This window comes from Aliamphritea spongicola (genome assembly GCF_017051665.1).
Classification (GTDB): Bacteria; Pseudomonadota; Gammaproteobacteria; order Pseudomonadales; family Balneatricaceae; genus Amphritea; species Amphritea spongicola.
In genome coordinates this window covers 472180-702865 of the sequence record NZ_JAFIDL010000003.1, presented here as the reverse complement: position 1 = coordinate 702865, position 230686 = coordinate 472180, and the positions used below count along the sequence as shown (strand labels likewise).

The window sequence follows — 230686 nt, the reverse complement described above, 5'->3', positions numbered from 1 at the left end:
CAAGAAAAAATATCTCAGTTTGTTTAATTTTAATTAATTGCTTACTGTATTTAATTAATATATTTTTCAAAATTTTTCTTTCAGATTAAATATTAAAATTTCATATATCACTGCAAATGAGACTTTTAATACCGTAGAATACGGTCAATACAGATAACTGGCCGGAACTCACAGTCATGACAGACGCATCCAGCAAAGGTAAAAACTCTTCCATACAACGTGCCCTGCGCATTCTGGAAATTGTCGCCAATGCCAAGCAACCGATTACCCCAACCGAAATTAACCGTGATCTGAACCTGCCCAAACCGACGGTACACCGGCTGTGCAGCCAGCTTGAAGATGAAGGCTTCCTGCAACCCCGTATGGACGGTCGCGGCCTGTTACCGGGTCCGAAGCTAAACGGTATCGCCCTGGGGATCCTGAGTAATAACGATTACCTGCGCGGTCAGCGTCACGTCATTCTGCAACGCCTGTCAGAGCAGCTGGGAGAAACCTGTAATATCTCGATTCCCAACGGGGATCATATGATCTACTTCGACCGGGTCGAAACCCACTGGCCGCTGCGAATTCAGCTGCAAATTAATGATCACGTGCCACTGCACTGCACCGCCAGCGGCAAGCTGTTTCTCAGTGAGATGAGCAGTGTGCAGCGCTCACGGCTGCTCAGCAAACTGCCCATGGATGAACGCACACCGAATACACTGACCAGCGCTGAAGCCCTGAAGCCTGTACTGAGTAAAATCCGCAAAGAAGGTATCGGCATTGATAACGAGGAATTCTTTCAGGGGATGATTGCCGTTTCAGTACCTATCCGTGATAGCCAGGGCCGCCTGTATGCTGCACTGGCCATGCACGCCCCTACCGCCCGTATGAGCCTTGAAGAAGCCCTCAGCAATGTACCGGCAATGCGGGAAGCTGCTGCCGAACTGGCTGAGCTGATGGATGACCAGAACGAATCTTCAGCCAACTGATTGACTGCCATAAAAAAACCTCCGGCGGTAAGGCACGGAGGCTAAGGCTGAAACATAATACGGATCACACAAGAACCGCCAGTGAGATACTCGCTGGCGGCATCTGAATCAGACGGCTTGAGCAACGGTCTGAGCCGCATCTTCCTTGATCATATCCGACGCTTTTTCTGCGATCATAATTGTTGGTGCATTGGTGTTACCCGACACAATCACCGGCATGATAGAAGCATCTACAACCCGTAAACCTTCAATGCCATGCACCCGGAGGCGGTCATCCACGACGGCCATATCATCATGGCCCATTTTGCAGGTGCCGGTCGGATGATAAATCGTGGTCGCCCGGTTACGGGCATATTCCAGTAACTCCTCATCGGTCTGATGCTGAATACCCGGCTCGTGCTCTTCCTGGATCAGTGGTTTCAGTGCCGGCGCATTAATAATGTTGCGGGTCACCTTGATGGATTCAATCGCGGTTTTCTGATCCTCTTCAGTGGCCAGATAATTCGGATGAATCGCCGGGTAATCTGCAGGATTATTACTCTTCAGCTCGATATGTCCGGTACTGGTTGGTCGTAGCTGACATACCGATGCGGTAAAGGCAGAAAAACGGTGGGTGCCGTCGGCCGGTTTATCCGCACTCAGCGGTTGCAGATGATACTGAATATCCGGGCGTTCCATAGCAGCATCGGTTTTGGTAAAGATGCATACCTGACTGGCCGCCATAGTCAGCGGGCCGGTACGGAACAAGGCATATTCCAGACCCATCATTACTTTACGGATCGGATTATTGACCTCATCGTTCAGGGTGATTGGCTTGTTCACCTTATAGATGGTACGGATCTGTAAATGATCCTGCAGGTTTTTACCTACCCCCGGAAGATGCTTAACCACCGGAATATTGTGACGCTGCAGTTCATCCTGATCACCGATACCGGACAGCATCAGAGTTTGCGGAGAGTTAATTGCGCCAGCACTCAGTACGATCTCTTTATTACACTTAATCGTGTGGCTGATACCCTTAATGTTTACTGTCAGACCCACTGCACGGTTACCGTCGAACTCAATACGTTCAACCAGTGCATTGGTCTGGGCACTCAGGTTAGGCCGTTTTAAGGCCGGCCGTAAAAAGCCAACAGCGGTACTGCAACGGGTGCCGTTACGGTTTATGGTCAGCTGGAAATACCCCACCCCTTCCTGGGTTTCACCGTTGCTGTCTTCATTACGGGGAATGCCAACCTGTTCCGCCGCATCAATGAACTTATCGCAAAGCTCACGGCGGATCTTAATATTTGAAACCTGCAGCGGACCGCCGACGCCATGATATTCATTGGCACCCCGCTCCTGATCTTCCGACTTTTTAAAGTACGGCAGAATATCTTTGTACGACCAGCCTTTATTTCCCAGGGCAGCCCAGTCGTCATAATCTTCTTTCTGTCCACGGACATAAAGTAATCCGTTCAAAGAGCTGGAGCCCCCCAGAACTTTACCCCGCGGCCATTCCAGACGCCGGCCATTGATGCCCGGATCCGGTTCCGTTTTATAACACCAGTCAGTGTTCGGATTGTGCATGGTTTTAAAGTAACCGATCGGCACATGAATCCATGGATTCGAGTCTTTATTTCCTGCTTCCAACAGTAAGACGCTGCTGTTTGGATCTTCCGATAACCGGTTCGCCATCACACAGCCTGCGGAGCCTGCGCCGATTACAATGTAGTCATATGCTTGTTGTAGAGACATCAGCATTACCATTTTCTGTATGTTGCTCGCCAGAGAAATCGTGTCCGAAGCAATACTCCGGTTGCAACACTTTTGTTATTCATTCTCGGACGCCCCGGAGGGCGTCCGGCCTTACTGCTGTCACGCCAAGGCATCAGAATTTTATGTTTCTGATACGCAAAGTATCATTTTAATTAAGACAAAAATCAACAATTTTAGGAAAATACGGAATTTTAAGTCTCATTTTTTACTTAAAATGTTGAAAAAATCACTTCTCTCATCCATGCTTGTTTGTAAGCGGCACTTATATAAAAGCGTCATCCTATGGCGATCTGAGCACAGGCCCGATACCATATGCGCATTTCCCGTGCTCCATCTGCAACAAATCATAGGTAGCCAAAACTATGTCAGCACTCTTTCATCTGGATCGCGATAACAGCGCCGCAACGCTGCAGCAGCAGATCCGGGAACAACTGGTGAACGCCATTCTTGGTGGCTACCTGCCTCTTGATGAACCTTTGCCGTCCAGCCGCGGGCTGGCAAAATCACTGAATGTTGCCCGCAATACCATTGTGCTTGTCTATGATGAGCTGGCCGCTGACGGTTACCTGATTTCTAAAGAACGCAGTGGTTACTATGTTGACCCCGACTTTCTGGCCAAGAAACTGGCCGGTAGCGAACGCAGTGAACCCACTCCTGATGAAGCCGCAGATAAAGTCGACTGGCAGAGCAAGCTGAAAGTACAGCCCTGTACCCAGAAAAATCCCAGCCTGGCCCATTCCTGGCAAAGCTACCCTTTCCCGTTCGTTTACGGCCAGCTGGATTCAAAACTGTTCCCAATTGATAACTGGCGAAAATGCTGGCGGGATGCGGTCAGTGTTCAGGCAATCCGGGACTGGACGTCAGACCGCTACGACAGCGATGATCCGCTGCTGATTGAACAGATTCAAAAACGTATTTTGCCTAACCGGGGCATTCAGGCTGACCCGGAGGAAATCCTGATCACAGTCGGCTCACAGCAGGCAATTTATCTGCTGGCACAACTGCTGCTGGATAAAACCAGCTGCTTCGGCATTGAAGATCCCGGCTATGTCAGTGCGGCACATATTGCGTCGGTATTTGGTGCTAAGGTTGCCAGCCTTGAAGTAGATGAACAGGGCCTTATGGTCGATGACCGCCTGAACTGCTGTGATGCGCTATATATAACCCCAAGTTACCAGTGCCCGACCACCGTCACCATGCCGCTGGAAAGACGCCGGGCGCTGCTGAATAAAGCCAAAGAAGAAGATTTCATTGTCATTGAAGATGACTATGAGATGGAAATGAACTACGACACGAACCCGACGCCGGCACTGAAAAGCCTCGACACCCATGACCGGGTACTGTACATCGGCAGTTTATCCAAAACCCTGGCACCGGGCCTGCGAATGGGCTTTCTGGTGGGTCCACGGGCGCTGATTCAGGAAGCCCGAAACCTGCGTCAGTTAATGGTCCGCCACCCACCACTGAACAACCAGCGGGCAGTGGCATTGTTCCTGGCTCAGGGCTATCACGATGCCTTGCTGCGCAAGCTGGCCCGGGCGTTTCAGCAACGCAGTGAAATTATGGCGGCAGCGCTGGATAAATATTTACCCGGCAGCTACACCCAGCCCAGCGGCGGTTCATCTTTCTGGTGTGAATTACCGCCACACATTGACGCTGCAGAGTTAAAGCGACAGGCCACCAAAGACGGTTTGTTAATCATCTCCGGTGACAGCTATCACTTTGCGGCCAATCTGCCGAAAAACTATATCAAACTGGGCTTTTCAGCCATCACACCGGAAGCTATAGAACCGGGCATCCGTAAGCTTGCCCGGCACATTCACAGCCTGGAAGATGATGAATAGTCGGATTTATCAGTATTCACCGCTGGCGACTAACTGTTCGCCAGTGGTAACACAGGCTTGCAGAAAACGCTCAATGTTCCCAGCCTGAGCTGCATCATTCGCCAGAATCAGGCGAATACCGCTGCGTCCCTTATACTGGGCATAATCCACATACGCCCCGCCATTGCGCATCATCGTTTTGGTGATGGCGATGTTTAACCGGCGCAGTGTCTGTTCATCGTCAATCCCTTCGGGCTTAAAGCGAAACACCACATTCAGATATTCAGCCGGTGCAATCATCTCCAGCCGGTCTGTTTGTTCAATCTGGCTGACACACAGGCTTTTCAGCCCCTGTAAGTGATCTATCTTGGCAGCAAAGCCTTTATAGCCCAGCGCCTTCCAGCTTAACCAGACTTTCAGCGAATCCGCCCGGCGGCCACACTGCATTGAGCGTTCACCCAGATTAAAAGCGGCATTCTCATCAGCATGGAACAGATATTCGCCGCCGCCACCACTGAAACACTCTTTAAGCAAACCGGCCTCTCTCACCAGAATAACCGCCGCAGTAATCGGCACGTTCATCAGTTTATGGGCATCCCAGGCGAAAGAATCCGCCAGACCTGAATTCGCCAGCAGATGGCGGGACTGTTCAGAAAACAGTACCGGTGCCCCCCAGGCACCATCAATATGCAGCCACAGATCATACTTATCGGCCACTGCACGGCATTCAAGAACCGGATCAAAGGCACCGACCACCGTCGTACCGGCAGTCAAACTGATATAGAACGGCTGATGACCCGCTGCCAAACTTTCTTCAATAGCTGCTTCAAGCGCCTGAGGACACATACGTCCTTCATCATCCGTCGCCACTGCCACTAAATTGTCTGAACCGATGCCCAGAACATTCACCGCTTTTTGTGCAGAGTAATGTGCCTGATCTGATACATAGGCGATTAAGCGCCGGCCATCTGCACCCCGGGTTTTAAATTCCGGGCAGACTTTGTGGCGTGCCAGCATCATACCGATAAGATTCGCCTGACTGCCGCCGGATACCATCAGACCATCGCCTTCGTTAAAACCAACCAGTGAGTTCCAGTTCTTGATCAGCTCCAGCTCCATCAGTGTCGCCACCGGCCCCACCTGATAGGTATGCATGGTTGCGTTGCTCAGGCTGGTGATCCAGTCTCCGAGTAAAGCTGCATTATTACGGCCGGAATACAGTAATTTGAAGTAATCCGCCTGAGCACTGTCCGGGTTGTAATGCAGATAATCCTGCACCGCCTGTTCCAGCACATCCAGGTCAGCCCCTTCCTGTTGCAGGCTCAGATCCAGAATCTGCTGCAACTCAGATGCCGCCGGTGCCTGAACCACAGGACGGTCACCACGGCTGTAGTCCGCAACAGCACGGTTGAGAATATCCAGATAAGCTTGCATAGGGTTACTCCAAAGGGCAATTCAGTCATTGCCCGGGAGTATAGGCAGCAGAGGTAAATCAGCTCCAATGCTATTTTGCTTAGCAGTGGTTACTATTCGGCATAGCTTCCCGAGAAGGCAGGAATCATCAGGCCTGTAAGTGCTCCCAAAAAGCTTCACAGGCGGTATTGGCCGGTTTACCTAAACGGTACAATTTTATAGACAGTTCAACGCTGGCGAAAGGCTCCTGCAAAATTGCTAACTGGCCGGATGCCAGTTCATCCGCTATCAGGCTTTCCGGAATCCATGCCATACCGTGCCCTTTCAGTACCAGGGCTTTAAGCGCTTCGGACAGAGCATTTTCACAGACAGAATGTAACTGCACTTTATCGGTAAGATCCGCCAGACAACGCTGCTGTAACAAACGCCCGAAAAAAGATTCTGATGGATGACTCAGCAACCGCACCGGGCGCTGTAAATCTTCTCCGAAAAGAAGCTGCCCTTCTTTCACCAGTGACACCGGCACCAGACGGTCAGTCCCCACATGGAGGCTTTCGATATCATCCCGCTGCATTTGCTGAAACACTTCATGGCTGGCATAACTGAGCAAGAAATCACCGTTGCCACTCAGAAACGCGTCCATTGCATCATGAAGGTTGCCTGCTTCCACTTTAATCAGGGTGTCTGAGCCAGACTTTTCAAGTGTCTGCATCCAGTCAGGAAAGAAGGAAACCGCCAGTGCATGTTGCGATATTACCTGTACCTGTTCGCGGGGCTGGCTGATCGCCTGCATTTGCTGACGTACCGCATAGGTCTGGTTGATCAGTTGCTGCGCCTGTTCGGCAAATGCAACACCGGTGGGTGTCAGGGTCGTTGGATACTGATCCCGGTCTACCAGACTGACCCCCAGCCAGTTTTCCAGTGACCGGATACGGCGGCTAAATGCAGGCTGGGTCACAAAGCGCGACTCCGCAGCTTTCGAAAAACTGCCGTGTTCAACCAGCGCCGTAAAATCAATCAACCACTTTAGTTCCATGCGTTACCCTTACCAAATTACTGCTCAACTGCGGCCTATACAGTAACACATCAATGAATCGAGAATCATTAACATTTGAAGGCAATTTAAACACCCTCTTCTGCCCTGTGGTTACCGCTCGAAGCCCTTATAAACCCCTAGCTATGCAAAAAAGTAACCGCTGAAGATCAAAAATAGTATTGGTCAGCACCGGGCCGCCCTTCTACTATCGGTATCAATAACAAATTGAATGTCGCAGCACTCAAACTGCAGACAGATCTGACAAGCTGACGAGGTGGGCCATGGAGTACCTGAAGAAATCTAACGCACCGGTTGCCGAAACCGATGAAAAAATCCAAACAGCTGTTAAAGCGATGCTGGCCCGTATTGCCGATGAAGGTGAAGCGGCGGTACGTGACTACGCAATGCAGTTCGACAACTGGGAAGGCGACTTCATTCTCAGTGATGAAAAACGTGCCCAGCTGATTGCACAGGTACCGGAACAGACTAAACAGGATATCCAGTTCGCCTATAAGCAGGTACGCACCTTTGCTGAGGCACAGCGTGCCAGCATGCAGGAATTTGAAATTCAGTCTGAGCCGGGTGTAAAACTGGGTCAGAAAATCATCCCGGTAAACTGCGCCGGCTGTTATGTGCCGGGCGGACGTTACTCCCATGCGGCATCTGCACTGATGAGCGTGGCCACTGCGAAGGTTGCCGGTGTTAAAAAAATCATCGCCTGCTCACCGCCAAAAGACGGCAGCATCCACCCTGCAATCGTGTATGCAATGGATCTGGCCGGTGCTGACATTATTCTGGAAATGGGCGGTGTCCATGCTATTGCCACCATGGCGAAAGGCCTGTTCACCGGCGAAGCTGCCGATATTCTTGTCGGCCCGGGTAACGGCTATGTTGCTGAAGCCAAACGCTTACTGTTCGGTGAAGTGGGTATCGACGTATTTGCCGGCCCGACTGAGTCAGCCATCATCGCCGATGACAGCGCAGACCCGATGACCATTGCTGTGGATCTGGTATCCCAGGCTGAGCACGGCTATGACTCACCGGTCTGGTTATTCACCACCAGCCGCCGTATCGGTGAAAAAGTGGCAGAACTGATGCCAAAAGTTGCCGCTGATATGCCTAACCATGAGGTCGTACAGTCTGCATGGGACGTACACGGCGAAATCATTCTGTGTGACAGCCGCGAAGAATGCGCAAAGGTCAGTGATGACTATGCCAGTGAGCACCTTCAGGTCATCACCGAAGACTTGCAGTGGTGGGCAGAAAACCTGACTAACTACGGTTCACTGTTCCTGGGTGAAGGCAGCACGGTAACCCATGGAGACAAGTGCTCCGGCACCAACCACATTCTGCCAACCAAGCGTGTAGCCCGTTACAGTGGTGGCCTGAACGTCCAGAAATTCCTTAAGATTCTGACCTATCAGGAAATTGATGAGTCCGCTAACCTGGCCTTCAGCACTGCCGGCTCACGTATTTCCCGGGCTGAAGGTATGGAAGGACATGCCCGTGCCTGTGACTGGCGTCTGCGCAAGTACTATCCGGATACTGAATGGGACTTCCACGTGTACGATCAGAAACGTTACGACTGATCGCAACGCAGTTAACTGCCATATTTCCAGCCCTGCCCCGCAGGGCTTAGTAATTTCAGGATATTGATTATGAAGACTTTCAGTAAATCCTTTACCCAGCAGGAAGCCATCCCTGAAGCAGGCATTGCCGCGGCTAACGAAGTTATGCAGTCAGGCCGTTTACACCGCTATAACACATTGCCGGACGAGCGCAGTGAAACCGATCTGCTGGAAATTGAATATGCCGAATATATGGGTGTGCCTTATTGTCTGGCCTGCTCCTCCGGCGGCTATGCGCTACACGTTGCCATGCGTGCTGCCGGTGTAAAAGCCGGAGACAAAGTACTCTGTAATGCCTTCACACTGGCACCGGTTCCCGGCGCTATTCATAACAGCGGCGCAGAGCCTGTGCTGGTCGACGTTGCTGAAGATTACTGCATTGACCTGGACGATCTGGATGCCAAAGCCGCCAGCAGTGGCGCGAAATTTTTCATGCTCTCACACATGCGTGGTCATTTGGCGGACATGGATCGTATCATGGAGATCTGCGAAAAATACGGTTTGTTCCTCATCGAAGACTGTGCACACACCATGGGCGCCAGCTGGAACGGGAAGAAAAGTGGCACCTTTGGCGATGTTGCCTGCTTCAGTACCCAGACATATAAGCATATCAATTCCGGTGAAGGCGGTTTCCTGACCACCCGTCATCCGGACATCATGGCCCGTGCCATCATGCACTCGGGCTCATACATGTTGTTTGAACGCCACTTTGCGGCCCCTCCAAAGGAAGCCTTTGCGGATATTCGCTTTGAAACACCTAACTACAGTGGCCGAATGGATAACCTGCGTGCCGCTATTCTGCGTCCGCAACTGGCGGATCTGGATACCCAGTGCCAGCGCTGGAATAAGCGCTACCGCCTGTTAGAGACTGTGTTCAACAATTGCCCCGGTATCCATATCCCAGCACGCCCTGCAGCTGAAGATTTTGTTGCCAGCTCCATCCAGTTCTCCCTGCCGGACTTTTCAGAAGCACAGATTCTGGAAGTGGTTGCGGAGTGTGCTAAACGCGGAGTCGTACTTAAATGGTTTGGTGATGCGGACCCTAAAGATTACACCAGCCGTTATGACAGCTGGCGTTACATTAAGGATATGCCCCAGCTACCCAAAACCGAGCAGATACTGAGCAAACTGCTGGATATGCGCATCCCCCTCACGTTCACTGAGGAAGACTGTCAGTTGTTAGGTGAAATCATTTCAGAAGTCGTTAACGAAGAAAAGTAGTCAGCGAGCAGAATCGCTAAGCTCAGGCGAAAAAAAACCGGGTGCAAGCACCCGGTAAAAATACTTATGACAAGAGCCTATTGCCTGGATCGCGCCAAATACGATGTCGGCCATAGTTCGTAAAATGAAAAGAGTCTGGCCAAATCAGACTCTTTCCCTAGCAACCCTTCGGTGAGGTGAGGAAGTGTTGCTAACCACTTACGAGCCAGAGCAATAATACATTATTGATAATGATTATCAACAACTATTGACAATTAATTTCATTTCCTTGCTTTTCCCCTGGCAAGCACTGCTACATCCCCTTCTTTCCGCAGAGATTTATTGCCGTTAAAACACAAGGAAAATACATCCGGATAAGCTAATACTGAATTTCAGACGAAAAAAAACCGGGTGCAAGCACCCGGTAAAAATACTTATGACAAGAGCCTATTGCCTGGATCGCGCCAAATACGATGTCGGCATAGTTCGTAAAATGAAAAGAGCCTGGCCAAATCAGACTCTTTTCCGCAGCAACCCTTCGGTGAGGTGAGGAAGTGTTGCCAACCACTTACGAGCCAGAGCAATAATACATTAATGATAATGATTATCAACTACTTTTAATAATTATTATCATATTTTTTATGCAACTGCTTTTTGCTGCACTACCGGGAAGATCCGGTCATACGCCCAGGTGTATACAAAGGTCATCACAACAACACTGGCCATTACTGCGATATCCATGATCAACGCCTGCCAGAGACTGAATCCCAGCCACCACATAATGATCGGTAAGGATGTCGCCGTCAGGGTAAACTCAAAGCTCAGGGCATGTACGATTCTGCCCATAAAGCTTCGTTCCGTTGGCACTCTGCCAAATGCCACATCCACCCTGTCGTACACATAGTTAAACGCCAGATTGATCAGCATAGCTTTAATACTGAGAATCAGTGACAGCGCCCCCATTTCCAGCAACTCTTTATCCAGTACATAACTCAGCGCCGGGGTAATGGTGCTGATTAACAATATTTCAAAGATAACGGTATAACGAATTCTGTCCCATTTGTTCCGGATAACAATTTCTGTCGCCATATCCACTGCTCCCCATGCCAACATCAAAATTTACAATATGCCGGGTATTCTAATCATCATTCAGATGGAATAAAGTTACTTAGTATCTATATTTCAGATAGGTAATTAAATGCTCAGTACTGATCAGATCACCGCCTTTATCGCCGCCGCAGAACACGGCTCATTCTCTGCGGCAGCCCGCAGCCTGAACAAAGCACAGTCAGCCGTCAGCCACGCCATTCAGAATCTTGAGATTGATCTGGGTGTCGAGCTCTTTGACCGCAGCGCCCGCAGCCCTTCCCTCACCCCGGCGGGGAAAGTCCTGTTACGCAAAGCACATGCACTGCAACAGACCCGGCAAGAGTTCATCGCCCAGGCAGCGTCCCTGAACGGGGCCAATGAAACAGAGATCTGTCTGGCAATTGCTCAGAGCGTCTGGGATCTGCCCCTGTTGGAAGTATTCAGGGAGTTCGAGCAAAAATACCCATATGTCACGCTTGAGTTGCTGGATCCGGGCAGCAGCGATGCCGCCGAACTGATCCGTTCCGGCCGCGCGGATATCGGCCTGATGATGGAACAGGAAATCTATCCCAAGGGCTTTCGCTTCAGTGGTATAGGCTATGCCCGCTTATTACCGGTCTGCCATCCGGATCATCCGCTGGTCGCACAGCAACCGGTCAGCCACCAGCAGCTGCGACAACACCGTCAATTACTGGCCAGTAACCGGAACCCTGACGACCGCAGTCATGAACGTCATTTACTCAGTCCTGATCTGTGGCGTTTTGAAAGCCCGCACGTAATGCTGGAAGCCGTGTGTGCAGGGCTTGGCTGGGCATTCCTGCATGAGTCAGTCATTCGCGAGAAACACAGCAACGGTGAGCTGACTGTCTTACAGCTGGCTTACCAGCAGGTAGATGCCTTTCAGGGAATTGATGTCATCTGGACAGAGCATAAAGCGCTGGGTTCCGCCGGCCAGTGGCTGCTTAACCGTTTACAGGCTGTCAGGGGTAACTCGCCGTTACCGGACGCCTGAGATCAGACACAAAAAAACCGGCTCATGGCCGGTTTTTTTATGACTGAAAATCTTAGTTCAGATTTTCCAGACGCTTGAATGCTGTCAGAGTGTTCAGCAGCAGCATTGCGATAGTCATCGGACCAACACCACCCGGTACAGGTGTGATGTGTGCCGCTTTTTCAGATGCGCTGGCGAAGTCAACATCACCTACCAGCTTGTTCTTACCGTCGCGCTCGATACGGTTGATACCTACGTCAATTACGCATGCACCTTCTTTGATCCAGTCAGCGTTAACCATTTCAGGACGGCCAACAGCAGCAACAACGATGTCCGCCTGACGGCAGATTTCTTCGATGTTCTGAGTGCGGGAGTGAACGATAGTCACGGTGCAGCTTTCAGCCAGCAGCAGTGCTGCCATTGGCTTACCAACGATGTTAGAACGGCCGATAACAACAGCGTTCTTACCGGACAGGTTATCACCCAGTGCGTGTTTGATCAGGTGAACACTGCCGTGCGGTGTACATGGCAGCAGGCTTTCTTCACCGATAGACAGACGGCCAACGTTTACCGGGTGGAAACCGTCAACGTCTTTGTCAGGATCGATTGCGTTCAGTACGGTTTTTTCGTCGATCTGAGATGGCAGTGGCAACTGACACAGAATACCGTGTACATCGTTGTCATTGTTCAGCTGATCAACCAGCGCCAGCAGTTCTTCCTGAGAAGTGGTGGCAGGCAAACGGTGCTCAGTAGATACAAAACCTACTTCTTTTGCCTGTTCGCCTTTCTTGCGAACATAAACCTGGCTAGCAGGATCTTCACCTACCAAGATAACGGTTAAGCCTGGTGCCTTACCGGCTTTTTGCTGAAGCTCAGCAACTTCACCCGCCATTGTTTGACGAAGATTAGTAGCATACGCGTTGCCGTCAATGATATTGCTCATAATTTACCTATCGTAATCCTGTATCGACCCGACACATCTGCATTCCCGGCAGCACAACTGCTATTAAGGGAACTGATATATCCGGGAGCTAAATTAGCCTTGGTTTACGCCCGCCAGCAAAGCATTCTGCGACGCGACAAAACAGCCGTTATGATATAGCTACCACTGTCAGGTTCAAGCGCTTATCGACAAGAAAACCCGGAAATTGGGCAGTGGTAAACACTGGCATGATCTGTAGCAATAGCTGACAGAAAAGCCGGTCATCAGAGCGGTATTATCAGGACAATACTTCAGCAATAATTTGCCAAAAGCGACCTGTATTTGATTAAAGATACAGACCCGGCCAACAGTACCTTCCGGCACTTGCTGTACCCTGCCCCTTTTTACTCTGCCACCTGCAATACCTTGCCGGTAATCGTGCCAAACCTGACATTCGCACCAAAAAAATCTCCTGTCCCAGTCACCTGAGCAGAAGATCGTCATAGCTATACTATTGAACAACTACTTTTGTATAACCCTGGCTGGGGGCTATCCTGCATGAGCGGCGTAAAAGAAGCAACCATGCGACTTAATTTTAGGGCACGACCAGACCAGAGCATACCTCTCTGATCCGGCAATTAAGTCACAGGTTGCCTCAAACCCTCATTAAATACTGGTCATCAGCACTTAATTTTTTCCATTGCCGGATCGTAGAAGGATCGCAGTGACGGTTTCACCGTATAACGTTCACATTCAACTTCGATCTCAAACGCTGCACTGTCCAGCCAGTCCTTGGTTACACCGGCATCGTTTTCGATGTAACCCATTGCAACCGTTGCTCCCAGAGAGTGACAGAACATACCTGCGGTTGTACGGCCAACAATCTTACCGTCAGCAATGATTGGCTCTTCGTGGTAGCAAAGCGGCTCAGGATTCTCGAACAGGAATGCGACAAAGCGACGCTTCAGAGGACCAGCCTCTTTCTGTGCCAGTAAGGCTTCCTTACCGATGAATCCACCTTCTTTATTAAAGTCAGAAGCAAAGCCTAAACCTGCTTCCAGCGCGGTATCTTCGTCGGTGATGTCGTGACCCCAGTGACGGTAGCACTTCTCCATCCGTAGGGAGTTCATGGTGTGGTAACCGTAAGGACGGATACCGAACTCTTCGCCGGCTTCATTGACCAGATCATAAACGCTTGGCGCAAATTCGGTTGGGATATACAGTTCCCAGCCCAGCTCACCTACATAGGTAATACGGGATGCGCGAACCACTGCGTAACCCAGTTCAATCTCTTTAGAGGTTGCAAACGGGAAAGCAGCATCGGACATGTCTTCACGAGTCAGTTTGCTCAGGGTTTCCCGGGACTTCGGCCCCATCACAGTCACAACTGCCATCGCAGAAGTCATATCGGTAAAGAACACCATGGCATCCGCCGGCTTGTTACGGCGCAACCAGGCCATATCACGGTTCTGACATGCCACACCTGAAACCACCAGGAAGCGGTCTTCTGCCAGACGGGTAACGGTAACATCTGCCTCAATACCACCGCGTTCGTTCAACCACTGGGTATACACCATACGGCCCACAGCAACATCAATGTTGTTAGAACAGATACGGTTCAGGTAGCTCACAGCATCCGGACCTTCAACCTGATACTTACAGAATGAGCTCTGATCAATGACGCCTACTGCATTACGAACCGCTTCATGTTCAGCACGGTTGTTGTCAAACCAGTTCTGACGGCCAAAGGAGTATTCATACTCAGCTTCCTGACCTTCATTGGCGAACCAGTTAGCACGCTCCCAGCCATTTTCTGAACCGAATACCGCACCCTGCGCCTTCAGCTGATCATGCAGTACTGAACGACGTACGCCACGGGAAGTTTTGAACTGCTTAAACGGATAGTGAGTTTCATACAGCAGACCCAGTGTTTCAGTGGTACGTTCCTGCAGATACTTCTGAGTCCCCTGGAAAGGCATATTACGGCGAATATCCACGTCCCACAGATCGCGAGGTGCATGGCCTTTATCAATCCACTCGGCCAGCATCTTACCGGCACCACCGGCAGACTGAATACCTACAGAGTTGAAACCGGCTGCGACAAAGTAGTTACGCAGTTCAGGTGCTTCACCCAGGTGGTAACGGTCATCCGGTGTGAACGACTCAGGTCCGTTAAAGAATACCTGAAGACCGGTTTTTTCCAGTTCAGGTACACGGTGCATTGCCGCTTCCAGGTAAGGCTCCAGGTGTTCAAAATCTTCCGGCAGCTCATCAAAGCAGAAATCTTCAGGAATACCGTCCTGGCCCCATGGCTTAGCGCCCGGCTCAAACATACCAACCAGCAGCTTACCGGCATCTTCTTTGTAGTAGCAGTAACCGTCCATATCCCGCAGAGTAGGCAGGCCATGATCCAGATTCGGCATGTTCTCAGTCACGACGTAGAAGTGTTCCGCACCGTGCAGTGGCACGTTTACACCGGCTTTCTTACCGAACTCGCGGGCCCACATACCGGCACAGTTAACCACGTATTCGGCATCGATATCGCCCTGCTCGGTGATAACTCCGGCAGCCTTGCCGTCACGGATCTTCATATCCAGCACTTTTACGCCTTCAATGATCTGCGCACCGCCCATACGGGCACCTTTTGCCAGCGCCTGGGTAACGTCAACCGGACTTGCCATACCGTCCATCGGCAGGTGAATCGCACCCAGCACATCATCAATGTTCAGCAATGGCCACAGATCACGGGCCTGTTCAGGGCTGATTACGTCACACGGGAAGCCGGCAACCTTCGCCATAGATGCGCCACGTTTAAGTTCAGACAGACGCTCCTTGTTGGTCGCAATTGTCAGTGAGCCATTACGCACAAAGCCAGTTGCCTGTCCGGTTTCAGCCTGAAGAGTGTCATACAGGCTGGCACTGTAATTGGCCAGCATCGACATATTATAAGTAGCCCGTAAAGTAGGTACTAAGCCGGCAGCGTGCCAGGTGGTACCACAGGTCAGTTGCTTACGCTCAAGCAGGACTACATCAGTAATACCCAGCTTGGTCAGGTGGTAAGCAACGCTACAGCCGATAACACCGCCACCGACGATGACGACACGGGCGGATGAGGGTAATTGCTTTGTCATATGATTCTCCAACAGCCTGTCAGGCTGTAACTGCACATTCTTGTTTCGCTCTGTCAGTTATGGACTGCAGAGACATTTATTATGAGCACTGAAAAAAAATGCCTGCAGCGAGCTGCAGGCTAAGCAGTGCTTTAGAGAAAACGTTAAACCTGTTGCTCCAGCTCTGGCAGAGCTTCAAACAGATCCGCTACCAGGCCGTAGTCAGCCACATTAAAGATAGGTGCTTCATCGTCCTTATTAATAGCAACGATGACTTTTGAATCTTTCATGCCCGCCAGGTGCTGAATAGCACCGGAGATACCGACCGCGATATACAGTTCCGGCGCAACAATCTTGCCTGTCTGGCCAACCTGATAGTCATTGGATACAAAGCCAGCATCCACCGCTGCACGGGATGCACCGACAGCCGCACCGATTTTGTCTGCAACCTTTTCCAGTAACGGGAAGTTCTCACCGCTCTGCATACCGCGACCACCGGAGATGATCACCCGGGCAGATGCCAGTTCAGGGCGTTCAGAATCACTCTTTTCTTCACCGATGAAACGGGATACACCCTGATCAGCTACCTGATCCAGAGTCTGCACTTCAGCCTGGCCACCTTCGGCTGCAACCGCTTCAAAGGCAGTGGTTCGTACAGATACAACTTTGATAGCATCGCTGCTCTGCACTTTCACCAGTGCGTTACCGGCATAGATTGGACGTACAAACGTATCGGCACTGCAGACTTCAATAATGTCTGACACCTGAGCAACATCCAGCAATGCCGCAATACGTGGCAACACATTCTTAGCAGAAGTAGTGGATGCAGCAATAATGTGGGAATAGGCAGCTTCTTTTGTCAGGGCAACCACGGCCGGTGCCAGGTTTTCCGCCAGTTGCTGTACCAGTGCAGCAGAATCCATCACCAGCACTTTATCAACACCGGCTACCGCCGCAGCCTGCGCGCTTACCGCTGCACAGTCACTGCCAGCTACCAGCACGTGCAGATCACCCGCTCCGGCCTGCTTAAGTTCTTCTGCAGCACGAACACTGTTCAGAGTGGCAACATTCAGCTGTTGGTTATCGTGTTCAGCAATTACCAGAATCGTCATTACAGTACTCCTGCTTCAGCGGTTAATTTTTCAACCAGTTCGCTTACATTGGCAACTTTAATACCCGCCTGACGTTCTTCAGGCATGGTTACTTCCAGCGTTTTCAGGCGCGGTGCTACATCAACACCCAGATCTTCAGGAGTGATGGTTTCCAGCGGCTTACGCTTGGCCTTCATAATATTTGGCAAAGATGCATAACGGGGTTCGTTAAGGCGCAGATCGGTGGTGACAACAGCCGGTAATTTCAGGCCGATCTTCTGCAGGCCACCGTCCACTTCACGGGTAACCAGCAACTCTTCACCGGCAACTTCAACTTCAGATGCGAACGTCCCCTGAGTCATATTGGTTAATGCAGCCAGCATCTGGCCAGTCTGGTTATTCTCGCCGTCAATGGACTGTTTACCCATCATGACAATACCTGGCTGCTCTTTTTCAACCAGTGCGGCCAACAGCTTAGCAATCGCTAACGGCTCAACCTCTGCATCCGTCTCAATCTGAAGCGCACGGTCAGCACCCAGTGCTAAACCTGTACGTAACTGTTCCTGACAATCTTTGGTACCAGCGCTCACCACAACAACCTCAGTGGCAATACCTTTTTCTTTAAGACGAACAGCTTCTTCGATCGCGATCTCACAAAATGGATTAACCGCCATCTTTACATTGCTTAGATCAACTGCAGAGTTATCCGGTTTCACACGAACCTTTACGTTCGCATCAACAACCCGCTTTATCGCGACCAGTATCTTCATCACAACCTCATCAAGACCGTTTTCACCCTGCTGTGAAAGAAATCAAAGCAAAATGAAATTATTTATTAAAATTTCATTTATATATATACACCCGACATTTTTTTATGTCAAAGAATTTATATGATGAAAATTACACTTAAAGAGAAACATTAGAAAAAAACAATCAATGAATATGAAAGATTGGCAATGCGTAAATGACTGACAGTACATATATACAGACGCGGAAATACAGATGATAAAGCCCACTGTACAGACAACTGCGGCAAAGGGCTTACATTTACAGACAGCAAAGCGGAAGGGATAAGAAGGCTTTACAGGAAGCAAACCGGTACACAGATTGCCTGCGTACCGATAAGCATTAACAGAGAGTTAAATAAGAGGGTTATCTAAAAGAGCTAAATAAAAGACAGGGGTACAGAAAACGCTGGCAACCTCAGCTGCCGGATCAGTAGTTTGCGCCGGCTAATGTCCAGACGATGACAACGTCTTCTTCATCTGACAGATTTCGCAGCCAGTGAGGTTCATCGCCCGTCAGTGCAAAGCTATCTCCGGTACCAAGGTGGAATACTTTTTCTCCGATTCCCAGCTCCAGATGACCGGAAAGCACAAATCCGGCTTCTTCACTCTTACGACGGCGGGATGCCTGCCTGCCAGATCCTGGTTCTAAAGTCGAAAGCACCATCTGCAGCTGACCGCTCAGTGTCGGCGATAATAATTCTTCCCGCATGCCGGTACCGGCAAAATTCAGACTGCGCCGGTTATGATGCCGGACGATGTAATCCAGCTCTTCAACTGGTGCTTCCCGGTCGGCATGAAAGAACCAGCTTATCTGTACATCCAGAATTTCACTGATCGCCTGTAATACAGGAATAGGCAAAGCTGATACACCCCGCTCTACCTGACTGACGTACCCTACCGAGCGGTCTATTTTTTCTGCCATCGCCGTCAGCGTAATACCTTTGGCTTTGCGCAAATCCCTTATTTGCTTACCTATACGCAGGTTTTCGCTTTCCATATTGTCTTTATGCCCCTGTTTCATAACTGACCTTTCACCATTAACCGGTGACATCATAACAAACAATCTGCCTGGTGAATAAACTTGTCAATTTTTCACTGAAACAACAACGCACTGAAATAAAGCACTCAAAAACCACACTTTTTTGCCTCCGGAGGTTTCACCCGGAAGTCGTATAGGTACGAATGATCAATAACTTATGAAAATAAATTAGGAATTTTAATTTTTTGCATTGGGAATCAAGGCTATAGTATTAACCGGTAACCCATTCTTGCAGTTAAAGAACGGCATGCGTTTAGGACTGGCCCCATTTAGGTTGCCCGGCTGGCCCTAAAAAACAAACATCCATGGGTTAACTATGTATGACATTGTCACATTGAGATTCTGATGTCTGATTACTCCTTGTTATCAGACGTAAAACCAGGTTTCGCCGAGTGATAATGGCTTACAGAAAGTTGTTATTAATTACCCATGTGGTATTAATTTCTCTGACTCTAAGTCGATTCGGCAACGGATCACATGGCTCAACACTTGTCTCAGAACAAGTGCAATAACAAAAATCAGGAGTTACTTATGAAGCATAAGAATAAGATCACTAAAGTACTATCCCTGACTGCTGGCTTGTTGTTCTCTGCCAGCACTCTGGCTGCAAACTGGAACATCGCAGTGGGTGATGGTGGTGGAAGTGCTCAAGAAGCTTTAGGTCTGAAGTTTATCGAACGTCTGGAAGCTAAGACTGACCACAGCGCTAAGCTGTTCCTGAACGGTCAGCTGGGTTCCGAGCAGGACACTGTAAACGATGCTGCACTGGGCACACTGGATTTCTCCATCGTAGCCAGTAACAACATCGCTCCTTTCTCTCCAACTCTGGGCATTCTGTCTCTGCCTTACATCTTTGAAAACCTGGATCAGGCGGTAAGCGTTGTATCTGGTCCAATCGGTGCAGAGCTGGTTGAAAACACTATTCGTGACTCAGGTGTACGTATCGTAGGCTGGACTTACTCCGGTTTCCGCGTACTGAGTAACTCCAAGCGTCCAATCAAAAAGCTGGCTGACCTGGACGGCGTTGTAGTTCGTGTACCTAAGAACGAAATCATGATCGATACTTACAAGTCCTGGGGTAACAACCCTACTCCAATGGCTTGGTCTGAAACATTCACAGCTCTTCAGCAGGGCGTTGTAGATGGTCAGGATACTCCTTACACCACTATTTACGCGATGAAGTTCGGTGAAGTTCAGAAGTACATCTCTGACCTGCACTACCTGTTCCTGCTGGAGCCTCTGATTGTTTCTGAATCTCTGTATCAGGACCAGGACGAAGCTACTCAGAAAGCAATTCTGGAAGCTGGCCAGGAAGCAACTGCTTACAGCCTGCAGTGGCTGAAAGACAAAGAAGCTATCATCAAAGAAGAGCTGGTTAGCAAGTACGGCATGGAAATCAATGCTCTGGAAGATGAAGCTGAGTGGGCTAAGAAAGCACAAGATGCTGTATGGCCTAAGTTCTACGAAAGTGTTGGCGGCAAAGAGAAAGTTAATGCCCTGCTACGCTCTCTGGGACGTGAAGAAATCTAAGGTTAGTTAACCTCAGATCTCTCACTCACGTATATGCCCCATCCGGGGCATATACTTATACCGGAGTACCTCCCATGGGCAGCAAATTCATACATTTTCTCGATAATATCGAAAGTTACATCTGCCGCACATTGCTGACAATCTTTGTCTCTTTGTTGTTTATGCAGATCGTTTCTCGTCAGCTTTTTGGTTATTCATTTTCCTGGACCGAAGAGCTCTCCGTTTACATGTTCGTCTGGTTCGTATTTTTCGGCGCCAGCTACGCAGCAAAACTTGCAGCACATAACCGTGTGACCTTCCAGTACAAATTGATGCCGGCATTCCTGCCACCAATTCTGGAATTCATTACTGACGTTGTGTGGGTATGCTTTAATGCCTACTTCGTATATCTGTCTTATGATTTTGTTTTCAACAAGATGAACCTGTTTTGGAAATCCCAGACTCTGGGCGTTCCGATGAAGTATATTTACGTCATTCTGCCAATTGCCTTTTCCCTGATGACATTCCGGGTAATCCAGGTTAACTACTACAAACTGGTTAAAGGCATCGACATCCGTGATCCGGACTCTCAGGAACTGGAAGAGCTGATCGATCACGATATCGACGAAGACGATAAAAATAATAAAAGCGCCGTTTAATCTCAGGAGCTGATCATGGCAGAATCCTCAATAGTACTCATATTATTTGGATCATTTCTGGTCCTTTTAGTGATGGGCGCTCCCGTAACCGTATCTCTCGGTGTGGCGGCGTTAGCATCCTTTTTATATCTCGATCAAAACCCGATTAAGTTTGTTCAGATAGCCTTTACCTCAGTAGGCTCCTTCCCGCTGATGGCACTGCCTTCGTTTATCCTTGCCGGCGCCCTGATGGAAGCAGCAGGTATATCAAAACGACTGGTAAATCTGGCTGAAAGCTTTGCAGGCCCCGTAACCGGCGGTATTTCAGCAGCTGCTGTACTGGCATGTATGTTCTTCGGTGCAATTTCAGGCTCCGGCCCTGCGACAACTGCCGCAGTGGGCATGCTGATGATCCCGGCAATGGTTAAGCGCGGCTACGATAAAGGCTACGCGTCTGCAATTACTGCATCTTCAGGCGGCCTGGGCATCGTTATCCCGCCATCTATTCCGATGGTAATCTTCGGTATCTCAGCAATCGGCCTGACCGTACCGCCTGAAGCAATCGCCGTTCACGGTGAATTCCAGAGCGTATCAATCAGTAAGCTGTTTATCGCAGGCTTCCTGCCAGGCGTAGTAATGTCGGCATGTATTCTGACCATGAACTACTTCCGCTGTAAGAAAGCAGGTTACATGGGCACAGAAGGCGGCTGGGATATCGCACACATCATTGATGCATTCAGAACCGGCTTCTGGTCCATTCTGGCACCGCTGGTTATTCTGGGCGGTATTTACTCAGGCTTCTTTACACCAACCGAATCTGCGATTGTAGCTATCTTCTACACCCTGTTCGTCGGTGCGTTCATTCACAAAGAACTGAGCTGGCAGGATCTGTTCCGCTCACTGGAAACCACTACATGGCTTTCCGGCCGGGTATTGCTGATCCTGTTTACCGCAACCGTATTTGGTCGCCTGCTGGTTGAAAACCAGATTCCAGCAATCGTTGCTGAATCTATGCTCAGCCTGACAGATAACCTGTATATCATCTGGTTCATGATCATTGCCTTCCTGCTGTTCGTCGGCATGTTCATGGAAACCCTGGCTGCAATCATGATTCTGACGCCAGTACTGCTACCTGTTACCTATAACCTGGGTATCGATCCGATCCACTTCGGTATCATAATGGTATGTAGTCTGTCGATCGGCTTCTCCACTCCTCCTTTGGGTGAGAACCTGTTCGTAGCCTCGGGTATATCCAATATTTCACTGGAAGAAGTAACTGTAAAAGCACTGCCTTTCGCAGCCATGTCTACCCTTGCGGTATTCATCATTGCCTTCTTCCCTGAAATCGCACTATTCCTGCCGCGGGCATTTGGTTACTAGCCAGCTATTAACCTAACCCCGCCAGAAATACTCAGCCGGCAGCAACTGCCGGCTGTTACAGCCAATAAACAGGAAGAACCATCATGCTACCTAAAGTTCGTAAGATTCTTTACAGCACAGACCTTTCCAAGAGTTCTACCGCAGCGTTTGAGCACGCAACCTATCTGGCAAAGCAAACCGGTGCTGATATTCATATCCTGCACGTCGTCGAAAAGCTGTCCAGCGATGCAAAGATCACTCTGCAAACCTACGTAATGGACTCCAAAAGCCGCCACGACCTTTTACAGGAACGTGTCCATAACGCAACTGATAAACTGCACGCACGTCAGGATAACTTCTGGAATTCACTGCATCCGGATGAAGCTGAAGTTCGCAAACAGATCAAGTCTATCGATATTGTGGAGGCGTACCCTGCTGAAACAATCATCAAAACATCTAAAGAATTAGATGTTGATCTGATTGTAATGGGTACCCATGAAAAAGGAATGTTACACACATTCCTGGGCAGCGTTGCCAAGAAAGTACTCAGCCACTCACGCATCCCAATGCTGATTGTGCCGCTGGCCGAACGTGAAGATGATTAATATCTGACACATACAAAAAAGCCCCGATTATTCGGGGCTTTTTTATTGAATGAGGTTTAACCTGCAATGCCGACAAAATCATAAGAAGGCTTTGGCTCGCTTTGTGGCTTAGCCTTTACTGGCATTACACACATCATCTGCTTTGGCTGCTTCAGTACGATTCTGATCTTATTCTGATGACCAGCTGTTACGTTTACTGCCTGTGGCTGACTTGCTCTGTGCGCTAACATACCTTTTACCTCTCGGTTATGACTCCTCAGATTCAAAATGGAGCCAGTTGTGTAACTTCTATGGAACCAGTATGGCGCAGACCACTTATATTTCAAAAGAATAAAAAACGATAATCTATTCCAAAATTGAATATAAAATATAAGCATCTATTTTTTAAGCAGTTTTAACTCTGAAACACAGAATCCTGTACACTTAAATTTATTTCATCATAAAAAATTGGCCCCAATTTTACGGGAAGACTGGCGCTAACCCACCGACAAAGCAATTTTTATATTAAAGTATCTTTATAGCTTTGATGTGTTTAGCCACTATGAAACTGAACAGCTCCTTTGATATAGCAGCCAACCACTGGCAAAACCCTTCCCGCAACTCTGACGCGCGCAGCAGCGGCAACGGATTGTTATGTATTGCCTACGGAAGCCTGGAAAAAGCCGCACGTAATCACTGGAATGATGAACAACCCTTTATCTCAGATTCAGATCTGGCGGTATTACTACACTGCTGCAAAGCCACACAATCACCTGAAGAGATAAAGTCAGCTCTCAACACATTCATCCAGAATTCTCTGCAGGATGACTGGGCAGAATATGATGACCTGACACATTCTCAGCGCCAGAAAATTACAATTAACCTGGTAAATACGCTAGCCAGCTCAGTATTAAAGGAGTCAGCTGCTACTCGGGTCGCAAGCCAGCTTCTTTTTCTTCTGTGCCCTCAACTACCGGTTTTTCCGGTTATTCACGATAAAGACATTGATGGCATCAGCTACCAGGAATTTTATCTGCAACAAAAACAAAACTTCACGCTGGCACTGCCATCACTGGATCAGAGCTGCCCGTTAATTCATTACGGCGACAGCAATGAACAGGACATTATCCGCAAGCTTCTGCAGGCCAACAATTGGTGGCAGCGGTATCTGTTTATTCACTCTTAACGCTGAACCTCACTCATAGCCGGCATTATGAAAACGGTCTTCAGTAATATACTCAGACCGTTTTTTAATGGCTGGCAATCAACATGAGCACTTTCCTGGATAACCTGAAATTCAGCAACCGATTTGTTGAGCAACTACCTGCTAACCCGGTTACCGATAACTATTGCCGTCAGGTTGAATCCGCCTATCTTTCTTATGTAGAGCCTACACAGGTCAGCCCCCCCCCTCAAACACTGGCAACATTTTCAGAGATACTCGAAACCATTAGCGACGACTAAGACATAACCGACTTACTGAATGATTCAGCATTTGCTGAAATATTTACCGGCAATAAACTTCTCCCAGATATGAATCCATATGCAAGCTGCAATGGTGGCCATCAGTTTAGTAACTGGGCAGGACAACTGGGAGACGGTCGGGCCATTAACCTTGGCGAAGTTTCAAAAAAAACGGGCTCTTTACTCTCCAACTGAAAGGCGCTGGCAGACTCCCTATTCCAGAAGAGCTGACGGCTCTCGATCATCTTTACGCGAGCATCTCTGCAGCGAAGCCATGCACCACTCCGGAATACCCACCACCCGAGCACTCAGCCTGTGCCTTACTGGCTAATCCGTCACCCGGGATATGCTCTATAACGGCAATCCTCAGCAGGAGCCTGGCGCTACCGTGTGCCGTGTAGCTAAATCCTTTACCCGCTTCGGACACTTTCAGCTATATGCATCCAGAAGTGATACTTCTTTACTGAAGCAATTCACCGACTCTACCCCGAAAACGATTTTCCCCATCTGGGCAAACCGGTAAAGACACCTATATAGAATGGTTCAGTGAAGTCTGTACCCGGACTCTTGAAATGATTGCCCACTGGCAACGGGTAGGCTTTGTTCACGGTGTAATGAATACCGACAACATGTCAATTCTTGGTCAGATAATTGATTACGACCCTTATGGCTGGCTGGACAACTATGACCCTGACTGGACGCCAAACACAACCGACGCTCAGAACAAGCGCTACCGTTTCGGTAATCAGGTGCAGGCATCACTGTGGAATCTCTACCAGTTGGCAAATACGATTTACCCGCTAATAGAAGATACTAAACCTCTTGAAGAAATCCTTAACAGCTATTCTGGCAAATATCAGACAGTTTATTACCAGATGATGTGCCAAAAACTCATTTTAAATACATCATTTAGTGACCAAAAAGAAAACCTGATAAATATGCTTGAAAAGCTATTAACTTCAGCCGAAACCGATATGACCATCTTTTACCGGGTTTTGGCAAACACACCTTTGAACAAGAATATAAAGGAACAAATGAATACACTGGAAAATGCTTTTTTAGATTCCCGAACAAATTAATGAAACATATATTCAGACATTAAAAAAAGCTGGATCACTCAATATCAGATAATCTGCGACGAAGAAAACCTGGATCCTGCTGAACGAGCACAACGCATGAACAGCGTTAACCCCAAATACACTCTGAGAAACTACCTAGTCCAGCAGGCCTCAGACAAAGCAACGGAAGGCGATCTGGGCATGCCACATGCCTTGCAGCACATGATCCGTAATCCGTATCAGGAATAACCAGAATATGATGAATACCCCATAAAGCGGCCTGACTGGGCACGAACGCACCCAGCATACTTAATGCTTTCGTGCAGCTCTTAAATTTTAGGCTGCACAACTAACAAATACTAAAAATCGTTATCGTAATCAACGTCAGCTTCGCCGTCGTTGATTAAAAACTCGCGACGCTGAAGATATGCATCACGTACCGCCACATAGCGATCATCACCGGTAAGCAATTCTTCTGCCGCAAATAGTTGTGCACGAGTATCAATAATACGTAAGCCAATCAGTGAATTACGCGTTCTGACGTGATCAACCTCATTTACCGGATCAACCAACGCATCCGGAATCAGACCAATACCATCACGCACAGTAGACGGACCAAATAACGGCAGAACCACGTAAGGACCCGAATCAGCCCCCCAGGCAGCCAGCGTCTGACCGAAATCCTCTTCATGCTTGGTAATTCCCATTGGAGTAGCAACATCAAAGATACCGCCCAGACCAATCGTGGTATTAAACGCAAACCGAGCAAAGTTTTCTACTGCCGCATCCGGCTTACCCTGCAAAAGAGCATTCAGGGTACCGCCCACATCAGACAAGTTTTCGAAAAAGTTATTCACACCGGTTTCAACAACATCCGGTGTAACCGCCTGATAGCCTTTAGTCAGCGGTTTCAGCGCGTAGGTATCCAAACCCTCATTGAAAGAGAACATCGCACGGTTAAAGCCTTCCCATGGATCTGATACATGCTGATCATCCTCAACAGACACACCGGCAACATCAGCCACAGGCTCTTCCTGCGCCGACAGAACACCCGAAAAAGACACACTTAAAATTAACGCAACTGATGAAAATTTCACAAGCAAGAACTCCCATGTTCTTCAATCTGATTACAGGCGCATTATAACGACGCAACAGCCGACACAGAAGCCTCTTAAAATATTATTTCCCCTAAACGCAAAAAAGGCCCCCGAAGGAGCCTTTTTTCTGAGTAAACTCGTTAAGCTTGGATTAGAAGCTCAGAGTGTACTGCAGGATAGTAGCGTCAGCTTTGCTTTCCTGAGTCTCTGCATCGTCGTTGAACTGGAAAGTTTCCAGAGCTACAGAAGCAGAAGAACCCAGAGCGTAGCTTACGCCCAGACCAGTTTTGGTGTTCTTGTCAGACTGGCTTTCACGATCCAGTACTTCGTACTGAGCGTAAACAGTAGTCTTACCAATAGCGTAAGAAGCAGCCAGCTGAGTAACGTCACGGTCAGAGTTAGAAGCGTCTGCAGACTCGTCAGAGTAAGAAGCCGCCAGGTACAGGTCACCCATAGTGTAACCAACACCGAAGCTAGTAGTATCAGTATCAGTGTTGTTACCCTTGTTGTTAGACGCCTGGTGAGTCAGAGCCAGATCCAGACCTGCGATGCTGTAAGTAGCACCCAGGATGTAAGCATCTGCATCGTTACTACCGTTAGTAGCAGCTACGTACTGAGTTGGAGCAGTGTTAGCGTTACCTGGCGCGAAAGCAGTACCAGCAGTCGCATCTTCGTTTGCACCGTCAGCAGTGAAACCAGCGTGCAGCTGCAGACCGCTCAGGTCTGGAGAAGCGTAAGTGATTGCGTTAGAGATTCGGTCACCAATGATCGCGAACTCTGCAGAGTGACGACCCATGATGTCAGCTTTTTTGAATGCTGCTGCAGGGTTGTTCTGCTTACCGAAAGTCACCTGACCGAAGTCACCTTTCATGTAAACCAGAGACTTACGAACTTCGCTGATACCAGCGTCGTCGCCGTTAGCGCCAGTGAATTCCCACTCAAACTGGAAACCAGTAGTTAGGCCTTCGATATCGTTGTCTACAGTGCCTTTAACACCCAGACGAGTTTTAGCCATTTGAGCGTTCAGGCTTTTTTCGTCCTGATCGATCAGACGGAACTGAGCAACACCGTACAGAGTAGCATCAGCTTGAGCCAGTGGAGCAGTCAGAGCGCCAGCAACAGCCAGAGCGATGATTGACTTTTTCATCAACAATTTCCCCTTTAATATTTAACGTACTAGTAGTTAAACTTTTCTTGTTAACCGAAGCGGTTAACTTTAATTTTTTTAGCTTTAATGTGCTTGGAATGTCCACATCACAGATATTCCGAACACATCGCTCACTAAAAAATACTATAAAACAAAATTATTTCAAACATATGAAAGAAATTTCTTTCATATATTGGTGACTTTCATCATCCATTCATACTTATTTTCAGGTTTTAAAAGTTATCTGCATATGATCACTTCTATTTCCTGATTTTTCATTAGCTTTATTAATACAAAACAGCTAAATATCTAAAAATGAACCTAAAATGAATGTCTAGCCTAATAAATTGGACGCATTACAGCATACACAACACGCTTCTGCAACTATTTCGCCCTTTATTTGTCATGGATTTATCCCAACAAAAACCACTGTTCAAAAAACAACCAAAATCATCCTTCAGACAGAGCCTGCCAGGCTTGTTTAATACGCTTTTCAGACACCGGTTGCTTTGTGCCTAGCTGCTGGGCAAACAGAGATACCCTGTATTCTTCGAGCAGCCAGCGGAATACTGTCAACTCAACAGTGCTGCGTCTTTGCTGTTGGTAGTCTTTCTGCCGCTTCTGCACGCCCTGCATATATGCAACTAACTGATCGCTGAGCATCCTCTGCCGGGGCAACTCACGCTGATATTTCTCAAGACGTAGTTCAATTGCTTTCAGATAACGGGGGTATTCCTGTAGTTGCTGCCAGCCAACCGAACTGAGGTAGCCCGCGTGCATCAATTCACTCAACTGCAACTTTATATCATTCAGAACATTAATGACCCGCAGATCCATTTTACCGCTTAGTTGCTTATTGATACGGTGAAAACAATGATGTAACTGATTCACTGTTTCTGCAGTTTGCTGCGCAGTGGAAACAAAGTCCGTTTCGGCTTTTGCCAGCAACTTCAGAAAATCAGCTTCTGTTCGCGGTAATTCTGCCTCAACAAAACAACATGCCTCTGTCGCTAACAGCAGCATATCTTCCTTCAGCGCTTCTTTGCGCTGTACCTTAGCAAATAACAAGGCAGACTCTTCAAACTTCCCCAGCTTACCTTTTACCTGGCGCAGGCATGCCGCCAAATTAAGGGTCGCAAGTCTGATAACGCCTCTGCGAGTCAGTTCAGCTGCTTCCTGCTTATCTTCGACAACAACCAGCTCAACACTTTCTTTACGGTCAACCAGTGCAGGATATAACTCAACTTCTATCCCCCCGGCTTGTTTCAGTGTTACGGAATCAGGCAAATTACCGAAATCCCACCGGGTGATTCCCTTACGCCCCCAGGTTTCATCTGCCTCACTAGTCAGTGCTGCTTCAGCCTGCTCACCATATTGTTCGCTCAGCGCCTGCCAGTCACGGCTTTGAGCAATTAGCTTCCCCTTATCACCCAGCAACTTAATATTTACCCTGTGATGCGCTTCAAGCTCGACAGCTTCCAGTAACTGCGGATCAAGGCGCACACCTGTCATACGCAGCATTTGATGTGCCAGCGCCTCTTCAAGCTTTCCTTCACCAAAACTGGCCGACTGTAAAAACGCATCCACATAATCCGGGATCGGCACATAATTTTTCCGAATTTGCTTAGGCAAACCTTTCAGCAAAGCTACGCACTTATCTTTCAGCATCCCTGGCACAAGCCATTCAAGACGTTGCAAAGGAATCTGGTTCAGCAGTACCAACGGCACGTTAACGGATACACCATCATCTGCCGCACCCGGCTCGAAGTGGTAACTGAGCTTCAGAGGCGCTCCGGAGACTTTGAACACCTCGGGATACTGACGGGCCGTTACATGCTCGGTACTGCGCTGAAGAATATCTGCTTCCGTCAGGAACAGTACTTTCTCATCAGAACCTTCAACGGTCTTGCGCCATTTTTCAAAGCCGGCGCCATTAACCACATGATCGCCTTTATGCTTCGCCATTCTGGCGGTATAGAAATCACAAAGTGTATCTTCATCCACCAGCAGGTCTTTACGCCGTGACTTGGCTTCTAACCCTTCCACACTGGTAAGCAAACGGCGATTATGAGCGAAGAACTTACCCTTGGTATGAAACTGCCCTTCCACAAGGGCTGAACGTATAAATATGTCATGGCTGACTAACGGATCTACTTTGCCGAAATCGACATTCCTTTTCGGCACAATAATCAGACCATATAGACTCACCTGCTCCTGGGCGATAACCTGAGCCCGCTTTTTCTCCCAGTGAGGCTCGAAATAATTTCGCTTCACCAGATGACCGGCCAGCGGCTCCGCCCACAGAGGATCAATCTTCGCCACCATACGTGCATACAGCTTGCTGGTTTCAACCACTTCAGCAGCCATAATCCACTTGGGCGCAGACTTATAAAGCCCGGATCCGGGGAATACATAGAACCGCCGGTTACGCGCCCCCAGATATTCCTTGTTTTCCTGCTTAAATCCGATATTGCCTAACAAACCTGACAACAGAGCCCGGTGCAAACGGTCATAGCCCGCTTCTGCCGGTGATTCCTTATACTCCAGAGACTTGCAGATCAGATGCAACTGACGATGCACATCGCGCCACTCACGCATGCGGTTATACGACAGGAAATGCTTCTGACAATACTTACGCAGCTGATTCTGACTCAGCTCCTGACGCTGTTCTTCAAACAACGCCCACAAGTTCACCAGAGTTACAAAGTCAGAATCTTTATCTGCATATTGCCGGTGCTTTTCATCAGCAGCCTGCTGTTTGTCAAACGGACGCTCACGGGGATCCTGAATCGTCAGTGCGCTGGCGATAATCAGCATCTCCCGCAAGCAGCCTTCTTTAACCGCAGCGACAACCATCCGGGCGATGCGCGGGTCTATCGGTAACTTACTGACCTGCCAGCCCAGCGAAGTAATGTTGCGCTTTTCATCTACCGCTCCCAGTTCCTGAAGCAGTTTAAAGCCGTCATTGATATACCGGGAATCAGGCGGATCAATAAACGGAAAGGCCTCAATGCTGCCTAAACGCAGCGTCAGCATCTGCAGAATAACTGCCGCCAGATTTGTCCGGCGAATCTCAGCATCTGTAAATTCAGAGCGGCTGTTAAAATCTTCTTCAGAATACAACCTGATGCAGACACCTTCTGCGACCCGTCCACAGCGCCCCTTACGCTGATTTGCACTGGCCTGGGAAACCGGCTCTACGGGCAAACGCTGGACCTTTGAGCGATAGCTATAACGGCTGATCCGGGCCAACCCGGGGTCAATAACATAGCGAATACCCGGCACCGTCAGAGACGTTTCTGCAACATTGGTCGCCAGTACTATCCGCCGACCTGCCCCCCGGCCACCATGAAATATCTTATTCTGCTCTGCCACACTCAGGCGGGCATACAAAGGCATCACTTCTATGTGCTTCAGACGCTGTGCTGCCACCGCCTTCCTTAAGTGTTCCGCCGCTTCACGAATTTCCCGCTCACCGCTCAGGAATACCAGAATATCCCCCTGAATACCCTTTTGCTGCTGGCGCTCCAGCACCTGTAATTCCTGCGTCGCCTGAACGATCGCTTCCGGTATGGACCGATCCCCGGAATCAGGCATATCTTCCAGTGGCCGGTAAAGCACCTCTACCGGATAAGTTCTGCCAGACACTTCAATAACAGGTGCGTTATTAAAGTGTTTTGAAAAGCGCTCCAGATCAATTGTCGCCGAGGTAATGATAACTTTCAGATCAGGCCGCTTCGGCAGAATCTGCCGTAAATAACCCAGCAAAAAATCGATATTCAGACTACGCTCATGGGCCTCATCAATGATCAGGACCTGATACTTTTCCAGATAACGGTCCCGCTGAGTCTCAGCCAGCAGAATACCGTCAGTCATCAGCTTGATCTGGGTATTCTCAGCAACCTGCTCTGTAAAACGTACCTGGTAGCCTACTGTACTGCCCAGAGAAGAACCCAGTTCTTCTGCTATCCGGTTTGCGACTGTCCGTGCAGCCAGTCGTCTCGGCTGTGTGTGACCAATCAGGCCTTTGGTTCCCAGGCCCAGCTGCAAACAGATTTTCGGTAATTGCGTGGTTTTACCCGAGCCGGTCTCACCGGCGATTACAACCACCTGATTATTCTGAATTGCCTCAGCAATTTCATCCCGCCGGGAAGAGACCGGTAAATCAGGAAAGGTGATACTCTGGCCATCATAAGCACGTGCTGTTACTGCAGCTTCTGATTCTGTAATCAGCGCTTCAGTATCTGCCAGCAATTTATCAAACGGCTTACCCTGCTCTGCTCTGCGGCTAAGGTTGCCCAACTTCTGGCGCAACTTAAACCGGTCGCTGATCAGACATTCATCCAGACGTTGATATAAAGATTGAAACTGACGACTCACGTTAACGGCTCTATCCAAAAATGGCTAAAAACAAAGATGCGCTGAAGAAAATTAATCCATCAGCGCATCATTAAATATAAAACGGATTTATCAGGAAAATCTGACAGGCTCACCGTCCATGAAGGTAATCATTTCCCCTTCAGCCAGTGCCGTCCATTCCTCATTATCAGTCAGCGGCTCAGTCGCAATCACCGTCACCACATCAGTCGTGTTGGTTTCTTCACGGAAATTAACTGTCAACTCAGCATCTGTCAGGCTCGCCTTTCCAAAAGGGGCCCGCCGGGTTATCCAGGCAAGCTTGGTTGTACAGTACGCGAATAAGTATTCTGATTCAGTTAACAACATGTTAAATACGCCTAACTCGCGAAGCTGGTCTGCACAACGGGCGATAAGCGCACTCACCTCTGCAAAATCATCCGGCCGTTCCGGGAATGCTCTGCGCACTTCGCCCAGCAACCAGCAGAACGCATATTCACTGTCAGTGGTGCCGACGGGCTTATAAAAAGATACCGGCAGGTCAAACAGCTTGGCATCCAACTGACCGTTATGCGCAAATGTCCAGGTATAACCCCACAGCTCGCGGGTAAAAGGATGAGTATTTTCCAGACAAATCTCGCCGACATTCGCCTGACGGATATGGCTGATAACGGTCTTACTTTTAATCGGATGATTCTTAATGAGCTGAGCAATCTCTGAATCACAACTTGGTTCAGGGTCATGGAAATCACGCAGCCCTTTACCTTCGTAAAACGCGATACCCCAGCCATCCCGGTGAGGGCCGGTCTCGCCACCGCGCTGCATCAGCCCGGTAAAACTAAAACAAATATCCGTCGGCACATTTGCACTCATGCCAAGCAGTTCACACATGCTAAATCCCGTTAATCAGTCACAGCCTGTCAGGCTTTGGAAAGCTGCTCATCATCACTGTTAAGCGTTACCTTGTCTGGCAGAGAATCAATTGCCTCAATGCCGGACTCCATATGCGGTAACGGCTCAGCAGTATTTACCTCTTTCATCTTGCGCTCGCCGACAAAATTTCCTTCCGGATGAATTGCCATTACCTTACTGGTCACTGTAGCAAAAACTTTTCCGCCACGATCGATTTCCAGTTCATCACACCAGACTTCGCCTTCAACCAGACCGCACACACTGATCTGATTTGCCTTCACAACACCCCGGATATGGCCGTTCTTGCCAATAGAGATATTATCCAGTGATGAAATATTCCCTTCGAACATTCCGTCAATGTGCATCCTGCCAACAATACTCATATCACCGCTGAATTTATTACCTTCAGCAATAATCGTTATTGCTTTGCCGTTTGCAGCGTTTGGTTTAGCGGGTACATCTTTTTTAAGGAAGCCCATTCGATACCTTTAACTGTAGAAAACAGTGAATCAAAGTTACTCATATCCCACGCCACAAAGGGTGCAGGGTCGACTGGCCTGAATAAATGCCGGATTTCATAATGTAAGTGCGGTCCGGTAGAACGGCCCGTGTTACCACTCAAACCGATCAGTTGTCCTTTGGACACAAACTGACCGGACTTAATCTTGATATCATTCAAATGGGCGTAATAGGTTTTAAAACCAAACCCATGCTGCAAAATGATCAGCTTACCGAAACCACTTTGCTTGTTGTAACCTGCGAACTCAACCGCACCGTCAGCCGTCGCATAAATCGGTGTCCCTTTATCCGCTTTAAAATCGATACCATAATGCATTGTGCGCTTATCAAGCACCGGATGCATGCGCATACCGTACTTGCCGCTGATACGGATACCCTGAATGGGCAAACCGTTAGGAATACTGTTGAGATAAAATGTACGCTGGCTGATCAGCATGCTCAGCTCACCTGCCCTTTCCGGCGTCATTTCATCAGAAGCCGGTAACCCCAGCAAACCTTCCAGCCCGTACAGGCTGGCATCAAGCACTGCGTTGAGTTCGCCAATCCGCAGGTTTTCTTCTTTGAGCTGTTTTTTCTCTACCTGAAGCTGGGACAAAGAGCGGGATAACTGATCAAGCTGCCCTTTCTGCTGCTCAGATGCCCCAAGGGTATCCTCATATTGCAAACTTAGGGTATCAAACCCTTCTTCCAGATTGAGCAAATGATCGGTGGTTTTCACCAACAGAAGATTAGAGACAAAGAAGCTACAAACAGAAATCACCAGGAACACCGCCAGCAAATACTTTGTAATCTGCCCCAGTGTGTACTGGCGCGATCCCTGAGCCGTGGTGAGTGTGATAACCAGTTTATTTCGTAACATTACTTCTGACGTCTGGATGCCGGAGAAAAAATAAAAACGAAAATATACCTGTATTCAGCAAAAAAGTCATAATTTGTGTGTGGTTACGTTCACCAGTCCGGTAACCACACGCCTGCACAGATATTTTTACAAAAGGCCAAACATTAACTTTCCCCCTGACGGCTGCCTCCCAGCTCCGGCGCAGCTGCGATAATCCGGTCTGCCAGACGGGAAAACGGCAAACTCTGAATCCAGACACTGCCGGTTCCGGACAGGGTCGCTAACCACAACCCCTCGCCGCCCAATAACATAGATTTCATCCCTTTAGTCAGCTCGATATCGTATGAAATGCCTTCACTGAATCCGACCAGACAACCGGTATCAACTCTCAGAGTTTCATTATTCAGCTCTTTACGCACAACCGTGCCACCCGCCTGAATAAAGGCCATACCATCGCCTTCCAGTTTCTGCAGAATAAAACCTTCACCGCCAAAAAAGCCTGCACCCAACTTTTTAGAGAAGGCAACCGATAACCGGGTACCCAGTGCGGCACACAGGAATGCATCTTTCTGGCAGTAAAGCCGCTGACCAATTTCAGCCATATTAACCGGCACAATGTCTCCCGGATAAGGGGCAGCAAACGCCACCCTCTGCTTACCCGCCCCCTCATTTGAGAAATGGGTCATAAACAGAGATTCACCGGTCAGCATACGCTTGCCTGCCGAAAACAGCTTGGACATAAGCCCCTGATCAGGATCCGAACCGTCTCCCATACGGGTTTCATAGCTGATACCATCTTCCATGTAGTTCATCATGCCAGCTTCGGCAATCACGGTTTCACCCGGATCAAGCTCAACTTCCAGCAACGGCATAGAACTGCCAACAATTTCATAATCCACTTCATGACACTGCATTTACTGATTCCTCATACTGTTTCGCTCATAAAAAAGCGCAGTCACCTGCGCTTTCTACTGTATTGTCTTTCAACTGGCAGTTTATGCCTCAGCGGCATCTCCCACCCGTATCCGGTAACAGGGTTTGTATTCCTGATAATTAATCTTCATCCGGCGCTGCTCAACAAAAGATGCCAATAACTCATCCAGCGAGCGCATCATTTCCGGATCACCACTCAGTTCAAATGGCCCGTGTGTTTCAATTTCCTGAATACCCTGCGCTTTAACATTACCGGCAACAATACCTGATAACGCACGCCGCAGATTAGAAGCCAACTGATAATCTTCCTGTTCATGACTAAGATTCAACTGCGCCATTTTTTCATGGGTCGGCTCAAACGGCTGCTGAAATGCTTCCGGAATATGCAACTGCCAGTTGAAGTGATAAGACTCACTGGTAGCCTTACGGAACTGGGTTACATGCTGCAGACCCGCTTTCATCTGACTGGCCACTTCAACAGGATCATCCACAATGATCTGATACCGTTCAGCAGCCTTATCACCCAGAGTCTGCCGCACAAAACGGTCTATGGTTTCAAAATAGGCTTCACTGCCTGCAGGCCCAGTGAAGATCAGCGGTAACGGAATATTATGATTCTTTTCATGCAGTAATACGCCCAGCATATAAAGAATCTCTTCCGCGGTACCCGCACCGCCCGGGAAGACAATGATACCGTGGCCTAAGCGGACAAATGCCTCAAGGCGCTTCTCAATATCCGGCATGATGATCAGTTCATTCACAATCGGATTAGGCGATTCAGCTGCAATAATGCCAGGCTCAGAAATACCCACATAACGGGCATCATTGATACGTTGTTTCGCGTGGGCAATCGTCGCGCCTTTCATCGGCCCCTTCATTGCCCCCGGACCACAGCCGGTACATACACCGAACCCTCTCAGCCCAAGTTCATAACCCACTTTTTTGGTATATTCATACTCGGTACGGCCAATGGAATGTCCGCCCCAGCACACCACCAGGTTCGGCTTAATATGTGGCTCAATTGCCTGCGCATGGCGCAGAATCTGAAATACCTGATTGGTGATTGCAACGTTTTCAGCCAGTTGGTTATCCTGACCGACTTCATCACCCACATATAAGATATCGCGGACCACAGAGAATAAGTTCTCTCTGATCCCCTGAATAATTTCACCGTCTACAAAGGCACTGGCCGGCGCATTCGCAATTTCCAGCTGAATACCCTGATGTTTCTGCGCCACCTGAATTTCGAAGTCCTGGTACATTTCCAGAACCTGCTTGGTACTGTCCACCTCACTGCCGCAGTTAAGTACTGCCAGACAGCACTGACGAAACAGCTGATAAAGACCTGCCTGATTACGATCCTGCAAACGCGCCACTTCAATGGGCGATAACGTATTTAAACTATCTAAAGGCGTAATATTTGCTGTTACAAATTGATCAGTTGTCATAATTCACGCTCCCTTCAAAGACACACTCAACGCTGATCGACAGATACATTTTACAAAGCAAAACCGCTTGAAATTTATGCACTGCAAACAGGGTTCTCGGCGCTATACAGTTACGGTCAGAAGATGTTTTTTCAGGCCCGTACAACCGCTTATCCCTGCCAGTCAACGAATCTCAGTATCACCTACAATATATGCTATCAATGCCTCCATATCTACTAAGCCATTGAATTTTATAAATATAGCGATTAAGAAAACAACCAGTCCCAACCATACACTATGTATTAGAACCCGAACAAAGTTACGTGTTTATTACCCATAATCATCACAGTTACCCAAATTCATACATGGATGAATACAAAGGGTTTTATCTGACTGCAACTTCTGCTTAACTAAACATATCTGGAAGCTATTTCAGATAGTCAACAAGGTTGGAGAAGGAATCCCTTATGGCTGCTACAAAGCTTTATATCCTCGACACCAATGTTTTACTGCACGACCCAAACTGCCTGTACGAATTCAAAGAACAAGACGTCGCGATCCCCATGACCGTTCTGGAAGAACTGGATAACATAAAGGACCGCAAACAAAGCGTTGCCCAGGAAGCACGACACGCTATCCGGGCAATTGATAATATCCTCAGCGTTGCAACCAGCCCCACACAGATTACCCGGGGCGTTCAGATCAAAGTCCCCGGCACCGACGACAGCAGTACCCTGGGGAAACTCAGTGTCTATCCCGATCACGAACTGACCAGCCGTCAGGGCTTTCTCCCATCAACAACCAACAATGACAACCGCATTATCAACTGCGCGCTTCACCTGCAAACCAATGATTCGCACCGAGACATTATCCTGGTCACTAAAGATATCAATATGCGCCTTAAAGCCATGGGCGCGGGTCTGCAAAAGGTCGAAGACTACCGCAAAGATCAGCTGGTCTCTGATCTGGATCTGTTATCTGCCGGTCATCAGCACATTGACGGGTTATTCTGGGAAAAGGTCGATCAGGTCAAAAGCTATCAGAAAGGTCCCTACACCTTCCATAAGATCAGCCCGGATCTATTGCCAGACACTTACGTCAACCAGTATATCCATGATGACTCTGAAGACTTTGCAGCCAGGGTTGTCAGTGTAGACCATGAAGCCATTGTTTTGCGCGATCTTGGTCACGAACACCTGATGCAACAGAATTGCTGGGGCATATCCCCTATCAACATCTATCAGGCTTTTGCCATGCAATCCCTGCTGGACAGCGACATTGACCTTTGCATGCTCAACGGTGCTGCCGGTTCCGGTAAAACCCTGATTGCCCTGGCCTGCGCACTGGAAATGGTCATTGAGCAGGGCCGCTATAACAAAATCATCGTTACCCGCTCGACCCCGCCGGTCGCAGAAGATATCGGTTTCCTGCCCGGCACCGAAGAAGAGAAGATGACCCCGTGGCTCAGCTCAATTCTGGATAACCTGGAAGCAATGCATGAAGGGGATGAACGACCCCAGAGCAGCGTCAAGTACGCCATTGAAAAGGCCAATATTCAGTTCAAGTCCCTTAATTTCATTCGCGGACGAAGTATTCAGGATGCCATCGTACTGATTGATGAAGCCCAGAACCTGACACCATCCCAACTGAAGACCATCCTGACCCGCTGCGGTAAAGGCACGAAAATGGTTTGCCTGGGTAACCTGGCGCAAATTGACTCTAACTATCTGACAGCACTGACTTCAGGTCTGACCTACATTGTGGAACGCTTTAAAGATTATAACGGCGCCAGTAACGTACATTTCGAAGGCGTATTCCGTTCATCTTTAGCCGAATACGCAGAAGAACATCTTTAATCCGGCAATCACTCACAGATCCGCCACAGCCCTGCTGTGGCGGGACCTTTCTTTAAATACAGGTCCTGATTCATACATCTTGTGATCTGCACCTGCCCTGCACCACTAAATCTATGAAAGTTTATCCCTTTATTTTTTGATGTATCTCTATATAATGCGCCGCACAATTATACGATTTAATTCCCCTTCTTGAGCCGGGTAGACGCTGTAATCGACATACTTGTGTCTTTACCAAGATGAATTTTGTATGTGAATACGCCGGCATTTTCTTTACCTGACAGCAATCTGCACTCAGGTTACACTTAAGACGCTTCTTCATTTCAGGTATCGGAAAATATAAGTATGCGAATGCTGCTGCGTTTTCTCATCAAATTTTATCAGTACGTTATCAGCCCTGTACTGGGACCGCGCTGTCGTTTTTACCCTACCTGTTCAGCCTATGCCCTGGAAGCAATCGAAATTCATGGCCCCCTTAAAGGCACCGCACTGACAATAAAGCGCCTTCTTAAATGCCATCCGGGGCATCCCGGCGGTGTCGATCTGGTGCCTGAAAAAACACCTTCCTGCTGCCCGCATCACGAATCCGTATCCTCCGATAGTGAACGTTAATACCCAAAACAGTCTTCGCTGAAATTTGACCCATCCATCAGCCAGCGCTATAGCTTAAAGAATACCTTTGTAAAAACAGAGAGATCACAGGCATGGACAGCCGAACGGAAGGGAGGGTTACTTTCGGCTATGTTCAGTTCAATTACAGTCATACTGGTTATTTCATCCTACATGGTCATTCTGTTCGCCATTGCACAACTGGTGGAACGGAAAATTGAACAGACCGGCAGAAACTTCAACGGCCCCTGGACGTATGCATTATCCCTGGCGGTTTATCACACTTCCTGGACCTTTTACGGCAGTGTCGGATTCGCCGCCGAATCAGGGCTGCTTTATCTGGGCGTCTATATCGGATCATTACTGAGCATTGCCTGTTGGTGGATTACCCTCAAACGCATGGTGCTCGCCAAAAACACCTTCCGCGTCACCAGCATCGCCGACTTCATATCCACCCGTTATAACCGCTCACAGAAAATCGCAGCACTGGTCACCTTAACAGCCCTGTTAGGTGTACTCCCGTATATTGCCCTGCAATTAAAAGCAGTCATCAGCTCATTTAAAATCATCACCCTCAGTGGTCATGGCGCTGACCTGCATAACACAACAATGGACTGGGGCAGCTCAGGCCTGCTGATCACACTGTTCATGATTATTTTTACGATTATGTTTGGCGTACGGCGGTTAGACCCAACCGAACGCCATCAGGGTATGATCAGCGTTCTCATGGTGGAATGCATTGTCAAACTGATTGCCTTTCTGAGCGTAGGTATTTTTGTCTGCTATTACCTGTTTAACGGCTATGACGACATTCTTAACCAACTTGATCAGGCCGGCATGCATCAGGTAACCAGCCTCCATACCCGGCCAGACAGCGGTGTCATGTGGCTAACCCTGATCATTCTGAGCTTCGCAGCCGTACAAAACCTGCCCCGGCAGTTCCATGTCGCTGTCATAGAAAATGCGGATGTTAACTATATCAAAAGAGCGATGTGGGTCTTTCCGCTCTATATTCTGCTGATCAACATTTTTGTCATTCCCATTGCCGGGGCCGGCCTCCTTAAAGGCATTGATACCGGTGCTGCTGACTACTACGTACTGCTGTTGCCACAACAGGCAGACAACACCTTTCTGACCATGCTGGCATTTATCGGCGGTTTTTCTGCCGCCACAGGCATGATTATTATCACCACAATGACGCTGGCCACTATGTGTTCTAATCACCTGATCATGCCTGTACTGGAAAGATTCGAACGTTATGCAGCCATTCGCGGCGAACTGCTGAAAATCCGCTGGGCACTGGTTGCCCTGATTCTGCTCAGCAGTTACAGCTTTGCCATCGCCTTCAGCGACTCCTACATTCTGGTAGCTATCGGCCTTATTTCCTTTGTTGCAGTACTCCAGTTCAGCCCTGCACTTCTGGGCGGAATATTCTGGCAAAAAGGTAACAGTGCCGGCGCATTGGCCGGGTTGCTGGCAGGCTTTATTATCTGGGTCTACACCCTGGTAATCCCAGCGCTGATTAAGCAGGGCTGGATGGCTGAAACATTACTCAATGAAGGTCTGTTTCAGATCAGTTGGCTGCGCCCGGAAGCTCTGTTTGGCACTGAAGGGCTATCCAGCATTCCCCATAGCGTATTATGGAGCATGATCTTTAATATCGGCGCATACCTGCTGGGCTCTCTGCTCTATTCTCCGCACAAAGCAGAACGTACACTGAGAACTGAATTTATGCAGTCAATGCTCAGTCAAACCAGCAAAGCCACCCGGCCGACAGGGCTGGAGCAATACATTCTGCTGCAAACCAAGCTTAAAGAAGCATCTGCCCTGCTGAATAATTACCTGAGCCCGGATAAAGCCCGCAATGCTATCAGCCAGATAACAGAAGATTTACAGGTCACTGACAAAGAACGTATCAGCATTATCGAACTGATCGAATTCCACCGTATGCTGGAACATACCCTGACCGGTTCCATAGGGGCTGCCAGCGCTCACAATGCAATGGAAAACGGGATTCGTTATACCAGCCGGGAAACGGCAGACCTGAAAGCCCTGTACAGCCACCTTGTCACAGAAATGGACACCCGGATTGACAATAAAAAGCCGGCAGCAAAACCTGCGGATACGAATTTTGGATTGATTGATGATTTACAGCGTCAGATAAGCCTGCTGGAACGGAAAAACCTGTCCCAGCAGCAACAACTTGAAAAACTTGAAATGAAATTAGAAGAACGGCATCAACAGATTTTCAAATACCGTATTGCGGCTCAGCACGCCCAACGTGACAAGCACAAGCTCAGCGAGCAACTACAGGCTCTGCAGCAAACCAGCGAATAAGCTAACAGCCACCGCCTTATGCTTCCAGAATCTGCGCCAGCAACTTGCGGACGCCTTCCGGCTCAAAGGGTTTATTGCTTAAGGCATTTACACCCGACTGGGCCACATTCTGTAACTGTGCTTCGTTATCTTCTGATGTCACCATTAAGACCGGCATATGACAATGATCACCGGACTTACGAATATACTCAGTCAGCTCAGCACCATTCATTTCTGGCATATGATAATCGGTTACCAGCAAATCAAACGTCTGGCTGTTAAGAATCTCAATCGCCTCAGAACCGTCGTTCGCTTCCTGAATATGCTCAATGCCCATATTGTTCAGTACCCGGGTAATGACATTCCGTGAAAGACGGCTGTCATCCACAACCAGCACGTTCAGGTCATCCACTTCATACATATCAAGCTCAAGCGCCTGAGGGGACAACAGATCAACGGTGGCATTCACCGCCCGGTGCAAATGCTGCAACGTGTAAGGTTTTGGCAGAATTGCTATCACACCGGATTGTTTAAACTCTTCCAGCTGTGCACGGCGGGTTTCACTTGAAACCAGCATAAACGGCAAATCTTCAAGGTCAGGATCCTGACGAATGGAGCGCAATAAATCCAGTCCGGTACCGTCTTCAAAATATAATGAAGAAATCACCAGATCCGGTTTAATCCGGGTTACCTGTTCGAATGCGTCTTTACAGTTACTGCAAACATCCAGATTGAAAACCCCTTCCTCATGCAGTGCATTCAGCAACAGCTTGCGCTGCATCTGCGAAGGCTCAACCACCAAAATGTTCAGATCCGCAGGTGATAATTTATCCATATAACCTCTGCCAATATCAGGTAAAAAAGCCAGCGAAACAATTGCTCACTTCATACTGAAAAACTCTGCTTTGACAAGTGCAGCCCCCCGCTACGGAGCGCTCACAACTCAGTTAACAACACATATGTTCCAAACACATTAAAGCGACAAAACGTTTCTATCTTAGCTGCTTTATATAAATACAAACAAGCACTTATAAGCCATGACATCAGCCTTCCAGAATTGAAGCCAGCAGCTGTTTTACCACATGGGGCTCAAAAGGCTTATCTGTCATAGCATTCACACCCGACTGCGCCACATTCTGTAAATGCGCGTCATTTGATTCAGATGTCACCATTAAAACAGGCACATGCCCGTGCGTAGGAGATTTACGTACGAACTCCGTCAGCTCAACACCATTCACTTCAGGCATATTGTAATCAGTCACCACCAGGTCAACGCCCTGATCCTGCAAATAAGCAATGGCTTCAGAACCGTCAGCCGCCTGTACAATATTCTTGATCCCCAGATTGGTTAACACCCTTACGATCACATTACGTGCCATCCGGCTGTCATCGACTACCAGCACTCGCAACAAATCAATGTCATACAGCTCAAGATCAAAGTTCTGCTCAGAGAGCATATCCAGTGTCGCATTAATCGCCTGATTCAGATTCTGCACGCTGAACGGCTTCGGCAAAATCGCAATCACCCCTGACTGCTTAAACTCTTCCAGCTGCTCTCGGCGACTCTCGCTGGACACCAGCATAAAAGGTAAATCTTCAAGAGACTCTTCTGCCCTGATCAGCCGTAACAACTCCAGCCCGGTGCCGTCTTCAAAATAAAGTGAAGAGATGACCAGATCCGGTTTAAACTCCCGTATCTTCTGTATCGCTTCCGCTTTATTGCCGCAAACCGCCGTCTTATCAACACCTTCTTTAGTCAGTGCTTCAAGCAATACCTTGCGCTGCATCTTTGATGGTTCAACTACAAGAATACTTAAATCTTCTGCCGACAACCTTTCCATAAAACCTCTCAATAACACCGAATAAACAAGCAGTTAAAGCGATTTTAACAACTGGATCCTTTCGCTCAGACATTCCTGCAACATACCCTGTCCGGATACCTGACGAAAAGCCCAACCCTGCGGGAGACTACCCATAACAGGTGCAAAACCTTCTGGACAAAGCAAATTTTCTTTATCTGCCAGAATCAGTCACTGAATCCGAGCCAAAAAAAACGGCCGCCGAAGCGACCGTTTTCTGTCAGAACAATAACTAAACTTACTTGCTCTCGTGCTTGTACTGATGCACATCCATCTGCGGGTAAGGAATAGAAATACCCTCAGCATCAAAGCGCAACTTCACAGCCTCTGTGGTTTCGAACAGTACATTCCAGTAATCCGCTGAATTCACCCACGGACGTACCACAAAATTCACACTGCTGTCCGCCAGTTCAGATACTGCAATCACCGGAGCCGGATCTTTCAGTACGCGGCTGTCACTGTTAATGATATCTTCCAGCACTGCCTTGGCTTTCTTCAGGTCATCGTCGTAACCGATACCGAACACCATATCCACACGGCGGGTATCCCGGGCAGAATAGTTAGTAATAACACCGCTGTAGATATTACCGTTCGGCACGATCACTTCTTTGTTATCCGCAGTACGCATAACAGTATTGAAGATCGTAATCTGCTCAACGATACCGGACACACCGGCAACCTCAACGAAATCACCTTCCTTAAACGGGCGGAAAACAATCAGCATAACGCCGGCTGCAAAGTTCTGCAGCGAGCCCTGCAGCGCCAGACCAACAGCCAGACCTGCGGCACCTACCAGCGCAATCATTGAGGTAGTATCAACCCCTAACTGATCCAGTGAAGCAACCACAACCACCAGCAGCATCAGGATGTTTGCAATTGACGTCACAAAATTGATCAGAATGTCGTCCATGCGGCTCTTACGCAGCACTTTCTCCAGCAAACTACCAAGCGCCTTTACAACCATCCGACCGACGATAAAGATCGCGGCTGCCAGTGCGATATTAATAATCCACGGCATTACATACATATCAAAAAATGAAAGATCCATATCAGAATTCCCCGTTGAATAGACCGTTATTGCAGCAGCAAACGCCACCAGCAACTACTAAATTGTTATATTTTCATTCAACCACTTTCTGCCCACATCAGAAGCTTCCTGATCTGTAAGCAGAAATCAGTTCACAGCTTAACCAATTTAATACTGTGTTTCATCTTCAGAAACCGTTCGCCCTGAGATTCAGCCGGCCACTATAACGGCGCAACTATGAACAGAGAATGAGCGAACAAACCCAAAGGAAAACGTTATAATCCACCGTTCAACACAGTGGCAGATGTACATCAAAATTCAATGACAACCTTTACTTTACGCAGCTACCAGCAAGAAGCAGTTGAGGCCACACTGCGGCACTTTCGCAGCAGCAATGACCCGGCAGTCATTGTATTACCAACCGGTGCCGGCAAAAGCCTGGTAATTGCCGAGCTGGCCCGGCTGGCCCGGCGAAAAATACTGGTACTTGCCCACGTCAAAGAACTGGTGGAACAGAATGCCGCAAAATACCGCAGCTACGGCTTAACCGGCGGTATTTACTCCGCTGGCCTGAAACAGAAACAAACCGAACATCAGGTCACATTTGCCAGCGTGCAGTCGGTCGCCCGGAACCTGGAAGCATTTCAGCATGAATATTCGCTGATCATCATTGATGAATGCCACCGGGTCAGTGAAGAAGATAACAGCCAGTATCAGCAGATAATCGGGCAACTCACCGCAAATAACCCGCAACTTAAAGTGCTGGGGCTGACAGCAACCCCCTACCGGCTGGGCATGGGATGGATCTATCGCTACCATTACCACGGCATCTGCAGATCAGAGGAGCCCCGCCCTTTCAGCCACTGTATTTACGAGCTCCCTCTGCAGTACATGATAAAACATAAGTACCTGACACCACCGAACCTGATTGATGCTCCGGTTGCGCAGTACGACTTTTCACAACTGCGTGCCGGCAATAACGGCGAATATAACAGCCGTGAAGTGAATCAACTGTTGGTCAGCCATCCACGGGTAACTCAGGCGATCTGCAAACAGATCGAAAATCTGGCTGAAACCCGCCAGGGAGTCATGATCTTCGCGGCAACGGTTGAGCACGCCCATGAAGTCGTCAGCTATCTGCCAGCGGAAAATACCGCTCTGATCACCGGTGCAACGGCACAGCAGGAGCGGGATGCACTGATCAGCGCATTCAAAGAAAAACGTTACAAATACCTGGTGAACGTTGCCGTACTGACCACCGGATTCGATGCGCCCCATGTGGATATGATTGCAATTCTTCGCCCCACTCAGTCAGTTTCGCTGTATCAGCAGATCGTCGGCAGAGGCCTGCGTCTGGCACCGGAAAAAACCGATTGCCTGGTAATGGATTATGCGGGCAACAACTTCAACATTTATTACCCGGAAGTTGGCCAGCCCCGCCCCGACAGCAGCAGTGTGCCGGTTCAGGTATTTTGTCCTGCCTGCGAGTTTGCCAATGTTTTCTGGGGAAAAACCGATGACGACGGTGCGATCATGGAACACTATGGCCGCCGCTGTCAGGGGATGCTGACAACAGAACCACCCAGCCAGTGTGATTACCGCTTCCGCTTTAAAGAATGCAGATTCTGTAACGGAGAGAATGACATTGCCGCAAGGCGCTGCGGGCACTGCGGTGAAGCCATTATCGACCCGGACGACCAGCTTAAAGACGCGCTGCAACTGAAAGACGCCACCGTCATCCGCTGTGCCGGTATCAGCTTTCATCAGCAGGGCAGCCGTCTGCAAATTATCTATCACGATGAACAGGGTGAAGAACTGAAAGAATCTTTTGACTTCAGTAAGCCGAAGCAACTGCAGGTGTTTAACCAACTCTTCGGCAGACGTTTACAACAGAGCCAACAACCACGCCGCTTTAAATCTCTGGAAGAAGTGCTTGGCTGTCAGCAACAGTTCAGCCACCCGGACTTTGTAATTGCCCGTAAATCCGGTCACCATCTGCGTGTTACCGAACGGATTTTTGATTACCAGGGAAATTACCGAAAAGCGAATCAGCTGTAACCGGCAGAAAACCGGCCAGCTGACTCGCATTACCAGAAACGCTTAACTGACCAGCCAAACCTCTCTGGCCCATTCCCAAATGCTGGTCCACTCTTCATGCTCATGGCCATCAAAGCTCCACTGAATAACAGCACCTTCCAGGTTCACTACATAAAAACCGTCCGCATAGGCACACAATGGCGTCATCTCCCGGGAAAGCCCAACCGACCATGCATATGCGGCCACCTCAGGCAAATGGGTATGAGATCCCGGATCAGCAGCGGTTACAGGCTCAAGTGAGCCACAAATCACATCGCTGACCGTTAACAAAAACTGCTTAAAATCAGGATGTAACGGCACGCAGATATCTTCTTCCACATCTACAATGTCATCAAACTCCGGCAAATCCAGTGGCATTGCCACCTCCTGATTTGCATGACGCAATGCGTCAATTACATCTTGCATATATCCTCACAAAAGCACTTCATAAAACAACAAAGCCGCTGCAAAGCAGCGGCAAAAAACTATCAGTCATCCGGTAAAATCAGCCCAGCTTAGCCAGCATCGCCTCAGCACTGCTGACCTCAAAAGCCTTAGGCGCTTCCAGCGCTAACTCAGTCACGGTGCCATCTTCAATAATCATGGCATAGCGCCGGGAGCGGATACCGCCGAATGAACCGGAATCCATTTCAAGGCCTAACGCCAGTGTTAGTTCAGCACCGCCATCCGCCAGCATGGTTATTTCACCGGCATTCTGATCATCTGCCCAGGCTTTCATCACAAAGCTGTCGTTCACCGAAAGACAGGCAATCAGATCCACCCCTTTGGCAAAAAACTCATTCGCATAATCCACATAGCCCGGTAAATGACGGGCGGAACAGGTGGGTGTAAAGGCACCGGGCAAGGCAAACAAAACGATTTTCTTCCCTTCACAGAGTTCACTCAGCGGTAAGGTTTGCGTTTCCCCCTGCTGCACGACCCCAACACTCACGGAAGGAATTTTATCTCCTGTCTGAATCATCATCTGCTCCTTATATGTTTAGCCTGTAACAACCAACAGTATAAAGGATGCTCAGCCGAAGTCCGACGCTTTTATGCAACCGCCAAACAGACAGCGCTACCAGCCAAAACCGAAACGCAGCAATAAAAACATCAGCATACCGAACACAATGGTCTGCAACAGATCTTTACGCCACATCGCCACCAGCACCGCAAACACGGCAGACACCAACCACGGGTTCGTCAGGCTGAACCACATATCCCCCTGTGGCATGATAACCGCCGGTACAATAATCGCAGTCAAAACCGCCGGCGGTACAAACCCTAAGGCCAGATCCATCCAAGCCGGAAAACGAATCTTTCCTGCGACACCGAACAGAAAAAACCGTACGCTGAACGTCACCGCAAACATCCCGGCAATCAAACCGACTTCATTCATAACTCTGACCTCCCTGACATACCGAAGGCTGTCTGGATTGCTGCAGCCAGTGCAGCGACACACCTACCGCGATGCCACACAGCGCAGCAACCAGTAAACCAAGCTTATGGGGTAAGGCTGCGCAGGCAACCGCCATGGCACCCGCCACAATTACCGCCGCCCACATTGGCCGGTTTGTTAAATACGGAACCACCATGCCGATAAAGGTCACCGACATCGCAAAATCCAGCCCCCAGTTAACCATCCCCGGAAACACCTCACCCAGCATGACCCCAATTCCGGTACACAATACCCAGTTAGAATACATGGCCAGAAATGACCCCAGATAGAACCAGTGAGCATGCTGCAAATCATCCTGGCGTAAGTAACGGTTGCTCACCGCAGCAAAGGTTTCATCGGTTAAACCGAATGCCAGTGGAATTCGCCAGCGCAGAGGCAAATGCCTGACCTTTGGTACTAAATTGGCCGAATACAGTAAGTGCCGTAAATTCACCACAAAAGTCGTTGCAATGATCACCGGCAGTGCTGCTCCAGCCGCCAGTAAACCCAGCGCGATAAACTGTGATGAGCCGGCAAAAACAATCACTGACATCGCCAGCGCGGCCAGCGGTGACAAACCACTGGGCTCTGCCAGTGTGCCGAAAATTATGCCAAACGGAATTGCGCCAACAATCAGAGGCAATGTGGCTTTTGCCCCCTGCAAAAACTCCTGCCGCGGCGATGCTAAATCAGCCATACTCAGTCCCTCAGACTCAGGGTTAAATACATATCTGAACGGGGGAAAACAGACTTCCCTTCAGGATGAGGGATCTCGGAAAACCCCATATTCTGATAAAGCCTGACCGCCCTTTCCAGAATACTGGCGGTCTCAAGAAACACTTCCCGTGCGCCTAAATGACGGGCCTTGGTCAGTGCTGTTAACATCAGCTCACGCCCTACCCCCTGGCCGTGAATCGCTTCATCCACCGCCATTTTTGAAATTTCGAACCGGTCATCGCTCACCCGGGCCAGCGCAATACAGCCCACCGGCGTACGTGACGCATCCTGACGGCAGGCAAACCAGATGTACCCGCCCTTTGCCAGGTAATAACTTTCCGGGGTATTCAGCGCCTGATGATCCAGGTCGATCATTTCACCGTTGAAATACTTGTTCAGCCAGGCCATATTCAGCCGGTTAAAATCGTCCCGGTAGGTTTCATCCCAGCCGACAATCTCAACATCTTCGATATTCTGCCGCTCACGGATACTGTTCAGTACCGGCTGAAAAAAACCTTTCTGATCCAGGCTCTGCTCAAATTCATTCAGCGCATCCAGCAGTGGATGCTGCTGGGTCAGCATCAGCCGGTCCAGATATTGTTTAATCTCCCGCCAGACGGGCTTAATCTCATGCAGTAACGCCTCACTCTGGGGAGTCAGCGCAAGTAACTGACGGCGCTCATCTTCAGGGTCCGGCGTTTTTGTCAGCCAGCCTTCAGTAATCATTTTCCGGGCAATTTTGCTGATCGCCGGATGACTGACCCCCAGTAACTCTGCCGCCTGGGTGACACTCATTTGGCCTTCCTGAACCAGCAAGTTAAACAGTGGAAAGAAGGTCGGATTAAGATCAATTCCCTGAGCCTGATACAGACTCACCACATCCTGAACCAGGCGATCAGACAGCCGCCGCAAGCGACTGCCCAGGGAAAGATTGCCAAAACTGCGCATTAAATCTGGCTGCATATACAACTCTTACTGAGATAACAAAACAAATTACGTAACAGGTTACGTAATTTAGCAAAACAATCCCTGAATGCAAGAAATTTCAGCCACCGGTAACCATAGATGATGAAGCTACCGGCAACTGAATCAGTCGGTATTAATCCGGCAAAACAACCTGATAAGTCTGTTCGCTTAAGCCATGTACCGAATCATAAGCCCTGACTTCAACTGTCTTTATACCGGCAGGCACCTGAATCACCTGGCTTCTGGTAAACGGCTGCTCATTGACATGGGGATGATGCAGTACCCGCTTGCCCAGCAGATTGCCCTGCAGATCTGTAACATCCCAGGCATTGGCATAATGATCCCAACCGGTATCATCATGTTTAAGCGTGACTGAGAAATTATACTGGCCAGCAGTACGGGGAGTGACCTGCACGTCTTCTATCACCACACTGCCCGCCTGCGCTGAAGTACCGGCAACAAACAGTCCCGCGAAGGCAATACTCAGAAAAGCTGATCGCATATCCGCTACCCGCTTACAGATGGTGATCACGGATAAACTGTTCGAGGCTGTCATAGCTCCAGTCACTGCCATCAGGGTGCTTATGATCATGCTCATTCAGCTTGCCCATCATGACCTTCAGGTTGTCCCCTTTTTTGCGCAAGCCCTGCACAAAGTGAATCGCCTCATCAATCGCCTGCTGCTGCTCGGCACTCACACCCGCCTGTTTATCGCCTTTTTTCTTAACGCTTACAGTAATCCCGGATTTCATTGCATTGTCTCCTTCCATCATCAATACATACGGAATACGTTACTCTGCTTCAAAATATGAATAAAGCACAAAACTCAGAAATCATGCCCTGAATCAGAAAAATTTTCAGGAACAAACAGATCGAAAGATACAGACAAAAAAAGAAAAGAGAGGGAGATAAATACAGGGAAGGAATATAGCGGAAACCCCTTGCAGGTTTCCGCAGTCTGGCAGTAATCAGTCGTCGCGGCTGGTTACTTCAACCAGGTGATAACCGAACTGAGTCTTTACCGGACCCTGAACTTCACCCACCGGGGCAGAAAATACAACCTTATCAAACTCCGGTACCATCTGACCCGGGCCAAATGAACCAAGATCACCACCGGATGCTTTAGAAGGACAGCCTGAGTGCTGCTTAGCTACATCAGCAAAATCTGCTCCAGCTTCGATCTGTGCTTTCAGATCATTACACTGTTCTTCAGTGTTAACCAAAATATGACGGGCAGTTGCTCTTGCCATGTTAAATACCTGCTTTTATAAAATTACTGAAGCGTGAAATCCACGTTCTGCCACTATAGCACAAGCCTTTTGGAGAATACCCGTTAAGCTACTGATCAGATTAAAAAAACAGCCGGAACAATCAGTGCTGCAAGCTCTGCATCAGCTGCTGCCGTACCCAGATACACATAGGGTCCCGGTGATAACGCTCATGCCAGTAGAGATAAAAATTAATATTTGCCGAGTGTAACGGTGCGGGAACTTCCCGGTAAATCACCCGGCGGCCGTCCACAATCCGCTTGGCAATCAGCTCCGGTAATACAAACAGCAAATCAGTCGTTTCGCAGAAATCCGCTACCGACATAAAATTCGACAACCGCAGGCCCAGATGCCGGCTCTTCCCGAGGGTTTCAAGCCGCTCATCAATGATCCCCATGCCCTGTCCGGTAACTGACACAATCCCGTGACTGGCTGCCAGATACTTCTCCAGCGTCAATTCCTGATTCACTAGCGGATGATGCTCTCCCATGAGACAAACAGTATGGGTCTGAGCCATCAGTAAACGGCGGTACTGACTTTCCGAACGGCTGGGCGACAGTGCTGTGATTGTAAAGTGCACATCCCCTTCTTCCAGCAGATCAAAATGATTCCGGGGATCCGACCGCATTTCCAGCCTCATCTGCGGGGCTTCTTCCTGCAATACCTTCATCAGCGATGGCAGAAAGCAACACGCTTCAAGATCCAGACCATAAAAGCGCACCACATCCCGAGCCTGAGCAGGAATAAACTCAGGCTCAGCAATTAACTGAGCGGTATCATCCAGCAAAGTCTGTAATTTAGGTAACAGACTTACCGCCCGGGCACTTAAGTCATATCCCGCTGTCGTACGTACAAGCAGCTCGTCGTCGAAGGTTCCCCGCAACCGCTGTAATGCCCGGCTAACCGCCGGCTGACTCATGTGGAGACGATCCGCTGCCCGGGTAACATGGCGGGTCTCCAGCAAGGCCAGTAAAACCACTAAAAGATTAAGGTCGATGCTTCTTAAATTCACTTCGCGCATAACAACAATCACACCAATGCATTAGATGAATAAATTATGCCGTATTACATTACAGACATCCATTAACAAACAACGGGCATCAGAATGTCACAACAGGTAAAAGTCGCTATTGCTTATCACAGCGGATATGGCCACACGGAAGTTCTCGCTCAGGCAGTGGTAGCCGGCGCGGAAAATGCCGGTGCCAAAGCGATTGCCGTTTCAGTGGCTGATCCTGAAGCCATCAACTGGGATCAACTGGCTGAAGCTGACGCAATTATATTTGGCAGCCCAACCTACATGGGAAGCGTCAGTGCACCGTTTAAGGCATTTATGGATGCCAGCTCTAAAATCTGGGCCCAACAGGGCTGGAAAGATAAACTGGCAGCAGGCTTTACCAACTCATCCAGCCAGAGTGGCGATAAACTCAATACCCTGATCCAGTTATCGGTCTATGCTGCATCCCACAGTATGAACTGGATAAGCCTTGGCCTGATGCCTGGCAATAACAGCAGCCAGGGCAGCAATGCCGACCTGAACAGACTGGGCAGTTTTCTGGGGGCCATGGCACAAAGCAACAGCGATCAGTGCGCTGAGCTGACACCGCCACAGTCCGACAGAGATACCGCTCAGGCACTGGGGGCGCGGGTTGCCGCTGCAGCACAGCGCTGGCAACTGAAAACCAGCCCTTGCAATCTTTAATTCGGGAAACAGGATCTGATTATGTCACTGCCATTTAAAAACACCCGCAGCACCTATGGCCTGGCCAGTATCTCATTGCACTGGATCATGGCGCTGACAATCATAGGCTTATATATACTGGGTCTGTATATTGACACCCTCGACTACTACGATCCCAATTACCGGACTTTTCCACACTGGCACAAAAGCATTGGCATTATTTTGCTGGGCTTTTATGTCTGCCGGCTGGTCTGGAATCTGATTAACCCGCACCCGGAGCCATTACCTCAGCCTCCAATGGCACAACTGGCGACAAAAGTTGTCCATAAACTGATGTATGTGCTGATTATTCTGGTGCTGATCTCAGGTTATCTGATTTCCACCGCAGACGGACGGGCCATCGCCGTATTCAACTGGTTCGAAATACCGGCAATACCCGCCATAATTGAACGGCAGGAAGATACAGCAGGCTTTTTACATTACTGGCTTGCCAACGGTCTGATATCCCTTGCAGGATTACACGCCCTGGCAGCTCTGAAACACCACTTTATCAACAAAGACCAAACCCTGAATCGAATGTTAGGGAAAGCACAATCCACCCAGGAGTAAACACATGAAACTGAAAACGACTCTGGCCGGCGCACTACTGGCTACCTCTGTCCTAGCTGCCCCGAGCATCCAGGCTGCAGACTACACAATCGATACCAAAGGGGCACACGCTTCCATTAACTTCCGCGTAAGCCACCTGGGCTACAGCTGGTTAGAAGGCCGTTTCAATGAATTCAGCGGTCAGTTCAGCTACGACGAAGCAAACCCGAATGCATCTTCTGTAGAAGTTGAAATCAACACTGCCAGTGTTGACTCCAACCATGCTGAGCGCGATAAGCACCTGCGCAGCGGTGACTTCCTGGACGTAAGCAAATATCCGAAAGCCAGCTTCAAGAGCACCGGTTACTCTGCAGACAGCGGCGTACTGAGCGGCGACCTGACCCTGCACGGCGTAACCAAGCCGGTTGAAATTCAGGTGACTAAGATTGGTCAGGGTGATGACCCATGGGGCGGCTACCGTGCAGGCTTCAGTGGCACCACTGAATTCAAGATGAAAGATTTCGGTATTACCAAGAACCTTGGCCCGGCATCAGAAACCGTTTACATGGAACTGCATGTAGAAGGTATTCGCCAGTAAGCGAAACATTCCGGAAAATGCGCCTTACGGCGCATTTTTTTTGCGCGTAAAACTATCCGGAAAAGAATATTAGAAGTATTAAAGAATAAAAAATATCTGCTGCCCGGAATAATCCGGTCAGTAAAAAGAAGTCGAACTGGAAGCAGCCCGGCCAGAGCAAGCCAAGCTGCTCTCTGGGATGAGTTAGGCCGTAATAGTTACGTTTTCAGCCTGCAGCCCTTTCTGACCTTCAACTACCTCGAAGGTTACCTGCTGGCCTTCAACCAGGGAGCGACGCCCCGTACCGTTGATTGCCCGAAAATGTACAAATACGTCAGGCGCTCCCTGGCGTTCAATGAAGCCAAAACCTTTTTCGTCGTTGAACCATTTTACTACACCAGATAATAGTTGATCAGACATACCTTCCTCTTCTTATATTTTGGTGCCTGCGGACTTTTCCGTCAGACGTCCTTTGCTATTTCAGAAATCACTGTCTCCCGGATGAACAGAGATTTCACATCAACAAAAAATCAGCTTTTCAGCCAGGCCGGGGCGTGCTAAAGAAAAACCAACTATATCTTCTACGTATAAAAACGCAGATATGCAAGTCAGTATCTGCACTTTTTGTGTAATTTTTATGAACTTAGCCGCAAAAAAACCAATTCTTTAGAGACAGGACAGTGAATATGCTAGACTCCGGTCCGTTAAATTCACGATCGATCTGGAAATTAAGATGGCAGGTTCACTTCAGGATCAACTACTGGGCGCAGGTCTGGCAACCAAAAAGCAGGCCAACAAAGCTAAAGCTGATCAGCGTAAAAAAACTAAAAAATCCAAAACCGTAAAGAAAGGTGAGGTCTATCAGGACCAGGATGAGCAAGAACGTCAGGCAGCGATAGCCCGACAAAAAGAAGAGAAGCTGGAAAAAGACAAAGCCCTGAACCGGGAACGGGAAGAACAGCGCCTGCAGAAAGAAATTGATGCCGCTGCCCGTCAGATCATTCAGCAGAATATCATCAGCATCCCGGAAGACGGGGATGTTGAATATAACTTTGTTGACGGCAGTAAAATCAAAAAGCTATACGTGAATAATGAACTGCAGAACCAGCTGGCAAATGGCAACCTGGCCATTGCACAACTGGACAGTAAATATGTCGTGATTCCAGCCGGTGCTGCTGAAAAAATTACCGAACGCCGTCCTGAGCTGATCATCAGCCGCCAGGAGAAAGAAACCGTTGATCCGGATGATCCGTACGCAGACTTCCAGATTCCGGATGACTTAATGTGGTAATCAGCCCACTTAGAAACTGGCCGGAAATATCCGGCCAGACCTGTACAGATAACACCCGGAAAAATGCCTGAAAGTAACAGCTAAATGTTACGAAAAAACGTCTAACACAGCCCCTCAAGCTTATAAAAATCAACACCTTAAGCTGGTTATCTTTTCACCGAATATCCCCTTCCACTCTCCAGATAAATAGCATAGAATGGCGATGGCTTGAAAGTAAGGCTCGTTTTTTATGATTTAAATCCTGGTATCCCAACCTGAATGATGAAGATATTTAGCATAAAGTCATAAATGTAGTACCTACATTTCTTAGCTCAACCGCGGTAATAAACACACTGTTGTTGCCGCTTAAATTACTTATATTTTTGTAGGATACACATTATGTCTACTACTACTGGTACCGTAAAATGGTTCAATGCCGATAAAGGCTATGGTTTTATCGAGCAGGAAAACGGTCCTGACGTATTCGTTCACTTCCGTGCCATCAACACGACTGGCTTCAAAACCCTGACCGAAGGTCAGCAGGTTTCTTTCGAAGTGACTCAGGGCCAGAAAGGTCCTCAGGCTGAGAACGTTTCTGTTCTGTAAGCTGGCTTCTAAGCTGTAACCTCCGGGTTACAGCTTTATCCCCTCACTGCTTTACCCTTCTTATACCTCAGATTTACGCCATACCAGCAACTGATTATTTGCCGGCATTGTCACGTCTGCACTCAGCTGTAATCCAACGGCTTCAGCCAGCGCATTAACCGCCTCAAAATCACGAATCCCACTGACCGGATCACGCTGCTTCAGCCATTGATCAAACTCAGCATTACTGGCACTGGTATAGTCGCCTTCGTAACGAAACGGCCCGTACACGATCAGTTGTCCGCCCGGCTCAAGCGCAGCACCCGCGCCGGCGAAAAAGCACTCCACCTGTGGCCAACCCATGATATGCAGAGTATTCGCCGTAAAAACAGCATCTGCATAATCAACACCCCAGCCTGCCTGACACACATCCAGTATTTGCGGCGGCAATATATTTTCAACGGCCTCCTCCATCAGATTCAGCTTCAGAGCCTCGTGATTCATCATCAGCTCCGTCGGTTGCCAGCTAAGCCAGGGAAACCTACGGGCAAAAAACAACGCATGCTGCCCGGAACCACTACCCACTTCCAGCACGTGCCTGCTGTCCGTCAGCAAGCCCTGTAGCTGCTCAAAAATGGGCTGCTGATTTCGCTCGCAATTGGGGGAATAATTAAGCATAACTGCTCCTGATACTGTCTTTGAAAATGAATCTGCGGATCTGCCACTATTGCAATCTGGCCATCAGCCACCCAACATAGTAAGTGTCAGTTACGATTACAAGCCATTCGTTATCAGATCCGGAACCCTCAGCTTGCTTCACTTCAAACGATTATTTTCAGCCCTGCTTTTTGGTTTCTCACTACAGAGTATTGCCAGTGAAACCATCATCATCGGTGGCGATTATTCCTATCCGCCTTACGAATTTATTGATGAGAAAGGCCAGCCCAGCGGCTATAACGTCGAGCTGACTCAGGCGATCGCCGAAGTCATGGGAATGAAAATTGAATTCCGTATGGATGAATGGTCTCTGGTCAGGGATGCCCTGCAAAACGGCGAAATCGACGCATTGCAAGGCATGGTCAGTTCTGCAGAACGGGGCAAGCAGTTTCTGTTCAGCCCACCCCACGCCATTGTTCATCAGTCGATATTTGCCCGCCGTGGCGAACCCCGGGCTTCCAGCCTGCAACAACTGCGGGGAAAACAAGTCGTCGTACAGAAAAACGGCATCATGCATGACTACCTGCTGCAAAATAACGTCGGCGCCATCATCAACACTGCAGAAACCCATGCTGACGCCCTCCGGCAGCTATCTTCCGGCAAACACGACTTTGCGCTGGTCGCCAACCTTCCCGGCCTGTATCTGGAACAGGAGCTGGGGCTGAATAACATCATGCCGGTCGGCCAGCCTTTTCAGGCTCAGCAATACGGCTATGCGGTCTTACAGGGTAATGAAGCCTTACTGGCCCGTTTCAGCGAAGGGTTAGCGATCCTGAATAACACCGGCCGCAAACAGGAAATTTATAACAAATGGCTCGGCTCTTTGCAGGACAGAGGGATCCCATGGAGAGACATCGGTAAAATCACCTTCTGGGCATCCGTATTACTGCTGATCTTCCTCAGTGTCGCCGTGATCTGGAACCGATTGCTCAAACGGGAAGTAAACAAACGCACCCGTGAACTGCATATCCAGCAACAGCAACTTATTCAGGCAGACAAAATGACCTCTCTTGGCATTCTTGTCTCCGGTGTTGCGCACGAAATTAACAACCCTACAGGTCTGTTACTGCTGAACCTGCCTATCATTCAAGATGCCTGGCATGACTGTGAGGCGACACTCGAAGAACGCTATAAGGAACAGGGAGACTTTGATCTGGGAGGCCTGCCCTACTCACAGATGCGTCAGGAAATACCTGCCCTTCTGGAAGACATGCACAACGGTGCCCGGCGTATCAAACGAATTGTGAACGACCTGAAAGACTTTTCCCGTCAGGAAGACGACGATATCCGGGAAACCTTTAACCTGAATGATGTCGTCAATACCACCACCCGGCTGCTGGACAACAATATCCAGAAATACACCGATCACTTCAGCAGCAGGCTGGCCAGCCACCTGCCGGACTGCAGTGGCAATGCCCAGCGAATAGAACAGGTCATCATTAACCTGATCGTCAACGCCTGTCAGGCGCTGGAAAACAGAACACAAAATATTCATCTGGAAACCTTTTACCTGCCGACACAGAATCTGGTGGGGCTGGATATCACCGACCAGGGCCATGGGATTTCACCGGAAGACCTGCCCCGCCTGCTCGACCCGTTTTTCACCACCCGCCGCGAACATGGCGGCACAGGTCTTGGCCTGTCAATTTCCAGCGGTATTGTTAAAAGCCACGGCGGCCAGTTAGAATTCGCCGCCAATCAGCCCCGGGGAACCCGGGTGCGTATGACCATTGCCTGTCATCAGGAAACCCTATGAGCACCGATAACCTGTACCCCGAATTCGGCATATTACTGGTCGATGACGAAACATCATTTCTGCGCAGCCTCAGCCTGACCCTGCGCCGCAGCGGTAACATCACCCACCTGCACCAGTGCAGCGACAGCCGTGAAGTCATGCCTCTGCTTGCCCGCCACAATATCGGTCTGGTACTGCTGGATCTGACCATGCCTCATATCTCCGGCGAACAACTGTTGCAGCAAATTACTGAACGTTACCCGGACATAGGCGTCATTATCATCAGCGGCCTCAATCAGGTGGAATCTGCTGTCAGTTGCCTGCAACAAGGTGCCTTTGATTATTTCGTTAAAACCAGCGAAGAAGGCCGGCTGATTGAAGGCATTAAGCGGGCGATTCGGATGCAGGAACTATTGCGTGAAAATCAGGCACTGGGACAACGCATGCTTAGCAACACCCTCGAACATCCACAGGTATTCGACCCGATCATCAGCCGCAGTAAACAAATGCACGGGGTATTTCAGTACACCGAATCCATCGCCCCCAGCTCGCAACCCCTGCTGATCTGTGGTGAAAGCGGCACCGGAAAAGAACTGCTGGCCAGAGCCGTCCACCAGCTGAGCAATCGTAAAGGCGAGCTGGTCACCGTGAATATTGCCGGGCTGGATGACCATATTTTTGCCGACACACTATTTGGCCACCGCCGCGGGGCTTTCACCGGGGCAGATAAAGACCGTCCGGGACTGATTGAGCAGGCAGCCAACGGCACGTTGTTTCTGGATGAAATCGGCGATCTCAGTCCCACCTCTCAGATAAAACTGCTGCGCCTCTTACAGGAAGGCGAATACTATCCGCTGGGCAGTGACCGCCCCAAGCGCAGCAGTGCCCGCATCATTGCCGCCACCCACCAGGACCTGCAACACAAACAGCAAAATGAAGATTTCCGCCGGGATCTGTATTACCGGCTTTGCACCCACCAGGTCAGAATTCCACCGCTGCGCCAGCGCAAGGAAGACCTGCCCCTGCTGCTTGATCATTTTCTGAGACTGGCCGCTGAAGACATGCAGAAAACAGTACCGGGCTACCCGCCGGAGCTGACCCAGTTACTGGCCACCCACAGTTTTCCCGGCAATATTCGCGAGCTGCGGGCACTGGTGTTTGATGCGCTCAGCCGACACCGCTCTCACCAGTTATCACTGGATGTATTCCGACAGGCACTGAATAAAGACAGCGAAGAAACCGGTCCCCAGAGCGCTGCCGAAGCCGTGGTATTTAACCCCGACTGCAGCCTGCCAACACTCACAGAAATCAGCCAGCTGCTGGTCAGCGAAGCCATGGAACGGGCAGATAATAACCAGTCACTGGCGGCACGGTTGCTGGGTATCTCCCAGCCTGCTCTGAGTAAACGCTTAAAAAACATGCGCTGATTCCCCTATAACCAAAGTTATACACATAACTTTGGTTATGTTCCGGATAAAACAGCCCCGGTCCCTTCTGCCATCAGCGTCAGAGCCAGGCAGAACGATCAGTATCATATTCAGTGTATAACTATGATTATACCCCCTCCCGGCTAACAGCACTGTCAACAAAACCACAATAAAACCTTATATAACAAATAGTTAAATCCTAAAAATCACTCATGGCACAGCCCTTGCTCTATTGGGTTCTATATTTGCTTCGCCATAACAATAACGAGTGATACTTCATGAACAGTTCTAACGACACCCGCACTGAACAGGACCTCCTGGGGCAGGCGGAAATTCCCAAGCACGCTTATTACGGCATTCAGACCTGGCGTGCACAGCAGAATTTCGATTTAAGCGGTGTCAGCCTGCAACACTTCCCCCACCTGATCAGCGCACTGGCCATGGTTAAGCAGGCCGCCGCCCGTGCTAACTGCCAACTGGGATTCCTTGATCAGGAACCGGCCGACGCCATCGAGCAGGCCTGCCGTCTGATTACCGGTGGAGAATTTCATGACGCCTTCATCGTCGACATGATCCAGGGCGGCGCAGGCACCTCCACCAACATGAACGCCAATGAAGTTATCGCCAATGTGGCATTGGAACTTTCCGGACACAGTAAAGGTGATTACCAGCACCTGCACCCGAACAACCACGTCAACATGTCGCAGTCGACCAATGACGCTTACCCCACCGCTGTCCGCCTGGCCATTCTGCTGAGCCACGGTAACCTGGTCAGCCGCCTGACCAGCCTGCAGACCAGCCTGATTGCAAAAGCCGAAGAGTTCAGCGACATCCTGAAGATGGGCCGTACCCAGTTACAAGATGCAGTGCCTATGACCCTGGGTCAGGAATTCAACAGCTGGGCCTCCACCCTTGGCGAAGATATCCAGCGGATTGCCGGGCTGGCAGAACTGCTCACCGAAGTAAATCTGGGCGGTACCGCCATAGGTACCGGCATCAATGCGGATAAACGCTACGGCAAACTGGCAGTTAGCGAACTGGCCAAAATCAGCGGTTACCCGCTAATTCAGGCCACTGATCTGGTGGAAGCCAGCTCAGATATGGGAGCCTTTGTACTCTTCTCCAGCATGCTTAAGCGGCTGGCCATCAAACTGTCAAAAATCGCCAATGACCTGCGTCTTCTGAGCATGGGCCCAAGAGCCGGCTTAAACGAAATCAACCTGCCACCGCAACAACCCGGCAGCTCGATCATGCCCGGCAAGATCAACCCGGTTATTCCGGAAGCCGTCAATCAGGTTGCCTATCAGGTGATGGGCAATGATCTGGCGGTCTGCATGGCAGCAGAAGCCGGCCAGCTGCAGCTCAATGCTATGGAACCACTGATTGCCTTTAACGTGCTGGAATCCATCCGCCTGCTCAGTCAGGCAATGCCCATGCTGGAAGAACGCTGCATCGCAGGCATTACCGCTAACCGTGAACATTGCCGTCATCTGGTGGATAACAGCATCGGTGTGGTTACCGCCCTGAACCCGCATATCGGTTATGAAAATGCCACCCGCATCGCCCGGCAGGCCCTGCATTCCGGTGCCAGCGTTGTCGATCTGGTGCGCGAAGAAGCGCTGCTGTCCGATAGCCAACTGGCGGAAATTCTGAAACCGGAAAACATGATTCATCCCGGCCGCTAAGCGGCCACCCGTTCAACCCTCACAATCAAAACAACAAGAGGTTAACTATGTCTGACTCATCCCTGTCCATGAACAAAGGCGGCGTCTGGCGCTCCATGGCACTCTGGAAGAAAATCTTCATCGGCATGCTCGCCGGTGTCGCCGTCGGCGCATTTATGGGTCCTGATGCTGAGGTACTTAAACCGATCGGCACCCTGTTCATCAATGCCATTAAAATGCTGATTGTCCCGCTGGTATTCTGTTCTCTGGTGGTCGGTGTGACCTCCATGCAAGACAGCGCCAAAATGGGCCGTATCGGCATCAAATCCATTGTTATCTACCTGCTGAGTACCGCTGTTGCAATATCTATCGGTCTTGGCCTGGGTACCGTTTTCATGCCCGGCGAAGGTCTGAACATGGTTGCTGATGCCAATGCAGCAGCGGCAACAAAAGAAGCGCCCAGCCTGGTCTCTACCATCATTAACCTGATTCCGAAAAATCCGATTGAAGCACTGGCCGGCGGTAAGATCCTGCAGATCATCGTCTTTGCACTGGGTCTGGGTATTGCCCTGAATATGATCGGCGAAACCGGTAAACCGGCTATCAAGGTATTCAACAGCCTGGCTGAAGGTATGTACAAACTGACAGCTCTGGTAATGAATTTTGCCCCTTACGGTATCTTCGCCCTGATGGCATGGGTCGCCGGTAAATACGGTGCAGATGTATTACTGCCACTGGCAAAAGTCATTGCCGCAGTTTATATCGGCTGCATCATTCACGTACTGGTCGTGTATACCGGTGCAATCGCTATGATCGCAAAACTGCCTCCGGTGCAATACCTGAAAGGTATCGTCAGCGCGCAGATGATGGCCTTCACCTCCACCAGCAGCTCCGGTACGTTACCGGTCAGCATTCGCTGCGCCCGTGAAAACCTTGGGGTATCCAAGGGAACAGCCAGCTTTGTTCTGCCTTTAGGTGCCACCATTAATATGGATGGTACGGCACTGTATCAGGGCGTTGCTGCACTGTTTGTTGCCCAGGCCTTCGGTATTGATCTGAGCATGGCGGACTACCTGACCATCATTGCCACCTCCACACTGGCGTCTATCGGTACTGCAGGTGTACCTGGTGCAGGCCTGATCATGCTGTCACTGGTGCTCAGCACTGTTGGTCTGCCAATGGAAGGTCTGGCGATCATTGCCGGTATCGACCGTATTCTGGATATGGCCCGTACCTGCGTGAATGTATCCGGTGACCTGATGGTTTCTGTGCTGATCGGCAAGAGTGAAAACGAGCTGGACAGCGACGTTTACAAATCTGATGAGCCACAGACAGCAACCCAAAGCTAACTGCCAGCCATAAAAAACGCTGCCCGGGGTAACCCGCGCAGCGTTTTTTTATCCCTTGTCAGGCGTTAACTGGGATCATAGGCACAGCGGAAGCCAATAGAACCATAAATACTCCGGCCACTGACCGGCGGTTTAACATTGCGGAATGAGCTGCGCAGGTTGGCTTTATTCTCATCCCAGGAACCGCCCCGTACCAGACGCTGGCGGCTTTGTGCCTGATCCGTCAGATTCCCGGCCGCATACTGGGCAATACCATCAGACGCATACCAGTTCATCATCCACTCACCGGCATTCCCTTGCATATCAAACAGGCCAAAGGCATTGGCATCACGGCTGCCAACCGGCCAGGTGCGGTCTTCACCACAACCATCCGGCTCATTTGGAACAGAGCCCATGGTCACACCGTCATCCAGAATGGCGTTTTTACAGCTGACCTCTTCCCCCCAGGGATAAGGACTTGTGGAACCGGCCCGTGCCGCCTTTTCCCACTCAGCTTCATAAGGCAAGCGCCCACCTTTCCATTCGCAGTAAGTCAGGGCCTCCTGCCAGTCGACACAGTTCGCCGGGTGATTATCCCGCCCCTCCGCACCGACATTACAGTATTTGTTACGCTGAAAATCTTTCGGCCGCACACAGATACCTGCATCAATACAGGCCTGATAGGAAGCCACCGTCACTTCAAACTTATCCAGCTCAAAAGCCGGGACATTGACTGCCGTTCCGCCCTGAGGACCTTCATCACGGTCACAGGCGGTATCATTCACTGAACAGCCCATCTGAAAACTGCCAGCGGGAATAACAACAGTATCTTTTGCATGGGAAACGGCCGCAGACAATGCCAGCACAGAAAAACTGCAGGCAGACACTATCCGGGGAACAACAGGGGAAATCCGGGAAACAGACATACACGCTCCATTTATTATTCTGAGCAGTCTGCCGGCGGGGAACCGGCAAAACTTAATACGGAACAGGGAATAACAGTCAACTGTAGACCATTGAATTCCCTGACAAGTTCCCGCCTGTCACCCGGTATGATTATTTAAAAACGTCCGGACAGCCTGCCAGGCTGTTGAATTCCGGCGACCAGCGCCGTACATCGTTCGCCCGGCGCCAGCGCTGATGGTAAAACTGCATCAGACACACACCGGAGTCCAGCTCAACCATGAACACATCCAGTTCCCGGACATCATCATAGGGGGGATACTCACGGCTTTGCCCCCAGCTCTTGATCCCGTCACGCTGAGCAAAAGCCTGCCAGAACGCCACCGGCTTGCGCCATGTCTGGCCAACCTCATCCCAGGCCAGCAATTCACCGGATGCGGTTTCCCGCAACTCGCCATCCCGGTCACCCATGACCTCGGCCTGAGCACTGACACTCAGACCTAATAATACTGCTAACAGTGCTGCAATACGCATCTGCACTCTCCTTGGTTCACCTCTGAATACCAGATGAAAAATGTAACACAAACAAATATTTAACTTAACGTTACCGGACAATGTAGTACGACTTTCGCGCCAAAAAGGCAGGAAATATACGCCATCTTTCAAAAAATCAGCATTTATCTGAACCGGCCAGCAGATTCAGATAAATCCGCCAAAATCTGATTTCGCCAGAAAAATATCTGCGAAATGCCTCCCGTAGCACAGAAATATCCCTAAGCGGGATGATTTGACAGCGTCACCATGCCCCTCTAGGTTAGACCCACACCCCACAAGGGTAAATTCAACACCTGTTGACAATAACAACAAAAAATCACCCAGACCGCGATCCGGTTACGGTGAAAGGTAATCATTATGACCCGACAAGCAGCCTTACCCGGCCAGAGCGTTTTTGCACCCTTTTCCTCTTCTGTTCGCCATCCGTACCTCTATCCTCCTCTGATACTCCGCCGCTGAACGTCTCACATTATTTTCGGCTAATTCACGAGTATTCACCGCGGCTTAACTGTCGCAGCGGGAGGTATGCAAATGACCACTTTTGCACCGGTTTCACTGGACGATAAATGGCAACAAAATCATGGTCAGGTCTATCTGACCGGCAGTCAGGCGCTGGCCAGGCTACCTATGTTACAGGCAATTCAGGATCAGCAGGCCGGTTACAATACCGCCGGTTTTATATCCGGCTACCGGGGCTCGCCACTGGGCCATTTTGATAAAACCCTGTGGCAAATCAAAGACCGGCTGACAGCCCATAACATCACCTTTCAGCCCGGCGTAAACGAAGATTTGGGCGCAACAGCTGTCTGGGGATCACAACAGGCAAACGTATTTCCCGGTGCAAAATACGATGGGGTTTTTGGCCTCTGGTACGGCAAAGGGCCCGGGGTCGACCGCAGTGGCGACGTATTCAAACATGCCAACGCCTTTGGCACTACGCCACTGGGCGGCGTGCTGGCTGTCGCCGGCGATGATCACGCCTGTAAATCCTCCACCCTGCCTCATCAGAGCGATTATGCTTTCATGGATGCCCTGGTGCCCTACCTGTATCCGGGGAATATTCAGGAACTGATCGAATATGGCCTCTACGGCTGGGCGATGTCACGCTACAGCGGCTGCTGGGTTGGCTTAAAAGCACTGGCGGAAATCATGGACTCCGGCAGCCGGGTTGATCTGGACCAGACCCGCATCACAATCAAATGCCCGAACAGCGAAGGTAAACCCAGCGACGGCCTCAATGCCCGCTGGCCAGACAAACCTTTGCAACAGGAAGTCCGTCTCCACGAACACAAGCTTGAAGCCGCCCGGGCGTTCTGCCGGGCCAACAAGCTGGATAAAACCATTATCAACCCGCTTAAACCCCGGCTGGGTATCATCTCTGCCGGCAAATCCTATCTGGACGTACTGCAGGCACTGGAAGACCTGGGTATAAGTCACGAACTGGCCGAAGACTTAGGAATTCGACTGTACAAGGTTGCTATGCCGTGGCCCCTTGAACCACAGGGAATAGAAGCTTTCAGCGAAGGATTGGATGAAATTCTGGTGATTGAAGAAAAACGCGGCGTGATTGAAGAACAACTTCGCCAGCAACTCTATCAGCGATTCAACGCACAGGGACAAACACCTCCCCGAATCACCGGTAAACAGGATGATCTTGGCCAGGAACTGCTGACGACACTGGGGGAACTGACCCCGGCAATGATTGCCCGGGCAATTGCCCGCCGCACCGAAGCATTCTACAGCAGCCCTGAAATGCAGCAGCGACTGGACTTTCTGACCACCAAAGAAGCAGAACTGGCCCGCCCCCGTGCCCTGATTGAACGCACGCCGCATTTCTGTTCCGGCTGTCCGCACAACACCTCTACTACCCTGCCGGACGGCAGCCGGGCACTGGGAGGTATCGGCTGTCACTACATGGCAACCTGGATGGACCGGGGCACCGAAACTTTCACCCAAATGGGCGGAGAAGGCGCTACCTGGATCGGCCAGGCCCCTTTCACTGAAACTAATCACGTATTCCAGAACCTGGGCGACGGCACCTATTTCCACTCAGGTCTGCTGGCGATCCGTGCGGCTGTCGCTTCCGGCGTAAACATCACCTATAAAATTCTCTATAACGACGCAGTCGCCATGACCGGCGGCCAGCCGGTAGACGGCAGCCTGAGTGTGCAGCAAATCAGTCATCAGGTATACGGTGAAGGCATCCGCAGAATCGCTATCGTCAGTGATGATCCGGGCAAATACCGCAATTACAGTGAATTTGCCCGGGGCGTCACCTTTCATCACCGGGATGAATTACAGGCGGTCCAACTTGAACTACGAGACATTGAAGGCTGCAGCGTGATGATTTATGACCAGACCTGCGCCGCCGAAAAACGCCGGCGCCGTCACCGTGGCCAGATGCACAACCCGGCGGAACGGGTCGTCATTAACAGTGAAATCTGTGAAGGGTGTGGTGACTGCGGTGTGCAATCCAACTGTTTATCCGTGGAACCGCTGGAAACAGAACGGGGCCGTAAACGCAGTATTAACCAGTCCTCATGCAACAAAGACTTCAGCTGTGTACGGGGCTTCTGCCCGAGCTTTGTTACGGTCAAAGGCGGCGAACTGCGCAAACCGGATACGGACTTCAGCCAGATCAGCTTTCCGGCCCTGCCCGACCCGCAATTACCGGCATGTACCACCCCCTATAACATTATGCTGACCGGTGTTGGCGGTACCGGTGTCGTCACCGTCAGTGCCCTGCTGGGTATGGCAGCCCACATCGAAAACAAAGGCATTGGTGTACTTGATCAGATCGGGCTGGCGCAAAAATTCGGCGCTGTCATGAGCCATATTCGAATCGCGGACAGTCAGGCGCGGATTCACACTGTGCGTATTCCTGCGGGCGAAACCGATCTGATGGTCAGCTTTGACCTCATGGTTGGCGCCAGCGAAGAAGCCCTCGGCAAACTGGAAAACAGCCGCAGCCATGTGGTGATTAACAATCACAAAAGCATGCCGGCCGCCTTCACCCGGGAGCCGGATCTGGAAGTGCCCAATGATGCCATGGAAGCGGTGATTCAGAACACCGCCGTACAGAGCTATGCACTGGATGCCACCGAACTGGCTACCCGATTATTGGGGGACGGTATGGCAGTGAATCTGTTCTGCATCGGCTACGCCTGGCAACAGGGCCTGATCCCGCTGGAACGCGAATCCATTGAGCAGGCAATCAAACTGAACGGCGTTGCCGTACAAGCTAACATTGATGCCTTCCTCTGGGGTCGCAGGGCAGCGGTTGATCTTCCTGCAGTCAGGGACATTGCCTATGGAAAAACAGCACCGGCCGCCGATGCAGTTCAGCTGATGCCATCACTGGACACTATCATTCATCGGGAAAAACAACACCTCACCGACTATCAGAATTCAGCGCTGGCCAAACGGTATGAAAAGCTGGTTCTGCAGATTCAGCTGCACACCAAAGACATGCGTCTGGGACAGCGCCTGGCTATCGCGGTAGCAACCCAGTACAGCAAATTGCTGGCCTATAAAGATGAGTACGAAGTTGCCCGGCAACTCACCTCTGACACATTCCAGCGCCAGCTAAAACAACAATTCACCGGCGAGATCGAACTGGAATTTAATCTGGCACCACCATTGCTGGCGAAATCCGATCCGGCAACCGGCCGGCCACGCAAGCGCAAATTCAGCCAGAAATACCTGCCGGTCCTGAAACTGCTGGCTAAACTTAAACCGTTGCGGGGCACCGCGCTGGACATATTTGCCTACAGCCACGACCGCCGGCTGGAACGCCAGCTGATTCAGCAGTACGAACAGGATATCCGTCTGATTCTCAGTACCCTCAGTGCGGATAATTACGCAGCCGCCTGCGCCCTTGCAGAGCTGCCGGGCCAGATCCGGGGCTATGGTCCGGTTAAAGATGCTGCCTGGCTGAAGGTTCAGCCGGAGCGTTTACAACTGCTGAGTCATTTTACATCGGACAACAATCCGGCAGCCAAAATGACTGCCACCTGATACACCGCCGGGTACTTTGCAGCAGCGAAGCACCCGGGCCTTTCTAACGAATTTTATGGCTAAACAGCCAGCTAACACTGCACAGGAAAAAGGAAACACACGGCTATGAGCATTTTCAGCCACCCTGAATACGACCAGCATGAACAGGTCAGTTTCTATCATGATCCGGATACAGGCCTGCAGGCCATTATTGCTGTCCACAATACTAACCGTGGCCCGGCGCTGGGCGGTTGCCGTATGTGGCATTACGCCAGTGACACAGAAGCACTGACTGACGTTTTACGTCTGTCCAGAGGCATGACCTACAAGTCGGCTCTTGCGAACCTGGATTTAGGGGGCGGTAAATCTGTCATTATCGGCGACCCGCAACGCCATAAAACACCTGAGTTGCTGGCAGCCATGGGCCGGATGCTGGAACGCACCGGCAACCGCTATATTGCAGCGGAAGACTCCGGTACCAGTGTGGCTGACCTGAGTGTCATGGCACAACATACAACCAATGTTGCCGGCATCACCGACCGTATCGGCATTGACGGTGCACCCTGTAACGGTGACCCGTCACCGGCCACCGCCTATGGCGTATTTACCGGCCTGAAAACAGCGGTTCAGCATCGCCTGGGTGGCAACCACCTGGACGGCATTAAGGTCGCCGTTCAGGGCATCGGCAATGTTGGTTACCGCCTATGTGAACTGTTACATAACGCCGGAGCACAGCTCTATATCACCGATATTCACCCAGAGCGGGTCGCACAGGCCCAGGCTGAATTCGGAGCAATCGCCGTGGACGGGCAGGAAATTTACAGCGTAGATGCAGATGTTTTCGCGCCATGTGCGCTGGGTGCAGTGCTGAACGATGCAACCATTCCCCTGCTCAGTGCCAAAGTTGTTGCCGGTGCCGCCAATAACCAACTGGCCGGACAGCGTCATGATCTGATGTTACAGGAACGGGGTATTCTCTACGCGCCGGATTATGCACTGAATGCCGGTGGTATCATCGACCTCTATTACGAGCGGATTGGCCACGAACACCTGAAGGTGCGGGCTCATATCGAAACCATCAGCGACACGCTAAACGAAATTTTCCAGCGTTCAGCACAACAAAAACGCCCTACCGGCGAAATTGCCGACCAACTGGCTGAAGAACGTTTCCGCTAGGCCTTTCTTACATGCCGGTCAGCTTCCCTCAGCTGACCGGCTTACAGATAACACACCACTTGCAGCTTGTTACCGTCCGGGTCACGCACATAAGCCGCATAGTAATTTTCACTGTAATGCGCCCGGATACCCGGAGCCCCTTCATCGCTGCCACCGTGCTCCAGTGCAAGCGCATAAAAGCGGTCTACTTCCGCCGCAGACCTCGCCTGAAACGCGAGGTGACTGCCATTACCAACACTGGCAGGCTCACCGTCAAACGGGGAATAAATATAGATATAGGGTAATTCAAACCCTTCCCCCTTCACCACAGGCCGGGCATACGCCGGCGGCTTGCCTTCCGGTTTTGGCACCCGCTGCAACCCCAGCACAGGCATCACCGCGTCATAAAAAAGCGCCGAACGCTGCAGATCATTCGACCCCAGCGTGACATGGCTGAATACTGAATATGTCATCCCTTGCCTCAAAAGTTGATTTTACAACTTTGTTTAATTACCATGCGCCCGCTAACTTATCCACTTAACATACCGCGGAGGAGAATAAAAAATGATTATTTTATGTACACCCTTTGCAGGTTCTGACCACCGATAACCCACCGTTATTTCGCCCTGGTCAACTGACCTGCCAATACGATTTCCGTTTAAATCCTTATAAAAGGAATTGGTACCATGGGCACAACCGTCCAAACTATTACTGATACAGTCAGCCTGCTTGCGTCCGCAGATACCTGGATTGAAGGCAAGGCAATACAACAATTAATTAAAACCTCTGAACTCGAAAATATTCGCTGGGTTGCCGGCATGCCGGATCTGCATCCTGCCCGTGGCTATCCAATCGGCGCTGCTTTCTTTTCAGAAGAGAAAATATATCCGGCACTGATTGGCAACGACATTGGTTGCGGAATGTCTTTATGGCAAACCTCGCTGAAAACTTCTAAAGCGAATCCAGACAGGATGGCTAAAAAACTCACTGAAATTGAACAGTCGCTAGACAGCAGTTGGAATGAATATATTCAGCGATGCAAACAACATAAAAACATACGCAATGACGATTTTGATCATGCGCTGGGAACAATCGGAGGCGGCAATCACTTTGCCGAATTCCAATGCCTGGACACCGTATACGATGAGCAAACCCTGCAGCAGCTCGGTTTAGATAAAAAACAGTTACAGCTACTGGTTCACTCTGGCTCCCGGGGTTTAGGCCAATCAATACTCACAAAGCATGTGACTGAGCATAGCCATCAGGGTCTGCGTACGGATACTGATGCTTTTCAGCATTATCTGAATGAACACGATGAAGCCGTTCGCTGGGCGGAACTGAACCGGACGCTGATCGCCCGAAGGTTTATTGAAGCCCTTCGGACTGACGGTAAACCGGTGCTTGATATCAACCATAACCTGATGGTTAACCGAACCATCAAAGGATCATCAGGCTGGTTACATCGCAAAGGCGCTACACCGTCTGATCAGGGGTACGTAATCATTCCCGGCTCCCGTGGAGATTACAGCTACCTGGTCAGTCCTCTCACTGAAAATAACGCAGCACCTTCCGAAGAAAAGCACTTGTATTCGCTTGCGCACGGCGCCGGCAGAAAGTGGCAACGGGGTAACTGTGCTGATCGCCTGAGCCATAAATACAAGCGGGAAGACTTACAGAAAACTAAATTCGGCAGCCTGGTGATCTGTAACAATAAAGAACTGCTCTATGATGAAGCACCGCAGGCATACAAAAAATGCGAAAGCATTATTGCCGATCTGGTTGATGCCGGACTGATTCGGGTCATTGCCCGTTTACGTCCGGTGCTGACATTCAAGACCAACGGAGGATGTTAAGTATGATTCTCATACAACTATCCGCTGGTCGGGGGCCTCTGGAATGCTGCATTGCCGTGCACCGGGCATGGGAAACCCTTTGTCGCGAAGCAGAATCCGAAAGCATTTCATGCCAGCTTATTGAAGCGGTTTCCGCCGGGAAAAAGGCTGGCTATAAATCCGTTCTGCTCCAGCTTGTCACTGCAGATACAACCCTTGCTAAAGCTTTTGCCTGCCGCTGGGAAGGCACCAGTCTGTGGATTTGTCCGAGTCACTTACGGCCCGGGCACAAACGTAAAAACTGGTACTTTAACTGCCGTATGTTTGAAATACCGGAGCGCACGTTTGACTCTGAGATTGTATATCAGACCTGCCGGTCATCGGGAGCCGGTGGCCAGCATGTCAATACTACAGATTCTGCGGTCAGGGCAACGCACACAGCAACAGGGATCAGTGTCCGCGCAGAAAGCGAACGCAGCCAGCATGCCAACAAACGATTAGCCCGTGCCCTGCTGTTCCATAAACTGGAAACCCTGCAACAACAGGAAGCAGATCAACAGGAACAAAACCGCTGGCAACAACATACGCAGCTGCAACGTGGTAATCCGGTTCGCACCTTCAAAGGCGAGAAATTTATCCCGATGAGCTGAGCAACGAAAAAAGGCGCACCCGTTAGGGTACGCCTTTGTTTAAGCTCGACGGATAGAGCTTACTCTCACGCTTGGGCACATCATTTTACTACTCGTATCGGTAGCTAACGATGTCTGTTCAGCCCGGACATGAACCCGGGCTGTTATCTGTTACTCGTCGCGGTAGCTGTCTACGCCCGGGCAAGAACAGATGAAGTTACGGTCACCGTATACGTTGTCGATACGGTTAGTCGCTGGCCAGAACTTATTCGCGCGGGTCGCAGCATTCGGGAATACCGCTTCTTCACGTGAGTAAGGACGTTCCCAGTCAGCGCTCATCACATCAGCCTGAGTGTGAGGTGCATTGCACAGCGGGTTGTTATCCGCAGGCCATACGCCAGACTCAACCTTGTTGATCTCCGCACGGATCTGAACCAGAGCGTCTACGAAACGGTCGATCTCAACCTTGGACTCAGACTCAGTCGGCTCGATCATCAGCGTGCCGGCAACCGGGAAAGACATCGTCGGTGCGTGGAAACCGTAGTCCATCAGACGCTTAGCGATATCTTCTTCGGATACACCGGAAGACTCTTTCAGCGGACGGATATCAACGATGCACTCGTGAGCAACCTTGTTGTTACGGCCACGGTACAGAACCGGATAGTGTGCAGCCAGCTGCTCGGTCATGTAGTTAGCATTCAGGATCGCCATCTGCGTAGAACGCTTCAGACCTGATTTACCCAGCATCTTGATGTATGCCCAGGTAATTGGCAGGATCGCGCCGCTGCCGTAAGGCGCTGCAGATACTGCACCGTTGTCAGCGCTGACCACACCGGTCGGGCTAACCTGGTGACCTGGCAGGTATGGCGCCAGGTGGCTCTTAACACCGATTGGACCAACACCCGGACCACCACCACCGTGTGGGATAGCGAAGGTCTTGTGCAGGTTCAGGTGAGATACGTCAGAACCGATAACGCCTGGCTTGGAAACACCTACCTGAGCGTTCATGTTGGCACCGTCCATGTACACCTGACCACCGTTACGGTGAATGATGTCACAGATTTCAACGATCTCTTCTTCGTATACACCGTGAGTAGACGGGTAAGTGATCATCAGTGCAGACAGGTTGTCTTTGTGCAGTTCAGCTTTAGCACGCATGTCAGCAACGTCAACGTTACCGTTTGCATCACACTCGGTGATAACAACCTTCATACCCATCATGGCTGCAGATGCAGGGTTAGTACCGTGCGCAGATGAAGGAATCAGACATACGTTACGGTGACCCTGACCATTCGCTTCCTGGTACTTACGGATCGCCAGCAGACCAGCGTATTCGCCCTGTGCACCTGAGTTAGGCTGCATAGAAACGTTATCGTAACCGGTAATTTCAACCAGATCAGCTTCCAGTTCGTTGATCATTTTCAGGTAACCCTGAGTCTGATCTTCCGGTGCGAACGGGTGCATGTTGGCAAATTCAGGCCAGGTAACCGGAATCATTTCAGCAGTCGCGTTCAGCTTCATGGTGCATGAACCCAGTGGGATCATACCGTGAACCAGCGAGTAGTCTTTGTTTTCCAGCTTCTTCATGTACCGCAGCATGTCAGTTTCGCTGTGGTAGCTGTTGAATACAGGGTGTGTCAGAACCGCATCTTCACGACGCTGTTCAGCAGAGATACCTGTCGCGGCACCGGCAACGATTTCAGCGTCCAGCGCTGCAACGTCCAGACCGTGACCTTCACCCAGAACGATATCAAACAACTGTGCAACGTCTGCAGCAGAAGTGGTTTCGTCCAGAGAGATACCCAGCTTATCAGCAGCAGCCTTACGCAGGTTGCAACCGTTATCCAGACCACGCTGGTAAACGTCAGCAGCGGTTTCAGGCAGCGTCAGAGTCAGGGTATCGAAGTAAGTGTCATTCAGAGCAACGCCTTTGCTGCGCAGGCCGTTTGCCAGGATCGCAGTCAGACGGTGTACACGTTCAGCAATGGTCTTCAGACCCTGCGGACCGTGGTAAACAGTGTAGAAAGACGCCATGTTAGCCAGCAGCGCCTGAGCCGTACAGATGTTAGAAGTCGCCTTCTCACGACGGATGTGCTGTTCACGGGTCTGCATCGCCATACGCAGTGCCTGGTTACCGCTGGAATCAACAGATACACCGATGATACGGCCAGGTACAGAACGCTTCAGTTTTTCACTGGCAGCGAAGAAAGCAGCGTGAGGACCACCAAAGCCCATTGGTACACCGAAACGCTGAGCAGAACCCAGAACGATATCTGCACCCAGTTCGCCAGGTGATTTCAGCAGCATCAGCGCCAGCAGATCAGTCGCAACAGCAACCATTGTCTTGGAAGCTTTAGCCTGTTCAATCAGAGCTTTCAGGTCGTGAATGTCGCCGTAAGTGCTTGGGTATTGCAGCTGAACACCGAAAGCATCTGCGCTTTCCAGATCAGTCAGCGGGTTACCGACAACCACGTCGTAGCCGAAGTATTCAGCACGGGTTTTAATAACAGCGATGGTTTGCGGGTGAACATCGTCAGCCACAAAGTAAACGTCAGTCTTCTTGCGGTTAGAACGCTTGCACAGCGTCATTGCTTCTGCAGCTGCAGTTGCTTCGTCCAGCAGAGACGCGTTCGCCAGGTCCATACCGGTCAGGTCCATTACCATCTGCTGGTAGTTCAGCAGCGCTTCCAGACGGCCCTGTGCGATTTCAGGCTGATATGGCGTGTAAGCGGTGTACCAACCCGGGTTTTCCAGAACGTTACGTAAAATAACGTTTGGTACCTTGGTGTTGCTATAACCCATACCGATGTAAGACTTGTTTACCACGTTTTCACTGGCCAGAGTCTTCAGGTATGCAAGGGCATCACTTTCAGTAACGCTGTCGTCCATCGTCAGGGCATCATCCAGACGGATCGAGTCCGGAACGGTTTTTTCAATCAGCTCATCTAACGAGCTAACGCCCAAGGAATCCAGCATTTCGCGGGTTTGTTCAGCATCCGGGCCGACGTGACGGCGGGTGAAGTCACCCGTCTGTAATAGATCACCCAGGGTATGAGTATCTGTAGCCATAACAATAACCTGTCAGTACACCGTCCGGCCGCTTACAAAATACAACAACGACCGGAACAAATTATTTGAAGAATGCAGTCAGAAAAAACACTTCATACTGTACCTGCATCCCCGTAGGGGTGCGGGCCGGTGCTCATGAGGGCTGAGCGTCCGGCCCGCGGTTTGCCAAAGAACTTAAACTTTTACCTAATGTATACAGATCAGACGGTTCGACTCTCAACCGTGAACGTGTAAGAGCGGTGCCCAAACCGGCTGATCTACACAGGGAGTCCTTAGGCTTCTTCGGCAATCGTTGCTGCGTATGCTTCAGCATCCAGCAGCTTTTCCAGTTCAGCAGCGTCAGCTACTTTCAGTTTAGCAATCCAGCCGCCTTCGAAAGGCTCGCTGTTTACCAGATCCGGCTCGTCTTCCAGCGCTTCGTTAACTTCAACAACTTCACCACCAACAGCAGCGTAGATGTCAGAAGCAGCTTTTACAGACTCAACCAGGGAGAATTCTTCACCGGCTTCAACTTCACGGCCAACTTCTGGCAGCTCAACGAATACAACGTCACCCAGCAGCTCCTGAGCGTGGTCAGAGATACCAACAGTTACGGTGCCGTCACCGTTGTCCAGAACCCACTCGTGGCTAGGGGCGAAGCGATAGTTTGCAGGAATGCTCATGTTTAATTTCCTTAAGTAATATTCAGATTAACGGTATAGAGGGAATTTCTGGCACAAAGCTTCCACCTGGGTGCGAACCTTGGCCTCTACCTCAGAGTTGTCGTCAGGGTTAGCCACTAAGCCGTCCAAGACATCGTTGATCAGATTACCGATCAAGCGGAATTCTTCTTCACCAAAACCACGGCTGGTACCGGCAGGCGTACCCAGACGGATACCGGACGTGATCATTGGTTTTTCAGAGTCGAACGGAATACCGTTCTTGTTACAGGTAATACCGGCACGCTCAAGCGCATCTTCCACCGCATTACCCTTCAGGCCTTTAGGCCGTAAATCAACCAGCATCAGGTGAGTGTCAGTACCGTCGGTAACAACCGCGCAACCACGCTCAACCATTACTTCAGCCAGCGCCTGTGCATTGGCAACAACCTGCTGGATGTAAGCTTTAAATTCAGGACGCAGCGCTTCGCCGAAAGCAACCGCTTTAGCAGCAATCACGTGCATCAGAGGACCGCCCTGCAGACCCGGGAATACAGCAGAGTTAATCTTCTTGCCGATTTCCAGATCGTTGGACAGGATCATACCGCCACGCGGACCGCGCAGGGTTTTGTGAGTGGTAGTTGTCACAACGTGAGCGTGTGGCAGCGGGCTTGGGTGAACACCTGTAGCAACCAGACCGGCGATGTGCGCCATATCAACCATCAGGTATGCGCCAACTTTGTCAGCGATTTCACGGAAACGGGCAAAATCAATTTCACGCGGGATTGCAGAACCACCGGCGATGATCAGCTTAGGCTGGCATTCAACCGCCTGCTTCTCAACCGCATCGTAATCAATACGGCAGTCTTTTTCAGATACACCGTACTGCTCTGCTTTAAACCACTTACCGGACAGTGCAGGACGCGCACCGTGAGTCAGGTGACCACCGGCATCCAGAGACATACCCAGAACAGTATCGCCTGGCTGCAGCAGTGCCAGCATTACCGCACCGTTAGCCTGTGCACCAGAGTGCGGCTGAACGTTAATGAATTCACAGTTGAACAGCTCTTTAGCACGTTCAATCGCCAGACCTTCCGCCTTATCAACGTACTCGCAACCACCGTAGTAACGACGGCCCGGGTAACCTTCAGCGTACTTGTTAGTCAGTACAGTACCCTGTGCCTGCATCACTGCTTTTGAAACAATGTTTTCAGAAGCAATCAGTTCGATCTGGTTTTCCTGACGGACAAACTCTTCGTTGACAGATGCCATCAGCTCGGCATCAGCAGCTGCCAGATCCTGGCTGAAAAAGGCTTCAAGGGCCTGATCGTTATGACTCATTTTTAACACTCGCTCTTAGTTTTATTCCACAGCATCAGCAGGCCGCTGTTAACAGGCAACAACGTTGACAGCCAAACCGCCCTGGGACGTTTCTTTATACTTATCTTGCATATCCAGTCCCGTCTGACGCATGGTCTCGATCACTGAATCCAGGGAAACGTGGTGCTCGCCGTCGCCTCTCAGCGCCAGGCGGGCAGCGTTAATCGCCTTTACCGCTCCCATAGTGTTTCGCTCTATACAGGGAACCTGTACCAGACCCGCAATCGGATCACAGGTAAGCCCCAGATTATGTTCCATACCGATTTCAGCAGCGTTCTCAACCTGCTGAACGGTACCGCCCATTACTGCGCACAGCGCTCCGGCGGCCATAGAACAGGCAACACCAATCTCACCCTGACAGCCCACTTCGGCTGCCGATATAGAGGCATTCTTTTTATACAGCATGCCAATGGCTGCTGACGTAGCCAGAAAGTCAAAGATGCCCTTTTCACTGGCACCCGGCACAAAACGGTCGTAATACGCCAGAACCGCCGGAATAACACCGGCAGCACCATTCGTCGGCGCAGTCACAACACGGCCTCCGGCAGCGTTTTCTTCATTTACCGCAATGGCAAACAGATTCACCCAATCTATAACTGCTAGCTGATCCTGTAATGCTGCCTGACTATCACCCTGCAGTTCTTGATATAAAACAGGTGCACGGCGTTTAAGGTCTAAGCCACCGGGTAAATCACCCTTTTCATTACAGCCACGCTTAATGCAGGCATCCATCACACCCCAGATCTGGCGCAACTTTGCCGTTACAGTTTCCTGATCGTGGTACGCCAGCTCATTCTTCTGAACCAGTTCCGCAATCGTCATATTGTTGCTTTCGCATAATTCAAGCAGCTCCTCACCATTATTAAAGTGATAAGGCACCTGAACTGCAGGCTCAGCACTGGAACCCTGCTGATCCGCTTCGGCGTCACTCAGGACAAAACCACCGCCGACAGAATAAAAGATAGCATCAAGTAAGATCACACCGGCGGCATCATAGGCAAAGAAACGCATTCCGTTAGGATGCTTGGGCAAAGACTCGCCAAAATGAAACGGCAGATGTTCAGACTTAATAAAAGGTACTGTGTGTGTACCCGCCAGACGAATCACACCCTGCTCTTCAATCTCGCGGATATACTGTGGAATCAAATCCGGATCCACTGTATCCGGTGCTTCGCCTAACAGGCCCACCATGGTTGCAACATCTGTTGCGTGACCAACACCGGTCATTGCCAGGGAACCGTACAACGCAACCTTAACGTTGGCGACCTGATCCATCAGCTGTAATTCTTCGAGTGAATCCAGGAAACGGTTTGCCGCGACCATCGGTCCAACTGTATGGGAACTGGATGGCCCCACACCTACTTTATATAAGTCAAAAATACTTAACGGCATTGTCATAACCTGCGCGGCAGTGCCACGTTCACTCTTATTATTAAAAGAGCCTTTTAAAAAGCTCTTACAGCATGTGCCTGTCGGCTTTATCTGCAATCTGTATCGCCAACCACCTACCTTATATAAGTAGCTGGTTCAGCCAGTGTTTCTTTACACCGGTCTGATTCTTATCTGCGAAACAACGCGACATAAACTATAGTTTTCTCAGACTAGCAACACTTATTTCCAAAATCAACAAAAAGTTTCTTATAGGAAACATCTTGTTTTTGAGTAAACGGACACCTTTCTGTCTATTCGCGTCGCCTATAAGGTTATTCACTTTTCAAGGATTGCTGCCTTGTGTACTATTGCTGACAGGGCATATTGATTTGTCGAGGTCAACGGGCAGCAAACTTAGCGTTTGCTAAACAGCGACTTAGATGTGTTTTTAACTTAATAATTACAACGTGATTACACGTGCTTATTGTTTGAACCTATGCTTGTACACCCGTTTTTGAAGAAGATTGGCTGACGCTTGTCAGTAACACTTTCAGCAAGAACACCCTGATCGTTATGGTAAAAATATATGTCCGAGAAACCGTCTTTTCTGCAATCTGAAAAAATTCTGGAAGTCAGCACCCAGTCTCCCAATGCTGAAGCAATGGTTGAGCCACTTGAACTGGGTAAGCGCGTCCGCGAAATCCGCTTAAGCCAAAACCTGACACTGGAAGAAGCCAGTAAACTGACCGGCCTGGCACGCTCTACTCTGTCTAAGATTGAAAACGAGCAGATCTCCCCAACCTTCACCGCGGTTAATAAGCTGGTAAAAGGTCTGGGCATTGATATTCCGCAGCTGTTCAGCCAGCCAAAACAGAAAGCACCCGGCAGTGGTGGCCGCCGCGATATCACCCGCAAAGGTGAAGGCCGCCCTCATCCTACGCCTACCTATGAACATGAACTGCTGGCCACTCAGCTGAGCAGCAAAAAAATGGTGCCTTTCCGCACCACAGTACGCACTCACTCATGGGATGAATATCAGGACTGGATTCGTCACGACGGCGAAGAATTCCTGTTCGTGATTAGCGGCAGCATCATGTTTTACACTGAGTTCTATGAGCCTATTGAACTGCATACCGGCGACAGCGCCTACTATGACTGCGAAATGGGTCACGCCCTGGTATCCACCAGTGAAGAAGATGCCGAAGTTCTTTGGGTTACTGCTTAATTAAGCAGCAACCCGCTTCGCACTTCCCGAACTTCTGCTCCCGTCAGATTCTTTCTTCATATATTGCAGTACCTTTCTGCTGTTTCTTTATTATAGGTAGCCGGTAACCGCCCTCCCCGGACCGGCAATATCTTCCCTTCCTGTACATTTCATACAAAAAACCAATAAAGCCTCAACTTTTCCAAAAAGAAACACGCGCCCCCACCGCCCCGATACCCGGCAGGGATGCACAGATTCTCTGATTTTCCGTTTACTTTAGGAAACATGCACCATTTCAGGTCGTTTTGTAGATTTTTTTCATCACCCCCTACGACTTTAGTCCCTTGTAATTAAAGACAAATCGCTGGACAGATCTCCCGCAAAGCTGACAAAGAACAAGTTTTACGCCATTTTGGGTTGGAAAAATATTTCCTTGTGGTGTATCTTGTTTCCTATTGGAAATTAATTTTCTGTTTTCGCAAAAAGTTTTCTGAGGGAATCACTTCTCCAGAAATCGACTAAGCTTTGACCGGGAACTGATTTTCAAAACCGTCGGCCCGTCCAGGGGTTGTCGGTTAACAACAACAATAAAACCTTCTGGAGTCTCCTTTATGGAAACGTTAACTTCGATTATTGGTGAGATTAATAGCATCGTTTGGGGTCCAATGATGCTGGTCTTGATCTTAGGTGTCGGCTTATTCCTGATGTTAGGTTTACGTCTGATGCCAATCCTTAAGCTGGGTACAGGTTTCAGCCTTCTTTGGAAAGGCCGTACCAGCGAAGAGGGTGAAGAAAAAGAGGGCGAGATCTCTCCATTTCAGGCGCTGATGACTGCGCTTTCTGCGACTGTAGGTACCGGTAACATTGCTGGTGTTGCTACAGCGGTATTTCTGGGTGGCCCTGGCGCCCTGTTCTGGATGTGGTGTACTGCTCTGGTAGGTATGGCTACCAAGTACTCCGAGGCTGTTCTTGCGGTTAAATACCGTGAAGTAGACGAAGAAGGCAACCATGTTGGTGGCCCGATGTACTACATCAAAAACGGCCTGGGCAACAAGTGGGCCTGGCTGGGTACTGTTTTCGCAGTATTCGCTGCGGTAGCTGCTTTCGGTATCGGTAACACTGTACAGTCTAACTCTGTTGCAGACGTTATCCACGCTAACTTCAGCATCCCTACCTGGGTTACAGGTGTGGTTCTGATGGTTCTGGTTGGTCTGGTACTGATCGGTGGTATCAAGCGTATCGGTAACGTTGCCGGTTCTCTGGTACCTATCATGGCAATCGCTTACCTGACTGCTGGTCTGATCGTTCTGGGTATCAACTCTGAAGCGATCCCTGCTGCTCTGGACATGGTATTCACTCACGCGTTCACTGGTACTGCTGCTGAAGGTGGCTTCGCTGGTGCTGCTGTGTGGATGGCGATCCGCTTCGGTGTTGCACGTGGTGTATTCTCTAACGAAGCCGGTCTGGGTTCTGCGCCAATTGCACACGCTGCTGCGCAAACCAAGAGTCCTGTTCGTCAGGGTCTGGTAGCAATGCTGGGTACATTCATTGATACACTGATCATCTGTTCTATCACTGGTCTGGTAATCATCACTTCCGGTGAGTGGACTTCAGGTGTATCCGGTGCAGCGCTGACATCTGCGGCATTCGCAAGTGCTCTGCCTGGTCTGGGTAACTACCTGATTGCAATCTCTCTGGCTATCTTCGCCTTCACTACAATCATCGGCTGGTCTTTCTACGGTGAGCGTTCTGTCGAATATCTGTTCGGTGTGAAAGCGGTTAAGCCTTACCGTGTACTGTGGATCATTGCAGTACCTGTAGGTGCAGTAGTTAGCCTGGACTTCATCTGGCTGGTAGCGGATACGCTGAACGCTATGATGGCAATTCCTAACCTGATCGCTCTGGCACTGTTGAGCCCGATCGTATTCAAGTTGACCCGGGAATTCTTCGCTGAGAAAGCAGAGAACGCAGAGAAACAAAACGGTTAATCCGTATCCGGTCAGGTAACTGCGGTTACCTGATCCCCTCAGCCTTATCCTGATCCAGGCTAAGGCTGATTTATGGAAAATGCATTACCTTCAGCCTTTCACTGAATAGTGTATTTCCCATAAATCTGAATAAGCCGCGGTCGGTTTACTGACTGACCGCAGTATTTGTACAACCGCAATGGCCTGCCACTGGCTGCCATGCATCTATCGGAGATAGCAATGTCTGAACTGCACAAAACAGCTTTGTATGACCTGCACCTGGAACTGGGCGCGAAAATGGTACCTTTCGCGGGTTATGATATGCCTGTTCAGTACCCATTAGGCGTGAAGAAAGAACACCTGCACTGCCGTGATAACGCCGGTCTGTTTGATGTTTCTCACATGGGTCAGGTAAAGCTGGTTGGTGAAAATGCTGCAGCGGTACTGGAAAAGCTGGTACCTGTAGACATTATTGATCTGCCGGTTGGCAAGCAGCGTTACGCGCTGTTCACCAACGAAGAAGGCGGCATCATGGACGACCTGATGGTTGCTAACTACGGTGATCACCTGTACCTGGTTGTAAACGCTGCCTGCAAAGAGCAGGACATCGCTCACCTGCAGGCTAACCTGTCTGACGGTGTAACCCTGGAAGTAATGGAAAACCGCTCTCTGGTCGCTCTGCAGGGCCTGAAGGCTGCTGAAGCACTGGGTCGCATCTGCCCTGAAGTACACGACCTGGTATTCATGGATTCCCGTGCACTGACCATTGACGGCGTTGACTGCCTGATCAGCCGCTCCGGTTACACCGGCGAAGACGGCTACGAAATCTCTATCCCAAGCGATCAGGCTGAAGCACTGGTTCGCCGTATTCTGGCTGAACCTGAAGTTGAGCCAATCGGCCTGGGTGCCCGTGACTCTCTGCGTCTGGAATCAGGCCTGTGCCTGTATGGCCACGACCTGGACCAGACCACTACTCCTGTTGAAGGCAGCCTGCTGTGGGCTATCAGCAAGTGCCGCCGTGCAGACGGTGAGCGTGCTGGCGGCTTCCCTGGCGCTGACATCATCTTCGAACAGATCGCAACCAAGAACATCAGCCGCAAGCGCGTTGGCATGATTGCTCAGGGTAAAGCACCAATCCGTGAAGGCGCTGAAATCACCGACGCGGAAGGTAACAAGATCGGCGTAGTAACCAGCGGTTCTTTCGGACCGACTCTGGGTGTTCCAATTACTATGGGTTATGTCGCAACTGCGCACGCAGCCCTGGGCACTGAAGTATATGCTAACGTCCGCGGTAAAGCTTTGCCTATGGTGGTGTCCAAAGCGCCATTCATCGAACAACGCTACTATCGCGGTTAACAGTCTCACCGGGGTCACACTCGGTGAGATTATGCACTTCCGAAGCAAATGCCTTAGTCTCTAGGGCATATTTTTAGAGCCTCGTGAGCGAGCTTGCCTCTCAGCTACGCCTGCAATACCCTGGCTCTCTTTTTTTCTTGTTTTAACTTTGCATAGGTAACCGCTATGGAGCTTATCCCTGTTCAGGAATTGCCGGCACTTAAAGATTTAAAAGGCGAATCCAAGATGGCCCGTTTGAAGATCAAACCGGACCCGAGCCGTGAGCGCCTGCGAAAACCGAAATGGATCCGCATCGATGCGCAATCCAATGCCAACGTAAAAAAAGTAAAGAAGCAGCTTCGTGACCTGAAACTGCATACCGTGTGTGAAGAAGCCTCCTGCCCTAACCTGGCTGAATGTTTCAGCCACAAAACCGCCACACTGATGATCATGGGTGCTATCTGCACCCGTCGCTGCCCGTTCTGTGACGTGGCTCACGGCAAGCCTATGCTGCTTGACCCTGAAGAGCCAAGAAACGTTGCTGAAACCATCAACAAGCTGGGCTTACGCTACGTCGTAATCACCTCTGTTGACCGGGACGATCTGCGTGACGGCGGTTCCGGCCATTTTGCCGAATGTGTTAAGGAAGCAAGAGCGCTGAACCCTAATCTCAAAGTTGAACTGCTGGTACCGGACTTCCGTGGCCGCATGGCAGTGGCACTGGATAACCTCAGTGAACACGCGCCGGACGTTCTTAATCACAACCTGGAAACCGTACCGCGTCTGTATAAGCAGGTACGCCCGGGAGCTGATTACCAGTGGTCATTAGATTTGCTGAAACAGTTCAAAGATCGCCATCCACAGGTGGATACCAAGTCTGGCCTGATGGTCGGCCTGGGTGAAACCAAGGAAGAAATTCTTCAAGTGATGCGTGACCTGCGCAGCCATAACGTAGACATGATCACTATTGGTCAGTACCTTCAGCCAACCAAGCACCACCTGGCTGTAGAACGTTATGTTACACCGGAAGAATTCAAGGAATATGAAGTACTGGGCTATGAGCTTGGCTTCAAGAGTGTCGCCAGCGGCCCAATGGTCCGTTCTTCTTACCATGCAGATATGCAGGCTAAAAACGTGGACGACACCACCCCTCTGAATGACGCCGCACTGGCACTGGCTAAAGAAGCCTGATCAGCTGAGACACCGTACCAAACAGTACAAACAAAAAAAGGAGCCACCGGCTCCTTTTTTATTATCTGTCATTTCTGCAGATTACTTGTTCACATACTCTTTGTGTACCCGGCGGGTAATGCCGGTAAACAGAGTATATGGAATCGTACCGGCATAACCAGCGATTTCAGACGCTTTCAGGTTCTTACCCCAGAATTCCACTTCGGTACCAACATCTGCACCTTCAATACCGGTCAGATCAATTGCCAGCATATCCATGGATACCCGGCCGATAATGCGTGAACGCTGACCGTTTACCAGAACCGGCGTGCCGGTACCCGCATAACGGGGATAACCGTCCGCATAACCCAGCGCCACAGTACCCACTCGGGCAACACCTTCTTCCGGCGTCCAGGTGCCGCTGTAACCAACGGTTTCACCCGGCTGCACATCACGTACAGCAATCACTTCAGAGGTCAGTGTCATTGCCGGAATCAGCTTGTCAGCATTTTCCTGCGCCTGTTCAAACGGTGTCGCACCGTACAGCATCAGGCCCGGGCGTAACCAGTCACGGCGGGCATCGCCCCACTCCAGAATACCGGCAGAGTTAGCAATACTGTTTGGCGCATCAATGCCCTGAGTGTGGGCATCAAAGATTTCCATTTGCTTAATGGTCATGCTGTCATTCGGATCATCGGCACTGGCGAAGTGGCTCATCAGAATCACATCGGACACATTATCCAGTGCAGTCAAACGCTGGTACGCCAACTGATAATCTTCCGGAGCGACACCCAGACGGTGCATGCCGGAATCCATTTTCAGCCAGACTTTAACAGGCTTGCTCAGCTTGGCTTCGGCCAGTACATCAATCTGCTGCAGGCTGTGGATAGCTGTCCACATACCGTTGTCACTGATGTATTCCAGTTCACTGGCTTCAAAAAAACCTTCCAGCAGCAGAACCGGCTTGCTGATACCGGCTTCCACCAGCTCAACACCTTCTTCAATACAGGCAACACCGAAAGCATCCGCTTCGCTTTCCAGTGCTTTAGCCACTTCAACAGCACCATGGCCATAAGCATTGGCTTTAATAATCGCCGCAGCATTGCTGCTTGGGCTCAGGGAACGGGCCAGACGAAAGTTATGCCGGATGGCATCCAGGTCTACACGAATTTTGGCAGCACGACTCATATGTTCTTATTACCTTAAATCAGCCAGACTCCGGCATTGTCATCGGGAGTCTGAAATAAAAAAACCGGCCTGAAACAATCCCGGCCGGTTTATTGCGTGTTTACCGGTCAGACACTGCATCAGCGCCTGACGTAAACGACTGCGAAATTAACCAACCACCATGATGGCTTCAACTTCGATGTCCACATCCTTAGGCAGTGCTTTAACCGCGTAAGCAGCACGTGCAGGGTATGGCTCAGAGAAGTAACGGGCCATTACTTCATTAACCTGTGCAAAGTTAGCCAGGTCGCTCAGCAGGATAGTCACTTTAACGATATCATTCATAGAGCCACCTGCTTCTTCTGCGATGGCCTTCATGTTTTCAAACACCTGAACAGCCTGCGCTTCGAACGCCATGTCTTCAACCTGCATAGTTTCAGGGTTCAGAGGAATCTGACCGGAAATGTATACAGTGTTATCAACTTTAACTGCCTGAGAATACGTACCGATGGCAGAAGGCGCTTTTTCAGTCGCGATAATTGTTTTTGTAGGCATTTTACTGCTCCTTAAAAAATATAAATTACTGACCTGACAGATACCGTCAGGCCGGCACAGAACCTATGAGAAGCTGGATTATAGCGGCTAAAAACCGCAGCGCACAGGGAATAATCTGCCCCTGTGCGACCGGTTAATCCGCTTATTTGTGACCGTAACGGGCCACAGACATACCTTCCGGATCGATATCCGTTTGCTTACCGCAGATAACATCGGCAACAAACTTGCCGGAACCCAGAGACATCGTCCAGCCCAGGGTACCGTGACCGGTATTCAGGTACAGGTTAGGGTAACGGGTGCCACCCAGAATTGGTGTGCCGTCCGGTGTCATCGGACGCAGGCCGGTCCAGAACTCAGCCTTAGCCACATCACCACCGCCCGGGAACAGATCCGACACCGTATGCTCAACATTACGGCGACGCTTTTCCATCAGATCGGTATTGTAAGAGGTAATTTCAGCAGTACCGCCAACCCGGATGCGGTCTTCAAAACGGGTTACAGCAACTTTGTAGGTTTCATCCATAATGGTGGAAACCGGTGCTTTAGTTTCATCAATGATTGGCAGTGTCAGAGAATAACCCTTGATCGGGTAAACCGGCACAACCACACCGACATTCGCCAGATGCAGGGTTGAGTAGCTGCCCATACACATCAGATAACGGTCAGCAGTCAGCGTGCCTTTACTGGTTTTAACACCCACGATCTGGGTGTCATCGCTCAGCAGACCTTCAATATCCGTGTCGAACATGAATTTAACGCCCAGCTTCTTACACTCTTCCGCCAGAGCGTTGGTGAATTTGAAGCAATCGCCGGTTTCATCACCCGGTAAACGCAAGCCACCGACAATCTTTTCTTTCACCTGACCCAGTGCCGGTTCACGGCTGACACAGCCATCGCTGTCCAGTACTTCGTAATCAACACCGCACTCTTCCAGCACTGCAATATCTTTTGCCGCCGCATCCACCTGCTTCTGGGTACGGAACAGTTGCAGAGTACCGCCGGTACGCTGCTCATAATCAATATCCATTTCCGCACGCAGATCACGGAAACAGTCACGGCTGTACTCAGCCAGACGCATCATGCGGGCCTTGTTAACGTGATAGGAACTCTGATTACAGTTTGCCAACATTTTGGTCATCCACTTAAGGGTGTTGGCATTTACTTTAGGGTTGATCATCAGTGGAGCAAGGTCCTGCATCATCCACTTGATCGCTTTCAATGGCACACCCGGTGCAGCCCAGGGAGCAGAATAGCCCGGAGAAATCTGACCGGCATTACCAAAGCTGGTTTCCATAGCCGGTGCACCCTGACGGTCAACAACAGTAACTTCGTGACCTTCTTTGGCTAAATACCACGCGCTGGTGACGCCAATGACGCCACTGCCCAAAATAACAATCTGCATTGCACTACCTTTTACTATTTTTATAATTAACTGGAGCCTGCAGAGGGGCAAACAGATACAGGCAACTAACTTTCAGGAACCTTTATGAATCAAAGGAATCCACCTGAAAGATCGGTTAAACTATCTGTCAGGGCTATACTTAACAGCCGCTGCACCCCACCCGAGCCTCTCGACTTCCAAAGCAAAAAATTTGCTAACAAACTTTTCAGCTAGTATATTGCAGCTTTCGTAGTTTATTATTTTGTAATACGTAAATTTTCAGGTTTATAACCCTTCAGGATTCAAAAAGTAGAAAATCTTATGGCTCTGACTAAAAACCATCTCAAACGCAAGCTGGATAAAATTGACCTGAATATCCTTAACACCCTGCAAAAAAATGGCCGGATCAGCTATGTAGATCTGGCAGATACAGTGGGTCTGAGTACCACTCCCTGCATGGAACGGGTGAAGCGTTTAGAGAAAGACGGTCTGATCCAGGGCTATTACGCCCGCATTGATCCTCAGGCAATGGGGTTCGGTATGCTGGTATTTGTTGAGATATCCCTTTCTTACCAGTCGCCGGATGCCTTCCAGAAATTTAATCAGGCCGTTGCCACCCTTCCTTATGTACAGGAATGCCATCTGGTATCCGGTGATGCCGACTTCCTGATCAAGGCACGCATTGCCGACATGTCTGAATACCGGGCGCTGCTGGGTGAAATGCTGCTGACGCTTCCTGGCGTGAAAAACTCCAAGAGCTACATCGTCATGGAAGAAGTGAAAGAAACCCTGTCTCTGCCGATCAGCCCGAGCCACCCGCGCTAACCTGTAAAAGAAGACACACAATGCACCCGTCCGCTGATACTGCCGGCCAGATTCGCCTGGGCAGTCCTTTTTTGTGGGTAAACCCGCACCGCCAGGCCAGCTTTGATGCCGGCCTGCCACTCACTATTGATGACATCCGCAATGCCGATAACCGGCTGCGCCGTTTTGCCCCGTTACTGACGCAACTGTTCCCGGAACTTCAGGAAGCCGGTGGCCTTATCGAATCCGGTTTACTTCCGGTCCCGACCTTGCAAGCAAACGTATTCCCTGCACTGACCGGCCAGCTGTTTATTAAAGGCGACCACGCCCTGCCAGTCGCCGGTTCGGTAAAAGCCCGCGGTGGTATTTATGAAGTACTGTGCCACAGTGAAAACCTGGCGCTGGAACATGGCATTCTGACAGACACTGACGACGATTATCTGAAGCTTCTATCAGAACCGGCTAAAACCCTGTTCAGCCAATACGAAGTTGCCGTCAGCAGCACCGGCAATCTGGGGCTGAGTATCGGCATCATCAGTGCCGCACTGGGCTTTAAAGCCACCGTACATATGTCGGTTGAAGCCAAAGAATGGAAGAAAACCCGCCTGCGTAAACGCGGTGTTAAAGTGGTCGAACACAAAGATGACTACAGCGCAGCAGTTGCCGCCGGCCGGGCTGAATCCGATGCTGATCCGAACAGCTACTTTGTCGATGACGAAAACTCTCAGCAACTGTTCACCGGTTACGCCGTTGCCGCCCTGCGTTTACAGCAACAGCTTAAGGATGCTGACATCAGCGTCGACGCTGAACATCCGCTATTTGTTTACCTGCCCTGCGGTGTCGGCGGCGCTCCGGGCGGTATCGCCTACGGCCTTCGCCTGATACTCGGCCCCCATGTTCACTGCTTCTTTGCCGAGCCAGTTGAAGCCCCCTGCGTACTGGTGGGCATGCAGGCGCCGGAAAACACAGAAATCGAAAGCGTCTATGACTTCGGTCTGAAAGTTGCCACCGAAGCCGACGGACTGGCAGTGAGCAAAGCCTCCCCCTGGGTATGCGAAATGATGCGTACCCTGCTGGATGGCGTATTCACCGTTGAAGATGACCGGCTGTTCAAATTCCTCTATCAGTTGCAACAGCACGAAGGCATTTCAATCGAACCTTCTGCGGCGGCAGGCTTCACCGGCCCGGACATGCTGACCAACACAGCAGCAGGACAGGCTTATCTGAACAATATGCAACTGAGCGAAAAACTTGATAACAGTACTCATCTGCTGTGGACCACCGGCGGCTTATTTGTACCGCAGGAAGAGATGGATAAATTCAGCGCCAAAGGCAAACAACTGCTCGGCACCTGAATATATAATCTAACGGCCATTCAGTCTGCTCTGAATGGCCGTTCCCCTCAAATCAGGATATACAGTCCCAGTAAAAACAGCGCGATAAACAGCGCCTTTTTAAACGCCTCTGCCGACAGCCTTCGACGAATCTTTTGGCCCAGAAACATCCCGGCCATTGCCGGCAACAGCCCGGCCACAGACATCACTCCATTCTCAACCGTCAGCATGCCATTACCCTGCAGGGAAATCGCCAGCCCCAGGGAAGACAGGCTGAACAGCATACCCATCGCCTGCATTAACTCATCACGGGATAAATTCAGTGCTTGCAGGTACATCACCCCTGGCACAGTAAAGGAGCCGGTCATGCCGGTCAGTACACCATTAATGCTTCCCACCAGTATCGCCAGTGGTGAATGCCAACCGGCAGAGAGCCGGTTTATATCGAGTCGCATCCCCGCCAGCCCGGTAATGCCGTACAGAATCAATAACACTCCCAGCAAGCGGGTGAGATAAGTAAAGTCCACATACAGTAACGCCTGCCCACCCAGCCATATCATCAGTGTGGCCGGTAACATAAAGTAACAGACACGGCGCCAGACCCTTGCAGTCTGCCCCGCTTCACCGTCACCCCGACTCAGGGCCTGCCAGACATTCGTCACAAAAGAAGGTACCAGCAGCAACGCCATTGCCGTCGGTAAATCCGACACCAGCAGCAACAGAGCCAGACTGACTGTTGGCAAGCCAAGCCCTACAACACCTTTAACCGTGCCGGCGAACATAAACACCAGCAAAACCGTCAGTAACATCTGTGGCTCAGCTAACATTAACTTTATTCCTTATTCGCATTACTGACGTCACATAACCCCTTTTCGACCGCACACATACTAACTCAGCTACCCTTGCAGCAACATCCCCGGACAATTCATCATAGCCCCGGATTACAGACACGCTTCAATCACTCACTAAGGGGATACATCACCGGCACCGCTGGCCCGATAATAAGCAGCATATTATGACCACTAAAATAAAAAGGTTGCCGTATGACTGCTATCAACATGGATGCCTTCTGGATGCCCTTTACGGCAAACAAAGACTTCAAACAACAGCCCCGCCTGCTGGACCGGGCTGAAGGTAATTACTACTTCAATGAACAACAGCAACCCATTCTGGATGCAACGGCTGGCCTGTGGTGCGTAAACGCTGGCCACGGCCGCCATCAGATTGCTGATGCCGTCAACCGTCAGCTACGAAGCCTGGATTACGCTTCACCGTTCAACTTTGGCCACAGCATCGGATTTGAATTTGCCAACCGCCTAGTGCAGTACACCCCGGACCCGCTTAACAAGGTATTCTTCACTAACTCCGGATCTGAAGCGGTAGAATCTGCACTGAAAATTGCCCTGCAATATCAGCAATCCAGAGGCAAGAGCGGCAAGTTCAAGCTCATTGGCCGGGAAATGGCCTATCACGGGGTCAACTTCGGTGGTATTTCTGTGGGTGGTCTTACACCTAACCGTACCGGCTTCGGTCCGTTACTGGAAACAGACCATTTACCCCACACACTGGATATAGAGAAAAACGCCTTCAGCCGTGGCTTACCTGCAGAGGATCTGAGCAAGGCAGATGCACTGGAAGCCCTGATTAACTTCCATAACGCCGACACCATTGCGGCGGTTATTATCGAACCGATAAGCGGCGCTGGCGGTGTCATCATGCCGCCGGAAGGCTATCTGCAGCGCATCCGCGACATCTGTACAAAACATGACATTTTGCTGATTTTTGATGAGGTCATCACCGGCTGGGGCCGGCTGGGCTCGCCTTTCGCCGCCACCGAATTCGGCGTCACCCCGGACATGATTACCTCCGCCAAGGGCATTACCAACGGCGTTATGCCGCTGGGCGCTGTATTCGTCAGTGATCATATCCATGACCAGATCGTCGATAACGCCACGCCCGGCGGCATCGAGTTCTATCACGGTTATACCTATTCAGCTCACCCGGTTGCCTGCGCTGCCGGCCTGGCCACTCTGGATATCTATGATGAAGAACAGCTGCTCACCCGCGCCAGAGGTGCGATTGGCGATTACTTTGCTGATGCCCTGCACAGCCTGAAAGACGCACCAAAAGTAATAGACATCCGCAACTACGGTTTAGTGGGAGCGGTACAGTTTGATGCCAGCGTCGCCGCCAACGGTCCAATCGGTCTGGACTTTCAGAAGAACTGCTTTAAACGGGGCGTCATGGTCAGAACCATGGGCAACATTGTCGCCTTCTCTCCGCCACTAACTATCGAACCGGAGCAGATTGACCAGTTAGTGAAAGTATTGCGGGAAACCGCAGAAGAAATGTTTGCCTGAACAGGCACAAAGAAAACGGGGTGAGAGCCACCCGCTCCCGGACATTCCGGGGCTTCACGGGCTGCGGGGCGATCCCCTGCCAGCCCGTTTTTTTATCCGGACTAAGACATTCCCGGCTGGTGCAGCTTAGCCGGTAAAGGCACATTGACCACACACAGCTCACACTCTGAAGTTCCGGTATTTCTGAAGCGGTGCGGCCGGCTGCTGTCAAAACAGAAACCGTCACCGGCCTGCAATTCGTACACCTGAAAACCCACCGTCAGCTCAATACTGCCCTGAACAACCACCCCGGTTTTCTCACCGCTACTCTGCAGCATTTCAGAACCACTGTCAGCCCCCGGGGCAAACCGTTCACGGGTAAAATCAGCCAGGCGCTGCATCACTCCGGCACCTACCAGCTTCCGGCTCCACTGCGTATTCCCCACCTCCGGCATTTTATCCGCGGGAAACACCGCCAGATCCGGCTGGATATTAGCCAGATCCAGTGTAAAGAAATCACCGATAGAAATCGGAATGCCGCTCAGCACCTTCTTCAGCGAACTCACGGACGGACTGACACCGTTTTTTTCGATCATCGAAATCGTGCTGTTAGTCACGCCAACCCGCTTGGCCAGTTCCCGCTGGGAAATTCCCTTCAACTTACGAATTGCTTTTAACCGTTCACCAACATCCACAGCCTTTCCCCGGTAACTACCTGTTTAACAGGATATTACCGGAGTGTAGCTCAGACTAACACCGCTACAGCTCCGGAGAATTATGACATTTGCGTATGAACCGAAGCGGCCAGCTAGACCGCCACTTTCAGCCATTAAAGGTGGGTCCTTTTTTTACTGACTAAGTGGGCCTTATAGGGTATCCAATTTCCACGTACAGTTACTCATACAATACTCGGCATAAAACAATAAAGATGGATCGCCAAATGACCAGTCCTACACAGAGCAATACACCTCAAATACAGGAAAAACTCAGCGTTTGTCCGCTGGACTGCCCGGATACCTGCAGCCTGAAAGTCACCGTTACCGACAACGAAATCACCAAAATCCGCGGCTCGCAGGTCAACCCGCTCACCGAAGGCAGCATCTGCACCAAGGTTGCCCGCTATTACCCTGACTTTGTACACGGCCCCCGCCGGCTGCGACACCCGCTGTTGCGTACCGGACCAAGAGGCAGTGGCCAGTACCGTCAAATCAGTTGGGATGAAGCACTGGACCGGGTTCATAAAGGACTGAGTCAGGCAATTGAAACCCATGGCAGCGCCAGCGTGCTGCCATTTAACTATGCAGGCCCCCACGGCCAACTGTCCGGCGGCTCGATGGACGTACGCTTCTTTAAAAAACTGGGGGGCACACAGCTGAACCGTGGCCCGCTTTGCGGCGGCGTACGGTCTCTGTCTTACCGCTCACTTTACGGCAACAGTAGCCCGGGAATACCCCCGCAACAGGCGGAGTTTGCCGATCTGATACTGATCTGGGGATGTAACGTCAGCGTCGCTAACCTGCACTTCATGCGCACCATTAAGCGGGCCAGACAACGCGGTGCCAAGTTGGTTGTCATTGACCCGCACCGCACACAGGTTGCCCGGCAGGCAGACCTCTATCTGCAGGTCACGCCGGGCAGCGATGTCAGCCTCGCACTCTACCTCACCGCCCGGCTTGCTGCTGCCGGAAAAATTGATACCGACAACCTGACAGAACTGACAACCGGTCTCGATGCTTATCTGGAAAATGCCGCCGGCTATCTGGCCACCGATCTGGAAAATATCTGCGGGATATCACCGGATGCTGCAGAACAGCTGGTGACTCTGCTGACGGCTGCCGAAAGCATCACCGTCAACGTAGGGGTTGGACTGGAACGGACCCGCAATGGTGGCGCAGCATGCCGGGCGGCCTACAGCTTCCCGCTGCTGTTTGGCACACTGGGCAAAGCAGGTAACGGTGTAATCGGCAGCTATGGTTCGCTGTTTCCAGGCAGCTCTCAGTTAACAGACGTCACCGAAGACAACGCAGCCACACAGCGGGAATTCAACATCATCGAAGTGTCTGATCACTTGCTGGATACCGGCAGCGACACCCCGGTAAAAGCGGTATTCATCTATAACCATAATCCGGTCGCCACCCACCCTGACCAGCACAAAATGATCAGCGCACTGAAAAATGAAGACCTGTTCATCGCCGGTTGTGATGTGGAAATGAATGACAGCATGCAATACGCCGATGTCATTCTGCCTGCCGCAACTCACTTTGAGCATCATGATGCTTACTCTGCTTACGGTCACGGTTATCTGCAGCGGGCAGAACCGGTGATCCCGCCGGTGGGTGAAGCCCTGCCCAACACGGAAATTTTCCGCCGGTTAGCAGCAAAATTTGGTTTCACCGACCCGGAGTTCCGCACCAGCGACGACAACCTGCTTGATCAGGCATTCAGACTGACGGAAGAAAAGCACGGCATCAACAGCGTGCGGCAGCTGCCAACAGATCAGGCAATGTCTATGCAGAATGCGGATTTCCGCTGGCTGAGTAACCGGACACTGACAACGCCGAGTAGCAAAGCAGAGCTCTACTCTGCAGCGCTGGAAGACAGCTATCAGGCGGGGCTGCCGGAGTACAAATCCATCCGCGGCAACGGGGCTTACCAACTGCTGTCACCCGCCTCGGATAAACGTACTAACGCTACCTTCGGCGGCAATACAGCCTCTGACGGCCTGCAGACTCTGGAACTGAACCCGGCGGATGCCGAACAGCTGAACATCACAGACGGTGACGGCCTGATCATCAGTAATCATCTGGGAGAGGTGCAAGTGCAGGCTAAGCTGACCGATGCCGTCGCAAAAGGCGTAGTTCTCGTTGATAAAGGCGCCTGGTGCCATACCAGCCCTACCGGCCTGACGGTGAACGCGCTGATCAGCAACCACAGCCGAACGGATATCGGCGACGGTGCAGCCTACTACGATACCTTTGTGGATATTCGGAAAGTCTGACTTTGATACTCAACTGAGCCTGAGCATTAACTGAAGGCGAAAAAAAGCGGGGCTTAATGCCCCGCTTTGCGAAATGATTCATCTGCAATAAACGGCGGTTTACACAGCAACCAGATAGAAGCCAATACCGGCGATACCCGCACCAATATAGCGCAATAGCTGAACCCCATGAGGTACAAACCGGGAGGAACCACCCACTAAAACGCCTGCAATGTGAATACCTGCGGTACCCAGGACGAATCCAAGTGCGTACAGCTCAGCCTGTGCCAGCTGAGGCATCTCGGTACCATGTGCATGACCATGGAACAGTGCGAAGAAGCCAACAAACACCATCGCCAGCCCCTGAGGCATCTTCTTTGCAGCAGCAAGCGCAACACCCAGAGCCAGTACAGACGCAGCGATACCTAATTCAACAGAAATAAACGGAACGCCCTGCATTCCTAATATCCCGCCAATCAGCATAACCACTACAAAAGTGGCAGGCACCGTCCAGATAGCACGGCCTCCAATCTGCGCACTTAAAATGCCAACACTGATCATCGCCAGTAAATGATCAAAACCGAGTACCGGATGACTCAGGCCTGAAATGAAGCCATTAACCTGGGTTGCCTGATGGGCTAGAACGATGTTTGGCAAGAACAACCCGAGTAATGACAGATAAAGATAATGCACTTTTTTCATACAATTTCCATTTAATGTCCAGTGAAAAACCAGGTGAACTAATACAATACAAACCGTCTGAATGGTTCCGGAAACACCTGGGGCGGCTAATATGTAATCAACTGATTAAAAAGGCAAGTTTGCGATACTAAATCGGAGTCAGAAGCCTGAAATAAAGCATGTTTAACGATGCAAAAGCCCACAACTAAAGCTGAATGGATGTTGGTGACTGTATGGCGCAACAGGATACGGTTTTGCGATTAAAAAGTTGAACAGCTGAGCTTTGTAAAAACTGAGCTTTGTAAAATATGCCTTATGCGGTCCGGGAGTTTATCCGCAGATTCCTTCAACCTGCGGACTATCATCGTTTTATCAGCCATATAAAACGTATCATGCACTACAAATCCAGAAACGCATCCTTCATTGCATGAAACTCCACCAGAAGCTGATGGGCTAACTGACCGTTAGGCCGGCCGACACTGAGTAAACGACGAATACGGTTATCCAGCTGAGCATAATCGTCGCGGGTACGGTTTCCGAGAATCCGGCACCCCATGCGCCAGTTGCCAAATTCACGGTCCTTCAAATCATCGTTGGTATAAATGATATCCATCGAATGATGCCGTTCATCCGCCCGGATATCTGCAATGATCTGATCAATGGACGCCACCGGCCCTTCCAGAACCTGCATAAAAACCGGCTTATCAAATAACAACAGACCAGTCAGGCCCATATCTTTATTTTTCTTGCGTGACTGCATCAGTAAGCCGCGCAAATCCTCTTCCTGAAAATCCAGCAACTCATGACTGATATAAGCAAACTGCTTTAAACGCTCTGACACCCGGTTACTCCTTTTCTGTTCGGCAATTCAGTGTGGCACAAAAACAGCTTTATTTCTAAATACTTAACTGAACCGCACAACGGATATAAAAACGCCGGCACATCGCTGTGCCGGCGTTATTTAATTGCTATATCCAAACCGGTTTTAATCGATCCGGTTCAGCATGCGGTTCTGGCGGCGCATTTGCCAAATGGCACCGATCACACCGATCGCCACAATGCCGATCATGATGGTGGCCAGCGCGTTCACTTCCGGCGTCACCCCTAAACGCACCTTGGAGAAGATCACCATTGGCAGGGTACTGTTACCCGGGCCGGAGACGAAGCTGGCGATGACCAGATCATCCAGCGACAGAGTAAACGACAGCAGCCAGCCGGAAATGATCGCCGGGGAGATCAGCGGCAGGGTCACCAGGAAGAACAGGCTGAAGGGCTTGGCGCCCAGGTCCATTGCCGCTTCTTCCAGCGACTCGTCCATGGCGGATAAGCGTGACTGCACGATCACCGCCACATAAGCCAGACAGAAGGTACTGTGGGCAATGATGATGGTTCCGATGCCCCGGCCTGACGGCCAGCCAAAGGCCCCTTCCATCGCCACGAACAGCAGCAACAGGGACAGACCGGTAATTACTTCCGGCATTACCAGTGGCGCGGTGATCCACCCGGAGAGAATCAGTTTGCCCGGGAAGCGCCCCATCCGTGACAGCACGAAACCCGCCAGAGTGCCCAGCACCACCGCAATGGTGGCACTGAAGAAGGCGACTTTCAGACTCAGCCAGGCAGCGGTCATGATCTGTTCATTGCTGAACAGCGCGGTGTACCATTTCAGGGACCAGCCGCCCCACACGGTCACCAGCTTGGATTTGTTGAAGCTGTAGACGATCAGCGCAATGATCGGCGCGTACAGGAAGATAAAGCCCAGTGTCGCGCTGGTGTTCAGGAACAGCGATTTACGTTGTTGCATCAGGCAAGCTCCTTCCCGGAATTAGTGTTTCTAATCAGCATGATCGGCAATACCAGCACGATCAGCATCACAGTGGCTACGGCTGACGCCATCGGCCAGTCACGGTTGAGGAAGAACTCGTCCCACAGCACTTTACCTATCATCAGGGTGTCGGAGCCGCCCAGCAGGGCCGGGATCACGTACTCACCCACCGCCGGTATGAATACCAGTAAGCAGCCGGCAATGATGCCTGGTATCGCCTGCGGCAGGGTAATGAGGAAGAAGTTCTGCAGTGGACGGCCACCCAGATCTTCTGCCGCTTCCAGCAGGGTCAGGTCCATTTTTTCCAGCGTGGTGTACAACGGCAGCACCATGAACGGCAGGTAGGTGTAAACGATGCCGATGTAGACCGCAAAGTCGGTCTGCAACATGGTCAGTGGCTGATCCACCAGGCCGAAGGTCATCAGGAATTCGTTGATCAGACCGTTCTTTTTCAGGAAGCCCATCCAGGCGTATACCCGCAGCAGGAAGGAGGTCCAGAACGGCAGAATCACCAGCGACAGCAGTAAAATCCGGGTGGTGGATTTGCTGCGGGCTATCAGGTACGCCATCGGGAACGCAACCAGCAGCGTAAAAAAGGTGGACACCGCCGCAATGCGGATCGAGCTTAAATACGCTTCCAGATAGAAGGCGTCTTCAAACAGGTACAGGTAGTTACCCAGGTTCAGCTTCAGGGTGGCGAAGGACTCTTCCGGGTCCCACTCCAGCAGGGAGCTGTACGGCGGGATCGAGATGGTCGGTTCCGCCAGGGAAATTTTGAACACCACCAGAAACGGTACAAAGAAGAAAATAGCCAGCCACAGGCTCGGCAGGGAGATCACCGTCCAGCGGCCGATGCTCAGGTGGCGTAATGCATAAATCAGGCGCCCCATACCTGATGCCGGCTTCTGGCCGGGAATATTCAGGGAAACCGGGGCGTTCATGAGGTCAGTACCACGCTGCTGTCAGCATTCCAGGACAGATAAACCTGATCTTCCCAGGTAAAACGTTCGCCCATATTCCGGGAGAAGTTAGGCTGGGTAACCCGCACTTCTTTGCCACTCGGCAGGCGAATGCGGAATACGGACATGCTGCCCATGTAAGCGATTTCTTCGATGGTGCCGACAATGCAGTTAACGTCCTGATCCGGCTTACGGCGGCTGACCTTGATCTTCTCCGGGCGCAGGGCCACAAAGACTTTCTGGTTCGGCGCACAGCTGATGCCGTGGTCCACGTACAGCTCACCGCCGGCTTCTTTGGAGTGAATCCGCACACTGTCCGGCTCATCTTCAATGACCTTGCCTTCGAACATGTTCACCGAACCGATGAACTCTGCCACGAAGCGGCTGTTCGGATATTCGTACACGTCGTGAGGTTCAGCGGTCTGCACGATCTTACCCTGATCCATGACGCCGATGCGGGTCGACAGGGTCATGGCCTCTTCCTGGTCGTGGGTTACCACCACGAAGGTTACGCCGAGTTTTTCCTGAATGTTGATCAGCTCAAACTGGGTCTCTTCCCGGAGCTTTTTATCCAGTGCGCCCAGAGGCTCATCCAGCAATAACAGTTTTGGCTGTTTGATCAGGGAACGGGCCAGAGCGATCCGCTGACGCTGACCACCGGATAGCTGATGGGGCTTACGCTTGTTCAGGTGGCCCATCTGTACCAGTTCCAGCATCTGTGCCACCCGCTCGCGTACCTCGGCACGGGGCACCCCTTCACGCTTCAGACCAAAGGCCACGTTCTCTTCCACGCTCAGGTGCGGGAACAGGGCGTAAGACTGAAACATCATGTTCACCGGACGCTTCCACGGCTGAATGCCGGACATGTCCACGCCGTCGATGATGATCTTACCGGAGGTAGGTGTCTCAAAACCGGCCAGCATGCGCAACAGGGTACTCTTACCGGAACCGGAGCCGCCCAGCAGACAGAACAGTTCGTTCTTGTAGATATCCAGTGAGATGTTGTCCACGGCGGTAAAGTCACCAAACTTCTTGGTGATGTTTTCAATCCGCAGGAATGGCTGGGCGCCGTCCTGTTTCCATAAAGGGATTTCGTCCGGAGTAGATTGCGCCACAGCTGGGCTTTCAATCACCTGAGTTTCAGTCATAACCTGCCTCGGATATCAGTAGATCTGCTCTGCCCTTTTAAGGGCTGGCAAATCCGTTTGTTATTATTCACCCGGTACGGTGCCGGGATATACATAATTGCTACTACCCGCCGTAAGCATTTGTTACTGGAGCCTGTAAAACATTTGGAAAAACTCACAGGCTCTTCTGATAGTAACAAATTGATCCGGCGGATCTATAAAGGAATCAGACACTGGCAACGGTTTCGGAACCGCTTCCCCTTCAGCCTTCAAAGCAAAATCACCCTTTGCTCACTGTTCCTTAAATTACCCCGTTGCCCGTTACCGGTGCTATACCCCTCAGTGGGTAGCGGGTAAAAGTTGTATTTCAATACACAGTTCTAACAGATTACATTCAGAAAAATCAATTTTGTGATCACATTTTTATATTTTTTGTGATCACAATATACTTTCCCGGTTTCCGCGATTAACATACGATCATGGATAAACACTCGCCTGTCACACTCAGCCCCCGTCTCAGAGACGAAAATCAGACCGTTACCCAGTGGGTCTACCAGAGCCTGCGGCGTGCCGTGATGGACGGTGATTTCCTGCCCGGCCGGCAACTGACCATCCGTGCCCTTGCCCAGATGCTGGATGTCAGCCCGATGCCGGTCCGCGAAGCACTGCGCCAGTTAGCGGCAGAAAACGCCCTGACTATTCTGGGCAACCGCCGGGTAATGGTGCCACAAATGACGGCCATGAAGTTTACCGAGCTGTGCGAAGCCCGCATTGCCATTGAATGCCATGCTGCGGCCCGCGCCCTGCCCTACATCGACAGCGCACAGTTGCAGGCCCTGCGCCAGCAGGATGCTGCCATTAACACGGCTCAGGACAGCGGCAACCTTGCGCAGATCAACCACCATAATCAGGAATTCCATCGCCTGATGTACAGCGCGAACCCTCATCAGGTAAGCCTGCCACTGATTGAAAGTCTGTGGCTGCAGCTGGGGCCGTTTATGCGTCTGGCCAGCAACAGTATCAGCGAACACTACCTGGTTGACCGTCACAGTGAAGCCATGCAGGCAATTGAGCGTAAAGACGCCGTCGCACTGCAACTGGCCATTGCTGCAGATATCCGGGATGGCGTCGCCTTCGCCAATAACCCCCAGCAACTACAAAGCTTTATCGACCACTCAAACGGCCAGTAGCTTTCATTCATTTTTTCTTGCCGCCCTGGCAAAAAATCTCTCCATGAACAGCACAGCAGGCGCATTCATTCGCCTGAAATTTCCAGCTCTTTCAGCATTAGCAATAAAAAATGCATAAATATTCATTTGACATTTAAATTTTGTGATCACAAAATAATTTCAGTGTTTAAGAACAATCCTTCGGGATATACCTAACAGAATAAACCTGCGCCGGTGTCACACACCTGCCGAAACAGGAGAGCAAAGATGTCACAGCAAGCCAACAGTCAGGACATTCAAACCGCTGACCGGGAACATCACATCCATCCGTTCAGCAACACCGGCGCACTGAATAAACAGGGCGCCCGGGTCATTGAAAAAGCCGAAGGGGTATATCTCTGGGACAGTGAAGGTAACAAAATCATCGACGGTATGGCCGGTCTGTGGTGCGTCAATCTGGGCTATGGCCGCCAGGAACTGGTAAACGCTGCTGCTACTCAGATGCAACAACTGCCCTATTACAACACCTTCTTTAAAACCACCCATGCCCCGGCCGCCAAACTGGCAAAGGCTATCGCAGAGGTGACCCCGGGTGATCTGAACCACATCTTCTTTGCCGGCTCGGGTTCCGAAGCGGTAGATACGATTATCCGTCTTGTCCGTCAGTACTGGTGCATCGAGAAGAAGCCTTACCGCAATATCATTATCAGCCGTGAAAATGCGTACCACGGCAGCACACTGGCCGGTGCCAGCCTGGGCGGCATGGGCGGCATGCATAAACAGGGTGCACCGGGTGTACCGGGCATCGAACATATCCGCCAGCCATACTGGTACGGTGAAGCCGGTGATATGAGCGAAGAGGAATTCGGTGTTGCCTGCGCACAGGCACTGGAAGACAAGATCCTTGAAGTCGGCCCGGACAACGTGGCTGCCTTTATCGGCGAACCGATTCAGGGTGCCGGCGGGGTCATTGTGCCACCGGCGAACTACTGGCAGGAAATCCAGAAAGTGTGCCGTAAGTACGACATTCTGCTGGCCGCCGATGAAGTTATCTGTGGCTTTGGCCGCACCGGCAACTGGTTCGGCAGCCAGACGCTGGATATCCAGCCGGATATCATGTCGATGGCGAAAGGCCTGTCTTCAGGCTATCTGCCAATTTCAGCAGTGGCCATCGGTGACCGGATCGCCAATGCCCTGATCAACCACGATGATGACTTCAACCACGGTTTCACCTATTCCGGCCACCCGGCAGCCGCCGCCGTCGCGCTGGAAAACATCCGCATCATGAAGGAAGAAAAAATTGTTGAACGGGTTGCCACCGATATCGGCCCGTACTTCCAGCAAAAGCTGCGTGAAACCCTGGCGGACCACCCGCTGGTCGGTCACATCGAAGGCATAGGTCTGGTCGCCGGCATTGCCCTGATGAAGGACAAAGCCACCAAAACGCCTTTCGGCGATGACATTGATATCGGCATGATCTGCCGTGATCATTGCTTTGCCAACAACCTGATCATGCGGGCGGTTGGCAGCCGGATGGTGCTGTCACCACCACTGGTGATCAGCCACGCCGAAGTGGATGAAATCTGCGAAAAAGCAAAATTATGCTTTGATAAAACCCTCGAGTCTGTCGCAGAATAACTGTACAGCTGAGCGTTTTCGGAGGTATTCATTCATGCAGGCACTTCAACACCGCAGTCAGGACCCCGGTTCTGCCCGCTTAATTGCCGGCCTGATTGATCATATCCGGTTACGCTCATTCCCCCAGGTACTCAGCGAGTACCTGGAGGCACTCTGCCAGTTCGACTCAATCCTGTGCATCACCTACAAGCAGTCATTCCGGCCGATTATTATTCACCCTCAGGACCCGGATCAGCACAGCCCGGCACTGCACCGCTATATTGAACATTCCTACATTCTTGATCCTATCTATACCGCGATTCAGCAAGGGGTTAACGAAGGCATCTGCCGTCAGGCGGAAGTGGCTCCGGAAGGTTTTGAAACCAGCGACTACTATCAGGACTGTTACAAAAACTTCGACTTCGTGGATGAGATTAACCTGCTGGTTAACCTCGGTCAGGATGTTTGTTTTGCCGTCTGCCTGGGCCGCAAATCCCGGCTAGGCACCATCACACGCAGTGAGCTTAACCGTTTGCAGGAAGCCCTGCCGGTCATCAGCGCGCTGATCCGCCAGTTCTGGCTCTCACAGGCCGGTGAATATACCAAGTTGGAAAAAGCTGAAGGCGCTATCGCCCAGGCACTGAGCAGCTTCGGTCAGGGAGTACTCACCCAGCGGGAACAGCAGATTGCCGGCCTGATTCTGCAGGGGCACTCGTCGAAGTCCATCGCCGATAATCTGAATATCAGCGCGGGTACCGTGAAGGTCCACCGTAAGAATATCCACGCCCGGCTGAAAACTTCTACCCAGTCGGAAATATTCACCCTGTTTCTGGCCCACCTGAAAGCCATCGACAGCTAAGCCAGTTTTTCTTAACAGCGGTATTCGCTTTCAGAAAAAACAACATCAATATTTGTGCTGCAACCGGGCAGCGCTTTGCTTAAAATAGCCGCCGAATCTCAACGGAATGATGCTGATGTCCATTGCCCTGCTGTCGCTGTTTATCCCAACCTTTTTCTTTGTCTCGATTACACCGGGCATGTGCATGACCCTGTCACTGACCCTGGGTATGTCCATCGGTGTGCGCCGCAGCCTGCATATGATGTGGGGCGAATTACTGGGCGTAGGTCTGGTCGCTGCCGCTGCCGCACTGGGTGTTGCCACCCTGATGCTGCAATTCCCGGAAGCCTTCCTGTTCCTCAAATATGCCGGTGGCGCCTATCTGGCGTACATTGGCTGGCAGATGTGGCAGTCCCGCGGCAAACTGGTTTTACCGGAAGACGGCTCCGCCCCCACTGAGCAAAGCCCGCTGCAGCTGGCCGGTAACGGCTTTATCACCGCCGTCGCCAATCCGAAAGGCTGGGCATTCTTTGTTACCCTGCTGCCACCCTTTCTGGACAACAGCCAGTCACTGGCCCCTCAACTGGCCAGCCTGATTGCGGTCATTCTGACACTGGAATTTATCTGCCTGCTGATTTACGCCAGTGGCGGAAAGGCCCTGCGCCACCTGCTGCTGAACAAGAACAATGTAAAAATGATGAACCGCATTGCCGGCTCACTGATGATCGGTGTCGGCATCTGGCTGGCATTCGGCTGATTTATGACCGTACTGATGACCCTCGGCCCGCTGTTGCTGGCCATGATCCTTGGCTATATTTTTCCGGTAAAGGCTCTCACGGATGCCAGAGTCAGCCGTGGCTTAACCTGGCTCACCAACATCATTCTGGCCTTTGTCGGCTTCGGCATCGGCAGCCTTGAACAGCTGGAAAGCAAACTCAGCATTGCCGGTTATAACGCCCTGTGGCTGTTCCTGCTAATTACCGGATTCAACATGGCCGCGCTGTACCTCAGTGGCCGAATGCTGGATAAAGCCCACCGCAGCCGGTCTCAGTCTGCTGCTCAAACGATTCCGTTTAACTGGCAAAACCTCAGCGGTGCCCTGCAAACCGTAGGCTGGACATTCGCCGGTGGTGTCGCCGGGTATTTATTGCAACAGCCATTACACTTTATTGATCAGATCATCATCTGGCTGCTGTATCTGTTGCTGTTTCTGGTGGGCCGTCAGTTGTATCTGGGCAACTACCGGCTGCGTAAACTGTTCCTGAATCCACAGGGGCTGATCATCGCAGCAGTTACCATTATCAGCACCCTGCTCGCAGGGCTGACCGGCGCATGGGCACTGGGACTGGAGGTGCGGGAAGGTCTGGCAGTGGTTTCCGGCTTTGGCTGGTACAGCCTCACCGGCATCCTGCTGACCGGCATGGGCTCACCGGTACTGGGCACCACCGCATTCCTGCTGGATCTGGGCCGGGAAGTAGCGGCCCTGATCCTGATACCTTTTCTAAGCCGGCTCAGCTGCCACGTCAATGTGGGTTACAGCGGTGCAACTGCACTGGATTTCACCCTGCCCCTGCTCGCCAAATGTCACGGCGCCAGTGTCATTCCCAACGCCATTGCCAGTGGCTTTATTCTCAGTCTGGCAGTGCCGGTTCTGGTACCTCTGTTGTACACACTGGGCCAGTAAGACCGATCGGCAAACAGCAACTGGTCTACACATTTTGGCTATTAGTATTTAGTGTACCGAGCCGCTAGAATGGCGGCACAGGAAAGTCCCGGTCTGGCACGACTACCGGGGCTGACAGCAGATGTAACCACAGAGTTGATTTAACCGTGGCAGAAAGTGTTTCCAAATATTACCGGGTAGCTGGCGAACCACTCATCCAGTGGCATGATGCAATCGCTGAAATCATTACCTCAGGGGTCAGTGACGGGGCCATTGATCATCTGATCGATACCCTGCGTTTACTGGTCAATGCAGACGGCAGTAGCCTGATCGTCTACCCCGACGGCCTCCAGCCATATTGCCCGTTCCGTAAGCGGGGTGACGGCAGCGACCCGCGGATTCACATCGATCAGTATCTGGACAGCGCTTATCTGCTGGACCCTTTCTATCGTCTGGCAGTGGATAATCCCGCCACTGAAGGCATCTTCCCGTTAAGCAAGGTTGCCCCATCCGGCTTTAAGCACACCGAGTTTTACCGGGTCTATTACCGGGTGGTGAATTTTGGCGATGAAATATGCCTGATCGTCCCCACGCCGGACAATGCCAGTATTCACATATCCATCAGCCGGCAGGATGACAAACCCCGCTTCAGCACTGCGCAGCGTGCCCTGCTGACCCGGCTGTTTTCCACGGTGCGGGCAATACTGCTAAAGTGGTGGTCAGCCTCCCAGCAGGAAGCACTTGATCACCAGAAGAAAGCCAGCCTGCTGAACTCAAGACTGGACAGCGCCCTGGCCAACTTTGGCAGTTCAATTCTGACCCAGCGGGAAACCCAGGTATTACAGCTGATTCTGCGTGGCTACGCGGTGAAGTTTATCGCTCAGAAGCTGGATATCAGCCCGGAAACCATCAAACACCACCGCAAGAATATTTACGCCAAGCTGGATATCAGTTCACAGGCAGAGATGTTCCACCTGTTCATTGATTCTTTACGGATGATGCGGGCAGATTCGCCTGCGGACCCGCTGGCAGAATACCTGCAGCCGGCCCGGCAATAAGCGACTGTTACAGAAGAAGCGCTTAACGCTTCTTCTTCAGAGGAGCCAGCCCGTCATCGGATACCAGCGCCGGTTTCGCCTGGCGGCGGTTACGCTGATCCTGCTTAGGCTTGGCTTTAGGTTTTGGCTTAGCGGCAACCGTTGCTTTACCCGGTGTTTTCTTCTTCGCCGGCTTAGCCGGTTTAATGCCTTTGAACTTAGCTTCCAGCCCTTCCACCACTGCACGCTGTAAATGACGCTGCAGGAAACGCTCAATCCGCTTAAACGAATCCCAGTCTTTCGGTCCGACAAAAGAAACGGCTTCACCTTTGGCGCCGGCACGGCCGGTCCGGCCAATCCGGTGGACGTACTCTTCCGCCTGTTTTGGCATATCGAAGTTAATCACCAGCGACACCTGCAACAGGTCCAGACCACGGGAAGCAACATCCGTGGTTACCAGCACCTGCTGATGGCCACGACTGAAACCGTCCATAATCCGGTTACGCTCCGCCTGGCTCATCTCACCGCTAAGGGCTGCACAGCTGATATTTTCTTTCTGTAACAGCGCCGACAGCCGCTCGGTATCGGTCCGGGTAGCCGTAAAGATGATCGCCTGCTGATACTCACGGTTGGTCAGCAAGTTCTGCAGCAGCGCCTCTTTATGATCCAGGTGATCACAAAGAATCACTTCCTGAGTAATGTCTTTATGCTCAGCATTCGCCGCTCCGATCGCGACCCGCTTCGGCGACTTAAGAAGCTGATCCGCCATGCTGTCCACTTCCGCATGGTCCAGCGTGGCAGAGAACATCAATGTCTGACGTAAACGGTGATCGGCGGCCTGGTTAATCAGGGTCAGCTGTTCAGCAAAGCCCAGATCCAGCATCCGGTCTGCTTCATCCATTATCAGCAGCTCCAACCCATTGAGCTGCAGGCTGCGCTCTTCCAGATGGTTGGCCAGACGCCCCGGTGTTGCCACCACCACATGAGGGTCTTTACGTAAGGCCTTGGCCTGATCGTTAAAGTTTTCGCCACCGAGCAGCAAAGCAATCTTGGTCTGACCGCCGCTGGTCAGCGCCCGCAGTTGAGTGAACACCTGCTTTGCCAGCTCCCGGGTAGGCGCCAGAATCACCGCACGGGGATCACGCTTGCTCAGGGCACGGGTTTTCACCAGCCGGTGCATCATTGGCAGCAGAAATGCCAGAGTTTTGCCTGAGCCGGTTTTCGAAGAGGCAATCAGATCATGGCCGGCCAGTGCCAGCGGTATAGACTGCGCCTGAATCTCTGTGGGCGTGGTAATCGCCTGATGTTCAAGATTCTGCAGCAGTCGGTGATCCAGTCCCAGATCCGGAAAATTATCGGTTTGCTCAGACAAGTTATAACTCCGCTCAGTAAAAAGACGTACCGGGCATCAGCGCCCGGTAGTATAAGTATAATTCAGGCCGAAACGGCCAGAAAGACAATATCAGGTGGCTACAATAACGCGAATTGCATCCAACTTCAGCTGCAGGGTTTCAAGATAGCCTTCCAGCAGTTCCTGACGCTCCGCCAGCGCGGCAATTTCTTCGCTGCGGATATTCGGATTAATCTCCGCCAGCGCCATCAGACGTTCAACTTCAGCCCCCAGAATATGCCGGACATTTTCCTGTGCCGCGGCATAAAAAGCCGGCTGCTGCTTATCGGCCAGCTCTTCAGCCTCGGCTACCATAGCGTTAATTTCTGTACGGGTATGCTTAACGATATCCACCGCCTGACGCTTACCCACCCGTTCAGCCAGATTATTAATGTGCTGCTCGGTCAGAACCTTACTCAGATCCGTACGGTTCACATCCACCACGATACGCACCAGTGTTTCCGGCATATAACGCTGAATCTGCATTTCTTTCGGTGCCGCACAGTGCAGGGTAAAGATGCTTTCCAGCAATAAAGTGCCCGGCTTCAGCGGTGGCAGCTTAATACTGCAAACAGCCGCATTACCGAACTCCCCGGACAGGATCATATCCATCGCGCCGGACACCATCGGATGCTCCCAGCTCAGGAAGTGCATGTCTTCACGGCTTAACGCAGTGGTCCGGTTAAAGGTGGCAGTCATGCCCTCTTCCGGTAAGCCAGGGAAGCTCTCACAGTGCATATGATCACTTGGGTGCAGCACGATGCAATTGGTACTGTGGTGTTGCTGCTCGACGCCGAACTGGTCGAACACCTTTTCCATATACTTGCTCAGCTTACTGCTGGCACTGGCACTGTCGATATTTTCAATCAGTTCTGCTGCCCGCAGCGGATCACAGGAATTCATTTCCAGCAGTTTGTTACGGCCGGCCTGTAATGCCGCCATGGTTTCATCGGCAGCGGCACGGGTTTCCGTAATCAGTTGCTCTGCTTCATCATCGTTGGCGTGGCCGCGCAGCATGGTCAATAACGGTGTTTCAAAACGTTCAAACAACGCACTGCCCGCCGGGCAAGCTGTCGCAAAACAATTCAGACCCTGTTCGTACCAGGCCAGCAAATGCCCCTGGGCTTCGGTGAAATACGGCACATGAATATTGACGTCATTCTTCTGGCCAATCCGGTCCAGACGGCCAATCCGCTGTTCCAGCAGATCCGGGTTCAGCGGCAGATCAAACAGCACAAGATTACTGGCAAACTGGAAGTTACGGCCTTCGCTGCCAATCTCCGAACAGATCAGTACCTGAGCGCTGTCATCTTCATCGGCAAAATACGCCGCGGCACGGTCACGGTTCACCAGGCTCATGCCTTCATGGAACACCGCAGAACGCACGCCTTCATATAAACGCAGATGTTCTTCCAGTTGTTTCGCCGTACTGGCAGCCGCACAGATCACCAGTGTTTTTTTATGACGGTTAGCCGCCAGCCACTCTACCAGCCAGGCAACCCGGGGGTCGGCTTCTAGCCAGCGATCCTGAAATACTTTTTCAGGGTGCAATAATAAATCCAGATCAGCACCGTTGAGCTGCTGCTTCTCACTTTCCAGATAAAAATCCGGCTCCGGTAACGGATGCGGGTGCAGAATACGCTCAGGGAAGCCTTCCACTGCATCCCGGGTGTTACGGAACAGTACCCGGCCGGTACCGTGGTGGTCCAGCAACTCACTGATGGTGGTTTGCAACAGCTCATCGAAAGCAACAAAGTCTTCCAGATTCTGCGCAGCATCCAGCAGTGCATCCACACGGGCCTGCCCCAGATATTCAGCCAGTGACGCCTGTACAGCAGCGTCCTGAATCTGTTCCAGCACATCATCCGCCAGCAGTGCTTCCATCAGCTCACGTACCGGCTGATACCCGGCTTCTTCTTCACGAAACTTTTGCAGATCGTAATAACGGTCCGGATCCAGCAGACGTAAACGGGCAAAGTGCCCTTCCATACCCAGCTGTTCCGGCGTCGCCGTCAGCAGTAACAGACCTTTAATTTCCGCAGACAGTGACTCAATACAGGCATACTCGGTGCTGATAGCATCTTCAGCCCACTCAAGGTGATGGGCCTCATCGACAATCAGCATATCCCAGCCGGCCATAATAGCCTGGGCCTGGCGCTGTGTACTGTTGGTCAGGAAAGGTAAGGTACACAGAACCAGCTGTGCTGTTTCGAACGGGTTCACGCCTTCATCGGACATTTCCAGCGCGGTACAGCGCAGCTCATCCAGAATAGTAAAACGCAGATTAAAGCGGCGCAGCATCTCTACCAGCCACTGGTGAATCAGACTATCAGGGACAACGATCAGGGCCCGGCTGGATTTACCGCTGGTCAGTTGCTGATGAAGGATCAGACCGGCTTCAATGGTCTTACCCAGACCAACTTCGTCCGCCAGCAATACCCGCGGCGCGAAACGCTCACCCACCTGATGGGCGATATACATCTGGTGCGGCAACAACTGAACCCGCGGGCCGATCAGACCAAAACCGGCAGACTTAACATGCTGATGCTGATTTTTCAGGGTTTCCAGCCGCAGCTGGAAACGGTTGTTCTTTTCCACCTGACCGGCGAACAGACGGTCATGGGGTTTACTGAAATGCACTGAGCTGTCCAGCTCCAGCTCATCCAGACTGTGGTCTTCGCCTTCTGCATCAAAACCCAGGTAATACACACAGCCGTCTTCTTCGACCACTTCGCTGATGACAATTTCCAGCCCCTGATAGGACTTCACCTGTTCGCCAACAGGGTAAATCACCCGGCTGAGCGGTGCATTATCCACCGCGTAAGTACGCTCTTCCTGAACGGCAGGGAAACTGATCACGACACGGCGGTTGGCAACATCAACAACAACCCCCAACCCCAGATTCGATTCGGTATTACTGATCCAGCGCTGACCGGGAATAAACTCTGACAAAAGACGACTCACTATTTCTGAAAATTCTTCGCAATATAAATCTTGCTTACCCTCAAACCATTCACACAGCATAGCAGGAAGAACGGCGGCAGCGCATGATAGGGCTTGTTTAGATGTAGCTCAAGGGGCAAACACTCCTGTTTAACTATAAAGGTTCAGGGAATGACATAACGCAGGGAAATTCAGGTGGTCAGGCGGAAAATGGTGTATGCTTGCGGTTTAATTTTCACTGCCCACCAAAGCGAGCACTATGTCCTTTATCGATCTTGATCTGGACCTGGAAATCCTCGGCGCACTGGCCGATAACGACTTCCTGAAACCCACTGATATTCAGCAACAGGCGATTCCTGCCATTCTCGATGGTCTGGACCTGCTGGCCAGCGCCCCCACCGGCACCGGTAAAACGCTGGCTTTCGTTCTGCCCGGGCTGCAGCACATTCTTGACAGTGAACCGGACAGCAGCAGCGCACCACAGGTACTGATCCTCAGCCCCACCCGGGAACTGGCTAAACAAACTTATGAAGTCATTCAGCAGCAAACAGCGAACAGCCATATCAACAGCTGCCTGATTGTGGGCGGTGTTCCTTTTGGTATGCAGAAAGCTATGCTGGCGGAACGGATCGATATCATGGTGGCAACCCCGGGCCGGCTTCTGGAACTGAACGCCCAGCAATGGCTGGATATGTCCGTGGTGGACATGCTGGTAATCGATGAAGCCGACCGCATGCTGGACATGGGCTTCATTGAAAGCATCCAGCAGATTGCAGATGTCCTGCCCCAGTCCCGCCAGACCCTGATGTTCTCTGCCACCCTGGAAAGCGACAAAATCCAAAAGTTCGCCAGCGACCTCCTCAACGAAGATGCCCGCTGCCTGGAAGTTGAACAGCCGCGGCATATTCCTGATCACATCAAGCACAGCGTCTATCAGGCTGATAACGAAGTCCACAAAGATCACCTGCTCAAAGCGCTGGTGAAAAGCCATAAAATTGATCAGGCCATCGTCTTCGTTAACAGCCGTAAACAGGTTGATCACTGGGTACATGTGATTCGCGGCCTGGGCATCACCTGCGCAGGCTTACACGGAGATCTGCGCCAGAGCGACCGTGGCCAGCGGGTCAAAGACATGCGCCGTAAACGCATCAAGATAATGGTTGCTACCGATGTGGCCGGCCGCGGGCTGGACCTGCCGGATATCCACCATATCATTAACCTGCAACTGCCCATGAAAGCAGACAGCTACGTGCACCGTGCCGGCCGCAGTGGCCGCGACGGCCGCAATGGTTATGTATGGTCAATTGTTGATGCACTGGACTGGCCTACTCTGGGACGGATCGAACGCTTTATCGGCCAGAAAATTGCCCGGGCGACCTATCCGGGCTTAGCGTCGAAGAAGCCGGAACCTGTCGAAAAGAAAAAGCAAAAAGCCAAGGCTAAAACCAAGACGAAAGCTAAAAGCAAAGTGAAAGGTAAAGCCGCCAAACCAAAGGCCAAAGCAGGCAAAAAACCGAAAACAGGTGCCCGCCCGGCCACACCAAAAACCGCAGAGAGCAAAAAAGCTTCTGGTAATAAGCCGGCGGCGAAAAAAGCCCCTCGCAAACCAAAAGCGGACTAAAGCACTTTTCTTCCACACAAAAAAACGCCCGACGGTTTACACCTTCGGGCGTTTTCTTTTATGTGCTTCGCTTAGCTTGGCTTAAGCGCTTAAGCCGCTTGGGCAACCGCTGCCTGGCTGCGGCTGAATGCGGACAGCATCGCCTGCATTGTCGCCGCAGAGGTATCTTCAGCAACCGCCACACCGTGATGCAACTGATCATCAATCATCACTTCAATACATGCCTGCGCTTGTGCTGCAGTACCGCTGCCAATCGCGTGCTGGTCAAACTGCTGCACATCGATGCTGCAGCTGAAACGCTGACCCAATGCCTGACACAGTGCTTCCAGCGGGCCAGTACCCTGGCCGTTAAACTGGCTGTTACCGACACTGAAATGTCCGTCAACCTGATGACCTTCCGTGTGCAGATCATAGCTGGCCAATACCCATTCAGGTGCCACTTCAACAAAATGCTGGTCGTACAGCTCTTTAATCACTGTCGGTGATACTTCAACTCCGGAGGCTTCAGCCGCACCCTGAACCTTCTGGCTCAGTGCACCATGCATCCACTTCGGCAATTCAATGTTGTAATCGCGCTCAAGTACCAGTGCCACACCGCCTTTACCGCTCTGGCTGTTAATCCGTACCACCGCTTCATATTCACGGCCGATATCACGGGGATCAATCGGCAAATAAGCCACATCCCACTTATCCAGACCGTTGTCAGTGTGGTAGTTCATTGACTTGCGAATTGCATCCTGATGGCTACCGGAGAAAGCGGTGTATACCAGTTCACCGGCCCACGGATGACGGGCAGATACCGGCAACTCTGTGCAGTACTCCACCACTTCAATAATCTCTTTGATATCCGAAAAGTTCAGCTTCGGATCAATACCACGGGAATACAGGTTCATCCCCATGGTCACAATGTCCATGTTACCGGTACGCTCACCGTTACCGATCAGCGTACCTTCAATCCGGTCAGCACCGGCCAGCATGCCCAGCTCAGCAGCAGCAACCGCACAACCACGGTCATTATGGGTGTGTAAGCTGATACGGATATGCTGACGCTGGCTCACGTTACGGCAGAAATATTCGATCTGGTCCGCAAATACGTTTGGTGTAGACATCTCTACTGTCGCCGGCAGGTTAATCACCACTGGCTGGCCATTTTCAGGCTGCCATTCAGCAATTACCGCATCACACACCTCGACGGCATAATCCATTTCGGTACCGGTGAAACTTTCCGGCGAATACTGGAATTCCCATTCCGTCTGCGGATATTTTTCTGCGTAGGATTTCACCCACTGCGCGCCCTGTACAGCAATCGCTTTGATACCGTCGCGGGACTTACCGAAAACCTGCTCACGCTGTACGGTAGAGGTTGAGTTATACACGTGAACAATGGCCCGGCGAACACCTTCCAGTGACTCATAAGTACGGGCAATCAGATCTTCCCGTGCCTGGGTCAGCACCTGCACAGTTACATCTTCAGGAATGCGGTCTTCTTCGATCAGCTTACGGACAAAATCAAAATCTGGCTGTGAAGCAGACGGGAAACCCACTTCAATTTCTTTGAAACCCAGCTTAACCAGCAGATCAAACATGCGGGTTTTCTGTTCAACATTCATCGGATTAACCAGTGCCTGATTACCGTCCCGCAGGTCAACACTGCACCAGTCAGGCGCGGCGGTGATTACCTGATTTGGCCAGGTACGGTCGGTTAATGCTAACGGCTCAAAAGCTTTATATTTACGATGGTCAAACATGCTGAAGTTCCCGGTATATTGCCTCGGTAAGGCGCTGAAAATTGTAATTCTTGTTAAGTCTGCAAGGGGTGCTTATGGCACGGTGAAAGGCAGTTTTTAGGCCCGCCGCCGACTGATAAGCCTCTGGCGGGCCTGACCGAAAACCGGGGATCACCCGTCAATCAGTAAGGCATAGTGTAAACAGTGTTGTGCGCAATTACTGTGCTAAATCATCGCTTTTAAAACCAATTGCGCAATTATTATAAATACAATACGCTTACCATATACAAATTATTGCGCGAGAAACAAAAATGCGTTCAAACAATATCAACCTGGACCCGTTTGATATAAAAATATTGCGCGAATTGCAGCGTGACGCTAACCAGTCAAATCAGGAACTTGCAGAAAAAGTAGGCCTGACTGCCGCCCCCTGTTCCCGCCGGGTAAAACAGCTGGAAGAGTCCGGTGTAATTCAGCAAAAAGTGGTGCGGATTGATGAACGGGCGGTCAATCTGGACCTGATTGCCATTCTGCATATCAGCATGGACAAACATATTCCCGAACGTTTTGAGGAATTTGAAGCGACCATTAACCGTTTCCCGGAGGTGATGGAGTGCTACCTGATTACCGGTCACGATGCCGACTATCAGTTAAAGGTCGCAGTACCGGATATGGACCGCTATCACGATATTCTGCTAGGAAAGATTACCCGTATCCGGGGTGTCACCGGGGTAAAATCAGCGTTCATCATGCGTAAAATTGTGGATACTACGTCGGTACCGCTGGACTACATTCACCCCTGATAAACCATAAAAAAACGGCAGCTCAGGGCTGCCGTTTTTATAAATACCGAAACAGGTTATGAACCCGTTGGTTTATATACATCCTGCAATGCCGATAGCTGGCGAATCCAGCCTCCTTCAGCTACCTCTGCCGGCAGCTGTGCCTGCATGCCACGCTTCGCTTCACCATAGGTACCGAACTGATGGCGGTAAAGCACAACGTATACCGGCCCCAGCACCGTCACACTGCGGTAGTAATCCACTTTGCCCTGCAGGTTGTTATCCCGCAGAAAGCCGTTTAGCGACGGCTCATCTTTAAACTGTGCCAGCTGCAGCACAAATTTCTCCTTCGGCTGACTGAACAGCCAGTCACGGTTTTTCAGACCCGCGACATTATCAAACGCTGAAGATGCCGGCTTGCCGGCAGCCGTAGGGCCATACAGGTTCAGCAAGCGCTCTGAAATAGCGGAATGCAAAACATCAGCTTTATCATGACCAGCCACCTTACTGCGCTGTGCATATTCAAGCGCCCGGGGAAGGTCTGCCTCAACCTGTTCACCATTGAAGTAAATCGCTGCCAGGTTATACAGAGCATCCGGGTTTTCCTGCAACGCAGCCTTCTGATACCAGCTCAGGCTGGCCGCATGATCTTTACCCGCCAACAGAATAGCCAGAGTTACCTGAGCATCCTGATGACCGGCACGGGCAGCCAGACGCAACCAGCGTTCTCCAAGATTAAGGTCCTGCTTTACACCACTGCCTTTGAGCAACATCTGCCCCAGCTTAAACTGGCTCTCGGGCATATTTTCAGCGGCTGCCTGACGGTAATAACCCACCGCCTGCGGCAGGTTCTGTTCAACGCCCCGGCCGTACTCGTAAGCAATGCCCAGATAATAAGCAGCCGGGGTATAGCCCGCCGCAACCGACTTAGTTAACAGCTCTACTGATTTAACCTGATCACCTTTACGGCCAAGGCTCTCGCCATAAATGCGGCCCATGGCAAACAACCCCTGAGCATCACCGGCATCCGCCAGACGGGAACAGATTGTGTTTGCTGCGGCATAGTCTTCATGTGCCAGACGGTCCAGACACGCAGGCCCCTGCGGATCATGATCCGCCAGTGCCGACGCTGAGCCGGCGGCCAGCAACACACTCAGCAATAAAGGTTTCTTAGCAAACATTACTTTCTCCCTAACCGATACATACGGCTAAATCCCTGTCCGTCAAACCGGAATTTTCTCTGAATAAATACAGTTACACACTGTCTGAAATAACTATCTTCTGATCAGCTCTGCTCTGATCAGCTCTCACCGTCAGGCGCAATATAATCTGCCTGCAGGGTGGAAAAACGCCGGTACCAGACACCTTTCTGAACACCTTCTGCCAATACCTGCCGGGCAATTTCCTTCGACTTGGTCACGGTTTCGTAGTTGCGATGATAGAGCAACACATAAACCAATCCGGCCCGGGTGCGGGCGCGGTAATAATCGACCTGATTCTGCAAGCCGTATTTTTCGATATAGCGGCCAACCGCTGCTTTATCGGTAATCTGTGCCAGTTGCATCACAATGTGCTGATTCGGCTGTTGCATCAACCAGGCTTTATCACGAAAGTTAGCCGCAATCGGAGTGGCTTTTGCCGGTTTTACCGCAGCAGGCTTAACTGCCGAAGGTTGAGTCAATTTTACTGCCGCATCAGATACAGGCTTTTTAACAGTCTCTGAACGGGCCACCGCCGGTGCTTTGGCAGGTACTTTTTCAGGTTTAACAACCGCTGGCTGCTTTTCCTTGGCAGGCTTCATGACTTCCGGAGTCAGTAATCCGGCCTTCACCAAATCAGGATCTGTCTGCCCGGAAGAACTGATCTGAACAGAACTAGGCTCAACAGATGCCGGTTCAGCAACCACCGTATTGGCTTGTGCCAGACGGTCTTCAATTTCTTCCACCAGACGTTTACTGCTTAACCGTCCAAGGCCCAGACTCTGCCGGGCTAAGCGCAGCGCTTTGGTCAGATCAACCTGTTCCCCCAACCGGCCTTCCGCGTAAACATCCGCCAGCTGATACAGGGCAAAGGCATTATTTTGCTCAGCCGCCTGCTGATACCAGTGCAGTGCCTGCTTATCACCGGCAGTTGCCTGCAGAATCGCCAGAGTTACCTGGGCATTGGGATCACCGCCAATGGCTGACTTTTCCAGCCAGTCCTGAGCCTGCTGGTAGTTAGCTGTCACGCCGTCGCCTTTCAGCAGCATTACGCCGGTTTTCAGCTGACTTTCTGTATGGCCTGCCTCAGCACCACGGCGATACCAGTTAAATGCTTCAGGGAGGCTTTGTTCAACCACTTCGCCGCTTTCATATAATGCCGCCAGGTTATAGCAAGCCGGGCCATAATCAGCCTCTGCTGCAACCTTAAGCCATGTCAGCGCCTGGCTGACATCCGCGCTGGCACCACCCAGCCCCCGGGCATAAAGATTAGACATGACAAAACTGGCTATCGCACCACCGTCATCCGCCAGTGGCTTACAGGCTTTATATGCACTGGCATAACGGCCATCGTTATACAGTTGCTGACAGCTTTCTTCGGCACTGTCTGCAGCAAAGGCCACAGCGCTGCCTGCAACCGCCAGCGCAGCAATCAGAAAATTGTAAAACCGCTGTTTAATCATCCCGTTACCCTGCACGGCCGTCACTGACGACAGATTGATTTCAAGAGCTCAGAAAGCGATATACGATACCTGTGTAGTACTCAGAACGCACATTTTTTTTCTAATTATCAGAGGGTAACGATCCGGGAGTCCGGTATAACTTCTGCAAAGTACTGTACTGGCGGACCCAGTGACTACGGCGCGCCTTACGGGGCAGACCGGCCAGAGCCTTTTTAGCAGCAGCAACGGTGTCGAATTCACCGTACACCAGTACATAGTAAAGACCGGCATCCCGCTGGGTGCGGTAGAAATGCCAGCCTTCAACATCCTTCAGACCCACCCGGCGAATATACTTTTCCATCCCTTCTTTATATTCACCGTTGGTCAGTTGGATAACGTAACGCTCAGAAGGTTGCTGCATCAGCCAGTTATCCGCTTCCATTCCGTAAGGACCGGGCTCTTTTTCCAGAATCGGAGGAACCGGATTCACGAAAGGTTCTGCAGGCTCACTGTCCTTAACAGAAACGGCTGCAGCCGGCTCAATCCCTGAGGATGCAGATAGTGCCGGCTTTTCAGACACAGCAACTTCATCCACAACAGCTTCATTCAGCGATTCAGAGCTGGCACTGGCCGCCGGCGGGTTTGAATCGGTTACCTGCGAAATCGTATCAGCATCAACCTGCACAGACGCAAGTGTCAGCGTTTCATCCGCAATATCACTGTTCGGTTTAACAGCAGAGACTTCACCGGTGACCATCTGCTCCAGTACTTCACTGCGAAGCTGTTCTGTATCAGCAGCCGCAATTACGTCTGCCTCTGAGGTCTCAGATACATTCGCAGAAGCAAGATCCTGTTCAGTCTTAGCAACCGGTGTGTTCGGCTGTGCGGCTTCCGGCGCTATTTCATCCGGAACAGTCACGACAAAATTGTTTTCAGCAGTCGGTGCCGGCACTGACTGATTCAGTGTTTCACCCTGTTCAACCGGGCTGTCGGCAACTGCCAACTCAGACTGAACATCTGCAGACACCATATCAGGGCTGGTCTGAGGCGTTGTTTCTGCAACAGCAGTCTGAACATCTTCCTGAACTGCCGGCGACATCTCCGCCAGAATTTGTTCACGTAATGGCTTGGCAGAATAATTACCCGCCTCAATCGCTTCATCCACCAGCCTAAGGGCTTTGGTTAAATCACGGGCAACACCCTGGCCGCTGAAATACACCAGCGCCAGATTCTGCTTGGCAGACACATTCCCCTGATCAGCAGAACGCTGATACCAGCGAACACTGTCCTGTGGATCAATTTCCGCCAGCATGACACCTAAAGCCATTTGCGCATTATGGTTGCCCGCTTCCGCAGACTTACGAATCCAGTGCTGTGCCTGTACCCGATCTTCTTTTACGCCGCGGCCTTCAAAAAACAACGTTCCCAGACGCAACTGCGCATCCGGCAACCCCTGTGCTGCCGCACGTTTATACCAGGCATACGCCTGCTGAAGATTCGTTTTCACGCCGTAGCCGCCTTCGTACATAGCACCTAAGCTACGCTGGGCTTTAGCATGATGGGCCTGTGCGGCCTGTGTATACCAACGGACAGCCTGCTGGTTATCCTGCTCAACTCCCTGGCCTAACTGGTACGCCAGTGCCAGCCGGTAAGAAGCTTCAGCATGGCCGTTCTCAGCAGCAACTTTATCCCAGAAAATCCCCCGCTGGTCTCCCGCGGTGCTGCCTTTCTGGTAATAGATTGTCGCCAGAATAAATGCCGCACGGGCATCATTCTGTTCAGCCAGCCCCTGGCATGACGCCTGAGCGGCCACTAAGTCCCGCTCAGAATATGACTGGTAACAATCAGCTTGTTGCGCCGCTTCCAGCGACAAAGGCAGTCCGCACACCAATGGAATCATCCAGGGGGCAGACGGCTTAAACATCCGTTGTATAGCAACTTTAATAGCAGCCATTGATCATTTCCGTATTACTGTTCAGTTTTTATCATCAGCGATGATAACCGGTACAACCAAAATGAAAACTTAAGGCATGATTATCAGCCCGGCTGATAACGCATCCCTACCTAAATAAGGTGATCATCCGGAAACTGTTGCAGATAACCGACATAAAGATTCGGTGTATCGATTATTCATCAATAACTTAGCACAGCACCAGACATCAGAACGGATAATACCACAAGAGGTAAATAGAGGGTGAATGGCTGTTAACGACATATGACTAAATAATCATCAGAGCAGCACTAAAACGTGAAAAAACCGCCCCGCCGGTGCACAGCGGGGCAGTTGGACCGGTTACTCAGCCTTCGCTGAGTAACCTGTTACGGCGGGAATATATAAAGATGGCAATAAAAACAGCCACAGCAGCGAGGCTGATCATTAAACTGCCATAGGGCCAGAGCATCGTTACACCGGCCACACCACAGATAATCCGCAATACAGGATGCAAAGGGCTCTCAAGATAGCCTTCCATACACCCGACAAGCGCATAGATACCGAATACCGAGAACACAAAAATACTGGTTACCTCCGCAGCCGTGCCACCGATAAAGGGTGTATACGCCAGCAACACAGGCACAATATATAAGCCCTTGGCGACCTTCCAGGCCGTGAACCCCGTCGCCATCGGTGGCGTCCGGGCAATCGCCGCTGCCGCAAATGCCGTTAGGCACACCGGCGGTGTGACGTTACTGTCCTGAGATAACCAGAAGATAATCATATGCGCAGACACCAACAGCATTGCCAGCACCTCCGGCGCCAACGCCTGCTCCAGTAACTGGGTTTTAAAATCCCCGGGAACCAGCGCCAGCATCTCCTGCGCCTGCAGCGCAGACATCGGTTCAGCCAGCAGGGCCGCCTGCTCAGGGGCGATCAGCAAGAAGATAGTTCGTGCCGCTTCCGGTAACTCCCCGTTTACCATCAGATCCACCAGCTGCATTTCTGCAATCAGACTGTAAAGCGCCGGGGCAGATAACGTTGCCAGCACGATATACGAAGCGGTAACCGGCAGGCCCATACCTAAAATCAGTGAAGCCAGCGCCACCAGAATCAGGGTAATCATCAGGCTGCCACCGGCCCACTCTGCCACCATCAGCGAGAAAGTATTACCAATGCCGGTCATCGCCACCACGTTAACCACTAATCCTACAGCGATCAGCAACATGGCTGTCGTGGCCATGTTCTTAGACCCTTGTGCCAACGCATCCAATACATCCTTCACCTTCATCGGATGCTTGGATAACCAGGAAGCACCGATCACCGACAGTGTAGAAATACCGGCAGCATAGGTAGGCGTAAAGTTATTCACCAGTAGCATCACCAGCACCACCAGAGGCAGCAGGTAATGCCAGCCCTCTTTCAGAACCTCACCGATTGGCCGGGTATCCAGTTCCACTGACTGCGCATGGCTGCGCATAGCTTCCACCCGCACAAAAAAACCAACCGACAGGAAGTACAGCAAAGCAGGTAAAGCCGCGACGGCAATAATATCTACATAGGGAACCTGGGTGTAAGACGCCATAATAAACGCCCCAGCCCCCATGACCGGCGGCATCAGCTGTCCACCGGTGGATGCTGCAGCTTCCACGCCAGCAGCAAACCGGGCCGGAAATCCTGCGCGGCGCATCAGCGGAATTGTGATCACCCCGGTCGACACCGTATTCGCCACTGATGAGCCTGACACAGAGCCCATCAGACCGGACCCCAGCACTGCAACAAATCCCGGACCACCGACAAAGCGCCCGGCAGCGCAGCGGGACAGCTCGATAATGAAATCCCCGGCACCGGACTTCACCAGAAAGGCCCCGAAGAGAATAAACATAAACACATATGACCAGGAGATCCGGGCTATCTGACCAAACATCCCCTCAGTCGAGAAATAACTGCGGTAAAGCACCGTCTCCAGCGACAGCCCCGGAAAACCAAAGATGCCATCAATATACGGTCCCCACCAGAACACATATGTCAGGGCCACCACGATCATCGAAGGAATAAACCAGCCAGTCGTCCGCCGGGCCATTTCAAGGGCAATGAAAATAGCCGCGATGGAGAACACCCAGTCACTGACAATGAATGTCACCCCCCGGTCGTAAAGGGCATCTTCGAAACCGATCAGGTACGCCGCGCACAGAATAGCCGCCAACCCCAGCAAGCAATCCAGCAATAAATAAAACCGTCTTCCGGCCACGGACTTACCGTGCATCACCGGCACCATCAGGGCGCACAGCAAAGCAAAGCCGGCAAAGTGAATGGACGCCACCCAAAGCTCTGGCAGCGTCCCTATCGTATTGAAATATATATGCATCACCGCAAAAGCAATGCCCAGCCAGTAAATACAACGACCGGCTGCTGACGCTTCAGGCCGCTGCATCAGCTCCATAGCACGGAGCTTTTCCGCTGTTTCAGCATCACTCTGCTCAACAGCACTCTGCTCAGCCGTATTGTTTAAAGTAGCCATAAGAATATCCAGCGAACAACCACTCTTCTGCTATACCCGCTCAGGCGGGCATCAGAAACCACAGAAGAATGTAACTATCGGAGGCCGGCCAGCGTTATCGCCTCTCTGATGACACTGGCCGGTAAGTACTGAGATCTGTTCATCTCAGCACTGAGGCGCATACCCCGTCACTGTGTCAGTTCACAGGGTAAATGCCTGCAACGTCTCACTTAGCAACTAAGTGTTGTGGGATATCCAGCCCCATTTCGGTATAGAAACGGGCAGCACCCGGATGCAGCGGTACCGGCAGACCGGCAATGGCTTTTTCCAGTGCCATAGCTTTGGTGGCCTTATGAATACCGTTCAGGAATGGCAGGTTTTCGTAGATGGTTTTAGTCAGCAGGTAAACATCTTCTTCGGAAATATCATCACGCACCGCCAGGAAGTTTGGCTGTGCCATGGTGTTGATATCTTTAGTCTGGCCCGGATATGTATTCGCCGGAATCACGTAACGGGTCCACAGCTTATAGTTACCGTTTGCTCTGGCAATCTGATCATCGCTGAAATCCAGCACGGTCATATCATCACCCAGCGCAGCATATGCGCGGGTCACAGCGCTGGTAGGCACGCCGGACGGTACATTCATGCCTTCAATTGAGCCGTTCTGTAAGGCATCAGCACTTGGCCCGTAACCCAGATACACCAGATCCAGATTGTCTGCTTCAACCCCTAAACCGGACAGAATCTGTCGGCCAGAACCTTCAGTACCGGAGTTCTTCTTACCAATGGAGAACTTGCCATCATTCAGACCGTCCAGATCATCAATGGTACCGCTCTTCACCTGATCAGACTTCACCACGAATTGCTCAACGTTCTGCCAAAGCATGGATACCGAACGCAGGTGCTGCTGAGGGCCTGAGTTAGCCAGCGCACCTTCTCCGCTCCACGCCCATGCACCGTAAAGCCCTTGCATGATGGCAAACTGCGCTTCATTTTCCCGCAGCAGTTTAACGTTCTCACCGGAACCGGCAGAGTTAATCGCCCCCAGCGAGAACTTGTATTTAGGTTCCAGCTTAACCTTGGTCAGCGTTGCAAGTGCCACCCCTACCGGATAGTAAGTACCGCCGGTTGATGCAGTGGCCAGAATATAGGAGCGCTTATCTGCGGCGACGGCAGTTGTCGATACTGCCGCCATCGTTGCGACGCCCGCAGCCATTCCCAAAGAGATGACCGTTTTCAGAAATGTACGCTTAGTTATGCTCATTGTGCTTTCCTTTTAGAATTGTTGTTTTCACCTCCCCTTAAGAGCAAAACCGGGGCCAAAGTCATAAAAACAAACATAACTAACTGATATATAGAAACTTATTATCTAAAACACCTGACAGCCTAAGCCTGCAAATAAGCAAGAAATTGCTCATCAGGCATATTGGAATAAGCAAAAAACAGCCGATCAGCCTCATACATACAGATATATAACTGATCACTGCAGACCAAAACCCCAGCTGGACGGGGTTAAACACACCCTTTTCAGTCACCGGTAACGGCCATAGGCTAATTTTAGCCGACGGCCTTTTTCAGAACTGCAGCCCCTTATCCGTACTGCTGTTTAGGTATAATCACAACGGTTAATATCGTACTTAACCATCTTCTGGTTCAGGGTACGGCGGGGTAAATCCAGCTGCTCCATCACCGCCGCAATATTGCCTTTATGGGCAGTCAGCGCCTGACGGATGATCTGACTTTCAAAATTCGCCACCTGCGCCCCCAGCGACAGACCGGATGCATCTTCACAACCGGCGACAAATTCCTCCGGCGGAAACAGAATATCCGCAAGGGACAAAGCACCGTCCAGCGCGTAACGCACGGCGGCATTTTTCAGTTCGCGGACATTCCCCGGCCAACTGTACCCCTGCATGTTATCGATATCCTGTTGGGTAAAGCGGCGCAGCTCACAATCATGCTGCCGGGCTGCCTGACGGGCGTAATGCTCAAACAGTAACGGAATGTCTTCTTCCCGCTCCCGCAGTGGCGGCAGACGCAATGCAGAGACATTCAGACGGTAAAACAGATCTTCCCGGAAACCTTCTTCGGTACGCAAGTCCGTTTTCGAAGCTGCAACCACCCGTAAATCCACATCTACCGGCCGGTTCCCGCCCACCGGCTCCACCTGCCCTTCCTGCAACGCCCGCAGAATTTTGACCTGCAGTGCCGGCGACATGCTTTCAATTTCATCCAGAAACAGGGTGCCTTTATCCGCGTACTCAAACTTACCGATACGGCGCTTATTCGCCCCGGTAAATGCCCCGGCCTGATGGCCAAACAGCTCGCTTTCAATCAGATTCTCCGGCACAGCTCCGCAGTTCAGCGGCACAAAAGCACTGCAGCGCCGGCCGCTGTATTCGTGCAGACACTGCGCCACCAGCTCCTTGCCAGTGCCGGTTTCGCCATAAATAATGACGTTAGTATCCAGTGCGGCATATTTCAGAATGTCCCGCTTGAGCCGCTGAATCGCCGGAGAAATGCCAATAAGCTTGGCATCAATCCCCGACTGGGAGGCCAGATTCTCCTGCAAACGCAGGTTCTCGATGGTCAGGCGGCGTTTTTCACAGGCCCGGTTAATGTTCTCAACCAAACGTTCCGGCACAAAGGGCTTTTCAATAAAATCATAAGCGCCGTTACGCATCGCGCTCAGGGCCATGTCCACATCGCCGTGGCCGGTAATCAGAATCACCGGCAACTCAGGATCACATTCCTGTGCACGGGCCAGCAGCTCCAGACCATCCATTCCCGGCATTTTCACATCACTGATCAGTACCCCCGGGAAGGTTTTACTCAGATGAGGCAAAACCTGCTCGGCGGTTTCACACATAATGACTTCAAAGCCGGCCATACTCAGCCACTGTTCGGTTGAATGACGAATCAGCTCATCATCATCCACCAGCAACACCTTACCCTGCATCATAATTGTCTCCGCAATTAAACGCCTCAGCCAGCGGCAAAGTCACCCTGAACTCTGCGCCGCCAGCCGTATTCTCTGCAATTATCTCACCGCCCAGATCCCGGCAGATTGACTGTACTATCGCCAGCCCCAGCCCCAGCCCTTCGCCGATAGACTTGGTGGTAAAAAACGGCTCAAACAAATGCTGCATCGCCTCATCTGAAAGCCCGGGGCCGGTATCCATAACGGAAAAACACACCCGGTTATCAGCAGCCGTCTGCATATGCAGCGTCAGTTGCTTCTCTCCCTCTGAATACGAAGTCATTGCATCACAGGCATTATTCATCAGATTCAGAAATACCTGCTCCATCCGGGGACTGTCTGCCGCCACCTTTACCTGCAAGTCCGGCCGCTGCCAGTGCAACGCTATCGACTCTTTGTCACAACGGGCATGCATTGTCGCGACCACCTGATCCAGCACCTGCAGTGGATCAAGCGGCGTCAGTTGTTCGGGCTTTTTAAAGGCAAACACCTTTAATTGCCGGGTCATGGCGGACATCCGCTCCGTCAGGGTTTCGATCAGGTCAAAATTTCCCTGCAACGCACCGGCACTTTCTGAATTTTTCGCTTCTCCCAGCAACTGCACCATCCGGTGCCGTGCAATCGATACATAGGTGCGCATGGCGGTCAGCGGCTGATTAAGCTCATGCACCAGCACCGAAGACATCCGCCCCAGCGCTGCCAGCTTTTCTGCCTGAACCAGTTCATCCTGTGCCGCCCTCAACGCCTCGGTACGCTGTTGCACCTTATGCTCTAACTGATCATTCGCCTGCTGCAGGGCCAGACGGGTTTCCTGACGGGACTGATTCTTCAGATGCCGTTCCCGTAACAGCAGCCCCAGCAGGAATAACGCCACACAGCCGGCCAGCGTATAGTTCGCTACAGTTCGGCTGTCATTGATAACGGATTGCAGGGGTGTAATCACCGTAAATGTCCAGCCAAGATCATCCAGCACCACCGACTGCACCAGCACTTCCCCCCGACCCGGCAGATGACGCAAATCTGCGCTGGAACCGTCACTCAGGTGCCGCACTTCCGTTGCCATCAGCACATCGTCCATGGCCAGGCCGGTCCATTCACTGTCAGTCGCCAGCAACACCTCCTGACGGTTACTCACGATGAACTCGTTATTCAGTGCTAACCCGGAACGCAACTGCTCCAGATCAATCCGCACCACGGCTGCCCCGGCGAATTGCTGGCGCTCATAAATCGGCGCAGAAAGGTACACCGCCGCTTCATCTTCCGGTGAAATTGACAGCCCCTGTAAACCTTTGCGGGCTTGCCGGAAATACGGCTGATCAGACTGCGTCCGGTATGCCTCAGTATCATCCCGCCAGTGACTCAGCGCCTGAACATTACCGGCGGTATCCAGCACAAACAGTGCCGTAGACCCCGCTACCAGATTAATCTGTTCAAGGTAACGGCTGACGGCGGTAATTTTATTGGCGGAGGCATTTCGCAGCAGATTCTGTACATCCCGGCTCTGGGAAATCAGAAACGGCAGATAACGGTATTCATTCAGAGCATTACGAAACTGGCTGACCAGTGTAAGAAGCTTATCCTCCCCGGCAAGGCGGAGTTCAACGGTGCCCCAGTCTCTGGCATAGCGGTTCATCTGTAAGGTCAGCAGGGCCGAAATCAGCACCACCAGCAGCACAATGAAAACCGTCCTGCCGGAACGCCGGCGCGCCGCAGGCGCCTTAACCGCTGAACTGTCTGTCATCATGCTCTGCCTCCACGCCTTCAGTTGTTACAGAATCCTTTACCACTGGCGTAACGGCGCGTTACCCAGGCGAACCTGCTCATACCAGCCGGATGGATCAAGCAGCTCAAAATCCTCATTCACCGGTGGATATTCCAGCCCCTTGCTGTGACAGTATTTCGCCAGATCCGGATAACCCCAGGCAAACAGCGTATCGTTAAACACCTCTGGTGCAATCCTTCGTTGATCATACATACCGACCTTCAAACGCTGATTCTGTGCTTCAATAAGAATAATACCCGCTGCGGTGGAAACATTCAGCGAAGCCACCATGCCCATCATCGGAATCAGGATATGTTCATCCGCCAGTGCAGCGGCTTCATCACTGACCCCTTCTTTTTCAGAGCCCATCAGAAATGCACAGGGTTGCGTGTAATCCAGGCTGCGGTAATCAATCGCCCGGTCCGAGAAATGCGCCGCATACACCTTCATCCCCCGGGCTTTAACAGTGCGGATCGCCGACTCACAATCTTTGTACAAGTGGTTTTTTACCCAGCGATCACTGCCCTGAGTCGTGCCGGCAAAACGGTAGCCTTCCTTAGGCTCCACACTGTGAATCTCACCGATACCCACGGCATCTGCCGTACGGATCAGGGCGGCAGTATTTCTGGCTTTATGCACCTGATCAGTAATCAGCGTCATATCCGGCTGACGGCGATCCAGCGTAGCAATAAATTTGTCACGACGTTCAGGGGTCATATCCGTTCCCATTGCAAAGATCTGTCTCCGGCCAGCTAAAAACCGCACCGGTTAAAATGGCGCACATAATAGCAAAATTACCGGCATGCTCACGGCAAACTGTGCCATAATTAGCGCCCTTATTTTTACAAGACACTTTTTCCAAATACACCAGAAACGGAATCCACCAATGTCGCAACTGCCGAACATCATTGCCTATCAGGGCGTCGAAGGCGCCTATTCACATCTGTCCTGCCGTCATGTTTACCCGAACATGACCGCCAAGGCCTGTGGCTCTTTTGTCGATGCAATGTTTATGGTCGAGCGCGGCGAAGCAAAACTGGCGATGATTCCAATGGAAAACTCCACCGCCGGCCGCGTGGAAGAGATCTACCGTTTAATGCCTAAAACCCAGCTGCACATTATCGGCGAACACTACGAGCCGGTGAATCACTGCCTGCTGGGCCTGAAAGGCAGCGACATCAGCCAGCTGAAAACCATCTCTTCCCACCCGCAGGCACTGGCCCAGTGTCACGACAACATCCGTAAACTGGGACTGGAAGAAATTGCCGGGCTGGATACCGCCGGTTCTGCGTTTGAACTGTCACAAAACCCTGTACCAACCCACGCCTCCATCGCGTCCAGCCTGGCTGCAGAACTGTATGATCTGGATGTCCTGCAGGATAACTTTCAGGACGTGGACGGCAACACCACCCGCTTCCTGATTCTGTCCAAAGAACAGGGAATGCCGGCACTGGAAACAGAAAAAACCTACATCACATCACTGATGTTCACCGTGCGTAATATTCCTGCTGCGCTGTACAAAGCCCTTGGCGGCTTTGCCACCAACGGCATCAACATGGTGAAACTGGAAAGCTACATGGGCGGCGGCGCCACCAAAGGTGCCAGCTTCCATCTGGATGTGGAAGGCCACCCGGACGATCGCTTCATGCGCTACGCCCTGCAGGAACTGGACTTCTTCACCAAGGAAGTCCGTAACCTGGGCACCTATGAAGCCCATCCGTTCCGCGCTGAAAACCGGCCACTGCCGGAATAAAATCCAGCTACAAAATATCCAGCCCCTTAAACAGGGGCTTTTTTATACCCTCCTTTACCCCCTTTTTACATCCGCCTCACTAGGCTGTGCCAAAACACAGTCAACTGAGGACAATCAGATGCGCAAAACCATGTTGCTACTGCCGCTACTGGGGGTAGCTGCTGCCGGTGTACAGGCAGAGGAAAATGAATCCAGCTTTGCACTGGGAATCGGCGTTGCCAGCGAAGACAGCATCTATAAGGGTGTTGGTACCGAAACAGAAGCACTCCCTTTTATCAGCTACGAAAACGGCAGCTTTTACATTCAGGGGCCGGAAACCGGTTATTACCTCATCGATAATGATGATTTTAAGATCGGTGCACTGGCCCGTTACCGGGGCGAAGGCTACAAAGCCAGTGACAGCTCGGACCTGAAAGGTATGGATGAGCGCAAAGGTGCCTTCGAACTGGGTGTTACCGCCTCATACGACACCGAGTACGGTGAGTGGTCTGCCACCTTCGCAGCCGATGCCAGCAGTGAACACAAAGGTAATGAAATCGAGCTGGGCTGGGAAAAAAGCTTTCCTGTATCCGCCAAATGGTCGGTCACCCCGGAAGCATCTGTCAGCTACCGCAGCGACGATCTGAACAACTACTATTACGGCGTCAGAACCAGCGAAGCCACCGTGAACCGGGCCGCTTACACCGCTGACGCAGACACCGTATACGAAATTGGCATCAGCGCGATGTATCAGATTGATCAGCAACAAATGATCCGGGTCGGTGCCAGCTACACCAGCTACGGTGATGAAATTGCTGACAGCAGCATTGTTGAAGATGACAAAAGCACCAGCGTAAGCCTGCTGTATATGTACCGTTTCTAAGGTACAGATCAAGTCAATTTCTCCCGACGATATTGCCCGCCTCCGCGGGCTTTTTTATGATGGCCTTTACCCCCGATTCACATTTCCCGGGCCATAATAAGCACGTTAACTTTCCCAGCGGGTAACCATCATGCGTGTACTGATAGTAGAGGATAATCAGGATCTGGCTGCCAACCTGACCGACTATCTGGAGTTGAAAAACTGCATCACAGACTGGGCCGGCAATGGCCGGCAGGCACTGAATCTGACGGAACACGCCACCTATGATGTGATCGTGCTGGATATCATGATGCCCGTACTCAACGGCCTGGATGTGTGCCGTAAACTGCGTGAACAGCACCGGCAAACACCTATTCTGTTTCTGACTGCCAGAGACACACTGGACGACAAAATCGAAGGCTTTGCCGTTGGCGGCGACGACTATCTGGTCAAACCCTTCGCCATGGAAGAACTTTATCTGCGGCTGGACGCCCTCTGTAAACGCCGCCCCCGGCAACAGGCCGACTGCCTGCAGGTAGCCGATCTGATCATGGACCTCACCAGCCAGGAAGTTACCCGGGCAGGGAAGCCACTGAAACTTAACCGTTCCTGCCTGAAACTGTTACAGCATCTGATGCAGCATTCCCCTGAAGTGGTCAGCCGGGAAGATCTCAGCCAAACCCTGTGGGGTAACGATGCACCGGATCAGGACGTACTGCGCAGTCACCTTTACCACCTGCGCACCGCCATCGATAAACCCTTCGATACACAACTGCTCCACACAGTCTACGGCGTGGGTTTCCGCCTCTCTGATACGCCGCCGAAATCATAGTCTGTGATGATAAAACGTCTGAAAACCCGCATGATTCTGATCATTGCAGGCTCCGGTATTCTGCTAGCACTGTGCTACTGGGTTGTACTGTTCAGCTTCCTGCTGCTGCCGGAAGACGTTATCTTTAGCCAACAACTTAACTTTGAACTGCAACGACAGGAAACCTACTACACTCAGCACGGCACCTTTGATCAGCTTCCCACCGGCATGAACCTCTATATAGGAAACCAGATCAACAGCCACCCTGACGCAGAGACTATCATTCAGCTCCCTTCCGGCACGGATGATATCGAATACCTGAACCTGTATATCGCAAAGTCCACTTTCAGGTCAGAACCGCTCTATATTATTTATGACGTTGATCATCAGAACATTGAACTGGCCGGTATCAACCAGTTTAACCAAATGCTACTCCATAGCCTGAACAGCGCAGTCTTTCGGTTCAGCACCCCGAGGATTACTGACAGATGAAAATTAAAAGCCTGAAAACCCGTATGATTCTGGCCTTTTCCGGCTTCAGTATCTTGCTGGCACTGTTCTACTGGCTCCTGCTGGCCTTATTCCTGGTATTTTCAGAAGATACTATTTTTAATCAGCAACTGAGCATTGAGCTGAAACGGCAACAAACCTACTACACACAGCGGGGAAAGTTTGATCAGCTTCCTACCGGGATGAGTATCTACCTGGGAGACGAAATCAACAGCCATCCGGATGCCGACACAATCACTCAGCTGCCCCCCGGCATTGACGAAATTGAAGATCTGAACCTGCATGTAGCCAACACCACCTTTCAGTCTAAACCGCTGTATATCCTCTATAACGTCAGAAATCAGGACATTGATCATGACAGCCTGCACTGGCTTAACCAGATAGGGTTAATTGTCTTTCTGATCGTTTCCGTTACCGGTGTCGGCGTCGGTATTTTTATGGGCCGCCGGACTGCCCGGCCAATACTGCTTCTGGACGCCCGGATTCAGGGTCTGGAAAAAAATGCACAGTTCGGTGAAACCGACAGCTTCGGGCCGGATGAAATCGGCCGGCTGGCCCACTCCTTTGCAGAAGCCTATGACCGCAGCCAGCAGTTTTTAATCCGCGAAAAACGTTTTACCCGTGAAGTCTCACACGAGCTGCGTACCCCCACTGCAGTCATTCGCGGCGCACTTGATATTCTGGAAGTCCAGCCGGATAACCCTGCCGCTCTGCAGCGAATTCGCCGTGCCAACAATAAAACCCAGCAACTGATCGAAACCTTTCTGCTACTGGGCCGGGAAGAGAACCTCAGCCTGTCCGATGAGTTTCTGGACAGCGAATACGTCTGCACCATGCTGGTCGAACAGCATCAGAAAAACACCTCAGTACCTATCTCTTTTGAACTGAAGGAAGACCCGCAACTGCAGATTCTGCCGCCCCTGTTCATGGTGCTGCTCAATAACCTGCTGGAAAACGCCATTCGCCATACTGCTGAAGGTGAAATCCGCATCAGCCTGAACAAACAGCAACTGACGGTCGCCGATACCGGCAGCGGTTTCCCGCCGGAAATGCTGCCACAGCTGGGACAGGCCTATCTGGAAGGCAGCAGCGGACAAGGGCTGGGATTATCCATCGTGGTGAGAATCTGTCAGCAATTCGGCTGGTCAGTGAAAGTGGATTCTGAAACAGGCAAAGGCAGCCAGGTACATATTCAGTTTTCTTAACCGCTTTTTGACCCGCTGACGGATATAACTGTGACATCTGTAACAAACCGACTGAAACCTGATGTCCAGACACACCTATATTCACCGCGCCGGTGTTATCTTAACCACCCTGATTCTGTCAGCCTGCAGCAATCTGCAGCCATATCAGAATGAACGTACCGCTCAGGCACTGGCGGTACCGGCGCAATGGCAGGAATCTGCAACCGCTCCGCAACAGGCTCTGACGAATCAACTGCTGGATCTGATCGGCGACCCCGCGCTCTATAAACTGGTGGCACAAACTCTGGCGGCAAACTACGACCTGCGCCAAACCGCTATCCGCTTAAAGGAACAGCGGCTGGTGAGCCGCAAAGAGGCTGGCGCCACACTGCCAGAACTGAACCTCAATCTGAACTCAGATCGTAAAAAAGATACCGCCACCAGCCATACCCTGTCGCTGGATCTCAGCTGGGAAGCCGATGTCTGGGGGCGGCTAGCCGACCGCAGCCAGGCGGCAGATGCCACCACCGAATCCCTCGAACTGGATTACCGGGCCGCAAAGGACTCACTGGCCGCCCGGACCATTCAGAACTGGCTGGATATTCAGATGCGTGCCCGGATCATTGACACCGAAAGCCAGTGGCTGAACAGCCTGGAAGATACCGAAGGGGTCATCCGGGAACGTTTCCTCAGTGGCCTTGATGGCAGCAACTCGCTGGCGGATCTGGAAGCCGCCCGGGCGAACGCCGCACTGACCCGTGCCAGCCTTGCTGCCCGGCAACAAAGCCAGGCGAATGCATGGCGTCAGTTGGCTGCCCTGCAGGGTAAAACCGGCACTGAAGATCTGATTGCAGCGCTGCCATTGTCAGCAACCGTCCCGTCCATCAGCAATCCCCCTGCCCGGCTACCCGCTGAAGTACTGGCAAACCGGCCAGACCTGCAGGCAGCCCTGCTCAGTATTGACGCTGCTGATGCTCAGGCCAGCGCTACTCACAAGCAACTGTTACCCAGCTTTAACCTCACCGCCAGCCTGAGTAATTCAGCAGGGAATCTGGGGGATCTGTTATCAGGCTCCACCGCCTGGAGCCTACTGGGCCAACTTACTGCCCCGCTGTTCAATGCAGGACGTTTAAAAGCAGACGCAGAGATTGCTGACCTGCAGGCAGAACGCAGCTACCTCAGCTACCAGCAGGCCCTGCTCAATGCCGTTAACGAAGTGGAAACCGCCCTTGGCCAGGAAACCTCACTGGCGGAACAACAAACCCAGTTACAGGCAGCGGTAAAGCATTCTGAAGCCAGCCTTGAGCATTATCAGGCCCGCTACCGCAATGGCCTGAATGACGTTCTGGACCTGCTGACCGCCCAGCAAAATGCCTTTAACAACCGTATCCGGCTTCTTGAGATTCAACAGGCCCGGCTGACCAACCGCATTACGCTGGGGCTGGCACTGGGCATGGGAGTTTAATCATGACACTGAAACAACACCGCAAAACCATTTTATATACGGTCCTCGCGTTCATCACCGTACCCACGGCGCTCGTATACACCAACTATGCTGTCAGCAACCAGCCGGAACCGGTACGGCAGGAACAGGCGATCACGACTCCCCGGGTTACCGTGCTGCCGGTAACAGCCGCCACCTACCGAAGTCAGATTCAGGCATTCGGAGAAGTACAGGCCACCGACCAGATCAGCCTTAAATCTGAAGTCAGCGGCAAAGTGATCTGGCGTAACCCGGCATTTGTCAGCGGCGGGCTGGTAGAAAAAGGTACCGAACTGATCCACATTGACCCGACCGGCTATAAAGCTCTGCTGGCCAGCGCCCGGCAAACACTGGCGGAAGCCAAACTGACACTGCAGCAGGAACAGCGGCAAAAAGAGCAGGCCCTGCAGGATTGGAAACGGGCCGGTATAAGCGAAAAACCCGGTCCCCTGCTGCTGCGTGAACCTCAGCTGGCCGCGGCCAATGCCCGCTACAGCGCGGCAAAAGCAGCCGTCGCCGACGCCCGGCGCAACCTGGCACAAACCCGGCTCAAAGCACCGGCCGACAGCCTGATTACCAAACGGCTGATTGCCACGGGCAGCTACCTGAACCAGGGTGACACCGTTGCCAGCCTGCAAACCAGCAGCCAGGCAGAAGTCCGACTGGCCCTATCCGCCAGCCAGTGGCAACAGTTACCTGCGGATCCCCTGGGAGAAGCCGTTGAGCTCCACAGCCGTGACCTGCCCGGCGTTCGCTGGCAGGGAAACATCGAACGGCTGTCACATAACATTAATGCTAACACCCGGCTGCGCACCCTGACGGTCAGCGTCGAACAGCCCTTCAGTCAGCCACAACCCCTGCTGTTTGGCAGCTTTGTACAGGCTCAGCTTGAAGGCCAGCCGACCCCGGATCTGTTTGCACTGCCAGCCACTGCACTGACCGCCGACGGTTATCTCTGGTACGTCACCAATAACACACTCAAACGGGCTGCCCGTTCAGTGCTGTTCAGTGATGGCGACACGCTATATGTCGCCAGAGGCGAACTGCCGGAACAGATCAGTCTGGTGCGTAAACCTGTATCCGGTTACCTGGCCGGAATGAAAGTACAGGCCGTTAACGACGAAACCATCACCCCTGCGCTGGCCTCAGTCAGCGGGGAGAACCAGCCATGAATGCTTCCGTTTCCGCCAGCAAAGGCTGGGTTGCCTGGTTCACCCGCAATCCGGTAGCTGCCAACCTGCTAATGGTATTTATTCTGGTGATCGGCAGCCTCACCGCCATGAACTTACGGGTAGAAGATTTTCCTTCCCTGCCTCCTAACAGCATCAGCGTCACCGTCAGCTATGACAGCGGCTCCGCCCTGACCAGCGAAGAAGGCGTCACCATCAAGCTGGAAGAAGCCCTTAACGGCGTACCGGGCATTAAACAGATATCCAGCACCTCTGACGGCAGCGGCAGCACACTGACCGTTGAACAGACCAGCGGCTACAACCTGGACACCCTGTATCAGGACGTCAAAAACCGCATCGACAGCATCACCACCCTGCCGGATCAGGCAGAAACGCCGGTGGTCAGCCGCCAGCTGGATATTGAAGACGCACTCAGCGTGCACATTTACGGCAGTGCCGATCAGCAAACCCTGCAAAACACCGCCAAACGCCTGCGGGATCAGTTACTTGCCAACCCGTTCATCGAGGAAGTAGTCACCGGAGGCCGGCAGACACCGGAGATCACCATTCAGGCTGATGAGCAGTTACTGCAGTCTATGGGCCTGAGTCTGAATGATATTGCCACCCGGATCGCTGCCGCCTCAGTCACTGAATCCGGCGGCGAACTCTACAGCGAAAACGGTACCCTGATCGTCAAAGCCGATCAGCCCAAATACTTCCAGCGTGAGTTTGCAAATATCCTGATCAGCGAAACCCGCGACGGTCAGCGAATCACGCTCGGAGACGTCGCCCGGGTATCCGACAGCTACGCCCAGTCAGGCATTATCGCTCGTTATAACGGCCAGCCGGCGGTTGAACTGGCGGTACAGATGTATGGCAGTTCAGACATCATGCAAATCTCTGAAAATGTTAAAACCGAAGTTGCAGCGTTTCAGTCACAGTTGCCGGCCAATGTTCACACCAGCGTCTGGAACGACAGCAGCGTCTACATCACCGAACGGCTGGGGCTGCTGCTGAACAACAGTCTGATGGGCATTGCGCTGGTCATGCTGATGCTCTCCCTGCTGCTGAACGTAAGGGTAGCCTTCTGGGTGGGCGCCGGCCTGCCAGTGATTTTTGCCGGTGCCATGCTGTTGCTCGGACCCAACTTCTACAACCTGAGCCTCAATGAAATCACCACCTTTGGTTTTATTATTGCACTGGGAATTGTCGTGGATGACGCCGTCGTGGTGGGTGAAAGCATCTATGCCGAACGGGAACGGCACGGTGCTAGTATCGAATCTACTATCCGCGGTGCCCAGCGAGTCACCGTCCCTACGGTATTCGGAGTACTGACCACAGTCGCCGCCTTCATGGCCCTGTCACTGGTGGAAGGCCGGCTGGGTAAAATCTTTGCCATGTTCGCCTACGCTGCAGCGTTCTGTCTGATTTTCTCCCTGATCGAATCCAAGCTGATTCTGCCCGCGCACCTGGCCAATTTACGAATGCATTCATCCGGCGGCAAAAACCCGCTGGCAAGAAGCTGGCGCTGGTTACAGAGTAAGATCAGCCAGGGGCTGAACTACTGGATCAGGCACCTGTACCGGCCGTTTATTCATCAGGCGCTGAAACTGCGCTATGCCACCCTGCTTCTGGCCATTACCATCTTTATTCTGGTGATCGGCATGATACTCTCCGGCCAGATTCGCTCAGTATTCTTCCCGGACATTCCCGAGAATACCATTCAGGTCTCCCTGACACTGGAAGACGAAGCCGGCTATGGGCTGGTGCAGTCACAGGCACTGGAAATTGAACAAGCAGGTCAGCTAATCAGCCAACAGCTACAGGACGAATTCCAGCTGGATATGGCGCCGATCCAAAGCCTCGCGCTGCTGACCACCGACACCGGTGCCACCCTGACAGCAGAACTGTCCCCGCTCAGCAGCCGCCCCTTCAGCACCAACCTGATCGCCGAACGCTGGGAAGCGGCGACCCCTGCTCTTGAAGCCGTACGGCGGTTACGCTTCATTACCGATCATGAAGACGAAGCCGACATCAGCATTGACTTACGGGCAACCGACTCCGCCACCCTGCAAACCGCCAGCCGCCAGGTACAACAGGCACTGAGTAACTACGCAGGCGTTTCCGGTGTTCAGAACAGCATGAAAGCCGGCCAGCCTCAGATCGACCTGCAACTGCGTCCGGAAGGTCAGGCGATGGGGCTGACCACCGCCATGCTGGCTCAGCAGATTCAGCAAGCCTATCAGGGCTATGAAGTACAGCGTATTCAGCGTGGCAAAGACGAAGTAAAAGTAAGGGTTCGCTATCCGGACGAACAGCGCCGCAGTGCCGATGACCTCAACCGTGCACATATCCGTACGCCGGAAGGCCAGGCCGTGCCGTTACTGGCAGTTGCGGATATTTCCTCCGGATATGTGGCCCGGGAAATCGAGCGTATCGACCGCAGCCGGGTGGCCGTCATTACCGCCGACCTGAACAAACAGGTCGCCGATGCCAATGACATTCTCGCCGCACTGGAAAGCGAACTGTTTCAGCAACTCCGGCTGGATAACCCCGGCCTGAGCATTGTGCTCAGCGGCGAAGCCCAGGAAGAAGCGGAATCCACCGGCTCACTGGTCATCGCATTTGCAGTTGCCTTGCTGGCAATCTACGCCCTGCTGGCCATTCCGCTGAAGTCCTATACCCAGCCCCTGCTGATCATGACTGCCATTCCCTTCGGCATCATCGGTGCGCTGCTGGGCCTCTGGCTGCACGGTTTATCACTGAGCATTCTGGCGATGTTCGGTATCCTTGCGCTGTCCGGTGTGGTGGTCAACGACAGCCTGCTACTCATCAGCCGCTTTAATGAAAACCGCAGCCTCGGCAAAGGCGTCAAACTGGCTATGATAGAAGCCTGTTGTGGCCGGATGCGGGCCATCATTCTGACCTCGGTTACCACCTATGTGGGTCTGGTTCCCCTGATACTGGACACCTCAGAAAGTGCACAGATTCTGATTCCCGCCGCCGTTGCCATGGGCTATGGTATTCTGTTTGCCACCATGATTACGCTGATACTGATTCCGGCGCTGGTGATGATCAGTGAAGATTTTCGCTTCAGTCAAACCGGCAAGAACAAGGCTGAACAGCCTTTGCCAACCCACCCTCAGATTGCGGAGACAAGCCTATGACACTCAGCACCTTGCTGGTTGAAGATGATCAGGACCTTGCAGACTCCATCTGCGAATACCTGCGTCTGAAATCCGTCAGCGTTGAACACGCAAACAATGGGCCTGAGGGCCTGAGGCTGGCCAGCACTAATCACTACGATGTATTACTGCTGGACCTTATGCTGCCCGGGCTGGACGGCCTCAGTCTGTGTCGGGAACTGCGTAGCCAGGGCATTAAAACCCCGGTTCTGATGCTCACCGCCCGGGATACCCTGGATGATAAAGTAGCCGGCTTCACTGCCGGCAGCGATGACTACCTCGTGAAGCCCTTCGCACTGGAAGAACTGACCGTACGGGTTCACTCACTGGCCCGATGGCACAGTGGCCAGATCCGTACTCTGGAAGTGGGAGACCTCCGGCTGGATCTGGATAACCAGCAAGCCTGGCGACAACAGCAACCCCTGAAGCTCTCCCCTACCGGTTTTATCCTGCTGGAAATTCTGATGCGTGCCAGCCCGGCTATCATCACCCGGGAAGCGCTGGAACAGGCCGTCTGGTCCGATGAACCGCCAGACAGTAACGCCCTGAAAGTCCACCTCTATCACCTGCGCAAACAGGTGGATAAACCTTTCAGCCAGCCACTAATCCACACCCTGCCGGGAAAAGGCTACGCACTGAAACAAAGCGGATAACAAAAAGCGGATAACAACAGGAAGGCTAGCGGGCCAGCTTCAGTTGCCGGCCCAATAACTTCGGCGAACAGCCAAACTGGTCTTTAACGTTTTTGCTGAAATGTGAGGTGCTGGAAAACCCGCAGGCAATGGAAATTTCGGTAATACTCTTGCTGGTTTTCTGTAGCAGCTCTCTTGCCCGATTCAGCCGCAGCTCCATGTAATAACGGGACGGCTGGCTGTCCAGATACTTTCTGAACAGCCGCTCTACCTGCCGGCGGGAAATGCCCAGCAAATCGGAGATCTCCTGCAGGCTCAGCGGCTCTTCAATATTCGACTCCATCAGCAAAATAGCATCCTGCAAACAGGCCGGCATATATACCGACTGACGCCGCTGGGCACCGCGCTGCGTATCACCTGAAGGCCGGGCCGTACACACCAGCTTGTCGGATACCGCTCTAGCCAGTGTCTGACCATGCGCCTCACCAACAAAATGCAGCAATAAATCCTGCACATCACTGCCACCGGCACAACTGAAGCGGTCTTTATCCACTACATATAATTGCGAACTGAGTATCAGACGCGGATACTCCTCCTGCAATGCCGCCAGATACTCCCAGTGGGTAGTGCAGGCATAATCATCCAGCAAACCGGCCCGGGCCAGCGGATAACTGCCTGCCCCGAACGCACCGATTTCCAGACCAAAATGCCCCGCCTGCCGCAGCCAGCGCAGCACCTGCGGATCATCACAATCCAAACCGCCGCATACAATCAGCTTATCCAGCCGCGCTGGATCAAGCCCTTGTATCCCCTGCTGAACCCCAACCTCAAAACCTTCTTCTGACACCACCGCCAGACCGTCCCAGCTGCACAGCGTCCAGCGATACAGCGTCTGCTCTGCCAGCTTATTGGCATGACTCAGCACAGCGACCGCTGCACTCAGACACGCCATCCCCGTACCCGGTAACAGCAAAAAAGCGATTTCCTCTACGCTCTCCGCCACCTGAGGCCCGGTAAGCATATTCATCTCAGCCGCTGTGTTCTCTTTACCAAAAGCAGGCCGTATCACCACCTTAGACTCAACAGGCGGGAAATCACGGTCACGGTAAAGCTGAGGCACATGCAAAGGCAGGGAATTGACTGACGAACTGACAGACGAACTAAAAGACGAACCGGGAAATACAGATTTAGATAGCAGACTCATAGGCGCGGGCCATACAACGGGCAGATTATTATTGTTTGCCGAACTTACCCCGATAATAGCCCTGCCGGCTCTACCCGTAAATTTAATAATTTATATAGAAGCTATGAGAAATTCTGTTAGCCAGAGCTATTCTGATAATCACTGCAACAGAAAGATAAAGATACATAAAGCATTACTTTCTGAGACACAGGTCCACCCTTTCATTGGCGGCAAGCGCTTCCCTGACTCCGATTAAAGCAATAAAGCAGGATTTTGATAAGTGTAATCCTCAGTGCTACACTCAATATCGCATTGACAAGGAGTCAGCTTGAATATTTACAAGGAAAAAGGATTCTCTAGGTGGGCCCGCCACGAAGGTATTAGCGATGAAGAACTGCTAAAAACCATCAAGGAAATGGAAAGCGGTCTGGTGGGTAACAATCTCGGTAGCAACCTCTATAAGAAAAGAATAGCCAGAAAGGGAGAAGGTAAAAGTGGCGGTTACCGCACCCTTATCGGCTGTAAACTGGGAAACACTGCTTTTTATCTTTATGGCTTTCCCAAGAATCATAAAGCCAATATAAGCGCCAAGGAAAAACGGGCACTAAAAGAACTGGCCGCAACGATGCTTGGTATGAGCGACAAAAACCTGCAAAAAGCTCTCTCAAGCGGCGCATATATCGAAATACCAAACAAAGAGGATCAACATAATGGATAAGTCTGTCTTAGATGCCGTCCATGAAAGCGCTAAAGAGTTACATAAGGCCGGCGCGATTGAACAACAAACAATGCGTAAATTCGATGCCCTCTGTCTGCCACCGGTAAAACAGATGAAAGGTGCAGATATCCGTCGTTTACGGGAACGTGAAGGCGTCAGCCAACCGGTTTTTGCTGCCTATCTGAACACCAGCAAAAGCACTGTTAGCAAATGGGAGCGTGACGAAAAAACGCCAATGGGAACAACATTAAAACTCTTAAACATTGTTGAAGCCAAAGGGCTGGAAGTATTAACAGGATAAAACAAAGAACCTTCAAATTCCGGGACAGTGAAAAGCTAACAGGGAGGCTGGGATGCAAACAGAACTGAAGGAATACTATAAAAACCGCGCCACAGAGTTTGATGAAATCTACACCAGGCCTGAACGTCAGCAAGATATCCAGCAACTCACAGCTTTCCTGAAGAACAGCTTAGCCGGTAAACACGTACTGGAAATCGCCTGTGGTACCGGATTCTGGACACAGAAATACAGCACAGATGCAGCAAGCGTATTGGCAACAGACTACAACGAAGCAGTGCTGCAGGTTGCCAGAAGCAAAGACTATTCAAATCCGAATATAGAGTTTGTCGCCGACGATGCCTACAGCCTCAGCAATGTGAGCCAAAAAGCCAACGCCTGTTATGCCGGCTTCTGGCTGTCTCACGTGGAAAAGAACAAACTCAGCCCATTCATACAAACCCTGCACAAGAACCTCGAACCAGGCAGTACCGTTATATTTGCGGATAATCTCTACGTTGAAGGTAACAGTACCCCGATCAGCCGCCAGGATGCAGAGGGCAACACCTACCAAACCCGCACACTGAAAGATGGTACCCGCCACGACATACTTAAAAACTTCATCACTGAAGAGGACTTTCACAGCTTACTCAGTGACAGTGTTAAAAACCTGCACTATAAAAAGCTGGGGCATTTCTGGTATGGATGCTACGAGCTATAAACACCTGTATACGCCAGAGCAGAAACAGAGATTTAGCCAGTTCGCATCTACTCCAATATCTTTATGGTTAGCCTGTACCAGCTACAGTTTTTATTGGTTACCTTCAGATCATCACAACCCCGGTGTAACCCCTCGCAGACATAACAGAATCACTAATACCATCTACAATGATCATTACCTTTAAAAAAGAGTAATAGCGTCAGGTCCGGAATTTTACCGTTCAGCGTCACCTTTGATCACGATTAAAAACCACATAAATGGCTGACTGACAAGACACGCAGAACCCCTTTACGCTCCTGAACTTCCTGATTAAGGGAGCTGCTACACAACATCATTATTAAAATCTAAAGGGGGACTGAAAAATGCGTCACTCACTGATTATATGCATATTAATGTCTTTCTCTGGCGCTGCGCTGGCAACACCGGATCTCAATGAAGCCGCTGATGACGTCTGTGCTTGTATGGAAGCACCCTACGCACAGATCGAACAGGCCATGGAAATGTTGAATGCCGCTCAGGCTTCAGGAGATACCAGTGCACTTATCGCAGCCCAGGGTGAAATGCTGGGCGTCATCAACGCTGCCAGCCAGTGCTTTAATGAATTGTCGGTAAAATATCCGGAAATCAGCCAGAGCCAGGATTTGCAGCAACAGGTTATGGCGATAGCTGATGATCAGTGCCCGAATCCGGCCGATGCGATGTTTTCGAATCAGTAAACCTGCAGAGGCCACTGTTTCCAACCTGAACCTGGCGTTTTTTACGCCGAAACGATGGAAAAAATATCATGGAAGAAAACAGATTTTTCAAACTGGTCTGGCGTTTTAACGGGCTGATCATCTCCGTTGCCGGAGTACTTGCCATCGGTATGCTGATTTTTTTCAGCTACAAACTTCTGACAACATTAACCCGCGAAAGAAACACCAGAAACACTGTCAACATTGAAGAAAATACAGAAATTCGAGAAAACTGGCGCCTGGGAACAATTTTAGCAGTCGACAATGCCAAAACACTGATCATTCCCCTTCATTCAAACCAGCGGTTCGAAGGCTCTTATTACAATAAAGCAGCGAGTTCCACGAGAAATTACCTGTTCATTAATACGGATACGTTTAAGGAAAAGTGGCTGTTTGATCACACCAACTACTTAATCGAACGCAGTGACAGACTTAAGCAGGGTGATCGCAATTCAAAGGAACCGGTGATAGCGATCTTATATCAACTGGTGAAGTTAGATTCCGATCAGGATAACCGCTTATCCGCGGCAGATTTATCAACAATTGCAATTACACGTCCTGATGGCTCCGATTACAAAGAGCTGATAACTGAGGTTCAATCAATCACCAATCATATAGTGTTGAATGAAACGGAGTTATTCCTTTTTTATAAGAAAGATAACGCTTCATACTCTGCCATCATCAACCTGAAAAAAGGCCAGGTAATGAAAACAAATCAGGTGCCGGCAATCGGCTCAGAGAGGCGGATATGACTGAATCAAACCGAAAAATATACATCTGAAAAACTGAACACTTTACTCAGATTAATCTGATGCTACTGAAAAGGCTGAACTACCCATACCGAAATTAGCCACAGCCTCAATCAGGACAGACCTAAACAACATATTTTAACGTTGGGCACCACAACCGGATATCCGCTCAACACAAGGACAAGGAGTGTCCCCCATGCATTGTTACAACTTCCCCCGGGTAACCTTTACCCTTCGCCACACTGATAACCCGGCATTTTTGCCACCTTTAACCCGGCCGTACTGCACCCCGAATGTCAGCTGGTTCCCGTTGATAGCGCAAGTGGGCAGGTCAGATTCTGCTGATCTATTTCAGGTCCTGTCACACCCAGTCAGCAGGGAGTGTGCAGCATGAGAACCACAGCGATTATTCTCTTCACCTTACTGCTTTCAGCCTGCAGCAATGAAGAAATTTATACTCAGATTCAGGAAGGTAACCGCTGGGATTGCCGTGATCTGCCAACAACCGCAATGAAAGACTGCCTTCGGGAAAATAACCTGCCCTATGACGTGTACGAGAGCACCCGAAAGCAAAAATAAGTCAGCACCACTGTATATAACCAAAGCGGATATCAGAGATGAAAACACTAAAAGAAAGACAGGTTATCCGCAGTCTTCATACAGCCAAAAAAAATGCTTACCCGCCCCAGGTAGGCGGGTAAGCATTGAACAGTTGTTCAAAAGCATGAACACTGCACAGCGGTGCCGGGCAAACTACCCGCTGTGCAGTGATTTTCACTCAGGCAGCATTACTGCCTGTTAAGCTGTTAAATCAGCTTGCGGATCAGTTCTTAGCGACCTTCGCAGCATCCTTCCAGCTTTGCAGCAGGTCGTCGTATGCAACGGTTTCGCCCTGAGGCTTCTCGTTAGCCAGCTTGGCTTTCGGAGCACCCGGCTTGGCCAGCCATTCCTGAGGATCAACCTTAGGATTCAGCTTAGGACCACACTCGCCCTGAACACCGGCACGCTCCAGACGCTTGAGGACTTTGTCCTGTGCAGCCGCCAGACCATCTAGTGCTTTCTGCGGAGTTTTCTCGCCGTTTGCCGCTTCAGCAATGTACTGCCACCACAGCTGCGCCAGTTTCGGATAATCCGGTACGTTGGTGCCGGTTGGCGTCCACTGAGTACGTGCAGGGCTGCGGTAGAATTCCACCAGACCACCCAGCTTAGGCGCTGCGTCGGTCATTGCCTGAGAATTGATATCCGACTCACGGATCGGCGTCAGGCCAACCAGGGTCTTCTTCAGGGAAACAGTCTTGGACACGGTGAACTGTGCGTACAGCCACGCCGCCAGACGACGGTCATCCGGGGTAGACTTCATGAAAGTCCAGGAACCGGTGTCCTGATAACCCAGCTTCATGCCTTCTTCCCAGTAAGGGCCCTTAGGAGAAGGTGCCATGCGCCATTTCGGCGTACCGTCTTCGTTTACAACCGGCAGGCCGTCTTCAATCATGCTGGCGGTAAATGCGGTGTACCAGAAGATCTGCTGAGCAACCGCGCCCTGTGCAGGAACAGGACCCGCTTCAGAGAAGGTCATGCCCTGTGCCTGTGGTGGCGCATAGTCACGCAGCCAGTCCACATACTTGGTGGTGGCATAGACAGCCGCCGGACCGTTGGTCGCACCGCCGCGGGAAACACTTGCACCCACTGGCTGACAGCCTTCTACACGAATACCCCACTCATCAACAGGCAGGCCGTTTGGCAGGCTCTTGTCGCCAGCACCGGCCATGGAGAACCAGGCATCGGTGAAACGCCAGCCCAGTGACGGATCTTTTTTACCGTAATCCATGTGGCCATAAACGCGCTGGCCATCGATTTCTTTCACATGCTTGGAGAAGAACTCAGCAATGTCTTCATAGGCAGACCAGTTCTTCGGTACACCCAGCTCATAGCCGTAGATGTCTTTAAACTGCTTTTTGAGGTCGTCACGGGCGAACCAGTCAGCACGGAACCAGTACAGGTTGGCGAACTGCTGATCCGGCAGCTGATACAGCTTACCGTCCGGGCCGGTGGTGAAATCCAGACCGATAAAGTCCTGCAGATCCAGTGTTGGCAGAGTGTAATCCTTACCGTCACCTTCCATCATGTCGGAAACAGGGAATACTTTACCGTAACGGAAGTGCGTACCGATCAGGTCGGAGTCGTTGATGTAGGCATCGTAAATATTACGGTCAGACTGCATCTGTGTCTGCAGTTTCTCAACCACATCACCTTCCTGAATCAGGTCGTGAACAACCTTGATACCGGTCAGTTCAGTAAAGGCTTTCGCTAAAACCTTGGACTCATACTCATGGGTCGCAATGGTTTCTGAGGCGACGTTAATCGTCATACCACGGAAAGGTTCGGCTGCTTTCGCAAACCAAGCCAGCTCTTCCAGCTGTTGCTCCTTGGTTAAGGTGGACTGGCCAAACTCTTCAGCTACCCACTTTTGCGCTGCATCACTGTACTGATCAGCCTGCGCCACTCCCATGGTGGCCATGGAAATCGCTGCGCTTAACAGCAGTCGCTTCGGCCAGTTATTATTTTTTTTCATGATCAACCTCATAAATGAAGATTGTGGTTTAGGAAAGCCAGCGGCTGAATCCCAAGCTCAGCCGCCCTTTCCTGTATTTACCGGTTCACCTTTAACTGCTCAGTTACCGGTGCGTCTTTCCCCTAACTTACTTTCTTACTCCGTGAAGCCGGTTCCGCCCTGCACGGCGGCAGAGCGCTGAACCCTTCACTCAACATCCCTACAGAGATGAATTACCCCCAGCGCATGACTATAAACAGCCACACACAGGAAATGCCTAACGCTATCCAGAGGGTCATTTCCGTTAACCCGACGTATAGCAAATGAATATATGCACTGGTCAGCAGACCAATGAACAGCCGGTCACCCCGTGAGGTCTCGATCGGCAAAAAGCCTTTACGCTCCACACAGGGAGACTTGATTTCGTATACCGTCATTGCCACTAAAATCGCCGCAATGGTGGCGAAGAAAATCGCCGTCGGCAGAGTCCATGCCATCCAACCCATAACAGACCCTCCTCTTATACCCGGCCCAGGGCGAAGCCCCAGGTAATATGAGTAACATGGTTACGGACAAACCAGCTCATCCGCAGCCCGGCGCCACCAAACACAAAAGTCCGGTTACGTTTTATGGTCATAATGCTCTCCATCATCCGACTCCTTATACCCGGCCCAGGGCGAAGCCCTTGGCCACATGGTTACGGACAAACCAGATCACCAACAGCCCTGGAATGATGGTCAGTACACCGGCTGCCGCCAGTACCCCCCAGTCGATCCCCGACGCCCCGATAGTCCGGGTCATGATGGCGCTGATCGGCTTAGCCTCAACAGAGGTCAGCGTTCTTGCCAGCAACAGTTCTACCCAGGAGAACATGAAGGCGAAGAAGGCCGTCACCCCGATACCAGAACGGATCAGCGGCAGGAAAATCTTGATAAAGAAACGGTGGAAGCTGTAACCATCGATATAGGCGGTTTCATCAATCTCCCGCGGTACGCCGGACATGAAACCTTCCAGAATCCATACCGCCAATGGCACGTTAAATAAGCAGTGCGCCAGCGCCACCGCCAGATGGGTATCAAACAACCCAACGGAAGAGTAAAGCTGGAAGAACGGCAGCAGGAATACCGCTGGCGGTGCCATACGGTTAGTCAGAAGCCAGAAAAACAATTGCTTGTCGCCGGCAAACTTATAACGGCTGAAGGCATAGGCCGCCGGTAAAGCCACCATCAGTGTGATGATCACGTTCAGGGACACATAGGCCATGGAGTTCACATAACCCATGTACCAGCTCGGATCACTGAAGATCACCGCATAGTTATCCAGGGTGAAATCCTTCGGCCAGAACGTCAGCTCACCGAGAATTTCCGCATTGCTTTTGAACGACATGTTCAGCAACCAGTAAATCGGCAGTAACACGAAGAAGATATAGGCACTGATACCCAGCTTCTTTTTAAGACTGTAATGCATTCTGCTATCCCCTACTTCGCCTTATCCAGATGGGTAATGGTGGTGAAGAACAACCAGCTCACCAGCAATACGATCAGGAAATAGATTAATGAGAAGGCTGCCGCCGGCCCCAGATCAAACTGACCGATCGCCATCTGGGTCAGGGTCTGGCTGAGGAAAGTGGTGGAGTTACCCGGGCCACCACCGGTCAGGACAAACGGCTCGGTATAGATCATAAAGCTGTCCATAAAGCGCAGCAGAATGCCGATCACCAGTACACTTTTCAGCTTTGGCAGCTGGATATAGCGGAAAATCGCCCAGTTAGAGGCACGGTCAATACGCGCCGCCTGATAGTAAGCTTCCGGAATAGCCCGCAGACCCGAGTAGCACAGCAGCGCCACCAGCGAGGTCCAGTGCCAGACATCCATCAGCAGCACCGTAAACCAGGCATCCATCGGGTTAGAGGCATAGTTGTAATCAATGCCCAGACCGTTCAGCGCCCAGCCAAACAGGCCGATATCCGCCCGGCCAAACACCTGCCAGATGGTGCCGATAACGTTCCACGGAATCAGCAGCGGAATGGCCAGCAGAATCAGACTGGCAGAGGCCGTCCAGCCCCGGGTTGGCATCATCAGTGCAACCGCAATGCCTAACGGAATCTCAATCAGCAGTACCGAGCCAGAGAAAATAAACTGCCGTAACAGGGAATCATGTAAACGCGGGTCATTCAGTACCTCCCGGTACCATTCCGCCCCCACAAAATACGCCGTGTTCTGGTCAAAAATATCCTGTACGGAATAGTTCACCACGGTCATCAGCGGAATCACCGCTGAAAATGCCACCAGCAGGAATACCGGGATGACCAGAAACCAGGCCTTGTTGTTCTCAACCTTATTCATCGTAGGTGTCCTCCACCAGGTATTCGTCGACGTACAGCTTCAGCCACTGTTTCGGGAAACTGACGTAAGCCTTGCCGGACGGCACTTCCTGATCTTCATCCAGACGGGCTTTCATGGTCTCGCCGCCCAGTCTGAAGGTCATAATTTTGTAAGTACCCAGATCTTCCACATGGGAGATGTCCGCTTCGTAAGCCCCCAGTACCGACTCACCGGACACATGGACAAACTCAGGACGAATGCCAATCTTCAGATTGTCACCCGGCACCTGGCTGATGAAATCCACCAGACCGTCATCCAGCGGGATATCAACCCCGTTAAATGTCACTCCGCCGTTATGGCGCTGTACCTCAACCACGTTCATCCCCGGGCTGCCAATAAAGTAGCCCACAAAGGTATGGTTAGGAGACTCAAACAACTCACGGGGGGTGCCGAACTGCACGATCTGACCGTTGTACATCACCGCAATTTTGTCGGCGAAAGTTGAGGCCTCCAACTGATCGTGGGTGACGTACACCATGGTGATATTGAACTGCTCATGGATCTGCTTCAGCTTACGGCGCAGCTTCCATTTCAGGTGCGGGTCGATCACCGTTAACGGCTCATCAAACAGGATCGCAGACACGTCATCCCGCACCAGACCACGACCCATCGAGACCTTCTGCTTCTCATCCGCGGTGAGGTTCTTGGCCTTATTCTTCAGCATGTCCTGCAGCTCAAGAATCTCGGCGATTTCCAGTACCTTGGCCTGTACCTTGGCTTCAGGCACCTTCATGTTCCGCAGCGGGAAAGCCAGGTTATCGAACACCGTCATGGAGTCGTAAATCACCGGGAACTGGAACACCTGCGCGATGTTGCGGGTTTCCGGCGGAATGTCATTTACCCGCTTGCCGTCAAACAGCACATCACCGTCCGACGGCGACAGCAGGCCGGAAATAATATTCAGCAGGGTACTTTTGCCGCAACCCGAAGGCCCCAGCAGCGCATAGGCGCCGCCCTGCTTCCAGACATGATCCATTTCACGGATGGCGTAATCCGCCGGCCCTTTCGGCGCATCAGAGTAGCTGTGCGCCAATGCTTTCAGATGTATTTCTGCCATGCCTTATTCCCCCGTATACATCCGGCCCGGTGCCTGCAACATGCGGCCATCCAGACTGAAGACAAAAAGTTTATGGGTTGGCAGATACACCTTGATGGACGTATCCGTGTGGTATTCGTGCACCCCGGAAAGCTGGGCCACCAGGTTAAAATAATCGTTGCGCACATGCATGAATGTTTCTGAACCGCTGATTTCTGCGATCTCTACTTTCACCGCCACTTCCAGATCATCATCACCGTGAGGCACCAGACCAATATGGCTGGGCCGTACACCGAAGTAATACTCACCGGGTTTCAGGCCGCGAATATCCTGATTCAGCGGGAAATGCACGGTGCTGTCGAAAGTTACTTCGGCGTCAGACACCTGTCCGCGGATCAGGTTGATCGGCGGTTCACTGAACAGCTCAGCGGCATCAATGTTCACCGGGTAACGGTACACCTCAGACGACACACCGGTCTGAATCACCTTACCTTCGTGCAGCAAGGTCGTTGTACCGCCCAGCGCCAGCGCTTCATTCGGTTCAGTGGATGCATACACCGCAATGGAATTCCGGCTGATCAGCAGCTCACGGATTTCCTGACGCAGTTCCTCACGCAGCTTGTAATCCAGATTCACCAGCGGCTCATCAAACAGAATCAGGCTGGCATCTTTCACCAGTGCCCGGGCCATGGCGGTGCGCTGCTGCTGACCACCGGACAGTTCCAGCGGGCGGCGCTGCAATAACGCTTCAATGTGCAGCATCTCGGCGGTTTCATTCACCCGGCGGGTAATCTCAGCCTCAGGGACTTTTTCCAGCCGCAGGGGCGAGGCAATATTTTCGAACACCGTCCAGTTGGGGTAATTAATGAACTGCTGATACACCATGGAGATATTACGCTTCTGTACCGGTACACCGGTGACATCCACGCCGTTCATCAGAATCTGGCCTGAGGTGGGTTTATCCAGGCCAGCCATCAGACGCATCAGCGAGGTTTTCCCCGCCAGCGTGCGCCCGAGTAAGACATTAAAAGAGCCGGGCTCTAATGTCAGGTTAGCGTCGTTGATATGGGTCTGGCCATCAACCACGCGGGTAACATTTTGCAAACAAAGCGACATATATCGGCCTTTATTGTTATTAAAATATCTGCCATATCCCTGCCGGCTAACCGGCCAGGCATATGCGAACTCAGCCTTGGTTCGAATTCGAACCTGAATACTGTCATTTTCTGCAACAAATCAGCAACAATTAAATCAAACAAAAACTCAAAGCATTGTTTTATAAGAATAAATAATTATTTTTACGCATGTGCAATAACGAACATATTTATTCATCACCGAAACAAACTGTTCAGTTCACAATTGACCCTGAACACTATTGAACATATATTCTGAACACTTTTCCGCCCTTTAAAGGTGCATGTTTACTATTCGGTAAAGATCAGCTAAAACGTGACCGATGAAAGATAATGACCAGAAACCCGGCAACCTCGGCCACGACCTGCTGATTAAAAGCTCGTGGCAGCGTTGCGACAGCTATGGCCTTGAACAGGACGCCTCCCCGGCGGACTTTGCGCTGGCCAAAGGCGAGGTCAGCCATCTGAAAGACAAGCACCATTACCTGATCGATACCACCGGGCACGAAGTACTGCCCTTCTATGAGAACATTCTGAATAACTCCAGCTGCCTGATCATTCTCGCCGACCGCGAAGGTCAGGTGCTGAACTGCTGGGGTGATAACCGTTTTATCGACTCAAAGAAGCGCCCCTATTTTCGCGACGGCAACAGCTGGCTGGAACGGCATAACGGCACCAACGCCATCGGTACCGCCATCGAAACCGGGCAGGCCGTTCAGGTGCAGCGGGACGAACACTTTCTGAAGTCCAACCGCTTTATGATCGGTTCCGCCGCACCCATCTATAACACCGAGCGGGAACTGATGGGGGTCCTGGACGTATCCAGTGATGCCTATCTGCCTCAGGCACATACCCTGGGCATGGTGAAGATGATGTCCCAGTCGGTGGAAAACCGGCTGATCTTCAGTAAATTTGGCGACACCGAATTCCTGATGACCTTCAACACCCATACAGACAACCTCGACAGCCAGTGGGTGGGGCTGATCGCCTTTAATGAAGAAGGCACCATTATCTCCGCCAACCGCCGGGCAGAAATGCTGCTGCGCTACGAGCTGGCACTGATGAACGTGGAAGAAGTGTTTGGCATTCCGCTGTTTGAACTGAAGAACCAGCCGGAAGGCATTCCGGTGGCCATTAATGCCCTGGGCAAATACAAGATGTATGCCCACGTACGCCGGCCGTCCCAGGCACCGGTGATTGCCCCGGACTTCCGCGAACGCCTGCAACCCCAGCCAGAGCAGGCCTCCCCCTGGCAAAGCATTAACTATGGCGATGCTAAAGTGGAACGCTGCATTAAAATGGCCAGCACCATTATGGAACGGGACATTCCCCTGCTGATTCAGGGTGAAACCGCCTCCGGCAAAGAGTCTTTCTGCCGGGCACTGCACCGGGCCAGCCAACGGCGTAACCAGCCGTTTATCATCATTAACTGCGCGTCATTGTCCGGAAGCACCATTGAAGAAGAACTGTTCGGTCACATCGACGAAGACACCGAGCAACCGGTCCCCGGCCTGATTCAGCAGGCGGATAACGGCACCCTGCTGTTAAAAGAAATCGGCGATATGCCGCTGGATATGCAGGCCCGTTTTCTGCGGATTCTGGAAGAAGGCAGCATCAACCACAGCGGCAGTAAAACCCGCCATCCCATCGACTTCAAACTGCTGGCCTCCAGCCATAGCAATCTGAAAGACATGGTGGAATCCGGCCTGTTCCGGCAGGACCTGTACTACCGCATCAGCGGCCTGAAACTGGATTACCCGTCCCTGAGCCAGCGTACCGACAAGGTTCAGATCGTCCAGCAGATCCACACCGATCTGCGGGAAGATCACCAGCCCCGCTTCCTGTCTGAAGAAGTAATACAGCTGCTCGACAAGCATCCCTGGCCGGGCAACTTCCGCCAGCTCAGCAACGTGATTCAGATCGCCCTGCTGATGGCCGATGCCACCGAGATCAAACCCTGGCACCTGCCGGACGACTTCTTCGATGACCTGAAGAACAGCGAGCCGATGTCCCCTTCTGCTGCCACTGTTTCCACCGCTGTCCCACCGGGACCGGCAACAGAACCTTCAACTGTCACCGCAGCTGCCTCAGCAGCCGGGTCCGCCCCGGTAACAACCACACCCACAGTGACAGCCATCGACCCGCTGGATGAAACCCTGAAGCAATACAACCTGCATCAGGGCAACATTTCACGCACTGCCAAAGCCCTGAACATCAGCCGTAACACCCTGTATAAACGGCTCCGGGAACTGGGCATCAAGCAGTAAAGCTCAGAACACAAACCAGTACACCAGCACGCCGCCTAACAGCAGCCGGTAGACCACAAAGGGCCATAACCCCATCTTTTCAATTACTTGCAGGAAGCAGCGAATACACAGATACGCACTGATAGATGCCGTACCCGCCCCCAGCGACAGCAGCCCCCAGTTCACCGCCATTTCAGACTGCATCAGATTCACCACCTGCAAGCCACCAGCCGCCGCAATCACCGGCACCGACAACAAAAAAGAATAACGGGCCGCCGCCTGTCGGGTCAGCCCCAGCATCAGTCCGGCAGTCAAAGTAATGCCTGAACGGGACGTCCCCGGAATCAGCGCTAATGCCTGCGCCATACCAATCAGCAGCGCCTCCCGGAACCCCACATCCTCCAGCGTTCTGATCTGACGGCAACGGTAATCCGCCCAACCCAGCAACAGTGCAAAACCTAACGTCGCCACGGCAATTACTTCCGGACGGCGCAAATACAATGCCATCAGGTCGCCAGCAAACAGCCCCAGTAGCCCCGCCGGCACACTGGCCACCAGCAGCGACCAGGCCATCCGCGCTTCCGGCCGCTGAGCAGCACTCAGATGCTGCCCCGGTTTCCAGCTAGCCAGCCAGGCCTGCAGCAGCCTGACTAAATCATGTCTGAAATACCACACCACCGCCGCCAGCGTGCCGGTATGCAGTGCCACATCGAACGCCAGCCCCTGATCCGGCCAGCCAAACATATGGGCCGGCAGGATCAGGTGGGCAGAGCTTGATATGGGTAAAAACTCGGTGATCCCCTGTAACAGCGCCAGAGTAACCGCGATCAGCCCGTCCATATAAATTCCTACAGGCCCTTACTTATCAGCCAGAAAACCGTCCCGCATAAACAACGGCTGGTCATTCATGTAAGCAACCCGCTCCGCCGCATGACAGGCCATGCAGGCGTTTTTGGCCTTCTGAAAGCCCGCTTTCACAATGGCCGGATCTTCCGTTGCCAGCGCATCACGCACTTCGGCCCAGGTACTGTTCAGCAAAATAGCTTCGGCATTCGCGCGCCGCCCCGGCCGTTTCATCAGGCCATTTTCCAGCGTGATTCTGATCTTCTTCCAGTGGTACTGAGCCAGTTCATAGTTCTCGTCAATCAGCGCCTGTTCCATACGGTCATAACGCTCGCCCACTTCCCACATTGGCTGGTCAAAACCCCGCAGATATTTTTCCAGCCGTTTATCTTTAGTCAGCTGATCCGGTGCACCGGACACCCAATCTTTGGCCCCCTTAAAGCCCTCCTCCGCACTGACACCTGCAACCGGAACGGCAGATAAAACAGCCAGTGAAACAGCACCGGCAAGTAACGCTTTTAATTGTTTTGGTTGTTTTAATGACACAGAACTGTCCTCTCATAAGCTCATCTGAATAACATGAGCCGCCAAGCCTAGATCCGGCCATGTCAAAAAAACGTGGAAGTATTCCATTGTCAGACGTCCGGCCACACTTAATTTTTACACCGTGAATCCGCCGGAAACTTTTCACATTTTTTTAACGTAATAATCAGCAAAATTGATAAATGCTAAACATTCTCAAATGCATTTGTTTTATCTTCATGCGCCTTAAATCTGTCACGCACAGATATTTATGCATTTACGTTCAGAAAAAATCTGAACAACTCTGAATCAGGAACAGTTATGACTCTGGATCAACTGCCGCAAAATACACCAGCGCAGATCACCGGCTTCACCGACGATCAGCAAAACGCTTACCCCCTGTCAGTACTGGGTGTCACCCCCGGCGCGACAGTTACCCACCTGAACACAGCCCCGCTGGGCGATCCTATTCAGGTACGGGTTATCAACACCTACCTGAGCATCCGTAAACAGGATGCCAGCCAAATAAGGGTGGCTATCTTATGAGCACAACCATCGCGCTGGTCGGCAATCCCAATGCAGGTAAATCCACCCTTTTCAACTGCCTGACCGGTGCCCGACAGACCGTCGGCAACTGGGCCGGGGTCACCGTCGAACGTAAATCCGGCAGCCTGCCACTGGGCAACGAAACCGCCGAACTGATCGACCTGCCAGGCCTCTATGCCATGCACAAGGAAGCCGGCTACACCCCGGGTATTGATGAAGCCATCAGCGTCGACTACCTGCGCAGCCAGCAGGCAGACCTGCTGATCAATGTGGTGGACGCCTCTAACCTGCAGCGCAATCTGCCCCTCACCCGGCAACTGCTGAACACCGGTACTCCGGTGGTCGTCGCTCTGAACATGCTGGATGTGGCCAGCCAGCAGGGTATTAACATTGATATCTCCCGACTGGAAGCCCGTTTAGGCGTGCCGGTTATCCCACTGGTGGCCAGCAAATCTCAAGGGATTACCGCCCTGCTTTCCGGCCTGAAGGAAACACTGCAAAAGGGTGCCGGTAAGCCCGCACAACAGCCGGCAAGCGCCCCGGAAACACTGTATTACGATGCCAGCATCAGCGAAGACTTTGCCTGGGCCAGCGAACAGGTGAAAGCCAGCACCACTACCGTGCATGACAAACCGTCCCTGACTGAACAGCTCGACCGGCTGGCACTGCACCGCTGGCTGGGCATTCCGGTCTTCCTGCTGATGATGTACCTGCTATTTTTCTTCGCCATTAACCTTGGTGCTGTCTTCATCGACTTCTTTGATATTTTGCTCGGAGATACCCTCGTCACCGGGCTCGGCCAGTTGCTGACCCACTGGCAGTTTCCCCCCTGGCTGGTCACCCTGCTGGCAGACGGCATCGGCGGTGGCATTCAGTTAATCGGCACCTTCATTCCGGTGATTGGCTTTTTATACCTGTGCCTGAGCATTCTGGAAGACTCCGGCTACATGGCCCGGGCCGCCTTTGTGGTAGATCGCCTGATGGCCGGCATCGGCTTACCCGGCAGCGCCTTTGTGCCGCTGATTGTGGGCTTCGGCTGTAACGTACCTTCCGTCATGGCCTCCCGTAGTCTCAGCCGGGAACAGGACCGCCTGCTCACCGTTGCCATGGCTCCATTTATGTCATGCGGGGCGCGGCTCACCGTATACGCATTATTCAGCGCCGCCTTCTTTGCCGAACTGGCCAGCCTGATGGTATTCCTGCTGTATCTGCTGGGCATTGTGGTGGCAGTATTTACCGGCTGGCTGTTCCGGCGGACCATCTTCCCCGGCAGCAACGCCGCCACTTTTACAGAGATGCCCCACTACCACCTGCCGGTAATGCGTAACATCATTGCCACCACCTGGCACCGCCTCAGCGGGTTCATCAAACGGGCCGGCAGCACCATTGTGCTGATGGTCGCCCTGCTCACCGTGATCAACTCCATTGGCACCGATGGCAGCTTCGGCAATCAGGACAGCAAAGACTCCCTGCTCAGCTACACCAGCAAAGCCCTGACCCCGATGCTCAGCCCCATCGGTATCCGCGAAGAAAACTGGCCGGCAACGGTGGGTATCTTCACCGGCATCTTTGCCAAGGAAGCAGTAGTGGGCAGCCTCGACGTGCTCTACCAGAGTGCACTGAACCCGGCAGATAACGGCGTACCGGAAGCCGCCGAAGCCTTCAGCCTGACCGGCACCCTGTCCGCTGCGCTGCTCTCCATCCGCGATAATGCCTACGGTCTGATCGGCGGGCTGGGAGATCCGCTGGGGCTGGCCGCCATCAACGACAGCGCCGATGATCAGGGGGTCAGCAACCAGAGCCTGACCACTATGCGTCAGTTGTTCCCGAGCAACTACGCAGCGTTCTGTTATCTGGTGCTGATTCTGCTCTACACACCCTGCGTGGCAGTAATTGGTGCTATGAAACGGGAATCAGGTCGCTACTGGGCCGGCGTGGTAGTCGCCTGGTCCACCTTTCTGGGTTACTGGCTGGCCAGCGTCATGTATCAGCTCAGCAATATTGTGGCGAATCCGGGTTTCGCCCTGCCCTGGTTACTGGCATCCGGAATAGCCATGTGGCTGGCCGTTCAGGGACTGAAAAGGATAGGAAATTCACCGCACCGCTTACCGATGAACATTATTGCCCGTCAGAGCTGACGGGCAATTACAGACAACGAAGCGGGTACGAATCTGCCTTTAAAGGGGCTGGCAATCTGCTGGCCCTTTAACACTCCGCCACCTGCTAAACCCTGCAAATTTATTGCGGTTCATCCGGCAGCGCAGTCCGCCAGCGATGCGTTCTCCTGCAATGCTTCTTTCAGCAAATGGCGCATTTTCTGTATCGGTCTGCTGCCCCGCTCATCCAGTCGCATTTTGCGGTTATAAAACAACCGCTCATCCATCACAGACAGGTCGTCATCAATTAAGGGGGTAAACTCCATCTGATCCAAAATATCCTGCTGCAGGTCCACCCCAGGGGCGATTTCTGTCAGCAATAGCCCTTGTTCACTGAGGCGAAATACCGCCCGCTCGGTGATAAAAGTAACTCTCTGATTACACTCTGTGGCGTACTCACCGTTAAATGTAATTTGCTGAACCGCCTTTCTGAATTTTTTCACCGGACCATTCTTCAGAATTTTCAGCCCGTCATCTGAAATAAGTATTTCCTGAACGCCGGACGTAAACGTCCCGAGAAAGTAAATGTCCCGGGTATTCTGCGTGATGTTAATAAAGCCACCGGCACCGGCGAGTTTTGAACCGAACCGGCTGACATTTACATGCCCTTCCTGGCAGGTTTCAGCCAGCCCCAGAAATGCCTGATCCAGCCCGCCACCGTCGTAAAAATCGAACTGGGCAGGCTGGTCGATAATGGCATCTGCATTGCTCACCGCCCCGAAGCTCAGCCCACTGGCAGGCTGACCACCAATGCCGCCGGGCTCAACCGTTAACGTCACATCGTCCAACTTACCTTCTTCATATGCCACCGCAGACATCGCCTCGGGCATACCGATGCCCAGATTCACCACCGCACCTTTTTTCAGCTCCATTATTGCCCTTCTGGCAATCACTTTACGGGCATCCAGCGGGATCAACCCGCGGGACTGCGCCCCAAAAATTTCACCGGTATAGGCTGGGTTATACATTTCATGAAAGGTTTGATAATGATCCTCCTGTGCAGAAACAATCACGTGATCCACCAAGATACCAGGAATGCGAATCCTGTCCGGCGTCTGCACATGGCGGTCAGTCAGCCGCTCCACCTGCACCAGCACAATACCGCCGTTATTCTTAACTGCCTGAGCAATTGCCAGTGAGTCCAGATGCAGAGCTTCGTGCTCCATGGAAATATTCCCATGCCGGTCTGCCGTTGTACCCCGTAACAGCGCCACATTTAACGGAAAATGTTTATAAAACAGTGCTTCTTCCTCATTGATTGTCAGCAGCTGCACCATGTCTTCCGTGCAGCAACTGTTTACCTTCGCCCCTTCGAGGCGGGGGTCAACAAAGGTTTTCAGTCCCACCCGGCTCAGAGTACCGGGCTTGCCCGCCGCCATATCCCTGAACATATGACAGATAACCCCCTGAGGCAGGTTGTAAGCTTCTATTTCATTATCGATGGCCAGCTTACCTAGCCCCGGCACTAACCCCCAGTGGCCACCGATCACCCTGCTGACCATCCCTTTATGGCCAAAATGATTAAGCCCGCGATCCTTACCGTCTCCCTGACCCGCGGAGTAAAACAGGGTCAGATTCTTTGGTTGCCCTTCCCTGAGAAAGCGTTTCTCCACTTCCCGGGCAATCGCCTCGGCAAATCCAATACCCACAAACCCGCCCGTGACAACAGTATCGTTTGACTGAATAAGGCTGGCGGCCTGCTCCACGGTAATCACTTTATTTTTTTGCATAGTACGGTCCTCATTTGTATTCCGTGTTCTGAACAAGAACAGAGCAAGAACCAAGCCCAATAACAAAAACCTTTTAAAAACATAAAGTTAATTTTTTTACGTATAAAAACCAGCAAATATTCGTCCGAAAAACCAGACACTTTCTCCAGACTGTCATATCCCCTGTACGGCGGCTACAACGCCCGGATACTGCTGCCCTGAAGTGTGAATAAACAGGATCATCTTCTGTCCAAACCGGACACTCACAGACGGACACTGTCCGCAAAAATGGACAAAACAGCTGTTAGAAATACACTGAATAGCGGTACAGTCCCGATAAACCGGCCCTGACCACCATTGGCCTGATCCTTGCTGACACCTCTGCTTTCAATCACACATCAGGAGTTAACCGTTATGAATGATCAGACAGTGGGAATCGTAGGTGCCGGACAAATGGGAGCGGGAATCGCCCAGGTGTTCGCCTGCGCAGGCTACCGTGTACGCCTGCATGATCAGTCTGAAAGTATGCTTAGCCGCGGCCTGAAATCCATCGAAGCAAGCCTGAAGAAACTGGAAAGTAAGGGATATCTGAACAACACAACTCAGGCCATACTAAGCCAGATAGCCCCGTGCCAGAGTATTGAGGAACTGGCAGGATCAGACCTGCTCATTGAAGCCATTGTCGAAAATGAAGCCGCTAAAGCCGGGCTGTTGCAAAAGCTGAGTACCCTGTGCCACGAAAATACCATTCTGGCCACCAATACATCTTCCATCTCGATTACCCGCCTGGCTCAGGCAACCGATATCCCTGAACGGGTGATTGGCATGCATTTCATGAACCCGGTCCCGCTGATTCAGCTGGTTGAAATTATTCCCGCCTACACCACAACCCCTGATACGATTCAGGCGGTAAAAACAGTGGTAAATACTCTGGGGAAAGAATCGGTACTATCTACAGACAGACCCGGCTTTATCGTCAACCGTCTGTTGATTCCTATGATTAACGAGGCAATATTTGTTCTGGAACAGGGAATAGGAAGCGCTGAAGAAATTGATAAAGCCATGGTCATGGGCTGCGCACAACCTATCGGCCCGCTTTCGCTGGCGGATATGATTGGCCTGGATACCTGCCTGAATATTATGAATGTTCTGTATGCAGGCTTTAAGGACCCTAAATACCGCCCCAGCCCGCTGCTTGTGGAAATGGTAGACAGCAAAATTCTGGGCCGGAAAACCGGACAGGGTTTCTTCGAATATAACTGAACAAACCGGCATCCGACACATACAGGTTTATATACATGCATCCATCAGAAAAACTGCTCCCCCAGGCAGAAGACAGTTTTTTCAACCTGCTGACAGGTATGTGTCAGGGCGCTGTGGTGCTCGATAAAAATGGCGTCATTATCTGGATCAGCAAAGGTTACTGTTCACTGTTAAAACAGCAAAAAGATGACCTGCTGGGCAAGAAGATTCAGGAAGTAGTACCCACCACCCAGCTGGACCGGGTCATCCAGACCGGCAAGCCTAACCTGGTCGACCTGATGCAGATAAACGAAGTATGGTGCGCCGTCACCCGCCTGCCTCTGCGAGACAGCGATGGTAATATCACCGGCGCGGTCGGGTTTATCTATTACGATGAACTCGAACGCTTACAACCCATGTTCGACAAGTTTTCCCTGCTGCGTAGGAAATACGAAACCCAGATATTAGACAGAACCACCCGTTACTCCTTTGATGACATGATCGGCCAGTCCCTGCCGCTGAACACCTTGAAAAAACAGGCCATCAAGGCTGCTCAGATAGACACCACCATCCTGTTACAGGGTGAAACCGGCACCGGCAAGGAACTGCTTGCTCAGGGCATTCACAACCTGTCACCCAGAAAATCCGGACCATTTGTCGGCGTAAACATGGGTGCACTGCCCGAAGCACTGGTGGAAAGTGAACTGTTTGGTGCAGCCCCCGGCGCTTATACCGGCGCGGATAAGAAGGGCCGGGTCGGCAAAATCAAACTGGCCGACGGTGGCACCCTGTTTCTCGATGAAATCGCCGAAATGCCACTGAACATGCAGGCCAAATTACTCAGGGTACTGCAGGAACGGGAAGTAGAAGCCTTAGGTTCCAACAAACTTGAAAAGGTCGATATACGGGTGATCGCCGCAACAGCGGTTAATCTTGAAGAAGTCGTCAGGCAGGGAAAATTCCGGGCAGACCTGTATTACCGGCTCAATGTCATTGAATTGAAAATCCCACCTCTCAGAGAACGAACAGAAGACATTCCCGAACTGGCTGAGCACTTACTTAAACAGGTTCTGAGTGAATCAAATATCCCCGAAATACGCCTGTCTGAATCTGCAATTTTCTGGCTCTGTAACTATGCCTGGCCCGGGAACATCCGGGAGTTAAGAAACAGAATTGAACGGGGCTGCATCATGGCCGAAGGGGAATACATCGAGGACTACGACCTGCACGACGCTTCAGGTGACACACCAGCGCCCACGGAAGCAACATCGGACATTAAAAAAGCCCGCATACGGTCTGAGCTGGCCGCCATCAGAAAAGCGATTGAAGAATGCCAGGGCAATAAAACCAAGGCTGCCAAAAAACTGGGAATATCCCGGTCCAGCTTATATGAAAAGCTTAAGGAAGCTGGTCAGTAACAGCAGCACGGCGGGAAGTACCACTGCCCGCCAGAACGGACGGGCAAAAACAAACATTAAAGCTAGTATGGCTCAGGCAATCAGAGGGTCTGATAAAGGGTAATGCGGGCCGGTTCTATCGGCCCTTTGACGATCAGTTCTTCGGTATAAAGTGCACATTTATTCAGATAAATGCGCAGCTTTCTTTCCCAGTATTCCTCATCGAAACCGATCACCCCGTTGGCGTTCTTTTTTTCTTCGATGTAACTGAGGATTTTTGAATCCGGATTAATGGGGTACCCCGCCGTCTTTGCCTCAAGATCTTCCTGCACATCAATGTATTCCAACCCCTTGGCCCGGATACAATAGACGTATACTTTTTCAGGAGTGGTGGGATACACGCTGCCCATACTGCTGCTCAGCGGCCCCGGCGGACGCCGACCTGCGGCATCTATACCGGCAGCCCCCATATCCAGTGCGGACTCCAGAAAGAACCGGGAAATACCCCGCAGTGTACGGGCACAAAATACTGTGCTGGTCCCGTACACGGTATTCATCCATTCGTTATTGGTGCCGGCAAAACCGTCTTTGAGAATAGTCGCCGGCGGGCGGAAATCCAGACGGTAAATAACTTTTTCGGTGACCTTCTTATTCTTCGGCATAAGCGCTTCTTTTTTCAGGCTTTTTAAGAGTTTCAGTTGAGTAATACAGACAACGGATAAAGCTCTGCGTTCAACGCAAATACATCGCTCAGCCTTTAACCTCTTCACCCGTATTCTGCGCAACAGCAAAACCGATCACGGCGGTACAGCCGCTGCTGCCTGAAGCACTGTTATCCTTCAATTCAAAGCTCCAGCCATAGCGATGGCAAATATCACGCACCAGTAACAGCCCCAACCCGAAGCCTTCACTGGCTGAAGACTTACCATATAGCCCCGGCCCGGTATCACACACCTGAATACCTTCGCTATTCACCACCACACTGACAACGCCCCGCTCCACACAAGCAAAAGCATTTTTAATCACATTGCCCAAAAGAATATGGAAAGCCGCTTCCGGCATGCGGATTACCGGATCACCCTCAACCTTCACCCACCATTCCACCGCTTTGTTATTCAGCAGATGCTGATGGTTCGCCACTATATTAGTCAGCTCCTCCTCAGACAGCGCCCGGGGAATCAGCTCAGCCCCTTCCACTGCTTTGGTCAGGGTCAGCAAGGTCTCAATGAACTCACCGATCTCTCCGGTGGCTTTCTCCAGCCTTTGCCGCTGCTTTTCAATAAAGGCTTCATCTTTCGACTCCCCCAGCAGGGTAATAGCCCCTTTCATCACCATCAGCGGAGTACGCAATTCATGGCTGGTATAACGGTTGAAGGCCCGCTCACGTTCCAGCAGATCCCGGATACGGGCCTGATAGTCATTGAACGTCTCAACCATTTTCAACAACTCAAGGGTGGCGGTTCCCTTTGGTACATCCACCGGCTCCAGATCATCCGGGGACTTTTCAGCCAGCGTGTTGGCAAACCGTGAAATAGGGTTGGTCAGGCGCTCGGCAATCTTCATCACCACAAACAGGCTGATGGCCAGCAGCACCAGCGACACCACCAACTGCTGGGCGTGGGCCCCCAGCAACTGTTCCTCGCTGAACTCAAACAAAGTGTTATCGATCACCAGCAGTGCGTGATAGGTTTTCCCCCCGGCGGGCAGATCAATCTTCTTCATGAAATACGCGCGCTCCTCCGACTCGGGGGAAAACTTCACCTCACGTTCTTCATTCAGCGCCAGAGTATCCGGGTCCGGAAAGCCGGGGGGCAGATTTTTCCAGTTGAGGTAAATCACCGGCGGCCGGTTTACTTCGGAAATCTCTTCCCGGGGCAACTCAACTTTATCCAGCCCGGTTAAATCAGCATTGGCAAACACCCGAAGGGCAAAGGCTTCATTGGCCTGCAGCCGGTTATTGCCATAAAGGTGCTCGATATCTTCCTTGGTTAATTCAAATACCGAGGCATGAATGGTGACCAGCGCGATGGCCACGATGGAAAAATAAAAAAATGTTAAGCGTTTCGCAGAGGGGACAGATTTCACAGTTCAGTCTCAGCGGTCAGCTGATAGCCAACCTTGGGCACGGTTTTAATGTAGGCATGCCTGAACGGTTTATCGATCTGGTTACGCAGCTGATAAATATGGCTGCGCAATACATCACCGTCCGGCTCATCATCCTGCCAGACTTCTTTAATCAGCTCATCCCGGGTTGCAACATCCGGGGCGCGCATCAGCAGGGTTTTAAGAATAGTAAACTGGGTCTGATTCAGCTTAAAGCGACAGTCGCTGCGCTCCACTACCCGGTTCACCAGATCCAGTTTCAGTTCACCGAAGTGCAGAAACTTCGTGGCGACTGCCCCGGTCTTACGGCGATACAGTGCCTGCACTCTGGCCTCAAGGATATTCAGGTCAAACGGCTTCACCAGATAGTCATCCGCCCCCTGTTCAAAACCTTCCAGAATGTCATCCCGGTCGCTGCGGGCTGTGAGCATGAGAATCGGTAAATCCACACCCCGGTTACGCAGGGTTTTACACACATCCAGGCCGTCCATCAGGGGCAGCATAATATCCAGAATGATCAGGTCATAATGGTTCTTTGTCGCCAGCTCCAGACCATGCCGCCCGTCACTGGCGTAGTCCAGCAGGTAATCACCGCGAATTTCAAAAAAATCAAAGATCACGCCGGCAATGTCCTGGCTATCTTCAATCAGCAGTATTTTCATAAGGTACGACAACTCCACAGCCTGAGGCCCATTCAAGCATAACAACAAATGGTTGCAGCTTAGTGGTGAAAATGTGAAAAAAAAGTGGAATGAGGGGTTGGCAACGGTTTCAGATACGAATAGAAAAGCCAGAGGAAATCTTGCGTGATTTTAACTCTGGCTTATTTTTTTAAAGGTAAAAGAAAAAACCACACATCAGGTTGTTTCTAATTCCAGAATCTCTGTCATTTTCCGGGGATTCTCTTTTATCAGCGTCAGTAATTTTTTGGTGGGCCCGGTCGGATTACGTCGCCCGGTTTCCCAGCTTTTCACTGCTTCGTAGCTCGCACCAATAATCACCGCAAACTCCTTACGAGACTTCCCTGCAATTTCCCGTATAGCCTGAACATCCAGCGTTTCATAGCGGTGCACTGCTGCATCATCAGGCACTGAGTTGCCCTGCTCAATTGCAACCATCTCCTCAGCACTCGCCAGAAGATCGGCAAACAGCTCATCTTTCATAACCAATTCCCTCGCTACTTCTTCAGCACATCAGATAATTGTTTTAGCTGAGCTTTCTGCGCAGCTGTCAGATTATCGGCTTCGTTCTTTGAATAAATCAGCGCAAGATACAAACGCCCGGTAGACACAGTAAGGTTGTAATAAATCACTCTTACTCCGCCACTCTTCCCCTTACCGGGTCTGGCCCACCGGAGCTTTCTGAATCCTCCTGTGCCAACCATCCGGCTACCGCTCTCAGGATTAATAATTAAAGCTTCTTGCAGCGCTTTAAATTCATCATCCGTCAGTAATTCAGCTCTGCGCTTACTGAATCCACCCAGCTCTATAAATGTAAACATACAATTCCGTGTACTTTGTACATAGCATAGCAGGTACTTTGTACCCTTAAAATCCTTTTATCCAGATTAACACAGCATACTGAAGCCTCTCCACCAACAACCTACGCTGGCAAAGTTGTGTATCTTTTTTGGCGGAATAATTCTCGATAAAAAGAAGTTTCCAAAACATCCTGGAAATGGAAAACAGAAGAGCGTAATACGAATCCCGCCGATCAGAGCACCATTTCTGTCATCCTGAACAACAAACAAGAAATTCTGGCAGTATTCTTCAAAAAATTGTTCGAGGCGTTTTTAAGCGTGATGGGAAAGCAAATAATAGAAAGGCCAGAGGAAACTTCTTATATTCAACTCTGGCGCATTTTTAAAGCATGAAGACAAAAGGTAAGACCTGATTCCCTTACCTTCTATCAGAGAATCTGGGCAGCGATATCGCCAATCCCCTCTTTACTGCCTAACTGACGTTCGATCTCTTCCTCGATCATCTCTTCAATCTTCATCCGCTCTTCATAGGGAAGATTCTTCAGCGACTCTTCCGTCAGGCCCATTTCATCAAGCATCTGGTAGCGAATTAACTCAGCCGGACTCATAGATAGCAAACGCATCAGTTCATCCCGGTGGTTGACCATGCTTTTCTCTTCGGTAGCAGTGGTTTGATCACTGGCAGCCGGCGTGTCTTCCTGTTTGCTCTTTGCCGTCTCAGCAAGTTTGGCTGCCTGTTCTGCCAGTAAATCAGCAAAGGTAGATGAGGCTGCTGCTTTTTGACTGCTTGCAGCACCTGCAATGTTAGGTTGGGTTACCGAATCGATCCTGATCATGTTTACTCCTGATGCATGACGCTTGCTATGACTATCCCCATTCTTTAGCAAGTTCCAGGCCATGCTCGCAGGCAGGCAGAATCAGTGTTTTAGCCGTGCAAGCGGCAACAGAGTGCCGATTTACAGAGAAAGGAATGCAAAGGATTGCAGTTTCGGAGGTGATTCACAGGTATTGCGAGCGCCGGAACAGTTTAATTCTGAGTTTAGCTTTTACTCTGAACACAAATACCTGGGGCAAAGACAAAGCTTGGCCCCGTTATTTCTAACAGGAAAAGATAAGAAAGATGCAATGAAGGGGTTAACTGCGCACCAAAAACATCAATGCTTCGCAACTGAGCCTACACTTATAAACAGGAAACCAAACTAATCTTAAAAATCAGGAATGAGTCCAATGTTGGAAGAAATAATTCTTTTTACTTTAAGATCAGTTTTCTACTTAATCTTCTCGATCCTGATCGACTTTCTGTTCTATGTGGTTTTCTACTATATCGGCCTGCCTGTCTGTCTACTGTTTACTCTGGGCAGATATCCTCCACACTCTGTGGGCGATAAATCCGTCACCGAAAGTTTCAGTAACCCTAATGATCCCAGGCATACCGTCGCAGTCGTAGGTATGACCTTCACAATTGTTCTGGTCATAGTCGTAAGCTTCACCTGATCTGATTACCTGTTCAATAAAATAGCTGCAGGACATTCCCCTCTCCCTTGGCAGATCCATCCCTAACCCCTCCTACACCCGCGCAACTCACCCAAATTTTTGTCGAAAGAATGTCGAAAACATTTATTCCACCCCAGCCCGGTTAGCCTGTACGCAATTAATTAACTAACTGGGATTCACTATGAAATACGCCTTTGCAGGCCTGGGCGCTTTAGGTGTCGCAGGTATGATCTTTGTTGCCAGCAGTGTTACGCCTGAAACAGCGCAGGCCGCTAATCTGGATAACGGCAAGTCTAAGTTTCTGGCGAACTGTCAGGTATGCCATGGAAATAAAGGCTGGGGAGATGGCCCTGCCGCAGCAGGCATGGATAACAAGCCGGCGAACATCAGCAAGAAGCTGAACTCCATGTTCAGTTCAGATACTAAGCTGACGCAAAAAGTGATGGACGGTAAACCCGGCATGCCAGCCTTTAAGGGTGTGCTGAGCCAGAACGATGTGGCAGATATATTCGCCTATATCCGCAGCATGAATCCGTAATCCGTTTCAGTATCCGGCAGCTCACCCAACGGAGGTTTACTGCCTGATACGACCTTCTCAGATTTCACAGGTGCCGTTCGGTTGCGGTGTATTGCTTCCCCCGGTCAGCCAGTCGCTGTTCTGAACCGGTGCCTGTGAAACCTCTTCCAAACGGTAAGTAAACACTCACAGCCTTTGTTTTATCCGCAATAAAAAGCCCCGCTGTTATGTGCTGTCTGCAACAGGGCTTGCTCAGGCTTTCTGCGCAGTACAACAGAAAACTTTTCCTGCCGTCTTAACCTTTTATTTACTTCGACGAAGGTATAACAGCTCCCGACCTCACCGCGATACCGGAAACGGGTTATACCCTCCTCCTCCCCGGATCGTAGCCTTGTTTTAAGTAACGGTTGTTCAGAGCAACGGTTTTTTTAACAGAGGTTTTTAACAGGCCTGCAGGATATGCTGTTCTTTCAGGAGTGCCCCCCCGCTCTCCCATCGTTCGGTATCCTGTCAGGTCTGTTTCTTTTATCTTCTATCCTTAATGCTTAGCCCTAAATCTTCGGTCCTTAAGCACTTTCGCCTTAAAAGAACCAGCCGGTTTTAAAAGACACGCCTACCACCACAAACAGTACCGAAATAACGGTTACCGGAATAATATGCCAGGCCAGCGATACCAGGTTATCCGCTGAAAGTTTCGGAATGACCCGTAAGCGGGCGTCAATGGCCAGCAGAAAAGTACAGAGCAGCAGGATTAGCTTAAAACTGATGACCCGGGAAATCGGATCGGAGAAGTTGAACCAGAGCCCAAAGTCCGGTAACAGCCGGTAGGCCAGATGCAGGCCGGTGAGCACCTGTATGATCAGCGCAGGAATGCCGATTTTTTCAAACCCGGATTCGAATGCTTTTATATAGGCCACATCGGAATGCTTCAGCACCCGGGGTAGCACTCCCACCGCCAGCACCAGATGTCCGCCTGTCCAGACGGTCGCCGCCAAGACATGTAACAACAAAAAGATCTCATACATTGTGCAGCGCTCCATAAAAATAAATGCGAATGGTTATTAACTCTCTGCTTTACTCTCTACCTTATACGCTACGGGGGCTGAAGAAGAATTGATCTTGCTCAGGTGAATCGTACTGAGGCTAAAGCACTGCAATTTTTTGCTGCAATTGCGAATAAAAATGTAAGGGATCACTTCGCTTCTAAGACTGTGTTTTCGTTTTATTGTCGCACACAATCCACAGTCAATACCTCTCCTGTATTTTTTTACCTTTTTTTTTATTATTTTTTTATAAAAACCATATTGATATATTTAACTCATTGATTTTAAAGCACTTAATATCCAGTGGTGCGATTATGAACGATTTGTTAAAAACCCCGTAATCATGCGGCCTGAAGCCATCTGCCCAAACAATACTCACAGAGTTATCCACAGAATCTGTGAGTAATTCACTTCCAGCTTTTGTTGTTGAAAAGGCATAAAAAAAGAGGCTGCCGGATTTCTCCGGGAGCCTCCCAACAGAGCAAAAATTTACACCTTTACTGGCCGCTTTGTACCCGGCGTACGGCGTCTTTCCAGCCGGCATAGAATCCGTCGCGGCGGGCTTTATCCATGGTCGGTTCAAAACGCTTATCGCAATGCCACATGTCGGCAAGCTGTTCCAGTGAGGTAAATACTCCCGCCTGCAGGCCGGCAAGATAAGCAGCCCCCAACGCGGTGGTTTCGATAATTTCCGGGCGGTCTACATTGGCCCCCAGAATATCTGCAAGGAAGTTCAGCACCCAGTTATTGGCAACCATGCCGCCATCCACCCGTAAAGTGGTTGGCCGGACACCGTCGCTTTCCATGGCTTTCTGCAGATCTTTGGTCTGATAACACACCGATTGCAGTCCGGCAGTCACGATTTCTTTAATGCCGGTGTCCCGGGTCAGGCCGAAGATGGCGCCGCGGGCATCCGGGTCCCAGTATGGTGCACCCAGGCCGGTAAAGGCCGGTACCAGAAACACACCATGATCCAGCGGGGTCTGTTCCGCCAGCGGTTCGGTTTCACCGGCGCCCTGAATCAGCTGCAGACCGTCCCGCAGCCACTGCACCGCCGCACCGGCAACAAAGATACTGCCTTCCAGCGCATAGGTGGTTTTACCGTTCAGCCGGTAGGCCACGGTAGTTAACAAACGGTTTTCAGATTTAAGTGCCTTATCGCCGGTATTCAGCATCAGGAAGCAGCCTGTGCCGTAAGTGCTCTTAGCCATACCGGCCTGATAGCAGGTCTGGCCAAACAAAGCCGCCTGCTGATCACCGGCAATGCCCAGTACCGGTACTTCTGCCCCTAGCAGTTCAGCATCGGCCACGCCGAAATCGGCGGCGGAGTCCATTACTTCCGGCAGCATGCAGGCCGGAATATTCAGCAGTTCAAGCAGCTCGGCATCCCATTCCTGGGTATGAATGTTGAAGATCATGGTGCGTGAGGCGTTGGTGGCATCGGTACGGTGTACCTTGCCACCGGTCAGCTTCCAGAGCAGGTAGCTGTCTACGGTACCGAATGCCAGTTCACCGGCTTCAGCCCTTGCACGGGCACCGGGTACTTCTTCCAGAATCCAGCGCAACTTGGTGGCGGAGAAGTATGGGTCCAGCAGCAGGCCGGTTTTTTCCTGCACGCTGTCACCGTGACCCTGATCACTCAGTTGGCGACAGTATTCCGCAGTACGGCGGTCTTGCCAGACAATGGCGTTATATACCGGTTCGCCGGTTTGTTTGTCCCATACCAGGGTGGTTTCCCGCTGGTTGGTAATACCGATGGCCAGCAGATCAGTGGCGCTGACCTGAGCATCTTCCAGCACCTGGCGGGCGGTGCGTAATACCGTATCCCACAGGTCGGCCGGGTTATGTTCCACCCAACCATCATTAGGAAAGTGCTGGGTAAATTCTTCCTGCGCAACCTTATGTACCCGGCCTTCAGCCGTAAACAGAATCGCCCGGGAACTGGTGGTCCCCTGATCAACAGATAATATGTAGCCTGACATAGGAAAGCCTTTTTCGTGGACTTGCTGCGGCGTGTACACAACCGGCAGCATTAATAATTGTTCTTTTCGCTATTTCACTATTTAGGCTAAATTAACACAGTGATTTTCGAATATGAACTTTAACCGCGGTTACCGGTGAAATTAATGACGCTAATTGCCTCATATGCGATAATTTTCAACCGTTCTGCCCCATCCGTTTCAGATGAGGAACGCACCGGCAAACGTTCCCCCAACATGGGTAATCAGCCGGTTAAAGAAGTAACCGATAACAGGGTCAGCCAATGAATCAAAGCCAGCGCCATGCGGAAATACTAAAATTAGTGCAGCACAAAGGGTTTGTCAGTATTGATGAACTGGTGACGCATTTTAAGGTAACCCCGCAGACGATTCGCCGCGATCTCAACCAACTGGCTGATGAAAAGAAACTGCTGCGCCACCACGGCGGTGCGGGCGGAGAATCCAGCACAGTAAATGCGTCTTACCAGTCCCGTAAGATCATGAATCTGGAAGCAAAAGAACGTATTGCCCGGGAGCTGGTCAAGCTGATTCCCGATGGTGCGTCGCTGTTCATCAATATCGGTACCACCACTGAAACCATTGCCCGGGCCCTGCTCAACCACCGGGATCTGAAGGTTGTTACCAATAACATCCACGTAGCCACTATTCTGGCTACCAAGGAAGATTTCACCGTGATCATTGCCGCCGGTGAGGTACGCCACCGGGATGGCGGCATCGTCGGTGAAGCCACCAGCGATTTCATCAGTCAGTTCCATATGGACTTCTGCATCATCGGCATCAGCGGCATCAGCATGGATGGTTCCCTGCTGGATTTCGACTACCGTGAAGTACGGGTTGCCCAGGCGATGATCGAACATTCCCGCAGCGTCATTCTGGCGGTGGACAATTCCAAATTTGGCCGCAGTGCCATGGTGAAACAGGGTTCAATTACCCAGGTGGATCATCTATATACAGATATGCAGCCACCACAGGTAATCAGCGAAATTCTCGACGAACACGAAATCCATCTGCAGATTGCCTGACCCACCACTTACTGAATTAACCTTTACACGGGAAATCTTAACCCTTGGATTTCCCATGAAAATTCCCGCTCCGCCCCCTGTTTATTTTTACCATTCAGACAGTTTTTACGCGCCTGTAAGACGTTTTAAGCCCTTTCCCGTCCCCCAGAACCACTAAGCTTAAAAGCATTCGTCAGCATGACTGACACTTAACCACACATTTTTACCGGTTAATTCCCGGCATTCGGCCGTACATCCTTTGTTACACGGCCATGAAATTTTCACATAGAGAGCATTACTTGTTCTTTTTTAGTTGATTTTGTTCGCAATCGAACATTATGATTAATACATCGAACATTTTATGGCGCTTTTTATACGCCACTTTATTCGCCGGAGGAAACAAAGATCATGGCTAAACAGCACCAGGTATATGACCTGTTTGTCGTCGGTGGCGGCATTAACGGGGTAGGCATTGCTGCCGACGCTGCAGGCCGGGGGCTTAGCGTGTACCTGTGTGAAATGAATGATCTGGCGTCGGCAACTTCATCCAACAGCAGTAAGCTGATCCACGGTGGCCTGCGCTACCTGGAATACTATGAATTCCGGCTGGTGAAAGAAGCATTGGCTGAACGGGAAGTACTGCTGAAAAACGCGCCGCACATTATGTGGCCACTGCGTTTCCGTTTACCGCACCGGCCACACCTGCGCCCAGCGTGGATGATCCGTGCCGGCCTATTCCTGTACGACCACCTGGCTAAGCGGGTAACCCTGCCGGCGTCCAAAGGCATTAAGTTTGATCCCTCCGGCCCGCTGAAAAGCCACATTACCAAAGGCTTCGAATACTCCGACGGCTGGGTAGATGACGCCCGTCTGGTGGTGCTGAACGCCCAACTAGCAGAAGAGAAAGGCGCGAAAATCAAAACCCGTACCCGTTGCGTGGCTGCCGCCCGCAATGGCGATATCTGGGAAATCAGCGTCGAGAACATGCTCACCGGTAAAACCAAAATCATCCGCAGTAAGGCACTGGTGAATGCCGCGGGCCCCTGGGTCTCCAGCCTGTTTGCCGACACTATGGATATTCCGGCACCGAAAAAAATCCGTCTGGTAAAAGGCAGCCATATTATTGTGCCCCGCATTCACGACGAAGAGCAGGCTTACATTCTGCAGAATGAAGACGGCCGGATCGTCTTTGTCATTCCGTACGAAGAACAGTTCTCCCTGATCGGCACCACCGATGAAGAATATCAGGGCGACCCTTCTGCGGTAGAAATCAGCCAAGCTGAAATTGATTACCTTATCGACATCAGCAACCAGCACTTCAACACCCAGATTAATAATACGCAGGTGGTACGCACCTATTCCGGCGTACGTCCGCTGCTGGATGATGAAGCAGAGAACGCACAGGCGGTTACCCGGGATTACACCTTTGAAATGGACGCCCCGCTGAATCAGGCTGCTCTGCTGTCAGTGTTCGGCGGCAAGATCACTACCTACCGCAAACTGGCCCAGGCCGCGGTAGATAAACTGTGTGAACACTTCCCGAATGCCGGCCCGCAATGGACTGCCGACGCAGCCCTGCCCGGCGGCGACTTCACCAGCCAGCCACAACTGCTGGAACGGCTGCAACGACAGTATCCGTGGTTGCCTCCGCATACCGCACAGCGCTATGTGCGCAGTTACGGCACCCGCAGCCATCAACTGCTGCAACACATCGACAGCCTTGAACGGATGGGCCAGGACTTCGGTGGCGGGCTTTATGCCTGTGAAGTGGAATACCTGCTCAAACACGAATGGGCAGTCAGCCTTGAAGACATCCTCTGGCGCAGAACCAAGCTGGGTCTGTTCCTGAATGCGGCACAGGTCTCTGCCCTGCAGGAATTCCTGAACCGCTATTTCAATTTTAAAAACCTCGACGCCGCTTCTTAACAGGCAATTCCGCCGGTGCGCAAAACCGGCGGGCGTCGCAGCTTTTATGACCACACAACAACTTTAAGTCACTAAGGGGTTTAGTATGGCAATACGTGTAGCTATTAACGGCTTTGGCCGCATCGGCCGGAATATCTTACGGGCTCTGTATGAGTCCGGTTACCGTGATCAGATTCAGATCGTTGCAATCAATGATCTGGGAGATGCCGCCATCAATGCTCACCTGCTCAGCTATGACTCAGTGCACGGCCGCTTTAACGCAGAGGTCAGCGTCGATAACAACGCCCTGCTGGTAAACGGCGATGTTATCCGTATTTATGCCGAGCGTGATCCGTCCAAACTGCCCTGGGACGCCCATCAGGTAGATGTGGTGTATGAATGCACCGGACTGTTCACCAGCCGTGACAAAGCCGCCGCACACCTGAGTGCAGGCGCAAAGAAAGTGATTATTTCAGCACCGGCCGCAGAGGTTGATGCCACCATCGTGCACGGCATTAATCATCACCTGCTAAACGATGACCAACAGATTATTTCCAATGCATCGTGCACCACCAACTGCCTGGCACCGGTAGCTAAATCACTGAACGACAGCATCGGCATTGAAAGCGGCCTGATGACCACTATTCATGCCTACACCAACGACCAGAAACTCAGCGACGTGTACCACACCGACCCATACCGGGCCCGGGCGGCAACACAATCGATGATTCCGACCAAAACCGGCGCAGCGGCAGCGGTAGGGCTGGTCCTGCCGGAACTGAACGGCAAACTGGACGGCATGGCGGTACGGGTGCCTACCATTAACGTATCAGTAGTAGACCTGAGCTTCATTGCCGAACGGGAAACCAGCGTGGAAGAAGTCAATCAGATCATCACGGATGCTGCCGCCGGCCCGCTGGGCAAAGTTCTGCAGGTAAATACCTTGCCGCTGGTCTCTATCGATTTTAATCACAACCCGGCATCCTCCATATTTGACGCCACCCAGACCCGGGTAAACGGTCGTCTGGTGAAGGTAATGGCCTGGTACGATAATGAGTGGGGATTCTCAAACCGTATGCTGGACAATACTTTAGTATGGAATCTGTGATGAAACTGTAACTTAAACACTATATCCTTAAGGGCCTACTCCATTCAGGGCCTTTTTGGATAAGGCCCACTTTCGATGTAAGGCTAAAAAATGCAACGCAGAACGAAAATCGTCGCCACCTTAGGTCCCGCCACAAGCTCTCCTGAAAATATCGCCGCTATGATTACCGCCGGCGTCAACGTTGTCCGTATGAATTTCTCCCACGGCTGCGCTGAAGACCATATTGAACGTACCCGACTGGTCCGTGAACAGGCCGCGAAACAGGGCCGTTTCGTCGCCATTCTTGGCGACCTGCAGGGTCCTAAGATCCGAATTTCCCGTTTTGCGAATGACAAAGAAACCCTGACCGTTGGCCAAAGCTTTATTCTCGACGGCGCGCTGGACGGCAATGCCGGTGACAGCACTCGTGTGGGTATCGATTACAAAGAACTGGTAACCGACAGTCAGCCAGGAGACATCCTGCTGCTGGACGACGGCCGTCTGGTTTTTGAAGTGACCTCCGTTGTCGGTCAGGAAATCCACTGTACCGTTCAGGTTGGCGGTGTGATCTCCAACAACAAGGGTATTAACCGTAAAGGCGGTGGTCTGTCGGCTGCTGCCCTGACCGAAAAAGATAAAAAGGACATCCTGCTGGCTGCCAAGCTGGACGTGGACTTCCTGGCGGTATCCTTCCCGCGCGATGCAGAAGATATGCAGACCGCCCGCAAACTAATGGAAGCAGCCGGCTGTAATGCCAACCTGATCGCTAAGATTGAACGCGCCGAAGCCATTGAAGACGGCGTGCTGGATGGCATCATCGACGCCTCTGACGGTGTCATGGTTGCCCGTGGCGACCTGGGTGTGGAAATCGGCGATGCTGAGCTGATCGGCGTACAGAAACACATCATCGAACGCGCCCGTACTGGCAACAAGGTAGTTATCACGGCTACCCAGATGATGGAATCCATGATCAGCTCTCCGCTGCCAACCCGTGCAGAAGTATTCGACGTGGCGAACGCCGTACTGGACGGTACCGATGCAGTAATGCTATCCGGTGAAACCGCCATGGGTGATTTCCCGATCCAGACCGTTGAAGCCATGGCGCGGGTGATTGTCGGTGCAGAACAGCACCCGACCAGCAACGTATCCAAGCACCGGATGCACGAGTCCTTCACCTATATCGATGAATCCGTTGCCCTGTCTGCCATGTATGTGGCCAACCACCTTGAAGGGGTTAAGGCCATCATCTGTATGACAGAAACCGGCGCTACCCCGCTGATCATGTCGCGGATTCGCTCCCAGCAGCCAATCTACGCTTACTCACGGCTAACCAAAACCCAGCACCGGGTTGCCATGTACCGGGGTGTTAAAACCATTCCGTTCGACGTAAGCGCAGTGCCGAATGCTGAAATTAACCAGCGTGCGGTTGATGAACTGGTTCAGCGTGAAGTGGTTGAAGAAGGTGATCTGGTGATCATCACCAAGGGTGACTACGTGAACGCCCAGGGCGGTACTAACACCATGAAGATCGTCCGTGTCGGCGCGAAGATCCAGTAATCACCTTTCAGGTTAAACACCTTAAAAGCCCTGCCACCGCAGGGCTTTTTTGTATCTGCGGCAATTGACGGGCCGCTTTAAATAGATAATCATAGCGCCATGAACTTACACCGCACCCACAACCAGAACATTATTATCATCATTTCTCAGGAAATGGTGGGGTAGCGCGTGCATCGCTAAATTGGAAAACCCGCCGGCAAGGCGGGTTTTTTATCACTGAAGAAAACCACGCCACAGATGGCCGCTGCGGACTTCCAGTTTTCAAATACTGAAAATACGGAGACCCGCCATGACGGCAACCACTTACACAGACACCCCGGCCACCCGCAGCACACCGGCAGAGAATTTCTATTACCCGCAGCTGGAAGATATCGTGGCGGCTGCCCGGCGGCTGGAAACGGTCGTCAGCTATACACCGCTGCTGCACAGCCAGAATCTGAGTGATCAGTACGGCGCCAACATCTTCCTGAAACGGGAAGATCAGCAAGTTGTACGCTCCTATAAAATCCGTGGTGCCTACAACAAGATCCTCTCCCTCAGCGAGGAACAGCAGCGTCAGGGCATCGTATGTGCCAGTGCCGGTAACCACGCTCAGGGGGTTGCCTATGCCTGCGCCCTGCTGGGCCTGAAGGGCACCATTTTTATGCCGGTGCCAACGCCCAGCCAGAAAGTGCAGCAGGTGCGCAAATATGGCAAAGAATACGTGGATATCCGCCTCGCCGGGGATACATTCGACGACGCCTATCATCAGGCACAGGCATTCTGTGAAGCGCAGCAGGCCTCGTTCGTGCACCCGTTCGATGACCCGGAAGTGATCGAAGGTCAGGCATCTGTCGGGGTAGAAATACTGCAACAGCTGGAACTGTCCGGACACCATGCGGATATGATGATCATGCCGGTAGGTGGCGGCGGCCTGGCATCCGGGCTTTCTGCGTATTTCAAAGCACAGTCACCGGACACTCAGCTAATCGGCGTTGAACCGGAAGGTGCCGCTTCAATGAGCACCTCATTCGTCGCGGGCAGTAATCAGACTCTGCCGGACATCGACACCTTCGTTGATGGCGCTGCGGTGCAGCGGGTCGGGGAAAACACTTTCAGAATCTGCCGTCAGAACCTGCAGGACATACTCACCGTCCCTGAAGGAAAAGTCTGCGCCACCATGCTTCAGCTGTACAATCAGGAAGCCATTGTGGTGGAACCTGCCGGTGCATTATCCATCGCCGCACTGGACAGCCTGAAAGATGAAATCCGCGGCAAAACCGTGGTTTGCCTGATCAGCGGCGGCAATAATGACATCCACCGCACTGAAGAAATCCGTGAACGGGCGCTACTCCATGAAGGGCTGAAGCACTACTTCATCGTTAACTTCCCGCAACGGGCCGGTGCCCTGCAGGAATTTCTGGCTGAAGTGCTTGGCCCCGGGGATGACATCACTCACTTTGAATATTCAAAGAAAAGTAACAGCAGCAAAGGCCCGGCACTGATCGGCATTGAACTGAACCATAAGGACAACTTCCAAAGCCTGCTGCAACGGATGAATGAACAGCGGATCCGCTACGAATACCTGAACGACAAACCGGACCTGTTCCGCTTTCTGGTCTGACAGAATATAAAACGAAACCATCCCCCGGTGCTCACAGGAGCACCGGGGGCACTGTAGAAGGAACCTATCAAAGCAGTACTGTCAGCGGCACATTAATTCCTTTTTAATTACCTGCCAGCAGAGTATCCTGCTGCAGTTCCCACAAAATAAATGGACTTAACTTACTGATATGACTGAATTCCATTCCGTCGGCAAAATACTGATTGTGCTCTCATGCATATTTACGATTTGTGCGGTGTATTACAGCATCGGCAAATCGCGAATAGATCTCAGATGTGAAGAAATTCTGGTAGCACTTGATGACCTGGAAGACTATTTATCAGGTAAGCCTGACAGTTACCGTTTCTTCGTTAACCAACAGAATGATATATGGGAGCATGCGGAATACCGCCAGCTACGTGAAAATCTCTCCAGTGGCTCACACTGGAATTTTCGCTGCTTTCCCCCCAGAATTACGTTAAAAGATTCATTCTGTTACCGTATCGACTATCAGAATAAACAGGTGTTTATTCTGGTCGGCGAAGATAACTATGACTGGGATAGTCTGGTATCAAATCTGTACACTGAATCAGCACAACATCAGGCTCACTAAACCGGACCCGCCACCCATGCTTTTTATCCTGCTCGGCCTGATCCTCGTGGTACTGGCCTTTGGCCCCCAGTACTGGGTCAGACACATTATCCGCAAACACCATACGCCGCTGGAGAATATGCCCGGCACTGGTGCGGAGCTGGCTGAGCACCTGATCGAGCGCTTTAAGCTCGAAGGGGTAAAGGTGCAGGAAACCGGACCGGATCAGAACTACTATTCGCCAGCGGAAAAGATCGTTGGCCTGTCTCCGGATGTGTACCATGGCAGATCTCTCTCCTCTGTGGCCATTGCCACCCATGAGGTGGGCCATGCCATTCAGTACAACCGTAAAGAAGCCGTCAGCAAACTGCGCAGTAAATATACGGTGCCGGCCAAAATGGTTCAGGGCATCGGCATTTTCATTCTGTCCAGCACGCCGTTTATTGGCCTGCTCGCCAAGGCCCCTGCCGTCATGGCACTGACAGTGGTTGCCGGTATTGCCACCATGCTTGCTTCAGTGGTATTTCACGCCATGGTGCTGCCAGAAGAGTACGACGCCAGCTTTGGCAAGGCCCTGCCCATTCTTAAAGAAGGCTATGTGCCGGAAGAACATTTACCGGCAGTCCGGGAAGTGCTTAAAGCAGCAGCGTATACCTACGTCGCCGGGGCACTGGCAGATATCCTCAGTATCTGGCGCTGGCTGCTGATCCTGCGCTGAGATATTTGGTCACGAAAAACTCATAAAAGCCACTATGCTTACCTGAAGCACATAAGCGAAAGGAGCTCAGCATGGCGCAATACATGATCACCTACCTGGGGGGTAATCAGCCCGCCACACCGGAAGAAGGTAAACAACACTTTGCCAGATACATGCAATGGCTGGCATCGCTGGGCACCGCGGTGGTCAGCCCCGCCAATCCACTGAAAGGTACCTGTGTAATGCACCCTGGTGGTGACGTGACAGAAGGCGGTGAAACCGGCATGTCCGGGTTCACGCTGATAGAGGCGGATTCGATGGAGGCAGCACAGGCAATGGCACGGGACTGTCCGTTTCTGGAAATTGGCGGATCGCTGGAAATTTCAGAACTGATCAAAATGCCTAAGCCTAGCCATTAAGACCCGGCTTGCCTGAATTACTCTTCAGGTGGATGTGCGATAACCGCATCTCCAATACGGATGGTGCCGGAGCGCAAAATCTTCGCACACAGCCCGCCGTGCCCCAGCATGGCGGCTACCCCGCCCTTCCCCAGCGCGGTTTCCATTCTGGAACAGGGATGGCACAGCGCCGTCGCTTCAAACAACGCATCACCGATGGTGAACTGCTGATGACGCAGGGCCGTAAGATTAATGTTTTTCACCACCAGATTACGCCGCAATACGCCCGGTGGCAGGGTCTCCAGACCGGTAAAATGACGAATCATCTGAATATATTCTTCAGAAATAATGGTGACCTGCCGGGCTGATCCAGGGGTTTTGTCACAACGATGATCCCCTTCCAGCCCCAGGGTTTCCAGCGCCTGTACTTCAGACACTTCGATCATGTCCTGCTTGCGGCCCGGCCGCAGGCCGATCCAGCTCAGTTCACCCGGTGGTAAGTCTTTAACAAAACGTCCGAAAAGAAATTTTTGTGCTTTCACCGGATGCCCTCCTGCCGTAAATCACTGTTTAACAAATACCACTTCCCTGCCATTCAGGGGCGTCACAGAAAGCAACAGGAAAGAGTCTGGCAGCTACGGCTGTCAGACTGTTCAATTCCCGGATTCCCTGACGGGCTCTTTTATCTGCAACCGCTTTCTGGCCATCAGAATCAGTACAATCACCGGTAACCCCAGCAGGGCCGTCACCACAAAAAACTGACTGTAGCCAATAGACGATACAATCGACCCGGAATACCCGCCCAGTAGCTTAGGCAACAACGTCATCAGAGAACTGAACAACGCATATTGCATAGCGGTAAATGAAATGTTGGTCAGGCTGGACAGGAACGCAACGAATGCCGCACTGGCTAATCCGGCGGAAAGGTTATCAGCGGCAATCACCAGATACAGCATATCAAGGTTGTGCCCTACTGATGCCAGGCCGATGAACAGCAAATTCGTACCGGCAGACAGTATTGCCCCAACCAGCAGCATCCGGATTACGCCATAACGCATGGATAACAGGCCACCCAGAAAGCCACCAAAGACAGCCATAATGACGCCAAAGGTTTTCACCGCCCAGGCAATCTCGTCTTTGGTAAAGGTCATGTCCTGATAAAACACGTTGGAAATAACACCCAGAACGATGTCTGAAATCCGGTAGCTGCCAATCAGTGCCAGCAGCAACAGCGAGGTTTTCACTCCGTGACGCTGAAAGAACTCTTTCACCGGTGCTATATAGGTTTCATCAACCATCACCGGATCTGAGATCCCGGCACGCAGTCCGACCCTCGACACAATCCAGGCAGCCAGAATCGCGGTCGTTAACAGCAATACCTCAACGAGGAAATTCATGACATAGGGATGGCCTGTGTAATCACCCAACGTCTGTTTCCAAACGGTTGCAACCTCCCCGCCAAAGAAGAAAACACTGACAAAGGCAATGACACAGAAGAAGAACAATAACAGCAGCTCAGCATGATAGCGTAACGACGTCCGGGCCTGCTGCGGCAACGAGACTTCTTTGATCATCAGCGTCGTCATTACCCCAACGCCCATCACACCGGCCATTATCAGATACGCCATTTGCCACGCGGCGTAATCGTAGGCGCCAACGGCAGAGCCGAACCCGCTCGCCAGAAATAAAGCCCCGGCACCCGCGACAATCATACCCACCCTGTAACCTGCGATATAACAGGCAGACATCATTCCCTGTAAGCGGGATTCTGCTGCTTCAATCCGGTAGGCATCTATCACAATATCCTGGGTGGCAGACGAAAACCCCAGTGCGACCGCAGCCAGCGCCATCCACTTCAACCGTTCAGTATCCGCCGGATCGACCATTGCCATGGCAACAATGGAAGCAATGATGAGCAACTGCGCCAACAGCAACCAGGCCCGGCGACGCCCCAGCCATTCCGTTAACAGAGGAATTGGCAGGCGATCGACCAGAGGCGCCCAGACAAACTTGAATGAATACCCCAGCGCCGCCCAACTGAAAAAAGTCACGGCGTCACGTTCCACACCGGCTTCACGCAGCCACAGGGATAAAGATGAAAAAATCAGCAGAATAGGTAAGCCTGCTGAAAACCCCAGCAACAGCATGGCCAATACTTTTGGCTGGACGAAAATCTTAAAGGATTCCCGCCAGCTTAATTCAGTTTGGCCAGCCTGATTCACTAAGTTAGTCAGGGTCTTAATCTCGGAAGTTATTAAACTGCAGCGGAAGTTCCAGATCTGCCTCACGCAGGAAGGCGATTACCGTTTGCAGATCATCACGCTTCTTACCGGTTACCCGGATCTGCTCGCCCTGCACCTGGGTCTGAACCTTCAGCTTGGCATCTTTAATCTGCTTGATAATTTTCTTGCACAGTGGCTGATCCAGCCCCTGTTTCAGCAGCACCTGCTGACGGGCACGCATGTTAGCCACTTCGACGTCTTTTTCTTCCAGGCTCTTTACGTCAATGCCACGCTTAACCAGCTTGTCACGCAGAATCTGGATCATTTGCTGCAACTGGAAATCCACATCCGCATGCATGGTGATCACCTCGTCCGCCAGTTCAAACTTGGCGTTGACCCCTTTAAAGTCGAAGCGGGTGGTCACTTCACGGTTTGCCTGGTCAACCGCGTTATTAACTTCGTGCATATCCAGTTCTGAAACGATATCAAATGAAGGCATCGGGCTTTTCTCCTCTGTGCCGGAATCACACACGGCACGCTGTAAACATATGTCCGGTCAGGCAATCCGAAAGATGCACCTGACCCGGAGTGATTTATTTGCGCTTATCATACCGTTATGATGCGCAGGACTACAGAAGATTCCACAGGTTTACCTATGCATTGGCATATCCTCGGAGCCGGCGCCATTGGCCTGCTCTGGGCAGCAAAATTTCAGCGGGCCGGATTTAACACCACCCTGCTGCTGCGCAACCCTGACAAACTGGCCACTTACCGCGGCGCTTTCTCAATCATGGAAGGCCAGCAAGTCAGCCAGATACAGGTACCCGCCGAAGCGCTGAACAGCCCACAGGGGGAACCAATAAGCCACCTGCTAATCACCACCAAAAGCTATGATGCGCTGGCGGCGTTTAACAGCGTGCGGGAGCGTCTCACGGATAACGCCCGGGTATTACTGCTACACAACGGCATGGGGCCGCAGCAAGCGATTGCAGCACAGAATCCTCACTTACAGGTGTGGGCAGGCAGCACCACCGACGGTGCCTACCTGAACAGTGCATTTGAACTGATCCGTGCCGGCCACGGCCAGACCCGTATCGGCAACCTGAGTAACGCTGATGATCAGTCGCTAAGCCAGCAACTGGCCCCCTGCGAACCGGCCCTTCACCACAGCGATAATATCCACGCCACACTGTGGCAAAAACTGGCCATCAACTGTGCTATCAACCCTCTGACAGCCATCTACCGCTGCCGTAACGGCGAGCTGGCCAGCCACGCCGAATACCGTGCGCATATGCAGGTGATCTGTCATGAAGTTGAACAGGTTGCCAGCGCTCTGAAAATGCCCCTGTTTGACCAGCCGCTGATTGATCAGGCCTGCCTGGTGGCGGAACAGACCGGGGAAAATTATTCCTCCATGTATCAGGATGTGGTTCACGGGCGGCGCAGTGAAATCGACACCATTACCGGCTACCTCTGCCAACAGGCAGAACAGCTGAACATTGAAGTGACAGAGAATCAGCGCCTCCTCGGGCAAATCATAAACCTGCAGGCGTGACCCCGGTCATGCCTTTCGATTCCACAGCGGCTTATACTGAGTACTGCCATTCAAAACAGGGAAAAATCAGCCATGGGACAAACGGATAGCAAAGTTCAGAAAGCCACCGGGCTGGGGGACGATTACCCTTACGATGCCAAAATATCCCGCCGGGAATATGAAGACGAAAAACGCCTACTGCAAATCGAACTGCTGAAAATGCAGTACTGGGTTAAACACCATAACGAGCGGGTGATGATTATCTTTGAAGGCCGCGATGCAGCCGGCAAAGGCGGTGCCATCAAGCGTTTCATGGAAAACCTTAATCCCCGCGGAGCCAGAATCGTCGCCCTGGAAAAACCCTCTGAAACGGAACAGACCCAGTGGTACTTTCAACGTTATTTACAGCACTTACCCAGCGGCGGTGAAATCGTGCTATTCGACCGTTCCTGGTATAACCGTGCCGGGGTGGAACGGGTTATGAATTTCTGCACCGACACACAATACAGCGAGTTTATGGATCAGGCGCCTGCACTGGAAAAGATGCTGGTGCAGAGCGGCATCCGGCTGTTTAAGCTCTGGTTCTCTGTAAATAAAGATGAACAGCGGCGCCGCTTTGAAAACCGTAAATCCGATCCACTGAAACAGTGGAAACTCAGCCCGATGGATCTGGCCTCACTGGACAAATGGGACGACTACACCAAAGCCAAAGAAGCCATGTATGCCTACACCCATACCCCGGAAGCCCCGTGGACGACCATCATGTCGGATGACAAGAAACGGGCCCGGCTGAACGCTATCAAACACGTTCTGCATCATCTGCCCTACGATGAAAAAACAACGGAGTTCGACCTCAGCCCCGATGCGCGTATTGTCGCCGATGCCCTGACCCGGGACATCCAGCACCCGGAGGACTATCCCGATCCGGCCTTACGCTGAATTAAGTAAGATCAGCCAATAGCGGGAATCCGACCCGTACTATTCCCTGTGCGCCCGAAGTCTCCGGGCGCCGTTACAACAGTTGACCATTCCCGCCTGTCAAACCATTATTGCAGCAACACTTATCATCTGTTGGAGCTACATATGGTCGCGCGCCGCCTGACAAAAATTTATACCCGCACCGGCGATAAAGGTACCACTGCCCTGGCCAATGGCAGCCGGGTAGACAAGCATCACCCCCGTATCGAAACCATGGGCGATGTGGATGAACTTAACTGCCTGATCGGCGTGCTTATTGAAGAACTGGACAGCAATGATCTGATCCGCGAATACCTGACCCTGAGCCAGCACTGCCTGTTTGATATCGGCGGTGAGATCGCCGTGGCCGATGCGGATTACAAAGTAATCAGCGCAGAAGATATCACGCAGCTGGAACAGCAACTTGATACCCTCAATGAAGACCTGCCACCCCTCCAGGAATTCATTCTGCCAGGTGGCAACCGGGCCGCAGCCCTGTGCCATCAGGCCCGCAGTGTCTGCCGCCGTGCCGAACGCCGGCTGGTAGAGCTGGTACAGCTGGAAAATACCCCGGCCGAAGGGGAACAGGCCGCAGTGGAAATGGTCAATAACTTTGCAGCTGCGTATGTAAACCGCCTGTCCGACTTACTCTTTGTCAGCGCCCGGGTACTGGCCCGCCGCAATGACGGCAGTGAAGTGCTGTGGCAGCCAAAACAAAAGCGCACCGCCGGCGGCAGTTAAGGGTTAATTCACGCGGTTTGATATACTTTGTCACAGAACCGGACTTAACACCTGTTTTGACGGAAAGCACAGACAGAAAGTAAAGATTATGAAAATGACCGCACCACTGAAAACCGTTTTAGCCGGCCTTGCGCTGGCTGTAAGCCCACTGGCAATGGCCCTGGGCGACTGCCAGGATCAGCAGAGCTTTTGTGAAGCTAAATGTGAAGTCCGCCACCTGGGTGATGAAGCGGCCATCAATGGCTGCTACGCCAAGTGTACCGCCAGCCGCGCTGTATGCAGCACCAAAGAAGGTGCCAAAGAAGTGTATGAAGCCGGTGAAGAAGGTGCGAAAACAGCCGTAGAAGTTGGCAAAGATGCCGTAGAATCCACCAAGTCATTTATCAAGGGCGTCTTCGACTGACCCTGACTTTTGCAGACTTACACAAAAAAAGCGCACTCTGAAAACAGACTGCGCTTTTTCTTTATGTACCGGGGCGCTTTACTAAAAAAGCTTCAGCGGTTGATAAACGCCACGCTGTAACCCAGCTCTCCCGGCTCACCCACAATATGAATCCGGCTCAGGGATGCATAATCCAGCTGCAGGCAATTCCAGTTACCGGCAGGTATTGCCAGCACTCTGGCTAACAACGCCCGGATCACTCCGCCATGGGTAACCCACAAATAATGCCCCTGGGAATGATTACGGACAAAGTCATCCAAACATTCCGCCAGCCGCTCCCGGAATACCTTCAGCGGCTCACCTTCCGGCGGCGTAAACGCTTCGGGATCTTCCCAGAAATGGGTGACATCGTCCGGGAATTTCTCCCAGATATCCGCCAGTAGCTCGCCATCCCATTCGCCAAAATCAATTTCCTGCAACCGCGGTTCCAGCTGGCAGCTGATATCGTGCTCCGCAGCATAGGCCACAGCCACTTTGGAACAGCGCCGTAACGGTGAGCTCACCACGCCCCGCCAGGGCTGACCGGCCTCGGCAAGGGTACGCTGCATCGCCTTCATACCCGGCTTAGTCAGCTTAGAATCGGTCCGGCCACGGTAGATAGCCCCCCCTTCTGTTTCGCCATGGCGTAACAGGTCGATGGTCAGATCAATACTCGGTTCAGTCGGCATATTTTTGCGCCTCAGGCAGATTTGTCGGCAACCCCCGCATCGGCAAAAGTTGCCATATTCCCATGCAGTAAACAAGCACTGCGTAACAGATCCACCGCCAGTACTGCGCCACTGCCCTCACCCAGACGCATGCCTAAATTCAGCAATGGCTGCACCTGCAATGCCTGTAGCATAGCCCGGTGCCCCGGTTCTGCCGAATTATGGGCAAACACCAGCCATTCTTTAACTTCAGGGTGAATCCGGCAGGCCAGCAGAGCTGCAGCTGTACAGATAAAGCCATCCACCAGCGCCGCAATCCCTTCCTGTGCACAGGTCAGATAGGCACCACACAGGGCTGCAATCTCAAATCCCCCGACGCTCTGTAACACCCCCAGCGGAGTATCAAGATGCTCGGCATGCAGCGCCATAACACCTTCCAGAATGGACTGCTTTGCCAGTACACCGGCATTATCCAGTCCTGTACCGGGCCCGACCAGATCTTCCAGTGTGCTGTCGGTCAGCGCAGCGGCAATCATGGATGCAGCACTGGTATTGCCGATGCCCATTTCCCCCCCCACAAACAACTGCGCACCTTTCTCCCGGGCAGCCAGTACCCGTTCACGGCCGGTATTCAGCGCCTGGGCCAGTTGCTCATCACTCATCGCCTGTTGCTCTGAGCAATCTGCCGTGGCACTGGCAATCACCGCCTGCACCACTGTCGGATGGTCAGCCACCGGGCCTACGGTTCCCAGATTTACCACCTCAAAGTCAGCACCCCGGGCTTTGGATAGCACCGATACCGCAGCGCCTCCATGGGCAAAGTTGCTGACCATTTGGGCCGTCACTTCCTGGGGGAAAGCAGAAACACCCCGGCCGGCAAGGCCGTGATCCGCTGCAAAAATAGACACCTGAACCTTATCAAGCTGTGGTTTTAACTGCCCCTGCATTCCCGCAAAACGGATCGCCAGAGTTTCCAGCTGCCCCAGAGAGCCTGCCGGCTTTGTCAGAATTTGCTGATGTTCCGTTGCCGCCGCGGTTGCTGCCTGATCAATTGCCTGAGGCGTGCGGGTTAACCATTCAAGGTTGGACATAATTACCACCTGATATAAAACAGCCGGTCAGAATCCGACCGGCATACATTGATTATGTGTTCTGAATAACGGGATTCAGGCCTTAAATTCCATCGGCAAACCAGCTACGGTGAGAGTCACCCGTTCGCAAAGCTGGCCAAGACGCTGATGCAGAAAACCCGCCTGATCCTGAAACTTCCGGGTCAGTTCACCCATGGGCACGATCCCCAGCCCCACTTCATTACTGACCATGATGATCTGTGCCTGGCAGTCGGCCAGTGCTGCTTCAAATGCCGCCATATGCCCGGCCATGCGGTCATCATCCTCCAGCATCAGCAGGTTCGTCACCCACAGGGTCAGGCAATCGATCAATAAACACTGGTTGGGATCGTTATGCTGTGCCAGTACCCCGGCCAGATCCAGCGGCTCTTCAATCGTCAGCCAGCCTTCGGGACGTAAATCCTGATGCCGCTTGATACGCGCCGACATCTCCCCGTCACCGGCATTGGCGGTCGCCAGATAATACACCTGACGCCCTTCTCCTGCGGCGTGCCAGTCCTGCGCCCGCTGTTCAGCCAGCGCGGTTTTACCGGAACGGGCACCGCCTAAAATTAATTGTTTCATTGTTGTACAGCCTGAAATTATCGGCAGCCTTTTTATCGGCTTACATGCAGGTTCCTAAGCTAACGGCTATCCTGACCGGAGACAAGCTAAGTTACATTCTGCAGGCGACATAAAACGTCGTTGAGAGAACGCTAAACGCCTTTCACTTCCCTGTACAAGCCCCGCCAGAAAGCTATCTGATGAAGCTTTGATTTAGCGCAGGTTGTTTCATCGCTTTAACAACACTTTAAGATGTATTCAAAAAACATTTTATGATTTAATGCCCCTACTGAAGTAACAGCATGAATCGGTGAAGGTGAGCCATGCAAATCCAAATTCAGGAACCCAGAAACTCCAGTTCCTTTGCGCTTTTTAACCTGGGTTTCAGACCCTTCTTTCTGTTCGGTGCAATCTCCGCATTGCTGCTGATGCTGATCTGGCTGATTATGCTGAGTACCGGTCAGGCCACCCAGTCGTATTATCAGCTCAGCTATGTATGGCACGGCCATGAAATGCTGTTTGGTTATACCGTTGCCATTATTGCCGGCTTCCTGCTGACCGCGGTGAGAAACTGGACATCGCAACAGACCCCACACGGCAGCTGGCTGGCGATTATCTTTGCTTTCTGGGTGGCGGGCAGAATCATGCCATTCACTGCCCTCCCGCCATTACTGATTGCAGCCACCGATATGCTGTTTCTGCCGTTGGTGATTGTCGGTATCGGTATCCCTATCATTCGCAGCGGTAACCACCGCAACCTGATGTTTATCGTGATTCTCTCGGTCATGACCCTGGCGAACGGGCTGATGCACGCCCAGCTACTCGGTTACACCGAAAACACCATGTTGCAGGGCATGCAGTTACAGCTGGGGCTGGTAATTCTGATCATCATGATTCTGGGCGGCCGGGTGATTCCTTTTTTCACTGAACGGGCGCTGGGCAACTTCACTGCCCGTAAATATACCTGGCTGGAATATATGACTCCGGCGGTCACCGTGGCGTGGCTGGTGAGTCACTTTGCCGGTTACCTGCAGCTGGCGGGCATTTTCGCGGCACTGGCGGCGGCCTCACAGTTCCTGCGGCTTTACGGCTGGTTCCATCCACGTTTACTGCGCAACCCTCTGCTGTGGATTCTGCAACTGGCATACCTGTTCATTCCGCTTGGCTTTGCCCTGTATGCCGCGAGCGTGTTTACCGGCATCTCGCCGTATCTGGCAACCCACGCATTTGCTGCTGGCGCAATCGGTTCAATTACCATCGGTATGATGGCCCGGGTTTCACTGGGACATACCGGCCGGCCACTTAAACTGACTAACTGGGTTAAAGTTGGCTTTGGTTTCATGATCGTCAGCGGCCTGATCCGCAGCCTGCTGCCACTGGCACCGGACCTGTATGTGCCGGCCCTGCATGCTTCCGCCCTGTTCTGGATGATTGCCTGGGTACTGTTCCTGATTCCGTATACCCCGATACTGTTACAGCCACGGCTGGATGGGCAGTACGGCTAACCGGTACCGCTTAAATATAAGCCCGTTGCATGCGTGCAACGGGCTTTTTTATTGTCAGAATAAACCCGCAAGCCACAGGTAATGCCCGGTTCCGGCAACCATTTGAGTAACGGCATGCCCCACTCTGGGTTTAATTTCCGGACCTGCTCTCCGACGACATTCAGAAATCACTCTCATTCGCTTTAAAGTGACTGTCTGCGGGCGGTTCAGGCAATAAAACGCCCCCGACACACACAAAAACACACCTGATTGATCTGTGTGTATTTCCCTCTTCAGGCAACTTGATATAATGCATGCCACACCTGTTATACGCGATTTATTGAAAGGAGCCATTGTGGAAGATAACAGTATCTGGATTATCAGCATCCTTACCCTGGTCACAGGAGGCGTTATCGGTTACTTCGCTGGCCGCTTCGGAACCAGCGCAACCAAACAACGGGACCTGAACCTGCAACTGGAAGATTCTCAGCGCCAGCTGGATGCTTACAAGCAACAGGTAAATCAACACTTTGAACGCACCGCAGAGCTGGTCAATAACATGACCGAAAGCTACAAAGCCGTGCACCAGCACCTGGCCACCGGCTCTGAAGCCCTGTGCGATGCCGACACCAGCAAGCTGGAAGCTGCACCGGTTAAACCAAGCATCACTGACCAGACTGAAACAGCACCGGCCCCGGCCGCTGAACCGGCAGCACCTGCCAGTGAACCGGCTCAGGCGGCAGCTGAACCAACGGCAGCTCCAGCAGCTGAAGCTGAGAACATTCCTGCACCGCCGCTGGATTACGCGCCTAAAACGCCGGATCAGGAAGGCACTCTGTCTGAGAACTTCGGTGTGAAGAAAGACGCAGAAGAACCTCAGCCTGAACCGGTGCCTGCGGATCACTTTGCAGAGAAGAAAACCGAAGAAGCAGCTAAGCTGCACTAATCAATTTTCCCTGCCGACGTTAAATCGCCGGCAATAACAAACACAAAAAAGGCCGCTTACACATAGCGGCCTTTTTTATTGCTACTTTCATTTTTCCCGGAAACCGGTCAGTTATGTTTCTGACCATCCATCATGCAGCTGTTTGCCATTGCATCGTAACGTCCGCCCTGTGACTCACAGGAACTGCTGACAAAATGATCCGCGCTGCCCAGATAAGACACCAGTACCGCGGTCCCCAGGCAAAGCATGATCGCCTTGCCGGCCCGGATATGTTGCTGACGTAACATCATCACCAGCGCAAATACCCCGCTACCGGCAGATACCGCGATCAAAAGATAAAACAATACCATCATAGTTTTCAGTCCGCTCAGTCAGATCAGGCAGGATTATCAATATCCACGAAGTGATGTTCAACCCCGAACACCTCCGCCAGATGCTCACCCAGCGCCTTGGCACCGTAACGCTCAGTGGCATGGTGGCCAGCAGCAAAGTAATGAATGCCTTCTTCCCGGGCACTGTGGGTGGTCGGCTCAGAAATCTCTCCGGACAGATACGCATCCACCCCATGCTCAATGGCTTTGTCGATGTAGCCCTGCGCACCGCCTGTACACCAGGCAATGGTGCTAATCATGTCCGGCCCTGCATCCACATGTAAAACATCCCGCCCCAGAATGTCAGCCACCTGTGCTGCAAACTCGGTGGCTTTCAGCGGTGCCGCTAAACGTCCCACAGAACCGATGCTCAGCGGGTTATCAGCCTCAAGGCCACCTTCGGTAATCAACCCCAGCTGTTTAGCCAGCTGAGCATTATTCCCCAGCTCCGGATGGCCATCCAGCGGCAGGTGATAAGCCAGCAGGCTGATATCATGGCACAGTAATGTCTGTAAACGGCGCTTTCGCAGCCCTTTGATTACCGGATTCTCGCCTTTCCAAAAATAACCATGGTGCACCAGAATCAGATCCGCGTTCAGTGCCACGGCTTTATCCAGCAACGCCTGGGATGCTGTTACTCCGGAGACAATACAACGGACCTCCGGTTTACCTTCCACCTGAAGGCCGTTCGGGCAATAGTCCCGATAGCGCTCAGGGCTCAGCAAGTTATTGGTATAATTTACGATTTCATTCAACTTTACTGCCATAATTAAGCCGCACTGGTTCCCATTGATGGATAAGTATCCGTATAATTCTAAATCCAGTCGATCCTGATCGCACCTATTAAAAGGCAATCCTGACGCATGCGTAGACTATCGTTTCTTATCTGGCCGACTATTTCAGGTGTTCTTGCGGCTACTTTATTACTGATGTACGTCCCGGGGCTGTTACCCAACGGCCAGGTAACTGACCTGTTTGCCGATGCAGAACGCCCTGTCGAACGCACCATTACGACCGTCGGCCCGGCCTCATACGCGGAAGCCGTGGACATCGCTTCCCCCAGTGTTGTGAACATTTACACCCGTACCGTGGTTGTGCCGCCAAAAGATTCTGCCCCCATTACAGAACCGGCAACGGCACCGGATACAACACTGCAGAAGAAATACGAAGGCGATAACCTGCAGGGCCGTGACAAAGTTCACACCAGCCTGGGATCCGGTGTAATCCTGACCCATGACGGCTACATTGCCACCAACAACCACGTCATCGCCAACGCTGATGAAATCACCGTGGCCCTGAAAGATGGCCGTGAAGCACTGGCGCAGGTCATTGGCCGCGACCCGGATACGGATCTGGCGGTACTGAAAATTGATCTGCCGGACCTGCCAATCATCACCATCAGCTCTTCAAATAACCTGCGGGTGGGTGATGTCACCCTGGCCATCGGTAACCCATTTGGCGTCGGCCAGACCGTTACCATGGGCATTATCAGCGCCACCGGCCGTAATCAGGTTGGCCTGAACACTTATGAAAACTTTATTCAGACTGATGCAGCCATCAACCCGGGTAACTCCGGCGGTGCACTGATCGACCCCTACGGTAACCTGATCGGCATTAACACCGCGATCTTCTCCCGCAGCGGCGGCTCACTGGGTATCGGTTTTGCGATTCCGTCCAACCAGGCCATTGTGGTCATGAAAGATCTGATCGAACACGGCCGTGTAATCCGCGGCTGGCTGGGGATTGAAGCACAGGAAATGACCGCACAGCTGGCTGAATCCTTTGCGCTTGAAGAAAACCGCGGCCTGATCATTGCCGGCATTTACCGCGACGGTCCGGCCCATCTGGGCGGCCTGCAACCCGGCGATATCATGCTGGAAATTGAAGGCAAGAAGATCGTCGATGGCCGTACCTCTATGCGCCAGATCGCTCAGGTACGCCCGGGCAGCCAGATCCGGATAAAAGCCCTGCGCGACGGTGAAATGCAGGACTTCACGGTAGAAATTATCGAACGGCCTACACCACCAAAACCGGATGCTACACCGGCGCAGGTTCCGGGTCAGAAAGCCGACGCAGCACCTGAAAAAGCACCGGCCCCGGAAAAACCTGCAGAGTAAGCAAAACAGCGCTGAACAAAAAAATCCCGGAACGTTTAGCGTGACCGGGATTTTTTTATGCTTGTTAAAACAGCCTCTGCTTAAACGCTTCGTGTCAGCCTCACGAAGGCTGACCGGCAGCCTCCCCTTTTTGCCAGATAACCTCCATGCCCGGTGCCGGATGTTCAGGCACCATCCGGGCCAGTACCAGTGATACCCCGGCCATAGCCGCACCGGTTAAGAACACCGCGGCCGGCGAGAAAATCCAAAGTAACCCATAGGCAGCCGGCAGCACCACGGCAGCAATGTGATTAATAGAAAAAGCCACCCCGGCGGTCGATGCCATATCTTTCGGATCGGCAATTTTCTGCAAATAGGTTTTCTGGGCAATCGCCATGGAAAACAGAATGTGATCCAGAATATACAATCCCACCGCGATCCAAGGATCAGACACAAAGGCATACGCGCCAAACACCAGCATCAGGCCGATATACTCCAGCGTCAGGGCCCGGCGTTCACCCCAATGGCCGATCAGCTTACCGATCTTCGGAGCCAGCAACATATTCAGGAAACCGTTCGCCAGAAACAGCAGAGAAATTTCCCCGGCACTGAAGCCAAACTTTTCCACCATCAGGAAGCCGGCGAATACCACAAAAATCTGCCGGCGGGCACCGCCCATAAAGGTCAGCGCGTAATACAGCCAGTAACGTTTACGTAAGATCAGCTTTTTATGCTGTTCCACCTTTTCCGGAAACTGCCTGAACCAGCGCCAGCAAAACAGGGTAATCAGAATAGTAATCCCCCCGCCTAGCAGGTAGACCAGTTCCATCGCAATACCGGCCACATCCAGCGCCAGCCACACCAGCCCGAATGCCACCAGGCTGGCAAATGAACGTACCGCCACCAGCTTGCCCAGCTTATGCGCTGCGGTCTTCTTATCGAACCACTGTAGCGACAACGACTGGTTCACCGTCTCGTAATAATGAAAGCCAATGGACATCAGCACCGTGGTGCAATACAGGCCCACTTCCGTTGGAAAAAAGCCGGTTAATGCGGTCCCCAGCCCCAGCAGTAATAACGATACCAGCGCCAACGTTTGTTCACGCATAAACACCAGTAACAGCACCGCGGCAAACGCCATAAAGCCCGGGATCTCACGCAGCGACTGCAGAATACCGATTTCCACACCGGTAAATGCCGCCCGCTCAATCACAAAATTATTCAACAGCGCCTGCCAGACACCAAATGATATCGGCATCGACACCGCCATCAGAATCAGCAGCATTTCCGGGCTGCGCCAGTCGATTCCTTTAAACATATTCATACATCACCCTGATCAAACCGAATTGCTCTGAATTGCTCTCAGCTACACGGTTTACTTTAAAAGCTCTCCGATATGTCGTATATAATCCACTATGACAAAAAATAACGAAAAACAGACAAACAGAGCCCCCTGGCCAGCCCACTGGATCAGCCCGGAGGATATTCAGGCCGGTTTACCGGAAGATGTCCCCCGAAAACTGGTGATCCGTCACTTTGGTCACGAGGCCAATCATTACTCCCCTTACCACTGTCATAGCTGGGGGCAGCTGCTGTTTATCTCTGAAGGGCTGGTGCAAGTCAGCGCCCGGGACATCGGCCACTGGATTGTGCCACCCCAGCGAGCCGTCTGGATCCCCCCGTTTATCGAGCACGACGCCCTGTCACTGCAACGTCTGCAAATGCACAATGTCTATATCTGCCCGCAGGCAGCCTCCGGTATGCCGGATCACTGTCAGGTGGTGCATATCACTCCGCTGCTGCGGGAATTAATTATGGCACTGTCCAAACTGCCCCGCCTGTATGACGAACAAGGCGCTGATGGCCGTATGGTGGATGTTTTTCTCGATCAGTTAAAAGCCACCCCGGAAGTGCCGCTGCACCTGCCCCAGCCCAAAAGCCAGCGGCTGCAGACCCTGACCAGCAGCCTGCAGCAAAACCCGGCGGACAACCGCCCCCTACAGTATTGGGCAGATCAGATCGGCTGCAGTGAACGCACCCTCGCACGGCGCTTTCACAAAGAAACCGGCATGACCTTTGGCCAGTGGCGTCAGCAGGCCCGCTTACTGGAAGCCCTGAGCCGGATCGCCAGTGGCCAGCCCATTGCCAGCATCGCTCAGGATCTTGGCTACAGCAGCCAAAGTGCATTCATAAGTATGTTCCGCAAAGCGCTGGGCAAAACACCCACCCGCTATTTTCAGCCGGCAGACAGCGAATAACGCAACGGCGCTAACACTATCATTTCATTCATATTTGCCTGCAAAACTCTCATACACAGCCATATCCGCCCCGGAAATCTTGAGTTAGAATGCGGACAATATTGTCTCACTGTAAGGCTGTTACTATGTCTAATCTGTTCACCCGTTTATTAAATGAACGCCCTTACCTGCTTGCTGACGGCGCCCTTGGTACCAATCTTTTCAAAATGGGCCTGCAAACCGGCGACGCGCCGGAACTGTGGAACACCGACCACCCGGATCGTATTCAGGATCTGGCCCAGCAGTTTATCGATGCCGGTTCAGACATCCTGCTGACCAACAGCTTCGGTGGCACCCGCTACCGCCTGAAACTGCACAACGCTCAGGACCGGGTTGAAGAACTGAATGCCAAGTCTGCACAGCTGTTGAAAGAACTGGCAGATGCCAGCGACCGTGAGATTGTGATTGCAGGCTCAATGGGCCCCACCGGTGAAATTCTGGTACCGGCCGGCACCCTGACATTTGAAGAAGCGTACGATGCCTTCAAAGAACAGGCGGAAGCCCTGAAAGCCGGCGGTGTAGACGTACTGTGGATCGAAACCATTTCCGACGCCACCGAAGCCAAAGCCGCTTACGACGCTGCAGCCAGCACCGGCCTGCCTGTGGTTTACACCATGAGTATCGACACCAACGGCCGTACCATGATGGGTGTGACACCGTCTGACCTGATTAAACTGAGCACCGAGCTGGATCACCCACCGGGTGCCTGCGGTACCAACTGCGGTATCGGCGCCTCTGAAGTGGTTGCCGCCATCATGAACATGAAGAATGCCGCTGCAGAGCAGAAAACCGATCCGGTACTGGTGGCCAAAGCCAACTGCGGTATTCCGGAATATGTAGACGGCAAGATCGTATACAGCGGTACCCCGGAACTGATGGCACAATACGCCCGTCTGGTTCGGGATGCCGGTGCCAAGATCATTGGCGGCTGCTGCGGTACCTCTCCGGAACACATTGCTGCCATGCGGGATTCACTGGACGGCTACGAGCCCGGCGAAACCCCGGACATTGAAACCCTCGAAGCACAGCTTGGCCCGATTACCCAGGGTGCCAAAGCCCAGCTGGGCGGTGACCTGAGCGTTGCCGGTGGTTCCCTCAGCGGTGGCGGCCGTGAACGCCGTTCCCGCCGCGCCCGTAAGTAATTACGCTTCCCCTGCACACTTAAAAAGCCCGGCCAGTCTGCCGGGCTTTTTATTGCCTGTCAGCCCATCCTGATAATCAGCCTGCCGACACACAACATTACCTGATTCAGCCACCAGAATTGCCAGTAACTGTCGACAAACTGTCGCCCTAACCGACTACTCCTGCCTTACAATCTGGCCTTTCTTGTCTGATCCGGACAACAACTATAAGGATATACCCGCGCCATATCGGCAAGTACCCACAACGGGGAATCATGCTGTAACACGTGTTTTATATATAGTATGTTAAGCCTTTAGTGTTAGGGCTATGGCCTGACGGACGAGCTAAATTAAGGGACGAATACTCCCGTACAGCCGGCAATTGGCGGCTATAACAGCGTTTTCATCGGTTTCCTTACCCGTCGTACAAAGGATGGTAGTACATGAATCGCAAGACCGGATCTACCCACAGAATGCCGTTACTCATACTGTTCGTGACCAGTCTGTTAGCCTCATCCGTAAAGGCGTCTGAATTAAAGGTATTCGCCAGCCATTACCCGCCATTTGATATTGCCGACAATAAGCAGACTCCCGGCTTTGATGTGGAAGTAACAGAAGCAGCATTTGCCGCTTCAGGCATCAACGTAAACGTGGATTTTCGCCCCTGGGCCCGGATTATGCGGGATGTTCAGGCCGGTACAGCCACCGCAGCGGTTACCTGCAGTGCAAATTCTGAGCGCAGTAAACGGCTTTATTACAGCGACGAGATCAGCGGCAGTCAGGTCGGTCTGATCAGCCTTAAAACACTGGATACCAGTGCAATAAAGTCACTGGAAGATTTACGTAATTACCGGGTGGTATCAGTCAACGGCTATGCAACCCAGGCTGAGCTGATAAACAAGAACATAAAAACGCTGAACGTAAACCGCATGGATGAAGCCATTAACCTCATCGCCCGCCAGCGTCAGGATATTTTTTATATCGGGCGCGAAGCCGCCCTGTTTATTGCCAATCAACTGGGCCTTGCCCATAACATTAAATTTACCCCACTGGCCGACAAACCCACTCTGAAACTCTATGTCTGTTTCAGCAAAAAGTGGCCGGGAGTTCAGCACCTGATCAAAAAGTTTAACCAGGGCTTACAACGGATCCGTACTAACGGCGTTTTTCAGGAGATACACGCACGCTATGGTCTTACACCTTATTAACCCGTACCGGGGACTGCAGTTATGATCCCGTTACGACAGCAACTGGGATTCAGGAACTTCATACTGGCGCTGATCATGATGCTGGTACTGAGTCTTGCATCCTCCGCCGTACAGATTTACTCCGACTGGCAGGCCACTACCCGCAACATGGAAAATCAGGTTCACCAGACCCTCGGGCTACTGGAAGAATCTGCCATTCAGGCAGCCTATCAGCTAGACCGGGTACTGGCCCAGCGAATTGTAGTCAGCCTGATGAAAACCCCGTCGATCTTTAAAGCAGAAATCAAAGACGACTGGGGCAACAAACTGGCTGAAACCGAACGGCCGGTTATGAATTCCAGCGTCTACTGGTACGACAACAACTTCATTGAACGCTACCGGACCTTTGCCCATACCCTGACCCTGCCGGAAAAAGGCATCGGCGTCGGCAGCCTGGAAGTGTCCATCGATCAGGCTGAAATCATGAAAGACTTCACCCGCCGCAGCTGGCAGGTGGTGTACATCAAACTGATCGAATCCCTTATTACAGCCATGCTGTTCTTCGGGGTGTTCTTCTTCTTTGTAACCCGGCCGATCATCAATATCACCCACAACATCGCCGGCCTGAATACCGACCCGGAACACCCGGAACTGCTGGACCTGCCAAGCCGCCATAAAGGTGATGAACTGGGCTTCCTGATTAAAAGCTTCAACAATATGCTGGACAAACAGCTGCGGATTGAACGCTCCCTCACCGACCGTGAAGCTTACTTCCGGGCCGTGATGGAACAGGCCAGTGACGGCATCTTCCTGCTGGACAGCCAAGGCCAGCTGCTGGATGTGAATGCCAGCGCCTGCTATGCCCTCAAACACAGTAAAGAAGAGCTGCTCAGCTGCAGCCTGTTTGATATCTGTAACGAAAAGTACCACGACGACCTGCGGGCCATGATCAAGGAAGCCGACTTCAACACCTCGATCACCAAAGAAGTGGAAATGTACCGCCGGGATAAATCCATCAACCTGATGGAAATCCGTACCGTACAGGTAAAAATCAACGACCAGACCTGTCTGCTCAGCTCCGCCCGTAATATCGGTAAACGTAAGTCCGCGGAAGAGCGCATAAAATACCTGGCGTTTTACGACTCCCTGACCGACTTGCCTAACCGCCAGTTACTCAACGACCGGATCACCCAGGCACTGCGCATTGCCAACCGCCACCAGCACACCGGCGGCATCCTGTTCCTGGACCTTGACCGTTTCAAGCTGATCAATGATTCACTGGGCCACAGTGTCGGCGACAACCTGCTGAAACAGGTGGCACTGCGGCTGAAGTCCAGCCTGCGCAGCGAAGACACGGTTGCCCGTCTGGGTGGCGACGAATTCGTTATTCTGGTGCCGGAAATCCCCACGGAAGAATACTGTGCAACCACCGGCATTCAGCACCTGGCCCAGAAGATTCTGCAGCTGTTTAAGCAACCGTTTATCATCAACGGCCACAAACTGTTCGTCTCAACCAGTGTGGGCATCACCCTGTTCCCTCAGGCACATGCGGTCAGTATCGACGACCTGTTACGGCAGGCCGATACCGCCATGTATCAGTCAAAACGGCAGGGGCGTAACCAGCTGTGCTTCTACCAGCAACAGCTGCAGGAAAGCGTGAATGAACGTCTGACCCTTGAAAAAGACCTGCACCATGCGCTGGAAAATGAAGAATTCGAACTCTTCTACCAGCCACAGGTAAACATGCAGGGACAACTGATCGGTATGGAAGCCCTGCTGCGCTGGCGACACCCTCAGCACGGACTGGTTGCACCGGACAACTTCATTGGTGTTGCCGAAGAAACCGGCCTGATTCTGCCAATCGGCAAATGGGTACTGGAAGAATCCTTCCGTCAGTTAATCAGCTGGCAGGAGCAGTCATTACCGGAAAGCTTCCGTCGCCTGTCGATAAACATCAGCCCTAAACAGTTTATTCAGCCGGACTTCGTTGACCAGCTGGAAGCTCTGCAGCAACAGTCCGGTATAGATTCCTCGCTGATATGCCTGGAGCTGACTGAAAACATGCTGATCGAAAACATTGAAGCTGCCGCCAGCCAGATGCGCCGCCTGAAAGCACTCGGGGTTCACCTGTCGATTGATGACTTCGGCACCGGCTATTCATCCCTGCGGTACCTGAAAACCCTGCCGCTGAATGAACTGAAGATTGATAAGTCCTTCGTCCATGATATCCGTACCGACGCCAGCAGCCTGACCATCGTCGAAACCATTATCGCCATGGCCGACAGTCTGGATCTGGAAATCATTGCTGAAGGGGTTGAAACACAGGCCGACCAGGAACTGCTGGAATCCCTCGGTTGCCAGCACTTCCAGGGCTACCTGTACAGCCGTCCGGTACCGGCTGCAGAATGTGCACATATGTTTACCTCTGAACCGATGGCCTTACTGGACTAAACTGCAGGACTGATCTGCGGGGTTGATCTGTGAGCCAGGCCTCAAAGCAGAACAGAACTAAACAGAGCAAAACAACCAGCCATAAAAAAACCGGTGCGCCTCAGGGAACACCGGTTTTTTTATACCCTGCTGCCAGTATGATCAGCACTGGCGGCAGTATCAGTCAGCTCAAAACAGTTCAGAACAACTCAGAACAATTCGACATCGTCATCAGCGCCTGCAGCTACGCCGGCTGGCTCAGTATTCCGGGAGCGGGTTCTGCGCTGCACATGCCAGTGATCCCCTTCAAGGCTGAACACCTGCAGCTTATCGCGCAGCTGTTTACCCAACGCCTCCAGATCATCTTTGGAAATAGTATGCACCTGCGACTCATGTAGGGTTTCACGGTTCAGAGCCGCCAGAGTATCACTGGAATTACGCACTTCTATGGCACGCTGCTGCTGATGCTCGGCAGACTCACTGATCGCACCGGCCGCCTCATGCACCCGGCCAATAATATTCACCAGATCCGTCAGCTGATCGCCAACTTCTTTCACCCGGCTGTTGTTCTCTTCAGAGGCTTCGCCCCCTTCCTGCATCGCTTCCGCCAGGCTGCCGGCACCAATCTGAATCCGCTCCAGCATGCCCTGCACTTCCTGCGTAGACTGCCGGGTACGCTCTGCCAGACTGCGTACCTCATCGGCCACCACCGCAAAGCCACGCCCCTGCTCACCGGCACGGGCCGCTTCAATCGCCGCGTTCAGGGCCAGCAGGTTGGTCTGCTCAGCAATGCCGTTGATCACTTCAACAATGCTGCCTACCTGATCGGTTTCTGTTTTTAAACCGTCCAGAATGCTCTGCGCTTCCACCATATGGCCGGACAAACGGTCCACCACTTCCTGGGCAGACGTCATGGAATGCTGACACTCCATCACCGCGGCGTTGCCCGCAGAGGCTTCATCTACAATGGTACGGGCGCTGCCGGCCACTTCAGTGGATACGGTTTTAATGCTATCCATGGCATGGAGGATTTCATCGGAACGGCTGTCCTGCAGTGAGGCTTTTTGCGTCGCATTGCCGTAGCTGTCTGCCAGCTCGTGGGACATAGGGATCAGCCGGGCTGCCGAGCTGGTTACCCCAGCCACCGCCTGCTCGACCCGCTGCTGCAACTGATTCATGTTATCTGTCAGAGCATGAATCTCAGGGTGCTTACTGTCAAAGCGCACCCGCAGATCGATCTTCTCTTCCGCCAGTACAGCATCGATTTTCTCCTGCAGTGATCCGATCCGGTTTTGAGCAACCAATATCGCCCCCCAGAACAGACCGCCGAACAGCACCAGATCACGGGCAAGCCGTACATACAGGTCAGCGAGATATTCATCTAACAAAAAGTTGCTGGCGAGTAACACCACCGCCGCAATCCAGAACAGCATCTTACGGGTCATAACTTCACACCAAATCCTGAGTGTTTGTGTACTTTCTACGCGAGTAAAAAACGTGTCACACAATGGTAGCAACAACCCCCTGAAAAAAGTAAGGAATTAGCTGACTTATCAAGGGGATATCCTAACCAAAATGAGTTGTGTCACATTCCCCCCTACAATCATTACAGGGTGCGTTTTCGGCCGCACAAAACATTTCATTCCCAAAATGATATATCGCCTCTTCCCAACCCGGCCGGTAACGGCTATCTCTGTAACAGATAACCAAACGGATTCAGTCAGCGATCGCCAGGCATACCCGGCAAGGAAGGATTATGGAACTTGTACATCTGATTTATACCAGCGCAGCCAAACAGGAAGACCTCAGCCCAGAAGAACTTGAAACCATTCTGCACAGCAGCCGGGTCAATAACGAGAAAGCCGACATTACCGGTATTCTCCTGTTTCAGGATGGCTGCTTCTTTCAGGTACTTGAAGGTGACCGGCAAACCATTGAGCCGCTGTACCGGAAAATCAGCTTCGACCGCCGCCATACCAACTGTATGAAACTGATCATTGAACCCATTGAAGAACGTTGCTTTGGCCAGTGGAGCACGGGGTATCCCAAAATCACCAAACAGCAACTCAGCGACATTGAAGGGCTGAATGATTTCTTCACCCGGGGTAAATCATTCAGCGAACTGGAAGAAGGCCGTGCGCGACAACTGCTGGCGGCGTTCAAAGATGGCAAATGGCGAAATAACCTGTAAAAACCCTGCGTAGCACTCTCTCTGTCAAACCCTGCACGGCCTGCTATGATGTGCCTCTGGTAAATAACGCTTTTGTTACTGAAGGACGCAACATGTTAAAGAACCTCTTTGCACGGATCGGTGTGGGTGCTGCCACTGTCGATACTATTCTGACCACCGAACACTTCCTGCCCGGCGCCCGGGTTGAAGGCCGCATAGACGTTAAAGGGGGTGATGTGGAACAGGAAATTTCCGCAATCACCCTGAAGCTGATGACCAATGCCAAAGTTGAAAGCGACGACACCGTCAGCTACGTCGCACACCCGATTAACCAGTTTCAGGTGACGGAAGCGTTCACTTTGAAGCCAAACGAATCCCGCAGTATGGACTTCAGTTTCGACCTGCATCCGGAGACGCCGATTACCGTACTGGACACCCACAACAACCAGTGCCAGGTATGGGTGGAAACCGCACTGGATATCGACTTTGCTGTCGACCCTACCGACCGCGACCCAATGCACATTCACCCGCCACAGGCCGTCACCTACTTCATTCAGGCCATGAACGCCTGTGGCTATGGCATGGTAAAAGCCGATGTGGAAAGTGGCTTCCTGCGGGCCAATAACTTCCGTTCACACTCCGGCTGCTATCAGGAAATTGAATTCCGCCCCGGCGGTTACGGTTCAATGTTTGGCAGCATCCAGGAAGCGGAACTGTCATTCATCCTGACACCGGACACCACCCATGTGCTGATTGAGCTGGACCGTACTTTTGCCGGCGATGGCTACCGGGAAATCAGCGTCAGCAACGACGCCAGCTACGCCCAGATTGAAGGGCAGATCAAAGCCCTATTGGCCTGAGCGACTGACACTCCAAAGCAAAAAACCGGGCGCATGGCCCGGTTTTTTTTGTGTTTAAGCATTAGCAGCTGAATTTATACCTTCAGTTTTTCCAACTGCTCATTCAGGTTAGCAACCACCCGGGTCATGTCCTGACTGACCACCTCAACCTGCGATACCTGATCCGCCATTTCACCGGCAGCATCGCCGATCACTGAAATATTGCGGTTAATGTCCTCACCCACCTGACTTTGCTGTTCCACCGCGGTAGCCACCTGAGTGGCATTATCGGAAATAGACACCAGACTCTCAGTGACCTTCTCAATCATGCTGAAGCACTCCGCCGCCTCGCCGGCAACCGTATTCACCCGCTCCCGGTTATTACTGATCTGCGCCACCGATGCACTGACATCTTCCTGCAGGGTGCCGACCAGCGCACCAATCTCTTCCGTTGCCTGTTGGGTTCTGGCAGCCAGCGTGCGAACCTCATCCGCGACAACCGCGAAGCCCCGCCCCTGATCACCGGCCCGGGCCGCTTCAATCGCCGCATTCAGCGCCAACAGGTTCGTCTGATCGGCAATCGAGCGGATGGTCTCAACGATGGTATTGATGCCTTCACTGCGCTCCGCCACCTGCGTGATCCGTTTACTGCTCAGGGCCATCTCATCCGCGGTCAGCTGAATTTGCTGCAGGTTCTGCTCAATGGCGTGTTTGGTCGCAACGAGATCCTGACTGGAATTCTGGGCCTCATTCGCGCTGGCAATGGCAAAGTCAGTCACCTGTGCGCTGCTGGTCGACATCTCCTCCATGGCCACCGCCACACTGTCGATCTGGCTGGCCTGCATCCCCACCGAACGGTTAGCATGATTTGCAGAGCCGCTTAACCGCCCGGAAAACGCCGCCAGCTCATCGGACTGCTGCTTAAACACCACAATCATATCCCGCAGCTTCTGCATGAACTGGTTGAACCCGTCGCGGATTTCAATCAGCTCTTTATGCTGGGCGATGTCCAGATGCTGGGTCAGATCCCCGTCACTGCTCACCAGACTCCATACCTTGTCACGCATCCGGTTAAGGGGATTGGTCACCGCCCGTACTACCAGATAAATCAGCAAGACAGCCAGCAGAATCAGGCCTGCCGACAAGGTCAGCATTCGGGTCATGGCGGTATCGATCCCCGTATTCAGATCCGACTGCAGCGCCAGTAAGTCTTCCATGATGACCGCATTCGGTACCGATATAATCAGTGGCCAGCGGGTGCCGGTCGCGTTGATCTGAATCTGGGCAACCGCCACTAAACGATCCTCCAGCTGTACAACCGCTTTCTCTGCGCCGGTATCCTGGCGGGCCAGCTCAGCATCCACCTGCGCTAACATTTCGGTTAATTGCGCCTCATAGGCAGTACTGGCCACAATGCGCCCCGCCGGGCTGATAATATGAATATCCCCGCGCCCTTCAAAAATAGATTTAGCAATCCGGGCAACCCGCTTCTGAATGGCCGGCAGGTTCAGGTCGGCCCCGGCGATGCCTACTGCTTTACCGCCACTGATTACCGGTGCCGTCAGAGTAGTCATCAATTCACTGACACCCGGTTCAATCTCATACAGATACGGCTCCAGTGCACAGCTTCCTGCTGACTCAAGGCTGCACAAATACCATTCAGACTCCCGCTGGCCAAACTCCGTCACGCCGGTGAGATAACGGCCATCAGGATCGCCTTCGTACTGCTGCAAGCCTTCATCCGTGCGTACCCAGTACAGCCCCAATGTACCGTCCTGGGAGCTACTGTGCAGACCACTGCCGATGCTCTGGGTATCCAGCCCGTCGTAACCGTTGGGCTCAAACTCTGAATACAGCGCACTGATATGCTCATTAGATACCAGACTCTGCTGTACCAGCTGCTGCACCTGCGTCCGGCTCAGGGGCTGCTCATCTCCCCCGCTGCTGGTCGCCGATAACACCGACGCCAGCGCCAGTGGAACATCAAAGGCCCGGTTTAAATAATCACTTACCTGCTGCGCCGAATCCGTCGCCATAAAGGCCAGCAATTCCGCAGCGCTTTCCCGCTGGCTGCTGCTGATGGCTCCCAGCGTGTACTGCCCGCTGCGCTTCATCGACTCAATGCCGGTTAACACCACCAGCGACTGCACCAGTAACAAAATTATTCCCGCCGCCAACAGCAGCTTCCGCTTCAAACTCCAATGAGACATCTACACCACCCTTTATCTTTCTTATACAGAACAAGATCGCGGATCGACCGAACGCAAACAACGAGAATAAATTAATGCTATAGATAGGTTTTAGATATACCCCCTAGTACCTAGGTTTGAGGCACGCAGAGGGGAATTCAGGATGGGGAAAAAGATGTGCCCATCTTGGGGATGGGCTACTCCGAATGGCTAGAGCATCCCCACTTAGAGAAGATTTGTAGCAATAATTTTGCGTGCTGCTATATAGTAGCTCCTTGCTAATCCGTTAATCAGATGCGTAAGGAACTGCAGTGTTTATCATCGGCAAGGAATACAGGCGTCAAACAGAAATTCATGATGTATATGGTGGCCAAAGACAGGGAGGTATATCTACCCCCTCCGGCTTAAACCATATATTCATTTTCACTTCCGACAACGGCCAGCAATATGGCTATGAAGACAAGTATCGCAATGATGGTATCTTTCTATATACAGGAGAAGGACAAACTGGTGCGATGAAAATGCGTGGTGGCAATAAAGCAATTCTTGATCACGCAAAGCTAAATAAAGAAATACATCTATTCGAGTACACTCGCAAAGCTTACGTTCGTTACATCGGAACTGCTGATTGCCTTGGCTATCATGAAGAATCGCGACCTGATAAAACAGGTGACTCACGTAATGTTTATATTTTCCATCTTGCAATCAATAGTGACCATGATGGAATTGAGGCAGAGCCAAATTTTGAAATACCTGCTTCAAAAAACTTAAAGAAAAAAACAACAAAGCAATTACGCGACTTTTGTCTGCTCAACCCGCCAAAACAGTCTAATCGAGAGAAAAAACTGCAGTTTACATATGTTCGATCTGAAGCGATCAAGCTCTATGTAAACGCCAGATCAAGAGGCATATGCGAAGGCTGTGAAGAACCGGCACCTTTTAAAACCAACAAAGGCCCTTTTCTAGAGTGTCACCATATACACAGACTTTCGGATGGCGGCCCTGACCATCCTTTAAATGTGGCTGCACTTTGCCCTAATTGTCACCGTCGTGCTCACCACTCAATTGATGCTGTAGAGTTCAATAAGCTACTCATCAATAAAGTGACCCAACTAGAAGCATAACCTGATCTTTAGAAAGGACTCCCCATGAACATCCAACGCCACGGCATTATCCTCAACTGCGAACATTTCGACGCCTGTGTGGATTTCTACCGTACCCTGTTCGGGTTGCCGGTGATGTTTGAGAAACAGGAAGGTGATTTCCGACTCTGCTGTCTGGCGTTTGGCGAGAGTTACTTAATGCTGGAAACCGAAGGCCATGCCAAGCCTGCTGGTAAGAGCATTGCAGAAAGCCCGCACAAGTTGCGTTTTAACGTGGATGATATTCAAGCTACGCTGGCGGATGTACGGACGTTTGGGATAGATGCAGACATCACCGTGACAGACTGGGGATCGGTGATTAACATTTGCGATCCGGACGGTAACCGGATCGGCATCAGAGATGAGGCGAGCTTTGCGCTGTAACTGAAGGGTTGGTTTTTAACGCTTCGCAGTGAAACGGGGCCGGTATAACGGTCCCAGAATCCGGGCAAAGGTGCCGTCCTGCTTCATTGCATTCAGGTGGATGTTAATTTCCGGCAAACGCGCCACCAGAAACGATTGCTTCGACACCCCAAAACGCAGCACTGTGGTAAAAATCGGCTTTTCCGCAAAACGGATATTTGTGTAGTCTTTATCCTTCAGCAGGCTGACACCGTTGGAGTACAGCAAGGGCGTCAGCTCCACTCTGCCCTGCGCTAACATCTGCAGGTTTTGCATATCCGTCGCGGATTCACTCACTCGCAGACGCTGTTCCTGCACCGCGTCCCGCCAGTTATCTCCGTAGTTATAACCCCGTACTGCACGAATGGAATAGTCCTTCAGATCCGCCCAGTTCTGCCAGCCGAAATACTTATATGTATCCAGTGAATAGGCCAGCAGAATCGGGTCGCGGTAGACCGGCACGGTGAATACCATATAAGGCGCCCGGGCCGGATGTTCCGATACCATTGGCAGCAGATCTGCCCTGCCGTTTTCTATCAGCTTTAAGGCCCGGCGCCAGGGGGCATACTGGAATTTAACCGGCACATTCAGACGGTTAAACAGCTCCTCGATGATCTCGATAGCGTAACCACGGGTAACCTGTTCCTGTTTATCATCATCAGCGATCTGCCAGGGCGGCCAGTGTTCCACAACGATCCGAGCTACCGGTTGCTCGGGATTATCTTCCGTACCATTGCTGAACGCCGGCATTGCATAACACAACACTGCAGCCAGGCATAAACGAAATACAAAGGGAAAAAGAGATGAGAAAAAAGAACTAACAGCTAACCGGAACAACACAGACTCACACAGCACACCAGGCTTACGACTTTTTAGTGAACAAAAAATAGCCAGCCAATCAAACGAAGGCAGGCATTATAATGATTCAGCCGCAAAGGTATAGCGGTAAATCCACCTGAATGCTCCAGTTTGTGTTTGTCTGTTTGAAGTGTGCCTGGCAGATAAGGTTAAGCCGCTGATCTGCATGAGCCCTTGCTTGCTCAGTACAGATCGGCACTTAACAACCGCGTTTAACGGATTTACGCCGGTTATTCATGGCGATACCAGAATAACCGGCACGTACTATTGGGCAGTGATTACACCACGGTTATTACTTTGGTGGCGTACTGATCCGGCAGACTACTCCATTGCTGAATCCGCACCGGGTCAGGGTCGCTGTCCGCCGGGTTTCGGTCATACTGCGCGGGCAGCGAATCCCACTCATCCACCGCGACCATAAAGTATTCATGCCCATCCAGCTGTGCCTTACCGGAAAGCGCTTCTTTCAGCCGGGCTTCCACGATTGCTTCATCACTGCTGAAGGTTACGCTGTATCCCCCGGAGAACTCCCTGATATGCTGGCCGGCCTGCTTTTTCAGGGTTTCTATATGTTTGGCACCTTTGGCAAAATCAGCCTTCAGAGCATCATTCCCAGATGGCTCCAGCAACTGCAGGAACCGGTAAGGGTGGGCGGCAAAGCCAGAATTCATGGTCAGCGAGGCAATCACCGGCGTGGCGATAACAGAGTTTTGGAACCATTCCGAAAAACGCTTATGGTCCTTCAGCTTATTGCTACTGTTTGAACGGTTACGCCACATCTGCTTGGCGTCTTCCAGAACCGCAGTCACCTTAAACTTCTGCACCAGGCTCTCTACCAGATTAAAAATCTTATTGAAGATGCTGGTCACAATGCTGAAGATCATGCCGGCACTGCCACCGGCCCCGGACACATCAGCCGCAATGCTCAGCCCAAGGCTGGTCGATGAAATCGCCAGGCCTTTCGCAGCACTGGCAATACCGGCCACCGAATGACGGGCCAGCGCGTTGGCGATGACCGACGGATGCCCGCCCAGTAACTCAACGCCATAACCGCTGTAGCATTGCTCGATCAGCATTTTAGATTTCAGAAAGGCTTTCTTAGCATCGGCGTACATGCCAGCGGCGGTTTTCACATAGCCCCAGCCCGGAATCGCTGCAGATAACCCCGTAGCAAAGGTATTCGCCCCCCAGATAACAAAGTCCGTGAGGATTTCCATCATCTGCATATTCACGCCATAGCGCTTTTTCACCGCGTCCAGCATCATGTAAAAGAAGTCACTGATGAGCTGTTTCAGTTTGGCTTTCAGCTCAGATACCCCGTCGATGACGGTATTAGCCGCCCCTTTTACTTTTGCCAAAGCTTCGCTTTCCTGCAGATACGACAGGGCAGAGTCTTTCATATCTTTCAGGGGGCTTTTATCGATCAGTTGGCCGGCAGCGTTAATTCCCATGCTGTAAGCCGCTTTCTGGCCAGCAATAAAATCCTTCGCGGCGGTGGTGTTCACCACCAGCGTATTAAAGGGTGAAGCGCTGAACGAACGTACCCGGGTCATATCCGTATGGGCCAGTGAATAGACTATTCCCAGCCGGGCATTGGCTAGTTCATCGACCTGAACACCCCCGGCTGTATTCTGTGTATTGCCAAACATGGCATCCTGAACTTTGCGTTTATAAACATGAAATGGCATCGCAGTTTTCCTGGCTGGTTATCGGGTTAAATCACTCTCGGAATCAAACGGACAACAAGCACAATCATGATGCGCTTACCTGAGATTGGGACGCACTTTATCCAGAAAAACTGAAACGAAACTGAAGTAAATCTAAGGCAAATAAAATTAATCCCTGTATTCACAGACAGTTAGAAGCTAGCGGAAATTTATCGCCGACCAGCACACTACCCAAGTTGGGTAATGGATCGCTGGTTATATACCCCTTAGCTCCATAGACTTGTTCGGTCGCTGTCAGTCCTAACCCCCCCGTCAGCCTGACGGCGACTTCATGTAAAGTTACGGATCGCAATTCCTTTGTTGAGCACATGGACTGTGCACATGAGCCCTGCCTTAACCAACTGCCATGGATACCTGATGGCAGCCGGTACTTTTCTTTAACTGCCCATAAGCCTTACACTGCCAGCACAGTGAATCTGCCATTTAGCACTGCCATTTTTCTGCTCAATAAACAGAAGCCACCCATGAAAAAACTATCTTTTGTACCTCTGCTGTTTTCAGCCCTGCTTTGTAGCCCGTCAGCTTTCGCCACGGACGCTGCCGACACTCTGGTGGTCAATGCCATTGTGTATGCGGATCAGCCCGCTGAAGCCATCGCCATAACAGATGGCAAGATCACCTTTGTTGGCAGCAATCAGCAGGCCAGAGCATTACAGGGCAACCAGACAGACGTACTGGATATGGAAGGTGCAATGGTGTTGCCCGGCTTCATTGATAACCATAACCATGTGTTTGAAGCGGCGTCAGAAGCCGGCGGCAGCTGTGAACTGAGCCCGGACGAGGACCTGAACGGCCAGATCCCCTATCTGGAAGCCTGCGCCGAACAGGCAGAACCGGGGCAATGGCTGATTGGCTACGGATTCTCACTGGAAATGATTCTGGATGGAAAAGCGAACGCACAGACCCCGCTAAGCTTACTGGACGAATTTTTCCCGGATCAGCCGGTAATTCTGATGGAGCAGACCTCCCATTCCATGTGGGTCAACTCCACTGCTCTTGAGCAGGCAGGCATTACAGCCAGCTCTCCGGAGCCACAGGGTGGCAGGCACCTTAAAGACCCAGACAGCGGCGAATTAAACGGCATTTTGCTGGATAACGCCGGTGACATTGTTATGGAGCTGGCCTGGAATAACCTCAACAATGTTTTCCAGCGCAGCTACAACGGCCTGCTGGATGGCCTGTACATTGCCTCTGAACACGGCATCACCACCATTGGCGACGGCCGGATGTACTGGCAGCGTGGCTGGTATGAGGTGTGGCAAGCCGCCCGGAAAAACGGCGACCTCACCGCCCGGGTATCTTTGCGGCCCTGGATATATCCGGAAGGTGAACCAGCAAAACAACTGGCATTTCTGGAGCAGATTCAGAGTCGTCAACCAGACAGCCTATTGATCGTCGATCAGGTGAAGATGTACAGCGATGGCATTCTCACCAACGCCACTGCCAAGATCATCAGCCCCTACCGCGACAGCTTCGTTGACGATATGCCCTACGGCCTGAATTATATCCCCCCGGAGGATATGAAGCTCTGGCTCAGCGAGCTGAATAAAATCGGCTATGGCGCACACATACACGCCATTGGTGACGGTGCCGTCCGCGAATCACTGAATGCCATCGAAGCAGCCCGCCGGCAAGGGTCCGATCAGGACTATTCCCTGACCCATGTGGAAATGATTCAGAACTCAGATATCAAGCGCTTCAAACCGCTGAACGTTACTGCGGATTTTCAGATAGCCAGCAGCGTTGGCAATCATGACTGGGCAATTCCGTTTATCGGCAGAAAACGCAGCCACCAGCTGATGCAGTTACGACCGATCTACGACGCCGGCGCTAACCTGACCCTGAGCAGCGACTGGAATGTGAACGATATCAACCCGTTAGCAGGGATCAGCACCAGCATACAAATGGGTAAACGGGGCATGCCGGACATTTACGCCGCCATTGATGCCTATACCATCAAGCCCGCCATTAGCCTGGGGCTAGACGATATCACCGGCAGTATTGAAGTAGGAAAATCAGCAGACTTAGTGGTACTCAGTGAAGACATCACTCAGATTGCGCCGGCGAAGGTTGCCGATACCCAGATTCTGATGACGATTTTGCAGGGCGAAATTGTTTACGAAGCTGAAGACTAAAGCCTGAAAGGCAGGGAAAAGCGGGAAGAACGGAAAAGACAAAACAGCAGGGAGCACAGACAGCCCCCTGCTCAGCATACTCTTATGCGCCGTAGATCACGTATACCTTGCGCAGGGTTTCATGAACGGTCCAGTTGCCACACCAGCCCACCGGGAAAACGGCACTTGAACCGGCAGTCAGCTCTACTGGCTCACCACCATCTTCAACAACTGTCATCCGTCCGGACAGAACATAAATCACTTCACCGCGGGTCATGAATTCCCAACGGGACTCGCCCGGCTCACACTCCCAGGTACCGGATTTAATGTTCTGCTCTTCAGTATGGAAAAATACCTGGCTGCGGGTCGTGATCTCACCGGAAAGTGGTTCAGCGGTTGGTTGTGCCAGCGGGGCTTCATTCAGATCTTCTGCTGCAATCTCTGCGGCACGGTAAGTAATGGTCATAAAACAAATTCCTGTCGATTAATGTTGCCTGCAAGGTAACACTATGGCCACAGGGGTATTTGCTTGTTTGCGGCAGCGGTTACATCCACCTATAAAAAAAAACGCCGACATAACGCCGGCGCCTTAAAGACAAGAACCTTTATAAACTGGTTTCATAATAGATTTCCCGCAGAGCATTGTCCCGTGCCCTTCTGAACAGCTCTTCGGCAAGTTCATGGGGTAAGGCTAACCGATTGTCAGTTTCACTCAGCGCGATTGGCTGCAGGTCTTTATAACGTACCGATTTAACCTGGTACTGTTTCATTTCCTTCGCCGTCAGACTGATCAGCACCAGCGGATAGCATTCACTCTCCCGGCAAATATAGTCCGATCCGGAAAGTGCTTGGGACCCAATTTTCACTCCCTTCCAGGCAACACCTTTTTTCACCGAGTAATCATCACTCGCGTGCACCAGACCAGCAACCAGAACCAACATTAAAAGACAGTAACGCATAACTATTCCTCCACGTCATTATCTGACTGAAACCTGTATACGCAAGTTGGCAACATACGGTTCAGTACAGCCTCTGCGGAAGACCTCAGTTAGAGTCCGCAAATTTCGCCCGCTGCACCCGTTCCTTACTGCGCTTGAACAACACATCCGCCAGATCTTCCGGCAGGGTAATCCGGTCACCATCAGTAGACGTCGCGACCTTTTGTAAAGAACTGAACTTCAGTGAAGTCAGCTGATAACGTTCCTTCAGCTGGCGGGACACAGGAATGTTCTTAAACAGCGGATAACACTCATAATTACGACAAATATGATCAGCACCGGACGGTGAAGATGAACCAATTTTCACCCCTTTCCAGTTGATCCCTTTCTTCACTGTGTAGTCTGCACCCGCATTGGCAATACCGGCAACGAGAGCCAGAATCAGAAAACTGTAACGCATAAATCACCTCCACAAAAAAATGTGTTCCGAGCGTGTAGCACATGATTTTCTAGACAGTACAGATCTGTAAACGTTCAGGGCCGGCAAGGGAACAAAGCGCTATAAGCATAGTTCCCCTGCGGCTTTCAGAGGCGGTCACTCAAGTTTCTTTAGGGCAAAAATGACTGCTGATCAGCAGTTGACAGAGTGGCCCGATGAACAGGAAAGTGTTTGGTTCATCGGGGGAATTTCTACTTACCCAGCGCAGTCATTCATCATGCTTTGGAATGTATCTGTAAATTGCCCCACATGATATCCGTCCATGAGTGCATGATGGACATGAATCGAAACCGGCATCAGTTTTCGGCCATTCTCTTCATGCAACTTCCCAAATGAAATTTTGGGACAGCTGTCAGGAAAACTGAAACTCCTGGCGTGTGACAGCCCAGTAAAATTGAGCCATGGTAACGACGAGTAATGGATGACATTTGCACCCGATGATGCGGGCACTAGGCCGGTACTGTTTTTGACCTTTTCAATTTCTAACGTCGCCGTTTTCTCAAATTCGCTGAAATCTTCGTGGTAATCCATGTACGAAAACCCGAATGTTTCGTCCGGGCGAAGGATGGTTGCCGCGCAATTGATCTGATCAAAAACAAGAACCCTGTCGTCTTTCATACGATATCTGAAAGGCTCTATGGCATTTGCAGCACATAGTGACCGATGGAGGTAAAAGAGGAAAAATGAAATATTGTGCTGCTTGCAGTAGAGATAAGCATCGGTGCAATCAATTTTAACCGTGACACCATAAAAAGGTTCTTCAAACTCTTTGAAAAACTCAAAGTGTTCCTTGCGGTTCCAGTTACTGATATCCAGTTCTTTATACATTGGCCCACCTTAAGGCGTAGAAACTTTTTTCAACTTAACTACATTCTGGTATTTCAGACCACTGGCTTGCCTGCTCATGCGCTCAGCTTGTTTGGTAAGCTTGTGTGATAAGCAACATGAATTGCCTCAGCCCTTTTTAATCAATAAGTTGCTCATGATTACACAATATTATCCGCTCGTCTCAATGGGTACGGGCCATGGCAGATCAGCACGAAAACCATCGAAACAACTGCTATAAAAACGCAGTAAAAACGCGTAATGATGAAGCCTGCCCAAACAACAGGCGAAAAAAAAGCAGATCCTAAGATCTGCTTTCTCTGTTCAAGCGAGTATCAGTTATTAGATAACAACGATGTTCTCAGCTTGTGGGCCTTTCTGGCCTGCAGTAACAGTGAATTCAACCTGCTGGCCTTCAGCCAGAGTTTTGAAACCTGTACCCTGGATTGCAGAGAAGTGTGCGAAAACGTCTGGACCAGATTCCTGCTCGATGAAACCAAAACCTTTAGTTTCGTTGAACCACTTAACCGTACCGGTAGTTTTAGACATAATAAATATCCTGAATTTTAAATTTAATTTGTGCCCACATTAACAGGCGATAATCGCATAAAAAATAGACTGAAACTTAAAAACTGCAGGACCAGGCTTACGAATAAAACTGTGAAATGTAGATTTGTAAATAAAAGACTTCTTTCTAGCTGCCGCAGACTGTATAGAGATCCATGCGTATTGTCCAGTAATTCTTGGGTAAAACTTAAGAAAATTTTAAGTACAAACAATCACCTATATAATCAGCCAGCCAATCCCCCCGGCCAGCCGCCTATCTCCGGCAAAAATACACATCAAACGCAACGTATTCCACTCAGGACAAAGCCACACTGAACACCTCCAACCGGCTGTATTTAATGTGTTTTTTACGTGCTTTTGAGATGCTAGCCCGGCCCCTCAGCCAACGCCTGCTGATAGCGTTCAGCAAAATGCGCCTTCAGCCATTCCATCAGCACCCTCACCCGGTGTAACTGGTGCCTTAACGGCGGACACACCAGCGTCAGTTGCGTCTCTTCCGACCAATCCGGTAAAACTTCCGTTAACCTGCCCTGCCGTAAGTCTGCCTGAACATACACGTCCGCCAGGCGGGTAACCCCTAAGCCGGCCAGCGCGGCCTGCCGCATCACCCGGCCACTGGTGACTTTAATGCCCTCGGCCACATGCACCGTCTTGCGGGTTTTGCCTTTGCTTAACGTCCAGGTATCCACACTGCCACGGATCAGCGGCAGGCTTTTCAAATCATCCGGTTCGGCTATGTCATGGTTTGCCGCAATAAATTCAGGGCTGGCCACATAACGGGTTGTCACGGAATGCAGCCGACGGGCTATCAGGGTGGAATCCGGCAGCTCCCCCATACGCATCACCAAATCGTAATGGCTGGCTATCAGATCCACATGGATACTGGAAAAATCCAGATCCACCCGAATACCCGGATGCTGGCGCTGAAACTCAATGATCAGAGGTGCCAGTACCTCTTCCCCTACCGGCCCGCCAACGGCGTTCATACGGATTTCACCCTTCAGCTCATCAGTCGACTGGCTGGCCCACTCCGCAGCAGAATCCAGCTGCTGCATGGCAATTTTGCAGCGCTCGTAATACCCCTGGCCGATCTCCGTGAGCCGTAATTGGCGGGTGGTGCGGTACAGCAACTGCACACTCAACGCCGCTTCCAGCTCGGTCACCAGTTGGCTCAGGTTTGCCTTCGAGAACCCGGACACCTCAGCCGCCGCGGTAAAGCCGCCATGTTCCGCCACATATAAAAACGCGCGTATACCCCGCCAGGAAATATTGTTCATATAAACCAAACAATGTTTTCAGATTAGTGATATTTATCACACTAATGCCAATCCCTACCATGTGCAACATCCAACGACACTTACACAAAGGACACGCACATGACTCAGTCACTGGTAGTTATCACAGGCGCAAGCTCAGGCATTGGCGCTGCAATGGCAAAACACTTCTCCGCTGCCGGCCATCCACTGCTGCTGGTTGCCCGCCGCATCGACAAACTGAAAGCACTGGAATTGCCTGACGCCCTGTGCCGCCAGGTAGACATGACCGACGCAGCAGCCTTTCGTGCAGCGGTAAAAGATGCCGAAGCCATTTACGGCCCGGTGGACTGTCTGGTGAACAACGCTGGCTTAATGCTGCTGGGCCAGATCGACACCCAGGACCCGCAGGAATGGCAGCGTATGTACGACATCAACGTGCTGGCTCTGCTCAACAGCATGCAGGCCGTACTGGGCGATATGAAAGCCCGTAACGGCGGCACCATCATTAACGTCAGCTCCATTGCCGGTAAGAAATCCTTCCCGAACCATGCGGCTTACGTGGGCACCAAGTTTGCGGTATCTGCCATGAGCGAAAACATCCGTGAAGAAGTGGCCGACAGCAACGTGCGCATCATGAGCATTTGCCCTGGCGCCGTAGAAACTGAACTGCTGGGCCACACCACTTCACAGGAAATCATCGACGGCTATGAAGACTGGAAACAGGCCATGGGCGGCGTACTGGTAGCAGACGACATCGCCCGTACCGCAGCCTTCATGTATGCCCAGCCACAGGGCGTGAACATCCGCGACGTGGTGATCACTGCCACCCGCCAGCAGCCGTAATCATTCCCTGTTAACAGATAACGCTGTATCCATTCTGCCGGAACGGATACAGCCCCCTGCCGGACAACAACCGATATACCAGGAACCAGCCCACCGGGCTGAAGTAACAATAAACAACAACGCGGGTATGGATACCCTTTCCGGAGTTACACCATGATTAAGCAATTCATCAAAAACAAAACCGCCCCACTGCTACTGACCACCCTGATGACCACCTCAGCCGCCACGGCTCAGGCTGAAACCTGGCAGCTGGCATGGAAAATCAGCGACCTGCCTAACCCTGAATCTGTCATCTATAACCAGCCCCGTGATGTGCTGTTTGTGTCTAATCAGGCACTGGGTGCACAACCCGGCGAAGCTTCCATCAGCATGCTAAGCACCAATGGTGCCGTGATCGATAAAAACTGGATCACCGGCCTGAATGAGCCCAAAGGCATGCACATTGTGGGCGACAAACTTTACGTCAGCGACGTCACCGAGCTGGTCGAAATTGACATTTCTGAAGGCAAAATCAGCCAGCGTTACCCGGCGGAAAATGCCAAATTCCTTAATGATGTGACCGCCGACAGCGATGGCAATGTATATGTCTCAGACATGTTCACCAGCGCTATATACCGCCTGAATACCAGCAACCAGTTACAGTTATGGCTGCAAAGCCCCAAACTGGAAAACCCAAACGGCCTGCTGGTACAGGGTAACAAACTGCTCGTAGCCGGCTGGGGAAAATTTAACGACGGTAAACCACTGGAAGCGCCACACGGCAACCTGCTAAGCGTATCCCTGCAAAACAAAGCCATTGCCAAAGTAAGCACCGAAACCCTGGGGAATCTGGACGGTCTGGTGCCTCACGGCGACGGTGAATACTTCTTATCAGACTGGGTCGACGGTGCGGTGCTGAACTACTCCACCAAAACAGGCCTGCGGAAAATCATCGACACCGACCGCAGCTCCGGCGACATCGCTTATCTGGAAGATCAGGGATTACTGCTGGTACCCATGGCACTGCAAAAAGAAGTACGGGTTTACAGCCGCAGACACATGACAACGGATCTGGGCGTACGCCGTGACGGCAGCTATTACACCCGTCTGGAATGGGCCAGCCATACACTGGACACCCCACTCTATTGGGCAGCCAACATCAACGATGATGACACCGCCCGCAACAGCGGCAGCTGGGGTGCTCCGACAACTGGCCCAGCAGATGCGGTACTGAGCTTCTTCGGCGAAACTCAGGCAGTAAAACGCATCCGCATTTTCCATAACGTGGGTGCCACAATCAGCCCGCTGGATGAACTGGCGAAAACCGTTAACATCTACCTTTCAGACGATGCGGATCTGCAGCGGATTGGTGACAAAACTGCCTCACTGGAAGACTACACTTGGCAACAGGTGGTAGACGCCACCATGGAACAACGGGAAGGCTGGTTCGAATTTGAACTGCCAAAACCGGTGCATGCCCGCTACGTGCGGCTGCAACTGGCAGAAAACTTCGGCACACCGCCAGACCGTTCATTCGTTGAAACCAGTGAGATTAAGCTTTACGGGGAATAAAAACCTGAGGAAAACTACCCCTTAGCGGTTAGCGTGAGGCAAAAAAACAGCAGGCATTAGGTGCCTGCTGTTTTTATAAGCGTGAGGGAGATCCCCCTAAACAGACGCACTAGTCAGACAAACTCACTCGTTTACCCTGCCGTTCCCAGGCCGGTTTATCGAAGAACTCAAAATCGCCCTTTTCCTGAGCCTCAGCCATGCGTTTCTGATAACGCTCATCCAGCGTCATCCCGAATGCCGACATATGCTGACGCTCAATAATGTCTTCAAGATCCTTCGTCGTAACCACTTCCGTGATGACACCGGCTTCCATGAATGCCTTAATACCAGCGTTCTCCACCTCATCCGCCACGCCGGTATCCCTGACGGCCATATAAAACCGCATTAAACGCAATTCCAGTGCTGCGATGTAATTTGTTCTTTGGGTATCCATAAACGGCCTTAATTCAAAATCTGATCAACGGAGCATACAACAACAAAATCGGTATGTTGACCCGCTGCCTGACAGCGAGTTATTTCACATGCTGCTCAACAAAGCTGTTTAGTTCAGACACTGAGCGGATCACATGCAACGACTTATTCGTCGAAAGCTTCTCTACTCTCTGCAGAAAATCATCGTTCCAGAACTTCGGGCAAAGCTTTAGCACCTTATAACTTTGCAACGAGCCTTTTAAAACCGAACTGCCTTCAGGCCAGCCCTCCGGCTTTCTGAAAACGCCTTTCAGCAGCCGCTTGGTCACCAGCCAATAGGTAACCCAATACGGCAACTCGATATACACTAGGGTATCCGCTTCTTCTAAGCGGCGGTTAAAAGACGCCTGCGAACTCAGCGGGCCAAAGCCTTCAATTATCCATTCATCTGAAGCAAGAATCTTATCGTGAACCGCCTCGTAAGCCTGCCGATCAACCTCTTGTCCGTTGGGCTGATACAACAGTGAATCAACCGGATACAGCGAAATGCCGGTAGCCGCCGCCAGCTGTTTACTTAATGTGGATTTACCATTGGCGGGCTTACCAAATACAGCCACCTTCTTCATGTTTGCTCCTCCTTGCCGGATAAATTCCCCGGAGGCAAAAACAGAAAACCCGCCTCTGGGGCGGGTCTGATAAATGTTCACGCATCACGAAACCCACCATTCCTATGGAATGATGATAATTCGAACTGCCTGTTGCGTGAGATATGTAGTCATGCAGTTATCCTGATGCACGTGAAATTCCATGTCAACCGCCCGACTTAAAACAGGTCAAACAATCGCCAACAATTACGCTGGTTTCTTCCCACGGCCAAGTGCATCCATAAACTTGGTAAACCGCCGCTGCCGGGTTTCAGGTTTCTTAGCACTGATTAAACCGTGGGCAATCACATACCGGGCCGACTTCGTGAGGGTTTTGTAAAAGGCTTTCGCCTCCGGCTGGCTGGCCAGCGCTTCGATAAAATCCGCTGGCACCTCCATCTCACTTGCCGTGTAAGCATTCTCCCACCGGCCGTCCGCCTGCGCTGCACGCACCTGTACCATCCCGGGCGCCGTCATCCGCCCTTCGCTGATCAGCCGCTCCACATGCGCCCGGTTCCTTTTCGACCAACTGCTGCGCGGCTTGCGGGGCGTAATACGTTGCACATAGGCCTGATCGTCAATGGACTTCTTAACTCCATCAATCCAGCCCCAGCAAAGCGCCTCAACCACCACATCATCCCAGGTGACACTGGCAATGCCTGACTGCTTCTTGAAGATCTTCACCCAGAGCTCTGTTTCAGTGGCGTGGTTGGCTTTGAGCCAGAGACCAAGGAGCTCCGCCGATTCGAAGGTTAAAGTGTTTGATGGGTTGGCCTGGGGCATTGGGTTGGGTTCTCTTAGGTGAAACAGTTCAGATACAACACGTATTTGAACGGGATCTTTTTTCTGATTTTTACAATTTTAAAAAAACAAACAACCAAGCTATTTTCATTAAGTGCTTGTTCCTACATGTGTGCCGAGCTTCAGGCCACCAGCATTCTTTGCATGGTAATTACCGCCCGTCTGCAACCGTAACCCGACCTTCTCAGGTGTCCAGAAAACATCAACCCCAAAGGTCTGCTTATTATCAGAATATGGCCCTGCCAGGTAAAACAGGGCTGCGATATTCAGACCTGATCAGGCCAATGCTTACACAGAAAGAACGAAAATAACCCCGCCGAATAAGGCACTTTCAGCTTTGCTGATGGCGGGCCATAAAGCGTTTTATTTCGTTTTCCGACGGGGCGATACCTGTAAAGTTTTCCACATATCCCGGTGTACGGAGCAAGCGTTCTTCAATGGTGTCATCGATCATCATGGATATGTAACCCACCTGAGTGAAATACACCGTGTGCGCACGCACGTCAGCCTGTTCAGGGCTGAAGTTGAAGCGTAAAAACATGTCCCGGATCGCATTAATCCGGTCCTGATCGGTTTCTTCCAGAATCTTCTTCAGTGCCTGAGACTGCTGCGCCCAGTTCCGGATCGCAAAATCCATATGGGAGTCGAACAATTCAACATCAAACCAACAATCAAACAGGTTAAATACCGCTTCGCCGATTGTTTCTGCATACTGGCGGGTTTGCCTGAGCATATTTGCAGTATTCTTATCCTGCCAACGCTGAATCAATGCGTTGAGCAGCGCATCACGGTCTTCAAAATACCAGTAGAAACTGGTGCGTGACATGTTCAGCTGTTTTGCCAAAGGCATGACCTTGACCGACTCCACTCCCGATTTAATCAGCATCTGGTAAGCAGCATCTAACCATAGTTCTTCCGAACCGCGCGGGTTTGTGTGTTTAGAAACTTCAGCCTTGCTCATCAGTTACTTAATCCATAAAAATTTAAGAGTCGGGAAAAATCACCGGCGCAGATTGTACCTCATAGAAGTACTGACTACTGAATTGTTAACCGGACATCAGACTGATTTTTTATTGTCAGACGATAGTACGCCCACCGCAATGCATGCAACAGCCATCTTCATAACACGCCGTCAGTGCACGCAACAACCCTCTTCAGCCTGCCCACGCTCAGTATCTTTTCAGGATTTCCTCCCGCTTACCGTCTGCTTTTACAAAGGCAGGCGTTAAAAACTACTCATTTGCGACATACCGGCTTCAGACTTGCCCATTAACCACGCATCGAAATACATAGGTGCAATCTATATCAACACTTATGTAGTCTTAATTGACACATGTGTCGAACAAGTTAATGTTTGGTCATTATATGTTCGAATTATCAGGGCTAAATACTTATGACCATGCTTACAGATTCAGACACCGTCAAACACACCAGGCGGCGTGTAAAACGCGACTCCCGGCGTAAAGCCAGAGTTCCCAATCAACATCTGGAAGTGCCTTATATCCAACGGAATATAAGGCCGTACGAATTACTCACCGAAGCAAACCTGGATAAAATTGAGGCGGCAACCGATCAGATCCTTTCTGAGATCGGCATTGAATTCAGAGACGACCCGGTAACCGTCGAACTGTTTCGTGAAGCTGGCGGCCACGTTACCAAGCTGGCCGGCGAAACCTGGAACATTAAATTCGAACCGGGTCTGATTCAAAAACTCGTTTCCACCGCACCCGAAACATTTACCCAACACGCACGAAACCCAGCCAACTCTGTCGTGATCGGCGGGGATACAACTGTATTTGCCCCATCTTATGGCTCGCCTTTTGTGATGGATATGGATAAAGGCCGGCGCTACGGCACCATCAGCGACTTCGAAAACTTCATCAAACTGGCGCAATCAAGCCCATGGTTACACCACTCCGGCGGAACCATCTGTGAGCCGACTGATTTACCGGTTAACAAACGTCATCTGGACATGGTCTATGCCCACATACGCTATTCCGACCGTCCCTTCCTGGGTTCAATTACCGCCCCGGAAAGAGCCGCAGACAGTATCCAGATGTGCCGGATACTCTTTGGCGAAGAATTTGTGAACAATCACTGCGTCATCATGGGGAATTTCAACTCGACCTCCCCTCTGGTTTGGGATGGCGTCTCAACGATGGGCATCCGTACCTATGCAGAAGCCGGGCAGGCATCAATCCACCTGCCGTTTCTGATGGGCGGGGCCGTCTGTCCGGTTACGATTCCGGGCGCTATCGCTCAGAACCTGGCAGAAACACTGGTTGGCTGTGCTTTGACTCAGCTGGTTCGTCCTGGCACCCCCACCGTGATGGGATCATTCATTACCTCCATGTCGATGCGCAGTGGCAGCCCCACCTTCGGTACGCCGGAACCTGCACTGGGCAGCCTGGTAATGGGCCAGATGTCCCGGCGCTTTAAACTCCCTTTACGTTGCGCCGGTAACTTCTCAACTTCAAAAGTTGCCGATGCGCAGGCAACCGGTCAGGGGGTGATGTCTATGCTCTCAGCCGTCCAGAGCGGCGCGAACTTCATTCTGCATTCCGCAGGATTCTTGGACGGTCTGCTGTCGATGTCCTATGAAAAATTTGTCATGGATACCGACCTCTGTGGCGCACTGCATGCTTACCTGAACGGCCTCACCGTCGATGAAGACAGCCTTGGCGTTGAATCGCTCCGTGTCGGCGGCCCGGGTGAACATTTATTTGGTACGCCCCACACAATGTCCCACTACGAAACCGCCTACTGGGACAGCAGCCTGAACGACGACGCGCCTTACGAAACATGGCATGAAAACGGTGCTGAAGATGCGCTGTCCCGCGCCAACCGCCAATGGAAACAAACCCTGGCTGAATACCAGGCGCCGCCATTAGATGAAACCATCAATCAGGCATTGCTGGATTTCATGGCTGAACGCAAAGCATCCATGCCAGACAGCTGGTTTTAAATTAAGAGGTTTATATGTCAAACGATCCGTTACTCCAGCCCTACCAGCTAAAGCACCTTACGCTGAAAAACCGCATTATGATGACCAGTCATGAACCGGCCTACCCCGAAGACGGAATGCCAAAGGACCGTTATCGTAAGTATCACGAAGTCCGGGCAAAATCAGGGGTTGCCTTAACGATGACAGCAGGCTCAGCTGCCGTCTCCAAAGACAGCCCGCCGGTTTTCAACAACATTCTGGCGTACAAAGATGAAGTCGTCCCCTGGCTGAAAAACGTCGCCGACGCCTGCCATGAACATGACTGCGCAGTCATGATTCAGCTTACCCATTTAGGCCGGCGCACCGGCTGGAATAAAGGAGACTGGTTGCCGGTGGTATCACCTTCCCACCGCCGGGAAGCCTCCCACCGGGCATTCCCTAAACAACTGGAAACCTGGGACATTGACCGCATTGTCAAAGACTACGCGGATGCCGCCGAGCGTATGCAGGCAGCCGGGCTGGACGGCATAGAACTGCAGGCCTATGGCCATCTGATGGATCAGTTTTGGTCCCCCTTAACCAATACTCTCGAAGGGCCGTATGGCGGAACACTTGAAAACCGCCTGCGCTTTACCATAGAAGTCCTGAGCGCCATTCGCCAGCGGGTAGGCAACGAGTTTATTTTGGGCGTTCGCTACACCGCTGATGAACAACTGAAAGGCGGCATTAACGCCCGGGAAGGCATTGAAATATCGAAGTATTTACAAGACTCCGGCATGGTTGATTTCCTCAATGTAATACGTGGTCATATCGATACCGATGCAGGCTTAACAGATGTCATTCCGGTACAGGGCATGCCGGGGGCGCCCCATCTGGATTTTGCGGGTGAAGTCCGTCAGGCAACCGATTTACCAGTATTCCATGCCGCACGCATACCGGATGTAGCCACCGCCCGCCATGCGGTATCTGCCGGGTTGGTCGACATGATCGGCATGACCCGGGCACATATGGCGGACCCGCACATCGTCCGTAAGATTATGGCCGGTCAGGAAACAGATATTCGCCCCTGTGTAGGCGCAACCTACTGCCTGGACAGAATCTACCAGGGTGGCGATGCACTCTGTATTCATAACGCCGCAACGGGCCGGGAACTGACAATGCCCCAGGACATTGAACCTGCGGATGTGGTTAAAAAAATAGTCATCGTCGGTGCAGGTCCCGGCGGGTTGGAAGCCGCCCGGGTTGCCGCTGAGCGGGGCCACAAAGTCACGGTTTTTGAAGCCGCCCCACTGCCCGGCGGCCAGATTCGCCTGTGCGCACAAAACAAGCGGCGTCACGAAATGATCTCCATCATCGACTGGCGTATGGAGCAGTGTGAAAGAAGACAGGTTGAATTCCGTTTCAACACCTTTGCCGAAAGGTCCGATATTGAAGCCTTACAGCCCGACGTAGTCATCATCGCCACCGGCGGCTTCCCCGACACAGAAGTACTGGAACAGGGTAACGAACTGATGGTCTCCAGCTGGGACATCATTAGCGGCGATGTGAAACCCGGCAACAACGTTCTGATTTATGACGACGCAGGCGATCACGCTGGCCTGCAAGCCGCCGAAGTGATTGCCGCCAGCGGTGCCACAACCGAAATCATGACCCCGGACCGAAGCTTTGCCCCTGAAGTCATGGCAATGAATCTGGTGCCTTATATGCGGGAGCTACAAGCTAAGCGGGCAAAATTCACTGTCACCTACAGATTGCTCAGCGCCGAACGCGACGGCACAGAGATTAAAGCAACAATCGGTACGGACTACAGTGACCACACCTACCGGCAAAGCTATGATCAGATAGTGGTCAACCACGGTACATTACCGCTGGATGACCTGTATTTTGAACTGAAAGACATATCATCAAATTCAGGCGCAATGGATCAGGAAGCACTGCTGGCAGGTAAACCACAAACCTTTGCCGATAATCCACAGGGGCAGTTCCAGCTGTTTCGCATTGGCGACGCCGTGCATTCACGGAATACCCACGCAGCCATTTATGACGCCCTGCGGCTTGTGAAAGATATTTAAAACTCCGGGGACAGGTTTCTGTATGAACACACAGCTGAAACATATTTTTAAACCGCTCACGCTGCGCCATAAGACCCTGCGCAACCGAATTACTTTTGGCGCACATACCGCCAATATGGCTGAACAGGGGCTGCCCGGCGCGCGTCACCGGGGATACTATCTGGAGCGTGCCATCGGCGGGGCCGCAATGATCGTGGTTGAACCGATACCCGTTCATCCCACCGCAGTGTTAACAAGGGGGAATTTTAAACCCGGATGTGACTCTGTCATTGAACCGTTCCGGCAACTCACCGGGGCGTGTCAGGAACAGGGCGCGGTCATGATTCAGCAGCTGTATCATGTGGGCCAGCACGGTGATGCGGATAACTCCTTTGCACCCAACTGGTCCCCTTCCGGTATGCCCTCCTACCATGACTCTGACGGCAGCCACGCAATGACAGAGGCAGAGATTGAAACCATTATTGAAGCCTTCATTCAGGCAGCCAGACGCTGCCAGTTAGCCGGGTTTGACGGGGTTGAAATCTGGGCCGCATACCATGCTCTGCTCGATCAGTTCTGGACACCCTGGTCGAATAAACGGAATGACCGCTGGGGCGGCAGCCTGGAGAACCGGACGCGGCTGTCACGGCAAATATGTACAGGCATCCGTGAAGCCTGCGGGGACGACTTCATCATTGGCCTGGCGGTGAATGATGAACCCGATTATGACGTTGCCTTAAGCCGGGAATCGCTGGCTGAGATCATTGCCCGTCACGACCGGGATGAACTGATTGACTACGTTACCTGCGGCACCGGCAGCTATCTGGACTTCTACAAGCTCATGCCAACGGTTTTTTACCCGGAGAACATGGGGGCGGATCTGGCCACTGTCTTAAACTCAGCCGTCAGCTTTGCCCGGATACAGGCAGAAAGCCATATACGCACCCCTGAAAATGCCAACAATGTTATCGCTTCCGGGCAGGCAGACATGGTATCCATTGTGCGCGGACAAATTGCCGACCCGCACCTGGTGAACAAAGCACGGGAAAACCGGGTTGAAGATATCCGTAGCTGTTTGTCCTGCAATCAAATGTGCTGGGGCCGCCGCTCACGGGACTACTGGATATCCTGCCTGATCAACCCCTCTGCAGGCCGGGAATTCGAATGGGGCGGCGACCGCTTCAGCCTGGCACCGGTATCGCGCCGGGTGCTGGTTGTTGGTGGCGGGCCCGCCGGGCTGGAATGTGCACGGGTTGCCGCTGAACGGGGCCACCGTGTCACCTTATGTGAAGCCAGCGGTGAACTGGGCGGACAATTTCGCTTAGCAGGCATGCAGCCAAGACGCGGGCAAATCTTGCAGCTGATGGAATGGTACGCCACCCAGTTAGACAAACTCGGCGTAGACGTTCGCTATAACAGCCCGATGGGCAGTGATGAAATCTCGGAATTCTCCGCCGACGCCGTCGTACTGGCAACAGGATCACAACCTGCCGGTACCGGTTATCAAAAAGCACTGCCCCACCTGACCACCTTGCCCGGCGTTCATCGGGGGAATGTCTGGTCTGTCGAAGACGTCATGTCACGCCGGGCCCGCTTAGGCCAGCAAATCCTGCTGCTGGATGAAGGCGGCAACTGGCGGGGCTGCGGCACCGCCCTGCACCTCACCGAACAGGGCTATCAGGTAACGGTAATCACCCCGGACGCGATGGTCGGAAAGGAACTGTCACGCACTGCCGCAGACTACCCCCTGCGCAAAGCATTAAAGCGGGCAGGCGTAAAATTTATCGTCGAATCCGGCATTCAGGAATGGACCGCCAGCGGCGCGCGGATCATCAGCTTTTTAGATTCAGAGGAAACATTCATTCCTGCAGACTCACTGGTACTGGCAACCGCCAACATGGCAGATGACTGGCTGACTCAGGAACTGGCCGGGCACAACTCAGATGTTGAACTGCACAGCATCGGAGACTGCGTTGCTTCCCGACAAGCCCCCTATGCATTCCACGAAGGACGAAAGCTCGGCCTGCAACTGTAGGCCTATTACCCAAAGGCAAAAAACAAGACCTGACCCTATGGTTACTCAGAAGGCTCTTTAAACACTGAGCAAATAAAACCCGCCCCAGATATACACCAACGCCAAAGCTAACAAACGAAAATCAGGCTTAGCCGAACCAGAATCGGAAGCTTTCTGCTCCGGCTTTAACAGCCACTCAGCACTGTTACGCCAACCGGACTTACCCAGCATCAGATCAAAAACCTGCTTACAGCCCATGTATAACGGCAACGGCGAAACATACACGTGAAAAGTAAGATCACTCTGAGTGAACACCGTGTACACAAACATCACCACAAACAATCCTGCAGTGCTGAGAAGCCCAACAAGAGCAGCTACTTTCACCGGATCGGCCTGACCACTGTTCACCGTAAGAAACAGTTCAACCAGCCACAGACGAATACGGTTTATCATACTGTAAGGCATCCAGGCAGAAAGTTGTTCAGTGTTATTCCACTGGAGATAGTAGAAGGGAGAAGCATTTAGAAGCCTTAAGAACTGGAGGTAAAACTAGAACGTGTTAATAAAAGAAATTATCGAACCCAGTCAGAGACCCGAGCTGACGTATGTAATTACAGGGGCGTTAATAATTACTTTTCACACTATCTCGATTAAAAGCCACTCACAATGTCATTCCCGCACCATTAATCCTTAACCAATTTTTCTGTTCTTCGTAATCAGGTAATACCCGCTCAACCAACCGCCAAAAGGCAGGACTATGCGTGGAGTCCTCCAAGTGAGCCAATTCATGTACCAGAACATAATCCAGTACCGATAACGGCAACATCGCACACTTCCAGTGAACGTTAATTACCCCAGAAGCACTACAAGAGCCCCAACGATTCTTTAACTCCTGAACCTTATACTGTTTAGGTTCAAGGCCAATCCTCGCCACGTGCTCTGGTAACTTTTCAGCAATACGCTTTATTAACTTCAGTTTATAAAAGTCTCTGAACAAACCAGGAGCATTATCAACAGCTGACTGTTCAAGTAGAAACTGCCCGTTCTTAAGTAACAAAGGAACGTTCTGACCGGATACTATCTGTAACCGGTAGTTTCTCCCCAGATACAGAAAGCTCTCACCGTTAACGTACTCACGCTGAACCCGTGTTCGATTCAGATCTTCCCATTCCGCAAGGCTACGATAAATCCAACTACGCTTCTTCTCAATCAACGCTTCTATACGTGCTCGATCAAATGGCTCAGGTGCAAGCACTGACACTCTGCCGTCACGTTCGATATAGATACTGGTCGTCCTTCTATCGCTCTTCTTGAGGAAATAATCTATATCTCTATAACTACATTGCTGAACAGTCATACTAAGCTTCTACCTCGGATGTAACTTCCAGAAGAGATTGCTCGCGGCGCTTGGCGAGTGCGACCACCTCAGAAACCAACTGCTCCTGACAATTCATAAACTCATCAATACCACTGAGAATGAAGATCTCTTCTAACTTGCCCTCCAGTGCAGCTACTTCAGCAGGACGCTGCCAAAAATTTAGTGTGCGAATCTCATCACCTAAAACAATAATGATGGTATCGATCAGTTTTTTAACAGCTTGTTGCTTTTCCGGCGAAGCTACTTCGTTAAAAGCGATGTCGACAATAAGATCATAGAAAGGACCGTTACTTCCCTTACCGACACGTCCTCTGTTAATTTCTTCTCGCAGCTCTTCAAGTGCTAATACCACCTGATCCCAGCTCTCATGATACTTCTTCAGCACAGCTTCCAGTTTTTCACTGAAGCGCCTATACATAACGGGGTCCTCACCCTCATTAATTTTGCAGTGCTTTCGAATGGCATGTTCCATTTCACTGGCTGCTGCTCTGGCATCCTGATGTTTGCGGACCTGCTGTACAAAAGCAGGAGAAAAGAGTTCAACCGGGGCAATCTTCGGGTTGATTCCCAAGCTAATCAAGTGACCGTTAACCAGCTTACGGACTTTCTCACCTGCACCACTGATGTTGATCGAGTCATCTTTATAGCGCTCCCGCGCTTTAGCCTGCAAGTGAGAAAAGTGATACATCGGGAGCTTCAGCGGGTCAGCTAACCGATTTGGCAGAATAACATCCATGCTCTGCATAAATTTCTTCAGATACACATTAAAACTGTCGCGGGTTTTAACATCTTCCAATACCCTTACAGCCGCTTCCGTCACTTCATAGCGCTGAGCGCTAGTATCCAGTCTCTGCTTTACCAACGCTTCGATACTGTCGATACCTTTATCTTCAAATAACTGAATAAGTCTCCGGTAGCGACTTTCCAGTACCGGTATCTCTGATTCAATATTTTTGAAACTCTTGAGAATATCTTGCTGATCTTTACCAGAATAGAGAGATAAAGCTGCTTTCAGATTTTCCGTCAGGCCTATATAGTCCACGACATAACCGACGGTTTTATTTGAATAGGTGCGATTTACCCGGGCAATAGTTTGCAGCAGATTATGCTCCTTAAGCACCTTATCGATATACATCACCTGTTCAATCGGTGCATCAAAACCTGTCAGCAGCATATCGCAAACAATCAGGAAGGCCACTCCGGTCTCAGGTTTTTCAACATCAAACTTCTGCTTGAAGTTATCAATTGCATTAAGCCTCTTGGCTTCTTTTTGCGCAGCCACAAAGACAGCTTTGTCATTGGCATTATCGGACGAAATAATAACAGCAGCCTTCAAAAAACGAACCTGTTCAAGTAGAGCTTTATCCTGCTGTTTTTCTGGCTTACTTTTCTCTTCCACCTGCCATACAGCCAGTGCTTCACGTATGTATGTCTGGTAATGAATAGCTGCTTGTTTGGATGAACAAACTACCTGGGCTTTAAATCCACTAGGCAATACATTACGGATATAATGTTTAACCAGATCATCAGCAATAGCCTTAATGCGATCTTCTGCTTCAAGCACATCTCCTGTTGCGCCATATTTTCGTCGTATCGCCGCCAGCTCTACTTCGCTTCGGTCTTTAAACAAGTCTTCAAACTTTGTATCAAAACCATGTTTATCATAAATCGCAGTTTCCGCTGTTTTACCTTCGTACAAAATCTGCAGTGTTGCTCCATCGTCAACCGCATCCTGCAATTTATACGTATCAATATAGGGATTATCAGGGTCATTGCCGAAGCGCTTCCAGGTCGGATCGGTATGATGATCTGCAATCAAAGGGGTACCGGTAAACGCAAGACGTGTTGCTTTTGGAAAAGCATCGAACAAGTTGTCAGATAAACTGGCACGGCTCTTTCCACTGCGCTGAGTACGATGCGCCTCATCGATAAGTATCAAAACTTTATCGGAGGTATTAACCTCACCAAAAGACTCAAAAATGGCGTAATCCGCTTGAGGCTCTGCCACTTTCAAACCAGAGTTATCTGCTGACTCAATAGCTTTAGCAACATACTCAGGTGTATGGATATCATTCTCTTCCTGAAACTTATGGAGCATGACCATATTCAATGTCGAAGAATTATCGGCTAACTTCTCTTTAACCTCGGCAACACTGTTAATGCTATATACCTTCTCACCCGTAAGCGTTGCAGTTTCACCCAGTTGCTTGTCCAGATCCTTACGATCATTCACCATCAGGACTTTATAATCCTTAAGCTTCGGATCCCGACGCATACATCGCACTAAAAAAACCATGCTCAGAGATTTACCACTGCCCTGCGTATGCCAGATCACTCCTGAGCGATCCGCACCACTTTCACCACCTAGCATACGTGCGAGTATCTTCTGCACTGCTCGATATTGCTGATAACGGCAAATTACCTTGATGCGCTGTGCCCCAGCATCCATAAACAATGTATAGCTTCGGGTAATATCCAACAGTCGTTGAGGATGCAGCATACCTTGCACCAGCTGCTCCTGCTTCCGGTGCACCTTAATATAGCTATCCATATAAGGTGTTGTTGCTGGATGAATGGTTTTCCAGTGAAAGAAATAATCTTCGCTCGAAGTGATGCTGCCAAACTTACTGTCATCTCCATAAGTGGAGATCATAAGCTGGTTAGTCCAGAACAATCGCTGTTCACCTTCTCTAAGCCCCGCTTCGAGGGTATCTTCGCGTAAGTCCGCGTAGCGTCGCAGCTGATTAATCCCTTCGCTCATAGCATCAGAGGTATAACTATTTACATCTTTACACTCAATCACCACTAGTGGCAGGCCATTCACGAACAGTGCTATATCCGGAATAATAAAATCTTTAACACCACCCGGCGTATCAATACGGAATTGGTTGATCGCGATAAAACTGTTTGCCTGCCAATTATCAAAGTCGATAATTTTCACCACGGGCTCTTGCTCGCCTGTAGCCTCATTAACATCAACTTGCCATTTATACAGTCGTGTCAGAAAGGTTTCGTTGGCCTTTAACAGATCAGCGGTATCAAAGTATGAAAAATCTTCGAACAGGCCTTCTAACTGATTATCTGTCAGCCAGGGCTGACCATTTTCCAGCAGATTAATCGCTTTAATCGCCTTAACAAATTCGCTTTTAAGCAGCACCTCACGAAAACTGGTGCGTAGACTAAATACAGGATTCTGGGGAATACCTGAACCCTGTTCAATCACCTGCCAGTCCATACTTTCCAATTGTTTGAGCAATGGCCTTTCTACAAACTGGTACTCAGACATTATTACGTCCCTTTATCCCGCCGGTACTAACTGGTGAAAAACAAAATCTAAAAACTCTGCCACGGTATTGCGCTGATTTTCAACATCATCCCCTACCCAGACGTGATGCTCAGGATTGAGCTCAACTCGCCACCGGTCAAGTTGAGCGACAACCTCAGCAGACAAGATATTATGCTCTTTTAGCCCAGCAATACGCTCACTTAGCGTATTGCTGGTGACAGCATGTTCCCTGATCTGCTTCATAAACCGAATCTGAATCACCTCTTCCAGGTAAACCCGGGGCTTACAATTTAGCTTATTTGTCCGGCATTCAACGAAATCAATCAGCTCATCAGTATTCAACTGATGTGCTGATTTAATAAAGGCATCTGGATCGGCAACCTGTAATGTTGAGCCCTGCGTATCCCTGACGATTTCAATCACCCTGACATCACTTCGGGAAAAGCCGTGTACCTTAAGAAAATTGGCAATCCCTTCCTTAAAATGACTTAACAAGATGACCTGCTCACAGCGATCTGCCAGCTCCACCAGCTTACTATGGGTTTGACCGACCCGATGATCATCAAAAGAAGTCACAGGATCATCCAGTACAACCACAGTTTTGGCTAATTCATCAGGTGTCATTGAATCAATCGATGACAGGAATATCGCCAGCCCGAGCGAGCGGCGATCGGATTCACTGAAAACTTTATCCAGATCCGCTTCAGCAATGGGTTGCTCACGGAATCTGACTTTAAAGTAATTAACGGATTTATTGCCTTGATTATTAATGCCATGCTCAAGAGAAAAATCCCGGCTTCCCAAAGCCTTGAAATAGCGATTAATATTCGCAAAACACCGGGCTAGAAACAACGCTTGTTCATTAGCCAGTTCAGTTCTTAACCGGGGGATTTCTTGCCTTAAAGAATCTATATCGGTAATCAGTTGTTGATACTCCATACAGGCATCATTCTTTTCAAAGCGCTGCACGTCTTGCCCTAAAGCAACACCTTTATCTTTGAGAACGGTGAGTTGCTGCTCAATCTGATTATCTTCCAGCCTCGCTTTAAATGTTTCGATATGCTGCTTAAAAACAGCTATTTCAAGATTCAGGGCACTAATTCGCCGTGCCAGCGTATCGAACACTGCTCTAAGATCATCAAGCACCACAGGAGCGACTTCTTTATCCGGCCCAGCCAGTTTTAGTGGGATAACCTCATTAAATCTCTCGATGGAGGTATCACCAGCTACTTGTAGCCGTTCCAACAGCCTGTAAATTTCCTGATGACCAGCTTTAATCGCATCCATCACCGTTTTTGCATCAGGCTCTTCAGATAGCTCCGGATAGGCTTGAATAATAAGGTCGGTCTGCTGAATATGAGACACCAGCTCCGGTATTAGATTGAGTGTTAATTGCGGCCGGCTTCGTTGCAAACTGCTGGAGACAAACCCTTCGTGCCTTGCATACTGGTCATCAAAACACTGACGGTAAATATCCAGCAGCTCATTGACTTCCGGCGTGATGGACTGACCACAAAAGCCACAATTATCGCCGCCAACATAACCTAAACCTTGTTGTATCCACTGTTCAGCACCATCCACTTTGGTAAAGCAGCGTTTAATATGGTTGTTCAGTTCTGCCTTAGCCGCTTCATGCCGGTTTTCTAACTTAGCGGCCAATACGGAATTAATAGTCTCTGCACTGTCGATCAGTGACTTGTCTAATACCATGAGCGTCAAATTTGACCGAGCCTTTATCTCTGACGTCCGTCTTTTCTGTTTAAGCAGTTCTGCATAATCCAGCCGAGATTTTTCCAGTGCGGCTTGCGATGCTTCAATATCTTGTGTGACTGCCCGCTGTAAGAAAGCCTCAATGCTTTCTATTCCATTAAACACATCACGTTCTAAAACTTTTTTGCGGCTGTTTTTGGCACGCCTTTCCTGGCTTTTAATCTCAATAAGGCGTGCTATTTCAACCCCCTGCTCACCCAAAACAAAATCACTAAAGTTCTCTTTATTACCCCGTGTCAGACTTCGCGCAGTAAACACATGGGAATGATAAAAGCCATCGTCGTAAACGGCCAACCGATGTGACTCACGTAAGCCCTGAGCCCAGCTGCCATTACGGAAAACTGCCTTACCCTGGTTTTCGTTTTCGGTATCCGTTGCAAAGCTCATTTCGATATTTTGCGGCGTCTGATCCACCGGGATACTTTTTCTGGCAACCAGATTCTGCGGTTCATTCGTTTTCAGCGAAGCGAAGATATCACCCAGGGTACTCTTGCCATAGGTGTTTCGGCCATAAACAAGGGTTATCTTGTCAAACGCCGACGGTCTGGCATTACAGTCCTTAAAAGAACCTACATTTTTAATTGTCGAAATCCGTTTTAACATGGTGATTCCTTAAGCGACCTTTACCTTTCCGGTTAATAGGTCTTGCATGAGACCTTTTTTCTTCAGTTTGAGTTTTGAATACACTATTCTCTCTTGCTCTATACGGTCACATAAATTCATGTATATCAAATGTATTCGTTTCTGCTCTTGTATAGGTGGAACTGGTAGTTTTAGGCTTTTTAATGTGC

General features: G+C 51.5%; 203 protein-coding genes and 2 pseudogenes (1 of these 205 cut by a window edge). 99 read left to right on the top strand and 106 right to left on the bottom strand.

Features of this window, described 5'->3' with window-relative positions:
• Positions 1 to 176 precede the first annotated feature (176 nt).
• Positions 177 to 971: an IclR family transcriptional regulator gene (locus JYB63_RS13195; protein ID WP_205658311.1), complete on the top strand. Its 795-nt coding sequence runs from the start codon at positions 177 to 179 to the stop codon at positions 969 to 971.
• A 108-nt stretch (positions 972 to 1079) separates the two neighbouring features.
• Here the strand turns inward: JYB63_RS13195 and JYB63_RS13190 are convergent, their stop codons facing one another.
• Positions 1080 to 2708, bottom strand: a complete 1629-nt coding sequence (locus JYB63_RS13190) for a GMC family oxidoreductase (RefSeq protein ID WP_205658310.1) — start codon at positions 2706 to 2708, stop codon at positions 1080 to 1082.
• A 383-nt stretch (positions 2709 to 3091) separates the two neighbouring features.
• On the opposite strand from JYB63_RS13190, the gene pdxR reads away from it, so the two are divergent.
• Positions 3092 to 4573 (top strand): MocR-like pyridoxine biosynthesis transcription factor PdxR, encoded by a 1482-nt coding sequence (gene pdxR, locus JYB63_RS13185; protein WP_205658309.1) that lies wholly within the window; start codon positions 3092 to 3094, stop codon positions 4571 to 4573.
• A 9-nt stretch (positions 4574 to 4582) separates the two neighbouring features.
• On the opposite strand, the gene JYB63_RS13180 is transcribed toward pdxR, so the two are convergent.
• Positions 4583 to 5986, bottom strand: coding sequence for a pyridoxal phosphate-dependent decarboxylase family protein (locus tag JYB63_RS13180; protein WP_205658308.1), 1404 nt, complete (start codon positions 5984 to 5986; stop codon positions 4583 to 4585).
• A gap of 127 nt (positions 5987 to 6113) precedes the next feature.
• A complete protein-coding gene (locus JYB63_RS13175) occupies positions 6114 to 7001 on the bottom strand; it encodes a LysR family transcriptional regulator (RefSeq protein WP_205658307.1) in 888 nt (295 codons plus the stop codon).
• Positions 7002 to 7282: 281 nt separating this feature from the next.
• Between JYB63_RS13175 and hisD the strand changes: the two genes are divergently transcribed.
• Positions 7283 to 8590 carry a histidinol dehydrogenase gene (gene hisD / locus JYB63_RS13170; RefSeq protein ID WP_205658306.1) on the top strand — a complete coding sequence of 436 codons (1308 nt, stop codon included), beginning with the start codon at positions 7283 to 7285 and terminating at the stop codon, positions 8588 to 8590.
• Positions 8591 to 8659: 69 nt separating this feature from the next.
• Complete coding sequence (locus JYB63_RS13165; RefSeq protein WP_205658305.1) at positions 8660 to 9850, top strand: DegT/DnrJ/EryC1/StrS family aminotransferase; 1191 nt, start codon at positions 8660 to 8662, stop codon at positions 9848 to 9850.
• Between the two features lie 618 nt (positions 9851 to 10468).
• Here JYB63_RS13165 and JYB63_RS13160 read toward each other — a convergent pair.
• Positions 10469 to 10918, bottom strand: a complete 450-nt coding sequence (locus JYB63_RS13160) for a PACE efflux transporter (RefSeq protein WP_205658304.1) — start codon at positions 10916 to 10918, stop codon at positions 10469 to 10471.
• 109 nt (positions 10919 to 11027) lie between these two features.
• Between JYB63_RS13160 and JYB63_RS13155 the strand changes: the two genes are divergently transcribed.
• Positions 11028 to 11930: a LysR family transcriptional regulator gene (locus tag JYB63_RS13155; protein WP_205658303.1), complete on the top strand. Its 903-nt coding sequence runs from the start codon at positions 11028 to 11030 to the stop codon at positions 11928 to 11930.
• A 52-nt stretch (positions 11931 to 11982) separates the two neighbouring features.
• Here the strand turns inward: JYB63_RS13155 and folD are convergent, their stop codons facing one another.
• The 5 genes from folD to JYB63_RS13130 all read right to left on the bottom strand — a co-directional run bounded on the left by folD (position 11983) and on the right by JYB63_RS13130 (position 18841).
• On the bottom strand, positions 11983 to 12852 hold the full coding sequence (gene folD / locus JYB63_RS13150) for a bifunctional methylenetetrahydrofolate dehydrogenase/methenyltetrahydrofolate cyclohydrolase FolD (RefSeq protein ID WP_205658302.1): 870 nt from the start codon (positions 12850 to 12852) through the stop codon (positions 11983 to 11985).
• Positions 12853 to 13511: 659 nt separating this feature from the next.
• Positions 13512 to 15962: a GcvT family protein gene (locus JYB63_RS13145; RefSeq protein WP_205658301.1), complete on the bottom strand. Its 2451-nt coding sequence runs from the start codon at positions 15960 to 15962 to the stop codon at positions 13512 to 13514.
• A gap of 143 nt (positions 15963 to 16105) precedes the next feature.
• A complete protein-coding gene (locus JYB63_RS13140; protein WP_205658300.1) occupies positions 16106 to 17053 on the bottom strand; it encodes an electron transfer flavoprotein subunit alpha/FixB family protein in 948 nt (315 codons plus the stop codon).
• The gene (locus tag JYB63_RS13135; protein WP_205658299.1) at positions 17053 to 17802 is read right to left on the bottom strand and encodes an electron transfer flavoprotein subunit beta/FixA family protein; all 750 of its coding nucleotides are present in this window, start codon (positions 17800 to 17802) and stop codon (positions 17053 to 17055) included. Before JYB63_RS13135 ends, JYB63_RS13140 begins: the two co-directional genes overlap by 1 nt.
• A gap of 445 nt (positions 17803 to 18247) precedes the next feature.
• A complete protein-coding gene (locus JYB63_RS13130) occupies positions 18248 to 18841 on the bottom strand; it encodes a helix-turn-helix domain-containing protein (protein WP_205658298.1) in 594 nt (197 codons plus the stop codon).
• Between the two features lie 549 nt (positions 18842 to 19390).
• On the opposite strand from JYB63_RS13130, the gene JYB63_RS13125 reads away from it, so the two are divergent.
• The 4 genes from JYB63_RS13125 to JYB63_RS13110 all read left to right on the top strand — a co-directional run bounded on the left by JYB63_RS13125 (position 19391) and on the right by JYB63_RS13110 (position 22970).
• Complete coding sequence (locus JYB63_RS13125) at positions 19391 to 20389, top strand: TRAP transporter substrate-binding protein (protein WP_205658297.1); 999 nt, start codon at positions 19391 to 19393, stop codon at positions 20387 to 20389.
• Between the two features lie 74 nt (positions 20390 to 20463).
• A complete protein-coding gene (locus tag JYB63_RS13120; protein WP_205658296.1) occupies positions 20464 to 21027 on the top strand; it encodes a TRAP transporter small permease in 564 nt (187 codons plus the stop codon).
• A 15-nt stretch (positions 21028 to 21042) separates the two neighbouring features.
• A complete protein-coding gene (locus tag JYB63_RS13115) occupies positions 21043 to 22386 on the top strand; it encodes a TRAP transporter large permease (RefSeq protein ID WP_205658295.1) in 1344 nt (447 codons plus the stop codon).
• Positions 22387 to 22469: 83 nt separating this feature from the next.
• A complete protein-coding gene (locus tag JYB63_RS13110; protein ID WP_205658294.1) occupies positions 22470 to 22970 on the top strand; it encodes a universal stress protein in 501 nt (166 codons plus the stop codon).
• A 56-nt stretch (positions 22971 to 23026) separates the two neighbouring features.
• On the opposite strand, the gene JYB63_RS13105 is transcribed toward JYB63_RS13110, so the two are convergent.
• Positions 23027 to 23200, bottom strand: coding sequence for a hypothetical protein (locus tag JYB63_RS13105; RefSeq protein ID WP_205658293.1), 174 nt, complete (start codon positions 23198 to 23200; stop codon positions 23027 to 23029).
• Between the two features lie 311 nt (positions 23201 to 23511).
• Here JYB63_RS13105 and JYB63_RS13100 point away from each other — a divergent pair, with 311 nt between their 5' ends.
• From JYB63_RS13100 to JYB63_RS23520, 6 genes and pseudogenes are all read left to right on the top strand, one after another.
• Positions 23512 to 24135: a hypothetical protein gene (locus JYB63_RS13100; protein WP_205658292.1), complete on the top strand. Its 624-nt coding sequence runs from the start codon at positions 23512 to 23514 to the stop codon at positions 24133 to 24135.
• Between the two features lie 83 nt (positions 24136 to 24218).
• Complete coding sequence (locus JYB63_RS13095; RefSeq protein WP_205658291.1) at positions 24219 to 24413, top strand: hypothetical protein; 195 nt, start codon at positions 24219 to 24221, stop codon at positions 24411 to 24413.
• A 3-nt stretch (positions 24414 to 24416) separates the two neighbouring features.
• A complete protein-coding gene (locus JYB63_RS23680) occupies positions 24417 to 24608 on the top strand; it encodes a protein adenylyltransferase SelO family protein (RefSeq protein ID WP_353526279.1) in 192 nt (63 codons plus the stop codon).
• Positions 24565 to 24936 (top strand): annotated as a pseudogene (locus JYB63_RS23675) (protein adenylyltransferase SelO family protein). Before JYB63_RS23680 ends, JYB63_RS23675 begins: the two are co-directional and overlap by 44 nt.
• A pseudogene (locus tag JYB63_RS23525) lies at positions 24932 to 25492 on the top strand (protein adenylyltransferase SelO family protein); the annotation flags it as partial. The pseudogenes JYB63_RS23675 and JYB63_RS23525, both read left to right, overlap by 5 nt.
• 96 nt (positions 25493 to 25588) lie before the next feature.
• Positions 25589 to 25720, top strand: a complete 132-nt coding sequence (locus JYB63_RS23520) for a hypothetical protein (protein WP_272873572.1) — start codon at positions 25589 to 25591, stop codon at positions 25718 to 25720.
• Between the two features lie 110 nt (positions 25721 to 25830).
• Here JYB63_RS23520 and JYB63_RS13075 read toward each other — a convergent pair whose 3' ends face one another.
• The 8 genes from JYB63_RS13075 to ppnN all read right to left on the bottom strand — a co-directional run bounded on the left by JYB63_RS13075 (position 25831) and on the right by ppnN (position 36721).
• Complete coding sequence (locus JYB63_RS13075; protein ID WP_336510885.1) at positions 25831 to 26496, bottom strand: MlaA family lipoprotein; 666 nt, start codon at positions 26494 to 26496, stop codon at positions 25831 to 25833.
• A gap of 223 nt (positions 26497 to 26719) precedes the next feature.
• Positions 26720 to 27715 carry a porin gene (locus JYB63_RS13070; protein WP_205658287.1) on the bottom strand — a complete coding sequence of 332 codons (996 nt, stop codon included), beginning with the start codon at positions 27713 to 27715 and terminating at the stop codon, positions 26720 to 26722.
• Between the two features lie 450 nt (positions 27716 to 28165).
• Positions 28166 to 32095, bottom strand: a complete 3930-nt coding sequence (gene hrpA, locus JYB63_RS13065) for an ATP-dependent RNA helicase HrpA (RefSeq protein ID WP_205658286.1) — start codon at positions 32093 to 32095, stop codon at positions 28166 to 28168.
• 90 nt (positions 32096 to 32185) lie between these two features.
• A complete protein-coding gene (locus JYB63_RS13060) occupies positions 32186 to 32962 on the bottom strand; it encodes a class II glutamine amidotransferase (protein WP_205658285.1) in 777 nt (258 codons plus the stop codon).
• Between the two features lie 29 nt (positions 32963 to 32991).
• Entirely contained in the window at positions 32992 to 33462 is a 471-nt protein-coding gene (locus JYB63_RS13055; RefSeq protein WP_205658284.1) for a bactofilin family protein, read from the bottom strand.
• Positions 33402 to 34361 carry a M23 family metallopeptidase gene (locus tag JYB63_RS13050; protein ID WP_205658283.1) on the bottom strand — a complete coding sequence of 320 codons (960 nt, stop codon included), beginning with the start codon at positions 34359 to 34361 and terminating at the stop codon, positions 33402 to 33404. Before JYB63_RS13050 ends, JYB63_RS13055 begins: the two co-directional genes overlap by 61 nt.
• A 143-nt stretch (positions 34362 to 34504) precedes the next feature.
• Positions 34505 to 35254, bottom strand: a complete 750-nt coding sequence (locus tag JYB63_RS13045; protein ID WP_205658282.1) for a TIGR00266 family protein — start codon at positions 35252 to 35254, stop codon at positions 34505 to 34507.
• 81 nt (positions 35255 to 35335) lie between these two features.
• A complete protein-coding gene (gene ppnN, locus JYB63_RS13040) occupies positions 35336 to 36721 on the bottom strand; it encodes a nucleotide 5'-monophosphate nucleosidase PpnN (protein WP_205658281.1) in 1386 nt (461 codons plus the stop codon).
• Positions 36722 to 37167: 446 nt separating this feature from the next.
• Between ppnN and JYB63_RS13035 the strand changes: the two genes are divergently transcribed.
• The 3 genes from JYB63_RS13035 (at position 37168) to JYB63_RS13025 (ending at position 41499) form a co-directional block, all read left to right on the top strand.
• Positions 37168 to 38556, top strand: a complete 1389-nt coding sequence (locus JYB63_RS13035; RefSeq protein ID WP_205658280.1) for a PhoH family protein — start codon at positions 37168 to 37170, stop codon at positions 38554 to 38556.
• A gap of 342 nt (positions 38557 to 38898) precedes the next feature.
• The gene (yidD, locus tag JYB63_RS13030) at positions 38899 to 39165 is read left to right on the top strand and encodes a membrane protein insertion efficiency factor YidD (RefSeq protein WP_205658279.1); all 267 of its coding nucleotides are present in this window, start codon (positions 38899 to 38901) and stop codon (positions 39163 to 39165) included.
• Positions 39166 to 39294: 129 nt separating this feature from the next.
• Entirely contained in the window at positions 39295 to 41499 is a 2205-nt protein-coding gene (locus JYB63_RS13025) for a sodium:solute symporter family protein (protein ID WP_205658278.1), read from the top strand.
• Positions 41500 to 41515: 16 nt separating this feature from the next.
• Here JYB63_RS13025 and JYB63_RS13020 read toward each other — a convergent pair whose 3' ends face one another.
• From JYB63_RS13020 to JYB63_RS13010, 3 genes are all read right to left on the bottom strand, one after another.
• Complete coding sequence (locus JYB63_RS13020) at positions 41516 to 42313, bottom strand: response regulator (protein WP_205658277.1); 798 nt, start codon at positions 42311 to 42313, stop codon at positions 41516 to 41518.
• A gap of 208 nt (positions 42314 to 42521) precedes the next feature.
• Positions 42522 to 43319 carry a response regulator gene (locus JYB63_RS13015; protein WP_205658276.1) on the bottom strand — a complete coding sequence of 266 codons (798 nt, stop codon included), beginning with the start codon at positions 43317 to 43319 and terminating at the stop codon, positions 42522 to 42524.
• 256 nt (positions 43320 to 43575) lie between these two features.
• Entirely contained in the window at positions 43576 to 44385 is an 810-nt protein-coding gene (locus tag JYB63_RS13010; RefSeq protein ID WP_205658275.1) for a mechanosensitive ion channel family protein, read from the bottom strand.
• Between the two features lie 300 nt (positions 44386 to 44685).
• On the opposite strand from JYB63_RS13010, the gene radD reads away from it, so the two are divergent.
• Positions 44686 to 46422, top strand: a complete 1737-nt coding sequence (gene radD, locus JYB63_RS13005) for a DNA repair helicase RadD (protein ID WP_205658274.1) — start codon at positions 44686 to 44688, stop codon at positions 46420 to 46422.
• A gap of 42 nt (positions 46423 to 46464) precedes the next feature.
• Here radD and JYB63_RS13000 read toward each other — a convergent pair whose 3' ends face one another.
• The 9 genes from JYB63_RS13000 to JYB63_RS12960 all read right to left on the bottom strand — a co-directional run bounded on the left by JYB63_RS13000 (position 46465) and on the right by JYB63_RS12960 (position 51850).
• On the bottom strand, positions 46465 to 46866 hold the full coding sequence (locus tag JYB63_RS13000) for an SMI1/KNR4 family protein (protein WP_205658273.1): 402 nt from the start codon (positions 46864 to 46866) through the stop codon (positions 46465 to 46467).
• Between the two features lie 79 nt (positions 46867 to 46945).
• The gene (locus tag JYB63_RS12995) at positions 46946 to 47425 is read right to left on the bottom strand and encodes a peroxiredoxin (protein ID WP_336510884.1); all 480 of its coding nucleotides are present in this window, start codon (positions 47423 to 47425) and stop codon (positions 46946 to 46948) included.
• Positions 47426 to 47518: 93 nt separating this feature from the next.
• Complete coding sequence (locus JYB63_RS12990; RefSeq protein WP_205658272.1) at positions 47519 to 47839, bottom strand: AzlD domain-containing protein; 321 nt, start codon at positions 47837 to 47839, stop codon at positions 47519 to 47521.
• Positions 47832 to 48575 (bottom strand): AzlC family ABC transporter permease, encoded by a 744-nt coding sequence (locus tag JYB63_RS12985; protein ID WP_205658271.1) that lies wholly within the window; start codon positions 48573 to 48575, stop codon positions 47832 to 47834. Before JYB63_RS12985 ends, JYB63_RS12990 begins: the two co-directional genes overlap by 8 nt.
• Positions 48576 to 48577: 2 nt before the next feature.
• Positions 48578 to 49558 (bottom strand): bifunctional helix-turn-helix transcriptional regulator/GNAT family N-acetyltransferase, encoded by a 981-nt coding sequence (locus JYB63_RS12980; RefSeq protein ID WP_243431959.1) that lies wholly within the window; start codon positions 49556 to 49558, stop codon positions 48578 to 48580.
• Positions 49559 to 49694: 136 nt separating this feature from the next.
• Positions 49695 to 50063 carry a hypothetical protein gene (locus JYB63_RS12975; RefSeq protein WP_205658270.1) on the bottom strand — a complete coding sequence of 123 codons (369 nt, stop codon included), beginning with the start codon at positions 50061 to 50063 and terminating at the stop codon, positions 49695 to 49697.
• Positions 50064 to 50076: 13 nt separating this feature from the next.
• The gene (locus JYB63_RS12970) at positions 50077 to 50313 is read right to left on the bottom strand and encodes a hypothetical protein (protein ID WP_205658269.1); all 237 of its coding nucleotides are present in this window, start codon (positions 50311 to 50313) and stop codon (positions 50077 to 50079) included.
• A gap of 216 nt (positions 50314 to 50529) precedes the next feature.
• Positions 50530 to 50811 (bottom strand): peptidylprolyl isomerase, encoded by a 282-nt coding sequence (locus JYB63_RS12965; RefSeq protein ID WP_205658268.1) that lies wholly within the window; start codon positions 50809 to 50811, stop codon positions 50530 to 50532.
• Positions 50812 to 50932: 121 nt separating this feature from the next.
• Positions 50933 to 51850: a LysR family transcriptional regulator gene (locus tag JYB63_RS12960; RefSeq protein WP_205658267.1), complete on the bottom strand. Its 918-nt coding sequence runs from the start codon at positions 51848 to 51850 to the stop codon at positions 50933 to 50935.
• Positions 51851 to 51934: 84 nt separating this feature from the next.
• Between JYB63_RS12960 and JYB63_RS12955 the strand changes: the two genes are divergently transcribed.
• From JYB63_RS12955 to JYB63_RS12945, 3 genes are read left to right on the top strand one after another with little or no spacing between them, the layout of a single operon-like run.
• Complete coding sequence (locus tag JYB63_RS12955; RefSeq protein ID WP_205658266.1) at positions 51935 to 52531, top strand: flavodoxin family protein; 597 nt, start codon at positions 51935 to 51937, stop codon at positions 52529 to 52531.
• A gap of 21 nt (positions 52532 to 52552) precedes the next feature.
• A complete protein-coding gene (locus tag JYB63_RS12950) occupies positions 52553 to 53119 on the top strand; it encodes a cytochrome b (protein WP_205658265.1) in 567 nt (188 codons plus the stop codon).
• A gap of 4 nt (positions 53120 to 53123) precedes the next feature.
• Positions 53124 to 53696, top strand: a complete 573-nt coding sequence (locus JYB63_RS12945; RefSeq protein ID WP_205658264.1) for a YceI family protein — start codon at positions 53124 to 53126, stop codon at positions 53694 to 53696.
• A gap of 183 nt (positions 53697 to 53879) precedes the next feature.
• Here the strand turns inward: JYB63_RS12945 and JYB63_RS12940 are convergent, their stop codons facing one another.
• Positions 53880 to 54095 carry a cold-shock protein gene (locus JYB63_RS12940; RefSeq protein WP_205658263.1) on the bottom strand — a complete coding sequence of 72 codons (216 nt, stop codon included), beginning with the start codon at positions 54093 to 54095 and terminating at the stop codon, positions 53880 to 53882.
• 313 nt (positions 54096 to 54408) lie between these two features.
• On the opposite strand from JYB63_RS12940, the gene JYB63_RS12935 reads away from it, so the two are divergent.
• Both JYB63_RS12935 and JYB63_RS12930 read left to right on the top strand, forming a co-directional pair.
• Positions 54409 to 54966, top strand: a complete 558-nt coding sequence (locus JYB63_RS12935) for a DUF2058 domain-containing protein (RefSeq protein ID WP_205658262.1) — start codon at positions 54409 to 54411, stop codon at positions 54964 to 54966.
• A 378-nt stretch (positions 54967 to 55344) separates the two neighbouring features.
• Complete coding sequence (locus JYB63_RS12930; protein ID WP_205658261.1) at positions 55345 to 55551, top strand: cold-shock protein; 207 nt, start codon at positions 55345 to 55347, stop codon at positions 55549 to 55551.
• 60 nt (positions 55552 to 55611) lie between these two features.
• Here JYB63_RS12930 and JYB63_RS12925 read toward each other — a convergent pair whose 3' ends face one another.
• A complete protein-coding gene (locus JYB63_RS12925) occupies positions 55612 to 56208 on the bottom strand; it encodes a DUF938 domain-containing protein (protein ID WP_205658260.1) in 597 nt (198 codons plus the stop codon).
• A 133-nt stretch (positions 56209 to 56341) separates the two neighbouring features.
• Between JYB63_RS12925 and JYB63_RS12920 the strand changes: the two genes are divergently transcribed.
• The 4 genes from JYB63_RS12920 (at position 56342) to JYB63_RS12905 (ending at position 62422) form a co-directional block, all read left to right on the top strand.
• Entirely contained in the window at positions 56342 to 58003 is a 1662-nt protein-coding gene (locus JYB63_RS12920) for a transporter substrate-binding domain-containing protein (protein ID WP_205658259.1), read from the top strand.
• Entirely contained in the window at positions 58000 to 59409 is a 1410-nt protein-coding gene (locus tag JYB63_RS12915; protein WP_205658258.1) for a sigma-54-dependent transcriptional regulator, read from the top strand. The genes JYB63_RS12920 and JYB63_RS12915 overlap by 4 nt, the downstream gene beginning before the upstream one ends.
• Before the next feature lie 278 nt (positions 59410 to 59687).
• Positions 59688 to 61094 carry an aspartate ammonia-lyase gene (locus tag JYB63_RS12910; RefSeq protein WP_205658257.1) on the top strand — a complete coding sequence of 469 codons (1407 nt, stop codon included), beginning with the start codon at positions 59688 to 59690 and terminating at the stop codon, positions 61092 to 61094.
• Between the two features lie 47 nt (positions 61095 to 61141).
• Positions 61142 to 62422 (top strand): dicarboxylate/amino acid:cation symporter, encoded by a 1281-nt coding sequence (locus JYB63_RS12905; RefSeq protein ID WP_205658256.1) that lies wholly within the window; start codon positions 61142 to 61144, stop codon positions 62420 to 62422.
• Positions 62423 to 62487: 65 nt separating this feature from the next.
• Here JYB63_RS12905 and JYB63_RS12900 read toward each other — a convergent pair whose 3' ends face one another.
• Both JYB63_RS12900 and JYB63_RS12895 read right to left on the bottom strand, forming a co-directional pair.
• The gene (locus JYB63_RS12900; RefSeq protein ID WP_205658255.1) at positions 62488 to 63327 is read right to left on the bottom strand and encodes a formylglycine-generating enzyme family protein; all 840 of its coding nucleotides are present in this window, start codon (positions 63325 to 63327) and stop codon (positions 62488 to 62490) included.
• A gap of 130 nt (positions 63328 to 63457) precedes the next feature.
• Positions 63458 to 63838 (bottom strand): hypothetical protein, encoded by a 381-nt coding sequence (locus JYB63_RS12895; protein ID WP_205658254.1) that lies wholly within the window; start codon positions 63836 to 63838, stop codon positions 63458 to 63460.
• Between the two features lie 552 nt (positions 63839 to 64390).
• Here JYB63_RS12895 and JYB63_RS12890 point away from each other — a divergent pair.
• Positions 64391 to 67876: an indolepyruvate ferredoxin oxidoreductase family protein gene (locus tag JYB63_RS12890; protein WP_243431958.1), complete on the top strand. Its 3486-nt coding sequence runs from the start codon at positions 64391 to 64393 to the stop codon at positions 67874 to 67876.
• 105 nt (positions 67877 to 67981) lie between these two features.
• The gene (locus tag JYB63_RS12885) at positions 67982 to 69031 is read left to right on the top strand and encodes a Leu/Phe/Val dehydrogenase (protein ID WP_205658252.1); all 1050 of its coding nucleotides are present in this window, start codon (positions 67982 to 67984) and stop codon (positions 69029 to 69031) included.
• 41 nt (positions 69032 to 69072) lie between these two features.
• On the opposite strand, the gene JYB63_RS12880 is transcribed toward JYB63_RS12885, so the two are convergent.
• Positions 69073 to 69483, bottom strand: coding sequence for a VOC family protein (locus JYB63_RS12880; protein ID WP_205658251.1), 411 nt, complete (start codon positions 69481 to 69483; stop codon positions 69073 to 69075).
• 213 nt (positions 69484 to 69696) lie between these two features.
• On the opposite strand from JYB63_RS12880, the gene JYB63_RS12875 reads away from it, so the two are divergent.
• On the top strand, positions 69697 to 70863 hold the full coding sequence (locus tag JYB63_RS12875) for an RNA ligase RtcB family protein (protein WP_205658250.1): 1167 nt from the start codon (positions 69697 to 69699) through the stop codon (positions 70861 to 70863).
• A 2-nt stretch (positions 70864 to 70865) separates the two neighbouring features.
• Entirely contained in the window at positions 70866 to 71492 is a 627-nt protein-coding gene (prfH, locus tag JYB63_RS12870; protein ID WP_205658249.1) for a peptide chain release factor H, read from the top strand.
• Between the two features lie 150 nt (positions 71493 to 71642).
• On the opposite strand, the gene gcvP is transcribed toward prfH, so the two are convergent.
• From gcvP to JYB63_RS12850, 4 genes are all read right to left on the bottom strand, one after another.
• The gene (gene gcvP / locus JYB63_RS12865) at positions 71643 to 74540 is read right to left on the bottom strand and encodes an aminomethyl-transferring glycine dehydrogenase (RefSeq protein ID WP_205658248.1); all 2898 of its coding nucleotides are present in this window, start codon (positions 74538 to 74540) and stop codon (positions 71643 to 71645) included.
• Positions 74541 to 74812: 272 nt separating this feature from the next.
• Positions 74813 to 75202, bottom strand: coding sequence for a glycine cleavage system protein GcvH (gene gcvH, locus JYB63_RS12860; protein ID WP_205658247.1), 390 nt, complete (start codon positions 75200 to 75202; stop codon positions 74813 to 74815).
• Positions 75203 to 75229: 27 nt separating this feature from the next.
• On the bottom strand, positions 75230 to 76519 hold the full coding sequence (locus JYB63_RS12855; protein ID WP_205658246.1) for a serine hydroxymethyltransferase: 1290 nt from the start codon (positions 76517 to 76519) through the stop codon (positions 75230 to 75232).
• Between the two features lie 48 nt (positions 76520 to 76567).
• Positions 76568 to 77950, bottom strand: coding sequence for an L-serine ammonia-lyase (locus JYB63_RS12850; RefSeq protein ID WP_205658245.1), 1383 nt, complete (start codon positions 77948 to 77950; stop codon positions 76568 to 76570).
• A 565-nt stretch (positions 77951 to 78515) separates the two neighbouring features.
• Between JYB63_RS12850 and JYB63_RS12845 the strand changes: the two genes are divergently transcribed.
• The 4 genes from JYB63_RS12845 to lipA all read left to right on the top strand — a co-directional run bounded on the left by JYB63_RS12845 (position 78516) and on the right by lipA (position 83626).
• Positions 78516 to 79154 carry a helix-turn-helix domain-containing protein gene (locus JYB63_RS12845; RefSeq protein ID WP_205658244.1) on the top strand — a complete coding sequence of 213 codons (639 nt, stop codon included), beginning with the start codon at positions 78516 to 78518 and terminating at the stop codon, positions 79152 to 79154.
• Between the two features lie 590 nt (positions 79155 to 79744).
• The gene (locus JYB63_RS12840; protein WP_205658243.1) at positions 79745 to 81121 is read left to right on the top strand and encodes an alanine/glycine:cation symporter family protein; all 1377 of its coding nucleotides are present in this window, start codon (positions 79745 to 79747) and stop codon (positions 81119 to 81121) included.
• A 219-nt stretch (positions 81122 to 81340) separates the two neighbouring features.
• Positions 81341 to 82456: a glycine cleavage system aminomethyltransferase GcvT gene (gene gcvT, locus JYB63_RS12835; protein ID WP_205658242.1), complete on the top strand. Its 1116-nt coding sequence runs from the start codon at positions 81341 to 81343 to the stop codon at positions 82454 to 82456.
• 165 nt (positions 82457 to 82621) lie between these two features.
• On the top strand, positions 82622 to 83626 hold the full coding sequence (gene lipA / locus JYB63_RS12830; RefSeq protein ID WP_205658241.1) for a lipoyl synthase: 1005 nt from the start codon (positions 82622 to 82624) through the stop codon (positions 83624 to 83626).
• An 81-nt stretch (positions 83627 to 83707) separates the two neighbouring features.
• On the opposite strand, the gene alr is transcribed toward lipA, so the two are convergent.
• The 3 genes from alr to JYB63_RS12815 all read right to left on the bottom strand — a co-directional run bounded on the left by alr (position 83708) and on the right by JYB63_RS12815 (position 86729).
• Positions 83708 to 84793, bottom strand: coding sequence for an alanine racemase (gene alr / locus JYB63_RS12825; protein ID WP_205658240.1), 1086 nt, complete (start codon positions 84791 to 84793; stop codon positions 83708 to 83710).
• A gap of 147 nt (positions 84794 to 84940) precedes the next feature.
• Positions 84941 to 85327: a RidA family protein gene (locus JYB63_RS12820; protein WP_205658239.1), complete on the bottom strand. Its 387-nt coding sequence runs from the start codon at positions 85325 to 85327 to the stop codon at positions 84941 to 84943.
• A gap of 142 nt (positions 85328 to 85469) precedes the next feature.
• Positions 85470 to 86729, bottom strand: coding sequence for a D-amino acid dehydrogenase (locus JYB63_RS12815; protein ID WP_205658238.1), 1260 nt, complete (start codon positions 86727 to 86729; stop codon positions 85470 to 85472).
• 300 nt (positions 86730 to 87029) lie between these two features.
• Between JYB63_RS12815 and JYB63_RS12810 the strand changes: the two genes are divergently transcribed.
• On the top strand, positions 87030 to 87533 hold the full coding sequence (locus tag JYB63_RS12810) for an Lrp/AsnC ligand binding domain-containing protein (protein ID WP_205658237.1): 504 nt from the start codon (positions 87030 to 87032) through the stop codon (positions 87531 to 87533).
• Positions 87534 to 87553: 20 nt separating this feature from the next.
• Complete coding sequence (gene dsdA, locus JYB63_RS12805) at positions 87554 to 88867, top strand: D-serine ammonia-lyase (protein ID WP_205658236.1); 1314 nt, start codon at positions 87554 to 87556, stop codon at positions 88865 to 88867.
• A gap of 47 nt (positions 88868 to 88914) precedes the next feature.
• On the opposite strand, the gene JYB63_RS12800 is transcribed toward dsdA, so the two are convergent.
• A complete protein-coding gene (locus JYB63_RS12800) occupies positions 88915 to 89673 on the bottom strand; it encodes a sulfite exporter TauE/SafE family protein (protein ID WP_243431957.1) in 759 nt (252 codons plus the stop codon).
• Positions 89674 to 89889: 216 nt separating this feature from the next.
• On the opposite strand from JYB63_RS12800, the gene aptA reads away from it, so the two are divergent.
• Positions 89890 to 91206, top strand: coding sequence for an omega-aminotransferase AptA (gene aptA, locus JYB63_RS12795; protein ID WP_205658235.1), 1317 nt, complete (start codon positions 89890 to 89892; stop codon positions 91204 to 91206).
• A 101-nt stretch (positions 91207 to 91307) separates the two neighbouring features.
• On the opposite strand, the gene JYB63_RS12790 is transcribed toward aptA, so the two are convergent.
• On the bottom strand, positions 91308 to 91880 hold the full coding sequence (locus tag JYB63_RS12790) for a helix-turn-helix domain-containing protein (protein WP_205658234.1): 573 nt from the start codon (positions 91878 to 91880) through the stop codon (positions 91308 to 91310).
• Between the two features lie 245 nt (positions 91881 to 92125).
• On the opposite strand from JYB63_RS12790, the gene JYB63_RS12785 reads away from it, so the two are divergent.
• Positions 92126 to 94183 (top strand): molybdopterin-containing oxidoreductase family protein, encoded by a 2058-nt coding sequence (locus tag JYB63_RS12785; RefSeq protein ID WP_205658233.1) that lies wholly within the window; start codon positions 92126 to 92128, stop codon positions 94181 to 94183.
• A 99-nt stretch (positions 94184 to 94282) separates the two neighbouring features.
• Here the strand turns inward: JYB63_RS12785 and JYB63_RS12780 are convergent, their stop codons facing one another.
• The 5 genes from JYB63_RS12780 to JYB63_RS12760 all read right to left on the bottom strand — a co-directional run bounded on the left by JYB63_RS12780 (position 94283) and on the right by JYB63_RS12760 (position 98775).
• Positions 94283 to 94864, bottom strand: a complete 582-nt coding sequence (locus JYB63_RS12780) for a HupE/UreJ family protein (protein ID WP_205658232.1) — start codon at positions 94862 to 94864, stop codon at positions 94283 to 94285.
• A 376-nt stretch (positions 94865 to 95240) separates the two neighbouring features.
• Positions 95241 to 95684 (bottom strand): BLUF domain-containing protein, encoded by a 444-nt coding sequence (locus JYB63_RS12775; RefSeq protein ID WP_205658231.1) that lies wholly within the window; start codon positions 95682 to 95684, stop codon positions 95241 to 95243.
• Positions 95685 to 95828: 144 nt separating this feature from the next.
• Positions 95829 to 96647, bottom strand: a complete 819-nt coding sequence (locus JYB63_RS12770) for an ABC transporter permease subunit (RefSeq protein ID WP_205658230.1) — start codon at positions 96645 to 96647, stop codon at positions 95829 to 95831.
• Entirely contained in the window at positions 96647 to 97558 is a 912-nt protein-coding gene (locus JYB63_RS12765; RefSeq protein ID WP_205658396.1) for an ABC transporter permease subunit, read from the bottom strand. Before JYB63_RS12765 ends, JYB63_RS12770 begins: the two co-directional genes overlap by 1 nt.
• A gap of 47 nt (positions 97559 to 97605) precedes the next feature.
• Positions 97606 to 98775 carry an ABC transporter ATP-binding protein gene (locus JYB63_RS12760; protein WP_205658229.1) on the bottom strand — a complete coding sequence of 390 codons (1170 nt, stop codon included), beginning with the start codon at positions 98773 to 98775 and terminating at the stop codon, positions 97606 to 97608.
• 458 nt (positions 98776 to 99233) lie between these two features.
• On the opposite strand from JYB63_RS12760, the gene JYB63_RS12755 reads away from it, so the two are divergent.
• The 6 genes from JYB63_RS12755 (at position 99234) to JYB63_RS23660 (ending at position 105099) form a co-directional block, all read left to right on the top strand.
• Positions 99234 to 99944 (top strand): GntR family transcriptional regulator, encoded by a 711-nt coding sequence (locus JYB63_RS12755; protein ID WP_205658228.1) that lies wholly within the window; start codon positions 99234 to 99236, stop codon positions 99942 to 99944.
• Positions 99945 to 100190: 246 nt separating this feature from the next.
• Positions 100191 to 101561, top strand: a complete 1371-nt coding sequence (locus JYB63_RS12750; RefSeq protein WP_205658227.1) for an aspartate aminotransferase family protein — start codon at positions 100191 to 100193, stop codon at positions 101559 to 101561.
• Positions 101562 to 101595: 34 nt separating this feature from the next.
• Complete coding sequence (locus tag JYB63_RS12745) at positions 101596 to 102399, top strand: response regulator transcription factor (protein ID WP_205658226.1); 804 nt, start codon at positions 101596 to 101598, stop codon at positions 102397 to 102399.
• 115 nt (positions 102400 to 102514) lie between these two features.
• Entirely contained in the window at positions 102515 to 103135 is a 621-nt protein-coding gene (locus JYB63_RS12740; RefSeq protein ID WP_205658225.1) for a LysE family translocator, read from the top strand.
• Positions 103136 to 103138: 3 nt separating this feature from the next.
• Entirely contained in the window at positions 103139 to 104062 is a 924-nt protein-coding gene (locus JYB63_RS12735; protein ID WP_205658224.1) for a LysO family transporter, read from the top strand.
• A gap of 146 nt (positions 104063 to 104208) precedes the next feature.
• Entirely contained in the window at positions 104209 to 105099 is an 891-nt protein-coding gene (locus JYB63_RS23660) for a response regulator transcription factor (RefSeq protein WP_205658223.1), read from the top strand.
• Positions 105100 to 105121: 22 nt separating this feature from the next.
• Here the strand turns inward: JYB63_RS23660 and JYB63_RS12725 are convergent, their stop codons facing one another.
• On the bottom strand, positions 105122 to 106450 hold the full coding sequence (locus tag JYB63_RS12725) for a DEAD/DEAH box helicase (RefSeq protein WP_205658222.1): 1329 nt from the start codon (positions 106448 to 106450) through the stop codon (positions 105122 to 105124).
• Between the two features lie 90 nt (positions 106451 to 106540).
• Positions 106541 to 109432: an RNA polymerase-associated protein RapA gene (gene rapA, locus JYB63_RS12720; RefSeq protein WP_336510883.1), complete on the bottom strand. Its 2892-nt coding sequence runs from the start codon at positions 109430 to 109432 to the stop codon at positions 106541 to 106543.
• Positions 109433 to 109670: 238 nt separating this feature from the next.
• Here rapA and JYB63_RS12715 point away from each other — a divergent pair, with 238 nt between their 5' ends.
• On the top strand, positions 109671 to 111032 hold the full coding sequence (locus JYB63_RS12715) for a DEAD/DEAH box helicase (protein ID WP_205658220.1): 1362 nt from the start codon (positions 109671 to 109673) through the stop codon (positions 111030 to 111032).
• A gap of 89 nt (positions 111033 to 111121) precedes the next feature.
• On the opposite strand, the gene leuA is transcribed toward JYB63_RS12715, so the two are convergent.
• The gene (gene leuA, locus JYB63_RS12710; protein ID WP_205658219.1) at positions 111122 to 112780 is read right to left on the bottom strand and encodes a 2-isopropylmalate synthase; all 1659 of its coding nucleotides are present in this window, start codon (positions 112778 to 112780) and stop codon (positions 111122 to 111124) included.
• Positions 112781 to 113070: 290 nt separating this feature from the next.
• On the opposite strand from leuA, the gene JYB63_RS12705 reads away from it, so the two are divergent.
• Complete coding sequence (locus JYB63_RS12705; RefSeq protein ID WP_205658218.1) at positions 113071 to 113562, top strand: Lrp/AsnC family transcriptional regulator; 492 nt, start codon at positions 113071 to 113073, stop codon at positions 113560 to 113562.
• 56 nt (positions 113563 to 113618) lie between these two features.
• Here the strand turns inward: JYB63_RS12705 and JYB63_RS12700 are convergent, their stop codons facing one another.
• From JYB63_RS12700 to trmH, 8 genes are all read right to left on the bottom strand, one after another.
• Positions 113619 to 114722, bottom strand: a complete 1104-nt coding sequence (locus tag JYB63_RS12700; RefSeq protein ID WP_205658217.1) for an SEL1-like repeat protein — start codon at positions 114720 to 114722, stop codon at positions 113619 to 113621.
• A gap of 119 nt (positions 114723 to 114841) precedes the next feature.
• A complete protein-coding gene (locus JYB63_RS12695; RefSeq protein WP_205658216.1) occupies positions 114842 to 116203 on the bottom strand; it encodes an SEL1-like repeat protein in 1362 nt (453 codons plus the stop codon).
• A gap of 100 nt (positions 116204 to 116303) precedes the next feature.
• Positions 116304 to 118136, bottom strand: coding sequence for an SPOR domain-containing protein (locus JYB63_RS12690; protein ID WP_205658215.1), 1833 nt, complete (start codon positions 118134 to 118136; stop codon positions 116304 to 116306).
• 343 nt (positions 118137 to 118479) lie between these two features.
• Positions 118480 to 120636 carry a TRAP transporter permease gene (locus JYB63_RS12685; RefSeq protein WP_205658214.1) on the bottom strand — a complete coding sequence of 719 codons (2157 nt, stop codon included), beginning with the start codon at positions 120634 to 120636 and terminating at the stop codon, positions 118480 to 118482.
• Between the two features lie 205 nt (positions 120637 to 120841).
• On the bottom strand, positions 120842 to 121879 hold the full coding sequence (locus JYB63_RS12680; RefSeq protein WP_205658213.1) for a TAXI family TRAP transporter solute-binding subunit: 1038 nt from the start codon (positions 121877 to 121879) through the stop codon (positions 120842 to 120844).
• A 342-nt stretch (positions 121880 to 122221) separates the two neighbouring features.
• Positions 122222 to 123577, bottom strand: a complete 1356-nt coding sequence (locus JYB63_RS12675; RefSeq protein WP_205658212.1) for a sigma-54-dependent transcriptional regulator — start codon at positions 123575 to 123577, stop codon at positions 122222 to 122224.
• Positions 123564 to 125339 carry a sensor histidine kinase gene (locus JYB63_RS12670; RefSeq protein WP_205658211.1) on the bottom strand — a complete coding sequence of 592 codons (1776 nt, stop codon included), beginning with the start codon at positions 125337 to 125339 and terminating at the stop codon, positions 123564 to 123566. The genes JYB63_RS12675 and JYB63_RS12670 overlap by 14 nt, the downstream gene beginning before the upstream one ends.
• Positions 125340 to 125375: 36 nt before the next feature.
• Complete coding sequence (gene trmH / locus JYB63_RS12665; RefSeq protein WP_205658210.1) at positions 125376 to 126074, bottom strand: tRNA (guanosine(18)-2'-O)-methyltransferase TrmH; 699 nt, start codon at positions 126072 to 126074, stop codon at positions 125376 to 125378.
• Between the two features lie 169 nt (positions 126075 to 126243).
• Between trmH and JYB63_RS12660 the strand changes: the two genes are divergently transcribed.
• The 9 genes from JYB63_RS12660 to JYB63_RS12620 all read left to right on the top strand — a co-directional run bounded on the left by JYB63_RS12660 (position 126244) and on the right by JYB63_RS12620 (position 136946).
• Positions 126244 to 127110 (top strand): prephenate dehydratase, encoded by an 867-nt coding sequence (locus JYB63_RS12660; RefSeq protein WP_205658209.1) that lies wholly within the window; start codon positions 126244 to 126246, stop codon positions 127108 to 127110.
• A gap of 118 nt (positions 127111 to 127228) precedes the next feature.
• Entirely contained in the window at positions 127229 to 127972 is a 744-nt protein-coding gene (locus tag JYB63_RS12655; protein WP_205658208.1) for a MipA/OmpV family protein, read from the top strand.
• A gap of 130 nt (positions 127973 to 128102) precedes the next feature.
• The gene (locus JYB63_RS12650; RefSeq protein WP_205658207.1) at positions 128103 to 128783 is read left to right on the top strand and encodes a response regulator transcription factor; all 681 of its coding nucleotides are present in this window, start codon (positions 128103 to 128105) and stop codon (positions 128781 to 128783) included.
• Between the two features lie 3 nt (positions 128784 to 128786).
• Positions 128787 to 129254, top strand: a complete 468-nt coding sequence (locus JYB63_RS12645; protein WP_205658206.1) for a hypothetical protein — start codon at positions 128787 to 128789, stop codon at positions 129252 to 129254.
• Entirely contained in the window at positions 129251 to 130477 is a 1227-nt protein-coding gene (locus JYB63_RS12640) for a sensor histidine kinase (protein ID WP_205658205.1), read from the top strand. Before JYB63_RS12645 ends, JYB63_RS12640 begins: the two co-directional genes overlap by 4 nt.
• Positions 130478 to 130538: 61 nt before the next feature.
• Positions 130539 to 131921 (top strand): efflux transporter outer membrane subunit, encoded by a 1383-nt coding sequence (locus JYB63_RS12635; protein WP_205658204.1) that lies wholly within the window; start codon positions 130539 to 130541, stop codon positions 131919 to 131921.
• 2 nt (positions 131922 to 131923) lie between these two features.
• Positions 131924 to 133111, top strand: coding sequence for an efflux RND transporter periplasmic adaptor subunit (locus JYB63_RS12630; RefSeq protein WP_205658203.1), 1188 nt, complete (start codon positions 131924 to 131926; stop codon positions 133109 to 133111).
• A complete protein-coding gene (locus JYB63_RS12625) occupies positions 133108 to 136275 on the top strand; it encodes an efflux RND transporter permease subunit (protein WP_205658202.1) in 3168 nt (1055 codons plus the stop codon). The genes JYB63_RS12630 and JYB63_RS12625 overlap by 4 nt, the downstream gene beginning before the upstream one ends.
• Positions 136272 to 136946, top strand: a complete 675-nt coding sequence (locus JYB63_RS12620; protein ID WP_205658201.1) for a response regulator transcription factor — start codon at positions 136272 to 136274, stop codon at positions 136944 to 136946. The genes JYB63_RS12625 and JYB63_RS12620 overlap by 4 nt, the downstream gene beginning before the upstream one ends.
• Positions 136947 to 136971: 25 nt before the next feature.
• Here the strand turns inward: JYB63_RS12620 and JYB63_RS12615 are convergent, their stop codons facing one another.
• On the bottom strand, positions 136972 to 137952 hold the full coding sequence (locus tag JYB63_RS12615; RefSeq protein WP_205658200.1) for a GlxA family transcriptional regulator: 981 nt from the start codon (positions 137950 to 137952) through the stop codon (positions 136972 to 136974).
• A gap of 109 nt (positions 137953 to 138061) precedes the next feature.
• On the opposite strand from JYB63_RS12615, the gene JYB63_RS12610 reads away from it, so the two are divergent.
• The 7 genes from JYB63_RS12610 (at position 138062) to JYB63_RS12580 (ending at position 141886) form a co-directional block, all read left to right on the top strand.
• Positions 138062 to 138364 (top strand): hypothetical protein, encoded by a 303-nt coding sequence (locus tag JYB63_RS12610; protein ID WP_205658199.1) that lies wholly within the window; start codon positions 138062 to 138064, stop codon positions 138362 to 138364.
• A gap of 72 nt (positions 138365 to 138436) precedes the next feature.
• Positions 138437 to 138826 carry a type II toxin-antitoxin system RelE/ParE family toxin gene (locus tag JYB63_RS12605; protein WP_205658198.1) on the top strand — a complete coding sequence of 130 codons (390 nt, stop codon included), beginning with the start codon at positions 138437 to 138439 and terminating at the stop codon, positions 138824 to 138826.
• Positions 138819 to 139127 carry a helix-turn-helix domain-containing protein gene (locus JYB63_RS12600; protein ID WP_205658197.1) on the top strand — a complete coding sequence of 103 codons (309 nt, stop codon included), beginning with the start codon at positions 138819 to 138821 and terminating at the stop codon, positions 139125 to 139127. Before JYB63_RS12605 ends, JYB63_RS12600 begins: the two co-directional genes overlap by 8 nt.
• Positions 139128 to 139179: 52 nt before the next feature.
• Positions 139180 to 139824 (top strand): class I SAM-dependent methyltransferase, encoded by a 645-nt coding sequence (locus tag JYB63_RS12595; protein WP_205658196.1) that lies wholly within the window; start codon positions 139180 to 139182, stop codon positions 139822 to 139824.
• Positions 139825 to 140216: 392 nt separating this feature from the next.
• On the top strand, positions 140217 to 140540 hold the full coding sequence (locus JYB63_RS12590) for a hypothetical protein (RefSeq protein ID WP_205658195.1): 324 nt from the start codon (positions 140217 to 140219) through the stop codon (positions 140538 to 140540).
• Positions 140541 to 140608: 68 nt separating this feature from the next.
• The gene (locus JYB63_RS12585; protein ID WP_205658194.1) at positions 140609 to 141310 is read left to right on the top strand and encodes a hypothetical protein; all 702 of its coding nucleotides are present in this window, start codon (positions 140609 to 140611) and stop codon (positions 141308 to 141310) included.
• 387 nt (positions 141311 to 141697) lie between these two features.
• On the top strand, positions 141698 to 141886 hold the full coding sequence (locus tag JYB63_RS12580; RefSeq protein ID WP_205658193.1) for a hypothetical protein: 189 nt from the start codon (positions 141698 to 141700) through the stop codon (positions 141884 to 141886).
• Between the two features lie 244 nt (positions 141887 to 142130).
• On the opposite strand, the gene JYB63_RS12575 is transcribed toward JYB63_RS12580, so the two are convergent.
• The 6 genes from JYB63_RS12575 to JYB63_RS12550 form a co-directional block, all read right to left on the bottom strand.
• Positions 142131 to 143825: an ABC transporter substrate-binding protein gene (locus JYB63_RS12575; protein ID WP_374730437.1), complete on the bottom strand. Its 1695-nt coding sequence runs from the start codon at positions 143823 to 143825 to the stop codon at positions 142131 to 142133.
• Between the two features lie 266 nt (positions 143826 to 144091).
• Positions 144092 to 144364, bottom strand: a complete 273-nt coding sequence (locus JYB63_RS12570) for a DUF2160 domain-containing protein (protein ID WP_205658191.1) — start codon at positions 144362 to 144364, stop codon at positions 144092 to 144094.
• 154 nt (positions 144365 to 144518) lie between these two features.
• Positions 144519 to 145325: a carbohydrate ABC transporter permease gene (locus JYB63_RS12565; protein WP_205658190.1), complete on the bottom strand. Its 807-nt coding sequence runs from the start codon at positions 145323 to 145325 to the stop codon at positions 144519 to 144521.
• Between the two features lie 11 nt (positions 145326 to 145336).
• Positions 145337 to 146203 (bottom strand): carbohydrate ABC transporter permease, encoded by an 867-nt coding sequence (locus JYB63_RS12560; RefSeq protein WP_205658189.1) that lies wholly within the window; start codon positions 146201 to 146203, stop codon positions 145337 to 145339.
• Positions 146196 to 147299 (bottom strand): ABC transporter ATP-binding protein, encoded by a 1104-nt coding sequence (locus tag JYB63_RS12555; protein WP_205658188.1) that lies wholly within the window; start codon positions 147297 to 147299, stop codon positions 146196 to 146198. Before JYB63_RS12555 ends, JYB63_RS12560 begins: the two co-directional genes overlap by 8 nt.
• A 3-nt stretch (positions 147300 to 147302) precedes the next feature.
• Complete coding sequence (locus JYB63_RS12550) at positions 147303 to 148394, bottom strand: ABC transporter ATP-binding protein (protein WP_205658187.1); 1092 nt, start codon at positions 148392 to 148394, stop codon at positions 147303 to 147305.
• A gap of 340 nt (positions 148395 to 148734) precedes the next feature.
• Here JYB63_RS12550 and JYB63_RS12545 point away from each other — a divergent pair, with 340 nt between their 5' ends.
• Positions 148735 to 150678, top strand: coding sequence for a sigma-54-dependent Fis family transcriptional regulator (locus tag JYB63_RS12545; protein ID WP_205658186.1), 1944 nt, complete (start codon positions 148735 to 148737; stop codon positions 150676 to 150678).
• Positions 150679 to 150681: 3 nt separating this feature from the next.
• Here JYB63_RS12545 and JYB63_RS12540 read toward each other — a convergent pair whose 3' ends face one another.
• Together JYB63_RS12540 and JYB63_RS12535 are read right to left on the bottom strand one after the other, a co-directional pair.
• Positions 150682 to 151497: an undecaprenyl-diphosphate phosphatase gene (locus JYB63_RS12540; RefSeq protein ID WP_205658185.1), complete on the bottom strand. Its 816-nt coding sequence runs from the start codon at positions 151495 to 151497 to the stop codon at positions 150682 to 150684.
• 18 nt (positions 151498 to 151515) lie between these two features.
• Positions 151516 to 152046: a hypothetical protein gene (locus JYB63_RS12535; RefSeq protein WP_205658184.1), complete on the bottom strand. Its 531-nt coding sequence runs from the start codon at positions 152044 to 152046 to the stop codon at positions 151516 to 151518.
• Positions 152047 to 152343: 297 nt separating this feature from the next.
• Between JYB63_RS12535 and JYB63_RS12530 the strand changes: the two genes are divergently transcribed.
• Both JYB63_RS12530 and feoB read left to right on the top strand, forming a co-directional pair.
• Positions 152344 to 152568 (top strand): FeoA family protein, encoded by a 225-nt coding sequence (locus tag JYB63_RS12530; RefSeq protein ID WP_205658183.1) that lies wholly within the window; start codon positions 152344 to 152346, stop codon positions 152566 to 152568.
• A complete protein-coding gene (gene feoB / locus JYB63_RS12525) occupies positions 152565 to 154706 on the top strand; it encodes a ferrous iron transport protein B (RefSeq protein WP_205658182.1) in 2142 nt (713 codons plus the stop codon). The genes JYB63_RS12530 and feoB overlap by 4 nt, the downstream gene beginning before the upstream one ends.
• Positions 154707 to 154816: 110 nt before the next feature.
• Here feoB and JYB63_RS12520 read toward each other — a convergent pair whose 3' ends face one another.
• A complete protein-coding gene (locus JYB63_RS12520; protein WP_205658181.1) occupies positions 154817 to 156454 on the bottom strand; it encodes an acyl CoA:acetate/3-ketoacid CoA transferase in 1638 nt (545 codons plus the stop codon).
• A 393-nt stretch (positions 156455 to 156847) separates the two neighbouring features.
• Here JYB63_RS12520 and JYB63_RS12515 point away from each other — a divergent pair, with 393 nt between their 5' ends.
• Both JYB63_RS12515 and JYB63_RS12510 read left to right on the top strand, forming a co-directional pair.
• On the top strand, positions 156848 to 157696 hold the full coding sequence (locus JYB63_RS12515) for a 3-hydroxyacyl-CoA dehydrogenase family protein (protein ID WP_205658180.1): 849 nt from the start codon (positions 156848 to 156850) through the stop codon (positions 157694 to 157696).
• A gap of 35 nt (positions 157697 to 157731) precedes the next feature.
• Complete coding sequence (locus JYB63_RS12510) at positions 157732 to 159093, top strand: sigma-54 interaction domain-containing protein (RefSeq protein WP_205658179.1); 1362 nt, start codon at positions 157732 to 157734, stop codon at positions 159091 to 159093.
• 80 nt (positions 159094 to 159173) lie between these two features.
• Here the strand turns inward: JYB63_RS12510 and JYB63_RS12505 are convergent, their stop codons facing one another.
• From JYB63_RS12505 to JYB63_RS12480, 6 genes are all read right to left on the bottom strand, one after another.
• Positions 159174 to 159734 carry a hypothetical protein gene (locus JYB63_RS12505; RefSeq protein ID WP_205658178.1) on the bottom strand — a complete coding sequence of 187 codons (561 nt, stop codon included), beginning with the start codon at positions 159732 to 159734 and terminating at the stop codon, positions 159174 to 159176.
• Positions 159735 to 159822: 88 nt separating this feature from the next.
• Positions 159823 to 161157 carry a histidine kinase dimerization/phospho-acceptor domain-containing protein gene (locus tag JYB63_RS23655; protein ID WP_205658177.1) on the bottom strand — a complete coding sequence of 445 codons (1335 nt, stop codon included), beginning with the start codon at positions 161155 to 161157 and terminating at the stop codon, positions 159823 to 159825.
• Positions 161154 to 161837, bottom strand: coding sequence for a response regulator transcription factor (locus JYB63_RS12495; RefSeq protein WP_205658176.1), 684 nt, complete (start codon positions 161835 to 161837; stop codon positions 161154 to 161156). Before JYB63_RS12495 ends, JYB63_RS23655 begins: the two co-directional genes overlap by 4 nt.
• Positions 161838 to 162032: 195 nt before the next feature.
• Positions 162033 to 162338 (bottom strand): NadS family protein, encoded by a 306-nt coding sequence (nadS, locus tag JYB63_RS12490; protein WP_205658175.1) that lies wholly within the window; start codon positions 162336 to 162338, stop codon positions 162033 to 162035.
• 14 nt (positions 162339 to 162352) lie between these two features.
• Positions 162353 to 162676 carry a type II toxin-antitoxin system RelE/ParE family toxin gene (locus JYB63_RS12485; protein WP_205658174.1) on the bottom strand — a complete coding sequence of 108 codons (324 nt, stop codon included), beginning with the start codon at positions 162674 to 162676 and terminating at the stop codon, positions 162353 to 162355.
• A gap of 407 nt (positions 162677 to 163083) precedes the next feature.
• Positions 163084 to 163491, bottom strand: a complete 408-nt coding sequence (locus tag JYB63_RS12480; RefSeq protein WP_205658173.1) for a hypothetical protein — start codon at positions 163489 to 163491, stop codon at positions 163084 to 163086.
• Positions 163492 to 164330: 839 nt separating this feature from the next.
• Between JYB63_RS12480 and JYB63_RS12475 the strand changes: the two genes are divergently transcribed.
• Entirely contained in the window at positions 164331 to 164687 is a 357-nt protein-coding gene (locus JYB63_RS12475; RefSeq protein WP_205658172.1) for a c-type cytochrome, read from the top strand.
• 560 nt (positions 164688 to 165247) lie between these two features.
• Here the strand turns inward: JYB63_RS12475 and JYB63_RS12470 are convergent.
• Both JYB63_RS12470 and glpK read right to left on the bottom strand, forming a co-directional pair.
• Positions 165248 to 165691 (bottom strand): CopD family protein, encoded by a 444-nt coding sequence (locus tag JYB63_RS12470; RefSeq protein WP_205658171.1) that lies wholly within the window; start codon positions 165689 to 165691, stop codon positions 165248 to 165250.
• A gap of 515 nt (positions 165692 to 166206) precedes the next feature.
• Positions 166207 to 167691 carry a glycerol kinase GlpK gene (gene glpK, locus JYB63_RS12465; protein ID WP_205658170.1) on the bottom strand — a complete coding sequence of 495 codons (1485 nt, stop codon included), beginning with the start codon at positions 167689 to 167691 and terminating at the stop codon, positions 166207 to 166209.
• Positions 167692 to 167972: 281 nt separating this feature from the next.
• On the opposite strand from glpK, the gene JYB63_RS12460 reads away from it, so the two are divergent.
• From JYB63_RS12460 to JYB63_RS12425, 8 genes are all read left to right on the top strand, one after another.
• Positions 167973 to 168731, top strand: a complete 759-nt coding sequence (locus JYB63_RS12460) for a DeoR/GlpR family transcriptional regulator (protein ID WP_205658169.1) — start codon at positions 167973 to 167975, stop codon at positions 168729 to 168731.
• A gap of 387 nt (positions 168732 to 169118) precedes the next feature.
• Complete coding sequence (gene glpD / locus JYB63_RS12455) at positions 169119 to 170636, top strand: glycerol-3-phosphate dehydrogenase (protein WP_205658168.1); 1518 nt, start codon at positions 169119 to 169121, stop codon at positions 170634 to 170636.
• 85 nt (positions 170637 to 170721) lie between these two features.
• A complete protein-coding gene (gap, locus tag JYB63_RS12450) occupies positions 170722 to 171723 on the top strand; it encodes a type I glyceraldehyde-3-phosphate dehydrogenase (protein WP_205658167.1) in 1002 nt (333 codons plus the stop codon).
• A 90-nt stretch (positions 171724 to 171813) separates the two neighbouring features.
• Entirely contained in the window at positions 171814 to 173259 is a 1446-nt protein-coding gene (pyk, locus tag JYB63_RS12445; RefSeq protein ID WP_205658166.1) for a pyruvate kinase, read from the top strand.
• Positions 173260 to 173548: 289 nt separating this feature from the next.
• A complete protein-coding gene (gene ilvA / locus JYB63_RS12440; RefSeq protein WP_205658165.1) occupies positions 173549 to 174862 on the top strand; it encodes a threonine ammonia-lyase IlvA in 1314 nt (437 codons plus the stop codon).
• Between the two features lie 169 nt (positions 174863 to 175031).
• Positions 175032 to 175454: a hypothetical protein gene (locus JYB63_RS12435; protein WP_205658164.1), complete on the top strand. Its 423-nt coding sequence runs from the start codon at positions 175032 to 175034 to the stop codon at positions 175452 to 175454.
• 16 nt (positions 175455 to 175470) lie between these two features.
• Positions 175471 to 176151 carry a zinc metallopeptidase gene (locus JYB63_RS12430; RefSeq protein WP_205658163.1) on the top strand — a complete coding sequence of 227 codons (681 nt, stop codon included), beginning with the start codon at positions 175471 to 175473 and terminating at the stop codon, positions 176149 to 176151.
• A gap of 71 nt (positions 176152 to 176222) precedes the next feature.
• Entirely contained in the window at positions 176223 to 176549 is a 327-nt protein-coding gene (locus JYB63_RS12425) for a YciI family protein (protein WP_205658162.1), read from the top strand.
• A 17-nt stretch (positions 176550 to 176566) separates the two neighbouring features.
• On the opposite strand, the gene JYB63_RS12420 is transcribed toward JYB63_RS12425, so the two are convergent.
• The 3 genes from JYB63_RS12420 to JYB63_RS12410 all read right to left on the bottom strand — a co-directional run bounded on the left by JYB63_RS12420 (position 176567) and on the right by JYB63_RS12410 (position 179249).
• Positions 176567 to 177070 (bottom strand): MOSC domain-containing protein, encoded by a 504-nt coding sequence (locus tag JYB63_RS12420; RefSeq protein ID WP_205658161.1) that lies wholly within the window; start codon positions 177068 to 177070, stop codon positions 176567 to 176569.
• Between the two features lie 111 nt (positions 177071 to 177181).
• The gene (locus JYB63_RS12415) at positions 177182 to 178750 is read right to left on the bottom strand and encodes an AmpG family muropeptide MFS transporter (protein ID WP_336510882.1); all 1569 of its coding nucleotides are present in this window, start codon (positions 178748 to 178750) and stop codon (positions 177182 to 177184) included.
• Between the two features lie 16 nt (positions 178751 to 178766).
• A complete protein-coding gene (locus JYB63_RS12410) occupies positions 178767 to 179249 on the bottom strand; it encodes a YajQ family cyclic di-GMP-binding protein (protein WP_205658160.1) in 483 nt (160 codons plus the stop codon).
• A gap of 156 nt (positions 179250 to 179405) precedes the next feature.
• Between JYB63_RS12410 and JYB63_RS12405 the strand changes: the two genes are divergently transcribed.
• The 4 genes from JYB63_RS12405 to JYB63_RS12390 all read left to right on the top strand — a co-directional run bounded on the left by JYB63_RS12405 (position 179406) and on the right by JYB63_RS12390 (position 182385).
• Positions 179406 to 180305, top strand: coding sequence for a 2-dehydropantoate 2-reductase (locus JYB63_RS12405; protein ID WP_205658159.1), 900 nt, complete (start codon positions 179406 to 179408; stop codon positions 180303 to 180305).
• Between the two features lie 72 nt (positions 180306 to 180377).
• The gene (gene ppk2, locus JYB63_RS12400; RefSeq protein WP_205658158.1) at positions 180378 to 181223 is read left to right on the top strand and encodes a polyphosphate kinase 2; all 846 of its coding nucleotides are present in this window, start codon (positions 180378 to 180380) and stop codon (positions 181221 to 181223) included.
• Positions 181224 to 181367: 144 nt separating this feature from the next.
• Entirely contained in the window at positions 181368 to 181982 is a 615-nt protein-coding gene (locus JYB63_RS12395) for a cob(I)yrinic acid a,c-diamide adenosyltransferase (RefSeq protein WP_205658157.1), read from the top strand.
• A gap of 88 nt (positions 181983 to 182070) precedes the next feature.
• Positions 182071 to 182385, top strand: a complete 315-nt coding sequence (locus JYB63_RS12390) for a hypothetical protein (RefSeq protein ID WP_243431956.1) — start codon at positions 182071 to 182073, stop codon at positions 182383 to 182385.
• A gap of 92 nt (positions 182386 to 182477) precedes the next feature.
• On the opposite strand, the gene JYB63_RS12385 is transcribed toward JYB63_RS12390, so the two are convergent.
• The 3 genes from JYB63_RS12385 to cobU all read right to left on the bottom strand — a co-directional run bounded on the left by JYB63_RS12385 (position 182478) and on the right by cobU (position 184765).
• Positions 182478 to 183092: a histidine phosphatase family protein gene (locus tag JYB63_RS12385; protein WP_205658156.1), complete on the bottom strand. Its 615-nt coding sequence runs from the start codon at positions 183090 to 183092 to the stop codon at positions 182478 to 182480.
• An 11-nt stretch (positions 183093 to 183103) separates the two neighbouring features.
• Entirely contained in the window at positions 183104 to 184162 is a 1059-nt protein-coding gene (gene cobT, locus JYB63_RS12380) for a nicotinate-nucleotide--dimethylbenzimidazole phosphoribosyltransferase (protein WP_205658155.1), read from the bottom strand.
• A 75-nt stretch (positions 184163 to 184237) separates the two neighbouring features.
• The gene (cobU, locus tag JYB63_RS12375; RefSeq protein ID WP_205658154.1) at positions 184238 to 184765 is read right to left on the bottom strand and encodes a bifunctional adenosylcobinamide kinase/adenosylcobinamide-phosphate guanylyltransferase; all 528 of its coding nucleotides are present in this window, start codon (positions 184763 to 184765) and stop codon (positions 184238 to 184240) included.
• A gap of 302 nt (positions 184766 to 185067) precedes the next feature.
• Here cobU and JYB63_RS12370 point away from each other — a divergent pair, with 302 nt between their 5' ends.
• Entirely contained in the window at positions 185068 to 186249 is a 1182-nt protein-coding gene (locus tag JYB63_RS12370; RefSeq protein ID WP_207758363.1) for an NnrS family protein, read from the top strand.
• 334 nt (positions 186250 to 186583) lie between these two features.
• Positions 186584 to 187174, top strand: a complete 591-nt coding sequence (locus JYB63_RS12365; RefSeq protein ID WP_205658153.1) for a Z-ring associated ZapG family protein — start codon at positions 186584 to 186586, stop codon at positions 187172 to 187174.
• A 107-nt stretch (positions 187175 to 187281) separates the two neighbouring features.
• Here JYB63_RS12365 and JYB63_RS12360 read toward each other — a convergent pair whose 3' ends face one another.
• Together JYB63_RS12360 and JYB63_RS12355 are read right to left on the bottom strand one after the other, a co-directional pair.
• The gene (locus tag JYB63_RS12360; RefSeq protein WP_205658152.1) at positions 187282 to 187527 is read right to left on the bottom strand and encodes a hypothetical protein; all 246 of its coding nucleotides are present in this window, start codon (positions 187525 to 187527) and stop codon (positions 187282 to 187284) included.
• A 23-nt stretch (positions 187528 to 187550) separates the two neighbouring features.
• On the bottom strand, positions 187551 to 188312 hold the full coding sequence (locus JYB63_RS12355) for a Nif3-like dinuclear metal center hexameric protein (RefSeq protein WP_205658151.1): 762 nt from the start codon (positions 188310 to 188312) through the stop codon (positions 187551 to 187553).
• Between the two features lie 96 nt (positions 188313 to 188408).
• Here JYB63_RS12355 and JYB63_RS12350 point away from each other — a divergent pair, with 96 nt between their 5' ends.
• Positions 188409 to 189662: a S1C family serine protease gene (locus JYB63_RS12350; RefSeq protein WP_205658150.1), complete on the top strand. Its 1254-nt coding sequence runs from the start codon at positions 188409 to 188411 to the stop codon at positions 189660 to 189662.
• A gap of 100 nt (positions 189663 to 189762) precedes the next feature.
• Here JYB63_RS12350 and JYB63_RS12345 read toward each other — a convergent pair whose 3' ends face one another.
• Entirely contained in the window at positions 189763 to 190965 is a 1203-nt protein-coding gene (locus JYB63_RS12345) for an MFS transporter (protein WP_205658149.1), read from the bottom strand.
• Positions 190966 to 191056: 91 nt separating this feature from the next.
• Between JYB63_RS12345 and JYB63_RS12340 the strand changes: the two genes are divergently transcribed.
• From JYB63_RS12340 to JYB63_RS12325, 4 genes are all read left to right on the top strand, one after another.
• Entirely contained in the window at positions 191057 to 191899 is an 843-nt protein-coding gene (locus JYB63_RS12340) for an AraC family transcriptional regulator (RefSeq protein WP_205658148.1), read from the top strand.
• A 125-nt stretch (positions 191900 to 192024) separates the two neighbouring features.
• Entirely contained in the window at positions 192025 to 193080 is a 1056-nt protein-coding gene (bmt, locus tag JYB63_RS12335) for a betaine--homocysteine S-methyltransferase (RefSeq protein WP_205658147.1), read from the top strand.
• Positions 193081 to 193502: 422 nt separating this feature from the next.
• Positions 193503 to 194267 carry a transporter substrate-binding domain-containing protein gene (locus tag JYB63_RS12330; RefSeq protein WP_205658146.1) on the top strand — a complete coding sequence of 255 codons (765 nt, stop codon included), beginning with the start codon at positions 193503 to 193505 and terminating at the stop codon, positions 194265 to 194267.
• Between the two features lie 21 nt (positions 194268 to 194288).
• Entirely contained in the window at positions 194289 to 196697 is a 2409-nt protein-coding gene (locus JYB63_RS12325; RefSeq protein ID WP_205658145.1) for a putative bifunctional diguanylate cyclase/phosphodiesterase, read from the top strand.
• Positions 196698 to 196885: 188 nt separating this feature from the next.
• Here JYB63_RS12325 and JYB63_RS12320 read toward each other — a convergent pair whose 3' ends face one another.
• Positions 196886 to 198121 (bottom strand): methyl-accepting chemotaxis protein, encoded by a 1236-nt coding sequence (locus tag JYB63_RS12320; RefSeq protein ID WP_205658144.1) that lies wholly within the window; start codon positions 198119 to 198121, stop codon positions 196886 to 196888.
• A gap of 311 nt (positions 198122 to 198432) precedes the next feature.
• On the opposite strand from JYB63_RS12320, the gene JYB63_RS12315 reads away from it, so the two are divergent.
• On the top strand, positions 198433 to 198867 hold the full coding sequence (locus JYB63_RS12315; protein ID WP_205658143.1) for a BLUF domain-containing protein: 435 nt from the start codon (positions 198433 to 198435) through the stop codon (positions 198865 to 198867).
• A 92-nt stretch (positions 198868 to 198959) separates the two neighbouring features.
• Positions 198960 to 199706 (top strand): sporulation protein, encoded by a 747-nt coding sequence (locus tag JYB63_RS12310; protein WP_205658142.1) that lies wholly within the window; start codon positions 198960 to 198962, stop codon positions 199704 to 199706.
• A 74-nt stretch (positions 199707 to 199780) separates the two neighbouring features.
• On the opposite strand, the gene JYB63_RS12305 is transcribed toward JYB63_RS12310, so the two are convergent.
• The gene (locus JYB63_RS12305) at positions 199781 to 201895 is read right to left on the bottom strand and encodes a methyl-accepting chemotaxis protein (protein ID WP_205658141.1); all 2115 of its coding nucleotides are present in this window, start codon (positions 201893 to 201895) and stop codon (positions 199781 to 199783) included.
• 290 nt (positions 201896 to 202185) lie between these two features.
• Between JYB63_RS12305 and JYB63_RS12300 the strand changes: the two genes are divergently transcribed.
• Both JYB63_RS12300 and JYB63_RS12295 read left to right on the top strand, forming a co-directional pair.
• Positions 202186 to 202998 (top strand): HNH endonuclease, encoded by an 813-nt coding sequence (locus tag JYB63_RS12300; protein ID WP_336510881.1) that lies wholly within the window; start codon positions 202186 to 202188, stop codon positions 202996 to 202998.
• Positions 202999 to 203022: 24 nt separating this feature from the next.
• Complete coding sequence (locus JYB63_RS12295) at positions 203023 to 203400, top strand: VOC family protein (RefSeq protein ID WP_205658140.1); 378 nt, start codon at positions 203023 to 203025, stop codon at positions 203398 to 203400.
• 15 nt (positions 203401 to 203415) lie between these two features.
• On the opposite strand, the gene JYB63_RS12290 is transcribed toward JYB63_RS12295, so the two are convergent.
• Together JYB63_RS12290 and JYB63_RS12285 are read right to left on the bottom strand one after the other, a co-directional pair.
• Positions 203416 to 204168, bottom strand: a complete 753-nt coding sequence (locus JYB63_RS12290; protein WP_205658139.1) for a substrate-binding periplasmic protein — start codon at positions 204166 to 204168, stop codon at positions 203416 to 203418.
• A 386-nt stretch (positions 204169 to 204554) separates the two neighbouring features.
• Entirely contained in the window at positions 204555 to 205964 is a 1410-nt protein-coding gene (locus JYB63_RS12285) for a hypothetical protein (RefSeq protein WP_205658138.1), read from the bottom strand.
• A 503-nt stretch (positions 205965 to 206467) separates the two neighbouring features.
• On the opposite strand from JYB63_RS12285, the gene JYB63_RS12280 reads away from it, so the two are divergent.
• Positions 206468 to 208138 (top strand): amidohydrolase, encoded by a 1671-nt coding sequence (locus tag JYB63_RS12280; RefSeq protein WP_205658137.1) that lies wholly within the window; start codon positions 206468 to 206470, stop codon positions 208136 to 208138.
• A gap of 82 nt (positions 208139 to 208220) precedes the next feature.
• Here the strand turns inward: JYB63_RS12280 and JYB63_RS12275 are convergent, their stop codons facing one another.
• The 6 genes from JYB63_RS12275 to JYB63_RS12250 all read right to left on the bottom strand — a co-directional run bounded on the left by JYB63_RS12275 (position 208221) and on the right by JYB63_RS12250 (position 212223).
• The gene (locus tag JYB63_RS12275) at positions 208221 to 208583 is read right to left on the bottom strand and encodes a cupin domain-containing protein (RefSeq protein WP_205658136.1); all 363 of its coding nucleotides are present in this window, start codon (positions 208581 to 208583) and stop codon (positions 208221 to 208223) included.
• Positions 208584 to 208722: 139 nt separating this feature from the next.
• Positions 208723 to 209076, bottom strand: a complete 354-nt coding sequence (locus JYB63_RS12270; RefSeq protein ID WP_205658135.1) for a hypothetical protein — start codon at positions 209074 to 209076, stop codon at positions 208723 to 208725.
• 85 nt (positions 209077 to 209161) lie between these two features.
• Positions 209162 to 209515, bottom strand: a complete 354-nt coding sequence (locus tag JYB63_RS12265; RefSeq protein ID WP_205658134.1) for a hypothetical protein — start codon at positions 209513 to 209515, stop codon at positions 209162 to 209164.
• 234 nt (positions 209516 to 209749) lie between these two features.
• On the bottom strand, positions 209750 to 210382 hold the full coding sequence (locus tag JYB63_RS12260) for a chloramphenicol acetyltransferase (RefSeq protein ID WP_205658133.1): 633 nt from the start codon (positions 210380 to 210382) through the stop codon (positions 209750 to 209752).
• Positions 210383 to 210721: 339 nt separating this feature from the next.
• Complete coding sequence (locus JYB63_RS12255) at positions 210722 to 210928, bottom strand: cold-shock protein (protein WP_205658132.1); 207 nt, start codon at positions 210926 to 210928, stop codon at positions 210722 to 210724.
• 383 nt (positions 210929 to 211311) lie between these two features.
• Positions 211312 to 212223, bottom strand: a complete 912-nt coding sequence (locus JYB63_RS12250; RefSeq protein WP_205658131.1) for a LysR family transcriptional regulator — start codon at positions 212221 to 212223, stop codon at positions 211312 to 211314.
• Between the two features lie 99 nt (positions 212224 to 212322).
• Between JYB63_RS12250 and JYB63_RS12245 the strand changes: the two genes are divergently transcribed.
• Positions 212323 to 213045, top strand: coding sequence for an SDR family oxidoreductase (locus JYB63_RS12245; protein WP_205658130.1), 723 nt, complete (start codon positions 212323 to 212325; stop codon positions 213043 to 213045).
• A 153-nt stretch (positions 213046 to 213198) separates the two neighbouring features.
• Positions 213199 to 214596 carry an SMP-30/gluconolactonase/LRE family protein gene (locus JYB63_RS12240; protein ID WP_205658129.1) on the top strand — a complete coding sequence of 466 codons (1398 nt, stop codon included), beginning with the start codon at positions 213199 to 213201 and terminating at the stop codon, positions 214594 to 214596.
• Between the two features lie 109 nt (positions 214597 to 214705).
• Here the strand turns inward: JYB63_RS12240 and JYB63_RS12235 are convergent, their stop codons facing one another.
• From JYB63_RS12235 to JYB63_RS12220, 4 genes are all read right to left on the bottom strand, one after another.
• Entirely contained in the window at positions 214706 to 215029 is a 324-nt protein-coding gene (locus JYB63_RS12235; protein ID WP_205658128.1) for a hypothetical protein, read from the bottom strand.
• Between the two features lie 79 nt (positions 215030 to 215108).
• Entirely contained in the window at positions 215109 to 215633 is a 525-nt protein-coding gene (locus tag JYB63_RS12230) for a P-loop NTPase family protein (protein WP_205658127.1), read from the bottom strand.
• A gap of 225 nt (positions 215634 to 215858) precedes the next feature.
• Positions 215859 to 216434 (bottom strand): YdeI/OmpD-associated family protein, encoded by a 576-nt coding sequence (locus JYB63_RS12225; RefSeq protein WP_205658126.1) that lies wholly within the window; start codon positions 216432 to 216434, stop codon positions 215859 to 215861.
• Between the two features lie 349 nt (positions 216435 to 216783).
• Positions 216784 to 217413, bottom strand: coding sequence for a TetR/AcrR family transcriptional regulator (locus JYB63_RS12220; protein WP_205658125.1), 630 nt, complete (start codon positions 217411 to 217413; stop codon positions 216784 to 216786).
• Positions 217414 to 217845: 432 nt separating this feature from the next.
• Here JYB63_RS12220 and JYB63_RS12215 point away from each other — a divergent pair, with 432 nt between their 5' ends.
• From JYB63_RS12215 to JYB63_RS12205, 3 genes are read left to right on the top strand one after another with little or no spacing between them, the layout of a single operon-like run.
• A complete protein-coding gene (locus JYB63_RS12215; RefSeq protein ID WP_243431954.1) occupies positions 217846 to 219417 on the top strand; it encodes a trimethylamine methyltransferase family protein in 1572 nt (523 codons plus the stop codon).
• Positions 219418 to 219431: 14 nt separating this feature from the next.
• Positions 219432 to 221468: an oxidoreductase gene (locus JYB63_RS12210; RefSeq protein ID WP_205658124.1), complete on the top strand. Its 2037-nt coding sequence runs from the start codon at positions 219432 to 219434 to the stop codon at positions 221466 to 221468.
• 22 nt (positions 221469 to 221490) lie between these two features.
• On the top strand, positions 221491 to 223482 hold the full coding sequence (locus JYB63_RS12205) for an oxidoreductase (RefSeq protein WP_205658123.1): 1992 nt from the start codon (positions 221491 to 221493) through the stop codon (positions 223480 to 223482).
• 57 nt (positions 223483 to 223539) lie between these two features.
• On the opposite strand, the gene JYB63_RS12200 is transcribed toward JYB63_RS12205, so the two are convergent.
• The 5 genes from JYB63_RS12200 to JYB63_RS12180 form a co-directional block, all read right to left on the bottom strand.
• Positions 223540 to 223914 carry a hypothetical protein gene (locus tag JYB63_RS12200; protein WP_205658122.1) on the bottom strand — a complete coding sequence of 125 codons (375 nt, stop codon included), beginning with the start codon at positions 223912 to 223914 and terminating at the stop codon, positions 223540 to 223542.
• Between the two features lie 208 nt (positions 223915 to 224122).
• Positions 224123 to 224818, bottom strand: coding sequence for a M48 family metallopeptidase (locus JYB63_RS12195; protein ID WP_205658121.1), 696 nt, complete (start codon positions 224816 to 224818; stop codon positions 224123 to 224125).
• A gap of 1 nt (position 224819) precedes the next feature.
• Entirely contained in the window at positions 224820 to 228125 is a 3306-nt protein-coding gene (locus JYB63_RS12190; protein ID WP_205658120.1) for a type I restriction endonuclease subunit R, read from the bottom strand.
• 12 nt (positions 228126 to 228137) lie between these two features.
• Complete coding sequence (locus JYB63_RS12185; protein WP_205658119.1) at positions 228138 to 230498, bottom strand: AAA family ATPase; 2361 nt, start codon at positions 230496 to 230498, stop codon at positions 228138 to 228140.
• Between the two features lie 9 nt (positions 230499 to 230507).
• Positions 230508 to 230686: the final stretch of a restriction endonuclease subunit S gene (locus JYB63_RS12180; RefSeq protein WP_205658118.1), read on the bottom strand. The gene runs 1162 nt beyond the window's last position; the window shows 179 of its 1341 coding nt (coding positions 1163-1341); its start codon lies off the right edge, out of view — the gene reads right to left on this strand; the stop codon is at positions 230508 to 230510.

Bases quoted from the DNA above. Each gene is read 5' to 3' on its own strand.
- JYB63_RS12345 (WP_205658149.1), bottom strand. From the start codon at position 190,965: ATGAATATGTTTAAAGGAATCGACTGGCGCAGCCCGGAAATGCTGCTG.
- JYB63_RS13060 (WP_205658285.1), bottom strand. From the start codon at position 32,962: ATGTGTGAACTGCTTGGCATGAGTGCAAATGTGCCGACGGATATTTGT.
- JYB63_RS12655 (WP_205658208.1), top strand. From the start codon at position 127,229: ATGCGCAAAACCATGTTGCTACTGCCGCTACTGGGGGTAGCTGCTGCC.
- JYB63_RS12555 (WP_205658188.1), bottom strand. From the start codon at position 147,299: ATGGCAGAAATACATCTGAAAGCATTGGCGCACAGCTACTCTGATGCG.
- JYB63_RS13155 (WP_205658303.1), top strand. From the start codon at position 11,028: ATGCTCAGTACTGATCAGATCACCGCCTTTATCGCCGCCGCAGAACAC.
- JYB63_RS12435 (WP_205658164.1), top strand. From the start codon at position 175,032: ATGACTGAATTCCATTCCGTCGGCAAAATACTGATTGTGCTCTCATGC.
- JYB63_RS12430 (WP_205658163.1), top strand. From the start codon at position 175,471: ATGCTTTTTATCCTGCTCGGCCTGATCCTCGTGGTACTGGCCTTTGGC.
- JYB63_RS12185 (WP_205658119.1), bottom strand. From the start codon at position 230,498: ATGTTAAAACGGATTTCGACAATTAAAAATGTAGGTTCTTTTAAGGAC.
- pdxR (WP_205658309.1), top strand. From the start codon at position 3,092: ATGTCAGCACTCTTTCATCTGGATCGCGATAACAGCGCCGCAACGCTG.
- JYB63_RS12855 (WP_205658246.1), bottom strand. From the start codon at position 76,519: ATGAGTCATAACGATCAGGCCCTTGAAGCCTTTTTCAGCCAGGATCTG.
- JYB63_RS12340 (WP_205658148.1), top strand. From the start codon at position 191,057: ATGACAAAAAATAACGAAAAACAGACAAACAGAGCCCCCTGGCCAGCC.
- gap (WP_205658167.1), top strand. From the start codon at position 170,722: ATGGCAATACGTGTAGCTATTAACGGCTTTGGCCGCATCGGCCGGAAT.
- nadS (WP_205658175.1), bottom strand. From the start codon at position 162,338: ATGAAAGATGAGCTGTTTGCCGATCTTCTGGCGAGTGCTGAGGAGATG.
- JYB63_RS12740 (WP_205658225.1), top strand. From the start codon at position 102,515: ATGTCCATTGCCCTGCTGTCGCTGTTTATCCCAACCTTTTTCTTTGTC.
- JYB63_RS12330 (WP_205658146.1), top strand. From the start codon at position 193,503: ATGAATCGCAAGACCGGATCTACCCACAGAATGCCGTTACTCATACTG.
- JYB63_RS13100 (WP_205658292.1), top strand. From the start codon at position 23,512: ATGAAACTGAACAGCTCCTTTGATATAGCAGCCAACCACTGGCAAAAC.
- JYB63_RS12325 (WP_205658145.1), top strand. From the start codon at position 194,289: ATGATCCCGTTACGACAGCAACTGGGATTCAGGAACTTCATACTGGCG.
- JYB63_RS12410 (WP_205658160.1), bottom strand. From the start codon at position 179,249: ATGCCTTCATTTGATATCGTTTCAGAACTGGATATGCACGAAGTTAAT.
- JYB63_RS13145 (WP_205658301.1), bottom strand. From the start codon at position 15,962: ATGACAAAGCAATTACCCTCATCCGCCCGTGTCGTCATCGTCGGTGGC.
- JYB63_RS12875 (WP_205658250.1), top strand. From the start codon at position 69,697: ATGGGCACAACCGTCCAAACTATTACTGATACAGTCAGCCTGCTTGCG.
- JYB63_RS12700 (WP_205658217.1), bottom strand. From the start codon at position 114,722: ATGTTTGCTAAGAAACCTTTATTGCTGAGTGTGTTGCTGGCCGCCGGC.
- cobU (WP_205658154.1), bottom strand. From the start codon at position 184,765: ATGAAACAATTAATTTTAGGCGGTGCCCGTTCCGGTAAAACCGCGCTG.
- JYB63_RS13190 (WP_205658310.1), bottom strand. From the start codon at position 2,708: ATGTCTCTACAACAAGCATATGACTACATTGTAATCGGCGCAGGCTCC.
- JYB63_RS12850 (WP_205658245.1), bottom strand. From the start codon at position 77,950: ATGCCGTTAAGTATTTTTGACTTATATAAAGTAGGTGTGGGGCCATCC.
- JYB63_RS12690 (WP_205658215.1), bottom strand. From the start codon at position 118,136: ATGGCTGCTATTAAAGTTGCTATACAACGGATGTTTAAGCCGTCTGCC.
- JYB63_RS12200 (WP_205658122.1), bottom strand. From the start codon at position 223,914: ATGATAAACCGTATTCGTCTGTGGCTGGTTGAACTGTTTCTTACGGTG.
- JYB63_RS12925 (WP_205658260.1), bottom strand. From the start codon at position 56,208: ATGCTTAATTATTCCCCCAATTGCGAGCGAAATCAGCAGCCCATTTTT.
- JYB63_RS12285 (WP_205658138.1), bottom strand. From the start codon at position 205,964: ATGCCATTTCATGTTTATAAACGCAAAGTTCAGGATGCCATGTTTGGC.
- JYB63_RS12270 (WP_205658135.1), bottom strand. From the start codon at position 209,076: ATGCGTTACTGTCTTTTAATGTTGGTTCTGGTTGCTGGTCTGGTGCAC.
- ppnN (WP_205658281.1), bottom strand. From the start codon at position 36,721: ATGACAACTGATCAATTTGTAACAGCAAATATTACGCCTTTAGATAGT.
- JYB63_RS12955 (WP_205658266.1), top strand. From the start codon at position 51,935: ATGTCACAACAGGTAAAAGTCGCTATTGCTTATCACAGCGGATATGGC.
- JYB63_RS12545 (WP_205658186.1), top strand. From the start codon at position 148,735: ATGAAAGATAATGACCAGAAACCCGGCAACCTCGGCCACGACCTGCTG.
- JYB63_RS12520 (WP_205658181.1), bottom strand. From the start codon at position 156,454: ATGCAAAAAAATAAAGTGATTACCGTGGAGCAGGCCGCCAGCCTTATT.
- JYB63_RS12900 (WP_205658255.1), bottom strand. From the start codon at position 63,327: ATGTCTGTTTCCCGGATTTCCCCTGTTGTTCCCCGGATAGTGTCTGCC.
- JYB63_RS12985 (WP_205658271.1), bottom strand. From the start codon at position 48,575: ATGGCTGATTTAGCATCGCCGCGGCAGGAGTTTTTGCAGGGGGCAAAA.
- JYB63_RS12630 (WP_205658203.1), top strand. From the start codon at position 131,924: ATGACACTGAAACAACACCGCAAAACCATTTTATATACGGTCCTCGCG.
- JYB63_RS12755 (WP_205658228.1), top strand. From the start codon at position 99,234: ATGGATAAACACTCGCCTGTCACACTCAGCCCCCGTCTCAGAGACGAA.
- JYB63_RS12395 (WP_205658157.1), top strand. From the start codon at position 181,368: ATGGTCGCGCGCCGCCTGACAAAAATTTATACCCGCACCGGCGATAAA.
- JYB63_RS12255 (WP_205658132.1), bottom strand. From the start codon at position 210,928: ATGTCTAAAACTACCGGTACGGTTAAGTGGTTCAACGAAACTAAAGGT.
- JYB63_RS12880 (WP_205658251.1), bottom strand. From the start codon at position 69,483: ATGACATATTCAGTATTCAGCCATGTCACGCTGGGGTCGAATGATCTG.
- JYB63_RS12385 (WP_205658156.1), bottom strand. From the start codon at position 183,092: ATGCCGACTGAACCGAGTATTGATCTGACCATCGACCTGTTACGCCAT.
- ilvA (WP_205658165.1), top strand. From the start codon at position 173,549: ATGACGGCAACCACTTACACAGACACCCCGGCCACCCGCAGCACACCG.
- gcvH (WP_205658247.1), bottom strand. From the start codon at position 75,202: ATGAGCATTCCTGCAAACTATCGCTTCGCCCCTAGCCACGAGTGGGTT.
- JYB63_RS12275 (WP_205658136.1), bottom strand. From the start codon at position 208,583: ATGACCATTACTTACCGTGCCGCAGAGATTGCAGCAGAAGATCTGAAT.
- JYB63_RS13110 (WP_205658294.1), top strand. From the start codon at position 22,470: ATGCTACCTAAAGTTCGTAAGATTCTTTACAGCACAGACCTTTCCAAG.
- JYB63_RS12895 (WP_205658254.1), bottom strand. From the start codon at position 63,838: ATGCGTATTGCAGCACTGTTAGCAGTATTATTAGGTCTGAGTGTCAGT.
- JYB63_RS12305 (WP_205658141.1), bottom strand. From the start codon at position 201,895: ATGTCTCATTGGAGTTTGAAGCGGAAGCTGCTGTTGGCGGCGGGAATA.
- JYB63_RS12885 (WP_205658252.1), top strand. From the start codon at position 67,982: ATGAGCATTTTCAGCCACCCTGAATACGACCAGCATGAACAGGTCAGT.
- JYB63_RS12405 (WP_205658159.1), top strand. From the start codon at position 179,406: ATGCATTGGCATATCCTCGGAGCCGGCGCCATTGGCCTGCTCTGGGCA.
- JYB63_RS12780 (WP_205658232.1), bottom strand. From the start codon at position 94,864: ATGAAAAAAGTGCATTATCTTTATCTGTCATTACTCGGGTTGTTCTTG.
- JYB63_RS12565 (WP_205658190.1), bottom strand. From the start codon at position 145,325: ATGCATTACAGTCTTAAAAAGAAGCTGGGTATCAGTGCCTATATCTTC.
- JYB63_RS12575 (WP_374730437.1), bottom strand. From the start codon at position 143,825: ATGGCCACCATGGGAGTGGCGCAGGCTGATCAGTACAGTGATGCAGCG.
- JYB63_RS12540 (WP_205658185.1), bottom strand. From the start codon at position 151,497: ATGGACGGGCTGATCGCGGTTACTCTGGCGCTGTTACAGGGGATCACC.
- JYB63_RS13020 (WP_205658277.1), bottom strand. From the start codon at position 42,313: ATGGATAAATTATCACCTGCGGATCTGAACATTTTGGTGGTTGAGCCT.
- JYB63_RS12735 (WP_205658224.1), top strand. From the start codon at position 103,139: ATGACCGTACTGATGACCCTCGGCCCGCTGTTGCTGGCCATGATCCTT.
- JYB63_RS12945 (WP_205658264.1), top strand. From the start codon at position 53,124: ATGAAACTGAAAACGACTCTGGCCGGCGCACTACTGGCTACCTCTGTC.
- JYB63_RS13115 (WP_205658295.1), top strand. From the start codon at position 21,043: ATGGCAGAATCCTCAATAGTACTCATATTATTTGGATCATTTCTGGTC.
- JYB63_RS12750 (WP_205658227.1), top strand. From the start codon at position 100,191: ATGTCACAGCAAGCCAACAGTCAGGACATTCAAACCGCTGACCGGGAA.
- JYB63_RS12695 (WP_205658216.1), bottom strand. From the start codon at position 116,203: ATGATTAAACAGCGGTTTTACAATTTTCTGATTGCTGCGCTGGCGGTT.
- yidD (WP_205658279.1), top strand. From the start codon at position 38,899: ATGCGAATGCTGCTGCGTTTTCTCATCAAATTTTATCAGTACGTTATC.
- JYB63_RS13160 (WP_205658304.1), bottom strand. From the start codon at position 10,918: ATGGCGACAGAAATTGTTATCCGGAACAAATGGGACAGAATTCGTTAT.
- JYB63_RS12670 (WP_205658211.1), bottom strand. From the start codon at position 125,339: ATGATGACAGACAGTTCAGCGGTTAAGGCGCCTGCGGCGCGCCGGCGT.
- JYB63_RS12580 (WP_205658193.1), top strand. From the start codon at position 141,698: ATGAGAACCACAGCGATTATTCTCTTCACCTTACTGCTTTCAGCCTGC.
- JYB63_RS12770 (WP_205658230.1), bottom strand. From the start codon at position 96,647: ATGCAACAACGTAAATCGCTGTTCCTGAACACCAGCGCGACACTGGGC.
- JYB63_RS12215 (WP_243431954.1), top strand. From the start codon at position 217,846: ATGACCATGCTTACAGATTCAGACACCGTCAAACACACCAGGCGGCGT.
- JYB63_RS12355 (WP_205658151.1), bottom strand. From the start codon at position 188,312: ATGGCAGTAAAGTTGAATGAAATCGTAAATTATACCAATAACTTGCTG.
- JYB63_RS23520 (WP_272873572.1), top strand. From the start codon at position 25,589: ATGAACAGCGTTAACCCCAAATACACTCTGAGAAACTACCTAGTCCAG.
- JYB63_RS12360 (WP_205658152.1), bottom strand. From the start codon at position 187,527: ATGATGGTATTGTTTTATCTTTTGATCGCGGTATCTGCCGGTAGCGGG.
- JYB63_RS13140 (WP_205658300.1), bottom strand. From the start codon at position 17,053: ATGACGATTCTGGTAATTGCTGAACACGATAACCAACAGCTGAATGTT.
- JYB63_RS12840 (WP_205658243.1), top strand. From the start codon at position 79,745: ATGGAAACGTTAACTTCGATTATTGGTGAGATTAATAGCATCGTTTGG.
- JYB63_RS13195 (WP_205658311.1), top strand. From the start codon at position 177: ATGACAGACGCATCCAGCAAAGGTAAAAACTCTTCCATACAACGTGCC.
- JYB63_RS12680 (WP_205658213.1), bottom strand. From the start codon at position 121,879: ATGAGCATAACTAAGCGTACATTTCTGAAAACGGTCATCTCTTTGGGA.
- ppk2 (WP_205658158.1), top strand. From the start codon at position 180,378: ATGGGACAAACGGATAGCAAAGTTCAGAAAGCCACCGGGCTGGGGGAC.
- JYB63_RS12390 (WP_243431956.1), top strand. From the start codon at position 182,071: ATGAAAATGACCGCACCACTGAAAACCGTTTTAGCCGGCCTTGCGCTG.
- cobT (WP_205658155.1), bottom strand. From the start codon at position 184,162: ATGTCCAACCTTGAATGGTTAACCCGCACGCCTCAGGCAATTGATCAG.
- JYB63_RS12815 (WP_205658238.1), bottom strand. From the start codon at position 86,729: ATGCAGATTGTTATTTTGGGCAGTGGCGTCATTGGCGTCACCAGCGCG.
- JYB63_RS12635 (WP_205658204.1), top strand. From the start codon at position 130,539: ATGTCCAGACACACCTATATTCACCGCGCCGGTGTTATCTTAACCACC.
- JYB63_RS12220 (WP_205658125.1), bottom strand. From the start codon at position 217,413: ATGAGCAAGGCTGAAGTTTCTAAACACACAAACCCGCGCGGTTCGGAA.
- JYB63_RS12295 (WP_205658140.1), top strand. From the start codon at position 203,023: ATGAACATCCAACGCCACGGCATTATCCTCAACTGCGAACATTTCGAC.
- JYB63_RS13070 (WP_205658287.1), bottom strand. From the start codon at position 27,715: ATGAAAAAGTCAATCATCGCTCTGGCTGTTGCTGGCGCTCTGACTGCT.
- prfH (WP_205658249.1), top strand. From the start codon at position 70,866: ATGATTCTCATACAACTATCCGCTGGTCGGGGGCCTCTGGAATGCTGC.
- lipA (WP_205658241.1), top strand. From the start codon at position 82,622: ATGGAGCTTATCCCTGTTCAGGAATTGCCGGCACTTAAAGATTTAAAA.
- JYB63_RS12515 (WP_205658180.1), top strand. From the start codon at position 156,848: ATGAATGATCAGACAGTGGGAATCGTAGGTGCCGGACAAATGGGAGCG.
- JYB63_RS12820 (WP_205658239.1), bottom strand. From the start codon at position 85,327: ATGCCTACAAAAACAATTATCGCGACTGAAAAAGCGCCTTCTGCCATC.
- gcvP (WP_205658248.1), bottom strand. From the start codon at position 74,540: ATGGCTACAGATACTCATACCCTGGGTGATCTATTACAGACGGGTGAC.
- JYB63_RS12980 (WP_243431959.1), bottom strand. From the start codon at position 49,558: ATGCAGCCAGATTTAATGCGCAGTTTTGGCAATCTTTCCCTGGGCAGT.
- glpD (WP_205658168.1), top strand. From the start codon at position 169,119: ATGGCTAAACAGCACCAGGTATATGACCTGTTTGTCGTCGGTGGCGGC.
- JYB63_RS13050 (WP_205658283.1), bottom strand. From the start codon at position 34,361: ATGTTACGAAATAAACTGGTTATCACACTCACCACGGCTCAGGGATCG.
- JYB63_RS12950 (WP_205658265.1), top strand. From the start codon at position 52,553: ATGTCACTGCCATTTAAAAACACCCGCAGCACCTATGGCCTGGCCAGT.
- JYB63_RS12785 (WP_205658233.1), top strand. From the start codon at position 92,126: ATGACCAGTCCTACACAGAGCAATACACCTCAAATACAGGAAAAACTC.
- JYB63_RS12705 (WP_205658218.1), top strand. From the start codon at position 113,071: ATGCGTTCAAACAATATCAACCTGGACCCGTTTGATATAAAAATATTG.
- JYB63_RS12965 (WP_205658268.1), bottom strand. From the start codon at position 50,811: ATGGCAAGAGCAACTGCCCGTCATATTTTGGTTAACACTGAAGAACAG.
- JYB63_RS12915 (WP_205658258.1), top strand. From the start codon at position 58,000: ATGAGCACCGATAACCTGTACCCCGAATTCGGCATATTACTGGTCGAT.
- JYB63_RS12485 (WP_205658174.1), bottom strand. From the start codon at position 162,676: ATGTTTACATTTATAGAGCTGGGTGGATTCAGTAAGCGCAGAGCTGAA.
- JYB63_RS12495 (WP_205658176.1), bottom strand. From the start codon at position 161,837: ATGAAAATACTGCTGATTGAAGATAGCCAGGACATTGCCGGCGTGATC.
- JYB63_RS12990 (WP_205658272.1), bottom strand. From the start codon at position 47,839: ATGAATGAAGTCGGTTTGATTGCCGGGATGTTTGCGGTGACGTTCAGC.
- JYB63_RS12460 (WP_205658169.1), top strand. From the start codon at position 167,973: ATGAATCAAAGCCAGCGCCATGCGGAAATACTAAAATTAGTGCAGCAC.
- JYB63_RS12190 (WP_205658120.1), bottom strand. From the start codon at position 228,125: ATGTCTGAGTACCAGTTTGTAGAAAGGCCATTGCTCAAACAATTGGAA.
- JYB63_RS13125 (WP_205658297.1), top strand. From the start codon at position 19,391: ATGAAGCATAAGAATAAGATCACTAAAGTACTATCCCTGACTGCTGGC.
- JYB63_RS12290 (WP_205658139.1), bottom strand. From the start codon at position 204,168: ATGCCGGCGTTCAGCAATGGTACGGAAGATAATCCCGAGCAACCGGTA.
- folD (WP_205658302.1), bottom strand. From the start codon at position 12,852: ATGAGCAATATCATTGACGGCAACGCGTATGCTACTAATCTTCGTCAA.
- JYB63_RS13135 (WP_205658299.1), bottom strand. From the start codon at position 17,802: ATGAAGATACTGGTCGCGATAAAGCGGGTTGTTGATGCGAACGTAAAG.
- JYB63_RS12315 (WP_205658143.1), top strand. From the start codon at position 198,433: ATGGAACTTGTACATCTGATTTATACCAGCGCAGCCAAACAGGAAGAC.
- JYB63_RS12595 (WP_205658196.1), top strand. From the start codon at position 139,180: ATGCAAACAGAACTGAAGGAATACTATAAAAACCGCGCCACAGAGTTT.
- JYB63_RS12235 (WP_205658128.1), bottom strand. From the start codon at position 215,029: ATGGATACCCAAAGAACAAATTACATCGCAGCACTGGAATTGCGTTTA.
- JYB63_RS12745 (WP_205658226.1), top strand. From the start codon at position 101,596: ATGCAGGCACTTCAACACCGCAGTCAGGACCCCGGTTCTGCCCGCTTA.
- JYB63_RS12615 (WP_205658200.1), bottom strand. From the start codon at position 137,952: ATGAATATGCTTACCGGGCCTCAGGTGGCGGAGAGCGTAGAGGAAATC.
- JYB63_RS12370 (WP_207758363.1), top strand. From the start codon at position 185,068: ATGCAAATCCAAATTCAGGAACCCAGAAACTCCAGTTCCTTTGCGCTT.
- JYB63_RS12800 (WP_243431957.1), bottom strand. From the start codon at position 89,673: ATGTTAGCTGAGCCACAGATGTTACTGACGGTTTTGCTGGTGTTTATG.
- JYB63_RS12570 (WP_205658191.1), bottom strand. From the start codon at position 144,364: ATGGGTTGGATGGCATGGACTCTGCCGACGGCGATTTTCTTCGCCACC.
- alr (WP_205658240.1), bottom strand. From the start codon at position 84,793: ATGAGTCGTGCTGCCAAAATTCGTGTAGACCTGGATGCCATCCGGCAT.
- JYB63_RS12280 (WP_205658137.1), top strand. From the start codon at position 206,468: ATGAAAAAACTATCTTTTGTACCTCTGCTGTTTTCAGCCCTGCTTTGT.
- JYB63_RS12205 (WP_205658123.1), top strand. From the start codon at position 221,491: ATGAACACACAGCTGAAACATATTTTTAAACCGCTCACGCTGCGCCAT.
- JYB63_RS12310 (WP_205658142.1), top strand. From the start codon at position 198,960: ATGTTAAAGAACCTCTTTGCACGGATCGGTGTGGGTGCTGCCACTGTC.
- JYB63_RS12970 (WP_205658269.1), bottom strand. From the start codon at position 50,313: ATGAAATCCGGGATTACTGTAAGCGTTAAGAAAAAAGGCGATAAACAG.
- JYB63_RS12765 (WP_205658396.1), bottom strand. From the start codon at position 97,558: ATGGGGCGCCTGATTTATGCATTACGCCACCTGAGCATCGGCCGCTGG.
- JYB63_RS13000 (WP_205658273.1), bottom strand. From the start codon at position 46,866: ATGCAAGATGTAATTGACGCATTGCGTCATGCAAATCAGGAGGTGGCA.
- JYB63_RS12510 (WP_205658179.1), top strand. From the start codon at position 157,732: ATGCATCCATCAGAAAAACTGCTCCCCCAGGCAGAAGACAGTTTTTTC.
- JYB63_RS12350 (WP_205658150.1), top strand. From the start codon at position 188,409: ATGCGTAGACTATCGTTTCTTATCTGGCCGACTATTTCAGGTGTTCTT.
- JYB63_RS12530 (WP_205658183.1), top strand. From the start codon at position 152,344: ATGACTCTGGATCAACTGCCGCAAAATACACCAGCGCAGATCACCGGC.
- JYB63_RS12550 (WP_205658187.1), bottom strand. From the start codon at position 148,394: ATGTCGCTTTGTTTGCAAAATGTTACCCGCGTGGTTGATGGCCAGACC.
- aptA (WP_205658235.1), top strand. From the start codon at position 89,890: ATGACTGCTATCAACATGGATGCCTTCTGGATGCCCTTTACGGCAAAC.
- JYB63_RS13175 (WP_205658307.1), bottom strand. From the start codon at position 7,001: ATGGAACTAAAGTGGTTGATTGATTTTACGGCGCTGGTTGAACACGGC.
- JYB63_RS12470 (WP_205658171.1), bottom strand. From the start codon at position 165,691: ATGTATGAGATCTTTTTGTTGTTACATGTCTTGGCGGCGACCGTCTGG.
- hisD (WP_205658306.1), top strand. From the start codon at position 7,283: ATGGAGTACCTGAAGAAATCTAACGCACCGGTTGCCGAAACCGATGAA.
- JYB63_RS12685 (WP_205658214.1), bottom strand. From the start codon at position 120,636: ATGGCTACTTTAAACAATACGGCTGAGCAGAGTGCTGTTGAGCAGAGT.
- JYB63_RS12225 (WP_205658126.1), bottom strand. From the start codon at position 216,434: ATGCCCCAGGCCAACCCATCAAACACTTTAACCTTCGAATCGGCGGAG.
- bmt (WP_205658147.1), top strand. From the start codon at position 192,025: ATGTCTAATCTGTTCACCCGTTTATTAAATGAACGCCCTTACCTGCTT.
- JYB63_RS12480 (WP_205658173.1), bottom strand. From the start codon at position 163,491: ATGATCAGGATCGATTCGGTAACCCAACCTAACATTGCAGGTGCTGCA.
- JYB63_RS12475 (WP_205658172.1), top strand. From the start codon at position 164,331: ATGAAATACGCCTTTGCAGGCCTGGGCGCTTTAGGTGTCGCAGGTATG.
- trmH (WP_205658210.1), bottom strand. From the start codon at position 126,074: ATGACCCCTGAACGTCGTGACAAATTTATTGCTACGCTGGATCGCCGT.
- JYB63_RS12930 (WP_205658261.1), top strand. From the start codon at position 55,345: ATGTCTACTACTACTGGTACCGTAAAATGGTTCAATGCCGATAAAGGC.
- JYB63_RS13010 (WP_205658275.1), bottom strand. From the start codon at position 44,385: ATGGATCTTTCATTTTTTGATATGTATGTAATGCCGTGGATTATTAAT.
- JYB63_RS13180 (WP_205658308.1), bottom strand. From the start codon at position 5,986: ATGCAAGCTTATCTGGATATTCTCAACCGTGCTGTTGCGGACTACAGC.
- JYB63_RS12210 (WP_205658124.1), top strand. From the start codon at position 219,432: ATGTCAAACGATCCGTTACTCCAGCCCTACCAGCTAAAGCACCTTACG.
- leuA (WP_205658219.1), bottom strand. From the start codon at position 112,780: ATGTTTGACCATCGTAAATATAAAGCTTTTGAGCCGTTAGCATTAACC.
- radD (WP_205658274.1), top strand. From the start codon at position 44,686: ATGACAACCTTTACTTTACGCAGCTACCAGCAAGAAGCAGTTGAGGCC.
- JYB63_RS12940 (WP_205658263.1), bottom strand. From the start codon at position 54,095: ATGTCTGATCAACTATTATCTGGTGTAGTAAAATGGTTCAACGACGAA.
- JYB63_RS13105 (WP_205658293.1), bottom strand. From the start codon at position 23,200: ATGTTAGCGCACAGAGCAAGTCAGCCACAGGCAGTAAACGTAACAGCT.
- JYB63_RS13045 (WP_205658282.1), bottom strand. From the start codon at position 35,254: ATGCAGTGTCATGAAGTGGATTATGAAATTGTTGGCAGTTCTATGCCG.
- JYB63_RS12935 (WP_205658262.1), top strand. From the start codon at position 54,409: ATGGCAGGTTCACTTCAGGATCAACTACTGGGCGCAGGTCTGGCAACC.
- JYB63_RS12810 (WP_205658237.1), top strand. From the start codon at position 87,030: ATGGCTCTGACTAAAAACCATCTCAAACGCAAGCTGGATAAAATTGAC.
- JYB63_RS12715 (WP_205658220.1), top strand. From the start codon at position 109,671: ATGTCCTTTATCGATCTTGATCTGGACCTGGAAATCCTCGGCGCACTG.
- JYB63_RS12505 (WP_205658178.1), bottom strand. From the start codon at position 159,734: ATGCCGAAGAATAAGAAGGTCACCGAAAAAGTTATTTACCGTCTGGAT.
- JYB63_RS12195 (WP_205658121.1), bottom strand. From the start codon at position 224,818: ATGACTGTTCAGCAATGTAGTTATAGAGATATAGATTATTTCCTCAAG.
- JYB63_RS12620 (WP_205658201.1), top strand. From the start codon at position 136,272: ATGACACTCAGCACCTTGCTGGTTGAAGATGATCAGGACCTTGCAGAC.
- JYB63_RS12240 (WP_205658129.1), top strand. From the start codon at position 213,199: ATGATTAAGCAATTCATCAAAAACAAAACCGCCCCACTGCTACTGACC.
- JYB63_RS13165 (WP_205658305.1), top strand. From the start codon at position 8,660: ATGAAGACTTTCAGTAAATCCTTTACCCAGCAGGAAGCCATCCCTGAA.
- JYB63_RS13035 (WP_205658280.1), top strand. From the start codon at position 37,168: ATGGCTGCTACAAAGCTTTATATCCTCGACACCAATGTTTTACTGCAC.
- gcvT (WP_205658242.1), top strand. From the start codon at position 81,341: ATGTCTGAACTGCACAAAACAGCTTTGTATGACCTGCACCTGGAACTG.
- JYB63_RS12265 (WP_205658134.1), bottom strand. From the start codon at position 209,515: ATGCGTTACAGTTTTCTGATTCTGGCTCTCGTTGCCGGTATTGCCAAT.
- pyk (WP_205658166.1), top strand. From the start codon at position 171,814: ATGCAACGCAGAACGAAAATCGTCGCCACCTTAGGTCCCGCCACAAGC.
- dsdA (WP_205658236.1), top strand. From the start codon at position 87,554: ATGCACCCGTCCGCTGATACTGCCGGCCAGATTCGCCTGGGCAGTCCT.
- JYB63_RS12960 (WP_205658267.1), bottom strand. From the start codon at position 51,850: ATGCGCGAAGTGAATTTAAGAAGCATCGACCTTAATCTTTTAGTGGTT.
- glpK (WP_205658170.1), bottom strand. From the start codon at position 167,691: ATGTCAGGCTACATATTATCTGTTGATCAGGGGACCACCAGTTCCCGG.
- JYB63_RS12625 (WP_205658202.1), top strand. From the start codon at position 133,108: ATGAATGCTTCCGTTTCCGCCAGCAAAGGCTGGGTTGCCTGGTTCACC.
- JYB63_RS13120 (WP_205658296.1), top strand. From the start codon at position 20,464: ATGGGCAGCAAATTCATACATTTTCTCGATAATATCGAAAGTTACATC.
- JYB63_RS13025 (WP_205658278.1), top strand. From the start codon at position 39,295: ATGTTCAGTTCAATTACAGTCATACTGGTTATTTCATCCTACATGGTC.
- JYB63_RS12640 (WP_205658205.1), top strand. From the start codon at position 129,251: ATGAAAATTAAAAGCCTGAAAACCCGTATGATTCTGGCCTTTTCCGGC.
- JYB63_RS12975 (WP_205658270.1), bottom strand. From the start codon at position 50,063: ATGCGATCAGCTTTTCTGAGTATTGCCTTCGCGGGACTGTTTGTTGCC.
- JYB63_RS12230 (WP_205658127.1), bottom strand. From the start codon at position 215,633: ATGAAGAAGGTGGCTGTATTTGGTAAGCCCGCCAATGGTAAATCCACA.
- JYB63_RS12600 (WP_205658197.1), top strand. From the start codon at position 138,819: ATGGATAAGTCTGTCTTAGATGCCGTCCATGAAAGCGCTAAAGAGTTA.
- JYB63_RS12260 (WP_205658133.1), bottom strand. From the start codon at position 210,382: ATGTATAAAGAACTGGATATCAGTAACTGGAACCGCAAGGAACACTTT.
- JYB63_RS12250 (WP_205658131.1), bottom strand. From the start codon at position 212,223: ATGAACAATATTTCCTGGCGGGGTATACGCGCGTTTTTATATGTGGCG.
- JYB63_RS12650 (WP_205658207.1), top strand. From the start codon at position 128,103: ATGCGTGTACTGATAGTAGAGGATAATCAGGATCTGGCTGCCAACCTG.
- JYB63_RS12910 (WP_205658257.1), top strand. From the start codon at position 59,688: ATGAACAGTTCTAACGACACCCGCACTGAACAGGACCTCCTGGGGCAG.
- JYB63_RS12845 (WP_205658244.1), top strand. From the start codon at position 78,516: ATGTCCGAGAAACCGTCTTTTCTGCAATCTGAAAAAATTCTGGAAGTC.
- JYB63_RS12245 (WP_205658130.1), top strand. From the start codon at position 212,323: ATGACTCAGTCACTGGTAGTTATCACAGGCGCAAGCTCAGGCATTGGC.
- feoB (WP_205658182.1), top strand. From the start codon at position 152,565: ATGAGCACAACCATCGCGCTGGTCGGCAATCCCAATGCAGGTAAATCC.
- JYB63_RS13095 (WP_205658291.1), top strand. From the start codon at position 24,219: ATGAGCACTTTCCTGGATAACCTGAAATTCAGCAACCGATTTGTTGAG.
- JYB63_RS12995 (WP_336510884.1), bottom strand. From the start codon at position 47,425: ATGATGATTCAGACAGGAGATAAAATTCCTTCCGTGAGTGTTGGGGTC.
- JYB63_RS12585 (WP_205658194.1), top strand. From the start codon at position 140,609: ATGGAAGAAAACAGATTTTTCAAACTGGTCTGGCGTTTTAACGGGCTG.
- JYB63_RS12560 (WP_205658189.1), bottom strand. From the start codon at position 146,203: ATGAATAAGGTTGAGAACAACAAGGCCTGGTTTCTGGTCATCCCGGTA.
- JYB63_RS12890 (WP_243431958.1), top strand. From the start codon at position 64,391: ATGACCACTTTTGCACCGGTTTCACTGGACGATAAATGGCAACAAAAT.
- JYB63_RS12320 (WP_205658144.1), bottom strand. From the start codon at position 198,121: ATGACCCGTAAGATGCTGTTCTGGATTGCGGCGGTGGTGTTACTCGCC.
- JYB63_RS12760 (WP_205658229.1), bottom strand. From the start codon at position 98,775: ATGACTGAAACTCAGGTGATTGAAAGCCCAGCTGTGGCGCAATCTACT.
- JYB63_RS12675 (WP_205658212.1), bottom strand. From the start codon at position 123,577: ATGATGCAGGGTAAGGTGTTGCTGGTGGATGATGATGAGCTGATTCGT.
- JYB63_RS12590 (WP_205658195.1), top strand. From the start codon at position 140,217: ATGTCTTTCTCTGGCGCTGCGCTGGCAACACCGGATCTCAATGAAGCC.
- JYB63_RS13015 (WP_205658276.1), bottom strand. From the start codon at position 43,319: ATGGAAAGGTTGTCGGCAGAAGATTTAAGTATTCTTGTAGTTGAACCA.
- JYB63_RS12660 (WP_205658209.1), top strand. From the start codon at position 126,244: ATGTCGCAACTGCCGAACATCATTGCCTATCAGGGCGTCGAAGGCGCC.
- JYB63_RS13130 (WP_205658298.1), bottom strand. From the start codon at position 18,841: ATGAAACAGGGGCATAAAGACAATATGGAAAGCGAAAACCTGCGTATA.
- JYB63_RS12905 (WP_205658256.1), top strand. From the start codon at position 61,142: ATGTCTGACTCATCCCTGTCCATGAACAAAGGCGGCGTCTGGCGCTCC.
- JYB63_RS12425 (WP_205658162.1), top strand. From the start codon at position 176,223: ATGGCGCAATACATGATCACCTACCTGGGGGGTAATCAGCCCGCCACA.
- JYB63_RS13055 (WP_205658284.1), bottom strand. From the start codon at position 33,462: ATGGGCTTCCTTAAAAAAGATGTACCCGCTAAACCAAACGCTGCAAAC.